The following is a 230,686-nucleotide window of genomic DNA, read 5'->3' as shown; positions in this document are numbered from 1 at the left end:
AAATCTTCCATTACTAACTTTTGATCAAATTCGATAGAAGCTCCAAATTCGTCCACCCATTGCTCGGCGGATTTTTGGAAACGTCCACCCCATAACTTGGTCATACCTGCACCTTCTTTTCTCCCTTGTTTACCATTGCATGTACTTTTGTCGGTAGTCCCCATAACTCAATGAATCCAACAGCTGAAGTATGGTTAAATTCGTCTTCGGACGTATAGGTAGCAAGTTTTTCATTGTATAAGGAGTTTGGGGATTTACGTCCTTCTACAATCGCATGACCTTTGAATAGTTTTACACGTACAGTTCCATTTACATATTGCTGTGTTTCCTTTAAAAATGCCTCAAGTGCTGTTTTTAGTGGCGAAAACCAAAGCCCCTCATAAATAAGCTCTGTTAATTTCTTTTCCATTACCGGTTTAAAGTGAGCGAGTTCCTTTACTAAAGTGATATCTTCAAGTTCTTTATGAGCGAGCAGTAAGGTGTGTGCCCCAGGTATTTCATATACTTCACGGGACTTTATACCAACTAAACGGTTTTCTACGTGATCAATACGTCCAACGCCATGCTTACCAGCTACATCGTTTAATTTTAGAATAAGCTCATGTAATGGATAATTAACTCCATCAAGTGATACTGGAACTCCTTTTAAAAATTCGATTTCAATAATGTCGGCAGTGTCGGGTGCATTTTCCAATGAAACTGTTAAATCATATGCATCTTCAGGTGGTGCTGCCCAAGGATCCTCTAAAATACCACATTCATTTGCACGTCCCCAAAGGTTTTGGTCAATAGAAAATGGACTATCTAAGTTAATTGGTATCGGAATATTCTTCTCTTTTGCATAAGCGATTTCTTCTTCACGACTCCAGCTCCACTCACGTACCGGAGCGATTACCTCTAAATCTGGATTTAATGCATTAATAGAAACTTCAAAACGTACTTGATCGTTACCTTTACCAGTACAACCATGAGCTACTGCAGTGGCTCCTGTTTTTTCAGCAATTTCCACTAGTTTTTTAGAAATCAGTGGACGTGACAGAGCAGATACTAATGGATATTTATTTTCGTACCACGTGTGAGCCTGCATGGAGATCAATGCATATTCATTTGCAAATTCTTCCCTTGCATCAATCATATAGCTTTCAATTGCTCCAACTTCTAATGCTTTGTTTTTCACAAACTCCAAATCCTTGCCTTCTCCTACGTCTAAACAAACAGCTACAACATCATAGCCCTCATCCTTTAGCCAAGTAATTGCAACTGAAGTATCTAATCCACCTGAATATGCTAAAACAACTTTTTTGCTCATATTAAATTCCTCCAATGTATTTATATACGGTTATTTCGTATTAATATTCATAATGTAACATTAAGATTGTATAAATACAACCAAAATTTATTAAATATGCATATTGAAACTTTTCATTTATAAAATCTGTGTTTCTATTAATGCGCATTATTTGAACGAATAGACAAAACAAGCGATAATAACAAAAAGGAGTGATTGATAGAAATGTCCAAACTATTTACACCGTATAATGTGAAAGGTTTAAGTTTAAAAAATAGAATTGTAATGGCTCCAATGTGCCAATACTCCGTAGAAGCTAAGGATGGGATCCCGAATGACTGGCATTTTGTTCACTATGTATCACGAGCGGTCGGTGGCACAGGCTTAATCATTGTGGAGATGACAGATGTAGAACCTGACGGGAGAATTACAGATTATGATTTAGGTTTATGGTCAGATGAGCAGATTCCTGCATATGCAAGAATCGTAACTGAAGTACATAAACACGATGCTAAAATTGGTATCCAAATTGCTCATGCTGGAAGAAAAGCTACAGATGCCGACCAGCCGATAAGCTCCTCCAATTTACCTGTAGAATCTGATGGCACATGGAAGGAACCAAGACCATTAACTATAGAAGAGATAAAAGAAATGGTAAATAAATATAAAGAAGCAGCTCGCCGAGCGGTAGATGCAGGCTTCGATACAATTGAACTCCATGGAGCTCATGGCTATTTAATACACCAATTCCACTCCCCTTCTATAAATAATCGTACTGATGAATATGGAGACAATTATGCTAAATTTGGTGTAGAAGTAATTAAAGCTGTGAAAAGTGTTATGCCTGAGGATATGCCACTATTGTTCCGAATCTCAGCAATAGAGTATATAGATGGTGGTTATGGTTTAGAGCACTCTCTTGAAATTGCAAAACAGTACAAGGAAGCTGGAGTAGACGTATTCCATGTTTCTAGCGGAGGGGAAGCTAACCCTGGAAAAGTAAAGCCTGCAAATACTCCTGGTTACCAAGTACCTTTTGCAAGAGCATATAAACAAGCACTAGATCTACCAGTAATTGCTGTAGGAATATTAGAAGATCCAATTTTAGCCGAAAAAACCATGGCTGAAGAGGATATAGAGCTGGTAGCTATTGGCCGAGGTATGTTAAAAGATCCATATTGGGCATTGCATACTCAAGAAATTTTAGATGGCAAAGCTACCGTGCCAAAAGCTTATAAAAGAGGATTTTAAGATAAGAACAAGAGTCTTTTCTAGGGATCTTCTAAAAAAAGAGGATGGTCGTGACTTATGTCATTACCATCCTCTAGTTATTTTCGAGAACTCATTTGCTACTATAGAAATTGATATAAAAGCCTCGTTCATTATAGTAAGCACGCTTATTTTTCTGTTTGTTGAACATTTACACCTTGAGATACAACCTTGACACCATTAATTAATGAATCTAATGCTGGACAGTGAGCTTCTACATATGAAATGAATTCTTCGATTTTCTTTTGAGGCTCATCGGATATAATATTGACTTTATATCTGATCTCTAAAAAACCAGGTCGAATATCCGAAAGTCCAAGGAACCCATCTGTATCAATATCTCCTTCTAACTCAACAGTTAGATGATGGTATTGGACGCCAAGTTTCTTAGCTGACATTTGAGCGACTATTGTTTGACAAGCACCTAGTGAAGAAAGCAATAATTCTAATGGATTCATTCCTTCATCTGTTCCACCTAAACGAGTTGGTTCGTCGATTATCACTTTATGCCCTCTTGTTTTTACCTCAACTTGTAGCTTTTCAACCAAATCAGCTCTCGAACTCATTGTAGTAATTACCATTATTATCATCTCCAATTCTACAAATATTATATTACAAAACTATTAAAAAGAGTGATAATTGCATGTGTTTAGTGATAACCTAACGGATTTAGATTTGTATTCTTTGACTTTCAGCTATCCTTTTTAATTCATGGGAACGTTGTTTTAAAAAACTTGTCATATATCTTTTAAGAAACAAAACATCTGCTAGTTTCCCTAAAATTCCTAAAGGTGATCTATAGACAAATTCATCCCTGACTAACGTGCCAGTACCTTGTACTTTAAAATGATGAGTATGTGTAAAAGAATGGAAGGCACCACTTACCATGACATCCTTAAATGTATACGGCTTCTCCATTTCAATGATTTTGGCTGTTAGTTTTTGTCTAATACCAAAATGGGTGGCTTCCCAGGTAACACAATCTCCTTTATTTAATAAGCCATTAGTTTTGCCATCAACAGCCTTTTCCTTTGTTTGTCCGGTTGTTTTTGTATGAATGGTCACATCCCTCGAAAGATCAAAGCAAAGGTCTATTGGAGCATCTATAAAAATTTCACATATGATAGTTGGCATCTGTTATCTCCCTTCTACTTGAAAAATTCACCTTTTAAAATAGTAGAATTCTTTCATATTTCTACTATAAACCATTAAAGTATTCACGAAATGTCTTCTAATAAGAAATTGTCGAAAGAAGTAGATTTATATCCGTTTAGAATTTTTTATGATCGTTCCAAGAGGTTTTATAACCGGATAGAGAAATTTATGACCGTTTCACTCTTTATACGAAAAGACTATATACTCTCGGCTGCTGAGTACTGTCTATCTTCTAAACTATCGTATAACAAGAGATATATTAAGATGATTTATATTCATGTCTAAGTCCCTTTTCCAGCAATTTCTTAAAGTCCTTCTCCTAAGAAAAGTATATATTTATGGATAATTAAGCTATGAATTTTGCCTTTTTTCATACACTATACTCTTATTTACATAAAGCTAAAAACTATAAATGAATTTGCTAAACCTTAGTATTATCACTTGCAATTCAATTAAACACATAATATACTAAACCATAACGTTACGGTTAGGAGTGATACTGTTGGGAAAGAGAAACTAAGAATTGGCGAATTAGCTGAGAAAAGTGGCATCACTAAACGTACCATTGATTATTATACTACTCTTGGTCTATTAGAAGCTGAACGTTCTAGTTCCAATTATCGTTACTATCCTTATGATGCGATTGAAAAACTAAGACTAATTGAAGAGAAAAAGTCAGATGGTATGTCACTAGAGCAAATCAAAAGAGAGCTTGCAAGAGATGTTGTTGAGGAAATAGACATTCAAGAAATACGATTACAGATGAAATATTTAGAAAAAGAAGTTTCTCATTTATTGGAACAGATAAATGACAAAGAAGATAACACTAAACATTCTATTAAACAGAAAGTTTCAACAGAAAGTGTTGCGCTTATGCAATCCTTATTACTATTGATCACTTAGGAGGTGAAGTCTTACTTTCGAGTAAGACAACTTATTGACCGCATTGAATTTAACGATATTTGTCATATTAATAGCTTTAACAGCATTCTTCGTTGCTACGGAGTTTGCCATTGTAAAGGTACGACAATCAAGAATAGATCAATTACTTGCTGAAGGACGGAAAGGTTCTAAAGCTGCAAAACAAGTTACTACTCATTTGGATGAATACTTATCGGCCTGCCAGCTTGGTATTACTGTAACAGCTTTAGGTATCGGGATGGTTGGTGAGTCAACTTTCGAGTTTATCCTTCATCCATTATTTGAAGCGATAGGAATCGGCACTGACAATATTCATTATTTCACCATAGGGGCTGCCTTTGTAATAGCTACCTTTTTACACGTAGTAGTTGGTGAACTGGCTCCTAAAACAATAGCAATTCAAAAAGCTGAAGCAGTAACTCTTGTATTCGCTAAACCAATAATGATTTTTTATAAGATACTTTATCCCTTCATTTGGTTCTTAAATGGTTCTGCTCGTTTGCTAGTTGGCCTTTTTGGTATGAAACCAGCATCAGAGCACGAGCTATCTCATACAGAGGAAGAGCTTCGCCTGCTTCTTGCAGAAAGCTATAAGAGTGGAGAGATAAACCAAAATGAATTGAAATATGTAAATAACGTTTTTGAATTTGATGATCGAATCGCACGAGAGATTATGGTACCGAGAACTCAAATAATTGGATTTGAGATAAACGCAACGTTTCATGAGGTCTTAACTACCATCTCTGAAGAACGGTATACGCGTTATCCTGTATATGAAGAAGATCGAGATAACATAATTGGATTTATCAACATTAAGGACTTCCTAACACAAGGTATTAACAATCGTATAACAGTAGAGAACTTTACTATAAAGCATTTTGTAAATCCCGTGATTAATACTATTGAAACAACCCCAATCAACAGCTTACTGTTAAAAATGCAAAAAGAACGTATTCACATGGCTATATTATTGGATGAATACGGTGGTACTTCTGGACTTGTAACTGTTGAAGATATCCTGGAGGAAATAGTAGGAGAAATTCGAGATGAGTTTGATGACGATGAAGTACCAGATGTTCGTAAAGTAAAAGAAGACCATTATATAATCCATACAAACGTTTTACTTGATGATGTTGCAAAATTATTGAGAATTGACCTGTATAATCCTGACGTAGATACAATCGGTGGATGGTATTATACACAGGATATAGATTTAAATTTGGATAATCAAATTGAGCATGATGGTTTTATGTTCTCTATCCATGACAAGCAAGACAATCATATTCAATTTATTGAAGTACAAAAATTGAGAGCTTAACAATATAAAATAGAACCCATTTTGATGATTGCTATCAAAATGGGTTCTTTTCGCTTATACCTCACTTTTTATCATTTTTTTAAATTTGGCTTGTAAAAATGTACTTCAATAAATTAATTTGATACCAATATAAAGATAAGTCATTCATTGTCGAAGCGTGCCCCTGTTGTCTTAACATCGTTGTTATGTTACCTCGATGATAAGTTCCATGATTAGCAACATGAAATAAAATTTCTGAGTAAGCCGTTTCTCTAGCACCTGACCAAGGATTATTTAGATTAATTTTTTGTTCTAAATCCTTTTGGCTATCCAACCATTCCTCATAGTCTGAAGCCAGTTCTTCCAATGACTTAACAAATTCATCTTCAGAATATAAATTGGTCTTTTCTAAGAAAGCTATTGAAGCTTCCAATGCTTCTTGAATATCCATTCCTTTAAGTACTTTTAACCACATAAAATCTACCACATAAATATGACTAAACGTTTGTGCAATAGTAGGATAAGAACTACTAACTTCTTCATTCAAAACATTCCTTGGTAATTCCTTTAGTCTTTCTAGTAACACCTTATTAGCCCAAACATGATACTCATACATTTTTTTCCGTGATTCATTTAACATCTACTCCTTCTTTTCTTGGTTTTAAAAGTTGATACACTTGTATTATAAAAAAAGATATATGACAGCAGTTTGTCATACATCTTTATAAACTCTAATTATTTTTTTTGCCTCCTCTATTAAAATTGATTGTAGTTCTACAGGTTTGATAATTTTAGCCCCACTACCGAAGCTTAAAAGAATAGATTTAAGCTATCCAGCTTGTAGAGGCCTATAAACAGAAATTGTAAATGTCATACTTCCATCACTGTTAAGTTCTTTTGGATAATTTTGGAATTGGTCTAACACTTCTGCTAAGGAATTAGGTTTCACCCAAATTATTACTTCCTCAAAACCTTCTAAACTATCGTCTAAATGAGATGACTCATCTATTATTTCGTGATTCTTTATAAATTTTTCTTGTGTCAAATTTATATTTATCATACGGGATATTCGGAATTCTCTATTATTCTTACGTTCTCTGCAATAACCATATAAATACCAGTTACGAAACTTATAATGGAGGCGAAGGGGTTCTATTTTCCGTGATGTAAATTCACTCTTATTATTTACATAATCAAAGCGGATGACTCTTCTTATATGTATAGCTTTTCGAAGATCCATTAATGAATTTGGTTCTGTTCTATTGTTTTCTAAGTCAATCATTAAAACATTGTCACCATTTACATCCAGCGATTTTAATCTTTCTATCGTATGTTCAACTTTCTTATCTTCAAAAATACTCGATAAACTATTTAATACTGTTATTAAATTTAGTATGTCAAAGGAACCCATTAAACTTTTATCAAATTTATAGCCTTGTATTATTCCGAAGCCACCGTTAGTACCTTGGTATGAAACGACTGGTATTCCTGCTGCACAAATAGTTTCGATGTCTCTATAAATTGTCCGGGATGATACTTGAAATTCATCAGCTAAACTAGAAGCTGACAAAATTTCATTATTTAGGAGCTTGAATATGATGGATATCAATCGTTCTATTTTCAATTCTCATTTCCTTCCTTCAATAATTAATTAAGCGACCATTGTCATTCCACTGACCGTACATTTTGTTTTCTCTCGTATTTTCAATAAACTTATCCAACCTTTTATTAAAGATAACAGGTTCATTTTTATAACTTTGAATTGTATCAATTCTAATTCTCCTGTATAGTTCAGGAAAATTAACGAAGTTCTGATATAATTGCTCCTCTTTTTTCAGACAAGTTTCGATTTCTATATCTATAGTAAAGGATTCAGGTTGCATATCAGGGAGAATTCTCAGTCCTTCTTCTTTCATCAAACCTAATTTTTCGAGTCTCCTTACTCTTTCTTTATTCAATTCTGTCCAGTTACTTTTTTCCTTTCTTTTGGAAAGCCTTTGAGCTAGTTCAGTATCTGATATTTTCTTCTTTGTACCATCAATCCAACCGAAACATAATGCCTCTTCAACTGCATCTAAATACAGGATGTCGCCTGATTGTTCAGTCATACTTACTAATACCCAACAAAATGTTTCTTTATTTGAATTTAGCTCAAGCCAATCTCTTAATCCCTGCCTTGTACTAACTCTTATCAAATTATTTATTTCCATTTCACCCTATCCTTTCTAAAAGAATATTTGTTACTAGTATAACTTTTTATTTTATTTATTTGAAATGTCTGTGAAATTAATACTGAAAAGCTTACTATATTCATTATTTCTTATTGCTTAAAACCTTGACTTACAAGAATCAAATTTTTATGATGAATAAGAAGCAATACAAAAAGGGAGAAAGAATATGAGCTCACTTAAAAGCATTTCGAATTATATCTTTAATAACAAGGAATTGTTGGCTAACGAAATAGTTAATGGTGTAGTCCATTCTATAGATATGGAAATTCCGCCTTGGGAGCAAGAGCAAGCGATAAATATGTATATAGAATTTGTAAGCTTTATTGGGGAGTATGTCGTAAGCGGAGAAGAAAAAATTCCTGATTCCTTGTTGGAATGGAGTAAGAGGAATGCGGCAATGGTCTCTCTAGATGGTAATTTATCTATTTTAGTAGTTAGATATCTCCCTACCCGCAATGTTATAACTGAGATACTAACTAATTTAGCTGTTCAGTTCAATCTTAGCTTGCACGAATTAAGTAAAATGATAATTCAAGTTAATAGAATGTTAGATGTTAGCCTTAACGAAACTGTTGCAAATTATGAATTTCTTGTAAGCGAATATAAGAAGACTTCTCAAATGGAAATAGCTAAAGTAGCAACACCAGTTATTCCAGTAAAAGATGGAATAATTGTTTTACCATTAGTAGGCCGCATCGATACTTTTCGAATCAAGTATTTGATAGAAAATTCTACTCCTAAAATAGCAAATATGGATGTAAATTACGTAATAATTGATTTTTCTGGCGTCTATAAAATAGACAAAGTAAATATTCGCCTTATAAATGAAATGGTTCAAATGATTCGTTTAATGGGCATTAATGTAATTGCCACTGGAGTCAGTCCTGATCTAGCTAAAATGGCTATCATAGAAGGGATAGAAATATCTTCTATAGTATATCCAAATTTAAAAATTGCTTTAGAGAGCATACATTGATCTCTTATGTATTAATCGAAAATCAGTACAAAATAACGCTTAAGCAACCACAGCTCAATATTTTCAAAGCTTGAAAGGCCATTTCTCAAAGATATGGCCACAGACTGTAGACAAACCAGAGAAATTTGAAATTGTCTATAGTCTTTTTTTTTACAATACATAGTGAGAAATCGTCGATTTCCATTTCAGGCGCTGCGCTTTCCACGGGCACGGCATCACCCTCCTCCCTCGCTGCGCTCAGTCCGAGCGCTTCAGGCCAACAGGATGTTGGTAACAAAGTCGAATTTCCACACGATGTGGCGTATTTAACCTTTGATCAATCGGAAGTAAGCAGTGCAATCGTTAAAGAAATGGATTTATCAAGATAAGCCTGAAATAATAGAAACTGATATGGGCTACTCAAAATTAATATCGATGATTGGAAATTCCACTATCACACTTATTTTTATTGGATTATTTATCAATCAGATGTAGATAGGGTTTCTAAACAATCGCTTTCCAATAATCCCAGCCTTTTTTATAAATCGGCCAGTCCTCTGGATGATGCTTGAGGCAAGTAGCCAATCTAAAATATAAACCAATTGCAACCTCTTTATACAGGTTATTAGCCAAATATTCATCTTTTATATTCATCAAGGAAAAGGCATAGTCGATTGTTTCCTTAGATAGGTCATCAGCGGATGAACAAAAGGCGTAAACCAGGTCATACATTGGATGACCTATGACTGGTGAAGCATCAATAACACCTTTAAGTTCTTTACCATTAAATATAAAATTATGTACTCCACAATCTCCATGTAAAAGGAATGGCTTTAAATTCAGATTACTTTGATTTTGGATTAAATCTTGTACGAGCTTGAAGTCATCTTCACCTAAATAATCTGCTAACAAGATTGATGATTCTTCAACTCTTGTTTCCATGAAATCAAACCAGGAGGAAGAAAGATCATCAGCCCATCCCCAACCATTATATTTTTTTGTTATTTTATAATGATTGATGAGCCCCTCAACAAGTAATTTAAGCATTTGCTTTTTATCTATTACTCCGAGATTAGTCTCTCCTTCTATGAAACTATAAACTAAATACTTATGTGTTTTTTCCACATACATAATATTCGGTACAAGGTCAATTTCTTCATATATTTTCAAAAACTCACCTTCTGCATCTATTAAGGCAGGGACATTACTTTTTACTACTATTTTTTCTCCCACTGTGTTTTGTATAAGGTATAATTCACTTACGGTTCCACCTTGCAAATGAGAAACTTGCCATTTTACATCTGCTGGCAATATCCCCTTACTAATAAGCTCATCTAGAATTACATCTATGTTCATTTTCTTATCCTTTCACTTGCTACTATAATCTAAGATTCTAAAAATGCGAGGACTTGATTTACGTACTTATCTGTTTCCTCTATTTCAGGAAAATGTGCACTTTCATTAAACAAAACCCACTTACTCTTTTGTAAATTATTATGTATGAGATTTGAAATGCCTAAACCGCTATTACGGTCATGGACTCCTGTAATGATAAGGATTTCATTGGTAATTTGAGATAATCTTTCATACAATGGAATTTCGCGAGGATTTCTTTGTAACGCTGCCATCATATGACCCGAATTTTTTAAGCCACTTTCAATCATTTGCTTTCGGTAAATATTTGCGTTTTTTATATTATTGAACATAAATTTGTCTAAAGTGTTTTCATTAACAATTTCCCAAATCTTTTTGTGTTTTGTGTGAATGGAGGATGTTTCGGCTAAAACTTGTTCTATCTCGTATAAAAGTCTTGGCTCCGCCACAGAGACAAATCCTGCGATTTGAAGCAAATACTGTGTTTCTAATGAAATAAGGCTTGGACATGAGGTTATTACTTTGTGTATTTTTTCAGGTAAGCTAGCAACTATCTCGAGAGCTAACTCTCCTCCAAACGAATAGCCAAGTAAGTCAACTTTTTGAAATCCAGACCACTCTAGTATCTTAGTAAAATCTTCGATTAAGAGCTCATATGAATAATCACTTTGTGATAGAGGTTTTTCACTCCTTCCACAGCCTCGTTGCTCATAATAAATAACCGTTCTGTGATCAGATAATTTTGCTCCTGCAATATGCTCAAATACGTAATGATTACCTCCTGGTCCTCCATGAATAGCTACTAGGGGTATCGTATTATGTTCTATTCCCTCGACTTTAATCCAGTGAAAAATGTCGTTGATCTTAATTTTGTACTCTCCATTGGCTATTAAATTCATCGCTTCAACCTCATTAAAGTACTCCCGTTCACATCAGTTGAGAACCCAAATTGCTCATAATAAGAAACTAATCGTTCAGGACAATAAAGCTCAATTCTTTCCACACTTTGAATAAGGGAATTTTCCAGAAGACTATTCATTAATGCAAAACCTAGTCCTCGATTTCTATCGCTCCCTTTTACTATTACATCAAAAATAAAGGCTCTGTACATACCGTCTGTAATAGCTCTTGCAAACCCTACTAGCTCATCGGTCTCACTATCAACTAAACCTATAGCTACATGACTTAAATCTAACATTTTTAGTATATCGTCATTTGTTCGATTTTTTGTCCACCATTCATTTTGAAACAAAAGAAATAAGTCATTTAAATGTTTTTCTGTGAATATAGTTACAATTTTTAAGACCATCTAAACCCCTCCAAGAATTATGTATATCAAAACAATAACATATTTAATGGAATATAATTGTAAGTTCCGTAAAATAATACAAAAAACCAATAGAAATAAATTTGAAAAGAAGAGATAGTTTCTTTTCTATATGGAGTACTAACAATCATTGTGTTTGTGTAATTTCTTATTAAACATAGAATAGATCTAGCCATGTTTACTTGCCTTTATTATCAAGAAATGCGGTGCTTTTTTCAGTTTTTGATAACCACTTGAATCCCTTTTCTTAAATTCTTCTGTAGGCTGTGGCTCTATTATTTTTTCTAATTTAAAATATTGTAAGGTTTCATTCAGTATTGTTTGCATAGGCCTTCTGTAAAAAGGGACCTCAATGATTTTACCATCACGGGTCCACTCATCAACAACTAGTTCGTGAGAAAAATAGTTCCCTTCTTTTGATAATCTCACGTCCATAGATGGATGATGAACAGAAAATAGCAATTTTCCACCTGGTTTTAAGATTCTATTAAATTCTTTGAATGTAGACTTCCAATCTTTTAAATAATGAAGGACTAGAGAGGAAATAATTAAGTCATAGCTGCTATTCTCAAATGGAAGTTCCTCTGCTAGGTCTAAACAAACAACGGTAGCTTTTTCACCAACTCTTCTTTTAGTAGCGTCAACCATATTTTGACTAATATCAGTAGCTGTAACTATTGCTCCATGTCTAATAAGTTCACAGGTGTACCAACCAGCTGCGCAACCCGCATCTAACACGTTTAAGTTACTTACCGACCTTGGTAATTCCTTAATCATGGCAGGTCTTTCATACTCTGTGTTATAAAAGCTTCTTTGATCCACATGATGCTCATAGTCATTGGCAAGTTCATCATATGCTTTTATTACACTTCTATTCAAAATGATTGCTCCTTTTTAGATTGACGTATACTGCACTATCCATTCTTCTAAAACAGCATTTTTCAGTGGAGATTGCACTTGTTCTTCAAATACTTCTGGATCTAAAAGCACCTCCAAATCTCCCAGAACTCTCTCCACATTTTCTCTCTTTACAAAAAATGATTCTGTAGGAAATCGAAGCTCTATCTGTTCTAAATTTTTAATAAGAACAAAAGCAGCGGTTGTATTATAGATGATGGATTTTTGGATATGCTGTTGAGGTAAACCATCTAAATCCTTGTAATTGACAATTAATAAGTGAATTTTGGAATCCTGCTCATATCCATTCAAATAATTTTGTAAAGGGAGCGATTGAAATAGTTGTGCGTTGTTTGTTAAATTCCCCATATACCTGTTCTCATAAGCTAGAACTTTGCTAAAATCATGCGTTTCAGGATTAAGCTGTTGTATCGTTTCTTCTTCCATTGCCTTTTCTTCTGCTGGTATATAAAAGAGGTTCATCCAACCAAACAGTATAATTCCGATAATGAATAGCACAATGATTATCTTATTCTTCATAAGTTCTCTGCTTTCCTCCTAAGATTAGCATTTGTCTAAGTCTGTTCATTAATAGGGGTATGATTATTGAAACAAGCGGAGCCAAGTAGCTAGTAACTATTTGTCCAAATTGATATGGTCCATCAAAAGATATAGTGCGTCCAAACCATATGTCACTACCAAAATAAACGGCAGTAATCATTCCCCATTGACCTACGATAAATAATGTCCATATAATCCAAATCACTTTTTGCCATTTCTTTAAAAGCCCGAGGTTAATATTTTTTAAATCATTTGTTAAAAAACCTCCACTAAACTTTAACACGATATAAAAAATGCCAATTATTATTATCAGTATAAACAGAAGCCAGCTAGTAGCCCTTAAGGAACTATAAATATTTAAAGGAATGGAAACTATCCACGCGACCAACAAATAAAGAAGCAACCATTGAGTTATCTCAACCATAACTTTATTTAACTGAATGGTTTGTACCCCTTCTATTACCCCATCCAGTTTATCCATTTTTTCAGTACTGACCTTAAATGCTTGTTCGGCGGAAAATCCTTTATTAATAACTAAGTCTTCCATTTCCGCCTCTAGATTTCCTATTACTTCTTCTTTTAAATCTAATGTTTCTTCGTTTTTGGGGTACCCAGCAAACATCTTATTGACATATTTCCGAACTTCACTCACTCTGTTCGCTCCCTTCTAATACTAATTGATCTATGAGCAATTTCGCTCTATTCCATGCCATTACATTTTCTTGATATACAGATAAACCTTCCTTCGTGATAGTGTAATATTTTCTTCTTCCTCCTTGAGACTGATCTCCCCAATAGGCATTAATAAATCCTAACTTTTCTAATCTTTTTAGACTGCTATATAAACTTGGCTCCTTCAAAATATAAACCCCATTACTATCGTTGGAAATAGCCTTCACAATTTCATACCCATAATTATCTCCACGCTTTAAAATTTTTAAGATAATTGTATCGATATGGCCTCTTATTAAATCGGCACTTACCTCATTTTCCGACAAGCTTATCACCTCCTTTATAATGTAAGACATATTACTATGTGTGTCAATGTACTATACCAGAAGTAAAAAATATAATACAATATATTCCTGTTTTAAGAATATACATTAGAATTTCTGAATTTTTATAAACTTCATTTAAAAATAATGTTTAAAATGTATATAATTCAGGAATAATAGATTAGAAACTTTTAACCCAATTAAAAGGAGCTACTCCGAATGAATCTCATATATTTAGAACTAGTTAAGCTAGTAGACGATTACTATAGGTGTGAAAATGATACTTTAAAAAAAGAAATCCTTCATGATATTCAATTACTAACCAGGGCAGTATGTCTGACTGAATAAATAATAAAACCTGCTACTACTAGCATACTATTTCATTTCTATTCGAGTAGTGTTTAACAAAAGAAAAACAGACCCCTAAAAAAATGGAGTCTGCTAATATCATTTTTAATCGTTAAGTAAAACTTAGTTTTATTCATTACATTCTATTAATTAATTTTCAACTTTTTATATATTTTTTAAAGCTTCCGTAATAGAAACTGTACCATTTACGACATTAAAGCTTTTTTGATAAGTACTTGGTTCCTCTAATGATGCTATTAAAACATCCGCCACGTCTTCACGTGTTATCGTACTTGGTTTTGCCTCAATTCCCGCCGTAATTTTACCTTGAGCCTTTTCATTTATTAAACCACCAGGTCGAACAATTGTGTAGTTTAGGCTACTTTGCTCTAGCATTCTATCTGCATAATGCTTCGCCACATAGTATGGACGCATTTCGGCATTCCAGTTTTCTCGTTTGTCAGCATCATAAGCGCTCACTAGAATATATCTTTCCACACCTGCGGCTTCTGCTGCCTCCATTGTTTTCACTGCTCCATCTAAATCAATTAACAAGGTTTTATCCGGACCTGTATGTCCACCTGAACCAGCAGTGAAAATGATAGCTTCGGCTCCTGTAAATGCTTCTGTCAGCGAATCAACCTTACCCTCCAAATCAAGTAATACAGCTTTTATTCCTTGATTATTAAAGTCTTTAACCTGTTCCTGTTTGCGAACAACAGCAGTTACAGTATGCTGATCATCAATTTGTAATTTTTCTACTATCTGTTTACCAATTTGTCCATTTGCTCCTACAACTATTACTTTCATTTAAACTCACTCCTTTTGATGGATGAAATAAAGAACCCCTCCATTTAGCGAAGGGGGTAGAAATTATTAGTAAGGTTTAGATTCTCGGCCAACATCCTCTGCTTTATCTGCTGCAGCATTGGCTCCAGGAGAGCTTTGTTGCTCTTCTTGTTTTTTCATTTCTTCCATTTCTTTCATCTTACGTTGAATACCTTCTTTTACACGTCGACCGTAGTCTTCATCTGCCTGTGTAAAATGATAAATCATAGCCTCTTGGATACGAGGATCACAAATAGAAAGTGCTGCAGATAAGTTTTTGATCAATTCTTCGCGTTCCCAATCCTCAAAACTACGGTATGTCTCACCTGCTTGACCATAGTTGTTCTCACGATCTATTGGTGCGCTTGTTGCTTTTGCATTATATTGAGGTTCGTGTTTTATATGTTCTGTTTTTTCTGCTTCTTGTAATCCACCAATCATAGATGGCTCATAATTGACATGTGGATTGCCTCCAGCTTCATCAGGTCTATGCACATCCATTTGTCCACGATGCTGATTTGTTCTAACTGGAACTTTAGGTGCATTTACGGGTAATTTCAAATAGTTAGCTCCTACACGATAGCGTTGTGTATCGGAGTAGGAGAAAGTACGTCCTTGAAGCATCTTATCGTCTGAAAAATCCAATCCATCAACTAATACCCCAGTACCAAAAGCAGCTTGTTCAATTTCTGCATGGTAATCAATCGGATTGCGGTTTAAGACCATTTTACCGACTGGTAGGAATGGAAACTGATCTGGTGGCCATAATTTGGTGTCATCTAGCGGGTCAAAATCAAGCTCTGGATGTTCATCATCACTCATGATTTGAACAAATAGTTCCCATTCTGGATATTCTCCTCGCTCAATTGACTCATACAAGTCTTGTGTAGCATGTCCCACATTTTTTGCTTGAATAGCATCCGCTTCTTCTTGTGTTAGATTGCGAATACCCTGTTTAGGCTCCCAGTGGTATTTAACTAGTACTGCTTCGCCTTTTTCGTTAACCCATTTATAGGTGTTAACTCCAGATCCCTGCATATGGCGATATGTAGCTGGAATTCCCCATGGCGAGAATAAGAAAGTTATCATATGTGTCGCTTCAGGTGATCGAGAAACAAAATCAAACATACGCTGAGGACTCGGAATATTTGAAGCAGGATCTGCTTTAAAAGCATGTATCATATCAGGAAACTTCATCGCATCGCGAATAAAAAAAATTTTCAAGTTATTCCCGACTAAATCCCAGTTGCCGTCTTCTGTGTACATTTTTACGGCAAATCCGCGAGGATCACGTGCTGTCTCAGGAGAATCCTTTGAACCCGCTACCGTTGAAAAACGAACCATTAATGGTGTCTGTTTTCCAGCACCAGAGAATACTTTTGCTCGAGTGTATTTTTCTACTGGTTCATCTCCCACTTTTCCATACGTTTCAAAATAGCCAAAAGCTCCTGCTCCTCGAGCATGGACTACTCGTTCAGGTACTTCTTCACGGTCAAAGTGCGAAATCTTTTCGATAAAATGATAATTTTCAAGTGTAGCTGGACCGCGATTACCTATAGTACGTATATTTTGGTTATCCGTTACAGGATGTCCTTGGCGAGTTGTTAGTGTCTCTCTTTTCTGCTCACTTTCTTTTGAACCATTTCTCATTTCTTTTTCTTCTGTCATGATGAAGCCCTCCCTTAGAAATAGTGCATTCCTCATTTTTATTTCCCGATTTTATTAATCTTTAAACTTAACAAATCGCTAATGATGAAAAAAATAGTCTGTAAAAAAGAGACCATGATAGTCTCTTTTAATTATTGCATATTAAATTTTTCTTTATATGACGGGCTTAGTTCACTCCAAACATCGAATTTGTTACCGTCCGGATCCTCAAACACAAAATTTCTACCTGCATGTCCTCTATTTTCTACTTGTCCTACTTGGACTAGGTTTTATTTAACTCATAATGTAAAGATATAAGATTATCTATACCATCAACTTCAAATGTTAACGCAAAACGATTTTGACCATTGTTGTCTATAAAGTTTAAAGTTTCACCCGCTTTGCTCTTAACCAAAAAGATGCTGTGATTTGCTAAATTTAGAATGGCTTTATCCTCATCTTGATAATTTTTTCTAGCTCCAAGTTTCTCCGTGTACCACTCGCTTGAAAGTACAACATTAGAAACTGGTATATACGTAGTTCCCACTCTTACTAATTTTTCACTCAAAATTATTTCCCCCTTTATTTTATTTTATTTTACTATTAATAGATATTATTAATCTATTTTTTCAGAAAACTTTTTCTATAATTGTTTCGCAAGTTTTTCAATATAGCCTTGAAGTCACATACTATCATAACTTTCCCTGTCCACAAAAATACCACCTAAGCTCTAGTCTCAGGTGGTTATACGTCATACTAAAATTTTAGGTTTTCTCTGTTCAAGCATCGGTTCCTGGCTATTTATTTCTTCTCCTGTTTCAATATCGATAAATGTACTAGTTTCGTTAAACCACTTATCTGGTGCTTGGTGTCCCCAGAATGTTTGACGTAGTGGATCATTTAAGTCCCATCGCTTTGGCTTCATATCAGGATCGCATGTCAAATAATCGCCGGTATACAATTCGATTCGGTGACCATCTGGGTCTCTTAAGTAAAGGAAGAAGGCGTTAGATAATCCATGTCGGCCTGGCCCACGCTCAATGCAATCCGCATAGCCCATACTAGCCAATACATCACAGCAGTCTAACACGCTGAGACGATCTGATAGGGTATAGGCGAAATGATGAAGTTTTGGTCCTGGTCCGCTCATAAATGCCTGATCATGGACGGTGGGCTTTCGGAAGAGCCATGCAGCCCATAAGTCCCCTTCTTCAGTTTCTGTATATTCTGAGCAAGAAAACCCTAGACTGTTTACATAAAAGTCATAGGCTTTTTGCACGTTCGGTACAGCACAATTAACATGATCAATTCGCTGAATTTTTGCTCCCCGGTAATGATCGTATTTTTGAAGCATTCGTTCTACAATAGGCATTTCAGCAAAAAATTCTAAAGGTATACCTGAAATGTCATGAACTCTTAGCGTTCTACCTATTGCATGCTGTTCGCCTTTAGGAATCCATTTTGTTTTAAGTCCCTGAGCAAGAAATAACTTTTCTAAATAATTAAGGTCCTCTTCTTTCATCACCTTGTAGCTCAGCGCTTCCACAACAGACTTTTCCGATTTTTTAAGTACTAGACTATGATGACAATGCTCTTCTAACCCTCTTAAATAAACATGATTTTCATCTCGCTCGGTTTCTATCATTCCTAAGCCATCTACATAGAATTTGCGAGAGAGCTCTAAATCCTTAACATGGAGAACGGTTCGAGCTATACGTATGATGGAAAAATCCAACAGGTTCCTCCTCCTCTCTATAACTTTCCAAATTGCTGTATATGATGGTCGGCAATTGAAACGTGAATAATTTTGTGCTCAGTATAAAAATCAAAGCTGTAATGTCCACCTTCTCGACCAATACCAGAATATTTAGTGCCGCCAAATGGTGTTCTTAAATCTCTAACATTCTGAGCATTCACCCAAAGCATGCCTGCATCAATTTTATGAGCGACGCGATGTCCACGTTTAATGTCGTTTGTCCATACATAACCTGCTAATCCGTAATCCGTATTATTGGCTAATGATATGACCTCTTCCTCGTCCTTGAAAGACATTACGATCAGCACTGGTCCAAAGATCTCGTCTTTTGCAACTTGCATGTCATTATGAGCATTCAAGATAAGGGTTGGAGGCACGAAATTTCCTTTGGAAAATTCAGATGGAATTTTACCTGAGATTATTTCGGTACCTTCCTCCTTTGCTATGTCTATATAGCCCTTTACTTTATTAAAGTGTCCTTGATCAATAAGTGGACCAACTTCCGTCTGATCATCTAACGGATCACCAACTTTTATATTAGACACTCTCACCTTTAATGCATTTATAAATTTATCTTTTATACTTTCTTGTACAAATAGGCGTGAGTTTGCTGTACAACGCTCACCATTAAAGGAGAAGATTCCCCATACACAGGCATCTAGTGCACGTTCAAAATCAGCATCCTCAAAAACGATAATAGGAGATTTCCCGCCTAGCTCCATAGAACAACTCTTTAATGTGTCCGCACTATTTTTTATAATAGTAGAGCCAGTGGTAGTTTCTCCTGTAAAAGAAATAAGCTGCACATCTGGATGCTTTACCAATGCATCACCAGCTATTTCTCCTCGACCGTGAACTACATTAAAGACTCCTTTAGGTAGGTCTGCTTTATGAATAATTTCTGCTAATATATTAGCTGTAAGAGGAGAAAGTTCAGCTGGCTTTAGCACTACAGTGTTTCCAGTAGCAAGAGCCGGTGCAATCTTCCACGTTTCTAGCATGAATGGAGCATTCCATGGCGTTATTAATCCTGCAACTCCAACAGGTGCGTGAATTGTATAATTGACAAATTCATCGTCCACCTGATAGACATCCCCTACTAGTCTGCTCTCTACCATTCTTGCATAAAAACGAAAGTTTTCTGAAGCACGGTTAACCATTTTCCTCGTTTGGCTAATAGGCAAACCCGTGTCTAAAGCTTCTAAGTAAGCAATCCTTTCTACTTCCTCATCAATGAGATCTGCAATGCGGTATATATATGATAGCCTTTTACTTAACTTCATCGTTTTCCAGGGCCCATGTTCAAAGGCATCTCTAGCTGCAGAAACTGCTTTAACAATGTCTGTCTTCTGGCCCTCTGATACTAAATTGATTTGCTCATTAGTAAATGGATTCATGTTAGCAAAGGTGGCCCCTCCGGCTGCAGAAATAAATTCTCCATTTATATAGAGAAAGATGCTTTGTTGTGTTTCATGCTTTAATGAGGTTAACTCATGAGATGACACCATTTTAATCACCTACTTTTTTTTATAGTTGTGAAGAGGTTTCCTTTGGTAGAATATCTAAGCTTATCAATGTTTGTCGTACCTCATCTGTAACTGCCTGTGAAGGTGGTCCTAATGGTAACCTAAGCTTAGGATTAATTTTTCCCATCATACCAAGCGCTATCTTAGCTGGAGCAGGATTTGTATCTCTAAACAAAGCATCATTTAAAGGCATTAACTCGAAATGAAGGTCCTGGGATCTTTCTACATCGCCAGCAACCCATGCATTGTAAAGCTCTGCAACTTTAGCAGGCTCTACATTAGCTGTTGCACTGATAAATCCTGCACCACCAATAGCAAGCATTGGATAACAGAGTAGCTCTATACCTGAATAAAGAAGGAAATCTCTTCCACAGTTAAGGAGTACACGGTTTACATGCTCAAAGTCCTTATTCGCCTCTTTTACCCCTACAATATTAGGACAATCCTCTACTAGCCTCTTCATCGTAGTGACTTCCATATTGACTGCAGACCTTCCAGGAATGTTATAAATAATAATTGGGATTTTCACAGATTCTGCTACTATTTTGAAATGGGTATATAATGCATCTTGGTTGGGCTTATTGTAGTAAGGAACGATAACCATTGCTGCATCAGCACCCAGCTCCTCGGCGTATTTAGTAAGCTCCATCGTTTCATCATGATTAGTTGACCCAGTACCAGGAGCAAAAAATACACGTCCAGCAATTGTTTCACTGGCTATCTTCATCACTCTTTTGCGTTCTTCTATAGTTAATGAACTCGGCTCACCACTCGTACCAGTTACGGATATCCCATGACTCCCACTTTCTATTTGCCAATGGATAAGCTGCTGAAAGGTCTCAATATCTATTTCTCCATTCTCTAAAAAGGGAGTAATTACAGGACAAATAGATCCTCTAAGCTTCTTTTTTGCTTCTTCATATGCCAATTTGTTCAACTCCTTATAATAGGTTTTTTTCATCAACTTCATTCTTTTATTTCTTGATATTTACCTCCAAAAAACAAAAGCGGTTCCTGTGGTTCATGCTTTAATCCAGTCACTCTTCCAATGAAAACAGTATGATCACCAGCATCAAGCTGATTGAATAGTTCACAGCTAATGACGGCAAGTGAATTTTTTATAATAGGTTGACCCTGATAGGTTTCAAAGGCAACAACTTCATCAGAGTTTAGCTGACCCGCAAATTGTTTAGAAAGATCTTTCTGATTAGCTGCCAAGATATTTATGGCAAATTTTTTGGATGAATTGATGTAACCAAGCATCTTAGCCTTTTCTCCAATACTTATAGCCACAAGCTTGGGTTGCAGCGAAACTGACATAAAGGCATTAGCCGTCATTCCATGTATTTCATCATCCACCTGTGTAGTAATTACTGTAACCCCGGTAGCAAAGCTGCCCATTATGGTTCTGAACAATTGATCTTCTATCTCATTTTTAAGTTGCTGCATGGAAAAGAAACTCTCCTTTCTTAAATCAGGCTATAAAAGTATGCCCGCTTCTGTTTTAGCTCTATTTAAAAAGCTTGTTACCATATCCTTATATGGTTGTTTATTGAAGCTATCATAATACGCGTTGGACATTCGTACTGGATCACCAAAGAAATAATATTCGTACAGTGCTTGACGATTCCCAAATGCACTGATAGATATATCCCAAGCTAAACGGAACAGCTGTACACGTTCTTCCCCATTCATGTTAGCCCCTTGTGTGTAGCGATGCACTAAAGGACCCACATCCTCATTGCTAAAGTCATCTTCGGTAGGAAGAGCCATCAAACCAGAGGCACCCAAAATTTTGATAATTTCATTCATTCTCTGATACATTTTAGGGAACCAGTTACGTGCTGCATTTAAAGGTTCAAAATCTGGAGTCATATTGCCATATTGGTCTATCTTGGCGTTATGCTCTGCTCGGTAAAGATGAGATCGCATAACTTCAAGTATCACCATGATTTCACTTGCCTTTTCCTTTACATGCATAAACTTATCTATTCCGATAGCTTCCATCATACTTATGACAACTCCAAGAATAAATTCAGTTTTCACTACGTTTTTCGAAATTACTTGGTGCGTCATGTGAATGACAGCATTCGTTTCTGCATAAGTTCGATTGCAAATATCCGTACTCTCGCAAACAAAAACTCTTTCCCAAGGAACTAACACATTCTCAAAAGAAATGATTGCATCGCTTTCATCAAATCTGGAACCTAGTGGATGATCCCATTTACTCTTACCATAATCAAAGGATTCACGAGAGAGAAATTTTAAACCAGGCGTATTGTTCGGAATGGCAAAAGCAAAGGCAAAGGGATCGTCCACAGTTCCTGGAGTTCTATTTATCGTGGATGGAAAGACGACCAGCTCATCTGTAATTCCTCCTAAGGTAGCTAAAAGTCGGCAGCCGTTCACAATAATCCCGTCCGCTGTCTTTTTAGTAATCCGCGCTGACAAGAAAGGGTCCTTTTGCTCTGATTGAGTTAGCATAGAACGGTTTACCTGCGGGTGAATAAGAGTATGAGTAAGACTGATATCATTTTCTCTCGCATATTCGTAATAATTTTCGGCATTCTTTGCAAACTGTTTGCTTCCTCCACCTTCTTGTGCAAAAAACTCACTTGCAGTTCCAAATGCCATGATGCTTGTATTCAAATAATCAGGCGAGCGTCCCATCATACCTCCCGAGAAGGCTGCCCATTCACTGTGCATTTCTCTTCTTTTAAACAAATCTTCCTTTGTCTTTGGAGCGATAAAGGAAAGCCCCACTTTATCCCCGGTGATTGGTGATGTATATAACATTTTTTCTTGTTTTTCATGTTGAAGATCATACAAACCAGCAACACTTTCTACTACATTTTTAAATGCTGGATGAGAAGTCACGTCATCCACTTTATCTCCGTGAATCCATACTTCTGTTTGACGATCCTTAATACCTTGAATATATTCCTTTCCTGTTCTAGCACCCATAATTATTACCGCCTTAATTTGAATTTTCTGAACAAAATAAATAAAAATATATGAAATAATATATGATTTTAACTAAAATTTTATCAAAAACGACTATGAATATTATTTTGTTTATATGTTCCTAAATCACTAAATTCAACTAGTTCCATAGAAAGTGCTAGATATCTTTTATTCATTGCAACCTCAAAATGACCTTTAATAACTTCAAATATAGCTTCACAAACCTCTGCCTTTATTTCTTCAGATCTACCCGTAGCAATCTTTAATGTGGCATGTAAGAAAGCATCATCCTCTGTTCCATCAGCAACTCGGTAATCCTTTAGCTCGATTGCTCTAGAACGGATTCCTCCAATTGGAAAAATGTTTTTTCTTGATATAAGTATTCGATGAACTTCCTCTAATAGTTGAGGCACTTTTATGTCTTCCTTCAAATTATCTGTATACTCTACAATAAAATGAGGCAAGTAAATCCCTCCAATAATTTATCGTTTTATGAAAACTTCGTCTGCAATTATTGTATTAGTTAAGCGACCAATTCCTTCAATTTCGGTTACAACTACATCCCCCACTTTAGTGTCCACTGATCCTTTTGGTGTGCCCGTTAGAATGACATCATTTTCACTCAATGTCATAAAACTACTTAAATATTCTATAAGTGAGGGAATATCAAAAATCATATCTTTTGTAGAACCTTTCTGGACGAGTTTATCATTTACATACGTATATATTTGGAGATTCATAGGATCTCGTATATCCATCGCATCCACTAACCAAGGTCCAAGAGGAGTGCAAGCATCTCGATTTTTAACTCGTAAATTTGGCCGATAATAATTCTCTAGATAATCCCTTATCGCATAATCGTTTGCGATACTATATCCTTTGACATATTGGTACGCGTCTTCTTTTTTAATATTTTTGGCCTTCTTACCGATAACAACAGCAAGCTCACATTCGTAATGCATGTACGAAACATCGGACGGTCGACAGGTGTATCCATTGTGACCAACAAACGTATTCGGTCCCTTTAAAAAGATCAGAGGCTCAGAAGGTGCATCAAATGCCAATTCTGTAGCATGATCAGCATAGTTTAGACCTAATGCAAAAGAAGTTCTTGGAATAATAGGCGTTAGCCACGTCACTTCATCCTGCCGGACAACTCTGCCGTCTTCCAGCTTTATATGAGCGTCACATTCTATTGCGTAATGAATAGCTCCACCATATGCAACACGCGCTTTTTTTATGGCAGCCACCCCTTTTCTTCTTCCACGATATAATTCTCTAAAAATCCTATTTGATCTATATGAATTCTCACCTTATCTCCAATGATCACTTGGGGAGAATTAGTGGAGATTCCTACAAGCAAAGTGTCACCGATGTCTAATGTCATAAATTCGGTGATATCAGCTAACAATTTTGCAATCGGACGAACTAATGTATAGTTGTGCTTTTCTAGTTGTAGCTCCTCGTTAACGAAAATCTTAATAGTAAGTCGATTGGGGTCTTTAATCTCTTTTGCCTCTACTATCCATGGGCCAATCGGACAAAAACCATCTCTTGTTTTGTACGGGACAGCTGGACGAAAAAAACTATCGTGAGGAATGCTGACATCATTCACTATTGTGTACCCAGCTATATAGTTAAAAGCTTCGCCTTCTTTTATAGCTACTGCCTTCTTACCAATAACTACCCCTAAGGATGCACCAATTTCTAGGGTTTTGATTTCTTTTGGCATTAAAATAGGTGCGCCATTGTAGCTGATTGTATTTGCTGGCTTTATATATAGAATTGGTGCATTGGGAGGAGCGTCATATGGCTTTTGAAGAAACTTCTCCTCCATTTGCAACAAATCTTCCTGGTAGTTAAGCAAGGTTCCATATACAGTTCCACTAACGGGGGAACCAATAGGAAAACTATTGATATCATAACTTTTACCATTTAAATAATACGAATTAGTAAGTGGGTTAGCTTTCACTGTTATTAGTTCGTTAACATGTTGATGCTTAATATTTGCTAGACACATCTGCCTCGCCCCCCTAGATGGATAACAAAGCTTTGTCGCTCGTTAATTTCTCTCCTCGAATTCGCTGGAATTCTTCCATTAGTTTGGTTATCGTTAAATTTCTTTTTTCCTCATCATCCACCTCTAAGATGATTTGGCCTTTATCCATCATAATTAGTCGATTACCTAAATCTAAAGCCTGTTGCATATTGTGTGTAATCATTAGTGTTGTCAATTTATCCTTCTCCACCAGCTGCTTTGTCAAGCTTGTTATTAGTTCCGCTCTGGACGGATCTAATGCTGCTGTATGTTCATCCAAAAGCAATATTGAGGGTTTCGTAAAGGTAGCCATCAACAAAGAAAGTGCCTGCCTTTCTCCTCCAGATAACAATCCAACTTTTGCATTTAATCTATTTTCAAGATTGAGGTGTAAAGTTTCAAGGGAAGATCGAAAAAATTCCCGTCTCTTCTTATCGACGCCAATTTTGAAACTTCTTTTTTTGTTTCTCGAATAAGCCATTGCGAGATTTTCCTCAATTGTCATCGTCGGCGCAGTCCCTGCCATGGGATCCTGAAAGACCCTTCCAATCATTTGAGAACGTTTATATTCGGGCATTTTCGTTATATCCTTGTCAGCAATTTCTACCACACCAAAATCTGGAGTCAGGGCTCCCGAAATCATGTTGAGCATAGTTGATTTGCCTGCTCCATTGCTGCCAATCACTGTCATAAAGTCACCGGGATGCAGTTCAAGATTGATTTGGTCTAATGCTACCTTCTCATCTGGAGTTGCTTCATTAAAAAGCTTATTAATCTGATTGAGCTTTAACAATGGGAGCCCCCTCCTTCCTTATCATTGATTGGCTCTCTTTTAATCTTTCAGTATGCCGCCTTGCCTTTCTATTTTTCTCTCTCTTTTTCTCAAGCAACTGAGGTAATATTAAAGCACCTATGACTATTACAGCCGTTATAAGCTTCATATCACCTGTATCGAGAAAATTTACCCGAAGCGCTAATCCAAGTACTATTCGATAAATAATTGCTCCTGCTATTACCGCAAAGGTTGTTCGGACGATAGTTTTTGTTCCAAAAATGGCTTCTCCAATAATAACGGAGGCAAGACCAATCACAATCATACCTATACCCATGCCTATATCGGCATATTTAGCGTATTGGGCTATTAATGCACCCGAAAAAGCTACAAGAGCATTTGAAAAACCTAGTCCTACTATTATTAAAGTGTCGGTATTTGCAGACAGGCTACGAATCATTTTTTTATTGTCACCTGTTGCTCTTATAGCTAATCCAATTTCGGTTTTTAAGAACCAATCCACGATAAATTTTATACACGCCACTGCAATCAGCATTAGAAATAAAGTTCCCCAAGTGGATGGCAACCTCTCAATACCAAACAATTGAAAGAAGCTTGTAAATGCAGAATCGATTCCGAGTTTACTCCAAAATGATTGAAACATAATGAAGAGAGTCTCAGCATTTAACAACGGAATATTAGGCCGGCCTATAGAACTTTCAGAGGTTAGACCCATAATTCTTAAATTTATCGAATAAAGTGCAATCATCATTAATATTCCGGATAGAAGCGGATTTATTTTACCTTTTGTATGCAATATACCTGTCATACAACCTGCGATAAAACCGACTACAATTGCCATAGCTGTTGCCAAAATAGGATGATAACCAAAAATGATCATTGTTGCTGCAGTGCCAGCTCCAGTTACAAAACTACCATCGACCGTTAAATCAGGAAAATCTAGCACTCTGAATGAAATATACACTCCAAGTGCCATAATCGCGTATATGATTCCTTGTTCCATTGAGCCGAATATTGCTGAAAACATAAAGAATCACCCCCTAGTTATTCGCTCAATTCAGCTTTCCATTCTTCTTTTATCTCAACACCAATAGTATTTGCTGATTCCTTGTTCATGATTAGTTTAAGCTTTTGTGGCACCTGTACAGGTATATCTGCTGGTTTGCTTTCGCCCTTTAATATTTTGACTGCCATCTGCCCCGCCTCATAACCTATATCGAAATATTCGAAGCCATAAGCCCCTAGTCCGCCACGCTTCACAGAGTCAAATTCTCCTACCATGACAGGAATTTTATTGTCATTTGCCACTGAGATTACGGATTCTAATGCAGAAACTACAGTGTTATCAGTAATAATATACATAGAATCTACTTTTCCTAGGAGTGATTCAGTTGCTTGTTTAACATCAGCAGTTGTAGCTACAGAGGCTTCTACAACAGTCATATCCATGTCTTGCAATAGTTCCTTAACAGAATCCACCTGGGAGCGTGAGTTTTGTTCTCCTGAGTTAAACACCATTCCAACCTTTTTTGCTCCAAGCTCTTCTTTCAAAAATTTCATCGTATTGGATATAGCATCTGGATGAGCATCTATCGTGCCTGTAACGTTACCTCCAGGCTTCTCCATCGAGTCTACTAGTTCTGCACCAACTGCATCTGTAACAGAAGTGAACACGATTGGAATATCTTGAGTAGCACTCAGCGCTGCTTGGGCACTGCCGGTTGAGTTAGCAAATATTAGGTCTACATTGGAGCTAACTAGGTTCGAAGCAATGGTGGTGTTATTACTGTTATCTCCTTGTGCTATTTGATAATCATATTCTGCTTCAATACCTGCATCCTCTAATGCCTTTTTAAAGCCATCATAAGCTGCATTTAATGAAGGATGCTCCACAATTTGTGTTACACCAATTTTGTATGTCTTTGAGGCAGAAGCATCTTCTCCTGAGTCTCCACAGGCAGCAAACAATAAAGTTGAACTCAACAACAATGCTGAAAACCCTTTCCAGCTATTCTTCATTTCTTTTCCCTCCAATTCTTTTTTGTTATTAAATGAAATATAAAATACCACAGTAAATTTATACTGTAAGAAAAGCCGTTAACTAATGGTAGCTTCTTTTTTTAGAGGTGAGAGATGAATTGCTTGTCCAAGCAATCCCTCCACAGACTCTAGAAGTGCCTCATTGAACCCAGGGTGTGTGTAGTTAGGAAATTTAATATCTTCCTCTTTAGCCGACATCTCTAAAAGTTGCAAGAACGATCCGGACATTTCCAATGCTCCCTCACCAATCATATGAATTCCTTCTATCAAATCATTTGTATTATTAGAAATAACTTTAATAAATCCATCTTTTTTTCCGGTTATTGTAGAATAGCCATTACTAGCAAGCGGAAACTTGCTTACTCGTATAGATAGACCTAATTTTAGGGCCTGATGCTCTGTTAAGCCAATTGATGCTACTGGAGGAACAGTATGAGCACAGTTAGGTACTATTGTTAAATCGACCTCGGGTTTTTCTCCCACGATTGAAGAAACTACTGCTTTTCCTTGTTTGATAGCCTTCCAAGCAAGCATCGGACCTTCCGTTACATCTCCTATGGCATAAACGTTTGAGATGGAGGTTTCCATATAATTATTTATTTGGATAAATCCATTTAAACTTAATTTCATACCTAGGCGTAAAATTCCCAGTTCCTCCAGTTTTGGTTTTCTTGTCTCTGGAACTACAAAATAGGATCCCTCTAAAATCACTTCCTTTTGTTGATCGGTTAGTAGGTTAATAGAGAGACCATTTACATTTTCCTTTATCGTAAGAATTTCTTTTTTAGCAATCACTTTTATCTTTCTTTTTTTAAATAACCTTAATAGTTCTTTATTAATATCCTCATCAAAAGGAAATCCAGTATTAGTTTCTATTAACAAAGTTACCTTAGAGCCTAATGCTGCAAAGCTTGATGCTGCTTCAAGAGCTATATAATCTTGGCCATCTATGATTAACTGCTCTGGTAGCTTTTTAAGTTGAAAAAGTTCGAAGGGGTACAAAATCCGATTTTCTTTAGACTTAACGTAATCCGGTAAGATATTTTTACTTCCTGTAGCAATAATTATTTTGTCGAATTCATAAATATCAAATTGATGTCCGTTTTCTACTCCAATTTTGTTTTTGCCTATGAAGGAGGCTTTGCCTTGAATTATCTCCACTTTATTGGCTTGACAAAGTCTTTCTACACCTGTTTTCAGCTGACCTATTACTTTGGTTTGGTATTCCATTAGCTTGTATAGGTCTATTTCTTTAACGATAGTATCGACCCCAAACATCGCTAACTGTTCAGCTTCAGTCCGCCTCATCCCAACATAGGTATAAACCTTAGACGGTATGCATCCTTCGTTTAAACAAACTCCGCCTATCTCTTTTTGCTCTATCAGTGTCACGGAAAGACCAAGTTGCGCTCCACGAATTGCCGCACTATAGCCCCCTGGACCACCTCCAATAATGATTAGATTTCTTTGATGGCTAATTTCTCCTACTACCATCTATATCATCTCCAAAATCAGTTTATGAGGATTTTCTATTAAACTTGAAAAACGATTAGTGAAAGCAATAGCTGTTGCACCATCTGCAACACGATGATCGAATGACATCGATAGCGTCATAATATGCCCAATAACAATCTCATCATTTTCATTAACAATAGGTCGCTTTTTGGTTTTATGAAAAGCAATTAACGCTGTCTCTGGATAATTGATAATCGGTGTTGCTGCAATGCTACCTAAAGGTCCAACATTACTAATTGTAATAGTGCTATTTTGCATCGCTGACAGATGTAGAGTACCTGCTAAAGCTTTTTGGGTTAAGTCTTTGATTTCATGATTTATTTGCTTGAGAGATTTTTTATCTGCATCATGGAGTACAGGAACAATAAGTCCATTTTCTGTGTTGGTGGCTAGGCCAATATGATAGGTTTTCTTGAGGAGTATCCGACTGTTTTCTTCATCAAGTTCGGCATTGAATATCGGAAAATCCTTTAATGAAATGACAAGCGCTTTCAAGAGAAAAGCAGGAACACTTATAGAATTACCCGCTGCTTTTAATTGTTCTTTCATTTCTAATAGATTAGTCATATTCACTTCGTCAAAATGGGTTACATGTGGGATTGTAAAGAGTGATTTCTTCATATTTTCTGCAATTTTTTTTCTGATTCCTCTATAAGGAATTTCATCTGAGTGAGATGGAGCATTAAGTTTTTCAGCTATAAGCTGTTTTGGTTCTATCTTCTTGTTGGTATTATCTAGGAAACTAATGACATCCTCCTCTGTAATTCTTCCAGAAGGATCTGAAGGGATTATATCCTCTAGATTTATATTATGTTCCCGGGCAATTTTCCTTGTATAAGGTGTAGCAAGTACTCTCTTATAAGTAAATTCAACCGAGTTCTCTTCTTTTTTTGAAGGATTACTTCTGCCGTTTTCTTTAATTAAATCCTTTACAGGCTGACTTTTCTGTGAATGATCTTCACCGGCACTTTCTAAGGAAAGAAGACTTGTTCCTACTTTTACCGTCTCCCCCACAGCAATTTGAATCTCTTTAACTATACCTGTACAGGGAGAAGTAAGTTCAGCGACCATTTTATCAGTTTGAACTTCCACAAGAGGCTGGTCAGTTTGCACCTTGTCTCCGACTTTAACTAAATAGTGGATGACTTCCCCTTCGGTCATTCCCTCTCCAATATCATGTAACTTAACATCAATCATTCATTTCCCTCCTTAAAAATGAATTACTTTCTCAATCCCCTCAAGCACTCTTGCAGGGGTTGGTAGATAATGTTCTTCTAAAGTAAAGAAAGGAACCGGTACATCAAAACCTGTAATTCGCTCAATTGGTGCTCGTAAATAAAGGAATGAGGTATCATTTATAATGGTCACTATGTCATTGCCTAACCCACCTGTAGGATGAGCTTCATGAATGATTACTGCTCTGGTTGTTTTTTGTACGGAATCGGCAATTGCTTTCCTGTCTATTGGATAAAGTGTCCGGAGATCTATAATTTCACATTGTATTCCTTGTTTGTCTGCTAGCTCTGCAGCTTTTTTTGCAATAGATACCATTGCTCCCCATGCAATGAGTGTAACATCTGTCCCTTCACGTATAATCTTGGCTTTACCAATTTCCACCTTATATTTGTTTAAAGGAACTTCTTCTCTTATGGAGCGATAATTTTTCATAGGTTCTAATACAAGCACTGGATCGGGATCTTCCATCGCTGCTATCAGTAAGCCCTTTGCATCATAGGGACTTGATGGGCACACAACCTTGATTCCCGGCATATGAGTAAATAAAATCTCTGTGCTATCAGAATGGATTTCAGGTGCACGAATACCAGCTCCATAAGGTGCTCTGATTACCATAGGAACTGTGAAATGCGACATAGATCTCATTCGAATTCTCGAAGCGTGGGTCATTATTTGCTCGTATGCTGGATAAATAAAGCCTAAAAATTGTATTTCTGCTATAGGTTTAAAACCATTTACAGCTAAGCCGATAGAAGTTCCTATTATTCCTGACTCAGAAAGTGGGGTGTCTATTACTCTATCAACACCAAACATTTCTTGTAGGCCCTCTGTAGCACGGAAAACTCCTCCATTTTTCCCGACATCCTCACCAAGCACAATTGTCCGTTCGTCCTCTTCTAAAAGGACTCTCATTCCATCGTTTATAGCTTGAATTAATGTCATCTGTTTCGCTGTTTCCTTAGTAGCACTGGTTTGTCTTAGTTGCGTCATAAATTATTGCCTCCCTAAATATGCAAGATATGCACTTTTTTGTTCTACTAATTGATCAGGCATTTCAGCAAATACATGATTAAACACATCTTCAATATTAGGTGGTGGAAAGTTTTCCATTTCTTCTATTGCAGCGTCTATTTCGTTGCTAATTTCCTCTTTAGTTGCTTGTATCCAATCTTCATTCCAATAATCATAGTTCTTCATAAATAACTCAAATCGATATAAGGGATCTACTATATTTTCTCCTAGTGAAGCATTTCTGTATTTAGAGGGATCATCTGCAGTTGTATGGGCCCCTTTTCTCCAGGTCACCGCCTCTATTAGAGTTGGCCCATGACCTGCCCTTGCATATTCAATTGCTTTTTGCGTCTCAAAATAAACCGCTAAGCAGTCGTTCCCATCGACTCTAACACCGGGCATACCATATGCCATTGCTTTTTGAGCAATAGTTTCGGAATTCATTTGTTTCTCAGTAGGAACGGAAATTGCAAAACCGTTATTTTGATTGAAGAAGATGGCAGGTACTTTAAAAACGCTAGCAAAGTTTAAACCTTCATGGAAATCACCTTCGGAAGTAGCCCCATCACCAAAGTAAGCAATAGCAATATTTTGTGTACCCTTTCTCTTTTCTGCCCATGCAGCACCTGCTGCGTGAGGAAGCTGTGTAGCAATCGGAACTGCTGGAGGGAAAATATTCCTTGTTTTAGGTGATACACACCCTTCCAATCTCCCATTCCAATAAAGGAATGTTTTCGCCATACTTTTACCAAATGTTAAAGTTGCTCCATGATCACGGTAGGTGGGGAAAACCCAATCTTCTTCCTTTAAAGCAAGTGCACTTCCTACCTGTGAAGCCTCTTGCCCCTCGAAAGGAGCGTAGGTTCCTAAGCGGCCTTGTCTTTGCAAGTTAATTGCTTTTCGATCAAAAGTTCGAATTCTGAGCATATGAAAATAAAGTTCCTTTACCAAACCTTCCTCGATTTGCTCATTAAAGCTTTCATTCAGAAGATGGCCTTTTTCATTTATTATTTTCTTCATAGGATAATTTTGTTTCACTTAACTTCCCTCCAATCACTTATTTACGGATACTCCACTTTGGTTTAAGTGGTGCTGAATAAAAGTTATTGCGAGTTTTTCTGTTCTCAATACGCTTTTCACACATAGCATTTGCCGCTTCATCCGTTGTATTTCCTGTAAGGGATGCCTCCTTAAATACTTCTAATAAGGTATGATATATCTGCTTAGTTTTTGCTAGAACACGTTCATGATTAATGCCATAAAGCTCGTCAGCAACTTGAATAAGACCACCTGCATTTACAATATAGTCAGGTGCATATAATATTCCTTTTTCTTTAAGCATGATGCCGTGGCGATCTGCTAGCAATTGATTGTTCGCTGAACCTACAACAGCCTTTACTTGCAACTTAGGAATGGTCATATCATTAATAATGCCCCCTAATGCACACGGCACAAAAATATCGGCGTCAACCGAGTAAATTTCTTCATTAGGGACAATTTTCAATGTTCCCTTTAAATCAGATGAAGCTAGTTCAATAGCATGGAGACTATCATTATTTATGTCAGAGACAAAAATATTAGCGCCAGCCTCGAGTAAGCTTATAGCAACTTTATAGCCGACTTTTCCTAAACCTTGAATTGCATAAGTTTTAGTGCCGAGTTCCTCGTTTCCAAAAAGCGTGAAATTAGTTGCTTTCAATCCATAGAGTACTCCTGATGCTGTAGGTATCGATGAATCACCACCACCACCATAAGCCTTGGGGAGTCCATTTACGAAATTTGTTTCTCTCATCGCATGGATAAAATCTTCCATAGTAGTTCCCATGTCAGTTCCTGTAAAAAACCGTCCTCCAAGTGAATTTACAAATTGGCCAAAAGCACGGAACAACTCAGGTGATTTATCTTTTTTAGGATCACCAATGATAACCGCTTTTCCTCCGCCAAAGTCTACATCAGCTGCAGCACATTTATAAGTCATACCCTTTGAAAGTCTTAGAACGTCTTCTAATGCTTCCTCCACACTGTTGTAGGGTTGCATACGACAACCACCGAGCGCCGGACCAAGTGCCGTATTATGAATAGCAATAATTGCTCGTAAGCCAGTAGCAGGATCATTACAAAACACAACCTGTTCATGGGTAGCCATTCGATCGAAAAGCTCAAATTCTTTTGTCATTGATAAGCTTTCAGCTAGCATTAAATCCGTTCCTCCTTAGGAATCTTTAGAATGTATCCTCAAGTGGAAGCCTCTTTCCACTTTGTTTTTATCGTATCTTTTAACAAAATTACTTGAATTACCTCACCAAGACCAACAGTACCTTGTTCGTTCTCTGCAACCACGTTGGTTATGACCTTATTGTCTCGAAGTTCTGTAACAGTTGCCGTTATAATAATAGTGCTACCGAATGGAGCAGCTGAAGTATGCTTTATTTTTACTGCGGCTCCCATTCCTTCCTCATTTGCATTTAAATAAGGTAAAATGATTTTCCTCGATACCCATTCCATATGATATGTCATAGCAACAGTCGAATAGACAGGATGGACTACCTCTCCTTCAAAAGCAGCAAACATCCTCTCTGAAACTGTTATTTGTATTTTTTCTTTCCTCCCAATCTCTAATCCTTTTAACAAATTGTTCACCTTCTCTGTAAGTTGTTTAACTCAAAAAGAAAACAGCCTCAATGGAAGCGCTTACACTTACTGAAAAATAAATCTCCTTTCTTTAAACTTATTTAGGAGAACTTGCGTTAAATATTTACAAATATCATATATCATTTTATATATTATTACAATATCTTGTCTGAATTTTATATATTATCTGATTATATAATTATCTGAAATATCTTTTTTATTTATTGATTTCATATATCAAATGATATACAATTCGTTTATTATGGATACTATTATGAATAAACGTCAATACGCGTACAAAGTGATTAGAACAAGAATTGTAGATGGTACTTACAGCCCAGGACAACGAATCGTCATTAACCAAATTGCAAAGGAGGTCGGCTCTAGTCATATCCCAGTTAGGGAAGCAATCCATCAACTGGAATCAGAACATTTACTTGAATTCAGGCCAAATGTTGGTGCAATAGTAAAAGGAATTGATAACCGACTATATCAGGAATCTTTGGAGGTACTCGCATTATTGGAGGGCTATGCTACTTCAATTAGTGCAACCAATATCACTGCTCATGGCCTTTCAAAATTAAAAGAAATAAACCTTGAGATGCAAACTATGCTTGAAAACTATGAATTGGACAAACTAGGAGCACTAAATAGAGAATTCCATTTTCATATTTACTCGTTCTGTCCAAACCAATTACTAATCAAGAATATCGAAGAGACTTGGGGACGTTTAGATATAGTAAGACAGGCAGGCTTTACCTTCTACCCTAAGAGAACACCTCAGTCAATCGAGGAACATGCATACCTTATTAAGTTAATGGAGAGCAATGCAAGCAGCTTGCAAATTGAGGAATATGCAAGGAATCATAAACTAAAAACACTTGAGGCCTTTAAACAGAGAAATTAACAACGTCGACTTCATATTGTCGGCGTTTTTATCTTTCCCTTGTTAGCATTTTAAGTTCCTCTAATGCTTCTTGCCATTTATGTTCTGCTTCTAATATCATTTTATTGAACAGCTCTTCAACAGAAGGTATGTTATCTATTAAACCAGCGATTTGACCACTGTTTAAAAAACCGTTTTCCAGGTCTCCCTCTATTGCACCCCGTTTATGATGCGACTCCGTCATGCTTTTCTCATAATCTTGAATAGTCATCCCACGTTTTTCAAGATCAATAATTTTACTAGCATAAGGAGTTTTTAATACTCTTCGTATCCTCCCCACACTACGACCAACCAGAATTGTATCTACATCCCCAGCTTCAAGCAGTCGTTTTTTATAATTTTCATGAAATGGAGCTTCTTTTGTTGTAATCAATCTAGTTCCAAGCTGTACTCCACTTGCACCAAGCGATATCGCTGCTGCTAACCCCTTTCCATCCCCGATCCCCCCTGCTGCTATAACAGGTAATTTCACTTGTTTAACTATTTGGGGTACCAAGGTAAAAGTAGTCAGCTCTAAATTAGAATTAATACCTGCTGCCTCAAATCCCTCAGCAATTAAAATATCTGCCCCTGCCTGTTCTGCTTTAAGTGCGTGTTTAACAGAAGCTACTAGGGTCATTACTAAAATACCGTGTTTATGCAATATAGGTATATAAGGGGCAGGGTTTCCGGCAGAAAGAGAAACAATAGGAATTTTATGCTTTATAACAAGTTCAATAAGCTGATCCACATAAGGAGAAACACTAATTGCAATATTTACTGCAAAATTTTTCGAAGTTCTTTTCTTTGTTTCTAAAATTATTTCTTCTACTTCACTTGGAGACATCGTTCCACATCCAATGGTCCCTAAGCCACCTGCCTCAGTCACTGCAGATGAAAGCTGTGCGTTGCTTATGTTCCCCATTCCGCCTTGAATAATAGGAAAAGTAATATCTAACATCTCACAAACGTATATCATTTTTTATCCACCCCTATTAAAATATGTTATATTATAATTAGTAGAATGACAATTGTTAAAATTAAAAAAGGAGTGAATTTTTTGATTATTTCGTTTAAAGGGCAGACCCCAAGTATAAGTGGTACAGCCATGATTGCACCAGGTGCTAAAATAATTGGAAATGTTCGAATAGGAGATGAGTCTACTATTTGGTTCAATGCCGTATTACGAGGTGACGAGGCACCTATAACTATTGGTAAGCGATGTAGTATACAGGATAATTCGACAATACATTTGTATGAAGACGCTCCTGTAATTATAGAAGATGAAGTAACTGTCGGACATAATGTTATTCTCCATGGATGCAGGGTTGGTAAGCGATCTATTATAGGAATGGGCTCTACTATTTTAGATCATTCCGAGATTGGTGAAGAATGTATTGTAGGGGCAAACACCTTAGTTCCTTCTGGCAAGAAATTCCCTCCACGATCTTTAATCGTTGGCTCGCCTGGAAAAGTAGTAAGAGAGTTAAATGACAAAGATATAGAGCTAATTCAGCTATCTATAGACACCTATGTACAAAAAGGCTATGACTACCGAGAAATATTTGAAAATAATTTGGCATAACTAGTTATCAAATTATTTTCAATTAAAGTTGCATAAATAAACAAGGTCAGTTATGAATTAAAACTAAAAGCAGGGGATTTATTCCCCTGCTTTTAGTACGCCGTTATATTCCATCAAAAAGATTGCCTAATGCCCTAAAAAGACCTCGCAGCATCCAAAACAATAAACGAAAAGGTAAAAAAAATAGTTCAGGAATCCAGAAAAAAATGTCCCCAAAAACATCTGCCCAAGTATATTTATCTTGTTGACGTTTTCTTTCTGCTCTCTTTTCTTTTTTACGCTTCCATCGCTCACTCATGTAAAATATCCTTCTTTCGTAGGCCCTTATATTTTAAATTAATTTACGAACTACTATAAAAAAAGCTTCTAGCAAACGTTATGTATTTTAATTAGTCATAGCTTCGGAATTATAAAGTAAATTCAAGAACCTCTCTAAGATCCTTTACAATATAGTTTGCTTTTTCCAGTTCCTCTGGCTGAGAGAAGTCAAATTCAACCCCAATTGCGATCAAGTTATTATCTTTCGCTGCATTTATATCCGATGAGCGATCACCAATTACATATCCTGATGTAATTTGATTTTCTTTCAATACCCTTTCTACTAGCTCTGATTTATGGCCGGATGCAACAGTTTGTATACTATACACTTTCTTAATATACTTTTCCAGATCATATGTTTCGACTATTGCCTTCAAGTACTCTTCCTGTCCATTGCTAGCGATGAACACCTCGAAGTCCTCGCTTAAAGTCATTAAAACCTTTTCTGCATGTGGATAGAGTGCACCCTCGTTGTTTTTGATCAAGGCGATTAGTTGTTTATGAAAATATTCATTACTCTTTTCTCGAATTTCGTAAGAATGCTTTGGGCAAAGAGTTTTCCAAACGGTAGGAAGTGTAACGCCCATAATTTCTCGGTACTTTTCTATTGGCGTATCTTCGTTCCATAAATCTTGCTCTCTTAACATATTAAAAGTTTTTTCTAATGCAGGCTCTAATATTAAGTTTGTTTGAAATAACGTTCCGTCCATATCAAAAATACAGCATTTTTTCATTATTCTCCTCCTCATATCTTATATATAACGGAAACCGAACCTATTAAGATTCGGTTTCCAAGCACTATTCCTTTAAAAGTGGGTGGTAGTTAGCATCATATTTTACATCTTTTCGTTGAAGGTCATTATCTGCTTGAAAAACTTCTTCAAAAAATTCGCTTGCTGAAGGTGCCAGTAATTTATAATATTGCTCGAATAAAAGTGCAGCATGATTACCGCTCCATATTTCAGGTAACAGGTCCTTTGGAAGACCCGGATCAATAAATAGGAACTTCCGATATTCATGAACTAATCTAGTCCTTTCTACAAAACATTCAGCTAATGACATTTTCTTATCATTCATCATACTTTGATGAACTATATATTGTTGGCTATAAGTAGTTATAAACTCTTTATATCTTGCTTCTATTTCTAAGAGTGGCCAGCTTTTTTCCACCAAAGCCTTGTTCTCTTTTGGACCTTTATATTCTGAAACAAAAAAATCAACATATTCATTTATATCATACTTCTCTATTAAAAATTCTACTTCATTATCTAGATTATTAGGAGATATCCAACAACCATTTGAAAAGCTGCCAAATCCGCTCCACAACAACTCCTTACGAAGCTCATCACGTATCTGCCTTTTTTCTTCAGGAATTGTATACATTAATATGCGCCATTTACCATCCCATTCATTGGGCATCAGCTTAAAGATTCGATTCGCAGCTTCTTCCATTCTTAATTTACCTCGTTTGGTAAGAAAATAATAGCTTTTGTTTCCTACTTTCTCAGATTCTAACCATCCCTGTTTCATCATTCTAGAGACAGCTACGCGGACTGATTGTTCATTATGTCCAAATTCCTTGAGAAGACGAATAAGGCTACCAATCCATATTTTATTGCCATAGTGTCTTATATAATCGCCATATATCGTAAAGATCATTGACTGTGTGTTAGACATACTATCATTCACTCTTTTCTAATTTACCTACTAGAAATATATCACGAATTCTAAATTATTTCACTATTTTGTTATAAGGATATACTAATTATTTCCCTGAAAATAATTTAATTTTCTGTATTTATAAACCTCATATAGATTAAACAAATTTTATTGTTAAAGCATTTAATCTAGAAATATACTACATATTTTATAGTGCGAATGGTTGTTCGAGTGAATATAAAAATAAAATCATTAGTTTATTTAGGCATTAGAAAAACATCTCTTACAAACGGTACGTCAAACGCACATAGAGATGTTCTTGTATTTATATTCGGACTTACTGAATACCTTCAAATATTGCTGAAATTCCCTGACCTACACCTACACACATCGTAGCGAGGCCGTATTTAGTTTCTCTTTTTCTCATCTCGTAAATAAGTGTGGTCACAATTCTTGCTCCACTAGCACCTAAGGGATGTCCAAGTGCAATTGCCCCTCCGTTTACATTAACGATTTGTGGATCTAGCCCTAGTTCCCTTATACATGCCAGTGATTGAGAAGCAAATGCTTCATTCAATTCTATTAATCCGATATCCTCTATTTTTAAACCTGCACGTTTCAAAGCCTTTCTTGTTGCAAATACGGGTCCAAGTCCCATGAGAGCTGGTTCTAGACCGATAGTTGCAGCAGCAACATATCTTGCAATAGGCTTTAAGTCTAATTCCCTTGCTTTATCTGCACTCATTAGAAGTAACGCAGCCGCACCATCGTTAACACCAGATGCATTTCCTGCTGTCACAGTACCACCCTCAAAAAGAGGAGCTAATTTTTTTAACTTTCCTAAGCTTGTTTCTGGTCGGGGGTTTTCGTCGGCCACAACCAATACTTCTTCTTCTTTATGATTTGTAAACCTCACAGGAATTATCTCATTTAAAAAACGATTATCCTCCATCGCGTTTTTAGCTCTTTGTTGACTTTCAAAGGAGAAGATATCTTGATCCTCCCTAGATATTCTGTGCTTAACAGCAACATTCTCAGCAGTCTTTGGCATTGAATCAGTTCCATACAACTCTTTTAACAATGGATTTATAAATCGCCATCCAATCGTTGTATCTACAAGCTCCATATCTCCTCTTGGAAATTCTTTCGTAGGCTTAGCCATTACGTAAGGAGCACGAGTCATACTTTCTGTTCCGCCGGCAATATATATATCACCATCTCCTACTGCAATTGCTCGAGCTGCATAAAGTATTGCATCTAAACCTGAACCACAAAGTCTATTAATTGTAGTGCCACCAACCTCTAACGGTAGTCCTGAGAGTAACGAAGCCATCCTCGCTACATTACGATTATCCTCCCCAGCTTGGTTGGCATTTCCTAAAATAACTTCTTCTATTTGATCGACTGGAAGTCCTTTATTTCTTTCTATAAGTCCCTTTATAACAAAGGATGCTAAATCATCTGGCCGTATACTTTTTAAACATCCATTATACCTACCGATAGGAGTGCGTACAGCATCTACAATTACAACTTCTCTCATTTCTTATTTCACTCTCCCTCGTCCGTATAGCAATAAACGCCCCTGCCCGTCTTTCTTCCAAGCCGGCCAGCTTTAACGTATTGTTCAAGTAAAGGCGCTGGCCGATATTTTTCACCAAGCTTTTCATGTAAATACTTTAAATTATTTAGTCGAGTATCTAATCCAACAAGATCACCGAGTTCAAAAGGTCCCATTGGGTAATTCAAGCCTAATTTAATGGCTTTATCAATTTCTTCCGGAGTACCTAAGCCTTCCTGAAGCATATAGAATGCTTCATTACCAACCAACGCACTTATTCGACTAGTAATAAACCCTGGAAACTCTTTAATTACCACCGTTTCCTTGCCCATCTGCTTAGCAACTTTTTTTATGATTTCCACGGTATCATCACTAGTTTCTAGCCCTCTCACTAGTTCTACCAATGGCATTTTATGTACTGGATTAAAAAAGTGCATAGCAATTGTCTTTTCGGGACGTTTAGCGAAGGATGCAATTTCTGTTGGGCTCATAGTAGAGGTATTAGTTGCAAAATAACATTCTGCTTTAGCATGTGCTTCTATTGTCTCAAACACTGTTCTCTTAATTGCAGCTTTCTCAGGAACAGCTTCTATTATTAAATCAGCTCCTTGCACCGCTAAAGTAAGTTCTAATTCATAACTAAGGTTACATAAATATCTTTCTGCCATTTCAGTAGTTAGTTTTTCTTTTTCAATACCTTTTTCAAATAAAGCCTCGATTTCTTGCTTAGCTTGTTCTAAGGCTACTTGATTGTTGTCGACAACTGTCACCTCATAATTAGACAGAGCTGCTACATAGGCAATTCCTCGTCCCATTACACCGGAGCCTACAACAACTATATGTTTAACCAAAAACAGCACCTCCCCATTTTGTTTATGTAGAAAAAAGACAGGAACCATCTTTAAGCTCCCGCCCTTTTAATGTATTTCTTTAAAGCCCCAAAGGATTTAAAGGACGGCTTCCATAGTAAGATAAGATACTCTTAGTTTCTGTGTACAGATCTAACGTTTCGATACAAAGCTCTCTTCCAAAGCCTGATTGCTTGTATCCGCCAAAAGGAGTTCCTGGAAATGCTGAAAACGGACAATTCACCATTACTATACCTGCCTTGATCTGATTAGCAACTCTTGTAGCTCTTGCTCCATCCTTTGACCAAATAGCTGAGCCAAGTCCAAAAGTAGTATCGTTAGCTAATTTAATCGCTTCTTTTTCATCTTTAAATTTCATTACGACCACAACCGGCCCAAATATCTCTTCTTTTACTACGCTCATCTCGTGATTTACGTTAGAAATTATAGTCGGCTCAAACCAAAAACCATTCTCAAATCCTTTTGGAGAACATGTATGGCCTCCTGCTATAATCTCTGCCCCATCCTTTATCGCTGATTGAACATATCCATTTATCGTATCCAACTGTGTTTGGTCTATAATAGCACCAACATGTGTTCCTTTATCAAAAGGATCTCCTAATTGAAGTCTTTTTGTCTTTTCTAGAAACTTACTTACAAACTCTTCATAAATATCTTCTTGCACATACAAGCGAGAACGAGCTTCACAGGATTGACCTGAATTATAAAAAATCCCAAATAAAGAGCCATCAACAGCTGCATCAATATCCGCATCAGCAAACACTATACTGGGGGACTTTCCTCCAAGTTCTAGAGTTACCCGCTTCAAGCTTTCAGAAGCTTTTCCCATAATGTCTTTCCCTATAGGGGTAGACCCTGTAAAAGCAACCTTATCCACTTCGGCGTGCTCTACTAAATAATTTCCAATTTCTGAGCCTGAACCAGGGACAATGTTGACAACTCCTGGTGGAACACCTGCCTCCAAACAAATTTCACCTAGTATTATGGCGGTTAATGGAGTTAAAGATGCTGGCTTCACGATAACAGAACAGCCTACAGCTATTGCTGGCGCTATTTTCCATGCAGCCATCATCAGTGGATAATTCCAAGGTATAATTTGTGCACAAACTCCAACAGGTTCTTTTTCTGTATAGTTATGAAACTGACCTGGCACATTATTGACAGAACCTCGGTGTCCAACAATTGCACCCGCATAAAACTCAAAATCCTCAATAGCTTGGGTTACTTGACCTTGAGCAGCGTGAAGCGTCTTTCCAGTATCTAAAATCTCTAGCTCCACTAACTCATTGAAGCGAGAGCGCATAATTGCAGCAATTTTATTTAAAATCTGTGCTCTGCGACCTATAGGATACATTTTCCACTTACCGTGATCAAAAGAGTTACGCGCTGCTGCAATTGCCTTTTCTGCATCTTCCTTGGTAGCCTTAGCAACCTCAGCTACAAGTTCTCCGTTAGCTGGGTTAAAGGTTTTAATTGTTTCACCCTTCGAGCCTTTCATCTTTTCTCCATTTATTATTAAATGATAAAATGCTCTTTTTAGAGACTCTTTTTCGGTTTTATCGTCTTTAATAGTTGTCATGAATAAGACACTCCTTATTTTCCTGAAAAAACAGGTTTTCTTTTTTCTAAAAAAGCTTCGATACCCTCCAGATGATCATTGGTTTGTCCTGCTATTCGCTGTGATTGTGCTTCAAATTCTAGATACTCCTCTAAAGGCATTTCTGTAATCGCTTTCATTGAACGTTTTATAAGGGCAACTGCTTTAGAAGGCAAGCTAGCTAAATGTTCAGCAAAATATGTTAACTGATCTTCCCACTCCTGAACCTCAATAATTTTATTGGCTAAACCTAGGTTAATTGCCTGCTGAGCTGAAACTTTTTCACCTAAAATTGAGAGTTCTAATGTTTTAGCTACGCCTATTAACTGAGATAAGTAATACATATTCCCACAGTCTGGTACGAGACCTACATGGATAAAAGCATTTAAATAGCTACCTTTTTCGGAAATCAGACGGAAATCACAGGCTAAGGCCAAACTAAAGCCGGCACCAGCAGCCACCCCGTTTACCGCTGCAACAATTGGCTTTTCGCATAAACTAATCTGTCTTAGCATCGGATAATACGATTCTCTTAATAGGTTTCCATAATCCATCTGAGCATCCACTTCAGTTAGATCCTGTCCAGAACAGAAGGCTCTACCTTCTCCAGTCAAGAGAATACTACGTACTTCTTCCGAAGAAGACGCGGTTTTAAATGCAGCTTTTAACTCTTCATTCATCTTAGCGTTAAATGCATTGAGCTTATCTGGTCTGTTTAAGACAATCCAAGCTACATTATTTTTCACAAAATATTTAATGGACTCGTACATATTCACTCCTCCCTATTTCCCTTGGTAATTTGGTTTTCTTTTTTCAACAAACGCACTCATTCCTTCTTTTTGATCCTCTGTGCCAAATAGTAAATAAAAGTTTTTTCTTTCATACTGCATCCCTTCATGGAGTGAGTAATCTATTGCCTTGTTCACAGAATCTTTTATAAGTCGCAAAGAAATAGGTGGTTGTGAAGCAAGAATGGTAGCCAACTTCATTGATTCTTCCATTAGTAGCTCACTCGCTACAATTTTATTGATAATGCCATTGTTCAAAGCTGTATTTGCTGAGATCCGCTTTCCGGTCCATAGCCATTCCAAGGCTTTTGTTCTTCCTACTAACTTAGTAAGTCTTTGCGTACCTCCAGCGCCAGGCATTACTCCAAGCCCTACCTCAGGAAATGAAAACTCTGTCCCAGCTGCAGCTATTAAGAGATCACATGATAGAGCAAGCTCGAATCCACCCCCAAAGACATAGCCCTTTACTGCCCCAATAATCGGTTTTTTAATAGTTGCTAATCGATCCCAATCAGAGAATTGATCTAATAATTCTAGACTAATAGGATTATCTCCCATCATTTCTTCAATATCAGCACCAGCTGAGAAGGCCTTCCCATTTCCAGTAAGGACTATAACTCGAATGTCTTCATGACTTTCAAACGCTAGTAATGCTTCTAATATTTCACTAACCATTTTTCTATTTAAGGAATTAAGCCGTTCGGGTCTATTCAATTCAATTATCCCAACTTGGTTCTTCATTCTAGTTTCAATGAATCGGTAAACCATTAAGAATCCTCACCTATCATAAGAGTTACCAAGTTTCCTGCAAACCCCATTAAATCTTTACCTGATGCTTTTCCTTCAGGAGAATTTAATCCTGCTTTCAAGGAATCTAAATCATCATATATCATCTCGCACATTAAATAATATTTAGGGTCTCCACCCATTGGAGAATTCGTAAATTTTGTGACCTTCATCTCCTTTAAGCCTGGAATTTGTTCTGTAATAGGAGCATGCACCTTAAAATAGTGGTCATCAAACTCCTGTTTGTTCTCTGGGTGTTTATACATCGCTATCAATTTAGCCATTGGATTTCCTCCTTTACATAAATGTAGAAATAGGTTTCATTGCTTCAAATACATTTTTGCAGCTTTTACAATATAAGATGCTTCTGCAGGCGGTTGGACCAAATATATTTTCCATGGATATATAAGTAGATCCGCAATAGGCACATTCAACCTCCCATGAATTTTCCCCTTCCTTAAATAGTGGAGGAGGTGATATTCCAAACTTCCTTAAGTTGGCATGCCCTTGCTCTGTTATTCGGTCCGAAGTCCAAGGAGTATGAAAAACAAAATCTACTTCAGTCTTTCCTACTCCAGAAATATTCTCTAAAGCAGCCTTTGTATTTCCTTTGATGATATCTAAAGCAGGACACCCTAAAAATGTGGGAAGTAAATGGACCTTTACTGCTTCTTCCTCAATAATAATTTCTTCAATCATACCGAGATCCACTATGCTTACAGAATCTATTTCTGGATCCATTACTTGATATAGAACTTCCAATATGGACTCTTTAGTAACAGTTGAGCTTTTTAACACATTTGTCACCTCTCTCCATTTAATCCTTACCAAGATGCTGCTGGATCAATACTATATACTTCTGAAAGAGTTTTAAGCGCTTCATCCAAGTCTTTTAAATGTTCTCCATTTCGCCCGTTCTTCTTAGGTATAATCGGAATATTAGGCTTTTCAATCTGAAGAGACTCAAAAATGGGAGATAATCTCTTGTTCCATCTTTCCTTTAAAATTTCCTCAGTTTCAATTAGGTGATGTTTTTCTATAATCTCTTTATCTATGCCATATGAAAAAAAATCGGAAAAGTCATCACTCACTTGTAAGATTGCATGCATCATTTTCTTTTTGGCAACATCCGTTGAGGATAATAATTGTTTGAACCATATTTCCCAGTGTAACACGTGATAAAAAATTTCCATTTTTACCTTCAAGGCTATATCTGCTAACGGTACATATGAACTTGCACACAAGGAATCTACTTTGACTTTTTTAGCCGATATATAAAAATAACTTCTAACAACTTGTAAGGCCCAATCGTATTGTGGGGTTTCCATGTATGTTCCCTTACCGTTAGCTCTTTCTGTAAGAACACTATTTTTCCTAGTGGAAGTAGGCCGAAGGTGAGCAAGAAGGTCTGCATTTCCTACTCCGAAATCTTCTAAAAGTTTATAATACATGGCAGCATGCCCCATGCTGTCCTGGCTAATAGAAGAGGAGGCAACGTCTTCTTCTATGTGAGGTGCGAGGCCTAGCCATTCAGAACCACGATAGGCAAACATAAAATCATCATCCGCCAGTTGAAAAAGAAGACTCTGCGTAGCGTCCTTATATTCCTGGCTCATCTCCTCACTCATTTACGATCTCCTCCCCACGATAGTATTTCTTTTTCATCCAAAATTTGTTGCTCGTATTGGCGCCATTTTTTCTTTAGATAACCATAGCCTTTTGTTGTGCGATATTCTTTATTGTCCAATCTGACTAGTGTTTGCTTCTCTTCATTTTCTATCTTGCGAATATGCTTTCGATTGACAATCCAAATGTCTGCTACAGGCTCCCGTCTCATGAAGTTTTCCTGAGCCATTATAAAAGCCATTTGTTCATTAGGAGCTAGCAGACTAAATTGGTGTTGAAATGCAGAGCTTGAAGTACGTTTGCTAAAGATTTCATATTCTTGATAAAAGCTCTTTTCTTCGTTCATTGTTATTTGTTCCTCCCTTAGCTTACAGTAGCACTTAGCGCCTCTCTTACCCAGGCGTTATTTTCGTAAGAGGTTCTTCTAAGATTAAGACGTGCCTCTGATCTAGGACCACCATTTTTTATGACTTGCTTAAATTCGTTCCAATCAGGTTGTTGATATATCCAATTGTTGCTCTCTCTATCAAATCTTAACGTTGAATCAGGTACAGTTAATCCCAACGATAAAATACGAGGAATGTATTTATCAAAAAAAAGTTGTCTGAATTCTTCATTTGTTTTAGTTCTTATTTTGTATTTAATCGTCAAATCCTGTTTAGAGGATCCAGTGGTTTCTTTAGAGGCCGGGCCAAAAAACATAAGAAGTGGCTCCCACCACCGATTTAGTGCCTCTTGAATCATTTCTTTTTGCTCGTTTGTTCCTTCCGCGAGGGCCATAATTATAGATTCTCCGTGCTGAGCATGGAATACCTCTTCAGCACAAATCCGCTGTAACGCTCTAGCATAAGGGCCGTAGGAGGCATTAAGCATATTGGTTTGCGTTATGATTGCAGCTCCGTCTACAAGCCAGCCGATAATTCCAGCATCGGCCCATGTCTTGGTTTCCATATGAAATACATTATGAAACTTCAAGTCTCCATTGAATAAATCTTGCATCAAATCAGCTCTATTTTTTCCATAGGGTTTTAGCAAATCCTCTGTAACTCGAAGTAAGAGCTGACCATGCCCCATCTCGTCTTGCACCTTAGCCATAATACCAAGTTTTCTAGACAGGGAAGGTGCTCGCGGAACCCATTCCTTTTCAGGCAATGCTCCCATTATTTCACTCATTCCATGCATAGAAATTAATTTTATTAAAGTTATTCGATATTCCTCTGGCATCCAATCGTCTGCTTCAATTTTATCTCCTGAATGAATACGCTCCAAAAACTGAAACATTTTTTGTTGTTCTTCTTCAGAAGTTAGCACTACGTTCAACTAAAATCCTCCTTTATTCAAGCTATGCTTATCTAAAACTAGTCATAACAACCTTAAAACGTTTTCGTAAAATCAGTTACAAATAACAAGCAAACTACTAAACTTATCTATATTAAAAGTAAAGAAAATTAAATCCTCCTTTTATAAAAGATAGAGACGAAAACATATAACCGTTTTTAAACGTAAAACTAAAAAATAGTAATGTATTTATTACAGATTAATATTTTTGTAAATTTAAGTCAACGAAAAATTCTGAAAACTAAAAGAAAAAATTATGTTTAGACCATAAGCGCAAGAAATAAGACGATTCTTACATAATTATTTGATATGGTAAAACAAATGAAGATTACTTTTGGAAAAATTTAAATGGTATGATATTTAAGTAACCGCATGCTCCATGTTTAGCAAGAAAACCAACTGGGAAGAACAGTTAATTTAATCATAAAAAAATAGTACTTTTCACTTAAATTTATTTAACTATATAAGTGTTTGTAGAGCTTAGAGGCATTCGGTAACTCCATAGGAAAAGTGTCCTGCTAGAGGAAAAAAATCTATCTTATTGTTTGAAAAGTATAAAATTGTTGTGTTTCCATATTGCTCATGTTTTTCTATAATGGCGATAAAAGATTGAGGCTCTTTCTTATATTTGTAAAATTAATGGAGGAGGAAACTAATGGATAAAATAAATCTATCCTTTGAGGAAATGTGGCAAAGGATAATAGCGTGTGATCATAATTATGATGGGTATTTTTATACTGCTGTTAAAACCACAAAAATTTATTGTAGGCCATCCTGCAAATCCCGTAAACCCAAGAAGGAAAACGTAGTATTCTACAAAACTAAGTCAGAAGCTGAAAAAGCAGGGTTTCGTGCATGCAAACGATGTAAGCCTGATTTACAACTAGCTCCTCAAGAAGATTTAGTCGAGCAGGTCATTTCTTTTTTAACTAATAACTATAGACAACCCTTAACATTAGAAAATATATCATTACATATGGGAGTCAGCCCTTTCCATTTAGAGCGTGTATTTAAAAAGGTTACATCGGAGAGTCCCCGCCAGCTTCTAGAAAGGATTCGTATAGAAAAGGCAGCCCATTTACTGAAGCATACAAATGCCTCAAACTTAGAAATAAGCTTGCAAACTGGATTTCAAAGCACCTCTACCTTTTATAAAGCCTTTAGAAATTCTTTTCAAAGTTCCCCAAGTGAATTTCGTAAACAATGGAGGAAGATGCAAGTATGAATGAAAAAGTACAACTAAGTCAACTGAGCATTCCAACTCCACAAGACTTTAGTTTCGCTGAATGTCTGAAGCATTTAATGAAACCTGAACAAGAATGGTTGTACAGAGTTATCGACAACTCCATTTATAAGCTACTTAAAACGGATGATGAACTCATTTTGTTCATAATTGAGTGGCAACCAGGAAATATAATTGTCAAATTTCCTCTTACTCAACCATCTACTATACAAGTTAAAAAAGTTACTACATTTATTAGTGAATGGTTTGATTTGGAGAAGGACTTGAGAGATTTTTATGAACTTGCTAATAATGATCCTGTTTTACGTCCAATCGTTCAAAGTTATTATGGATTACGTATAGTTGGTATGCCCCATTTTTTTGAAGCAATAAGTTGGGCTATTATAGGTCAGCAAATCAATTTAACATTTGCTTACACTTTAAAGAAGCGCTTAGTAGAAAAATATGGAGAATCGTTAGAGTATGAAGGTAACAAATATTATGTTTTTCCTTCATTAGAAATAGTTGCATCTTTAACTGTAGAGGATTTAAAACTGCTACAATTTAGTGCTAGAAAAGCAGAGTATATTATAGGAATCGCTCAGCTCATTCTACAGGGAAAGTTATCGAAGGATTTAGTATTTAAACAAAAGACATTCGAACAAAAGCATTTGTTTTTAACATCTATTAGAGGAATTGGACCTTGGACTGCAGACTATGTTTTAATGAAAAGCCTACAAGAGCCCACTGCTTTCCCTATTTCCGATGTTGGCTTGCATAACGCCTTAAAAAAACAATTAAACTTAGACCGTAAACCTACTATGGCTGAACTAAAAGAGTTGGCTATGAATTGGGAAGGCTGGCAGGCTTACGCTACATTTTATCTTTGGAGGTCATTATAATGCATAGAGTAGACTTTCAATCACCGATTGGAGTATTAGAAATCTTAAGTACGATGGAGGCTATTTATGCCATCCACTTTACCGAAAGAACTGAGACAGATTTTCAATTGGATGACAATCATCCTGCTGTAGTTCATATATGCGTTAAACAATTGCATGAGTACTTTTATGGAGACCGGATGGACTTCACTTTTCCATATATTTTTGAAGGTACTGATTTTCAACAATCTGTTTGGAAGGCACTTACTAAAGTTCCATATGCCACAACTGTAAGCTACAAGCATATTGCTCAATCTATAGGTAATGACCGTGCGGTTAGAGCTGTTGGGAGTGCGAACAATAAAAATAGGTTGCCTATCGTTATACCCTGTCATCGAATCATTAGCGTTGGAGGAAAGTTGACAGGTTACGCAGGTGGGCTATGGAGAAAAGAATGGCTTTTAAACCATGAACAAGCAAAATTAAAAAACAATTTAGTACAAATTGATAAGCATTAATGTAAAGGAGCCGAGACTATTGTCTCGGCTCCTTATTTCCAAACCATTTAATTTAATTTTATAAATTTACTAAAAGGGTTTGTTGAAAATCTATTGTACTCTTTCCCGTAGTCTTCTCAAAATTTTTATAAAAATCATCTAATGACTTAGATAATAATAACTCCGTTAAAACTTCAGTACCATACAAACTATCCAATTTTTTAACTGTAAAGTATCCCTGAAGGTACACCTTATAATGCTCTAATTTAGATGGTATTGTTTTGTTTGTGTCTATTAACCGATAATCCACTGTTTCACTTAATATGTTCGGGTCGATAACTCTATCCTGATATCCTACGTACTCACTCAGCCCTTCGATAAACCAAAAAGGTAGATGCTCCATTTTGCTGCTTAATCCATTGATTTTAGCGAACTGGTGAATACGATAATGGGTATATTCATGTAATAATATTCTTTCCCATCTTTTCTCCTCGTCCATTATCATAAGATGTATTGATTGATCCATGCGCTTATAGTAACCTACCGCTCCTGGCGATATTTCCTTAATAGCAGCTGGATCATTATATATTTCAATCGATAAAGGGTCCTTCACTTCATTTCCAAAAATCAGATCAAGTTTAGCCTTTTCTTTCTCTAAAAGAGAGGAGTACTCATTCACAGAGGCTATATTTTCTTCTGCAAAATAATAAGAAATATTCGCAATTTTTTTCTTTTCTATATCCTTTTGGATGAGGCTATTAAAGAAAATATGGAATATGCTTCCTATTTCTTTCTCTCCTGTATTTGTTATCTTAGATGAAGGAGTTATCTCTTGATAAGGCTCCTCTGCATAGTTCAACCAAATGCTTCCTCCAATGAATATGGAAAATAAGAGAGTGCCAACAAAAAAGAAACTAGTCATAAGAAGATTATTAATCTTTAAGCAGATAATTTTCTTTATAATCATGTAATTTAAAGCAAAGAGGGCAATGAGCACGCCATATTCTAAATAGGACCAACTGGAAAATTCGATAAACATTTGCACGACAAACAATCCGACGACAATAGGTAACAACAAATACAATACTTGAATAATTAAGGCTTTCAATTTATCCTCCTAATGAATAAAAGTTCATTTGTAAGTTGCAATGTTTTCCTTGGCGTGATTTACTCGTTTCATTCCAACCATTGTTGACAATATGTCTTTTGTATTCATTAGGAATCGCAAGATATCATCTGTGTTTTCCACATCTTTACCTAGGTTAAATGGTGCGCTGGTCGTAACGTGAATATCTAGATCCCTAGCAGCTTCTAAAACTGTCAGCGCTATCCCTGAAACTGATTGAGTTTCCCTATTATTTGCTCCAGGTAAGGAACTATTTAAGGGCACTTGGATAAATCTAAAATGATGGCTAAGCCCTCCTACCCTTCTCGCTATTTTTTCCGTTTTTTCTAAAGATATATAGCCTTTCTCATCACTATCTGTAATTAAACCCAGCCAGGTAGCCAAACCGTAAAATCGTATAGTTTGCTTTTTTACTTGTTGCTCAAAGAAATAAAATAATTCTTCAAGCATTTTGTAGAACGCCTCTTCTCCAAGAACTTTCATAGAAATTTCCGGAACATGTAAATAATAAATATCAATTGTCTCCAAACCAAGGTGTGTTCTGCTTTGATTTAGTGCAAACTGAAAATAGCTTGGAGTAAGTACGTGCTTTTGATGTGCAACTGTCTGTATTTCCTTTTCTTGAATGATTTCATTTTTTAAGAGCACATATTTTAGATATTCACTTGGAACAAGACCCGCATCTATATCACCTGGAATTAGGCCCGCCTTTGTTGAGATGACAAACTCACTTCTATCAAGTTCTTTGTTTGTTATTAGCGACTCTAGCACTTTCCCTATATCTTTCTCTGATTTCATACCACGATAATTTAGAGCGGTATCTATAAAATTCACACCATTTCTGAGGCAGTATTTAATTGTTTTTTCATACAGCTCGGAATCTTCATTTGTCATATCGCCTAAATGTGTCCCGATTGCAATTGGCGAGCAATAAAACCAAGTAGTTTCTCTATATTTTGACTCATGATTATTTAAATAATTTAATGTTTTTTCTCTGGTGGCATAACCCTTTATCATCTAATGGGCTTCTCCTTTAAATAAGATAAAGCCATATAGTAGGCATGAGCTGTAAAAAGTTGTTGGATCTCTCCATTCACGATCAATGAACCCATTTCATTCCAGTTATAAATATGAACATCTATAAATTCTGTAGGGTCGAGCTGCTGACCACTAGTATGATAAGCATCTAGAAGCAGATAGGTAAATACCTTATTGGTTTGAGTTGCCGGATTTACGTAAAATTGGCCCAATAATATAGGTTCTCGGTCTGTTGAGTAGCCCGTCTCTTCTTGAACTTCCCTTAAAATTGCTTCCTGATAGCTTTCTCCCCCTTCTGGCTTTCCAGCAGGAATCTCTAAAAATATGTTTTGAGCTGAATAGCGATATTGACTTACTAATACAATTTGTTGTTCCTTTGTAAGCACAATAGCATTTACCCAATCATCGTATTCATTTACATAATAATCTTCAATTATTTGACCATTGGGCAACTCGCATTTGTCTTTTCGTAAATTGCCAAACGGTGACTGGTACAAATAGGATGAGCTTAGCTTTTTCCATGTGTCCAATATTTTCACTCCTTAGAAAATAGATATTCAGGTTCCGTAGATATAGCTTTACCAATAAAAAATATAAAAGCGAGGAAGAAAGGAAAGATAATTAGTTGTCCAATAATGATAAACGCTGTTGCAGGTGATGGGTCATCTCCCCTGTAGGTTATAGGAAAAATACTAGCGAACAAAAGAATGAAAAAAATCAAATATGGAAACCACAGGAAAGAAGAAATATATCTGCTCTTTCTGTATTGGAGCCACCTGCCGTTTACTAGGAGTAGAACTGTTATCAATGATATGAAACCTAAAACATGGAGAATCATCATAAATAGGTTTACGGCGTCAGTTTCCCAATTCGTTATACGAGCTATTCTATAAAAGTTTAACTGTAATTCAAATGATATAAAAATCATAAGTGCATTAATAATGCTAACTATGTTCAGACGTAAAAAGTAATTGATACAAAAAACACCTTTAATTATTTTGCAGAGAGCTACCACATTCAGAGCAAAATTTGAAGGATTTGCCAACTGGGTGACCACAATTGGAGCAATAGACTTCCGCTTTTAATTGTCCCTCTTCCCATCCTTTGCTGGCTGCCGCCATTTGTTCACGTGTTGCCTCATTGTTTATTTCTTTTAATTTCTTGTAGTTACCTACGCCTGTTAATAAAAAGCCGAAAAAGATAAGGGGTGCTCCTACGAAGAATAACCAGAAATATTGAGGCTCCTCAAAAAACTCCAGAGTAAAAAATTCAAAACAAGCAATTGCCAAGCAGCATATTCCAGCAAACATGATAATCGGACCTATAAATTTCACTACGTATTCACCCCAATTTCCAAAAAATTCATAAGCACTCATTAAAATAATTAAATTCCTCTATGGAAATTGGAGCAGATAAGTTTATTTCATTATTTAAAGTAGCTATTACATCTGCTTCTCTTTTCAACCAATAGCGATAAGGTGATTCAGTTACAGCCTTCCATACAAAAAAGCCCTTTTCTGTTTCAGGAAAAGTTGAATGAGATGTTCCACCTTGCCGCTTAGCAAAGGAAAAAAGAGAAAATTTCCCTAATGCGGGCTTTAATTATTTGTTTTTTCAAATAAAATACCTCTAGACCATATTATACAATACAATAATCATTATTTATTATAAATTTTTCATTTAATTAGGAATTATATAACTCGTTTTGCTGTTATTTCTGTTAGCGATTTAACAATACCTACTTTTTGCATACTTGCATATTCTAACTATAAGGCTAGCTCACAAGGGAGGAACACCTAATGGGATTATTCATCAATGAATACCAAAACCCTGGGGTATTTAAAAATACGGCAGAAATAAAGGCGCCTAATCAAACAGAATATCGATGTAACCACTTATCTGAGTTCATACAAGATCAAAATACTGCAAATGAAGCTTTTCTTCGAGCCATTAAAGGATTAAGAAGATCTCAATATCACTATGGTCATCAGCAAATAACTCAATCGTATGAAATGAATGCAAAACTACAGGAGTTAAAAGAACTCAATATCAAACATGAGCTTGTTGAGAAACAAGTATATAACTGGTTAGAAAAATTAGAGCAGCAAAACCATACTATACAGCTACTAATAAAAGACGAGCAATTAGGCAAAAACGATTTAACCGTTCAAATTGAAAAACTGGACGATACGCAAAATGAAATAATGTCTCGATTAGAACAAGCAGAGGTAACACAAATATGTATTGTAAATAAGCTCGAAGATCTTTCTCTAGAGAATAAGGAAGTTTTATCTCATATAGAAAAAGTAGATATTTTTAATGATGAAATAATGAATAAAGTTAATGAACAGAATCAATTCCGTCAAATAATTAATGAACAGTTTAATAATTTGGAAGATGGACAAAAGGAATTAACAAACAGAGTAGACAATCAAGAAGGATTAATGGAGAAGATTTTGCGCCAAATCGATCATGTAAGAACTTCATTGTTTGAAAGAACTAGCTTTTTAGAAGAGAAAATGGAGAAAATATATCACGCCTCCATAGCTAGCTTTCAGAAGATAAAAAACGGTTCTGAATAAACTTGAGGGGGAAAACCTATAAACCTTAGCAAATGGGTTGGTGGATTTATCATTTTCATTTTATTGATTGGTTGTGGGACTGTGGCTTTATCGAATACAAATGATAGTAACAAATTCCCATATGAAGTTACTACGGAAGTAATGGATGAAAGAGCAATGATAGAACATGCCTTCAAGTCTATTAGAAGCTTTAAAAAGTTAGGCTTTATCAAACCAGAGGATAAGCTAGACAGCACACTCTTGACCTATGACCCATCCAAGGATGTACTAAAGTATCAAGAAACATTTTACTTAAGCACCGGCTACAAATATCTTTCGTTCTCTTCTCTACTAAATTATTCGAAAGAGGATTACGAAAATTACGTTCAATCATTAGAAAATTTGAGAAGGTTATCACACGAGAGCATGGAAATTGAAATTGGTAATAATGAGGATGCCTCATTTACAACACTTTTAGGTCTTGACGGAAATGAGCTATACCATATTGATTTTCTTAAAGAGGGATTTAGTAATGATGTAGTAGATGCTGTTGGCTTGTCTTTAAAACCAGTGGAGGAAGGTGTTTTTGAACGGTTTTATGATACCCTTTTAAAAGATATGGACAAAATTAAATTCCCCACAATGGATAAGGGCTATGAAGTTAAGTCAATTATATCTAAATGGATAACAGATCATATCGGTCCCGAATTAATAATCGAATATGAAAATTTTCAAAACAAAACATTCCTTTATACTATTAGAGATAGTGATCTTGTAATTGATGCTTATGACGAAAAAAGTAAATTTTTACTAAAGAATGGTACCGAGGTAAATTTATATGTATCTGCATATAAAGATGATTTTCTAGCTTATACGTGGTCTGATGGCATTCATTTTTATGAAATAACAATTGACACCCAAAAGAATCAATTGAAAAAAGAAGAAATATACAAAATAATCGAGTCTTCTCTTCAAGATAAGAGTACTTTTTCAGATTTAAGTCTTTTTAAACCTTTGAACGATTTTCCTATCTTAAACGAAAAAGATAAACAGCTACGAGAGATAATTCAGAAAGAAAATTAAAAGCGCTCGTAAAGTGTACTTTCTCCCCTAAAAGATCAAAAAGCGCTCCTAAAAATAGAAAAGTGTCTCCTAAAGTTGCGAAAACCGCCCCAAAAGAACTTAAAGCTTCCGACATTTTTCTCCGGAAGCTTTTATTACAAGGCAAATATGAAACAATTTCTTATCATATGGAAACAAAAAAAGCACTGTTAGAACAGTGCTTTTGAAATTAAAACCGACCGATTATTTATTATTACTGAGAATGTTATCTAATTCAATCCATTGTTTCATCCTCGGCATCTCTACTGACTGATTATAAGATTGATCCATTATGAAAACTTTTGTCTGCACATCTTTTAGCGTTTCTAAAACAGCTGGCTTGTCATCAAAATAGTAATCTAGCTCTAATTTCATGATGGTTGCTATTTTTTCATCGTCTAGCATTCCACAATAGAAGTGTTCATCCTTCACTGGAAAGCCTTGCGCTTTCATCCACTCACGAGTCTGAGCACAATATTTTTTGGGGCGAGAGGTAATATAGTAAATTTCATGACCATCATTGTCTAAGGAATTTAGAGTTTCTAAAGCCCCCTCAAAAGATGGACAATCCGTAAAATAAATTTCCTCCATACACTCTCTCCACATAGCATTTCCATCTTCTTTATTTAGTCCAAATGCTTCATGGATCTCCACCGTCTGTAATGCACGGAAAACATCTAAATCCACACTTTGGTTGAGTTTCTTATTATACAAATGAAAAGCGTGCTCTCTTAAATTAATTAAAGTATCATCAATATCAAAACCAAATTTCATTTTTTGTTCTCCTACTCTTATAACATGATTGTAAATTGGGAAGCAAAGGACTGCTCCTTCTCAATTTGAGATGCTTGAATTTTTTCAATTTCTCTTTTTCTTTGAGTCGAGCAATCAAACGAATCCAATAAAGTTACGTAGTCTTTGTCTATTAACGTAGCTAAATAATCAGCATCCTTTAAAGCACTATTTAGACCAAATGCCCCAGTCGGTGTCATTGTATGTATAGCATCGCCTATCAATACTAAACCAGATGAGCCCCAGTTTTCACTTGTTGTGCTATACACATCTAATAGCACAAAATCCTTCCACGATTGAATATGCTTATGCACGGTTTCATTTAGGTCAGGAAAAGCTTCCACTAACTGTTGGATAAATGCTGTAAAGGGCTCCTTACGTAAGGTTGAAAATGAACCTTCTTCAATATTCCAGCCGACTTGTATAAAATCATTCGTTTGAGTAAATAACGATAATTGCTTATTATTGATTAACGCCATTTTGATCGATGGTTCCCATCCTTCTGGTGATGGGATTCTTGCCCATAGTAAATCATAACCGTGTTTTCGTTTATTTACCTCAATTTCTGCTTTTTTACGTACCGTTGAATTACGACCATCAGCTCCAATAATGAGCTGGCAATCTATCGTAATTTCTTGTCCATTTTGTATAGCTAAGACACCGCAATAGTTTCCAGCATCATCCTTTAGTAAATCGGCTACTCTAGTATTCATCATACATGTTAGATTTGGAAAATGAGTCCCAGATTTTATGAGGACTGATAAAAGGTTAGCTTGTGGTACATGAATGCCGAGATGACCAATCTCTGGTTGTGGTAAAATTGTTTTAAAAGGCTTACCATCCTGCCAGTACTCTAATTTTTCCATTCGTAGTAAGCCCAACTGTTCTATTTCTTCAAAAAGGCCGTATTTTTTTAGAATTGCTTCTCCCTCTTCATTAAGATGTTCTCCTCTAAAAGCTTTTCCTACTTCTTTATCTCTTTCTATAAGAGCTACATTAATATTTTTTCTAGCTAATAAGAAAGCAAGGAGAGATCCACCTGGACCAGCTCCAACAATACAAATATCGACTTTTAGATTCACTTTTCATCACCTTGCTTAGGATATGCAATTATTCGAAGGTCCTCTCCAAGCTTTTGGAACTCATCGAAATACAAATGCTTTGCAGCTATCATGGTATCCGGATTAGGACCTGTATAAGGTGTAATGGAATCTTTTCCTCCCAATACTTTTGGAGCTATATAAATATAATATTTATCAATCAAACCTGCGTTTAAAAAGGAGGCATTTACTGCTCCTCCTCCTTCAACAAGGATATCGGTTATACCTAATCGATAAAGTTCTCGAAGTGCAGCATATAAATCTAACCCATTTGTTTCTTTGGATACAAATATCAGCTTGACTCCCTTTGCTTCAAATGGCTTAGCTCTCTCCATATCTACTTCGTCACTTGTTAAAATAATAGTTTTAGCGGTTACTGTTTGAAGAACCTGGGAATCGATAGGTGTTCTTAAATTAGTATCCAAGATAATTCTAGTAGGATTTTTCCCTTGTGTCTCAGGAAGTCTTGTTGTCAACGCTGGGTTGTCAGCAATAACTGTGCCTACACCTACTAAAATGCCGTCTATTTCATTTCGGAGATGATGAACATCTTTCCTTGCACTTTCACTTGTAATCCATTTTGAATGTCCGTTATGGGTTGCAATCTTACCATCTAATGTCATCGCAAACTTAGAGATGACAAACGGCAATCCAGTAGTCATATTGTGTATAAAGCGTTCATTTAGTTTTTTTGCCTCTTCTTCCAGAACTCCAACTTCCACTTCAATGCCAGCATTACGTAGTAATTGTATCCCCCTACCGGCAACCTCCGGATTAGGATCCGTAGTCGCAACAACTACCCGTGCTACTTTGGAATCCTTTACCAAATTTGCACAAGGAGGAGTTTTTCCATAATGAGAGCAAGGCTCAAGCGTCACGTATAAAGTTGCTCCTTCCGCATGGCTTCCTGCCATTTTAAAAGCATGGACTTCCGCATGGGGCTCTCCTGCTTTACGGTGAATTCCACTTCCTACGATAACACCATCCTTAACAATTACTGCCCCTACTATTGGGTTAGGATTCGTTTTCCCTTTAGCACTAGCAGACATTTCAAGTGCTAATTTCATAAAATAATGATCTTTTTCCATACTATACTCACCTCATACAGTCAAACTAGGGTTTTCTTCTAAAATAATATGACCAGACTTTTCTACTTTCGTTTTCAAATAGAACTCATTCGTTTCAGTTAGACCACCCCAAAGAGGAACATGATGATCTGCAAGCAAACCATGTCCCTTTAAAGCAGCAAGCTTTCTTGGATTGTTTGTTATTAAAGTTACAGGCTTTTGTCTTAAAGACTCCAATACACGGATTGCATCTTCATAAGATCGTGTGTCATCCTCAAAGCCAAGCGCATGATTTGCTTCTACTGTGTCATATCCTTCTTCTTGTAAAAGGTAAGCAAGAGACTTAGAAAACAAACCTATTCCTCTACCTTCATGATCTGCTAAATAAAAGATGGCCCCACAGCCGTGGTTTGCCACCATCTTCATCGACTCATGAAGCTGATAGCCACAGTCACATCTTTGACTACCAAAAATGTCACCAGTATGACAAATGCTATGCATACGAATTAAAGCATCTTCTTCATTAGAAAAATCACCATAAACTAGCACCGATGATTGCTGTCCAAAAGCCAAGTTAGATGTGGAAATGGATTTTACAACGTCTTCCTTTGATAAATTTTTATCAATTTTCACCCAAGAGTACCAATTAAAAGTCGTTTCGAAATCATCTTGTTTTATAGGCAAACTTACCGGACCTACTAGGCAAAGATCGAATGCCTCATTTGTAGTTATTATGTTTATTTTATTTTGCAAAATTTGCATGGTTTCTTTTTTTATATTCATTCTCATTCTCACCTATCATTCTAATTCAATCGAATTTTATGTCTATTATATTCTGATTGTACAAATTCACTTACATAACGTAACCTAGTATAAAATTACAAGTATGAAATGTCAAATTATCTATTCTTCCCTTATTGGTTCGCCATTTAATTTTTCTCTTTCAACTTATTATTTTAACACACCCCATACTATATTCTTCTTCTCTTATACTTATAAATAATATATCCATAATTGTTTGTTAAGAAAAAAATCATGAAGAGATGCTTTTCGTGAGTTGAGCGACAAACTTTCACACTCAGCACTCGTCTCACACGAAAATCCTTAACTGCTGTACACTGATTGCTTATGACCCCACCATCCGTAGTGATGATCACAGTGAAAAACGTTTATGTTCACTTGTAAGTTGTTTCATGTGAAATTTACATAATTTGCAAAATAAAAAACTGTTCAATAAAAAATTGAACAGTCTCCAAAAAATTATTTACTATAAAAATGTAACCATGCCTCGTAAATACCACCCGCACAATTTTGGGTTGCCCGAAACAATTTCGGATGGTCTTTAATTGCCAAAAGCTCTGGTTGAGCATTTGCAACAATTACGGATGGATATCCTAGACTAAGCATCTCCTCATCATTACCAGAATCACCAGCAATAAGAATCGACGCATTTGTATCTACATATTTTTCAATCACGTATGTCAAAGCAGATCCTTTTCCACTACTTTCAGGTAGAATGTCAATGTCTCTACCTGAACTAAAGATAAACTTGTGAGGAATCTTTGAAAGCACTAACTCTTGCTTTAGCTTTTCCACGCTGTCATTATCTTCTTTTACTGTATAGGAAATTCTAGATTCATTGGGTAGTTTTTGAGGAAATATTGTTGGGTATTTAGAAACAATATTTTTAATAGCTTCTGGATCCCAATTAGATTTCATTTTATGTTCCCATTCTAAATCAACTTTAAGGTCTGTGCCTACATATATACCTGTTCCCACATCCGAGATTAAAATGCTTGGCATTGGAATTTTTGCTTCTCTAATTAAATCTAAAGCGGAACCTTTATGTCTACCTGTGACATAAACCAAGGAAACCTTCTCATCAAGGCTTTCATAATATTTAAGTAATACTCTTAAATCCTCTTCACTACCGACCAGCGTACCATCAAGATCGGTGGCTAGCATTTGCGTAATCATTTGCATGTAACAAATCCTCATATGTTTTATCTATTTCTTTAGCAATGCTTGACCAGTTAAATATACGACTTGCACGTTCTGCAGCTTCTTTACCTAGTCTTTTTGCTAAAAGATTGTCTTTTAATATATTCTTCATTGCTTTAGCAAGTTGTGTAGAATCTTTTGGAGGTACTTGTAAACCTGTTTTACCGTGAGAAACAACATCTTTTAAGCCACCTACTCCTGAGGCAATAACTGGAGTCCCGCATGCCTGTGCTTCTGCAGCTACCATACCAAATGATTCGTAATAGGAAGGAACAATCACAGAAGTAGCCTTAGAGAACAGCTCACTTAAGTTATGTTGAGATTGAGGACCTATAAATTCTATATATTCTTCAATTCCTTTTACTTTTTCTCTTAAACTTGGATCAGTTGGCAATAGTGTAATGGGATCTATTTCTTCTTTATCTCCACCTGCTAAAACGAGTTTAGCCTCTAATTCTGGACTTTCCTTTTTCATTTTATGAAATGCTTCTAATAGTGTACTAATTCCTTTAGTCTTTTCCAATCGTCCTGCATATACAAATAAGGGCTTCATTCCTGCTTTTCGTTTAGAATGTGACTGGAACTCTTTTGCAACTCCAATCGAAATTACCTCAACTTCGGGATTGTTGTCTGCAAAATCTAAAATTATTTGTTTTTCAACTTCAGTTGTTGCAATAACCTTGTCAGCAGAGTTTAATATATGCTTTTCTGCTTCTAGACGAATAGGCTCCTCAACTCCTGTTGCCTGTTTCTTGGCTATGCCGAGGGAATGTGATGTATGCACAAGCGGAATACCGAATTCTTCCTTTAAAGCAAGTCCCAATAGACCAGACATCCAATAGTGTGAATGAATAACATCATATTTTTGCACAGATATTGTTTTTTTTATTTCCTCATAGAATGTTGGCAGAAGATCGTATATTTTAGTTTTAGGAATATAACCCTTATGCCCTGCAGCAAATCTTATTACTCTTGACCTACTTCCTAATTTTTCGATCCTTGGAGTATCTGGATTACTCCAGTGTGTAACTACATCAACTGCAATTCCTCTCCGTCCGAGTTCAAGAGCAAGCTCTTTAACGTAGTTATTTTGTCCACCCGCCTGCTTACCACCTAATGTTTCTAGAGGGTCACCATGTTCGGAGATAAATAAAATTCTTTTCCACATAAACAGCATCTCCTATCTATCTTTTTCTTAACTAACGCTATTTATATTAATACCCTTACTTTCAGACTATTAAACTATTCTTATAAAGTTTTATGTCTTTTAATGCAATATTAAGATAATTAGAGACATTCAAAGCATGTCTTGGTTTTGCAAGTATCAACTTTCTAAAACCTTAAGAAGATATAGAATATGGGTTTATAATTGACAAAATAAAAACGCTCAAAGATTAAATCTTGAGCATTTTAAAAAAACTAATTTTTGTTGAATGCACCCATTACTTCAATAGTTTCTGTAATATTTACGAATGCATTACTATCAACTTCTTTAATCATTTTTTTTACTTCTCCTAGTTCATATCTAGTGATAACTGTGAAGAGAACTTTTCTAGATTGTTTTGTGTAAGCCCCTTCTCCATCTAACACAGTTATACCTCGAACTAGATTTTGGAGTAATTTTTTTTGAACTTCTTCTCCCTTTTCTGTGATGATCATAAGTGTTATTTTTACATGCTTCGTATGAATCACATCTACAACTTTACCAAATACATACAAAACCAATAATGTATACATCGTTTGTTCCCAACCGATAAAATAGCCGGAAGCCAGTACAATTACACTATTCATAACGAGCATCATTGTTCCCAATGAAAAGTCTTTTTTCTTTGTTATTACAAGTCCAATAATATCTATACCACCAGTAGAACCATTAAATTTAATAATCATTCCCGTAGCAGCTCCGCCTATAACTGCACCAAACACAGAAGACAAAAGAATGTCCTCAGTCACTTGCACCACTGGAATATATTGCATAGCTAAACTGGTTAAAAAGACAGAGTACATACTATATGCAACAAACTTTTTCCCAATACTTACAAAGCCAAGGATAAAAACAGGTACATTAAGGATAAAGATGATCCATCCAATGTTCCAGTTTGTAAGAATACCAATAATCATACCAATACCTGAAAACCCACCTAATATCACTTCATGAGGTACTAAAAAAAGATTTAATGCAACAGCCATAAATAAAGATCCTAATGTTATTACAATAAAATTTTTCATTTCTTGCTCCTTAATTTTAATCGAACTTAACTATACAACAATTTTTATATAAAAACTTATATTTTATAAAAAATGTTGCAATTTCTTATGGAGTCTTCATCAAAAGATAAAAAATTGTTGTCAAATGAAATCGTTTTTTTAATATTATAGCGAAAATAATATTTTTCCAATATATCTTCATTTAAATTCCCTGGTCATTCATCAGCACCACTCTCCAACCATCTGGATCTTCTATCGTAATGCCTTTTTCTTCCCAATAAGGATTTTCTGGTGGCACTGAATTATAGCCCATTTTAAATAACTTATAGCATATATCATCAATTATTGTTTTATGAGGTATATAGAAGACAAGCAAATTGTCCTTTGTGGGTGCAGGACAAGGAGAGCCATCTACATGGGTTGTAAATTCCAAGTGATATGATTTGTCAGGTAAACCAATCATCACACCATCATAACCATCGTGCCCCTTAAAGCTTCCTATAACCTTCAACCCTAGCCCTTCAGTATAAAACTTTATATTCTTTTCCAACTTATCTGTTGGTCTCGCGATTCTAATTTGCATCAAGCCATCTGTCCATTTTTCCATATATACCACTCCTTTTAGAAGAATATTAACATGAAGCAACTTATGATCTCTTCCCCCATAAGGTGGAACTTCCATTTAACTTAGCACTAAATTTTTCTATCTTTTATTGTAAGCTATCTATCCACGGTGATATGATGACACCATCTAATATTTTTCTTTAAGTAAAAGAAGATTTTACAACGGAATTGTGGAAATCTATCCCCTGCTTCATACTTAACCTTTGAAAAGGACTGATGTAAAATGAGACAAATTATCGCAATGGGTGGTGGTGGCTTCTCTATGGAACCTGAAAATCCACTTCTTGACCAATACATATTAAAACAAGTTAAAAAGGAACAACCTAAAGTTTGTTTTATCCCAACTGCTAGTGGAGATCAGGATAACTACGTCAAAAGATTTTATCATTCTTTTGAAAATTTAAACTGTAATGCCTCCCATCTCAGCTTGTTTGAACCAAACTTCAATAATTTAGAGGAGTATGTGATGACACAGGATATACTCTATGTAGGCGGTGGAAATACAAGGAATATGCTCGTCCTTTGGAAGGAATGGGGTTTAGATTTAATACTTCGTAAAGCATATGATAACGGAATTATTCTAGCTGGTCTTAGTGCAGGTTCTATTTGTTGGTTTGAGGAAGGGTTAACCGATCCCTTAAACGCCCCCTTATATAAGCTAAACTGCCTCGGCTTTTTAAAAGGAAGCAATTGTCCACATTATGATGGAGAGGGAAAAAGAAAACCTGCTTATCACGAATTGATAGCTACGGGTGTTATGAAATCAGGATATGCTGTAGAAGATGGCGTTGTTTTACATTTTATAGATGAAGTTTTAAAAGGGGCTGTGAGTTCTCGAGTGAATGGTCATGCTTACAAAGTAGAAAAAGAAGATACTGAAGTTAATGAAAAAAATATATTGGTTACATATCTAGGCTAACTTGTTTATAGAGCAATTAATATGTGCTTTCTTTCTTAGTTTTCAAGAATAAAATAAAAAAATATTTTGATTTCCTCCGTGATTTGACAAATTTTTCATTTCTCTTGATTTATAATGAACAAGTTCCATCGTTATTTCAAGAAAACTATTCTTTCGAATGTAGCAAATCTATCAAATGGAGGATATGTATGAAAAAGGAGTTGCGTCAAAAATCCTTATTGATTTTGATAAGTATTAAAAGAAAAGACATGTATAAAAAAGCGAAAAACCTTGGTTTTACTCACCCAATTGTTGTCGCTTGCAGCCAAGAGCTAGATCAATTACTTAACAAATATCAAGATAAAGTGTCTTAAATGAATAGCATGAGAAATAAGACCGATCTATTCTTCTAGAGGAATTAATCGGTCTTATTTTTTAGGTGGAACTAAATTTAAACTTAACTTATTTCTTTGTAAAAAATCTTTTACCTAGCGTTTCCACTGTTTTAGGAAAAACAGCATACAGCTTACTTGTTACGGTCATATATGATGGAAGATCTACTTCTCTGACTGGTTTATAAATTGCTTTAATAATAGCATTGACCACCTTCTGTGGGTCTAGCAATTGCTTGCCCATCTTATCGCGATATCCGCCTGTTTGGTCTGCCCTCTCAAGAAAGGGAGTATCAATAGGACCTGGATTAATAGTTGTCACTTTAACGCCGTGCTCTCTAAGCTCCATGCGAGCTGCATTTGCAAATCCAATGATTGCATGCTTACTGGCAGCATAAACGGAGGCCTTAGGTGTAGCCACTTTACCGGCTTGTGAGGCAATAAAAATGATATGTCCAGATTTCTTTTCTTTCATCTTATTCGCAAAATATTTTGCAAGCATGATTGGCGCCTTCACATTTACATCAAGCATTTGCTCTACCTCAACATCCTGTAAGTCGGTCAAATAAGCGAAGGTACCAGTACCTGCATTCAAAATCACTGTATCTGGAGTTTCTATGTCTTTAAATAGGTTCTCAATTGAATGCTGACTTGTTAAATCGGCCACTGTTGTATGTATCCCTACCTTAGATAATTGCTCCAAAGCCTGTTTATTTCTACCAGTAGCCCATACATCATGTCCTTCCTTATGTAATTGTTGCGCTAACATAAATCCTATTCCACTAGTCGCACCGGTAATAAGAATCCTTTTAGGCTTGATCATACAATAAAATCCCCTCAGCTGTTTGCTTTTCTAGAATAAGGCCTTCATCCAACAGATAGTCTATTTGACCAATTGTTTCTGAAAGTGTTAAACCAAGCTCTTTTTCATATACCTTTGGGAACAATTGCTGAGTAAGTTCGAAAATAGTCTTTTCCCCATTACTCATCATTTCTAATACTTTTAACGCTCTCTCACGCTGCTTAATTAGTCGAGAAGATATTAACTCTGATACATCATATACTTCATTGCCATGGCCACTAAAAACTTTATGAACTTCCAAAGCTTGAACTCTTTTTAAGGATTCATTGTATTGTAGCATCGATTTTGGACGAGGTGCATCTTTGTCTAATGGTGGCTCAATTAATGGGTTGGAAGAAATTTTTTCAATAATTAGATCTCCCCCAATCAGAACACCAGTTTCTTCTTCCCATAAGGAAATATGGCTCTGCGCGTGCCCCAAAGTTTCTAATACCTGAAGCTTAGGATGGCCAGGTATCACATCCCCCTCGTTTAATATTGTATCTAAGGAACGATTGCCAATGTAATTCAAAGGCCTTCTCATTTTTTCAATCCATTTTAAGTAATGTTCAGGGACTCCTTCCTCCACTAAACATTTGTAATAGAACTCATCATGATAAGTTAGAAATGAATGATTTTTTTCTAGCCATACTTGGTTATATGCATGACCTAGTATTTGAGCATTTTTAAACGCATCAATGCAGCCAGAGTGATCGGGATGATGATGAGTAAGGATAACTTGCTCAATATCGCTTAACTGATATCCGGCTTCGAATATACCATTTTTAAGTGCAGAAAGAGCCTGTTCGGTTTTTGGACCTGCATCAACTAGAGTCAGTATATCACCTTTTATAAGGTACGCATTTACGTCTCCCACAGCAAATGGTGTAGGTATAATTATTTTATGTATCATTGTTTTGTTCCCCTTTATCTGAATGACTATTCATTTATTTTACAGGTAATTGAGACTGGAGTCACTAAATTAGGTTGACTTATTTTGAAAAGACCCCTATAATTTCATTAATTCAGATAATTCAAGCTATGAAGAAGACTAGTACATATATGAAGGAGTTTAGAGAGTGAAATGCTTGCTGAAAATTTCACCTCCCTCTCTTATATCGAACCTACTTCTGAGCTACTATGAAAACATAGTCGTGACCTTCGCGATAGGAAGGGTTAAGTTGTGCTGTATTTACAGCAAATTTAGGTGGTACCGCGGAAATCCTACGTTTTCGTCCTTATTTCATATAGGGATGAGAGCGTTTTTTATTTTCTTCAAATTTAAGGAGGTGATCAGATGGTAAAGCAGCAAAAAATAATAGATGCGCTTGATGAAGAGTTCCAGGTCCAAAGCTATGGGACGGATCCTTCTTTTAGTAGATTTCTTCCACATTGCTACGATTCGGTTGGATATGACTGGAAAAACATCTTCGAATATGATTTTACCCAACTATTTAACGGTTGTATGTTAAATGGTGCAGAAGAGGTACAGACGATTTTTTTAGCAGTTTTCCCTACTGAAGTTGTTTTGGAAAGATTTATTTCTGAAAGCCAAGAAGGTGACCTGTTATTTATGCACCACCCTTTACTCATGGAATGTGGTGACCCTAAGGGAAGTTGGGGAAGAGGCTTTCTACCAATAAAAGAGAAATATTTATCTCAAATAAAAGTTAAGAACCTTTCAGTTTATACTTGTCACAATCCCCTAGATTGCCATACTACGTTGGGAACAAATAGTGCAATCGCCAAAGCATTAAACTGTGAAATACAAAATCCTGTCAATTGGAGTAACAAATATTTATCCCTTGGAAACATAGAAACAATAAGTACTGACAGCCTAATATCAAAATTAAAAACCCTTTTTGATATTCCCTACGTTGATTTTGAAGGGATTAAATAAGGAGAAATTAAACAAAATAGCAATAGTGGCAGGATGTGGAGATGTTATTGATTGGATGCAGGAAGCTGAAAAAAATGGTGTGCAGGCTTATATAACCGGAGAGGTTCATTGCCATATCGACAATGAGTATGGCCATCGAAAATTTAAGAAAATGCAAGAATATATTGCCACTACATCAATGTCTTTAATAGGAGTTTCTCACGCGGCTTCTGAATATCTAGTCCATAAAACATTAGTAAAAGACTGGTTTGAGCAAAACTTCCATATTAAGACGATATTATTACCACAGGAAAAATGGTGGCTATAAATTTACTGAAGGAGGAGAATAGGATGACTAACATCGTTTTTATTGGGGCCGGCTCTATGGCTGAAGCTATTATTAAAGGTTTATTGGAAGAGGAGAAAGTTTCTCCAAGCTCCATTTGTGTAATGAACAAATCAGATGAAAAGCAGCTACACTATTTAAATGCTAAATATAAAATCGAAATTATGTGTACGAAGAAACTAGCATTGCAGAATGCTGATATCGTATTTCTTGCTATGAAGCCTAAGGATGCGATTCAGGCTTGCAAAGAAATCGCCTCATTTTTGAACAAGCAAGCAACTGTTGTATCTGTCATCGCTGGTGTTTCCATCAAAACAATTGAATCGTATCTTGGAGATAGACCAATTGCACGTGTTATGCCGAATACTTCTGCTTCTGTTGGTTTAAGCGCTTCTGCCCTATGTTGGAATGAGAAAGTAAATAATGTAGCAAAAAAGGAAATTATTAATCTGTTAGAATCTATTGGAACTGTCAAGGTAGTCCAAGAGGTGGATATGCATGTGATTACGGCCCTTTCTGGAAGTGGGCCTGCTTATCTATATTATTTTGCCGAACAATTTGAAGCAGCAGCCGTTCAACATGGATTAAGCCAGGAAGATGCTCGTCACTTATTTATCCAAACAATGAAAGGTGCAGCATATATGCTCATGAAGGGCGAAGATGAGCCTGCTGAGCTTCGAAGAAAAGTAACGAGCCCAGGAGGAACTACAGAAGCAGGCATTGAACAACTAATGTTCCATAAGGTTGATGAAGCTATTTTTGCGTGCATTAGTGCTGCACAGCAAAAATCACGTACTCTTGGGGAACAATTTGAATGAACCGTCAGCTATTAGAATATATGTAATTGAAAACAACTAGACAGCTCTCTGTCCATCACCGCTTTAACAGGAAATGGGCAAAGAGCTGAAAATAGACATTATACAGGTTTCAGTAGGCGTAAGTCTGCTGATCCTTCTTTAATTTTATATTCTTTCCAACTTGCCATTTATACAACTAAATTCATTAAAATCATCCGCTATATAAATAGGGAAATTATATTCTGAAACTTGTACTAATAGGTTTTTAATATCTTCTGGCATAAAGCGAGCACTTATATGATTAATTATCAAATTCTTTGCCCCTGCCTTCTCACTAACATTTGCTGCATCAACGATCGTTGAATGACCATACTCTCTTGCAAGCCCCTCTGTTCCAGTATCAAAGGTACCCTCATGAATTAAAACATCTGACTCCTTCGCTAGGAGAATAGAATTTTCACAATATCTCGTGTCACCTAATACTACCAATTTAAATCCTTCTTTCGGCTCTCCCGTTACTTCGGAGCTTCTAACAACATTACCATTAGGCAATTCAACATCTTGACCAGATTTTAATAAGCGTAATAACGGCCCTCTAGGAACTCCTAATTCATCTGCTTTCTCAATTAGTAATTCAGGTGCCAGCTGCTTTTGAGTTACTCGATAACCAAAACAAGGAACAACATGCTCAAGAAGTCTAGCCTCTACTATGAATTGTTCATCTTCAAAGATAATCCCCTCTTCAATTTCAATGATTTTTAGAGGATATTTTAAATGTGTTTGAGATGTGATTAAAGTGACCTCTAGCCAATCTTTAATACCTTTTGGGCCGTATATAGTAAGAAGTTCTTCTCCACCTAAAAAGGAGCGCGATCCTAGTAGTCCAGGCAGACCGTATATATGATCTCCATGGAGATGAGTGATAAATATCTTTTCTATTTTTCGAGGCTTTACTGTCGTTCGAAGAATTTGATGTTGAGTTGCTTCTCCGCAATCAAACATCCAGTTTGAGCCTCTCTCTTCTAACAGCTTCAAAATCATTGAACTAGTATTACGTTGTTTAGAGGGCATACCTGCTCCCGTTCCTAAAAATAATATTTGCATATATTTCCAACTTTCATTATTTATATAATAACTATATATTATTTTACCATTTCACCCAATTGTAACAAAGTAGGATCCACTGTAGTTTTTCTCATCCTCTATAATTTAGTGAATCAGCAATCGTTCTAATTAACACGACATAAGGTAATAGTCTCTCTTAAGCCATTTAATTATATAAAAAAACCGTTAAACAAGTTTTGAACTCATTTAACGGTTTATTATTAGTGAATGTCACGCTTTTTGAAGCTTCCACCTCGAACCTCTGCTACATCTGTTATTACTACAAATGCACCTGGATCTTTTTCTTTGATAATCGTAATTAGTTTGTTTTCTTCCATACGGGTAATTACACAAGTGACAATATCCATAGTCTCGTTAGTAAACCCTCCTCGGCCACTAGAATAGGTAACCCCTCGGCCAAGCCGATCTTGTATTGCTGCACCAATTTCTTCTGAATGTTTACTTACGACACGTACAGATTTTGATTTTTCTAAACCAACTTGAATTACATCAATAACGATTTTGGCAATATAATAAGTGGTTGCAGAGTAGAGGGCACTTTCAAGACCATATATAAAGCCAGCTCCAATGAAGATAAAAGCATTGATAAATAATATAATATCTCCTACAGAAAATGGAACCTTTCGAGATACTAAAACTGCCAAGACCTCGGCACCATCTAAAGCGCCACCGTTACGAAGTACAATACCAATCCCTACTCCAAGCATTACCCCTCCAGATAGTACAACTAGTAATGGATCATTTGCACTTAAAATCGGGTCGATATGATGCAACAAGACGGTTGACACAGAAAGTGCCGCTATACCAATAATACTTAGTAAAGCAAAGGTCTTTCCAACCTGCTTATAGCCCAAATAAATAAAAGGAATATTTAATACAAATAGTAGTATTCCAAGAGGAATATCAAATAAATAATTTCCCATAATACTGACACCCGTTACTCCACCATCGATAACCGAGTTTGGGATTAATACTGCTTCTAGTGCATAGGCAGCGATTACTGCCCCTATAATTATCATTATTATACGACCTATAGTTTCCGGTGTTTTGTTTTTTTTCATTTACTTGTAAAACTCCCTTATAAACAAATTAATTACTTTTATATATAAACCCTTAAGTTATTTTCTATTATCGTGATCATCTAAAAAATCTTTACTAAAGCTAGTTTTCGATTCTAAAGAAGGATTTTTTTTAATCTTCATCCCGCGTTTTATGATAGTCTTACCAAATTTATCTTGAAGTTGTTCGACGAGCCTCAAGATTGGTTCCTCTTTTGCGTGCTCTTCAAAGTTAAAGATAGACAATTGCTCCATCGATTCTCCCTTATCAAATACATTGTTAACAGTGACCCCTAATAATCGAATTGGTTCGTCTTCCCAGCTAGATTCAAATAATTGAATAGAGAGTTGTGATATATCTTCTTCTTTAAAGAGCCGATTGATAACCGTTTTGCTTCTCGTTTTATTTTTCCAGTTGGCATCTCTAATATGTATAGTGATAGATCGACCAGCTAAATTTTTAGAATCTAACCGCGATGCTACTTTACTGGACAATTTTCTGAGAACTTTTCGAAGCTCATCTATATTTGTTTCATCATAAGGTAAGGTTGTGGAATTGCCTACGCTCTTTGTTTCGAAGATAGATTCTGGGTCTACCGCTCGATTGTCTATTCCATGTGAGCGATTGTGAAGTCTTGTTCCCGATTTTCCAAGTTTCGACTTTAGTAAGTCAGGATTAGCGTTGGCTATTTGTCCGATCGTTTTAATACCCAAGGATTCTAATTTATTGGATGTGCTTTCCCCAACTCCATGCATTTCAATTACGGGTAAGGGCCATAGCTTTTGTGGAACTTCCCTTTTTCTTAAAACAGTAATTCCCATTGGCTTTTTCATATTGGAGGCTGTCTTAGCTAAGAATTTGTTAGGGGCAATACCGATGGAGCATGGTAAATCTAGTTCCCGGACTATTCGTTGCTGAATAGACTTTGCAAATGCAACTGCATCTCCATCCATATCAACATCGGACACATCCATATAGCCTTCATCAATGGAGACAGGCTCTACCAATCGCGTATACGAGCGAAGAATATCAAACATTGCTTTCGAGGCTGCTCGATATCTTTCAAAATTAGGAGGTAATAGAATAAGCTCTGGACACTTCCTTTTAGCTTCCCATACAGACATAGTTGTATAAATTCCTTTAGCTCTAGCCTCATAAGAACAAGTAACTAAAATACCTCTTCGTTCTTTTGGGTTTCCAGCCACTGCTATCGCCTTTCCTTTTAAAGAAGGGTCATGGGCTTGTTCCACAGAAGCATAAAAGCTATTCATATCTAGATGAAAGATAATTCTGTTCTGTTTAGTCAAGTCCTTTCACCTCTTACATAACTATATTTTCATCTCAAAAGACGAAGGGGAAAAAAGGTAGCTACTAGTTAGCTACCTTCCGACTGTTAAATCGATAGACAGGGCACCCCTTTTGTCTAAGACTACACGTTATTTACTTCTAAATTTTCTTCTTTTTTTGCATTTTCTAAGTAAGATTGTATATCTTTTATACCATCCAGTGAGAGAACTAATATAGAAGGGTCGACAATTGTAATCATTCTGTTTTCTAAATTAGCAATATTTGTGAAGTATTTTGTCTTCGCATAATTCATTAAACCAAGCTGTTTTAAAGACTCGGCTGGGACATCTAAAATTTCCTTTGCCTCTTTTACGAGAATTCCCACAGACATATCCTCCGTATGCATAGTTACTACTCGGGCATTTTCATTCAAAAGACCACTCTGATTATAAAGAATTAGCTCAAAATCTATAATTGGAACGAGCTCTCCTCTTATTTTCATCAATCCAATCAAATATTTTGGTAAATGAGGAATTGGATTAACTTTTTCTAATTTTTCGATAGACACTACATGATCAATGGAAACAGCGTATTCTTCGTTTCCCGATTGAAACACAACTACTTTTTGAGAAGACATGGATGAACCTCCTGAGCTCTTTATTCGGCAGCTATCTTCACGATTTCTACAAGTAAATCTGCTAGTTTTTCAAGCTCCAACACTGGCATTCTTTCGTTGGTAGTATGAATTTCCTCATAACCCACTGAAAGAATTACAGTTGGCACTCCAAACCCAGCAATTACGTTAGCATCGCTCCCACCACCGCTTGTTTTTATATCGGCTTTTCTACCTATATTTTCAACTGCTCGCTTCGCTACTTCAACAACCTGATGGTTATCCTCAAAACTGAAACCAGGATACATAAGTTGCGTTTCTGTAGTTGCTTTCCCACCGAATTGCTCTGCCTTTTCAGCAAATGTATTTACCATATGCTCAACTTGAGCGTCTAATTTTTCTCGATCAATGGAACGTGCCTCTGATAAAATATGAACAGTGTCGCATACAATATTTGTAGCTTGGCCACCTTCAAAGCGACCAATATTGGCGGTAGTTTCATGATCGATTCTTCCTAAATTCATTGCGGAAATCCCTTTTGCTGCTAGTGTAATTGCTGACACACCTTTTTCTGGTGCAACACCAGCATGTGCAGTTTTTCCAGTAATGGTTGTCCATAGTTTTGCTTGATAAGGAGCTGCAGTGACAATGCCTCCTACTTCTCCATCACTGTCTATGGCATATCCATATTTAGCAGTTAGCATAGAAGGATCCATTTCTTTCGCACCGACTAGTCCACTTTCTTCACCTGCAGTTATAACTACTTGAATCTCACCATGCTCAATAGACTCCTCTTTTAACCGACGTATTGCTTCAAATAAAGCTGCAATTCCAGCTTTATCATCAGCACCTAGAATCGTGGTACCATCAGAATAGATATAGCCGTCCTCTTTTAAAATTGGTTGTATGCCTTTACCTGGAACGACTGTATCCATATGTGTAGTGAAATAGATAGGGTCAGCAGTTACCTTATTTCCCTTCAAAGTAGCGATTAAATTACCTGCTCCATGCCCGGTTCTTTCAGCTGAATTATCCTCTATAACCGAAAATCCAAGCAACTCTAACTTATTTTTTAAAATTGGTGCAATTACTTGCTCATGCTTTGTTTCGGAATCTATTTTTACTAGTTCAAAAAATTCCTCTATTAAACGATTCATCTTATAAAAGACTCCTTTATAATGGGATATTCCCGTGTTTTTTCTTAGGTCTAGTTTCTTTTTTGTTTCGCATCATCTCAAGCCCTTGTATTAACTTTATACGAGTCTCACGAGGATCAATAACATCGTCTACCATACCCATGGAAGCTGCTACATACGGATTTGCAAATTTTTCACGGTATTCCTCGATTTTTTCGGCACGAACTTGTTCTGGATTGTCGCTTGAGGCAATCTCACGCGCAAAAATAATGTTCGCAGCGCCTTGTGGACCCATAACCGCAATTTCTGCATTTGGCCAAGCAAAAACTAAATCTGCACCAATTGACTTTGAGTTAAGAGCTACGTATGCCCCACCATATGCTTTACGTAAAATGACAGTCATTTTGGGAACGGTTGCTTCTGAATATGCGAACAAAATTTTTGCTCCATGACGAATGATTCCTCCATGCTCTTGCTTAATGCCAGGGAAAAAGCCGGTAACATCTTCAAACGTTATTAAAGGAATATTAAAGGAATCACAGAATCTAATAAAACGTGCTGCCTTATCAGAAGAGTCGATATCAAGACCACCAGCCATAATCTTCGGTTGGTTACATATCAGTCCAACAACTTCACCTTTTATACGAGCTAAACCAACTACAATATTTTTTGCAAACTCCTTATGCACCTCCATAAAGGTGTCTTTGTCAACCACCTGCTCAATTACTTTACGAATATCATAAGGACGTATTGCTTCAAAAGGTACTATATCAGCTAAATCCGGTCTATCATCGCTGCTTTCCTCTACTTCTACTAATGGCGGTTTTTCCTCAAAACTTTGTGGAAGATAGCTTAGAAGTAGTCTTACACTCTCTAAAACCTCTTCTTCTGTTTTCCCACGGAAGTGTGCATTTCCACTAATTGTATTATGTACTTTTGAACCGCCTAGATTTTCAGAAGAAATCTTTTCCCCTGTAACTGTTTCAATTACCTTAGGTCCAGTTATAAACATCTGGCTAGTTTCATCAGTCATAAACACGAAGTCCGTAATTGCTGGAGAATATACAGCTCCTCCTGCGCAAGGCCCTAATATAACAGAAATTTGAGGGATAACTCCACTATAAATAGCATTACGATAAAATATTTGGCCATACCCATCTAAGGATACTACTCCTTCTTGAATTCTTGCACCTCCTGAGTCATTTAAGCCTATAAACGGAGCACCATTCTTAGCCGCTAAGTCCATAACGTTTGATATTTTAAGTGCGTGCATTTCTCCAAGTGCACCACCAAATACTGTAAAATCTTGTGAAAAAAGATAAACAGGTCTACCGTTTACCTTGCCATAGCCAGTAACTACCCCGTCCCCTGGGCCCTCTTGCTTATCCATTCCAAAATCTACAGTTCGATGCTGTATAAAGGGATTAAGCTCTACGAAAGAACCTTCATCTAGTAAAAGGTCAATTCGTTCTCTAGCTGTCAACTTCCCTTTTTCATGTTGCTTTTCAATTCGATCGTCTCCGCCACCTAATTCAATTTTACTTTTACGATCATATAGATCATTTATTTTTTCATAGATATCCATCTGTTACTTCGCTCCCCTTGATTTATCACATAATTCATACAAAACTCCGCCAGATGACTTAGGATGTATAAAGGCAACCTCTGCTCCTCCAGCTCCTCTTTTAGGAGTTTCCTGAATAAGGCGAATCCCCTTTTCCTTTAACTCATCTAGTCTCTCTTGAATATTCTTTACTCCAAAAGCGACATGGTGAATTCCTTCACCTCTTTTTTCGATGAATGTATGAATTGTACTTGTCTCATCAATAGGCTGAAGTAACTCTATCTTGACATTCCCACTGTCTATAAAAGCTACTCTCACTTTTTCTGAATCTACTTCCTCAATATGTATAAGTTTTAAGCCTAAAATATCTGTATAGTATGGTAAAGAGTTTTCTAAACTTCTTACAGCAATCCCGATATGGTCTACCTTCTCCATTGTTTACACATCCTCTATTGTTTGACTATTCACTATACTATTGTACATATATTACAAAAAAAAATCTCTACCTCTTGTGCATTTTTTCAATTTTGATAAAATAGGATTACAAGCTAAAGGAGAGAAATTAATGCGCAATCAAACATTTCGTAAGATTATCGTTTATCTCATGATATTTGTAATGGTAATGTCCACATTATTGTTCGGTCTGAGCTTCGTCCTATAGGAAATTTAAAAACAGCGGTAGCAATTTATGCTTCCGCTGTTTTTTTGTATTAGACTTCCTCGCAATACTCTTCGAATAATGCTTGAAGATGAGTAATAACAGAAGTTGGTGCGTGACCTTCTATTTCATGACGACCAATTTCAGCAACTGCTTGTCCATCTTTTAATAAAACAAATGATGGAGAAGAAGGTAAATGTTCGTCTCCAAACATATTACGTGCTTGTTGTGTAGCTAGTTTATCTTGTCCTGCAAAAACAGTTACTAAATGATCTGGGCGTTTATCGTAATGTACAGCGTTTGCTGCAGCAGGACGAGCAATCCCTCCAGCACAACCACAAACTGAGTTTACCATAACAAGAGTTGTACCTGTTCTAGCAAAAGCAGCTTCCACTTCTTCTGGGGTAGTTAGTTGTTCATAGCCACTATTTTCCATTTCACTACGCGCTTGTATAATCATATCATTCATTAGTAAGTTAAAATCCATATTCATTTTACAACTCTCCTTTTCAAACTAGATTTAGTTTATCAGATTATTGATAAGAATTCGAGGAAAATAACTCCTCAATCGCTTGCGAAACAGTCATTTTCTCTTCTCTCACTTGCTGTTCTAACAGTTTCATCCTCTGCTTTCTCTGAATGGAAGAAAAAAAGTCATCATATAAACGATTCACTATCATCTCATTGAACCAATTTACAGTTTGCTCTTTTCTTCTATTTTGCCAGAAATGCTGTTGTGTCATCTTTCCTTCGAAGCTCTTAATGGTTTCCCATACAAGGTCCAGCCCCTTTTTGTGTAGAGAGGATACAGCGAGTGCTGGTGTTGTCCAATTCGGAGCGGAAGGTGCTAGGAAATGCAATATTTGTTTATATTCTGCAACCGTTTTTTTAGCTAAACTTTCGTTATGTCCATCTGCTTTATTGACAACGATTGCATCAGCGAGCTCCATTATGCCTTTCTTCATCCCTTGAAGTTCGTCACCAGCTCCTGTTAAGGCTAGAAGAAGGAAGAAGTCTACCATCCCTCGAACAATCGTTTCACTTTGTCCTACTCCTACTGTTTCGACTAGTATGATGTCATAGCCGGCAGCCTCACATAGTAGCATAGTCTCTCTAGACTTTTTATGCACTCCACCAAGTGTTCCCGCTGAAGGAGATGGCCTTATAAAAGCATTCGGATGCTTGGCTAGCTCTTCCATCCTTGTTTTATCCCCTAGTATACTTCCTCCGGTGAGGGAGGAACTAGGATCTATTGCTAATACAGCTACTTTATGACCTAAATCACATAACATTTTTCCGAATGCTTCTATGAAAGTACTTTTTCCTACACCAGGCACCCCAGTAATACCAATGCGTATACTATTTCCTGTGTATGGAAGCAACATTTTCAAAATTTGTTGACCTATCTCTTGTTGTTCCGAGGAAGTGCTTTCAATAAATGTAATTGCCTTTGCTAAATGTAAGCGTGAGCCTGCTTGAATCTCGTGATTGTAACTCTGAATGTCAATAGTAAGAGATTTCTTCTTTGAAAACTTTTTTACAGAGGACTTGCCCATACCATCGTGCTGAGATATAATACCACCCTTGACATGTAGAGAAGATGTTACTTTATCCTCATCAGCCATTAGCCTTCCACTTCCTCGTAGCCAAGACGTTTATAGATCTCCTCTATAACCTTTTGAGCTGCAACTGGAATAACTGTTCCTGGACCAAAAATAGCTGAAGCACCATTCTCACGTAAAAAAGCATAGTCTTGCGCTGGGATCACTCCACCAACGACGATTAAAATATCTTCACGTCCTAGTCTTGCAAGTTCCTCTTTTAAGGATGGAACGAGGGTCATATGCCCTGCGGCAAGAGAACTTACTCCTACTACATGCACATCATTTTCTACTGCCTGTTGTGCTGTTTCAGCAGGAGTTTGGAATAATGGACTAATATCTACATCAAAACCTAAGTCAGCAAATGCGGTTGCGATTACCTTAGCACCACGGTCATGTCCATCTTGTCCCATTTTGGCGATTAAAATACGAGGACGTCTTCCCTCGTTTTCTTTAAAATCTTCTGCCATTTGCTTCACTGATTGAATTTCTTCAGCATCACTAAAATTAGCACTATAAACTCCACTCACGGAGCGAATCACCGCCTTATGTCTCCCTGCAACTACCTCAATTGCATCCGATATTTCTCCTATGGTCGCTCTTTGTCGAGCGGCATTTACAGCTGCAGCTAAAAGATTCTCTTTGCCTGTTTTAGCAGCTTCCGTTAAAGCTAATAGAGCTTCCTTAACTGATTTCTCATCTCGATTAGCTTTTACACTTGCCAAGCGTTCCATTTGTTTTTGACGAACGACAGTATTATCGATATTCAAAATATCGATTGCATCCTCTTGATCTAGGCGGTACTTATTTACCCCTATGATAATCTCTTTGGATGAATCTATTTGTGCTTGTTTTTTAGCAGCAGCTTCTTCAATTTTCATCTTAGGCAGTCCCGTTTCAATTGCTTTTGCCATTCCACCCAATTCTTCAATTTCTTCTATTAATGTCCATGCTTTTTCCATTAATTCATTTGTTAATGCTTCTACATAATATGAACCGCCCCACGGATCTATAACTTTTGTCATATTTGTTTCTTCTTGTAAGAAAAGCTGTGTATTTCTAGCTATTCTCGCCGAAAAATCTGTAGGAAGAGCTATTGCTTCATCTAAAGCGTTAGTATGCAACGATTGAGTATGTCCCATCGCAGCAGCATTTGCTTCCACAAGTGTACGTGTCACATTGTTAAATGGATCCTGCTCAGTGAGACTCCATCCAGATGTCTGCGAGTGGGTACGTAAAGCTAAGGTTTTTGGATTTTTAGGATTAAAGCTCTTCATCATTTGAGCCCATATTCTTCTAGCCGCTCTCATTTTAGCTATTTCCATGAAGTAGTTCATACCGATTGCCCAAAAGAAAGAAAGTCTTGGAGCAAAAGAATCTATCTCAATTCCTGCTTTTATACCTGTACGAACATATTCTAATCCATCTGCAAGTGTATACGCTAACTCAATGTCTGCAGTGGCTCCTGCTTCCTGCATATGATATCCGGATATGGAAATAGAGTTGAACTTTGGCATATGCTGTGCAGTGTATGCAAAAATATCAGAGATTATTTTCATGGACATTTCCGGTGTATAAATATAAGTATTACGCACCATATATTCTTTTAAAATATCATTTTGAATTGTACCAGCAAGCTGTTCTGGAGTTACACCTTGTTCCTCGGCAGTTACAATATAAAAAGCCATAATGGGCAGCACTGCGCCGTTCATCGTCATTGATACAGACATTTGGTCTAAAGGAATACCATCAAATAGAATTTTCATATCCTCAACCGAATCAATTGCCACACCTGCTTTACCAACGTCACCTGTCACTCGCTCATGATCGGAATCATAACCTCTGTGGGTTGCCAAATCGAATGCAACCGACAAACCCTTTTGTCCCATAGCTAAGTTTCTTCTATAAAATGCATTACTTTCTTCCGCAGTTGAAAACCCTGCATACTGTCGTACTGTCCAAGGTTTAGAAACATACATAGTAGGATAGGGTCCACGTGTATTAGGAGCTATACCAGGTAAATCATTTAAATGTTTTAACTTTTCTATATCCTCCTTTGTATATTCTTTCTTCAATTTTATACCTTCATTGGACACAAAAGATGTGTTGTCATTTTCTGCATGCTTTCCTACTGCTTTTTTTAATACGTCATCTATAGACACAGCTTCGTAATTAGGCGTTGTCATGTGAGCCCTCCTTTTGAGCTAATGCTAATAATTCCTTTCCTTTTACAAGCATTGATTGGCCCGCATAAATAGATCCAGATAGACCAGCCTCAAGCCAATCATCATACTCTGCAAATTTCCCCGCTACATCTAACGGTACGGATAGCTTTTCGTTTAATAAAGCAGGCACTAGTCCAGCTGTCTGCTCATCACTTCCGACAAAAATCGCATATTGAATATTTTCATTGTTAATCCATTGTTGTAAATCAAATGGTTTTAAATTCTCTTGTGCGATAACTGGAGTTATTCCAATGGCATTCAAGTAGCCATTAATATAATCCATTCTTGGTTTATACTCCTTCAAAACTCCATATGGAAGTATAGCCGCTTTTAGCTGATATTGCTTAAAAGCTTTGCGCAAATGCTCAAATGGTTCTGCCAATCGTCTATAGTCGGATTGTATAACAATTTCCTCCAGTCCGTCCTCTGGATTAGCGTAATTATTCGTACCGATGAGAGATTTTTTACGGGTTGATACTGCTTTTAGCTGTAGCTCCCATTTCTCTGAAGCACGTTGCAGCAACATACTTTCCCTCGATTCTGGAGAGCTGTCCTTCATTAAATCTATAAAATATGCCCAAGTCTTCTCAACCAATTGCTTAGTCAATGACTCAATATAGTAAGAACCACCCGCGGCATCAATAACACGTTGAATATGTGTTTCCTCCTTTAAAACAAGCTGCATGTTACGGGCAATGCGCTTTGAAGTTGGAGTTATCTCGGAAAGATAATTATGTGGATAGCTAGAAACTATATCTGCACCGCCCAAAACGCTAGACAATATACTATTACCTGCACGCAATAGGTTTACATTAGAATCTAGAGCCGAAAAAGAGCGTAGAGAAGTTTCAGTATAAACTGGGATAGCATTGATATTTTCTTTTCCAAAGGCTTCGCCAAAAGCCTTCCAAAGTACTCTAAATGCTCTCAACTTAGCAATTTCCATAAAGAAATTTGTGTCGATAGAAAATTGCACAAATGCCTTTTCTTCTAGTTTTTCAATACCATTTAAATGTGCTAGTGTATCTGCTTGAACTAATACACTTGCTAGTTCACTAACTACGTCTCCACCAGCCTTATGTAGTTGGGTGCCGTCTAAATGTAATGATCTAGCACCTGTAAGCTTTCTGTCGGCTCCAATTATAAAGCCATGTAATTCGTCAAAGTGATCCAGAAAACTAGAATTATTTGTAACATCCAATAATACCTCATGTTCTTGGAACAGTATTTTTAGTTCTTCTATTTGAAAAGGACTCCATTCATGAATAGCATCAACCTTGTAATTGATCAAATCATTTCCTTTAGATAGGTTTTCCTTCATATCTACAATAATTTCTTCAGCTGTGTTTCCTGTAGAGTGCTGCGCGACCTTCCAATTAGCAGTTTCTTTAGAATGTCTTACTGTATTAGTTTGGTCTAAAGAAATATTTGTTAAGTCTGCCAATGTATAAAGCGGTTTCAAAATAATATCTTCTAAAGTTTTAGTTTCCAAAGATTCCAACGATTTTCCCTTTAATGACTTATTTGCAGCCTGCTCCCAATCAGCAAAGCTTGCTTCGGTAAAATTGGTTTGCTTCATGTCGTTTATAGTCATATGAACGCTTTCGCTTCCCCCTTGTATAATTATTGTTATATTTCTATTCTACATGAGTGCTTCATGGTAATAAAGTGATTTTGTCCCTTGTCAGAAAGTAACCTTTATTCAGGATATTAAATTCTTTAAGCAATTTAACTCTCCTTCTGCTCGCTAACGAACATACATATAATTTTAATATAGCCTTATATAAGCTCATTTCATTATGTTATCAAACTTAAACGAAAGAGGTAAAATATGATATTTGTCTTTATGGGTATACTTTTATTTATTAGTCTTGTCAGTGGAGGAACCATTGCTCTTTTAGCATATGAAATGTTCCATCAGAAGTTTAATAGAGCATTAGGGTTATTGTGTGGATTATTATTGGTCGGTCTATTAGTTTTTGAGATTATTCCAGAATCCCTTGAATCCTATGAAAAACTAAGTTTGCTTCTAGGATTTATCATTGGTTATTTCTTTTATAGCCTAACGGTTCTTCACTCACATAACGAAAAGAAGCATGTGAGCTCTATGACTCCATTGATTTTCGGACTATTTTTACATACTATTCCTTTAAGCCTAACTCTTGGTTCGTTGCTTAACAATCAAATGTTTCCAATCGCGATTACTACTTCTACCATCTTACACCATATTCCAGAGGGCTTTGCACTCACTAGTCTTTTCTTACTCCGTAAAAAGAAACTAATGTCTTTATTAGTTTGTTTCCTCTCCCTATCCGTCTGTTCTATATTCTTCATGTGGATCGGAAAGGACATTTTCATAGCTCCGAGAATACAAGGGGTATTGATAGGAATTTCTATTTGTTTAATTGGTCTAACAAGTTGGAAAGAATTTATTTTCCCATCAAACAAATAATATTATTAACTATTCAGTATAGTTAAAATGATATTAAAATATAAAAGATTAGGAGGTTCGAAAATGAAGAATGATACGGAGATAGTTCAAATAAAAAAAGACTTACATGTAGAATCTTCTATAGACATTGTATGGAATGCATGGATGAATAATAATATTGTATCTCAATGGTTCGCTCCAACTGCCATTATAGATCCTTGTATAGGTGGGAAGTATGAACTTTATTTTATACCTGGAAATCTCAAGCAAATGAATACAAAGGGATGCAAAATAATCGATCTAGTTGAAAGGCAAAAACTAATGTTTACGTGGAAGGCTCCCGATTCATTTGCTGAAATCATGAATGTGGAAGACAACCTGACTATTATTGAAATTACATTAGAAGAAAATGAAACAAATTTAACAAAGATAAATCTTATTCATAGCGGATATTCTAAAACAGAAGATTGGAATGAGGCTTTATATTGGCATGATAATGTTCTAAGCAGTTTAAAATCAGAGCTTGAAAAAAGAAACGGTAATCTTTGCTGCGAACCACTCGAGGAAAAGAATTGAGTATAAAGAGACATTTAAACTACTATTTTGCCAAGTATAACAACATACGTATATAAAATTATCAGGATTTGGATGACAGTGTACAATGCTAAGTAACTGTAGTTAATGACCATCATCTTCAGGAACGGTACTAAACACAAGACTATTATCATTCCTGACGGTTATGTAATTTTCAAGCTGATGTACCCATCCATCCTCTCCTCTAACCCCTCTCCCTGCTAAGATAAAGCTATCCGGATTAATGGTCTTTACAGAAAACTCCAATCTATATACATCTTCAGAAGAATCAGTTGTATAACTTAGCTCCAAATTATCCAGAGTAAATTCATTTATAATTTCATCACTTTTCAAAATTTCTTTTGCCGTTTCTGTAATTCTTTCTCTTAATTCATCTTCTTCTGATCCACCTCTTAAAAAGAAAAACCAAAAAGGAACAGCAATAATTACGAAAAAACATAGCATCAATAAAGTTAATTTTAACATTACTATTTTTTGATAGGGAGTGGTTGATATTAACTTCATGGGCATGCTTCTCCTTTCCTTGCTAATGGTCTTCCGATGGATTAGAACTAAAAACTAATGTCTCACTATCCTTGACTGTCACATAATTGACACGTTCGTGTATCCAACCATTCTCCCCCTTTACCCCTCCTCCAGTTAATATGAAATTTGCTGGATCTATCGGTTTAATGGAGAATGTAAGTATATACACCTCTTCTGATTCATTGTTTCTATGACTTTGTTTAATATTATCAATCGTGAAATCCGTTATATTAGGATCTTTCTCTAATATGGATATAGCAGCTAATTTGATGCTCTCCGATAAATCGACAGAACTCTGAGTGTCTTCTTTTTTCATCAACCAAACAATGCTTAAAACAATAACAAAAACAAGGACTATTAAAAAAATACCATATCCTCTTTTAGAGGACGGTGTTCTAGAAATCAGTTTCATCTATTTACACATCCTTCTGAAGAATAATTACCACGCTACTTATATATACGATTAATGTCGATAAAACATTCGCTACGCTAATACTTGGGATTTCATAAATAACAAAAACCTCCCTAAGAAAAGGGAGGTATAAAAGTTCTATAGTATATTAAAGTTGTTAGCTATGATTATATGAATATAGAAAAAGTTAATGATTTATCCCTAGAAATTCTATCTGTTTTTTGTTTGTTTGAAATGGGCTACTCTTCCGCTCCACCTTCAATAATCGCTAACCTTACTTTACCGTTTGCCTTTTGAAGCAATATTGTAGCTTCTTGTGCACTTGTCTTGGTTAATATCATAATAATAGCTTGTTTAACATTATATTCGGTTTCTTCTAATGCTAGCTCGGCTTCTTCATATGTAAAACCTGTGGCCTCACAAACAATTTTTTTTGCCCTTTCTTGAAGCTTATGATTACTCGCACGTACATCCACCATGAGGTTTTTGTATACTTTCCCGAGCCTTATCATAGCTACAGTAGAAATCATATTTAGCACCATTTTATGTGCTGTCGCTGCCTTTAGTCTAGTTGAGCCTGTCAAAATCTCGGGACCTGTATCGACTTCGATTGCAACATCTGCATACGTGCTAATCAAAGATTCAGTATTACTAGTTAAACTAATTGTTTTTGCACCAATTGATTGGGCATAAGAAAGTCCACCTGCTACATATGGAGTTCTCCCACTAGCTGCGATCCCAATAACAACATCATTAGAACTAAATTTCCTATTCATTAAGTCTGCTATTCCTAAATCAAAGTTATCCTCTGCCCCCTCTACTGCAACCATGACTGCATCTAAACCTCCAGCTAATACAGCCTGAACCATATTTGGATCAGTATTAAACGTTGGAGGGCATTCAACCGCGTCAAGCAAGCCTAATCGGCCACTAGTTCCAGCTCCCATATAAAATAGTCTTCCTTGGGCAGTGAGCTTTTCATATACTATCTCTATCGCACTTTCTATTTTTGGTAAGATCCTTGTTATTGCATTCGCTACTTTTTGATCCTCTTCATTCATTATGTGAAGAATTTCAGTGACAGACATCATGTCTAATTCCGTTGTTTTAGGGTTATGTCGCTCTGTTGATAATTTCTCCAATTGAATCATTAATGTCAAACCTTCCATTGATTTTACATTTATTCAACCAATATATTTATTTGCATTTCTGGAGTTTGTACAAACACTCACTAATCAAATTACTTCACTGCTCCCGCCGTTAATCCTTCCATAAACTGCTTAGATGCTATTAAGAATAGAACCATCATTGGTAAGGATGCTAGAGTCAGACCAGCAAACAATGAGCCCCAATCAGCAGAATGCTCACCAAAAAGAGAGAGCATACCAACAGGAATTGTCATCTTTGCTTTCTCCGTTATAAAAATAAGCGGGAAGAAGAAGTCATTCCAAGAAGCGATGAAGTTAATAATGACAACAGTTCCTAATGCAGGTCTCATGAGAGGAAGAAGGACATGCCATAGAGTGCGTAGGTTGCCTGCCCCATCAATTCTAGCAGCCTCCTCTAACTCCAAAGGCAAAGTCCTGAAAAAGCCAGTTAATATAAGCATCGTAATAGGGGTACCGGTTGCTATATTCATAAAGATTAAGGACCACAAGGAGTTAATTAGACCAAGATCACGCATTAATATAAATAATGGTACAATTCCTAGTTTTATTGGTATCATCATGCCCAATAAAAATAAAAAGAAAATTGCATTGTTCCAGCTAAAATTGAAACGGGCGATATAAAAAGCAGCTAATGAACAAAAAATCACCACTAGTACTACAGAGGTGACACTTACAATAACACTGTTTATAAAATACTGATCAAAAGGTATTTTACTTAAGAGTGTTCTATAAGTATCTAAGCTGAAGCTCGTAGGTAGTCCTAAAGGATTCTTAAATATTTCTGCACTCGATTTGAAGGAGGAAAGAAACATTAAAAAGATTGGATACAAACTTATCGTGGCAACAGCAAACATAATTACATAATAGATTGGCCTAATCCAAATTGAATTTTTCTCCATACTTTTTCACCCTCTTACATTTGGACTTCTTTTTTATTCATAAACTTCAAGAAAATCATTGTACATATTAATATGAAGAAAAACAAAACAGTCGCAAGGGCTGAACCTAGACCAATTGCAGTAGAACTAGAAGCTGTAGAACTACCAAAGGCTAACCTATAAAAGAAAACAGCCAGTGTATCTGTTGAATAATACGGCTCACCCATCGAGCCCTGCATAGCATATATCAGCTCAAATGCCTCAAATGATTGGATAAAAGTTAAGACCGTCATGATGAAGATAGAAGGAATCATCAATGGAATGAATATTTTTCTTAACATCGTAAAGCCTTTTGCTCCATCTAGCTTGGCAGCTTCAATCAATTCCCCTGGGATATTTTGAAAACCAGCTAAAAATATGAGAACTCCAAAACCCAAACCAAACCAACAGTTTACTAAAATAATAGAGATTAAAGCAGTTTCTTGTTCACCTAGCCAAGCTCTTTGCAGATTTTCTAATCCAAGCTTTCCCAATATAAGATTTAAAGTTCCGAAATTTGGGTTTAATATTAACTTCCATAAGAAACCTACAACGATTACAGATAGCAACCGTGGTAAGAAAAAGGCAACCTTAAAAAATTCTGCTCCCTTTACTTTTTTGTAGATGATAAAAGCTAATAAAAACGCTAATCCATTCATTACAACCATTTGAATACAAAAGTAAAGTACATTATGTGAAAAAGCGTTCCAGAACATAGAACCATAAGGCTCCGTAGTAAATAGAGTGACAAAATTGTCTAAGCCAACAAAAGCATCTCTAGAAAACCCCTTAAAGGAGAAAAAGCTGTAGGATAATGCAGCCAGTATAGGATAAAGTACAAACATCCCATAAATGATTAATATAGGGATAGGAAAAAGGTGTATAGTCCACCCTTTTCCCTTCTTTGATCGTTTTATTGGAGCTGTTTTTTCTGACATTTATCACAGCCTCCTTTTTATTATTGGAAAGGTGTAAACCAAGATTCAGCACTTTTCTGTACCTTATCCGCTACTTCCTCAGGTGTTACTTGACCTAAATACATTCCTTGAAGTTCAGTTTCTAAAACAGTTTTTGTCGTTGGATCTCCACCGGCAAAATTGATAACCCAGTAATATGGTGTCGATTTGGATTCCACCTCTTTACTTAACTCACTAAGAAGTTCATTTTCAGAGCTAATTCCGGGAATCGCGCTAATCATATTAAATTCTTTAACAAATAGCTCTCCAAATTCCTTAGTTGTTAGAAATTGTAGGAACTCTTTAGCAGCATCTTTGTTTTTAGAATTAGCATTAATAGCAAAGGAACCATCTACCCACGAAGTTACTGTTTGATTTCCTTCTTTAGAAGGCATTGCAAAATAACCGTAATCCAAATCTCCATTTAAATCGTTTATGACAGGTATTTCCCAACTACCAAGCGGAAACATTGCTGCTTGTTCCATTGCGAACAATGTTCGAATATCGTCCATACCTAAGCCCTCAGAGTTTGCTGGGAAATATTTCTTTAAATCATTCATTGCTTTGATTGACTCTATAAATGAAGGGTCAGCAAAATCTGTTTCTCCTTTTACAAGTTTATCTGCAAACGAATTACCATCCATAACTCCTGCCCCTAAGATTCCATGTGTTAATGATAGTAACCAGCCTTCTTTAGTACCCATAGCAATTGGGGTTACTCCTGCTTTTAGAAGTTTTTCATTGACCGCTATGAACTCATCCCAAGTTGTTGGAACTTCAATTCCTTGTTCAGCAAATATTTTTTTGTTATAAAAAAATTGAGTAGAGCTAATGTTTAATGGCACACCATATTGCTCTCCGTCTGTTCCTCGAGAGGCTGCCAAGAATTCCTCCGAGTATTGATTTAACCCTTCTAAGCCAGTAATCGGCTCAACGAATCCAGCATCCACTAGCTTTAAACCAGCACCATATGGACGCAAGTGAAAAATATCCGGACCTTCTCCAGCTTGTAAAGCAGTATTTAAAACTGTATTATATTCCGTATTTTTAGTGGGACTGAATTCTACTTTTATTTCTGGATGCGTTTCGTTAAAAAGAGCAATTACTTTTTCATACTTAGAAACATCTTCGGTTCTCCAACTGCCAATGGTCAAATTTATTGTTTCCTTTTCTGCTGATGTAGTTATCTTATCTCCACCATTTTCAGAGCCTGTTGATGAAGAATCATTATCTTTGTCATCTGCGCAAGCAGCCATGACAAAAGTTAATAACATGATTGTAAGGACTAAGAGTCCATTTTTAATCCATTGTTTCATTTTTATACGCCCCTTTTTTGATATACATGTCGTAAACGCTTTTATGAATTGCCTGCCTAAATTCCTTCTTTGGCGCATCCCTCCCGTAATGGATAGCATTAGTTAGTAATACTACAAACAGTTCCTCCTTTGGATCCATCCATACCGAGGTTCCAGTAAAACCTGTATGCCCGAACGAACCTCTGGACCAACTGCTATTAATGGTTACTTCTGTATCTATACCATTCCATACTTCAAATCCTAAGCCTCTGTGCTTAAAAGTGTTTTGATGGCAATTTTGTAACCAAACAGGATCAAACACAGATTGCTCTGAAATATTCAACCAAAACTGTGCATAGTGGACGAGGTCGTCTAGACATGAAAATAATCCAGCACTACCAGAAACTCCATTTAACAAAAATGCTTTTTCATCATGGACCACACCTTGAATAAAGCAATCATTTATCTTTTCAGTAGTTGCTATTAGATTTCTTATCTCTCCCTTAGGATTAAATATTGTTTGATGCATTCCCATTGGTGTTAGAACTTCCTTTGCTACGAATGTATCGAAAACTTCTCCAGAAACCTCCTCAATAATTTTCCCTAACAAAATCATCCCTAAATCACTATAAACAACTTCTTTTTCTGGCTTAAAAAGTGGAACAACTGTTAGTATCTCTTCTAAAATTTTTCTATTTTCATCCCTTTGAACAGGTGGAGATAAATCTGCTGGTAGTCCACTATTATGATATAGAAGGTGTTCAATATTAATATCTGAATAACGAAATTGGGAAATATATTTTTGAACAGGATCCTTTAAAGATAATTGTTTTCTTTCTAATAACACTAGGAATGCAGGAAGCGTTGCAACCACCTTGGTCAATGAAGCGATGTCAAAGAGAGTACTAAAAGTAACAGGTTGTCTTTCGTTATTTCTTGTGATAAAAGAACCGAAGCTATCCCTATAGAGAATTTTCTTATGACGCTGAACATGGATAACTCCACCTGGGATTTTTTCTTCCTCAATATACTTCTGTATAATTTCCCTTAGCATAAAACCTCCCCCTTATCACAAAATTTTCAGATAATTCACATTTATAGTATATAAAATAAAATTATAAGAAACAATGAAAATTTTAAAATATTATTTTAATCAATTTATTTATACTTATTTTTTAAAACAATAAAGAGATAGTGATGAGATCTAATGATTTTCTGATTCAATCATCCAGTTGGAGAGTCTACTTTTCTGTAACACATATACCGAAAAACCTCACACTTTCAAAGGTGTGAGGTTTTCTTAGAAGGATATAGAACAAATACATTTTAAAATTATTTAAACAACTATAGCTAGTTTTCTCCGAAACAAACCTGCATATAACAAACCGATTCCTATCATTAATATTATTCCTATGTATACAGACATCATAGTTGGTACTAAATAAGCCCCTATTATGATTGTTGAACGAGCAATTAGCTCTGCTCCGCTAAAAGAGAAATTGGAAAACGCCGAGTACGATCCTCTTTTATCCGCTGGAATCATATTTGCTTGCTCTGCATTTCTAACAGGAGAATAGATTAATTCACCGACCGTAGCTATAAAGTTAAAGAGTAGAAGTATATACCATGTGTTAGCAGATGTAATGGTGATGTATCCTACGCTATAGAAAGCTAGACCTATAAGCAGAACATGCCTGTTGCTGAAACGATCAGTAATTTTATTTATAAAAAATGTTAAACAAACAACTAAAAGCATGTTTTCAATATTTAGCAGACTTAACATTCGAACTCCTGCAAGCTCGAACTCTCCTATATTAACCGCCTTAAAAGTTTCCGCTAACCGAACTCCTATATAACTGTTTAATGAAAATTCAGCAGCAAAAATAAACATGGAACCTACAACTACCTGAACAAATGGTTTATCCTTAAAAGCAATTTTATAATTATGTATTAAATCAACAAAAACATTCTGATGCTGCTTTTCCAAAAGCTTATTATGTCCGTTAATTAACCAGATTTTATATGCTATCGGAAGGCATAAAGAAGTGAATGATAATAACATAAACAATTCAATCTGGTGGTTTAAATATAGTAATCCCCCTAATGCTGCCCCAATAGCCATAGACAAATTAGTTAACCAATAATCTAACGCATATACCTCTTTACGATTGTCAGGAGTAGTTGAATCAATGACTAATGCATGCATAGCAGGCCTTCCTAAGCTGCTTGTAATAATATATATAGTATATGCAGCTGCAAACAGCCAAATGATATTCGATTTTGGCAACAAGCTAACTGTCATACAAACAAACATACATCCACTTAAAAATGAAGTGATTACTAATAAACCCTTCCTTGGTAGACGGTCTGAAATGTATCCTCCAATAAGACTGATAAGAAAACTAACTCCTACTGTGCCTATTAAAAATAAACCGGCCCATACTTTGCTCATCTCTTGTGCAAAGAACAATGCCATAAAAGGCATGACAGCAGATGAAACAGCTCTGTTAAAAAAAGATGTAATTAATCGAACTTTAATATTTTGTGGGTAGTTTTTCCATTTCATATTGTACACCTCCTTTGTATTTAGTATATTAAACTAGACTTTTGAATTTAAAAATGGACATTTTTTTATAAGTTGTCCACTTAATGAGGTGTTTTACATGGATCGTTCATTGCTAACCCTTTGGAACACTGTCCCTTCAGGTAAGATTAAGCAAGAAGAGATTGCAAATATAATAGGTTTCAGCACTAAGCAAACAAAGAGGTATATACAGAAGTGGTGCTCTGAGGGCTGGATGAAGTTCATCTCTGGAAAAGGTAGAGGAAATTCTTCACAATTAATGTGGTTAAAGGATGTCGAAGCTTGCTTTGAGGAGCAAGTCATGCTTATTTTAGAAATTGAAAGCGCAGAAATAAGTAGTAAATACTTAATGTATGATTGGTCAACAGAGTGTCGACAAAGATTGATGAAAAAGTTTCAAAACAAACTTGGCTTTGTACAGCAAATGGACGATAAGCTCATTGTTCCAAGAAAAAACCCGTTTCTTACACTTCATCCGTTAAAATCTGCTGACGCACATAGTGCCAATATGGTCGCTACGATTTATAATCGTCTAGTTTCTGTGGATGAAAGCGGCATAGTTTCTCCAGAACTTTGTCACAGTTGGGATATTACAGACACCAAACTTCGACTTTACCTAAAGAAAGATATCTCCTTTCACGACGGCTCTATTCTCACCGCAGAAGATGTCGTATTATGTCTTCGCAAACTAAAAAACAATATACAATTTTCGGTATTATGTAAGCCAATTGAAAAAATAGAAGCTGTTGCTCCATTAATAGTAGATATCTCTTATCCAACAGGTTGTAGTTACTGCCTACAGCTTTTAGGAAGTATGAATGCAAGTATTTATAAGGAGCATTTGGATTTTATTTATGGTACGGGATGTTACTATGTAGAAGAAAATAATCCAACAATCACTACATTAGTAGTCTTTAAAGATTACTATGGGGAAAGGCCTCTTTTAGATAAAATTGAATTTGTTCAAGTGCCAGTAGATTTTGAGAACGTTTATCGCACATCATCTGCTCAACAAACTTATTTTCCAATTAAAAGTGACTCGGGCTTTGGAATTGTATTGATGAATCCACATTTAGATATTGAAATACGGCACTATCTTCATTACATAATTTCCAAATACAGAAATGAAATAAATACTGCCGATGAGAGGCTATTACCCAATGAAGAAGGTTGCTTAATTGGAATAAGTAAAAAATATCGTTTAAACAATATACCTCGTCCTGAGTTTAAGAGACCTATAATACTGAAATTAATAGATTATACAAACAAACCTACTCTTTGGTTAAAAGGCATTCTTACAAAGAATGGTGTTCCAGTAGAGATTAAAACAGTTTCCTTTGAGGACAATCTTATGAATAGGGACTCAAATAATGACGTAGATTTATACATACATGGGGAAATATTTGAAATGAATCAAAGTTATTCTTTTTTTCATTTTCTTCTTAATGGATATTCTCCTATAGCCAATGTCTTACGAAAACAAGATAAATATCAATGTGTATTAAGAAAGTACGCTAATACCCCTTTTGAAGAATGGACTTCCTTGCACAAAAAAATTGATCGGATGTTAATAGAGGATTCTTTAGCATGTCCTTTATATTATTCAAAAAGACAAATTCCTTTTTCTTCTGATTTAATGAACATAAATATAAAGCATTTCGGGTATGTTGATTTTTCAAAGCTATGGGTCAAGCCAGACATACAATTTAAATCATGATATGTGCTCATAAAATTGTCCATGGTGAAGATGCTTGCTATTAATGATCAATTTGAAAAAGATCCCCAGTTGGAGATGGCAGGCTACCTATTATGATATGAAACGTCCAATAGATGAGTAACACGCATGAAAGTCACGGGAATTTGTTTCACCACCTTCTAAAATGAGAAAGTACCTTGAGACTTGGTAGTCTCAAGGTACTTTGTAGACGTTCGGAGTATAATCCATTCAAATTAATGTCGTTTCATCAATCTAATTGCTTGTATGGAGAGACGTACAAGCAATACTGCGCATAGAAATAATCCAACAAAAGCAGCAGTATTTAAATATACAGCATATGCAGTTTCTATAAACTGAGCAATTGCTAGTAATGAAACAGAAATTATTCCAAAAGTAATCCCGACAAACAATAGAATAAATCGAGAAAAGAGGTGAGTTACAAATTGAGCATTATTCTTATCTGAAAAAATATCATGATGTAAAATAATTTTTCCACTTTCCACTTTTTGGACAAGCTTATCAACTCGTCTTGGTATTTTTCGCATTGCTGGTAGCAATAAGGCGAACTCTTCTTCTATTCTTTCCTTTGTAACTTTTGGTTCCTTAAATGGCTTTTTTAACAGAGAAGTCAAATAATCCGACGAATATTCTTTTGCTTCTGCAAAAATATCAAATTTAGGTTGGATTAGCTTAAGCGTGCCCTCTAAAGTTATAATTGAACGCATAGCAATTCCTACGGAAGGATAAAACGATAAGCCAAATTCTCTAACTAGCTTAAAGAACGCTTGAATTAGCTCATCCGTTGGTATTCGTTCTACATATGAAATTCGAAGAAGGATTTGAGACAAAGCCTGTTCCATTTTTACTCTATCAATGTGATCATGGTCTTCTACAAGCAATGTTACTGCATCATAAAGCATATTAGCGTCATTATGCTGAATACCCATTAAAAAAATCTTCATTCCTTCTTGCTGAGGCTCTGCCAGTCTTCCTACTGCGCCAAAATCTAACAAAATCGGGAGTCCATCTGTTTTATCAATAAAGATATTTCCCGGATGTGGATCAGCGTGAAAAATTCCAGAATAAAGCATTTGATCGAAAAATGAGTAGAGAACCGTTTGAGCAAACTCCTCCCGATCTATATTTAGTTTTTGAAACAACGAGTCGCCATTTGCTACACTCTGCCCGTAAGCATGCTCAAAAATAATGATGTTTTTATTGCTCAAATCGGTGTAAACATAAGGTATTTTCACCTCATACTTACTGTTTTTTAGGGCATTTTTGACTTGAACTGCATTCCGTTTTTCTATTTCAAAATTCACTTCTTCTTTAAGGTTATCCGCAAATCCTAGTGCTAGCTCACATAGGCCCAATCTTTCTGCCCAAGAGGATTTGTCTGTTAACCAACGAACAAACTCTAATAAAATATTTAAATCATCCCTAATCATTGACTTGACATCGGGACGTAATAATTTGACAACAACCTGTTGATTGTTTTCTTTCAGTACCGCTTTATGTACTTGACCAATTGAAGCGGAAGCCAAAGGAATCATATCAAAATATGAAAATATATCTTCCATACTACATGGCAACGATTTATCTAAAATCTTTTTTACTTCTGATTCATGTAATGGCTCCACATTTTGCTGAAGCTTTTCCAGCTCTCTTATAAATACAGGAGAAAACAAGTCTTTACGAGTTGAAAGTACCTGACCAAACTTTATGAAAATACCTCCGGCTTGCTCTAGTGTATCGCGAAAGGCGATTGCCATTTCATAATCGTTATCTCTATGCTTGGTATATTTCAAAGCTCTAGAAATCCCATTCTTAGCAGCTATTTGAATTACTTGTCGCATTCTTTTTTGACCTCTCCATTGACTTCTTAGCCTTAAAAGAAAAGGTCTTTGTCGCATAGTACTTGATTTTCGTTCCCCATTATCCATCGGTCCAAATAATTCAAAGAATAAGTACAATAGCATAGAAATCAAAAGCATACTACCTATCCATATTATAGTGCTGACGTCCATAAATGAATAAACGAAATCCTCGGAAAGAAAGTCAATATTCCTTAAATAGGCATACCAGTAAACAAAAAAGGTAAACACAATGCTAATAAAAACAGAAAGGATTCTTTTCATAAAATTGATTTGGGAACCCATCAGCTTTCCACTTACATAGTAAATAAATAAAGATATCAAAATTATTTGTACAATTAACTTTGCATATATCAAAAAAGTATCCCCCTATCTTTTTTATCTCAGTTCAATATATATACATTCCCCTCTTCTACTTATTATTAATCTCTTTCACAAGCACTTTTTAGTACGATTAAGTATTTCAATTTTTTGAAGACAATATAATTTTTTGTTAACTAAATCATATTTCCCTTTAAATTCATTAAGACTTTTAGATTATTTATTTTATTGAAAGTTTTATAGATAAATTCATGGGTAAAATTTAAAAATTGTCTATAAATTTCTAAAGGAGGATTCTATATATGTCTTTAACAAAAAAGAATTGAGCTTTCATGCGGTACCGGACAATCCAGATCCAGTATTAGCAAAACACCAACAAGAAATTATTGGTGGTCAATTTGGAGAGATGAGTGTTGCTATGCAGTATCTTTTCCAATGCTGGAATACAAGAGGAAACGAAAAATATAAAGACTTACTCATGGATACAGGAACAGAAGAACTTGGTCACATTGAAATGATAGCTACAATGGTGGCAAGACTTTTAGAAGGCGCACCAGTCACAGAACAGGAAAAAGGCGCAGTTAACCCAGTAAAAGGTGCAATTATGGGAGGTTATGAGTCCAAAGGATGTATTAGTAGAGGGTATGAATCCTCAGCACGCAATCGTCTCGGGCTTAGGTGCTATGCCTGTGAACTCAGTTGGAGTGCCATGGAATGCTGGTTATATTGTAGCAAGTGGTAACTTATTAGCAGATATGCGACATAACATGATGGCTGATTCAGAAGGGCGTTTACAAGTAGCTCGTCTTTATAGCATGACAGATGATAAAGGAGTTAGAGATATGCTGTCCTTCCTTTTAGCTCGAGATACAATGCACCAAAATCAAGGGCTAGCAGCTATAAAAGACTTAGAAGCAACACAAGGTGGAGTTATTTGTCCCACAACAATTCCCCCTGAGTGGGAAGCAACCGAATTTTCTCATACTCTATATAATCATTCGGAAGGAGAAGACAGTGCCGAATTGCCGTGGTTAGAGGGCAATGCTCCTGATGGACACCCTTTCTCCTAAGACCAAGGTAAAGCATTCGGTGAAAAACCAGTTCTTAGTCCTGCCCCTCCCTCATTGCACAATACTTTGCCTGCGGAAGATATGAAGTAAACTAAATTATACTGCAAACAAACGCAAGCCCCGTATAGTTTGTTTACAGTAATTTTTAATTAGCTATTTTTTAATTGTTGTGCCTCTTCAATTCCGAATTGAAAATTTTGAGTTAGTAAATCATTTACTTCTCTAGCTATTAACTCTTTAAATTCGACTAGCTGTTGACTTTGAAAGTTTGATTCGGATATTTTTCCTGTATATATGTTAATAGCTTGGCATACTAACGTTTTATGCTCTTCTGGTAAACTGTTGGCTCCCCATTGACCAGCCTCCAATTTAGAGCATATTGTACTCTCCTTTAAATAACGATAAACTCTTAGCATATTTAATATGGAATAAACAGGATCTATCTCTAAATCATTTAAACAATCCTTATAGTCTTGTAAAATTGCTGATGTATAGTGAATAGTGGGTACAGTTGGAAACACTGCTTTTATGGGTTCACCTCTAAGGCATATTCCTTTATAAGTAACAATGGTTATATGTGCAGCTAAATCAGCATCTACTTTTTCTCCTAATAACCATTTTTCACTACATTCTTCGTATCTTTCCCTCCAATATTCACTAAAATGATAATCATAGGATGGAGGATAGTCCCAGTTTTCTAGCTGGCTTCTATTCATAAAACTAATTTCAATTGGATAAGGATTATTTGAAATCTTTAAAAATAACTCAGTCAACGATAATTTCTCTTGGAATGACAATGCTTTTTTGGTTACCACCAAAATATCTATGTCACTCCTTGATGGATTAAAACCACCTATTGCCAGAGAGCCATGTAAGTAATAACCAACATTATTTTCGTCAACTATTTTCTGTATTTGGCCAATCACCTGTCTTATAAATGCTTTAATATTTTCTGAAGCATTAGCCCAAATCATTTTTACTTCCCCCTTTCATTGGCATATATATTTCTGGTTGGAGTCCTTCTGCCTCTATGACCATTGCTGCTAAATAAGTATCAGTTGTGGTTTCATGCCCCTCCCCCTTTTCCCAGAACACTGCATCGCCAGCTCTTATTTCAACCTTCGTTTGATTCGTACCAGATACCCTACCCTCTCCATTAACAATCAGTAGTAGCTGAGGAACAACTGCATCATGATATCCAATGACTCCTTTTTCCTCCAAATGCATACAGCCTATTACCGTTTCACTTTCTATTTTAGCGATCCGTGACATGATAAAATTCGAATTAAAGTGGTTAATCTTATGTCCAACCTGTTGATCAAAACGAAAAATTTTCATTAGACAACCCTCCATAGCCTATTTAAATTCGACTATAAAAGCAGATATAGCTTCTATTTATTAATATAGAAGCTATGATAAAGGTAAAGGTGGATTTAAAAATGCTATAAATAATGAGCTGGAAATGTACCTCCATGCTCATTACATTTTGCACCCATCAAATTAATACAAGTCTCTTAAGATTATTTAAAATTACTTGGAATTTTAACGAGAACATAATTTTTAGTCCACATTTGAGTGGTGGCAATTAATCTTTTTTCGTCTTTTTCAAAGAACAGGCCAGCACCATCTTTCCCCTTAAATTCCCATCCGGTTGAACCTATCATTTGTATTATATTTTCATCCGCAATCGAAATACCTTGGTTCTCACTACTTGTGATATACCAAATAGAATTGGCTTCTACGGCAATTTCAGCTATCTTACTATCCGATTCTTTTAGTAGTTCAATCGCTTGTTTTGCAGATAAATCATCTATCGGAAGAGAAGGATAATATAATTTATTTATAAATACGAACACTGCAATAACGGCTATAAATAAACCTAAAATAATTCCAATTTTTACCAATTAATTACCTCCCAATTAATGAAGTCGACTATAGAATCCTACGTACCCTTAGATTTGCTTACCTGCTCCTTTAGATTAATAAGAAAAAAGATTTACTCCTTCTTGAATTAAAGCACCCGTATATTTTTTAAGAACAGCTACTCTAATTCCACAACCTCACCCAATTGCTGAACGATTAATTTCATTTAATCCTCCCTTTCCCTCTAACCTGATATTCTTTTTGATTGCTAATTTGAATTAACTCATAAGCATAATCATAATCTTTATCTTTTCTAAAAGATCTCGCACTTATCATATACTCTTCATCTACTTTAATAAGGTTGTAAACCATTGCATCCTCAATAAAAATTTTATTACGTCGATTATCTTTTTCATCAGAATTGTTGTACCCAATAATCCACATTTCCGTATATTCTCCTGGTTTTGTGTAATCGTGTTTACTTTCAACTTTAAAAAGAACCATACCAATACTTTTGTTCTTTTCGGAATTGGAACTAGAAAAAAAGAAGAAGTACGACATTACAATTATCATAATAGCAATAATTCCAATCAAAACTTTCTTATTAGTAAACACTTTCAATTCCCTCCTAGAGTTAAACAAGAACATACTTCAACTAACCTGCAACGTTAGTAAATAAACTCCTTAATTTCTATAATTCTATTAAGTTGGCAATAATCCTTTTATTATTACTATTTATAGAGGGAATGGAATAGTTACTATCAGAAGCCTAGTCACTTGAAGCTTATAAACGAATAGAGGACTTTTATCCGAAACTTTGAAGACCAACCACTTACAGTCTTTACTACTAATTGATTATTTTAAAGATGTAACGATGGATTTTATTTGGTATTATCCATCCGCGATCGTTAGAAAAAAGCCGATTGAATTCATCCATGTTTAATTCTAGTCTCAAAATGTCCTGCTCTGTGTCAAATACTGCCATATAGTCTCTTAACCTATAAACCTCTTTAGGTACTATGCCTAATCCTTTAATAAGTGCCTCTGGTGTATCGCATTTTTCTCTTTCTCTAGAAGGAAAAGCTAACGTAAACAGATTGCCTTCCTTAGATACTTCTAAAAGTCCACTTTTTGTAGTAAATTTTATATTCTTTGGCTATGTTAAAGGTGAAGGTTGATTTAAGACACAAAAAAATGAGCTGGAAATCTTTCTCCAAGCTCATTTTACTTTGATGTTGTTTTTTACTAAGCACCCGTTAGCCATCCATGTAGCGCAAAATCAGCGCTACATCACAGAGGATGAAAATTGTTGCAGAGTGGGTATAGATTAGTATGGCTGGCGAAGAAGGTCGATGAACTATGGTGCCATTGACCCATCCGTTAGTCTGACTCCAACGACCACGGTGCATCACTGACTGTCGCACTTCATAAGAGTAGCACTCATGAGAGATTAATCCTACTTTGGTTACTGCACCAGCCTTGCCTTTATTATAAGAAGAATGGAGTTGATTCCTGATTTAACTTTCAACTTAATATAACCACTCTAAAGGCTCAGACTTTTTTAAAAAAGCTTTTTCTGAGTCTCTTTTGTTATGCAATTTTGTTGATTTTGAGTGTTTTTTAATTTTCATGGGAGTTCAAGAAGGAGGATCCCAATCATCAATTACTTCTTTAACAATTTGGTTCTTCTCACCTTTAGACTATAAGCATGTCAGATTTAAACAGTAGACATTCTTTAAAATTAAAGCGTCTAAAATCCTCTTTCTATTAAAGTAATTAGCAAATAAAAAATTAAAGTAATCACCAAAAAACATTAAACTAGATGTATCCTAAATCAATTTACGCATATATTCTTCAATTTTCAATATAGAATCTTCATATCGCAGTGACAATGCGGTCTTTCTTCCCTTTTCACTTAGAACTTTCCGTAGTTCTTTATCTTTTAATAGTCTTTCTAAATGATTAGCAAATTGTTCAGTGTCCCCTGGATCAGCTAATAGACAATTATACTCGGATACAGCATAATCCCTTACTCCTCCACAATCTGACGCGATGACAGGTGTTCCACATGACATAGCTTCTAAAGGAGGCATGCCGAATCCCTCATACTTTGATGTGAATAAAAGTATGTCGGCTTCTTGATAACATTGAATGAGCACTTCTTGGTTAGGATGTACAATCGTTTCGATTGGAAAAGTCGCATGAACAGATGGTGGTGATTGGCACACCCACTTCACATGAAAACGCAGTCCTCGACCCCAAGCTATTTGTAAAGCATTAATTGCATCATTAAAAGATTTAAAATGCAAATGTGGATTGCCAACTAATAACACGGTAAGTAACTCTTTATCTTCATTTTTCTCAATAGGTTTATATACATTGACATCTAATCCAATCGGGATGACTTCGGATGTTATGTCGAATCGAGCCATTAAAGCACGAGATACAAACTTCGAGATACTTGCAATAGGGATACCTGACGTGTAACATGACTGCAGATATGATTTAATACTATTAAAATTGTTGTAATCTGGAACATCCCCAAACAACAGCTCATGTCCTTGTTCATAATAGAATACAGGTGTATTAATATCTTTTAATTCTAATAGCTGTGGAAACCAGCCTGCTACTACAACATCACAATCCTCCACATATTTTTTAAAAGTCTCAAAAGGTGGAATAATCACTTCACGATCCGCTTCTACATCAGTCCATGACGGCAATGCACGCTGCCCTTCCATTCCTCTAAAGAAGGCTGTAACATTGTGCCCTCTATTTTTAAGCATTTCCATTTGTGCCAATAACATTTTAAGTCCACCAGTTAAATTTTGATGTGGTAACAGATAGCCTATTTTCATAGGTTTTTCCTTCATTTTAGAAGACGGCATCCTTTTGGTAGGATAAAATCTAAATATGTTGGCTCCATTATTGCCAACCTTGACTTGACTAAATTGAAAATCAAAATCAACAAAATCTACTATATTCCATCGACTTTTATGCGTCTCGAGAATATTTCCTAAGTACTCTCCTTGTGGTGCAGGCATAATTGGAGTGGATACAATTAAAGATTTATTAGTAACTTTCAATAATTCTTCAATTAAACGTAATCCCTCTATTTTACCAAAATGCTCTAACACATCAATTAATAAAAGTGTGTCATATTTCTGTTCTAGGGTAGGTAACACAGAAAAAATATTTCCATAGTACATTTTATTATATACATAATCATGGATTGGATTTCTATACCCTTCAAAACCTTCTATACCATCCAGTTGCAGATGCCAGGTTTCCTTATCATAGCGCTCGTATGGTATGTCAATGGTTTCACGCAGTAGTACACCATACTTACCAAATCCCACACCTATATCGAGGATCGATTGAGGACCATCCATATGAACTAAATCAATAATTGCAGGAACTGCTTGATACCAACTTGTCGGCATATTTACACCTCTTCTTTTGTTGAAAAGCATAATTTTTGGCTTCGCAAAATCTCGGAGCCCTTTAAAACGGGCAATAGTCTCTTATCTTCTTCATCATTTATGGTCATACAAAACTAGTTGTGAGCATCTTACACCTCCACATGGTCTACATCTATATGTATGTTTCCAAAACTTGTCTCGTGAATAAACTATCGTCTTTTTTAGATGACCTACTTCCAATATAATCGTTTTAAACTGTCGAATTTTCAAAACCTGAAAATACTCTTCCAATTGTTCGATCAAAAAGTCGTTTTAAATTAATACAAATAAATTTAGTTCCATATTAATCTCTAAATTTATCTCTAATCACAATACAATAGAAAGTAAACATATTAAAAATGAAACTATTCTCATCCATGGCAGATTTTTTTATTTCTAATTAATAGTTGTAGAGTTTTTTCTAATTTCTTTCAAACAAGAATACCTATCACACTCTAGATTTAATTTCGACTTTAATCTCCAAAGTCCTATCGAATGATAGTCCCAATCATTTATCATTTCATATGGTAAAGTATGTACTCGACTATCATTTAAATATAAGGGTCTTTTCTCAGTTTTTTTAACTATCTCAGAGACATTTAGCTTATCCCTTTTCTCCTTTTCTGAATAGATTATAGACAGGACAACACTGGGATTATCATTATCGATACACAGGATTGTTCCAAAAATTATAAAGGAGAGATAAAATGTCTCAACCGAATATACCTAATATTTCCCCGACCATTACAATCACTAGAGATGATGCTATTAACCTGCTCTTAAGTTCTATTGCGATGGAAGAGTTAGGACTAGCACATATTATTAATGCCGAAGGGGAAAAATTGCAATATGCACTCGGCACATTACCTGGTCTGACCACACCAGCTTCGTTAGAGGATATCTTATTAGTTAATACCAGTGTTCAAGATACGCTAGAATTGGCAATAAAAAAAGAGCTATTACTTGATAGCAAATTGAAACAAGTGACTCAAATTACTACTGGTAGTGGAACTACTGGGGCTACCGGTAACACTGGACCTGCTGGATCTACCGGTGCTACGGGCGACACGGGAGCCACTGGGGCTACAGGCAACACAGGAACTGCTGGGCCTACCGGCGCTACGGGCGACACTGGACTTGCGGGCGCTACGGGTGCCACTGGGGCTACAGGTAACACAGGAACTGCTGGACCTACCGGTGCCACGGGCGACACTGGAGCTACAGGCAACACAGGAACTGCTGGACCTACCGGTGCCACGGGAGACACTGGACTTGCGGGAGCCACTGGGGCTACAGGCAACACAGGAACTACTGGGCCTACCGGCGCTACGGGCGACACTGGACTTGCGGGCGCTACGGGAGCCACTGGGGCTACAGGCAACACTGGAACTGCTGGGCCTACCGGTGCTACGGGTGACACTGGACTTGCGGGCGCTACGGGAGCCACTGGGGCTACAGGTAACACTGGACCTGCTGGACCTACCGGTGCCACGGGCGACACTGGACTTGCGGGAGCCACTGGGGCTACAGGCGACACTGGACTTGCGGGCGCTACGGGAGCCACTGGGGCTACAGGTAACACAGGAACTGCTGGACCTACCGGTGCCACGGGCGACACTGGACTTGCGGGCACTACGGGAGCCACTGGGGCTACAGGCAACACTGGACCTGCTGGGCCTACCGGCGCTACAGGCGACACTGGACTTGCGGGAGCCACTGGGGCTACAGGTAACACAGGAACTGCTGGACCTACCGGTGCCACGGGCGACACTGGACTTGCGGGCGCTACGGGAGCCACTGGGGCTACAGGTAACACTGGACCTGCTGGACCTACCGGTGCTACGGGTGATACTGGACTTGCGGGCGCTACGGGAGCCACTGGGGCTACAGGCAACACAGGAACTGCTGGGCCTACCGGCGCTACAGGAGACACTGGACTTGCGGGAGCCACTGGGGCTACAGGTAACACAGGAACTGCTGGACCTACCGGTGCTACGGGTGACACTGGACTTGCGGGCACTACGGGAGCCACTGGGGCTACAGGCGACACTGGACTTGCGGGAGCCACTGGGGCTACAGGTAACACTGGAACTGCTGGACCTACCGGTGCCACGGGCGACACTGGACTTGCGGGCGCTACGGGAGCCACTGGGGCTACAGGCAACACAGGAACTGCTGGACCTACCGGTGCTACGGGTGACACTGGACCTGCTGGACCTACCGGTGCCACGGGCGACACTGGACTTGCGGGCGCTACGGGAGCCACTGGGGCTACAGGCAACACAGGAACTGCTGGGCCTACCGGCGCTACAGGAGACACTGGACTTGCGGGAGCCACTGGGGCTACAGGTAACACAGGAACTGCTGGACCTACCGGTGCTACGGGTGATACTGGACTTGCGGGCGCTACGGGAGCCACTGGTGCTACAGGCAACACAGGAACTGCTGGACCTACTGGTGCTACGGGCGACACTGGACTTGCGGGAGCCACTGGGGCTACAGGCAACACTGGAACTGCTGGGCCTACCGGTGCTACGGGTGATACTGGACTTGCGGGCGCTACGGGAGCCACTGGTGCTACAGGCAACACAGGAACTGCTGGACCTACCGGTGCTACGGGTGATACTGGACTTGCGGGCGCTACGGGAGCCACTGGTGCTACAGGCAACACAGGAACTGCTGGACCTACTGGTGCTACGGGCGACACTGGACTTGCGGGCGCTACGGGAGCCACTGGTGCTACAGGCAACACAGGAACTGCTGGACCTACCGGCGCTACGGGTACGACTGGTGCAAGTGCCATAATTCCATTTGCATCAGGCCTACCAGTTGCACTCACTACGGTTGTATTAAACCTTGCAAATACAGGTGCCCTTCTTGGTTTCGGTAGTTCTGTTGCTAGTGTCAATGTTGCTGGAGCAACATTAACTCTAGGTACTGGAGGAGTTCTTGACTATGCATTTGTAGTTCCTCGAGATGGAACTGTGAATTCAATATCAGGCTTCTTTAGTACTACAGCAGCTGTTGTACTAGGATCTGCTGTAACTGTTAGAGCACAATTATACCGTGCAGCAGCTAATAGTAGTAGCTTTAGCCCAGTGGGTACTCCGTTGTTATTAACACCTGCTCTTGGGCCAATTATTGCAATAGGCGATAACAGAAGCGCTAACTCTTTAACATCAATACCAGTAATTACAGGAGAAAAACTACTCATGGTCTTCTCGATTGACCCAACAGGAATTAGTCTAATATCTACGGTTACAGGATTTGCAAGTGCCGGTATTACGATTAACTAAGTGAAATCTTATTAGATAAAATAAGAATATTGCGTGAATTTATGCGAAGGGTGTACTCAAATGTACCCCTTCTTTTTATTAGAGTACATTTGAGTACTAAACAGACAATGTATTTTAGAATTTCAAACTTGCATCAGATTAATTACCCACAGAGTATTGCAACTAGATGAGACTGCGTACATCACTCATTATCGTGCAGCAAGTATTCAAATATTTTAAGGAGCGTCTTTTTATAAAAATCGTTTAATAATATCAGCTTACTTTTTCTATCAGGGGAATACGAATAAGGAAACCAAATCGAATGACCAAAATACAGATCAGAAAGATGGTCAGGTTTAACTAAACACCCGTTACTTGAAGAAGAGACATATAAAAATATTGCTAACTTAACCAAAGATTTGTGCAGTAATAGCAAATAACTCTTTATTCCTATATGGCATATTAATAGAGTTCTTTATCATTATCGGAGGATTACCAACTTTTACAAATCCACTTTTCTCCAAGAATAACATTAACTCGTCATTATTGGAGGGCACGTCAATCCTTAACTTTCCTTTATGATTAAGAATTAACCCATCGATTATTAAAGCAGCTGTTTGTGTATCTGGTGCTACAATAGGTCCTATTAATAGATTTATTGGTCCTAATATGGATAATCCGTATCCAATAATCTTCCCCTTTAGATTTCTAACAACTAAACATTTTTTTGATTGATTTATCCTGTTAAGAAGTAATTTTCTTCTCTTATCACCAAATGCAGCCGAATCTAATTCAATAATTTCATTAATATCATTCTCACTGTATTTCTCTAAGGTAATTTCTCGATTATTAAACAATTTAGTTGGAATATAGTTATCACTTAAAAACTTATGTACATGGTCGACAGTATTAAAACCCAATTTTTCATATAAGGGTTTCCCATCTTCAGTTGAAATTAACATTATTGAGGTATTTTGAGAAAAACTGTCTATACATTTTTGAGTAGCCTTTTTTCCTAAGCCTAAACCTCTATATTTTTCATTAACAATAACCATACCAATTGAAGCTAAATCAGTATCATAAGGTATTATTGCAGCACTCGAAACAATTTTCCCATCAGCATTTTTATGTCCGTATATTTTACCAGATGACATAACAGTTCTAATTTCATGCTCATCATAATCCCAATCAACTGATGCAGAAAGTTCTATTAAACCTAAGACATCATATTTATCAAATTCCACTAATTCTAATACTGTTTTATTGTCTGTATGCATTAGAAATCCCCCTAGTTTTAATACTATTCTTATCATAATTTCCTATCTAGCCTTATTCAACTAAACTGCACCGTTAGCCATTCATGTAGCGCAAAACCAGCGCTACACCACAGAGGATGAAAAAGTTAAAAATTTGTATAGGATACTATGGCTGGCGAAGAAGGTCGATCAACTATGGTGCCATTGAGCCCATCCGTTAGTCTGACTCCAACGACCACGGTGCATCACAGACTGTCGCACTCTATACGAGTAGCACTCATGGGAGATTAATCCTACTCTGGTTACTGCACTAGCCTTGCCTTTATTCTTACAAGAATATGGAGTTGATTCTTGATTTACCTTTTAACTTAATATAAACATTCTAAGGCTCAGCTTTTTTAAAAAAAGCAATTTCTGAGTCTCTTTTGTTATGCATTTTTGTATATTTTGAGCATTTTTTAATTTTCATGGGAGTAGAATAAGAATATAGACACTTATTAAACAATAACGCTCGTTTGCATGGGATTAAAGCGAATACAGTTCTATTATTTTGTCTATGGGTAATTTACTCGGATCACTCATATCAACAAAATAAGGCAACTGCCAGTTTTGAGTTTTCATCGCTTGCTCACTAGTCGGTTTATCCCAGCTAGAATAAACTCTTATTGCCATTTTCCCCTTTGTTGAACTGGACCTAAGAATATTATGTTTGAAAAGAATTTCTTTTGGAAAAATAAATTGTCCAAAATCACTATCATCTTTAAAAGTAGTTATAACTAATAAATCAGGTGCTTCCTCATATGTAAAGGGTTGGTTTTTATTATTTTCGTCTATTTCCCAAAATGCAACAAACTGCCCTACTTTGGTGGGGGTTATATTTGCAACTCTGAAACGAACTGTTCTCGAAGATAACCGAAATGTACCAGCACCATACTTAGAATTTTGCTTTTCTTCTTGAACCGACTGTACAGTTAAGTCATTTGGCTCGTAAATCATTTTATTTACATAATTTAATGCTGTATAAAAATCATTCATTATTCCACCCCTTAAATTTCCAACAATCGAACCCGATTGTTGAATACAAGTTAAACAACACTCTTAAACTAACCTGCCCCGTTAGTTTAAGTGTAACATTTCACAATACTTCACAATCTTTTTTACGCCTTGTTCAAAATACTTCCAAACCGTTGTTGTAACTGACTTTCAAAGAACTTGCATAAAACCGTGTATAAATAATGTTCATAGGAAAAGCCACAAAATGTTGATTTAACAATATTTTGTGGCCTTTTAATGTACTCCCAAACTTTCATTTTGGAACGTTTTTTGTATAGAAAATTAATGAAATTTTACTTATGAAGAGAATTCAAATTTCAATCTAATCACACAATAGATACCTGAAATTTTACTGTTCCACTATATAGGTTTGAAATTCATCCGTAAATTTATTAGCAATCGTTGTTAATGGATAATCATTGATACTAATAATACATGGCGTAATTTCTTCCTTTACATTTTCAATCGATAAGCTCTTTACACCGTTTTCAAACACTGTATGCACTTCTGATTGTGGAAGTACAGCAATCCCAACTTCTTCTGCCACAAAATTAAGCAATGTAAAGACATCCTTGCATTCTAATACGATATTCGGTTCTAAATTTTTACTCGTAAAATAATTGAGTATAGTTTCATGTGCAAAATAACCATCCATTGGACCAAGCATTAAAATGGGGTAATCGTTTAAATTTTCTAATGACATAACATCTAAATACCTATCCTCATACCATTTAATCGGCATAACGACTTTAAAAGATTCAGCATGTAATTTAATGACATGGTAACGTTGCGTATTCAAAGGCAATACCATTAACGCCAGCTCAATTTTATGATTGGCTAGTAAATTTTCTAAATAGCTGGAATCACCTTCATATATCTTAATGTACACATTCGGATATTTGTTACGGAATGATTTGACTACTTTAGGCAGTAGCTTCAAGCAGCTCGATGATACACCTATGGCTAACGTACCTTTTACGCCTTCTTCAACCATTAATATCTCATTACTAATATGTTCCATCTCTAACAATGTTTTTTTTGCAAACTCATACAACATACGACCCGTTTCAGTAATCTCCCAATCCGAACGATAGCGCTTAATTAAAATCGTATTTAGCTCAACTTCTAATCGTTTTAACTGCTGACTTAATGGTGGTTGCGCCATATGCAGTTTATTTGCTGCATGCGTAATACTACCTTCATCCACAATCGTTTTAAAGTATTTTAACTGTCTTAAATCCATGATTGCACCTCGTTCATATCAAAAACATTATAGATATACAACAATATCAATATTTTTAATATATATAATTTCTTGTTATGATAATAACATAAGTTTTTATCACATACATGATTTCATACTTTGAATTTCAAAAAAGGAGACGTTATTATATATGAAAGAAAAATTATGGACAAAAGATTTTGTCAGCATTACGCTCATTAACTTTTTCTTAATGCTGACTTTTTATTTATTAATGGTCACCATTTCTGTTTTCGCAGTAAATGAATTTCAGTCAAATGCAAGTGCAGCTGGATTTGCATCGAGTATTTTCGTTATTGGGGCATTAGTTGGACGCCTATTCGGTGGACGCTATATTGATAAATTAGGTCAGAAAAAACTTTTACTAATCGGCATTGGTATTATGATTATGACAGCCATTGTCTATTTCTTCGTTGAGAGTTATATAATGCTTAGTATTATACGTGTGATTCATGGGATTGCCTTTGGGATTGCCGGTACTGCGACAGGTACAATCGTCGCTCAAGCCGTTCCAACAACGCGTCGTGGTGCCGGTATTGGCTATTTTGCTTTAAGTATGACCGTCGCTACGGCGATTGGTCCATTTATCGGAATGTTTATTTTAGCTCACTTTGCATTTAACTATATTTTTATTTTCTGTTTAGTATGTGTAGTCATTAGCTTCCTCTTATCTTTAATGATTAAAGTAAAAGAACTACCAGAAGAAAAACATGAAGAAGAGCCTGGTCGTGGTATTTTCAAATTCATTGAGAAAAAAGCAGCACCTGTATCATTAGTCGCTGCAGTAACAGCATTCTGTTATGCGGGAATTATTTCTTTCCTATCATTCTTTGCGAGTGAACATAGCTTAACGGAAGCTGCTAGTTTCTTCTTTGTTGTGTATGCCGTTGCGGTTCTTGTTTCTCGCCCGTTCACCGGTAAATTATTTGATAATAAAGGGCCTAACTCGATTATGTACCCTGCCATCATTTCATTCGCTATTGGGATGTTTATGTTAAGCCAGGCGAATAATGCCATCACCTTATTAATTGCAGGGGCATTTATTGGATTTGGTTATGGTACGTATATGTCTAGCAGCCAGGCAGCAGCGATTAAAGAGGTATCTGCACACCGTGTTGGCTTAGCCACTGCCACATTCTTTATCTTAACAGATATTGGTTTAGGCGTTGGACCTTTCCTTCAAGGTTATCTCGTGCCATCAATAGGCTATAATGGTTTATTTTTAATTCTTGGGATTCTTTTAGTGTTATGTCTACCATTACATTATTTCTTATATGGTAAACACGCTAAATTATCATAAATAATTTCGAATGCTGCTTCGAATAAATCTATCAAGAGCTACGCTTATCCTTCATATTGAGGACAAGCGTGACTCTTTTTTGTCAATGATTCATATCACATAAATGAAGTGTCTTTCATACAGAAGTATTAGAGGGAAAAAGCTACCAAAGCGTCGTTTGGAAACGTTTCTTTACTTAGTAGTTGTAAATCTGACTATAATCCTTGTTCAACTAACCTGCTCCTTTAGTTTAAGTGTAACATTTCACAATGCATATCTGGGATCAACTTGATATTTTGGACATAAAAATAGACCATCTAAATGATGGCCATATTTTGCTAAGTACCCGTTAGTGGAAGAAGAAGGGATATTTTAAGTTACCACTTTACTTAAAGTCATTTACCCAAAACCAATATCGACCAGTGTTTATTTTATTGTTTGCTATTAATAATATAATGGGAATAATGGCTAAGATAATATATAAAGCTATAAATGTTGATGTTTGTAGAATTTCTAATTTTTCAACTATTGTCATACAAATTATTAATATTCCTGTAAATAAGTTTGGAAAAACTAACCCTTTCTGATAAGATTGAAACTTTTCCTCACCTAAAAGAATTCTTGTTTTTTTGGATAAGAAATAGTCACTCTTCATTAGTTGTTAGTAATTAGTCCTATCTTTTGCTTCCATAATTATTATATATCTGTTAAAGCAAAAACTTCTTCCTGTATTTAACCAAACTATTTTTTATTGGATTAGGTCAACTATAATATCAACTAGAATCAATTTTATTATTCGATTCGCTAGCTTATCGTAATAATTTTAATAGGTCTTGAATGATGCTTTAACACAACAGTTCAAAAATGAAATAGCTTAAATCTTTGTTACGTAGTATCAAGTCAATTATGTAATAAATTGATATTGTGTTATTGAACTAAACTGCACCGTTAGTGAAATAATTTAATAAGAAATCAAACATTATAATTATGGCAATTAAGATTAAAGCCCCCTCGCTAATAGTTAGGATATATTGTTTGGGGTTCTGCGAATATTTACATTCAAAAAATGCCCTTACTGCATAATCTAATACAATGTAGAAAAACGATGCATTTATTATCAGGTTTATCGAATAATCTTCAATTATGATTAAGATATTGATAACGATAAATGCAATCGTAGAAGTAATTCTGATAGCCCAATCAATTTTTCTATGCAATTCGTTTATGTGATTGTAAGAAAAAAAGGATTTTTTTTCTTTCTCTATTTTCAATAATTTTCTCAAAAGTAACTTAACTATTGTATTTAAAACAAACACAATCAATAAAAAAAATGCGAGTTTTAACCAAATCATACAATACCCCCTTGTTAAACGAAACAGCACCATTAGCTTAAGTGTAACATTTCATAATGCATGTCTGGGATCAACTTGATATTTTGGACATAAAAATAGGCCATCGAAATGATGGCCATATTTTGCTAAAGCACCCGATACTTGAATAAGGCTTATTATTAAGAATTCCTGTTTTTCCATTGTTCATCAGTCCAAGGAAAACTTGAATATTGGATTAGATGAAACCCATTTATTTTTAAAATTCTTTGTGCTTCTTCTGAAAAATTGTAGGCAATAGCAATTTTTTTACTATCCGAGCTTTCTAGTTTTTCAATACCTTTTGTAGCTTGTGAAAAGGTAACTACAAATTCATCCTTAGGGTAATATATTGCAGAGACAATCTCATCACTATGCTTCATTTGATTTCCGTATTTTTTTGGCAAAGCGTTAATTATTTTTGTAAATGACTGATTTTTAAACAATGAGAATTTTATATTATATTCCCCTTTCTCATACTAAGTTTTATTGAAGACTAATGCCCTGGTAATTCGAATTTCACCCTTTTTATATCTCGTTTTATATATTTTTTTGTTAAACTAACCTGCTGCGTTAGTTGAAGAACAATAAAGGCTGTCTACTGACAGACCTGTTCTACTAAGTCATCGCATTAGTTGAATAAATCAGAATTACTTATGTTGATTTAAAGTAAATTATCTCTGGATCACCTTCGTCTAAATTTTCAACAAATCCACTTTGGATAAATCCATTTACTTTAAATACCTCTTGCATTCTTTTATTTGATTGATTGGTTGAAGAGAATATTTTCTTAGTTGGCGATATGCTTATAAAATACTCCAAAAGGGATGTTGCATATCCCTTTCGTCTTTCAGTCGATTTAACTATTATCAAGGATATGAAGCTACAATCAAAGAAGTGAGTATCAAAAATTAAAAATCCTACAATTGAGAACTCGTTTTTAACAACTATACACCTTTCTTCCTCAATAGCTTTTCTTATGTATTTTCGTCTGCTATCACTACCAGTTACTTCTCTATCAATATTCACTATTTCATCTATATCGTTTAGTTGAGATTTAATCAAAGATTCCATATTAAAGTTCCCCTCATTGAAATTTGACATTATAAAAACATTTCCTTATTGAACTAACCTGCTGCGTTAGTTCAATAAGAAAAAGCTACCCTTTCAGGCAGGCATTTGTTCAACTAAAGCACCTAGTTAGTCTAGTAATTCAACAAAAAGTAGTGCTAATAATATTTTGATTTGAGCCTTTAGTTTTCTATAAAATTATCATTGATTTCTAAAATCAAATTTATCCCTTTTTACATCTAACGTATGTCCATTAATTTCTACTGTGTTATTGTCTATCCAAGAAATAGTTGCGGTGTCTTCTCGATTGTTCCAATAGATATTTTTAGTTTTATTATCTTTATCATTTAATACCAACTCACCACGAACAGAATATGCCGTTGTTGCCCCCCCATTGGTGACATATGCTTTTAATGTGTACTTTCCATCAGGTGATATCTCTTCTGTTAGATATTCTCCAGTTGGTAACCTGTTCATATCAAAAAAAGCCCAGTAAACTCCGTATCCGACAAGTGCAATAAATAACAAACCAAAAATTAAGAGAACCTTTAGCAATGCATTAAATTTCTTTTTCTTATTTACATTTGATTTATTATGTTCCAAGTCCATATCCCCTTCCCGTTGAAATTAACTAAAAATTCTAACCCATATAATGTATACGTTAACTAAGCAGTAAAGTTCCAATTACATAAATTCTTAATCAACTAAACTGCACCTTTAGTTGATTAAGAAAAAAGGCTTTACTCCTTCTTGAAGTAAAGCACCCTAGTTGAATTAGATTTTCTTGTACTTGCTTAATTAATCTACATTATATGAATTATATTTTAATATAGACAGAATATTCTTTCATATTAATAAAACCTAATTTACTACCTAAATTGATTGAAGCAACATTATCAACATCACAATCCCAACGAGGTTGAATATTTCGGGAAAGACAATGATCTATGAATTGTTCAGCTACAATATTTGCTAACCCTTTTCCTCTATAATTTGAGTCGGTTATTATATCTACTTCCGCATAATTTTTAGATTTAAAAATGGAAACTCCTTCACTAATAACCCTCTCTCCATCCTTCACACAAAAACCAATCCCATTTTGAAGAAAATTATCTGTGGAATCCCAATATTCATCGTAGTATTTTTTATCAAATTCCAAACAATGATCTATAAGATATTGATTAATATTAGTTACGTCAAATTCACTAATATCACTTCTTTTTCTATTTTTATATGCCATTAAATCAAAAGAAAAACCATAACGTTGTATTTTTCTTATTTTCTTCTCAAGGCATTTTTCAATTGCCTGATTCCAAGTAGGTTCAGAAGAAAACAATGTAAATCTTTTCCCCTGATTAACTGATGCCTCGTTTACTCTAACTATGTTCTTAAGAAATAGCTCATCAGATGATTGCCCTGTAACGTAATACAATCCTGAATCGGTGTTAATAAGCAATGATTCATAATTGGTGGAATCTGCACGCACCGTTCCTTTAATAATGCAATCTAATACGCTAAAAACAAATGTTGGTGCTTCTTTAATTTTCTCCTTTATTAAATTAAAATCTTCTTTTGGTACCGTAATCATTTCGTTAAACCTCCATCAAGCCTACAATAGAATATTTTTAGTTCTTATATTTAACACACCTGCTTCGTAGTTTAAATGAAACCCTTCTCAATACATAGATATTTTACCATAAACATCCAACAAAAAAATCACCTCTCAGTTAACTAGAGAGGTGATTTTAACGTTCTTTTATAAATAACAGTGACCTACTTTAATGTTAAGTTACTAACTATAAAATTCCCCCATAAACCTGACATAATCAATAGAAAAAAATCCTGAACTAGTATATTTGCATCTATCGAATGGCTAATTTTTATGTTTAGTTCAATAAGAAAAAGCTACCTTTTAAAGGCAGCTCGTCGTAATGCTTATTTCGAATTTGTTTATGTAGATATTCGTATATAGCCCGAGGGGTAATAATTTTGAAAAATATAAAGTTATTCCTAATGTATTTTGTTACTTGTTGATGTTTGAAGAAATCTTCTATATTAATCATTGTATCCCTAAAACAAGATATCTACTTTGATTTGAGTTTAAATACTAAGGTTACATAACCAACAATAGAAGACCCAATAAAAAGAGTATAATATCCTGATAGATCAGCTATTACTCCTGACAAAATAGCCCCTATAGCTTGTCCGAGTGCAAGTGTTAAGAACGGCACACCTAGCCCAAAGGATGGATTAGTCTTAAATACGGAAATCCCCCATACTAATAAGACCCCTGTCATGAAAATATAAGAGCTTCCAAAAAGAACTGGTGATAGGTACCATATTATATTGTTCTCTGGGTAAATTCCAAGGATTAGGGAGGAGGTAGAAAGTACTAAAATAGAAATCCTGTACGCACTCATTAAACCAAACTTATCTATAAAAGCACCAGAAGTTCCACCTAATAAACCTGCTAGTCCAATAATCACCCAAAACCACTCCCCCCTTTGTTATTACTTAATGCTATAGTAAATAGAAAACTTATCTTACTAAACTCCCCATTGTATAAATTCGAAAAAAAGGTGCAGATGCTTCTCCTTCTCTAAGGTTGGCACCATTTAGCATAAAACTAGAGTTACTATTTCTTCGCTTTAGATTTAGATACAAAATACATTAGTGGTCCTCCAAAAATAAGTCCCGCTGCTGCTATACCAAGAAAAACAGCTGTATACGAAAAAAATTCAATATCCTTTCCTAAAATAAAATCTAAAAAAATACGAAGAACGGTAATAATTGTAGGTAATATCAGTGTCCAAAATTAATTAGTATACTAAATAAAACCATCAGAAGAGTTTTACTTTTATACAATTTCATCACCCTTAATTATATTTAGGGTTAGTTTATCCTGTTCAGTTAAAATCATTCCTTGTTAAACTAATGTTGCTTTAGTTTAATAAGAAAAAGGCTTTACTCCTTCTTGAAGTAAAGCCCCTGTTTGTTTAAGTGTATTCCTTCACAAATTAACCCTTTTTATAATTCTTTTATTACAAGAGTGCTAATGTTTATCCTGAGCAATTAAGAAAGAAATTATAAAAAAGAGCGAACACCTTTTAAGTGTTCACTCTAATCGCAGTTGTGTATCTATACCAATGGATGTGGTACATAAAGTTCTTCTAAACTCTTAATCTCTTCAGATGTCAATTTAACTGATAAAGCCGACACTGCATCTTCGAGATGGCTTATCTTGGTCGCCCCTATTATCGGTGCTGTGACCTCTTCCTTTTGTAACAACCATGCAAGTGCGACCTGTGCGCGTGGAATACCTCGATTCGCAGCAACCTCTGCCACTCTTTCAGCCACTTTACGATCGGCTTCTTCTGTCTTGGTAAACAGGGCCTTTGCTACTTGGTCATTCTCTGATCGAGAGGTCTGCTCATTCCAATCTCGAGTTAATCGACCTGCAGCAAAAGGTAAATATGGCGTAACGCCAACTCCATCATCTTTACAAAAAGGCAGCATTTCTCTTTCTTCCTCTCGATAAAGCAAATTAAGTCTATTTTCCATTGAAATGAAACGAGTCCAACCGTTGCGTTCCGCCACATGTTGAGCTTTTGCGAACTGCCAAGCTGACATGGAGGATGCCCCGATATATCTTACCTTTCCTGCCTTAACTAGATCATGTAGTGCCTCCATTGTCTCTTCAATCGGTGTGTTAGGATCATATCGATGGATTTGATACAAATCGATGTAGTCTGTACCCAAGCGTCTTAGAGTATTATCAACTTCCGTCATTATCGCTTTGCGGGAAAGCCCCATTGCATTTGGACCTTTACGCATCGGAACGAATACTTTTGAAGCAATTACAACTTCGTCACGGCGAGCGAAGTCCTTTACTGCTTGTCCAAGAATCTCTTCACTTGTGCCGTCAGAGTACATATTTGCAGTACTAAAAAAGTTTATGCCTAATTCAAGGGCTTTTTTTATGATTGGTCTGCTCTTTTCTTCATTTAGTGACCATGGCGCATTTCCTCTTTCAGGTATTCCGAAGCTCATGCTTCCAAGACATAGTTCTGAAACATCCAAGCCAGACTTTCCGAGTTTTATATATTCCATTTGTATAACTCACTCCTTCTGTAATTATCGAAAAATTAATGATTATCTTTTTTTAAATCAAGTCTTTGAAGGGCTATAAACTGCACCGAACTTTTCACGATGCGTATTGTTCGGTGCAGCGTTGAGTGTCAGCAATCCTGAACCACTAGATACGTTGACGATGCTTGTAGCAGGTGGTTTACGAGGAAGCCATAAACATCGCTTTTGTGATAGCAATTACACCAAATACGTTTGTCTCCAACACCATGCGTACCTCTTCGATAGATGCAACACTTGGTTTCCTGACTTACCTACCTCTTCAAGCTTCCTTCCAGGTTCCCTCCATGAGATATACCCGAATTGTTGATAAGTACGTCGAGACGACCTAACTCTCTACGGATACATTCTGCTGCGTCGATAGAATGCTAATCGGTAACATCAAGCTGGATGGCCGGTGCATCTGCCCCAACGCTAATTGCAGCTTTTTTCCCTTTTTCAAAATTTCGTGATCCAACAAGGACAGTGAATCCGTGTGCCGCAAGATCCGTTGAGATTTGAAGACCAATCACTTTATTGGCACCAATAACCAAGGCGACTGGTTTATTATGCAATGTTAAACTCTCCTTTCTGTATGCTTCTTTTGTCGTTAGAGATAAATTCTTCTAACATATCAGCCATTCCATTTAAGGTTGACACGTCAACCTTAGTACACTTTACCACCTTGTGGTTGACACGTCAACAATGTTATACTCCATTTATGAATAAAAAAATGATAAGTAAAGAAGAAATGCAAATATGGCATATGTGGAAAAGTTCTTATAAGAACATTTTTGGAAGCGTAGTAAAAGACATGTTCGAGAAAACTGGGCTATCGGAGGGTGACTTTGGTATATTAGACCGATTGGATCTTTATGGAAAAGGTAGACTACGCCAACAAGAATTAGCAGACTCGATGGATTGGACCAAGAGTCGTTTATCCCATCATTTAACGCGAATGGAAAAACGGGGACTTGTTTTAAGGGAACCAATAGAAACTGAGCGAGGAGTCCAGGTAATCATTACTTCGGTGGGAAAATTAGCATTGGATGATGCCCGCCCTGTAGTTTCCATGGCAATACGCGAGTATTTTTTAGATTTATTAACCGAACAAGATATTGAGTCGATTACTAATCTGGCGGAAAGAACAAAAGCAAAGTCTTCCATTGGCTTGTAAAGCCCCACCATCTTAATTGTGTTTTTTGATGTTCTTTAGACGATAGGTAATAAAAAAGCTGATTTTCCTAATTTGGAAGATCAGCTTTTCTACTTTATGAAGAAATGTACTTAAGCTATCCTGCCCCTTAAGTTAAATAACTTCCAGTATATCGGTTGGTAAAGCACCCAGGAAAAGAGTGATTCCGTTACTGTCTGATATTTCAACTTCGCAATGAGTTCCATCGTATACTTCTAATATGTATCCAACTTGTCCCTTTGAGAATTTTAAGTCAGATATGTCTTTTAGAATTCTTACTTTATCAAATTGGTTCACCACGTACATATCCTGCATAAAAAATTATTCAATAAACCTTCCCTCTAGCACATTAAGAAAAAAGATGCTGCCCCACTTATACCTTTAATTAACAAGCACCCATGTTAGCACAATCAAGAATTGCTTATTTAGTAAATGTACAATGGATGTAAATTTCATTTTGGGATCAGATTTTGCTAATTCTGCTATCCTTAATAGTTTTGTTTCCATTTAGTATTCCTACCTCCGCGTGTAGTAAATGTGTCCCTAGTAAGGGTGATAACTTGGTAGCAGCCTTTCCTCCATCGGCATTACCCAACTTCATTGATACTATGCTGCTATCCGACTCCCTACAACGGCATTTGGTTTCCTTGCTTATTATCACTTGTACACCATACACCATACTCTTCTATAAGAAGAGACCGGTAGTATCTCCCGAGTTGCCGTATTATATCCATGTGTGACGTGCCAAGGTCTCTGACCCCAGAGAGGTTTTATCCTTCTTGCCTCTATCGAAGAATAAAATGTAGCTTTCTACCGCAGGTAAGGCATCAGCCCTCTCGATTTACTAACATGATGGAGCTCAATCCCTTCAACCATTTGGCTTTCTCGGCCCGCCACCTAACTGTCTTCCCTTAAAGGCTAATGTTACCATTAGCCCTCCAAGACTCGCTACGAGTGAATGGCTAGTTCTTTCTCGACGGGAATCCCACCCGCTATATGATACGACCTAGGCTCGGCCGCACACCTGCACCGTTAGTTTAATAAGAAAAAAGGTTTTATCGAACTTATTGGAGAACAATTGTAGGCGGGCTGAGGAGAGAGAAACTTGTGGAGAAGTTTTAAAATAAAACAAATGGGTTAAATGATGAAAAAGCTTATTTTTAACTATATAATATAAGAAACTCAAGTAAATTGGACGTGAGATGCATGGAAGAAATTCATATACCAGCAGATGCTATTCGTATTATTAGTACTTCAAGTAAAGGTGACCAATCAAAATGGTGTGTCGGAGATAAGTGGGTTAAACAAAATACTCGTGGCTACGAGGGACAAGCCGAAGTATTAGCATCACTTGTGTTAGCATGCTCTACATTTCAAGAAAAAGATTATGTAAACTACTATCCTTGTAAAATTATTTTACCAAATGGTGAAACTTCCATGGGCTGTTATTCGCAGGATTTCAGAGGTAAACTACAAGAAGTCACGCTTGAGCGTTTATTTGAGGCAAACTTTACAACGACCGACCATATCCTTAACGATAAATCTCTTTCTACACAAGAAAAGTTTGAGCAAATTATGCAACAAGTGCAGGACTTTACCGGACTGAATGTACGAGAAGATATTGCTCAACTACTAGCGTTTGATGCACTCATATTAAACGAAGATCGTCATACGAATAACATTTTATTCTTATACAACCCTGTTAACAAAGTATGGAGGCTCGCACCGATTTTTGATAATGGACTAAGTTTACTATCCGATGAAAAGGACTATCCACTAGGTAAGCCTTTATCAATTTTAAAAAGAAAAGTGAAAGCAAAACCATTTAACGCAAGCTTTACTAAACAGCTCGCACTCTATACAGGTTCAGCATTCATCTATAAAGCTAAATTATTAGAAACACTAAAAATAAATGCAATTGATTTTGGTCGAGCACAACAAGTGTTACTATCACAGTTAAACGACCCTATCTTCAAACATCTTTTCATTGAAGGAAGTGAATCAAATGATTGATTATATGAAGTTCGACGTCATGTGGATGGACGATGTAATTGCCACAGTTGATTTAAAACCCGCAAATGGTGGCACACCTTATGTCGTGAACTATATAGTAGACTTTAATAAACAATTTTCACCGATTATGGAAGGTCATATTACGCTAGAAGAACTGGAGAAGTGGCTTAAATGGCGTACGTTTCCACCAACACGTGCCAATGCCGATGAGTTACTCAAGAGTCTTGGTTTGCAAACGTATAACCGGTGGGGAATTGTGCGACAAACTCATGGTATTATGGCAGATGATGAAATTTGGCTTCGTTTTAATGGCGAAACTTTAACACATAAGGATGTTTGCCTCCGTAAAGACCTTTATTATCCTGATTCATCAGGTGAAAATACCCAAATAATTATCTAATTTAAAAGCCGCTGCTTCAATGAGCAGCGGTCTTTTTGTAGACTAATAATCTACAATCTAGTAATTAGTATCAATATACATTTAGGCTATGAGTGCTTTTCCAACCTTATTAACCGAAATTGTGGCTATACTCTACCTTAAATTAAAATACCAAGTAGTTGAAAAGGTAATATAACTTCAATAAATTCTCATATCCGCAATCTTCTTTTAAGGTATATTTAATGAGAAGAGAGATACGAATTAACTATCTGTTAAAATGAACTATAAAAAAATCTTCCAATTTTGTTGAGGTGAAAGAGTGGAGAAAATCAAGTTTTCCAACACAGGTCATAAAGTAAATTATCGTTCCGAAGAAATAATTTTTCTACCGAGAGAATTTCAATTGTTTAAATTTTTATATCAATATCCTTCACGAGTTTTTTCGAGAGAGGAACTTTTGAATGCTGTTTGGCCAATGGAAGATCCAGTAGATAGAACAGTGGATGACCATATTTATAGAATTAGAAAAAAATTGAACCTCTATCATCAGTGGTTAATATTGAAACGGTCAGGGGGCAAGGTTACCTTCTGCTAACCAAAGTGGTACATGAGAGTCCCTTATTAAAGGATGAAGAGGTATCCATACAAGTTAAAAACCTTTTTCAGAAATATCATCGCTTTGGGCAGGGAGATGCTCTAAAGCTGTTACAAGAAAACCAGGATGTGTTCAGTTTTCAAATCGATTTGCCTAACCTTCTGTATCTCCATTTCATGAAAGGAGATTTCAGTTGGTTCCTTGAGCAACAGAAGGATATCCCCTTTTGGGAAAAATGCTATTATTTGTTACACATCTATTCATTAATTGGATTAGACAAGACAAAGTGTCTCGATTATTTTACGTTTGCTCTATCTGTTGAAGAGATACCTGAATATCATCGATTAGAAATAAAGTTGTTTAAATCGCCTCTCATTATTGATATTCACAAATCAACTTGGAGAATCAGTTAACCTTCTTCGTCAGTCTAAAATAGAAATATATGAAAAAAATATCGAAGAATTCATACCGTTGATTTCACTCTCGGAACTCTATATTGCCTTACTTCAAAAGGATTTTGAGGAGATAAAGGTAAAGATAGAAGAAACGGAAAAAAAACTAATAAATTATCCCTATTTAAGAGAAAATGCGAATTTTTCAATCGTTAAAGGGATTTACTGCCTTCTTAAAAAGAAAAAATCTAAAGCTGCAGATTATTTTAATGAAGGATTTCAACTGCTTCAGGAAGCAAAGTACGTACCAGGTATGTTAATAAATATAAACATTATTTTGTTCTTCATTGAAGAATATGGATTGAATGGGAGATTACAGACTTACTATCAAGAGTTACAGAAAAAGTATATGAAAGATTACAACTTAAATGAATTACATAGCAAAATTGAAATTCAGTTAAAACACCACTTAAAATAATTGGTCAATATTTTTTTATTTTTGTTTCCTCTGATATTCCTCTGATATTTACACGTTATGCTCTTATTAGAGTTACTAACCTGGAGGGATAATTGATGAACAAGGAAGTATCAATATGGCGAAATGGAAATTTTATCAAATTCTTTTCTGCTAATACTTTAGCCAACCTAGGAAACTGGTTTGACTTTGTTGGGGTACTAATCTTATTCAGGTATACATGGAAGGCTGACCCTATGCTGATTGCTCTAATCCCTATCATGTATGCCATTCCTAGTATCCTTTTAGGACAATTTGCAGGTGTATTTGCAGACAGAAAAAATAAGCGGAAAATTCTTATCTATTCTGATTGGTTTCGCGCAGTGTTAACTTTGTTGCTTGTTTTTACTCCTACACCCTGGCTTGCTCTGCCAATTCTGTTTCTACGAAACACTGCGGGAGTGATAAGCCTTCCTGCACAGCAGGGATTGATGAGAAATATAGTTGACGAAAAAAACATCATGAAAGCAATCACTATTAATGGTAGTCTGTTACAGTTAGTAAAGGTTATTGGACCGCTCATGGGGGGGGTCAATCGCAGGAATTTTTTCTCCAAACTTTTCAATTGCATTAAACGCGATAGCTTTTACTATTTCTGGAATACTTCTTACCCGAATCAAGGTACAAGAAAACGAAACAAGTGTAGAAATAGAAGCCACACAATCTGGGGTTCTTCGCTCTTGGAAGGAAGGTTGGTATATTGTTTTAAAAAGCAAAATCCTTTTGGCAAGTATCATATTTGGGATATTCAGCACCCTAACCATACAAATGATCGACGCACAAATTGTAACTTTGTTCAGTGAGGTGTTTCCTAACAAACCTGGGTTTACCGGTTGGGCAATTTCCGGTATTGGAATCGGATCGCTCTTTGTGGTTATAATACTAAGCAGACTAAAAAAAATCTCTAATGGTTGTTTTTTTGGTATCGGAAGTCTTCTAATTGGTGTGATGACTGGAGGTTTTGGATTCCTATTGAATTACAATTTCATAGCACTGGCAATATTTCTTTCAATTATCGGTGGAATTGGAAATGGTTTAACTTTTACTGCCATAAATTATCTCATTCAAACTGAACCACCTAAGGAAGCAATAGGAAGGGTTACCGGTATAATAGATTCACTAATGAGTATCCTTTTTATTGCTGGACCTCTTTTCGGCGGACTATTAATAACACAATTAGGGGTACTATCCGCCTTTAAAACAATCGGTCTCGGACTATCCCTTATTGGTATGATTGGTATATTCCTGCAAAGTCTTATCTGGAAGCAAAACAAACCAGAAAAAGTACAAATTAAAGTTAAAGTGGGAAATAAATCGTGTTGAACCGAGGTAATGTTTTCAATAATATCAATATTCTGTCCTGCAATAATCAGAATATTGCCTAATTATTTACCTGCGTAAAAAAGCCTGTAAACCCTTTTGTGTTTGCAGGTATTTCTTATTGATGATTCAGCTCTATTCGGTTCGGGGCTAACAGTCTGATGATAGTTAATATCTATATCAGGATACGAGCGAAGAATATTACCATCAAAAATTATATAATTTAACCCTTTTACCTCATTAAACAATAATTTTTTTCTAATATTTACAGATGCATCTGGCATTTCTTTAATAAGAATTATCCAAATGTATTTGCTGTTGCTTTGAAGTCTGCTTATATCTTTCATAAAGCTCCTGATGTATAGGATACTCTCTCTTAATGCTTGGTAAAATTCATCCACAGTTTCATCATTATTCCTTCTTGAAGTAAAGCACCCGTTCGTATAATAACAAAATTATTATTTTATTTTTTTAACCATTTTAAAATTAGTCAATTTAACACCTTTACGTTCTACTATTTGTGAACAAACAATATTGTAACCTCGATGTTCAAAAAATGGCTTAGCTGTAATACTTGCTTCCACATCAATTTCTAAAAGATTTAATTTCTTTGCCTCAGATTCAAGCATATCAACTAAAGCAGTAGCTATACCTTGTCCTTGATAATCTTTATGAACGAACAGTCTATCTAAGTACCCAGTTTGCGTTAAATCGCTAAAACCAACAACCTTATCATTAGTTTTAGCTACAAGCGTTATATTTTGACCCAATGATTCCTTCCAAGATTTCATTTTAGATTCTTTTTCATCTATTGGTGCCCAAGCATCCAATTCTGCTTGGGAATAATCTTTTGAATTTACGGAATGAACTGTTTCATAAAACAAGGTAACAATCTCTTCTGTATCAGGTTCCTTAAACTTTGTAATCTTCACTTTCTGTTTTGCCTCCCGTTATTAGGATAAGCATCCTAATATACTTTAAATTTTACCACCAATTTCTTCTTGCACTAAACTGCTTACGTTAGTTTAAGTGTAACATTTCACAAACCCTATCACATTTACTTAACTTCAACTAGCACCATTTACTTTAATTACAATCCGTCACAATAAAAAAGGAATTTCAAACTTATATTTCTTCTGTATACCATTTAGGTTTTAATTCACTGAAGTAATCATGATCTTCTAAATAAGTGTAAACTTTACCTAACATATCATTTATTTTTTCTGGAACAGTTTTTAATGTCCATATTACATTAGAGAAGACACACATTGCTAGATAAAGTGAATAAAGCCTCCAAAAATATTCATCGGGTTCAGTATTATTAAAATAACCCCTTAGTTGTCCAATTGAAAAAGGAATGCTTACTTCCCGACTGAAGATACCAATTTTAAGAAATTCATGAATTGGATCGCCCCAATCATACCGGTTAAAATCTATAACTCCCGCAAATTTTTTATTATTTACAATGATATTTCCAACATGAAAATCATCATGTTGAAACACGCTCGGACGTTCTTTCATGAGATGTATATTTTCTTCAATAAAATTCATTATTTTATGGTCATTTTCAACTCTAATTCCACATGCTAAATAAGCATCAATATAGTTCTTATGTTTTTCCTCTTTCCTTGAATGCCACGAAGAGACATGACTTGGAGCCACAAACTGATAGATTTTCCTCAATTTTTTCCCAGCTTCAAAGCCAATATTAAATTGCTCTTGTTCTGAGTATTTTTGGATTTCTTCCTCGGCATCTTTACCCTCGATGTATGATGTGATCATGTACCCCCGACTCCCTACCTGCCCCATAGAGATCGGCTGTGAACAAGTAACGTTATATTTCTGCAACTTTTCTAGAATAGAATATTCTTTCTTTTTTGATTCAAACTCTTCTAACTTAAAAGTTCGAAGAAGTAACTTTTTGCTTCCATCATTCATATGTATTAGATATTTTTCATCTGTGGAAAACCCTTTTTTAATCTGAATAACATCCTTACAATTACTTATTAGAGGAATATGCTTTAATAGTGTTTCAATCATTTTCTCGCCCCTGTTCATTAAATTTTGAGAACAAATCATTGATTTATGATAGATTTATATTTCTTCTTTCACTAACCTGCACCTTTAGTTTAAGTGTACTACTTCACAATCTTAGAGATTTTCCTCTTTAGAACATTAATAAATAGCGTCAAACCTGCTAGGCTTAACGCTATTATTTATATCAATACTACTTTAAATCCATTCTTTTCCATGTTCACGAATGAATTCAAGTTCCTTTTGATAATGTTCATAATGTCCTTCATCGATCATCTTTTGAAACGCCATATCTCCTTCTTTAGCTTTCCTTTGTATGGTTTTACATAAGCCTTCAACGCGTAGCAAGACCATTTCTAAAAAGCCTTCCTCCATTCCCTCAATACCATATGACTCAAAAAACAATTTAACCCTTTGTTTTGTATGTTCAGCATCTTTTGATGGATCATAATAAACAGTCTCATATGTTTCAGTATGCCAATGTCTGCTTAATGGAACGCAAGTATAAAGAGCATAAGCTATATCCCAAAGTCTTGGACCAGGTGCAACTAGATCAAAATCAATAATCCCTACTGGCTTTTCGTGATTAAAAATAATGTTATAGACGGCAAAATCATTGTGACATAGCACCTCAAATGGCTGAGGTGTGTTATCGATTGGTTGCCAATTTTCTTCGATTGGAAAATCACTCACAGCATCATGAAATAAACGAAGCATTTTCGCTATCTCTTTTAAAGCATCATCAGACCACATGTATTGTTTTAAAGGATAGTTACCAGCTTCTCCTTCAATAAATGAAAATATCTCTCTATTTTTTTCATCAATACCTAAAAACTTTGGTGCGCAATTGAAATCTTTTTTCTCCAAATGTGTTAATACTTTATGAATTTTGGCACTATCTTCCTTTAAGTCTCGACGCACAGTATCTCCCGATCGATATACGTTTGAGACATTCCCACCTGATAGCATTTCTTCGTTTTCGTACTGACTTTTCATTAAAATTCCCCCAATATAGGGACTCTATGATTGTGTCAATAGAGATGTATTTTTACCCATAAGTAAAAGCAGATACAAAGGTATCTGCTTGGCAATGGGAATTTATATTGTCCACACCATGTAGCCCTTGAATGATTTCAGATCAACAAATAAACGTATCCTTAAGATGCAAGGAACGCAACTGTCTGTATCCATTTACCTTTTCATTTCAAGTTATTCCACATGTGTAATATAGATCCCCTTTATTTACATCTCTATTTTAGATAATACTAAAGATACTGAAATTGTAAAGAGAAATTAATTTATTTGTTAAATTTTTCTGTCTCCTCGCAATACCTCCAAAGTGTCCAACATTTATAATTTAACAACCCCACATAAAGCTTCTTATTCAACTAAACTGCACCTTTATTTCAATAAGATAAAAGGCTTTACTCCTTCTTGAAGTAGAGCACCCGTTAGCCATCCATGTAGCGCAAAATCAGCGCTACACCACAGAGGATGAAAATGTTTGTAGAATGGGTAGGATACTACGGCTGGGAGAGGAAAGTCGATCAACTTTGGTGCATCACACACTGTCGCTCTCTTACGGGAAGCACTCATGGGAGATTAATCCTACTCTGGTTATTGCACCAGCCTTGCCTTTATTCTAAGAAGAATGGAGTTGGTTCTTGATTTAACTTTCAGCTTAATATAATCAATCTGAAGGCTCAACCTTTTTTTAAAAAAAGCTATTTCTGAGTTTCTTTTGTTATGCTTTGTTATTGAATATGAGTGTTTTTTAATTTTCATGGGAGTTCAATAAGAACTTGTTTTAATTCGCACTTAATCTTCACCATACACTTCTTACTGAAAAAATAAAAGAACGTTCCGGGGAACGTTCATAAGAGGTGCTAATAGATTTTTGTTACAACGAATTATGTTCATACTTCAACATAAAAATCCGATAGAACAATATTGACTTAAATTCTTCTTAAACGAAGCCTCCGTTAGCCTCAATAAGAGTTATTATTATATAGATTTTTTAATGGAATGCTTATTCTACCATTAATTAGACTTGAGTATTTTTCCAATCTTTTCTAAGTATACCCATATAATAAATGTCGTGATAGCTTCCAAACCTGAATAGTTCCTCTTTTAAAGTCCCTTCCAAGAAAAATCCGCATTTTTCATATGAAGCAATTGCCCTTTTGTTGTAACTAAATACTTGAATTTTCACTTTATTTAAATTCATATAATTAAAAATAAAGTCTACCAATACTTTCATTGAGTCGGTTCCATAGCCCTTCCCTTGGTAGTCAGCTCCTATAGATACACCAACGTGACAAGTACCGTTTTTCCAATTCACTGAGTAAACAGATATCGTCCCAATAAAGATTTTTTCATCTTTAAGTTCAATCCCAAATATGTATTCATCCTTTTCAGGATTTATTTCACTAAGGAATTTTTCATGGTCCCTTTCTGTAGGTGGAAATGGTATCTCATCATTCATTAGTAACCGACTTTCCATTAAATCTTCAATTGCAAAGTAATCTTGATAATCCTCTTTTGTAATTTTACGTAAAGCGACTTTATCTCCTGTTAGAAACCTTTTACTATATTGATTAATCATTTTTATTTCCCCCAATTAAGTGCAGGGGTTAGTAGTAAGGGTTATTCTACTGAACCCTTGCGAAGTTTTTGTTGCTTTAATCCTTTTAAAACTTCTAGTGCAATAGATGCCATCATGAGTTCATCTCCCTTTTGTTAAGATAATGAAAGTGTATATTAAATTACTTTTTTATTCAAATAAATTTTAGCTGGTGCCATCTCACTATTTCTATAAGATAAAACATTATTTCAACAATTTTGAAGTAACATACTTATCTCAACAAGATGTAAAACCGCTTTCTCAGACTTTGGGTCTCCGTATTGACCTCCAAAGATAATATATTGCGATTCAATTTGTATGCACTAATTTCACTTATAATTTTTAAATAAGACAATATCCCTTATTCAACTAAACTGCCCCGTTACTTCAATAAAAAATAGAGTTGCCTAAGCAACCATGATCTTTAACTAATAATATAGACAGTATATTCTCTTGGATTAATAAAAACTAATTTACTACCTAAATTGATTGAAGCAACATTATTAACATCGCAATCCCAACGAGCTTGAATATTTTGGGAAAGGCAATAATCCATAAATTGTTCAGCTACAATACTTGCTAAACCTTTTCCTCTATAATTTGAGTCGGTCATTATATCTACTTCCGCATAACTTTTAGATTTAAAAATGGAAACAGCTTCACTAATAATTCTCTCTCCATCCTTCACACAAAAACCAATCTCATTTTGAAGAAAATTATCTGTGGAATCCCAATATTCATCGTAGTAGTTTTTATCAAATTCCAAACAATGTTCTATCAAATATTGATTTTTCTATTTTTATATGCCATTAAATCAAAAGAAAAACCATAACGTTGTATTTTTCTTATTTTCTTCTCAAGGCATTTTTCAATTGCCTGATTCCAAGTAGGTTCAGAAGAAAACAATGTAAATCTTTTCCCCTGATTAACTGATGCCTCGTTTACTCTAACTATGTTCTTAAGAAATAGCTCATCAGATGATTGCTCTGTAACGTAATACAATCCTTAATCGGTGTTAATAAGCAATGATTCATAATTGGTGGAATCTGCACGCAGCGTTCCTTTAATAATGCAATCTAATAATCTAAATACAAATGTTGGTGCTTCTTTAATTTTCTTCTTTATTATATTAAAATGTTCTTTTGGTAAACGCTCTGAAATCAAAGGAAAAGTGGCGTCCATTCAGAAAAAAGAAAATAAAAAACAACCTCCCATGAAAATTAAAATTATTCCTGCACGCTTTTTACCTTTTCTTGATGCAGGCTCAGTTGTTTCCGACATTATGGGTGTCTCATCCCTTGATATGCTTCGTGCGATCGCCGATGGTGAAAACGACCCAGAGAAACTGGCAAGCTTTGCCCGTCGAACAATGAAGAAGAAAAAGGATGAACTTGACCTAGCGCTTCGAGGGTATATCAATTTACACCAACGACTAATGTTAAAAACCATTCTGACTCATATAGAATTTCTTACCGAACAGATTGACCTGCTAAATCAAGAGGTGGCTACTAGATTATCCTCCCACCAAGAAGATATTGAGAGGCGCAGCTGCTTTATTAGGAGTTACTCCAAAATCATTTATAAAGTTTAGTACATCCATTTTAAAGTTCCCATCATAATTTGTATTGGAAGAATCAACAGCTTCTTCTCCATTTGCGTTATACAGGGCCATCCAATCCTTTAAGGGGGTTAAACTAATATTAAATTGATCAGCTATAGTTTTATAGGAAGCTGTTCCTTTTAGATAGGTTAAAACAGCTTGTATTTTTAATTCTGAACTATATTTTGTCATAGAAAAACTGCCCCTCCAATTGTTAGATGGTGTCTAACAATTGGGGTGCAGTACATATCCTTTGTCTTTTTTAAATTAAGATATATTCAACAGTTCTTTGTCTTTCCTACCATGCAGCAGATGGTATAGAGGAATGCAAATGACGATTAAAACGACCATGGAGAGGAAAATCGGACGATAACCACTATAAGGCACTATAAATCCTAATAGAAATGGACCAATTCCTAATCCAATATCATATAAAATGAAGTAGGTTGAGGTAGCAAGTCCAAATCGATGAGGTGGAGTAACTTTCACCGCAACGCTCTGAGCTATCGAATTAAAATTACCGTAGCCGAATCCAATCAGCGCAGCAGCAAGTAGAAGCATCCACCCTGCTGTAGCTTGGCTAAATAAAAACATACCTAGTGCAAACAAAACGAAACAAGGATAAGCGACAATATTAGCTCCTTTAGTATCTAGCAATTTCCCTGTGAATGGACGAGAAATAATAACTACTATCGCATAAATTAAAAAGAAATAACTTGCTGCAGATACAAGGTCTACCTCTAATGCATAGAAGGATAGAAATGACATTACGCCAGAATAACTAAAGCCTATTAAGAGTGCCACCATAGAAATTGGTAAAGCTCTTGGTTCTATGAATTTCGAGATAAGCGAGCTTTTTTCTAAAGGCTGGGAACTAGATTTCGGCAATGACACATCTATTTTTACAACTGCATAGATGATTAAGCATACAAATGACAATACAATATTTAAAGCAAAAATCCATTGAAAACCATTTTCAGCTTTAAGTAATAGAATACCTATAAACGGACCAATGGCAGTTGCTAATATTGCACTTAAACTGTAATAACCTATTCCCTCTCCCTTTCTAGTATTAGGTAAAATTTGCGCTATGATTGTTCCGGTTGCAGTACCTGCAATACCAACAGCAATTCCTTGAAGCAATCGAATAATAATTAGAAGGCCAATATTGAAGGCCGCAAAATATAAGATAGATGTAATAGTAAAAAATACTAAACCTGTCCATAGTGTTTTTTTTGTCCCTAAATCGCCTATGACTCTTCCTGTTCCTAACCTTCCTATTAATGAGCCTATTATAAAAATACTAGATACTAGACCAGCTGTACTTGTAGAGGCACCGTATTTTGATTGGGCATAGGAAGCAATTGTAACTATTAATAAATAAAACATTAAAGTGATCATAAAATTGATCAACGAAACGATTAAAAATTGCTTTGTCCATAGTTTTTCCTTTGTCACCGTCATCATCTTCCCTTTAAATTAACAAGTAATTTTTCCAATACTTGTTCTGTAATTTGTCTTTCTTGCTCAGTAATACCAATCAGTAAATTCTTTTGTAGGGTATCCACTATTTGTTTCGTCTCTTTATACTTTTCTACCCCGTTACTCGTTAAATGCATTACTTTTTGTCTTTTGTCTTGACCTATTCCTATGTAAATTAACTCTTGCTCAACTAGTTTTTGAGCAATTGGAGTCACCGAAGGTTTTTCAACTCGCCAGTAAGTAGCTATATCAGTGAAGGTTGAAGGTCCTTCTTCGTAAAGAATACGTATGAGTCCCCACTGAACTTCGGTTAAGCCAAATGGCAGTAGTAAATCCTGCATCTTACTACTGTATGGCCTAGAAATTAGTTTTAATGTCGTGAAAAATGGTTGCATAAAATTACTCCCTTGTTGATTAGTTACAATAGTTAGTTAGACTAACTAATATTAATTGTTTTCGTTCGATTTGTAAAGACAACTATTGTATATTTTCGTCTTAAATTTTACTTGTAAAGTACAAGTAAATTATTTATATTCTTTACAAGGGGGAATATAAACGTGGAATATATATGCAGATTATCTAGTGAAAAAGACTGGGAGCAAATCAAATATATTTATGAGGCTGGCATTGCTACAGGTAACGCAACATTCGAAACGTCTGCTCCTTTATCCTATGAGAAATGGATCTCAAAAGCCGATCAGTTTTGTACCTTTATCATTTATCATGGTGAATTAGTGTTAGGTTGGTGTAGACTTTGCCCCGTTTCAGACAGAGCAGTTTATGCAGGGATTGGTGAAGTGGGTATCTATGTTCATCCCAAAGCCACTGGAATGGGAATTGGAAATAAGTTGCTTCAAACACTGATCACTAAGTCAGAAGAACAAGGCTATTGGACGCTGCAGGCAAGTATTTTCCCAGAAAACAAAGCTAGTATACAACTACACAAGAAAAATGGGTTTAGAGTAGTAGGTCACCGTGAACGTATTGGTAGACTGAATAATAAATGGAGAAATAATTATTTTTTAGAAAGAAGAAGTAGTATAGTTGGACAGGAATGATCTTCTATTAAACAATTGCTCGTACAATGTAATAGGAATTAGTTACAGACAAGCCATTAGTTTTGTTTGCTTCAAAGATTTCTGTAATCTCTATTAAATCTTTTTTTATAATTTTTTCCATCACAGTTGGGTGCTGTCCAAAGCACCTTTTTCTTATAATATCCATTGGGCTATGGATTAACTCATTACTGCTAATAATTTCTATCTCCCATTCATAATAATTGGCCTCTATTAATCTACTTTCAATAGTTTTTTCAGTAGAATCCAATGATAAATTGGCGGTAAAAAGATTTGGAAATAATTCAGATAGTTCATTCTCTTCGTGATTTCCAGGGTGCAGCCCAAGTATAATTCCGCCTTTTTTTACAATATGCTTTAGAGCAGGATAACCTGAAGTTGGTCCCTTTCGAATGTAAGCACAATTAAACTCATTTTCTTTAAAAGGTAAACCTTGTTTAGTGCTTCCTAACACAAAAGAAACATTCTTTGGCTTATTCATTTCCCCATAACCGATAAAATGATTAGTTACATCAAATCCTACTACTTCTTGTGCAATAGAGCTACAATGGATCGCGAATTCACCATGCCCACACCCGACGTCCAAAACCTTTTTGTGTGAAACCAAGTTTATAACCTCTTCATCAAAGATTGATTCTCCATTAGGCTTAATAATAGTGGAATTCCAAGGGTATAGATAAGTTCCTTGAAACTTCCCAATCTGGTCGTACCAATCTAACGAATGTGGTGCGATCCATTCAGCAAATAAAGTTGGATTAAGTAATGTCATATCTTACATCCTCCTATTTTGTTAAGTGGGTAGTTTGATTATAATCCTTTACTTTCCAACGATCTTGTTTATATTCTAGATTACTTATACAGGCATTTAACAATTTTGTCTTCCCTGAACCAATTTTACTATCTGAAAGGAGCGCTAATATAGCATTAATGACAGCTCCGTGAGCAACCAAAATTATTTTTTTATTGGGGTAGCTTTGGATGATATCCTTTAAACCTGAAACAATTCTTTCTTGTAGGTCCTCTATGCGTTCTAAATTGGGAATCTGTCCATTCACATAGTTTTGCGCCCTTTCTTCCCTAGTTAGTCCTTCTGCATCCCCGTAGTTTCTTTCTATAAATTTATCCATTGTATAAATCGGAAGTTGAAGAGCCCTATTAATAATTTCACCAGTTTCTTTTGCCCTTGATAAAGGACTTGTAATGATTAAATCAAACCTTCTATTCATCAAATAAGAACTTGTTTCCTTGGCCTGTATTTTTCCTTTGGAATTTAAAGGAATATCGGTTCTTCCCTGTATTTTCCCCAGGTCATTCCAATCGGTCTCTCCATGTCTAATTAGGCATATGCTGTTATTCATGTTGCTCCCTCCCCGTCCAAAATTATAAACTGATTATTAATATTACTATAATTTCGGTTGATAATCATCCTATTAATTTAGAGTGTTCGGAGATAAGTCACATTTTTTCATCAAACAACATAAACGATGCGAAAAAGACAGTTCCGTAAAACTCTCATGGTAAACAAGTCTTTGGGATGTGAAATCTTATATCTATGAAAATTTCCATTAAGTTCTTTAGAAATAATACAATTTTGTCAGAGAGATTAAGGTTCGCTACTAAGGTGTATGAGTGATACAAAGTTATACTTTCATCTATAATATTAATTGTACAACCCATAATACAGTACCAATTACAATGTTTTGCTATTATTGACGGTCCACTGATACTTTTTCTCCTAAACCACCATCATCCCTTATTTCAAACTTCCCAATTTTTCCTGGTTCCGAAAGAATCGCCATGCCCTTTACTTCGTGCTGAGAAACTTCACCTGTATTATTAGTATATTCTACCTTAACGATAAAATCGTAAAATTTGGGTGTGTTATTATTCTCACTTTTAGTTACTTGTATATCTCTAATCTTCATTTCGTACCTAACATTCTCGTCATAGCCTAAATATCCATAATGGAAATGAAAAGCAATAATATTTGAAATAAGAGTATCAAAAGCATAATCCATAAAGTAAGGACCATACTTTTTTTTCACTAAGCCCTCGTATGCACGCCATTCTTCTGAGACTCCCGTTTCTTCTATTCCATTTACTTCATTAGCCTCAGGAGTGCTACTCCCTATTTCTGTCATTTTTTTATCTATATTTTTAACAACAACCAAATATTCTTTGTTCGGAACTGTAAATTCTGATTCAAGAACAGCTTGGACTGCTTCGATATTTTTCTCTTCTGTTGTAATAACCACTTCTTCTAGTTCATGTATTTCTTCCGAACAGCCTCCAAACAAAAAACACATGCTAATAAAGAATAAGATGCTTCCCATTTTTATTTGTTTATTACCCATAAATAATCCCCCCTTATTATTTATTTCACACTAAAATTATTTAAATCTAATACGTTTTAAAAACTGAAAAGTTACATTTTTCTCTCATTTACATAAAACTTACAAGGTTCCTTTTAATAAAATTAGTATTATATCTAAAGTCGATTGACTACATAAAAAAACACCACAACTGACACATACCTTATTAAAGGTTTGTATCAGTTGCGGTGCTTTTATTTAACATTATTATTATAATTTCAAAAACGTTTTTTTAATAGAACCAGTTACTTTTAACCCTTTTTTAAACTGGTATAGTTATAGTAAATATAGTCCCTTTTCCTTTTTGACTTTTTACTTCTACATTTCCTTTTAATGTGGAGATTGTACCATATACCATTAGCATACCTAATCCTGTACCCTCTTTTTTATTAGAATAATAAGGTTTCCCTAACTGGCTTATTTCTTCGGAAGTCATGCCTATTCCTTCATCCTCTATCGTAATGATTAGATTTTTTCCTTGCTGTTCGGCCCGTACAAGAAGAAGTCCCCCCTTGCCTTTCATTGATTCTACACCATTTTTTAGTAGATTAATTATGCACTGTTTCATTTGATTTTGATCAAATTTAATCTTCACTGTGTTCTGAAATAATAGCAAGATTTCGACTTCATGGAATTTAGCATAAGGCATCATAACATTTTTAACGTATACTAATTCCTCTTCTAATGTAGATTGAACCATATGAACCGATTGAGGCTTAGCAAATGCTAAAAAATCATTTAGTATGTTTTCAGCTCTATTTAACTCCTTCAAAGAATAATCAATATAAACTTTATCATTTGGAGTAATATCTTTTGAGACGCTTAATAATTGTAAAAAGCCATTTGTTACAGTTAGAGGATTTCTTATTTCATGAGAGACACTCGCAGATAATTCGCTCATCACATGCAACCTCTCCGCTCGAAGAAAATTATCTCGCTGTTTAATATTAGATAAAATTTTCTCGACCATACTCAAGTTAAACAACATAACTATGACATATGTAACAATAATATAAGCAGCAACAGTCCAATATTCAGTAGTTAGTTTGTCAAAAAAAGTAGTAAGAGAAATTAAATAAGTCAAATCGTTGATTAATACCATTAAAATACCAGTGAATATTCTCTTCTTAGGGGAATAATTAATAAACCTTTTGTGCATTAGTGGAACAATAGCAAAAGCTACAGTTGAGAAAATAAAGGATTGTATAACTCCTTCTCCCCCTACAAAAAAACGTACTATATTTAAAATAATATAAAGTGGAAACAATTTCTTATAGCCACCGTAAAGAGCCAAAGTGAAAAACGGTATATATCTTAAATCAACTGTAAAACCTAATTCTAATCTAATTGGATAAATCATGCATAAAATCATTGATATTGATGAAGATAGTATGAAAAAGTATATATATTCTTTTCTCTTTTTGTTATCTAAAAAGACGACAAAAAGTAGAACAGGTAAAGTAATAAATAATATATTAATCAGAAAAGTTTGTAGCAACCGAATGCCTCCTTTCAGCATCAAAAATTCTCATAAGAATAAATTATATCATATATATTATCCATGTTTTTATATTACATTTTTTCTAATAATAAGATTCTTGAAGAAAAAAGTTTAAAGTTATTATAATGAGGTAGACATAAAGTAGGCCTAACACATTAAGTAAATAAAAGAACAATTTGAATGGAGGAATTTAAGATGAAGAAAAGAATATTCGCTTTACCAATAGTTTTAAGTTCAGCATTATTGTTAGGAGCTTGTGGAGATGATGATGATGCAGATATCAATGATATTGAAGTAGAAGACCCAACTCTTGAAGATGACGGACAAAACGATTCTGGTTTGGATTCAGAAAATGAAGGAGAAGTAGATACGCAGGACGACCAAGATAGTACAACAGGTACTGATGGAACGGACGACACCACTGGCGCAGAAAATAGTGAAACAGAAGGCACTGAAACAGAGGCTGTTCCAGATAGTTCAACTGAAGCTAAATAATAACCAAACGCTCCAAACCTTAATGGTTTGGAGCGTTTTATTTTTCTTTATAAACTAATTACTATTAAAAATCATTTTTATTGTAAATTCATTTCATTCGTTCTATTAATTATTAATGATTTCTGCTTCTCTTAATATAGTTATAATTAGTTCATGATCATCAATTACGTATGGTACTTCCTCTGGTTCGACCCAAATACGTGTAGTTGCTTCATTCTCTCTTAAAAAGGGAAAGCAATCTTCAATATCTAAACGATAGAATAATTGATAGCCGATGAGAGGGTATTTACCATTTACTATATAAAAAGGATTGTCTTTGTGGTTAACCTCAATCGCTCCAATATAAGTTGCATCTCCTTTGACATAGCCTTCTTCTTAAATTTCTCTATGGAGAGTTTCTTCAGGAGTTTCATTAGCTTCTACATGTCCGCCTGGCATATTAAATCCTCTATTTTTCACTCGAACTAATAACACTTTTCCTGCATGAAAACAACAACCGTGAACACTAGTCACAATATCTTCTTTCAGGACTACCTTTGAAGGCTGCCATATTAGCTTGACTGGATGCCCTCCCCACACTACTGTTATTTCATTTATCATTACGAGCTCCTTTTTTCAAGTAAAGAATTCTCCATTTAATTGAGGACATTTTATGTAGAATGTATGTATATAATTACTTTTGTTCTAATTACTAAAATATATTTGTACATAAAAATGAATACTGAAGCATCCACTTCAATTCCTACGCTTAGAGATTAGTAACATTACACCCTTTTATACATAGCGGTATGTAAATTTTTTAAGGATTTTTTAATTTGAAGCTGTGTATTTATACTTTCTCCACGATACGATAAACGAAAAAACAGTGACTTTAAGAAGTTCATGACATTAGACCTATATTTGTAAAAGGTTAAGGAATTCTCTTCACGACTTACTGTTGGGTCTAATAATTTTTCAAAGTGATGCACCCAATCTATAAGTATCTCCTCCGATAATCCTTTTTCTAAAAGTGCCTCGACTGCAAAGAGAAGCCGCTCATCCTCATCGTCTTGGAAAACAGAATCCTTCCAAATACATGCAGTTATTGTTGTAAGGCATTTCTCACTATTTAACAAATTGAAGGATGGGTGGCTAATAAGAGTTTCTAACAGATCTGCTCCATGGGCAATACTATGCGCCCATCCTTTCCCTTCTAAATAACCTCTTACATCTTTTTCTGATTGTAAGTATATAATCGTTTTTTCAAACACTTCTTCTAACAGCTGTTTTTCCAAAAATCCTTTTGTTTTATCCTTTTCTACTACCAAAGCTATTACTAATGACGAAAACGACCTTGTAAACACAGTGTCAGTTTCTACTTCACCTATACCTTTAAACAAATAGTCCTTCGATAAACAACTAATCAGGACTTTTTCCATGAGTTCATTCGATAATCTATTGTCCTCTATTAAAAGATAAAATGAAGAGTAAATTAAACTGTCTCTTAGCTCAGCATCAATTGTTCCTATATTTTTAAGCATTTCTGTTACTAGTTCTTCTAAGTTATCTATCTCTCCTTTTTCACTTTGCCATTTTCTTAATACAGATTTTATCTCCATTACCATTCTCCTTAAAAACATTCTCTTTTATTAAATTCAAGACAAAGGGATACTTTTCCTGCTTGTTGTTCTAGAGGGAAATATTTTTCCCACTAAACGATATATCTTTTCTGTACATTTATCAGAATATCATCATTATTACTTAAAAAATTATTAACAACTCTTTTATCACCTAATATTTTTCCCAATTGTAAAATTATACAATTAAATTAAAATTATAGATGAATTAAAAATATGAAAAAGGAGTTGTATTATGAAAAAATCATTCGCAGCTTTATCATTCACGGCAATGTTATTAGCTTCAAATTCCTTTAGTGGTGCCTCTGCCAACAGTTACTCGTACCTTGACGAAATTTTGACACTCCAGCCAGACGTTTCTAGCAATGAATTAATGTCCAGCGTAGAAGAAATTGCAAAAAACACTGGAGAAACAGAGCAACAAATTTTAGAACAAATCTACAAAGAGTTAAAGAACGATCAAGCTCAGGGGTTGGCAGAAGCAAAATCCAATCAAACAAACGGTGATAGTGGCGGGACTGTAAGCGTAGGCAACAGTACAAAAGGTAACTTCTACTACACGCCTTCACAAACTGCTTACCTTGATCATGGACACGTAGGCTTATATTACACATCCACAACCATAGTAGAATCCGTCCCATCAGCTGGGGTACGTACTATTTCCACTACAGCACGCAAAGTGGATAGTTCAGGCGCATTAGTCAAATCAGTAAGTACTACTACAACCAATAGAAACAATGCAGCGAACTGGGCATACTCACAAGTAGGACAGAGTTATTCATATAATTTCGCTACCAATCGTTCTACTGGTCACAATGGAGCTAAAAACTGTTCTAAACTTATCTGGTCTGCTTATAAACTTAATGGTAATTTAGATTTAGATGATGATGGAGGCCTTGGTGTATATCCAAGAGACGTTAGAGATGCTCCTAGTACAAAATTAGTTAGAAATATTTAAAACAAAATGACAATAGGCACAAATAACATTGCTGCCTATTGTCATTTAACATTTAGGAGGGTTATATAAATGAAACGAAATATTATAACTATTACTGGAATGTTTGGCCTAGGGGTTATCTTTTATTTTACTTACACTTTATTTTTCAACCCTACAAGCGCAGATAGTAATTTGCTTCTATCTAAAGCTGATTTGGAGAATGAAAATTTTTTACATAATAAAAAAGCTATTATCTACCTGTCTACTACCGCTGATCAGGATATTGACGGAGAAGGATTTAGCTTTGCGGTTTTTATCGATCAGAAAGGTAAGGCACAAGCGCTAAAAATGGAAGGCTTGGAGTTAGGTAGCACGGCTGTTTATGAAAACAGTGTTTTTCTAGAGGAAAAAGACAAGGTACGGATAGTTGGGGAGGATTATAAAGAATTTCCAATGAAAACGGCCCAATACACTGGTGAGCGTACTGGTTTTATCGAGAACAAAAATATATTTTTTAGTATTTATAATAGTGGATTCACTCAAGACGGAAGCGGCTATCTTTCTGATGTCCGTTTTGGAAACAAAGAAAAATTTCAAACAGATAGCATTCCCTATTATATTGCTTCCTCTGGGATAGAAGGCGAAAAAGTTAATATACTTACACAGGATGTTGATAAAAACCAATTCGATTTAAGGCAAGTTACTTTTGATAGTTCATTAGAGGTCGATCATTTGACTATGTTAGACACACCAAAGAATGAATTTTTTAATTCATTGGCTCCTTTGCTTTCAGACAAAAAAAGTTATTATTTGATACTTTCATCTGTAATTGATGATTTTAACGAAAAAACTTCCCTTTACCGAATTGCAAAAGATACTTATGAGCAGGAGGTTTATGATTTTATAGAATATAAAGACATGAAGGATTTGGTGTCCACTATTCCTTATAATTTTAAAAACTCTGCTCATATTCACCAAGACGTTTTGTATTTTATCAATGGTCTAGGAGATGTATATACATTCGATACAAAAAACGAAGAAATTCAAAAGAAATTTTCCATAGAAAATGCTAGTAAATCAAAAATCAGACACAACGAGGAAACTTATTTTAAAGATAACTCACTTTATGTGCTAAGATATAGCGATGAAAAAAAAGAAAAATACTATTTAGAGGAATATAATTTAGACAATGGTAGCCGTGTAAATACTTTAGATATTACTGGTTTCCACGATTTATTATCGAGTGTTCAAAAGAAAAGTATTTATTCTTACGATCTAAAAGTTTTAGATTAGTTAAAGACAGCTCCATCTAAAGAAAACAAAAAGGAAGCACCAAATTGGTTCTTCCTTTTACTCATTTATTCATTTATATATTTGACAACGGCCATCTCTTTTCCGAACCTATCGCCATTATCGATGAACCCAAGTTTAGAATATAGATTATGTGCTCCTAGATTGTCCGGGTGATAACCAACTACAATTTTTTTCACATCAGGTAGTTTAGACATTTCGAAAAGCATCCGTTCTGAAGCAATCTTTCCAATGCCCTTCCCTTGAAATTTCTTATCAATCATTATTCTATATATCCAGTAGCCATCAAGCTCTTCTTTAACCGAATTATACATTAGAAATCCAACTATAGCTCCATCACAAATAATCGCATATGGCTTTAAGGTAACTTCAAACTTGGACTGTGCGATTGAGATTGCATTTGTATCTATATATTCTTTCTGTTCCTCAGAAATTTCTAGTTGGCAGCATTCATACCAGTTTTTTGAACTTAGTTCTTGTAATCTTATTTCCACAAAATTTCCCCTTTTTGATGGTTGAACGCTAAATTTAACTAATTTAAATAGGACGTTCACCTTTTTTGTTTTGTAATCCCAAACTAATTAGTTTATTTATCATATTGAACGCCCCCCCTGTTAAAAATTAAATTAATTATACTTTCCGATTATAGCATAAGCTAGATTATAATCTTTCTATCCATTATAAATTTTCAGACTCTTGAAATTTAGTAGCTTTTTCGTCTGCTTAAACAAGTTAGGTCGATTTCTCTAATAAAGTCTGGCCGTTAAGATAAAATGAAGTTCTTTATTGTAATTGTACCTAGATCGGTTTATTGACCCCATGCTCATAAAAAAACCACCTTTATTTTAATAAAGGTGGTTCTACATTACATTTGTTGTTCTTTTGTTGGTCCCATTACTCCTGGAACTTCTAAACCAGCTTGACGAAGTAACACGGTCATTTGACCACGGTGATGAGTTTGGTGGTCAACTATTTTACGTAAAATTTGCCCACGCTCTAACGTTGTACCGAAAGCTGGAACTCCCTCCACTAAATCTTTGTCTGTTAAAGAAGAGGCTGCATTTACAAGTGATTTTGCCATATTTTCATAAGCTGTCACAATTGCTTTTGCTGATGCTGGTATTTCTTTAGGATTACCCACTGTAGGTAATTCAAGCTTAGCAAACTTTGCTAAGAAAATTGGTGCTGTTGTTAAATGCCAAGCTAACCAACCAAGTGTGTTATGATTTTCTACTATTGCTTGATCTAGCTTATCGTCTGTCATAGCCTTAAAAACATTTGCTGTTCCTTCCGCCGACATTGTCCATTCCTGTATAAAATCCTCTACTTTACGATACATTAATATACGCCTCCTTCATAGTTTCCTTTTTAATTTTAAATAAAATAATTGCTTATTCAAGGAAAAGGACTTGAATCAACATATATGCTTGTTAGGCATTGTTAACATTCTTATTCAATTGATCAAGTTCATCTTGAATAACCAAGGTGTCAATTCTTTCAAATAGAGGAGTAATGTTTTCTATCGTTTTCCCTTTGACATGAACTGGCTCCCATTGGAAGTTGTCCATTCTCAGTATCTTCCGTACTTCTTCACTAGAAAATGGAAAAAACGGGAATAACAATTGAGCGACATTTCCAATTATATAAACGCATGTTGTTATAGTATTTTTACTTGTATCCTTTTCTTCTTTAATTTGTAACCAAGGTTTTTGCTCATCAAAGTATTTGTTAGCATCTCGAATATAGGTAAAAATAGTTTCTAAGGCTGTTTTAAAATGAGCCTCTTCTATTAATTTGCCGATTCTAATATACAAGCTTTCGGTTTGTTTTATGATTAAATCATTAATTTCTTCTTCGGGTATCTGACCTTCATATGATTTTTCTATAAACTTTAATGTGCGGTTGATAAAGTTGCCATATGCACCTAATAGCTCCCCATTATGACTATGAATAAATTCTCTCCAGGAAAAATCTGTGTCTCTATTTTCCGGAGCATTAATTGTTAAGAAATACCTTATAGAATCAGGATGATATTTTTCCAAAATATAAGGAGCCCAAACTGCCCAGTTTTGGCTAGTAGATATTTTTTTCTTTTCCAATGTTAGATATTCATTAGATACGATATGTGTTGGAAGAGCTTTATGACCGATTCCCTTTAGTATTGCTGGCCAGATAAGTGTATGAAAAGGTATGTTATCCTTTCCATGAACGTAGTAAGATATTGTCGCTTCATCCCAAAAGCTTTGTACATCCTTATTATTTTGTAATCCCCACTCCTTACTCGCTGAATAATATCCAGAAACAGCTTCAATCCACACGTAAATTTTCTTTTCCTCATAGCCTTTTATAGGAATACTTACTCCGTTTGGAAGATCTCTTGAAGCCGCCCGATCTTTAAGGCCCTCACTCAAATATCGCTCTGTCAGTTGAACGGCATTGTCTCGCCATGCATTGCTTTTCTTAGAAACCTTCACATAGTTCTCCAGTTGCTCCTGAAAGCTGCCTAGTTCAAAATAAAAATGTTCTGTTTTTCGTATACTCGGTTCATTACCACAGAGTTTACAGCTTCTGTTTGTTAAATCTAAAGGGTCTAAAATTAAAGAACAGCTGTCACATTGATCTCCTCTAGCCTTGCTTCCACAGTTCGGACAAGTTCCTTCTACATATCGATCCGGTAAAAACTGTCTATCCACTTCACAATACGTTTGTTCTATTTCTTTCTTGTAAATATAACCATTCTTCCATAGCTTTAAAAAAATATCTTGTACGACAGCGTGATGATTGGGGCTATCTGTTCTGGTAAACATATCATACGTAAAGCCCAAACGTTTAAAGGTATCAACAAACTCATTATGGTAGCGATCTGCTATTACTTTTGTTGTACTACCTTCAGAGTTAGCGCGAATGGAAATTGGCGTACCATTACAATCACTCCCAGAAACGTATAATACATCTTCTCCTTTTAACCTAAAATACCTAGCTAATATATCGCCCGGTAACAATGCAGCTATGTGCCCCAAATGTAACGAACCATTGGCATACGGCCACGCTCCCCCTATTAAAATACTCATTTTTATCTCTCCTTATTTAAGATACTCTTTTATAAAATCTAACGTTTAAATCATTCCATAAAAAAAACCTCCCCCCTATCGAATAATCGATAAGGACGAGGGTTAAATATCCCGTGGTACCACCTTAATGCTCAAATAGCTCACACTATTTGACTCCATAAGTACATAGCAAGAATGCCTTTATACTTTGACATTGATAACAAGTGTCAACTCTTGTCGTATCCTACTAGTCGCAAAACGTTCAGTACGAAGCTCCGAGATCATGTTCAAATAATTAGTTTGCCTCATTTCCACCGTCAGAAGCTCTCTTTATAACATCATTATTTTACTTTTCCTCTTCAACGCTTTTCATATTAAGAGAATTATATTGACTTTCTTTGAAAAAATCAACACTTACTTTCCATTTTTCTAGTTTTAAGTTTAAAGTATGTAGAAACGTAGAAAGGTCTAACTAATTTTATTTACAATTTCCTAAAACTTTTTAGTTTAATTAATGTTAGCTAGATTTATAATTTGTATCTAGAAAACTATTCATAAATTCCTCAACGGATTTTTTTATGTTTTCCTCTGTTGGAACCTTATCAAGCAAGTCGTCCTGTGAATATACGGTACCACCTTTGATAATAAAATGAATTTCTTTCGTATTACGTATGTCTTTTAATGGATTTTTTTCAAGTACTACCATATCCGCGATTGTGCCTTCTTGAATAACCCCTATATCTTGCCTATCTAGTGCTTCAGCTGCTTTAATCGTGGCAGTTCGTAATGCATCTATTTCAGATAAACCAATTTCTACAAATAATTCTAGCTCTCGGTGTAATGCCATACCAGGAAATGTAAATATACCAGCAGGGGTATCAGATCCAGCAACCACTGTCCCACCTAATTCGAAATAAGCCTTTGTAATTGCCTTGTTATAAGTATGTTGTATGCCTAACGAATTTAATGAGCTAGTATTTTCTATAAATCTTCTCCAATGTTGCATCAACACAGCATTCTCTTTTAGTTTGTTCATTATTTTTTCTTCTGGATACCAGTAATTCCTCATTAAATTTACTTGATCATACAAAACCATTGTCGGACAAAGCACTACTTTATTTTCCACAAGTATTTTACATACCTCTATAATTTTTTGCATGTCAGGATTTTTCCAATCAATTGTCTCCCATATATTTTCGTCTGCTTGCATAGTCCAGTTAGGAAAAATATTTTTTATAATACCTGAAGCATGCTCGTTCCATTTAATACCCATTTTTGCTGCCTCTGTGGCAGTAACCTCTATTGAATGTACTAAATCACAGCTAACTTCCTTATGAAGAAGTTTTGCTTCCTCCACGACTATTTTCATCATTTCTTTTTTCAACCAACCATACACTTTGATAAAATCTGCTCCCGCTTCAACCTGTCTTTTAACCTCAGCTCTTGCACTACAAGCATCATTAATATTTATGTTCCAAGGACTATTCTCTCCCCATAACCCCGGTGGTCCATCAATAATTCTATCTGCTGAGATAATTCTTGGGGTAGGTGCCCCGCTGGATGCGTTAATTATTTTTTTTAACTCTCCGATGTTACCTCCTGTGTTTCTAACTGTTGTAACACCAGAGGCAGTGAAAATAGGGGCGTAGTCCCCTTTCATATGTACATGCATATCAATCAAACCAGGAATAACAAATCTTCTTTTCAAATCATAAATAACTGCTTTTTTATGAATATAGCCAATAGGCTTAAGTGCAGAAACAATCTTTGTAATAAAACCATTTTGAATAAGAAGATGAGAATAAATTGTTTTACCAGTTACAACATCGATCACATTTGCATTTTTTAATAACAATACAGAATTCTCCATGGCACACTTTCCTTTTCTCCCAGAATATGTGTAGCTTCTAATCTAATTAAAAGATTTATATCTTTGGTTTCAAAGGCAAACTGATTGATGGGCATTTCATTATATTTGAATATTTGTTCCTATATAATAAAATGCCTTCTTCTTAAAATCTCAGATAGTACATCCTAAAAAGAAGCTTCTCTTTCTTTTCCCCTTGTATGAGTGTTTATAAACAATATCTGAATTTTTTCTTGTTATAAAATTTGGCTATCATAGGCCATTCATCAATTCTTTTTCAATAAATTTAATAACAAAACAGCAATATTCTTAGCATATTTTGTTTGTATATCAATATTATTTTGGGCTTGAAATTAACTATTTATTATTATTCTAGCTTACATATTTATTTTCCTTTAAATAAATTAAAAACATAAAATATAATTAATCCTTGAAAGAAAACTCTTTATCTACAACTAACTTCCATTCTGTGAAGAAATCTACAATTGAAGAATAACGATTGTCTTTTTCAATCTCTACTGCCCTTCTAGCAACACTATATTCTTTTCCTGCTTCCCACTGGTTATATGAACGGTCAAGAGCACCACATAAAATATAAAAAGCGATGGCACCCATATTAAAAACATTCGAACGTGCATCAATTTCTGCACACATCTTAAACTCTTCTGGTGACATAAACCTTGACGAACTCCAAAGCCTACCTTTTTCATTATAGAATGGTTTAGAATGGTACAAATCTACATCACATATTTTTGTCTTATGCTGTTGAAAATCGTATAAAATACTTCCATCATAAAAGTCTATTGCTGCATAATTACTTTTTTCTACATGTACATGAAACTCAAAAATAGTAGAAAGAGACTTTATTCGTACTTCTAAAGGCAGCTGCTTAAACCTCTGACATGCTGGACGATGAGCCATATTCCTTTGTATATTTAGACCATCAAACCATATCCTTCTTCCATCTCTCGGTGTTCTACTAGTTTAACTAAATGTGGATGATCTAACGCTTCGTACACAACTTTTGCATTTTTAAGTTTATTAATTGCTTACCCTGGTTTTCCCTTGTAATATACAGGAGTGGCGCCAGCATATTTAACGAAGTTCTTTAAACCAACTTTTATCACCCCAAAAGAGAGATTTCCTGAATCCTGTCGGTCAAACACACAAAAAACCTCTCCATAATCATGTATCCATCGAAAATCATGGATATCTTTTAATGGAAAAGATACTCCGTCTAATATTACCGTTTGCCCATTTCTCATATTAAATTTGGTAACTCCTCTCTCAGCAATCTTTATAAAAAGTCGAGTGCATAACAAGAAGAATACCGATTTTCTAAAAGCTCAAAAAATATCCTCTTATGAAACAATTGTCTAGCAAAAAGTATTACCCTTATTTTTCTTTTGTTTGTTAGAGTACGTTAGACAGAGGAATTACATAAACTAATCTACATACTTACTTTTAGCTAGTATTGGTTTTACTGTTTCCTCTGTGCATCCAGAAAATATTACAAACATACATATTAAAATAACAAGCTTCATCAAATTATTCATAGCTTTCCCTCAGATTCATTAGTAACTATGCTACTACTATTAATGGGCAGAAATATTTTGTAGTAGATTATTATGCACTAATATATTCTCGGTAATAAATACTTCTACCACTATCAAAAAAGCTTACAAACCATTTTATTTAGGATTGTTTCTTGTAGAATATCGCCTTAACCAAATAGGCGTGGCAGTAAAAGGGTAAAACATACAAGTTAACTTCCATTTACTTGGTTGATGAAAATCATCTATTTTAAATTAGTAGAAGAATCAACTTTATAGGTTTCCTTGCCTATTAATCTCTCTTCAATTAGCAGAGTAGGATTTTCTTCATTGTAACTTACTGATAACCGTTCCAATGGAAATAAGTTAACATTGTAAAAACTAAAAGAATGGTTAAAACACAAAGTATATCAATCTTGGAATTGTATTTTGATTTTTTTTCATTTGCCAATTTTCCTCATCAACGATTAAAACCACCCTCTGAATGAATAACTTGACCAGTAATCCAAGCTGCCTCATCGCTAGCAATAAAGGATACGACCTCTGCCACATCGCTAGGCTGACCTATTCGGCCCATTGGAAAATTCGGTAAAAGGTGTTCTCTTATTTCATCGGTCATCCAAGTTGAATCGGTGGGGCCAGGGTTTATTGCATTTACTGTAATTCCGAGGGGTGCGACTTCCGCAGATAATGATTTTGTAAAAGCTGTTATAGCACCCTTGGTGGCAGCATAAGCAAGTTCTCCTGGCATTGCTCCTAAATCCTGTCCTGATGTCATATTTATAATTCTTCCGTTCGCTCTCTCTCTCTTAAAGCGACGGACAAATTCGACACTAAGCAAAAATGTTGTTCTCATGTTTACTGCATAATGAGCATCCATTGTATTGCCGTCTAATTCCAAATAACCATCTCTTGTCGAATGCGCTGCATTGTTAACTAGTATAGAAGGCGTTCCCAACTCCAGTTCCACTGAATCTAGCACCACTTTGTAAGCATCACTCGGTGATAAATCGATTTCCATTCCTACACAACGGACCCCTAAATTTTCTATCTCTTGCTGTAACCTATTGATCCACTCATTGTCCGCCTGCCAGTTAGTAAAGAATATATCTATTCCTTTAGAAGCTAATTTTCTACAAATTGCAGTTCCAATATCCCTGGGATGACTTGCTCCAGTGATTATTGCTATTTTATTGTTCATAGTTTTTCTCCTATTCTACTTTGAAACTCGATGATAAAAATATATAATTGGAGATTCAAAAAGTAATAATTTCAATATATATGTAAATGAAAATCTGTTATTCTACATTCCGTATTAAGATTTTTTAGACTCTGCATAATTGTATTGGTCTGAAATCTAAAATAATTGAAGTTCACCACTCCAATAACATCTATAAATACCATTATATAACAGAATAATTTGAAAATACACGAAATATTATCTTCTATTTAATTGCTGATTAGAAGTCTTTGTATTATGCCATACTCCCCTTTGCGTATTTACAGTAATGTATATCCACTGATTTCCTAGTAAAGTTGCAGGAAACCAATTAGGGGTATGTTGGCGGGGTAGGTTAGATTACGGTCTAACTGTCCTTTCCAAAGTTCGGTTTTCTCCACATCAGTTTATTCAATTTTTCGGTATAAGCACTCTTCGGATGCCAGAAAATTACCTTTAATTGTAAAAATATCCACATTAGGTTAACCTTTTATAGAAGGGGTGTAATTAATATGAACGGTGATGCTATTGTTTGGATTGTTTTATTATTGTCTCTTGTAATCTGTGATGGTTTAGCAGTGTATTTATACCAAAAAAGGAAAATTCCTTTATGGGTTTCTTCAATTGTTATGGCCCTTTTAGTTCCGGTGATAGTCTATTGTTTTATCGCTTTCGGAATTTATTATGCTAATAAAAACTATGATCCAGATGACACAAGAGAAGGAATTGCTTTTGCAGGAGGATTTATGGTTTTAGTTCTTGCATTGAATGCAATTATTATGTTTGTCATAGGAGTTGTTTTAAATATTTACACATTCATCAAAAATAAACAAAAATCATAAAAAAGTCATGTGTTTTATAACACATGACTTTTTATATTTAGCAAACTAAACACATAACAGCTTCGACTATCTAGCGATATAACCAATACCAGATGCCTGAGAACAATCCCATTATGCGTCACGCAGACAATGTGGGTGGGCAGCTAACAACATGTTTTGTGTAACAACAATAGCGGCAGAGATGGCTTATCGCTCCGCTCGCAAAGAGTACACCAAAACGGAAATCTACAATACTTAGTTCAATATGATTTCTTTTTATTTAAGTATATATAGAAAATAAACATTTGACGGATGCTTCTGCATTATTACCTCTATTACTTTAATTCCCCTACATAAATGGATTGTGGGCGGAAAATGGTGTTGTCTCTTATTTGTTCAATAGCATGTGCAGTCCAGCCTACCATTCTAGCTACACTAAATGTAGGTGTGAATAGTTCTGCTGGCATATCTATCGAGCGCATGATTGCAGCAGCATAATACTCAACATTTGTGTATAGCTTGCGTCCAGGCTTATGCTCTGCAAGTAAATCAATAATTTCTTTTTCTGCTATAGTTGCGATATCTAACCAAGGATCCTTTCCTTGGAGGTTTAAGCATTTGTCTCGAAGTAAAATGGAACGAGGGTCCTCTGTCTTATATATTCGGTGACCAAAGCCCATTATCTTTTCGCCATTTATAATTTTATCTCTTACAATGTCTCTAATCATTGTAGGATTTTTAAACTCATTGAGTAGTGAAATTACCCCTGAAGGCGCTCCTCCGTGCAACGGTCCCTTCATTGTTCCTAACGCTGAAGTTACTGCAGCTGTAAGATCTGACTCTGTCGAAATCGTTACTCTAGCAGCAAAGGTCGAGGCATTTAAACCGTGCTCCATCGTTAGCTTTAAATAGGTTTCAAGCGCTTCAACTTGTACATCTGTTGGTACTTCACCATTTAGCATCCATAAATAATTGGCAGTATGGCTAAGTTCTTTTTTATGCTCTACTATTGCTAATCCTTTTTGGTTTCGATAATGTCTAGCAACTATGACCGGCAGTGCTGCTGTTAAAATTATCGCCTGCTCTTCTAGTGATTTTTCTTTAAATTCTGCATGAGCATAGCCTGATATCGCCGTTCTCATCGCATCCATCAAGGACACTTCCATTGGAAGAGCATCAATAATTGCAATTATGTGATTTGGTAGTTCTCTAAATTCATTTAAAGATGGAAAACTAGTGTTTGTTCGTTCCCCTGTCCACAAAAAATTGGCGATATCTTCAAATGACCCTTCATTTACTAGCTCATCTACTTTTACCCCACGGTATCTAAGCTCTCCTATATCTCCATCCACCGATGCGATTTTTGTATGAACAGCAACTACATCTTTTAATCCTTTTTGAAACATATGAAACGCCTCCTTTTTCTTTATTATATTTAAAAACATTGATAATAAAAATTAAATATATATAATTAACTTAATTAAAAAAGTTAATCAAGTAGGTGAATATAATGGAATATCACTGGTTAAAAACATTTTGTGTAGCTGCAGATACCTTAAACTTTCGAAAGGCATCTGAAAAATTAATGGTCTCTCAGCCAAGTGTGACCGTCCATATTAAATTACTGGAAGAGTATTTAGGTACCCCTCTTTTCGATCGAATAAACAATCGTGTAACCCTTTCGGAGGCTGGTAAATTTTTTCTTCCAGAGGCTAAGCAGCTAGTTCAACAGTCGGAGTCAAGCGTCAATAAAATACGATCATTTGCACAAGGGTATCGGCGTAAATGGACAATTGCTATTTCTCCCCTTATGGCGGAAACCATTCTTCCTTACTTTTTAAAAACATTCTTAAAGCGGCATCCGGATTTAGAAATAAATATAAGGGTAGAGGAATCCCATCTTATAGAGGAATTGGTTGATACAGGGGAAGTAAACGTTGGAATATCTGCGATTGATTCTCAAAAGAAAAATATAGAATCAATCTCTATTTACGAGGACCCAATTTTGTTTTTAATGCCTTTTGATGGATTTGATGAAGAAAATGGACCACCAATAGATGTGAAAGAGATACTTCAGAAAAATTATCTTTTTACTCACCATCATCCTGTTTTTTGGGATGAGCTACTACTGAAGCTAAATAAGCATGTAGTTGGATTAAGAACCATGAAGGTCACACAAGCCCATATAACTAAACGCTTTATTCAGGAGGGGCTCGGTGTATCCTTTCTTCCTCACTCTATTGTTAGAAGAGAATTAATAGAAGGAAAGATGATGCAGCCACATTTTGATCTGTTCGACCTGCCTACTGTCTCAACATTTATCATTGTTAAAAAAAAGAGCGTGCTAGAAGAAGAATTTATCGCACAAATTTCCAAATATTATTTTGGATAAGTTAGACGCGTTAGCTAATGGGCTAACGCTTTTTCTCTAATATGTGTTAAGGATTCTCTTTTGTTATCGCTTGCAGAGGCTGTGGTTGCGTTAATCTTTTGATTTCTTTGTAAATATTTAGATAGAACCATATGAAAACTGCTGCAAAGACCCAACCAGTTATTCTCAAGTAAATCAACATTGTGCCATAGCTATCCACACCATACCTGTCCAAAAGCCATGCCTTAATGCCTGCTAGGGTCAGCCCTCTTATGACAAACATTAGCGTCAACAGCTGAAACCATTTAAATAATTCTTTACGATAGAACAGCTTTCTACTGCTCTCACGGTCATATCCCTGCAAGAATGCCACATCTATAAAGAAAAATAACGGGAGTGGCTTTTTAATGAGCATGGAGACCAAATAGACGAAGCTAAAAGCAACCCCTAAATACACTTGGTTCCATAGCATCCTTTCTGCAGATCCTGATAATATATCAATCACAGTTCCTACCAATAAACTGAATAAGATAAAAATGCCCGTCACATTAAATTCTCGATCTACAATAAAACGTACTATAGTATAGGCAAATCCAGGTGCAGTGGATAACAAAAGTGCCCAATAATCACCTAAACCTTCTCTACCATTAGTCCAAATTAAGTATGGTACTACTACATAAAACAAGATTTCTAAAAAGATATAGTATTTCTTCATTGCCCCTTTATCATCCTTTGCTGTTATCCCACTCATCATACCCTTCTGTAATATATTCCCTATGGATACCTATAATCCTCTTTTATAGTAAAAGGAATTCATTATCATTAAGGTATTTAGCAAATCTAACATTGAATATATCCCAAGTGATTCATCAGTTATCTTGTCTATAATTATTTTATGTTTGAATCTATTTAGACTTAGCACTTCCAAACAATAAAGACCTCTATAAGGAGGTATGTCAGAATGTTTTTATTCTAATATCGTCACGTCCACAATTTCATCCAATTTCACTTCAAAAAATTGGAATGGATCTTCTAATTCGATAATGCGCCTAGTTAAATCAATCCATTGAATTGTCCCTCGATGATATAAAAATTCTCCATCTTTCCAACGTTTAATTTTTATGTCTACATTTCTTTTCATCGCAAGTTCAATTTGTTCTTGAATTGCTTCATAGTCGAACTCATTTAGATCTGGGCGCGGAACTTTTTTTATCTCCTCATGATAGTCTCTCAACATCTTCACGTGTTCAGGCAACATCATCGCCACCCACTTTTTTGAACCTCTATCACGGATTTTAGATAAATCCAACGCGTTCCAGTCTTCCTCGAAATTAGCCATCTCCATCACCTTTCTTTTTTATCATTATACAGAACGTTTGTTCTGTTATCAACCGCCAATTTAAAGCAATTCATGTTATAAAGTATTATTCTTGTTTTTTCCTGTTAGCAAACAATCTATACTAGAAAGCAAGCAAGGCAAAAGTATGTTTTTTGAGTTGAGAATTGTAATAGTACGAACGAAGTCAATTCAAAAAGCGAGTAAGTGAACGACGAATCGTTCACTTACTCGCTAAAGATACCAAGAAGCTCAGTCAGTATTAATATAAAAGAGAATCAAGACACTACAACAATTCTTTTGCTAACAATCGATATACATCTAAACGCTTTTGCTGAGAATGCGGTATACTACAAATCATCGCCTCATCAAACCCATAATGCGCCTGTTCTTCTTGAAGAGTAGTAGCTACTTCTTTTGCAGAACCAACTAAATGGATTTTACGATTTTCCTGGATCATCATGCGATCCATTTCAGATAAATGATAGTTTTGTGCTTCTTCAGGTGTCATAAGCTGGCGAATTTGTCCCTTCATCAGAGAAAGTCTAGATATATCCTGTGGAAGTGCTTCAAATTCTGCCTCTTCTTTTGTTTCAGCAACTGTCACTAAATACGTTACGTTAATCTCAGGCTTTTCCATTAATGCTGAAGGCTTAAAATTTGTACGGTATGCATTTAAAATAGCAGGAGTCATTCCTCCCTGAAAGAATTGTGCAAAGGAATATCCCAAGCCCATCTTTCCTGCCTGAATCGCACTGTTCCCTGTCGAGCCAAGCAACCAAGCTTCGGGAAGCACGATATTAGATGGAGTAGCAATCGTTTTATTGTATACACTGTCCTCGGGAACTTCGTCATTTAAAAGCTGTAATGCAGTTCCTAGTTTTTCATACATATTGTTCACCATTGGTGGACGGCCCTCAGAAAGAGCATGCATCGCATAGTTATCCCCGCCAGGAGCACGCCCCACTCCGAAGTCTATTCTCCCTGGAGAAAAAGCACTTAACGTCTTAAAGACCTCTGCAAGCTTAAGAGCTGAATAATGCATCATCATAACGCCGCCAGTACCAATACGGAGCTTTTGAGTTTTAGCAGCAAGATGGGCTGCAATGACTTCAGGAGCTGAGCTCGCAAAAGCCCCGGTTCCATGATGCTCAGCCATCCACATACGGTGATAGCCTAATTCGTCAGCTAAAAGGGCTAATTCTTCTGCTTTTTTTAATGCATCTGCTGCAGTATTTCCAGCCGTGATCGGTGCTTGATCTAAAACACTTAATTTCATAATATATAATCGTCCCTTCATAGAAAATTCATGTGTATCTCTTTCCTTTTAAATGCTATAGAAATAGTTTAAAAAAGTAAACGAAAGGGACTTAAGTTTTATAAATAAAAAAAGGCGAGAGCCCTTACTGAGGGACTTCTCGCCTGAATATTAATATACAGATGTATTTTCCTTCGAAATATTTTCTAATATTTCTTTCACACGAGCTAAGAAGCGACCACAAACAAGGCCATCTAGCACGCGGTGGTCTAAAGATAGACATAGGTTCACCATATCTCTTGCAGCAATCATGCCGCCATCCATAATAACTGGACGCTTAACAATAGATTCCACCTGAAGAATTGCTGCTTGTGGGTAGTTGATGATACCCATTGATTGAACAGAACCAAATGAACCAGTATTGTTGACTGTGAAAGTACCACCTTGCATTTCATCTGATTTAAGCTTACCAGAGCGAACTTTTCCTGCAAGCTCATTAACTTCACGTGCAATCCCTTTAATAGTCTTTTCATCTGCTTGTTTAATCACTGGAACAAACAATGCATCATCTGTTGCAACCGCAATCGAAATATTGATGTCTTTCTTTTGGACTATTTTGTCACCAGCCCACATAGAGTTCATCATCGGGAACTCTTTTAATGCTTGTGCTACTGCTTTAACGAAGAAGGCAAAGTATGTAACGTTAAAGCCTTCTTTTTGTTTAAACTCATTTTTAATAGAGTCACGGTATTGAACAAGATTAGTTACATCCACTTCTATCATTGTCCAAGCGTGAGGCGCTTCATGCTTACTACGTAGCATATTAGCTGCAATTGCTTTTCGAACGCCTGTAACAGGAATTTCAATATCACCTGCTCCGACTGGAACATTAACAGGAGCAGACTTTGGTTGGGAATTCGCAGGAGCAGAAGATACAGCCGGCGCTTCTTCTACGGCAGATTTTGCAGCAGGAGCAGCCTTTGGAATCTCTCCACTATCTATGATTTTTAGTAGATCCTTACGAGTAATCCTGCCTTCATTACCAGTACCTGTTACTAAAGAAAGGTCTATGTCATGCTCCTGAGAAAGTTTAAGAACTGCAGGAGAGTAACGAGCTTTTATTCCTTTATCCCGTTCTGCCGGTGCTGATTGGATATGTTTATTCACTTCAGCTGGTTTAACTGTTTCTGCAGTTGGTTCTTCTGGAGCTGCTTCCTTCACTTCTACAATTTTTTCCTCGGTAGAGCCGCCTTCTGTTTCAATTGTACAGACGATTTCTCCAACTGCAAGCGTATCTCCTTCATTTGCAACAAGTTCTTTAATGACTCCTGTAAAGGAAGAAGGTACTTCTGCAGTAACTTTGTCCGTATTGACCTCTGCAAGTGCATCATATTTGTTTACATGATCGCCTGGTTTAACTAACCATTTTTCGATTGTTCCCTCGGTTACACTTTCCCCAAGCTGAGGCATTTTAATTTGTTCTAGTGCCATATGGGTTCCTCCTTTAATAGATCAAATTCACCTAAGCATATTTCCAATAACTTAATATTCAGCTAGCTCACGCATTGCTTTTTCTACTTTGTCTGGATTAATCATAAAGAATTTTTCCATTGTAGGGGCATATGGCATAGCTGGAACATCAGGACCAGCAAGGCGCATGATCGGAGCATCCAAATCAAACAAGCAATTCTCGGCGATAATCGCTGCCACCTCACTAATTATGCTACCTTCTTTGTTATCCTCTGTTACAAGTAACACTTTACCGGTTTTGGAAGCAGCCTCGATAATTGCATCTTTGTCTAAAGGATAAATGGTACGTAAATCTAAAATATGCGCAGAAATGCCATCTTTTTCTAAACGTTCTGCTGCTTGAAGAGCAAAATGAACAGCCAGACCATAAGTAATAACTGTTATATCTTCCCCTTCACGCTTTACATCTGCCTTTCCAATTTCAATCGTGTAATCTTCGTCCGGAACCTCTCCTTTAATAAGGCGATAAGCACGCTTGTGCTCAAAGAACATAACCGGGTCTTCATCACGAATAGCCGCTTTTAATAATCCTTTGGCATCGTATGGAGTAGAAGGAATAACGATTTTTAGTCCAGGTTGGTTAGCAAAAATAGCCTCTACAGATTGAGAATGATAAAGCGCACCGTGAATTCCGCCACCAAAAGGCGCACGAATTACTATAGGACAAGTCCAATCATTATTAGAACGGTAACGAATACGTGAAGCCTCTGAGATAATTTGGTTAACAGCAGGCATGATAAAGTCTGCAAACTGCATTTCAGCAATAGGACGAAGACCGTACATTGCAGCCCCAATCCCTACTCCCGCAATAGCAGATTCTGCAAGAGGAGTATCTAGAACCCTGTATTCTCCAAACTCATCATAAAGTCCGTTGGTTGCCTTGAACACTCCACCCTTACGTCCAACATCTTCACCAAGAACGAAAACGCGCTCATCACGAGTCATTTCTTCCTTCATTGCAAGTGTTATTGCATCGATATAAGACATGATTGCCATTATGCGTTCCCCCCGTCTTTTTCAGCATAGACATGTTTTAATGCATCTTCCGGAGCAGCATATGGTGCAGCTTCTGCATAATCAGTCGCCTCATTTACTTCCTTCATAATGCGATCATTTATTTCTTTTTCAAGATCTGTTGACAGAATGTCTAAATCTCTTAAATATTTTGCAAATGTAATAATAGGATCTAATGCTTTCCCTTCTGCAATGTCTTCTGCAGTACGGTATTGTCTATCATCGTCATCTGATGAGTGGGCAGTTAATCGGTAAGTCACTGCCTCAATAAGACTAGGACCTTCTCCATTTCTTGCACGATCAGCTGCTTCTTTCACTACTTTATAAACCTCGATTGGGTCTTTCCCATCTACTGTAACACCTGGCATTCCATAGCTGCTGGCACGATCTGCGACATTTTTGCTAGCAACTTGGCGCTCAAAAGGAACAGATATAGCATATTTGTTGTTTTCTACCATTGTGATACAAGGTAATTGATGCACCCCTGCAAAGTTCAATCCTTCATGGAAATCACCTTGGTTAGATGAACCTTCGCCTAGCGTTACAAAAGTGATAAAGTCCTTCTTTTCAATCTTAGCAGCTAGAGCGACTCCAACTGCATGGGGAAGCTGTGTTGTAACTGGAGAGGAACCAGTTAAAATACGATTCTTCTTTTGTCCAAAATGCCCCGGCATTTGACGTCCGCCAGAGTTCGGATCCTCTGCTTTAGCAAATGCAGATAGCATTAAATCTTTAGGTGTCATACCAAAATGCAGTACTACTCCCATATCGCGATAATATGGTGCAATATAATCCTTTGTGTTATCTAGAGCAAATGCCGCTCCCACTTGTGCTGCCTCTTGTCCTTGACAAGAGATAACAAATGGAATTTTACCCGCACGGTTCAATAACCACATACGCTCATCAATACGGCGTGCCATTAGCATCGTCTCAAACATTTTTAATACATCTTCATTTGTTAACCCAAGCTCCTCATGACGATTGTTTGTCATATAGAAATCCCCCTTTTTTTACATATGAATAGCTTTACCATCTACAGCTAACGCTGCTTCTCCCATGATTTCACTCAAGGTAGGATGTGGATGAATTGTATGTGCCATTTCCCAAGGAGTAGCATCTAGAACCATTGCCAAACCAGCCTCTGAAATCATATCCGTTACGTGAGGTCCAATCATATGAACGCCTAATATGTCATTTGTTTTCTTATCGGCAACAATTTTCACAAAGCCATCCGATTCACCGTATACAAGAGCCTTTCCAATTGCTTTGAAAGAGAACTTGCCTATTTTTACATCAAACCCTTGTTCCTTTGCTTGTTGCTCTGTTATTCCTACACTCGAACTTTCCGGACTTGCATAAATACAGCGAGATACAAGATCATAATTTATAGGAATTATGTCTTCTCCTGCGATGTGCTCTATTGCAGTTATCCCTTCATGACTAGCTACATGGGCTAATTGTAGACCTCCGATTACATCACCAATTGCATATATATGTGATTCTTTCGTTTGAAATGTTTCAGAAACCTTTATGAATCCATTTTCTATAACAATATCTGTATTCTCGATACCAATACCTTCTGTATTTGCCTGTCTACCAACTGATACAAGCATCTTTTCAGCACTAAAAGATTGCGTTTCACCGTTAACCTCAGCTGAGATTTTGACAACATTGTCTACAGTATTTAAAGTATCAGGAAGCACTTTTGCGTTTGTTGCAAATGTAATTCCTTTTTTGCTTAAAAGTTTTTGCATTTCTTTAGAAATATCTTTATCCTCGGTAGGTATAATTCTATCTGCATATTCAATCACAGTAACTTCCACACCAAAATCATTTAACATCGAAGCCCATTCAATACCGATTACTCCTCCGCCGACAATAAGAATAGATTTTGGAAGCTCTGTCATTGATAATGCCTCATCTGAAGTCATCACTAAGGAACCATCTATAACTAAACCAGGTAAGGAGCGAGGACGAGATCCTGTAGCAATTACAACATTTTTAGGAATAAGCATTTCATTTTCTTCACCGTTATTCATCTCCACAGAGATTGTACCACCAGGTGAAGGTGAGAATATAGATGGACCAAGCATTCTGCCAGTTCCTTCATAAACATCAATTTTCCCTTTTTTCATTAATCCCTGAACCCCTTGAAACAATTGGTTTACAATGGATTCCTTACGTGCTTGCACTCTGCTAAAATCTAGTGTTACTTCACTAGTATTTACGCCAAAATCGGCTGCGTGATTTTTGGTAGTGGAGAAAACTTCTGCACTACGAAGTAAGGCTTTACTTGGTATACAGCCTTTATGTAAGCAAGTACCACCTAATTTACTCTTCTCAACGATTGCTGTTTTTAACCCTAACTGTGCCGAGCGAATGGCAGCTACATAACCACCAGTCCCTCCTCCAATAATGACTACGTCATATTCTTTTGCCAAGTAAGTCCTCTCCTTCCAAATAAGAAGACCGCTTTACAAAAAATCTATAAAGTCGGCCTATTTACAACTAAGATGAAATTATCGATTAACGGCCATTTAAAATATGTTTTCCGTTTTGTAAAAATTGGCTGCGAGATTTACTTACACGAGCAATACGCTCTTCTGCTAAACGATCAGCAGCTACATAAGTTGGTATACCGTCACGTTTAGAAATTTCAAAGATACGTTCGATTTTATCGTAGATACCTGCCACACGTTTCATCGCACGATCATGGTTATATCCATATAATTCGTCTGCAACGTTAATAACTCCTCCAGAATTGATCACGTAGTCTGGTGCATAAACGATACCCATTTCATGGATTAAGTCACCATGTGTTGTATCTTTCAGTTGATTGTTTGCAGATCCTGCAATAACCTTAGCTTTAAATTGTGGAATAGTATTATCGTTTACAATTGCTCCAAGTGCACATGGTGCAAAAATATCTACGTCTTGTGAGTAGATCTCATCTACCCCTACTTGAACAGCTCCAAATGCTTCGACTGCACGATCCACTGATTTTTGGTTAATATCAGCAACTACTAATTTTGCTCCTTCTTTATGTAGGAATTCACATAGAGTATAAGCTACGTTCCCAACACCTTGCACTGCAACTGTTTTCCCCTCTAAAGAATCAGAACCAAATGCTTCTTTAGCAGCAGCTTTCATTCCTACGTATACACCATAAGCTGTTACTGGTGATGGATTACCTGAAGAACCAAATGCTTCTGAAATACCAGTTACATAATTTGTTTCCTCATGTATAAGGTCCATATCCGCTACTGTTGTACCCACATCTTCTGCTGTAATGTAACGACCATTTAATCCTTGGATAAAACGTCCAAATGCACGGAACATTTCTTCGTTTTTATCTTTTAATGGATCACCGATAATTACTGTTTTTCCTCCACCAAGGTTGAGTCCAGCAGCAGCATTTTTGTATGTCATCCCTTTAGCAAGACGAAGAGCATCTTCAATTGCTTCTTCTTCTGAAGCATAATTCCACATACGAGTCCCACCAAGTGCTGGCCCTAATGTAGTGTCATGAATTGCGATAATCGCCTTAAGTCCTGAAGTTTTGTCTTGGCAAAATACTAATTGCTCGTAATCATAAGTTTCCATATATTTGAAGATTTCCATTTGTAAGTTCCTCCTAGTAGTTAAATTGATGCATGTTTAAGATCATTTATAGTAAATACCCCTATTTACTTGAACATTTTCCCCATTAAACGAGATTATATTTTTCCAGCTTATAATACAGAGAACGTAATGAAATATTAAGTCTTTTAGCTGTTTTAGATTTATTACCCTCACATGTATTAAGTGCATGGGCAAGTACTCTTTTCTCCATTTCATCCATTTGCTCCGATAAGGGAGCAATCGAATCTTCATCTTCTTCCGTTGATAACTGAAGCATTAATTTTGGTAAATGCCGTTCGTCTACTAAACGGTCATTCGGTTGAAGAAAGATCATAGAGCGACTTATAATATTCTCTAATTCTCGCACATTACCTGGCCACTCATAAAGACATAAGATTTCAAGTGCCTGACTGGTAAATCCCTCGATATTGCGACCAAACTCTTGGTTAAGTTTAACTAACAATCGTTCCGCAAGAAGCGGAATATCTTTTTTTCTTTGGCGTAAAGAAGGAATATAGATAGGCATTCGATTTAGTTGAAAATAGAAGTCCTCTCTAAATGTACCCTCTCTCATTGCTTTTTCCAAATTAAGACTACTTGCAGCAATAATTCGGACATCCACATGCTTAGGTGCGGTACCCCCGACAGGTACAAAAACATTTTCTCTTAATACCTGTAAGAGCTTCGCCTGAGTTTTCTTAGTCAGTTCCCCAACCTCGTCTAAGAAAATAGTTCCCTTGAATGCTTCCTCCAGTTTACCTGGATACGTAATACCTTCTTCTTGGTAACCAAACAATTCTCTTTCTAAAAGGTGCTCTTCTAGTGAGCTACAGTTAACTCGTACAAAAGGATACATAGAGCGACTGCTCTCTCCGTGAATAGCATGCGCAAACAAATCCTTTCCTGCACCGACCTCTCCCCTTAAAAGAACGGTTATTGGAACATTCGCTGCCAGCTTTGCTTGTTCTATTGCTAAGTTGATCTCATCAGAAATACCAACTATGTCTTCAAAGGAATAAGATGATTCAAGCGTTCGAATAATAGTCCTAGCTCGATCCAATTCCTTCATAAGACCTCGCATTTCAGTCATGTCATGAATTACACCGACACTACCTTTTAACTGATTGTTTACTAAAATAGGTGCTACGTTAACAATGACGTCCTTCTCTTCCTTACCGACTCGAAGATTTACACCTCTAATAGGCTTTTTAGTTTGAAGTACCTTTAGATGAATACTTTCACCTTCGGATATATCGGCAGTAGCAGGTTTCCCAATAACTTCCTCTTCACTAAACCCCGTGATTCGGGTATAGGCAGGGTTAATAAGAATCCCCTTGCCATCTTCGTCTACTACAGATATTGCATCTTCACTTGAATAAATGATTGCTTCAAGCATTTTTTGTATTTCTGTTAAATTTGTAATTTCTTCGGCTAGACGAACTACTTCCGAAATATCCTGAAATACTGCGAAGGCTCCGATACGTTTACCCTCATTATTGACCATAGGATACCTAGAGGTAACTATTTTGGTACCGCTTTCAAGAGTAAGTTCTTTGTTCAGTTCGACCTTACCTGTTTCGTATATTCTTGGTAATTCACTTAAGGAGATAACATCAACCACATGTTTACCCATGGCCTCTTCTACAGGAATTAAGGTCATTCTTTCTGCGCTCTTATTAAAAAAGTTGACGATGCCTTGGCTGTTAATGCCAATCATCCCTTCTTCTATGGAGTTAAAAATGAGATCCTGTAAGGCCTTTCTTTGGTTGATAATTTGAATATAGCTATTTTTTTCTTCCAACAACGTAACGATTAAGTTGGCTATCTCACCAGGTATCAATACAGCGGTGGCAGGTCTATTCTGAAGTAATTCATAGAACACTTCCTTCTGACCAGTCACATCAATAATGATTTGAATATCCTTGCTTAACAAACTCCTCCACTCATTATAAGTTGGTATGTTATGTTGTTTAGCGTAGATTATTCCAGGAGCCTCATCGTTAATATCTACAATAGCGGTAACCTGAAGGTAATCCGCCTGCGCTATTAACTTGAGAAGTGCATATCCACCGTTACCTGCACCTACAATGAGTATGTTTTGCAAAAATATGCACACCCCCACTTTTTTTCTGCAACTTATTGCATTTCTTCTATATCATAACGTAAGTTTCAATCATTGACAATCATAAACTTGAATGTAAAATTAAAATAGAAGGAACAGGAGTGAAGAAAGTGGCTCGTTTATTGGCTTTAATCGTGTTATTAATACCGGGAATATTGGCAGCTTTTGGAATCAAATTAATGAGAGATACATTTTTTGGATTACAAATACTTCCTATTGGAGGACTAGCCGTTCAGTTTATTTGCGGATTAATCTTTACAGTTCTAGGTCTAGGCTTCTTTGCAGGTTTTTTATTAAATAGAGATAGAAAAAACGGAAAAGTTGCACCACGATTTCAAAAGAAAAAAGACACAGACTAGAAAAGCCTGTGTCTTTAGACTATAGACAAATTCAAAGAAATTTGAAAATGTCTATAGTCTTTTTGTTATTTAGAATACATAGTAAGAAATTTTTCTGTGAGGTGGAAATTTCATTTTGGACAAAGATGTAACTTTATAAACGATTTTGTTGCTCTATTACTTTCAGTGGAAAATCAGTAATCCACCCAATAACCGATTGGGGCGGATTTTTCAAATATTTCTCCGTTCCTTTTATATTATAAAATCGTATAGGAAAACCTGCCTCCCATATCCTATCCATTAGTTCAGTACCAAAGAATTTTTTGTTAAGGTGTATGGCATCATATGAGCGATTAACTAAAATTTCATCCCAACTGGAATTTTTCTTTCCGATAAAAGCAGTTTTTGTTTTTATAGGCATTCTTTGTATAGTTTCTAAAATGCTTTCTTCAAAAGAAGAGAAATGAACATCCTTAATATTTTTTGTCTTGTACACTACTTCTTCAATTTTTTCTGTTTTTCCAAGAAAAGATTCCTTAAATTCCACGTTTAGCTTCAAATTTGTTTGTTCAAAAAAAGATAGAAATTCGTCAAAACTAAGTACTCTTGAATATAAAAATCTTCGAAGAAACGTTTTCCCTAGTTTTAGCTGAAGAATCTCCTCAGCAGCCATATCTGTTATTCTTCTGTTTATACCCGCTAATCTAAAAAAGTCTAAATCATGGGTAACAAAAGCCACTCCATCCGCTGAAAGTTGCAAATCCATTTCAATTCCGTCCACGCCTATTTTCTTTGCATACTCAAAAGACCTAAGTGAATTTTCGACATACTTTGTAGCGCCACCACGATGCGCGTATACCGGTAGATTAGACATTTAACTCCCCATTTTCTAACTTAAATTTTCCTTTTGTAATAGTTGTTAATAAGGAAGATTTATTTCCAATTTGTATAATGGTACCCGGATTTGCCTCTTTTGTAACATTAACATAGTATTCTACGTTACTTCTTAGCAATTTTAAAATACGTTGTATTTCTCTATCTGTTTCTTTCACATCCTGCTGTAAAAGATTGTATTTTTGTTTAGTTTTCTCATATATCCCGTTCTGCTGAGTAGTCATATTGTCTTTCAATTCGCCAAGCTGATAGATTTGATAGTTTAATTTAGTTGCTTCCTCTTGCAGCTTTACCATCTTTTCTGCCAAAGTTTTTGCATTTTCGGTTAAGATTTTGCGGTCTATACCTTGCACGACAAGTTCTGTTTTTCTTTCCATGCTATTTCCGCTAAATGCTGTTGTAATTGAATTGACTGCTACAGCCTTTCCTCCAATAATTTTCCCTTTTCGATCATCTAATATAATTTCATGAGCAAAAATAGTTGCACCAAGTGCATAAAAGCCGATATGAACCTGTTCTTTTGCCTGTAGTGTACATTCGTTGGCATGTTTAATATATATATTATTATGTGCCTCTACCTTGGTTATTCCACGACCAAAAATGCCCCCTTTAATAAAGACATCTCCTTCAGCTGATTTTATTAGCTCTGCGGAATTAACTCCTTCTTTACCTTCGATTGAAATATCACCTGAAGCAATAACAGAGTACCCAGCCATCACAGTACCTTTAACTTGAATAGAACCATCAAACTTTAAATTTCCTGTTTCTATTCCAACATCCCCATCTACAATTAAATGTTTTAGTACGGATAACACTCCATTTACTTCACCAATTACACCCTTTGTTTTAGAGCGAAGTACGATTTTCCCATCCTCTTCAATTTCATAGGCAGATTTTGCATCGTATTTAAGTTGGACGTCATCTCCAGGACTTGCCGGCACATATTCCCCATAGACATTTATACCGTCTATACCTTCTTTAGCAGGAACTTTTTCTCCTAGCCATGATCCCTCTTCTATCTCTTTGATAAAATTCATATCAAAATAATCTGCCTTACCATCTTCGTTTATCACAGGCTTTTTTTCGGCTTGCTCTAAATAACTGACATGCGCATTTTCTCCTTTTTGGGGAGGCTTTCCTTGTGCAATTATAAAAGGCTTGCCAGTTTTTAAAGATAATATATCTAATGTTTTCTTGCCAAATTTAATATTATGTTCTTCGAGTAGCTTATGTATGTGAGTCTGCACTTCTATGATATTTTCCTGAATATATGTAGGTGATTCGTTTATAGTTAAAAGTACTTGCATATAATCTGCACTAATGTCTATTTCAATTAAATCTAGCCAATTTCCTATTTCTTGAGGTTCTGTAGATTTAGCCGAGAGTGCTTTTTTTAAAGCTGTAAAACTTGTGATTTTAAAGCGTGGGTATTTTCTAATATATTCTTCGAACTTTTTTAAACTAAAACCATCTTTTTTTGTAAACAAAAAGACCTGTCCATTCTTTTCAGTTATGGTTAAATTATCATTATCTTCAATAACCAATTTCTTCTCAACCCTTCTAAAGATATATTATCTTCTTCAACCTTGAAAACTTGCAAAACTACTTTAAAAATTCATTTTTGAGGAGGGATATTTATTAATCTATTAAACAATACATGTTCCAACATGACATTGATACTACATTAAAAAATATTTTTTCAAATCTTTTCACCTATTAGATCAGTAATAAAGTTTTACTGATTTAATGTATAATAAAACCTGGAGCAATACCATGAATTTTCTGCCAATTTTCAGTATAAATATATTTTACCATAATACTTCAAACAAATATCTATAAGAAAAAAATAATATAATGATTTTACTTCTTCTTAATTTCTAAATCTACTGAATAACTATACTAAGTTATTTACCATTCTTAAAATAAAAAAAGACCCACTCTTAATAGTAGGTCGGGCAACGATATTTAGTTGCTACGTCAAAATTAAAGTTCATTGGAATGGTGTTAAAAATTCGTTGCACCGTTCACTATTATTTTATATCTGGAAGCTTGATTCTTTCACTTTCAACTAGCCATGTTCTCCATGCGAATTTTATCTGCAATCATCGCGATGAACTCTGAATTTGTAGGTTTAGACTTTAAGTGATGAACTGTGTAGCCGAACATTTTCGAGATAGTTTCATAGTTTCCACGATTCCATGCTACTTCAATTGCATGACGAATGGCACGCTCAACACGAGAAGGAGTTGTTTGAAATTTTTTTGCTATTTCTGGATATAATACTTTCGTAATGGAGCCTAACAGTTCAATATCAGCATATACCATTTGAATTGCTTCACGAAGATAAGAATAACCTTTAATATGCGCAGGTACTCCCATTTCTTTAATAACATTAGTAATAGTATTATCAATCATGCGCTTATTTTGTAATGCTTCTTTTTCAGGATTGGACTTTGCAGGTGCTTCCTGAATAGAGCCCTTTCTTCCAGCAACCTGAATAATTTGTGTCACTAAACGGTCAAATTCAAAAGGCTTCAGCATGAAATAAGAGGCCCCAAGATCTACAGCCTGTTTCATCACATCTTCCTGACCAAATGCAGTTAACATGATGACTTGTAAATCCTTCAGCTTGTTATTTTTCTGTAAAGAGTCTAAAACAGCAATTCCATCAAGATGCGGCATGATAATATCCAACAGCAAAACGTCTGGTTTGATTGATTCTAACAATTCCAAACATAATTTTCCATTATAAGCAGTACCGATAACCTCTATTTCAGGATGCTGCTCAAAATAAGAATCCATTGTGCGTATTAAATCTTTGTTATCGTCGACTATTGCAATTTTTATTTTCTCCATATAAGTTCATCCACCTTTTGTAATTTTTTACATAGATATTATTCGCTATCTTTTTCCCACTTCCTTTTTATAAAATAAAAATGATTCTTTCCTATTATGATTACGTGGTATTACGACAAATTGTAAATCTTTTCTTATGCTTTGTCGAATTTTATTCATTAACATTTTAAACCTATGTATCGTAAAAACGCAAGACCTTATATCCACCTTAAGACACAAAAAAGGCTACATCCAAAATAGGATGTAGCTTTTTCATCTATACTTCATGGATTTTTTTTCATCATCTCAGTTATTGCTAAAGCTGCACCGTTTTTGGGTTTGTCGACATACATATGAGTTACGACGCCAATAATTTTGTCTGCCTGGATGATTGGGCTACCGCTCATTCCTTGGAGAATTCCACCTGTCTTTTTGATAAGCTGTTGATCGGTCACAGTGAATTGAAATAAATGTCCATCGACAGAAGAGATGTTAATTGTAAAGTCTTGTACTTTTTCACCATCGATTGAAGTACGCATGATAGCTTTGCCAGTCGTAATTTCTTCTTTTTCTGCTACTGCTACCTGATGCATTGGAATATTGGCTAATGCTTTGTTTTCTAACTTACCGAAAACTCCATAAACGTTATTTTCATTTACTCCTCCAATGGGAGGACTATTGTTTCCGTGTGAAGTAATTTTATATCCAGGTTTGCCAGGAATGCTTTTTTTAATTTGCTCAATAGAGGACAAATAAATAGAGCCCTCTGAAAATTTTGGCGTAACACCAGATGTATGATCGACAATTTGGTGCCCTAATGCGCCAAATTCATTGGTTGACGGATCGAAATAGGTTAAAGTTCCAATTCCTTCTGTTGCATCACGCAAGAAAGGAAAGAGTTTAATCATTTGATCAGCACTCATATCTTTCGTATACATTGTTTTGTTGCGCTCATACTGAATAATAATTTGTTTCTTGTCTTTCAATTGTCTTTTTAAGTCATCAATACTCGATATCGTTTGGTCGTTTATTTGATGAATTGTATCACCAGATTTTAGCCAATAATCATCTGTTATCAAGACATCATGACTAAGAAATACAGATCCGTATTGGAGGTCGATCTGAATAGATTGCCCAAGCGGGACAACGGAAACTTTAGAAGCAAATGCAGTGGTGCTTAGAAAGAATAAAGTCAAGAAAATAATTGGCAAAAGCGACCAAATTCGATAGCTTTTTTTCATATTTCACCTCCCATACACTTTACTATGTCCTTCGCTAAGAACTCTATGTGAGGTAAATAATTGATAAAAAAAGAAGACCCAAAAGTAATGGGTCCTCAAGAGTTTCTTAACACTTTTTTTCGTTCATTTGCAATTTTTAGTAATTCTTTGGAGTGCTTTAAAGTAGTAGTTGTGATTTCCGTGCCTGACATCATTCTGCTTAATTCCTCGGCACGTTGGTCATCCGTTATTTCTTCCAGCAACGTATAGGTACGATTTCCAGAAACTTCTTTTCTAATCAATAAATGCTGGTCAGCCATCGCTGCAACTTGGGAAAGATGAGATATACACAATACTTGTGAATTTGTCGCAATGCCCGCAATTTTTTCAGCGATCGCTTGGGCAACTCGGCCGCTCACACCAGTATCTACCTCATCAAAAATAATAGAGGTAATGCCTTGATGCTTCGAAAAAATACTTTTTAAAGCAAGCATCATTCTAGATAATTCGCCACCTGAAGCAATTTTAGTTAAAGCCTTTAACGGTTCACCAACGTTTGTAGATATATAAAAGGATAAATCGTCTATACCATCTTCATTATAGATAGGATTAGGATGATCATGGAACATAACAGCAAAAGTTGCTTTTTCCATATAAAGCTCCTGAAGCTGCTCCATAATAGCGCTACTCAACAAGGAAGATGCGGCCTTCCGTTTATCGGTTAACTCGTTAGCCTCTAGCTGAAGATCTATTTCAATTTGACGTATTTTTTCTGCCATTTTTTGAATTTGTTCATCTCGATTGACTAATTGGTCCAAGCTATGTTGAATCTGTTCTTTGTATTCAAGAATTTCTTCAATCGAGGCTCCATATTTTCTTTTTAAAGTCTGTATTAAAGCCAATCGATCTTCTACAATTTGAAGTTGATTGCTGTCATACTCCATTTCATCTAAATCATTTTTAAGTTGATGTGCTGCGTCCTGCAATATATAAAATGCCGAAGAAACGCTTTCGCTTAAATCCTTCATATTCTCGTCTACATCCGAAATATCTTGTAAATCAGACATAGCAGAACCTATATAGTCTAATCCTTTAGATTCTCCTAAAATAGCATCATATGAGCTGCTGATTTTATCAAACATTTTATGAAAGTTTAATAGCTTTTTCTTTTCATTCTGAAGAGATTCTTCTTCTCCTCTTTTTAATTGAGCTTCATCAATTTCTTCTACTTGAAATGTGTACAGGTCAATTTTATGGGCAATTTGCTGCTCATTTTCCGTCAATGTAGCCAATTCTTTTTTCCATTTTTTGTATTTACTAAATAATTCCCTATACGCTTCTTTTACTGCCTTCAGGTCGTCTCCAGCAAATTGGTCAAGCAAGTGAATATGTGCCTTGTCATCCATTAGCTCTTGGCTTTCATGCTGACCATGGATATCTATTAAACTGGCACCAATTTCTCTTAAAATACCAATTGTTACAAGTTTCCCATTTACTCTACAGACGCTTTTTCCAGACTCATTTATATCTCTTCTCAAAATGATTGTTTCCTCATCTTTATCAATACCAACATCTAGCATTTTCTTAAAAACGCTATGCTTTGGATCTGAAATGATAAATAGTCCCTCTAGCTCTGCCTTTTTTGCGCCATGTCGAATAAATTCCTGTGATCCTCTACCTCCGCAAAGCAGATGAACCGCATCAATAATGATTGATTTTCCAGCTCCAGTTTCACCAGTTAGCACAGTTAAACCTTCTTCAAAGCTTACAGTAAGTTCATCTATTATCGCAAAATTTTTAATGGAAAGTTCTTTTAACAAACCTATCACCTCTATTTAAAGATAGAACAGCTTGAATGTATAAGTGAAGTAGATTTCACTTATACATTTAAGTGATATTCCTATAACATTTCAAGCAATCGGCTTTTAACTGCCTCACAATCACTTTCGGCTCTGCAAAGGATCAGACACGTATCATCGCCACAAATTGTGCCCAATATTTCTTCCCAATCCAAATAATCAATTAAAGAACCTATTGCGTGAGCATTTCCTGGCAGTGTCTTCATCACTAAGAAATGGCTAGCTCCATCAATGCTAACAAAGGCATCTGTTAACGCTCTATGCAGTTTTTGCATAGGATTGAATCTTTGGTCTGCCGGGAGGCTATACTTGTAGTTTCCATTTGGCAATGGAACTTTCACTAAATGTAATTCCTTAATATCTCTAGAGACAGTCGCTTGAGTTACGTTAACACCTGCGTTCTTAAGATGATCTACTAAGTCGTCTTGAGTCTCGATTTCATAATTCGCGATAATATCTCTTATACGAATATGCCGTTGTCCTTTGTTCATAATTATCTCCTTGCTGTATAAATATTCTATTTTAATTATACCTTAGCATTTCATTGCAAAAGTAACAAGAAAAAACGCGACTCATGATGAGTCGCGGGTTATTTTAACGAATTATGTGCCTCATTAACTAGTTTTTCAAAGTCTATGTCATGTGAGGTAACTTCTCCCTCGTTTACACTAACCAGATGAAATAGAAATTCTATATTTCCCTCTCCCCCGGTTATAGGCGAAAAGGAAGCATTTTTTAATTGGAAGTTTTGGCTTTCAGCAAAATCTGCTATCTCCTTCAAGACTTCTATATGAACAACTTTTTCTCTAACTACACCTTTTTTGCCTACTCGATCTTTTCCAGCCTCAAACTGCGGCTTAACTAATGCAATAACGTCTCCACCAGGAAGCAAGATCGTTTTTAATGTTGGAAAGATAAGCTTAAGCGAGATAAAAGAAACATCTATAGAGGCAAAGGATGGTAATCCTTCTTGAAAATCAGCAGGTGTGGAGTAACGGAAGTTTGTCTTTTCCATTACAGTTACACGTGAATCCTGCCTTATTTTCCATGCCAATTGATTACTACCGACATCCAGTGCATACGCATGTGAAACGCCATTTTGGAGTCCACAATCTGTAAATCCCCCAGTTGAAGAGCCAATATCGAGCATGATCTTATTCTCAATCTCTATGTCAAACTGCTCTATTGCTTTTTCGAGTTTCAAACCGCCACGGCTGACATATTTCAGCACCTGACCCTTAACAGTTAGAATAGAAGTGGTTTCAATCTTCTCTCCCGGTTTGTCTATTCTCTCTTCGTTCTTGTAGATGAGACCTGCCATAATAGCACGTTTAGCTTTTTCTCTTGTTTCAAACAAACCTTGTTCTACTAAGAGTATGTCTACTCTCTCCTTTGGAATCTTGCTCATAAGGAGATATACCTTGGGCTTTCATTTACGGAAGTTTTTACAAGTTCCACAATGCTTTCAGTTGTAATATTAATCTCTTGCAGCAACTGATTTACTTCACCATGTTCAATGAAGATATCCGGAATACCGATGCGCTTAACATTTGCTTGTAGGTTTTGTTCATTATAAAACTCTAGGACAGCACTGCCAAATCCACCTTGTAATGCACTTTCTTCCACAGTAATAATAGGGATGTTGCGTTTTTGAATATCTTTAAGCATTTCTTCGTCTAAAGGTTTAATAAATCGAGCATTTACAACTTCTACAGAGATATTTTGTTTACTTAATTCGTCCGCTGCTTGTAGTGCCATTGAAATAGTTGTACCAAAAGTAAGAATCACTGCTTGACTGCCTTCTTTTAAGACTTCCCAAGTGCCGATTGGAATTGGATGTAATTCTTCGTCCATCATAACACCAAGACCATTACCACGCGGATAACGAAGAGCAATTGGACCATCAGAGTAGTCAAATGCTGTTTTGACCATATGTTGTCCTTCATTTTCATCTTTTGGCATCATGATAACCATATTAGGCATATGTCTAAGGAAGGAAATATCAAATACTCCTTGATGTGTTTCTCCGTCTGCCCCAACTAATCCAGCACGATCTATTCCAATTACCACATTTAAGTTTTGACGACAAATATCATGAAGCACCTGATCATATGCACGTTGAAGGAATGTAGAATAAATAACTAATAAAGGTTTCATACCTTCTGCTGCCATTCCTGCTGCCATTGTAGTGGCATGTTGTTCTGCAATACCTACATCGAACATTCTATCTGGAAACTCTGATGCAAACCCTTCCAATTTGGAACCTACTGGCATCGCAGGTGTGATAGCAACAATACGGCGATCATCACGAGCTAGTTTCCTTGCTGTCTCAGCCACTAGCGCACTCCAGGAAGGGGCTTTTGAAGAAGACTTAACGAAATCTCCAGTCTCCATTTTATAGGGACCTGTACCATGCCATGTTCCAATTTTGTCTTGTTCAGCAGGTTTAAAACCTTTACCCTTTTTAGTGATAACATGGATAAGAACAGGACCTTTCATCTTTTTGGCATTCTTCAGGTTTTCTTCTAAGTCTTCAAAGCTGTGGCCATCAATTGGTCCTAAGTAGGTAAAACCTAATTCTTCAAAAAATGCACCTGATACAAGTAGGTATTTCATAGTATCTTTAAGACGTTCAGCTGTGCCAGCTAATTTGCCGCCAACTGCTGGAATTTTTTTCAGAAGTGACTCAATTTCATCCTTAGCTTTGTTATATGTGCCATGAGTACGTAATTTTCCAAGGACATTATGCAAAGCTCCCACATTAGGTGCAATAGACATTTCGTTGTCATTCAAAATGACAATCATATCGGTTTTTTCGTGTCCAATATGGTTCAATGCCTCTAATGCCATACCACCAGTTAGAGCACCATCTCCAATAATAGGAATAACATAGTTTTTCTTTTTCTGTATATCCCTAGCCTTAGCCATTCCCATTGCTGCAGATAGCGAGGTTGAACTATGCCCTGCCTCCCAAACATCGTGCTCACTTTCAATCATTTTTGGAAATCCACAAAGACCCTTGAATTGGCGAAGAGTATCGAATTGATCTGCACGACCCGTAAGAATCTTGTGAACATAAGCTTGGTGTCCAACATCCCAAAGAAATTTGTCATCTGGACTATTAAACGCCTTGTGCAGTGCAACCGTTAGCTCTACTACACCTAAATTCGGTCCAATATGTCCACCTGTTACTGATAATTTTTCTATTAAAAACGAACGAATATCTTCACTTAAGTCCTTTAATTGTTCATTGTCTAAACTTTTTAAAAAGGATGGACCAGAAATTGAAGTTAAATCCATTGCCATCACACACCTTCTTTTAGATTTCCTTAAATACAGCTAGGTATAATCATATCAATATTTACTCATAAAACAAAATTATACGCTATTTATTTTGACCTTTTTGTTATGTAATTAGCAAGTTCTATTAAAAGTCCATCGTTAAGATTTACTTGGTTAAGTGCCTCAGTTGCTAAATCATACTGTCTTTTTAGTTGTTCTTTGGCACCAGCCATTGTAAGTATAGAAGGATACGTATTCTTTTCACTTAATATATCTTTTCCTGCAGTTTTTCCTAATTGTTCGGATGTACCCTCAATATCAAGAATATCATCTTGAATTTGAAATGCCAGACCAATGTGGAAAGCATATTGACGCAAAGCATCCATGACTGCCTCGTTAGCTTTTGCAATAATTCCTCCTGCTATAATACTGAATAACAAGAGTGCACCGGTTTTGTTAATATGGACCTCTTCTAATTCCTCTAAGGATAAAGTTTTACCCTCACCAAGAATATCTAATACTTGGCCACCAACCATCCCTTCAGCTCCTGAAGCAAAGCTAAGACGGTCGATTAAGAAGACTTTTTGTTCAGCATCCAGATTTTTTAGTCTCGCAATAATTCCAAAAGCCAATGTTACTAAAGCATCTCCAGCAAGAATCGCCAAAGCCTCTCCAAAAACTTTATGGTTAGTTGGCTTTCCTCTACGAAGATCGTCATTATCCATGCTAGGTAAATCATCATGTATTAAAGAATAAGTATGAATCATCTCTATTGTGCTAGCAACTTTTATGGCATCTTCGTTTTTAACGTTTAGTTCCTGTAAAACCGCTAGCGTATATAAGGGACGTATTCTCTTTCCACCAGCTTTAAGGGAATATAGCATTGCTTCTTTTAGTTGAGAAGGTGCTTGAATTTCATTAATCATCGATTCCAGTTGTTGTTCAATAAGCGGTTGGTTGGCTTGGATAAATGTATTTAAGTTACTCATCAGTTTTCCCTGCTTCTTCTTTATTTTCGCCCATGAAAGATACTAATTGTTTCTCAGCGCTTTGTAATTTATCACTGCACAATTTAGATAGTTCCATTCCGTTTTGATAAAGTTCAATCGCATTTTCAAGAGGAACATCCCCTTGTTCTAGCTGTCGTACAATTTGTTCTAATTGTAGCATTGCCTCATCGAATGGAATTTCTTTTTTTGCCATGCTATTTTACCCCCTCTTTACTAACTGCTTGTTGAACTGTAGCCTCTATTTGACCATCTGATAATGTTACAAAAATAGAATCACCCTGTTGGACATCTTCTACAGACTTAACTAATATGCCTTCTTTGTAAGTAATACTATATCCGCGATCCATAATTTTCAAAGGATTTAACGCCTGCAAAGTTCTTAACGAACCAGTAAACTGTTGTCGATTTTTTTCAAAGGATGCAATCATTGCTTGTGTGAGTTGATTGGTACTTGTTTGTAATGTTTTTGACTGTATCGTTATAAGCTTTTGTGGGGAAAGTTGTTTAAATCTATTTTCTAACTGAAAAAAGTTCCTGTTTTTTTCTTGTGATATCCGTTTAACTTCTTTATGAAGTTGTTGTTCTGCCCGAATATACCTTTCTATAAAAGGACGATACAGTTTTTCTGGAGTTGCCATTACAGGCGAAGTAATAGCCCTACGGTATCTATTTTTTTCATCGGCAAGTCTTTTCGTAACAAAATGAAGACTAGCCGATTGGTAAGACAAAATATTCTTCATTAAGTTCTCTTTACTAGGTACTGCCATTTCTGCAGCTGCCGTAGGAGTAGGTGCCCTCAAATCAGATACAAAGTCAGCAATAGTCGTATCTGTTTCATGGCCAACAGCACTAATAATGGGAATTTTGCTCTCTGCAATAGCACGAGCAACTATTTCCTCATTAAATGCCCAAAGATCCTCAATGGAGCCTCCTCCTCTTCCCACTATCATCACATCAATATCACCTAAGGCGTTTGCCTCCCTAATAGACTTCACTATTGAAGGCGCTGCCTGTGGGCCTTGAACGATACTTGGGAAAACGAGTACCTCACTAATTGGATAACGTCTTTCCAAAGTAGTCAAAATATCTCGTATCGCTGCTCCTGTCTTTGAAGTAACAACACCAATCTTTTTAGGGAAAGCTGGCAGCTGTTTTTTTTTGCTAGGATGGAAAAGACCTTCTTGTTCAAGCTTTTTCTTTAACTGCTCAAAAGCAAGAAAAAGTTCACCTATCCCGTCCGGCTGTATAGAAGATGCATATAGCTGATATTGACCTGCTGCCTCAAATACATTTATATCCCCACGCACCAACACATTCATACCACTCTCAGGTACAAATTTAAGACCTCGAGCATTCATAGCAAACATGACAGATGTTAAACGAGCTGACTCATCTTTTAGAGTGAAATAGATGTGACCACTAGAATGTACCTTCACATTGGAAAGTTCTCCTTTAACGTACACATCACGCAAATGGGTATCTGCATCAAATTTTCTTTTTATGTATTTAGTTAAAGCTTTTACAGTTAAATATGTATGAGACATAATATCAACTCCTACTACTTGATGACAAGCTAAAAGCTGTTCTACTGTAGAACAGCTTTTAGCTTATTTATCTAGTGTATTCTCAGCAGCCAAGCATGTATTTTCCATTAACATAGCAATAGTCATTGGTCCTACTCCTCCAGGAACTGGAGTAATTTTAGATGCTACTTCTTTTGCAGAAGCAAAATCTACGTCACCGCATAACTTGTTGTCTTCATTTCGATGTATTCCAACATCAATTACAACTACGCCTTCTTTTAAGTAACTAGAGTCAATCATTTTCGGCTGACCTGTAGCCACTATTAATATATCAGCTTGCTTTGTATGGTTATGTAAGTTCTTCGTTTTTGAGTGGCAGTAAGTTACCGTAGCATTCTTTTGTAAAAGGAGCTGACCCATTGGTTTTCCAACGATGTTACTTCGCCCAATAACCACAGCGTGTTTTCCTTCTATTTCAACGTCGCTATATTCTAATAGCTTCATCACACCAAAAGGTGTACAAGATAGGAAGGTCGGCTGACCAATCATCATCTTTCCTACGCTTACTGGATGAAATCCATCTACATCTTTCAATGGAGATATAGCTGCAATTACACGATCCTCATTGATTTGTTTAGGGAGAGGCAACTGAACTAGAATGCCATGTATCTTTTCGTCCTGATTTAGCTTTTCAACACTATTTAAAAGCTCTTCTTCAGATATAGTTTCTTCCAGCTCAATCATAACCGAGTACATACCAAGTCTTTCACATGTTCTAGTTTTACTGTTCACATAGGTTTGAGAAGCTGGATCACTACCAACTAATACAACAGCTAATCCTGGTGTAATACCTTTTGCTTTTAGATTATCTACACGTTCTTTTACTTTTTCTGTAACTTTTCCAGCTATTTCTTTTCCATTAATTAGATTATCTGCCACTATAAACGCTCCTTAATGTTGAAGATTATTGCTCTGTATATTTGGATAATACTCCATTAACAAATCGACTTGATTTTTCGTCTCCATAAACTTTGCATATTTCTAATGCCTCATTTATAACTACTTTTGCTGGAGCTTCGTTTGCATATAATAATTCATAAACAGCTATACGAAGAACTGTTCTTTCGATTTTTGGCAATCTGGATAAAGACCAGTTTTCTAGCTTGTCTGATAAAGAGGCATCGATTTCTTCTTTATGTTCAATTGTACCCTTTACTAAATCTGTTAAAAAAGGGTCATTTTCTTCAGTAACATGCCCTATAGCTTCTTCTATTGTAATTTCATGATTGTCTAGCTGGAATATTGCCTGCAGTGCTAGCTCCCTTGCTTTTCTACGTTTCATTATTTGTTCTCCTTTAAATGTAGCTATCTAACCCATAATAGCATATTTTTTTAGAAAGTGCTTATTAGAAAGAAGAAAATAAGAAAAAGAGCCCCCTAGGGAGCCCTTTTCTATTATTCTGTAGCTTCAAATTGCACACCAGTAATATGAACATTTACTTCTTTTGGAACTAAACTAGTCATATTCTCAATTGCTTGGCGTATTTGGGATTGGACTTCTCTTGCAACAGTTGGTACTGAAGCACCGTATTTTACTAGACAATATACGTCAATATACAAACCATCATTTGTTATTTCTGTTTTAATGCCTTTACCATGCACCTTTTTTCCTAATCTTTCTACTACTCCTGCAGCAAAGTTTCCTCGCGTTCCCGCGATACCCTCTACTTCATTTGTAGCAATTCCAGCAATTACTGTGATTACTTCAGGAGCAATTTCAATTGTTCCTAAGTACTCTTTGCCTTCAGGAGTCATTTGAACAAATTTTTGTTCGGTTGTTTCTGTCATATGGCTCACTCCTTTTTATGAATTCATCACATCGTATTTCTCTAAAAACTTTGTATCAAAATCTCCAGATACAAATACCTCGTGATTCATGAGCTTTTCATGAAAGGCAATTGTTGTTTCCACACCTTCGATTGCAAATTCTCCAAGTGCGCGCTTCATCTTAGCAATTGCCTCTTCTCTCGTTTCACCATACGTGATAAGTTTAGCCACCATAGAATCATAAAACGGTGGAATCGTATAGCCTGGGTATACTGCTGAATCCACTCTTACCCCCAGTCCACCTGGCGGTAAATAAAATTCAACAAGTCCTGGAGATGGCATGAAGTTTTTATCTGGGTTTTCTGCATTGATACGACATTCTATAGCCCATCCATTAAGTTTAATATCTTTTTGTGCGAAAGGCAATTTTTCTCCTGCTGCAACTTTTAACATTTGTTTTATTAGATCTATGCCAGTTATCATTTCCGTAACAGGATGCTCCACTTGAATTCGGGTATTCATCTCCATAAAGTAAAACTTTTGGTTGATATGGTCAAAGATAAACTCAACCGTCCCAGCGCTTTCATATCCAACAGCTAGGGCAGCTTTAACTGCTGCATTACCCATTTCAGCGCGCAGTTCCTCAGATAGTGCTGGAGATGGAGCTTCCTCTACAAGCTTTTGCATACGTCTTTGCACGGAGCAATCTCTCTCTCCTAAATGCACTGCATTTCCATGAGAATCTGCTAGCACTTGAATCTCTACATGACGAAATACCTCTATATATTTTTCTAAGTAAACGCCAGGGTTACCGAATGCTGCTGCCGCTTCTTTTTGTGTTATTTTAATCCCTTTGATCAAGTCTGCTTCATCTTTTGCTACTCGTATTCCTTTACCACCACCACCAGCGGTCGCTTTGATGATGACTGGAAAACCTATTTCATTTGCTACTTTTAGTGCGTCCTCTTCGGTTTCAACGATTCCCTTAGATCCAGGAACAGTCGGTACTCCTGCTTTTTGCATAGTTTCCTTAGCAACATCCTTTATACCCATGCTTTTAATCGCTTGTGATGTAGGACCAATAAACTTAATGTCGCACTCCTCACAAAGCTCTGCAAATTCAGCATTTTCGGCTAAGAATCCATAACCCGGATGTATGCCTTCGCAGCCAGTTAACTTGGCCACACTGATAATATTTGAAAAGTTCAAATAGGAGTCTTTCGATAATCTAGGCCCTATACAATAAGCCTCATCTGCTAGTTGTACATGTAAAGCCTCTCGATCCGCTTCAGAATATACAGCAACAGTTTCAATATCAAGTTCTTTACATGCTCTAATTATACGAACAGCTATTTCGCCACGATTGGCAATCAACACTTTTTTCATGATGCTTACCCCTTTCCTCTTTTGTTTTCCTATTTATGCTTTTACTAGGAACAGAGGTTGGCCATATTCTACCAATTGTCCGTCTTTAACTAGGATTTCCACAATTTCTCCGTCTACTTCTGCTTCAATTTCATTGAATAGCTTCATCGCTTCTACGATACATACGATTGAGTCAGCAGTCACTTTACTACCAACTTGTACATATGCAGGCGTATCTGGAGAAGAAGATTGATAAAATGTGCCGACCATTGGAGAAGTAATTTTATGTAAAGAACTATTATCTTCTTCAACTGGAGCTAGTTTTGCTACTTGATTTTCTGTTTCTACTACTTTTGGAGCCTCGTTAACAACCGGAGCCTGTATTGTTTCTACTTTCGAAGCCTCTCCAACTGATGAGCTTTCTAATGATTGAATAGTCGATTTGTGAGAGTTTTTATCCCCTCTTTTAATCTTAATTTTAGTTCCTTCTGATTCATATGAAAACTCATCTAGTGTAGACTGATCAATTAGCTTAATAATTTCTCTGATTTCTTGGATCTTCATTTAGCCCATCTCCCTTAATTACTATTTAATACTTCCCTTTTCATTTTAGTCGTTTTTAGTTTAATTGGGAATAGAAACGTTTAAATGTTCATTACTTTTAGGGAATAACAGACTTAAACAAACCAAAAACTACCTTTTATACAGTAACTTTAATACGCTATATTAGTGAATTTATTTAAAAAAATTAAACCATAAATTGTTATATATAGTATAAACAGAAAAAAAGTGCCCGTTATAGGCACTTCTCTTACAGACCATCAAATTTTACTTCTACTTGATAAGCTTGAGGATATTCTCTCTTCACTGCATAAACAATATCAGAAGCCTTTTTTGAGGATTGCTCATTTGAAACTACATCAATCAACACTTTGTTGTCCTCTATACGAACTAAGGCATCATCATAGCCTAGGGACTTTATGATAAGCTCCAACATCGCTTCTGTTGAATCTATTTTCACTAACTGCTCAATTTGAGAATATGCCTCATTTTTTTGCTCAGCTGTAAATTCAGTTGAAGCAACCTTAGATTCAAGTTGCTCATGGAGTTGACTACGTTTTTCTTGAACTTCCATACGTAACTCTTCATAAGCATTACTGTGAGAAACAAATGATTCTTCATTTGTGGAAGCAGTTTCTACTAACTTAACATCCTCTACCGAGTCATTTGAAAATAAAGCAATTCCATCAAAAGGGGATGGTTTTTCTGTTGCGTAATACACGGTTACCACTGCAACTAAGCTTAATAAAGTTAAAAACCAAACGGATCTCTTTTTAATATTCATTATTATTTATCCTCCAATTCCATTTCTTCTATCACTATTCGATGTGGAGATATTTGCAAAACAGATGAAAGGGTTTTTATAAGATTGTTTTTTATACGATTATCGCTCGCTCCTTCCGCAACTACCAGTATTCCAATCAGTTCTTCTTTTTCCATCTTGCTCTCACTTGTCCATTGGAAAAATGATGAATCACTTTCCTTTTTATTTTCAGATCGTTCTGCGTAATGAAAGTAAATAGACACCTTGCCAACCCCATGAATTTTTTCAAGTATTTCTGAGAGCTCATCCTTCGTTTGAGCTTCTGGAGGGGTGGAATTGTTTTTTACGTCATCCGTCAGCCCAAAAATCTCTGAAAATAAGAGACTAATGACTAATACTGCTAAACTTATAACTACAAAACGAAAAGTGGGTTTTTGTTTTAATGAAATAGTAGTTCACCCTTCTTTTCATATTGGATAACATACTTTATGCAACACAATCTATTTATATGAAGAAAAAGGAGATAATCCATACGATTATGGAAAGTTTTACGAAAAAGCCTGTTCTCTCCTTGTCCAATTGCTCGATTAAGATAGATAGAATTTCTCCAATTATGACAATCAGGAGAATTCCATATAGCAATGCTGAGAAATCTACCATTAACCCTTCACACCTATCAATAGTTTGGCAAAAAGCATGATTAAAATTATTGTAAAGAAAAACGCAAAGGCTATTAAAACGGAGATAATCGAAAGTACAAATAATGTTTTTCCAATATCATCTAATAGACCGCTAATCTGCCCATCAACAAAAGGTTCAAGAATTGCACTGAGAAAGCGATATAGAAACGCAATTAGAATTGTTTGTATCGTTGGAATAGATATTAAAACTAATATAGATACCAAAATAGAATTTCCTGTTATAGCAGAAGCTGTAGATGAGTAACTTTTCATTGTACTGATACTTTCGGTAAGCAAAGAACCAACAAAAGGAATATTGTTAGAGATCAATCTTTTTACTGTTTCATTTACAGCCCCGCTCACTGACCAAGTAATCACACCATTGACCGTTATAAATAGACTGTATAACAGAAGCATAATGGAAGTGGCTCCCACCAAAGTCATACGGATTAAATCTGACATTTTAGAAAAAGAAATGGCAGGTTGAATCCTAGTGATTAAATCAAAGAGAAAGGCTGCTAATAATGCAGGAATCATAATTTTATCTACCAAAATAGAAGTAAAGGTTGAGAACAGCAAAACGACCGGGTTCCATAGAGTGACTAGAAAGGCCCCTCCAGATAAAGCTATCCCTGCCGTTAATACTGGATAGACACCCAAAAACACGTGTACCAGCTCACCTGTTACTACTTGAACCATTTTTACTGTTCGAAAGGCAGGCTCCAAACAGTAAAAACAAATAATAAAAATAAACAATAATTTAAATAATCTTTTACTGCTGGGAATAAGCCATTCCAAACACATAAACGCAAAACCGAACAGGAGAATATAAACGAACGTTTGTATTACTTCTTTTGCTGGTTGCAAAATTGTTGCAATAATTTCATCCATTACTGCTCATTCCTTCAAGAGAGTAGTCCCATAACTGAAAAAAACTTTTCATAAAATTGTTTCATATGTTGGAGCCATACGATAAGTAAGATTGCCTTAGTCGTGAATGTAATCAGTGACGCCAAACTAGTGTACTCATAGTCCTCTAAGAGTTCTTCTACAATTTGCGAAATAAATAAGAGGATAACTGAGAACAATAATAGTTTTACTATCGGTAGAATCGCTTCTGGAACACTGGAGATATACTGATTAATAAAAGGGATAATGATTGAAGTAGTTAAATACGTTAAAAAGAGAAAAATATAAATGGTATAAATAAGGGAGTGAAGTTTGGGGTAGATTTCTTTAACTAACTGCAACAAGCAAAATGCTATTATAATAGTAATATAGACAATCATTTGCTAACTCGTCATAACAAGCCATTCTAAAAATGAGGAGATTTCATAAAAGAACAGCCTTAGTAAACGAAGCAATTCTATTGTCATGTAAATGTATCCTACAAAAAACAAAAAAAATGCAAACTCTTTTTTCCCTGTCGATTCAAAAAACAAGTGAAGAATTGCTATCAATAAGCCTATACCCGCAACTCGAAGTACATCGTGAAGTTCCACAATGCCTCCCCCTTCCCTATTACGTACTATATGTGGGACAGGTGGAGAATATGAACGAATAGTAAGGAAATACCTAGTCCGCCATATGTATCAAATTGAATAAATTCATAGTTTCTATTTATGTATAAAAATACGAACAATAAAAAGTAAACAATCATATATATATATACTTTGCAATGTATAAATATAATTGATTTTTACTTCAGGAATATATGTTCCGCAGCGTGAACGATAAGCCAGCATCGTGGCTTAACACAAATTCGCTGCCTGTCATTTCAATCAATAGTCTGAAAAATGATCGTTTTTTATAGAAATGCTATTTTAGAATTAATTAAATTCAATAAATTTAGCGATTATCTTGTACTAATTATGGATAAAACTATGAATTAAAAAGCTAGCTAATGTCATTGTAGGAATAGGCAGCTATAGATTGTAAACTAGTGTAAAAGGAAACAAAAGTGCTCTACTCGGAAGTTTTTAGCTAGCTGTATAATCCAACCCGTTCGCTTACCGTAAAGAATACTTACATCCGGTAAAGGGAATAATATATTGAGCTAATCCAACAAACGCTCTAAACTTTCCAATTAACTACAAGAGGCATTGCGTTAGAAAATAGAATATGTTTCTATTTCAATATAAAAAGGTACCAGGAGGTTTCCCTCTTGATACCTTTTTTCGTTATGTTATGCTCTTGAAACGTACGATCCTTCATCAGTATTAATGATAAGTTTATCACCCACATTAATAAATAGTGGCACTGTAACAACTAAACCTGTTTCTAATTTAGCAGTTTTTGATCCACCACCAGAAGTATCTCCTTTGATTCCTGGCTCAGTTTCTATAACTTCTAGTTCCACTGATTTTGGTAACTCTACACCAAGTGTTTCTCCTTGGTATTGTATTACTTGTAATTCCATATTTTCACGAAGGAATTTTAATTCATATTCGATTTGGTTTTCATTAAGCTCTAATTGCTCGTATGAATCCGTGTCCATGAAGATATGTTGATCTCCGCTTGCATAAAGGTATTGCATTTTTTTGTTATCGATTTGAGCTTTCTCCACTTTTTCTCCAGCACGGAAAGTTTTTTCATTCACAGAGCCGTTACGTAAGTTTCTCAGTTTTGAACGAACAAATGCAGCACCTTTTCCCGGCTTTACGTGTTGAAAGTCTAGAACACGGTAAAGAACGCCGTCTACTACGATTGTTAAACCTGTTTTAAAATCATTTACTGAAATCATTTAATTTCCTCCAAATTACGATAATATTAATAATTCTTTTGTAGAGTGTGTTAGCTTTTCTAGGCCATTCTCAGTCACGAGTGCATCGTCTTCTATACGAACTCCACCTATGTTCGGTAGATAAATCCCAGGTTCTATTGTAATAACCATGCCTGGTTCTAAAACAATGTCCGATCTGAATGATAATCCAGGTCCTTCATGAACTTCTAATCCGATACCATGACCAAGTGAATGGCCAAATGCTTCCCCGTATCCTTTTGAAGCGATATATTCTCGTGCGATCGCATCTGCTTCTTTTCCAGTCATTCCTGGTTTAACCTTTTCAAGAGCTAATAATTGAGCATCTAAAACTACTTGATAAATTTCTTTTAGTTTTTCACTCGGCTCTCCTACTGCAAGAGTACGGGTTGTATCAGAGATATAACCATTATAAAGAGCTCCGAAATCTAATGTAACAAAATCTCCAACTTCGATTACTTTGTCTGTTGCTACTCCATGTGGCAATGCAGAACGTGTCCCTGAAGCTACAATTGTATCAAAAGAAGAGGAAGTAGCGCCACGTTTACGCATAAAGAATTCCAGTTCATTCGAGACTTGTAGTTCCGTCATGCCAGGTTTTATGTAAGTCACAATATGCTCATATGCCTCATCAGCTATACGACAAGCTGCCTTTATTATACTAATCTCTTCGTCCGTCTTTATCAAGCGAATTTTTTCAACCACTCCCGACAAAGGTACAAGATCTGATGAAACAGCTTGCTTATATAATTCATAAACGCTGTAAGTCACATCATCTTTTTCAAAGCCTAGTGATTTAATACCCATTTCTGTTACTTGGTTAGAGACTTCCTCTAATAGAGTTTTAGTATGCTGAACAATACGAAAATCCTTCACTTGACTAGCAGCCTGTTCGGTATAACGGAAATCTGTGATAAACACTGCATCATCTTTAGATACAATTGCGACACCTGCCGTACCAGTAAAGTCGGTAAGATATCGTAGATTGTACCCGTTTGTGATTAATAATGCATCCACGCCTCTTTCTTCTAATGCTAAACGCAGCTTTTCTAATTTCATCATTAGCCCTCTTCTCATTATCAAAATAAACTCTATTGTCTATTTTATCATAGGAAAGGGAGTGGGTAAATTTTCATTTTCCAATCGGCTGATCCTTGGAATGGAATATGGCTGACTCCATTAGAAATCGCACACCTATAACGACGATGCAAATAAAGGGAATGGATGTTTTTTTTATCGTTTTAATCATTGTAGCATCACTAATCAGCCACTCTACGATAAATGCTAGTATAATCCCAAAAATGATACTTGAAATAGCAACTGGAACTTTCGCTGTCAAAATACTTATATAATAAATCACTAAACTTATTGCCCAAATAACTAGAAACAAAACTAACCAGCGAAGATAAACATTTGTATCATCGAACATCTCGAAGGATTTTGAATAACCTACTGGATTCCATTTAACAAAGTGAAATAAATGTAAAAATTTAAGCAATGCAGTAACTACAACAGCAGCTGCTAAGCTCGTAAAAAAAGATAAACTTTTCATGCACAACATCCTCCTTTTTAATCAGTTTGTGCCTTTCCTAGTTTTACTAAACAAAATAAGAAAAACATTTCCTATAGAAGATTCATAAAAAAATAAGTCTTTAAAGCAGTAGTTTTACATGTAAAAAAAGAGCATATGCAGAATCTGCATATGCTCTCTTCTATAATATTTACAGTCCACATTTTAGCTGTGCATTGCAATTTGTACAAGTGTTACATCCACCCATTTCCTCTACCGTACCTTTACGACAGACTGGACAAGTGTTTCCAACTTCAGATCCTATTGTTACGTTTGTAGAACGTAAATCCTGAATCGTATCGATCAAGACAATCGGACGTTTTTCCATTACTTTTTCTTCTTTTACTGCATCATCATCTACTGTGTTTTCTTCTGCTTTTAGCGTTAATACCTGTGAATCACGACTTCCATCTACGTAAACTGTTCCACCTTTTGCTCCACCGCTATACAATCGCTCATAAACTGCCTCTACTTGTTCTACAGTATAGCCCCGAGGTGCATTTACTGTTTTCGAGATAGAGCTATCAATCCAACGTTGGATGATACATTGCACATCTGCATGAGCTTCTGGTGGTAATTCCATGGCAGTAACAAACCAGTTTGGCAATTCATCTTCTTTTACAGTTGGATTTGCATCTAAATATTCCTGTACGATATCCGCTTTTACTTCGATAAACTTACCTAAACGGCCACTTCTGTAATACGTGAATGAATAATAAGGCTCTAATCCTGTAGATACTCCAACCATTGTTCCAGTAGAGCCAGTAGGAGCAACCGTTAATAAATGAGAATTACGAATTCCCTTTTCAAGCACTGCTTCACGAATATCTTGGGGCATAGTTTGCATAAATCCAGTTTCCGTAAATGCCTTACGAAGTCTGTTCGTTTCTTCTACCGTCTCTCCAGTCAAGAATGGGAAGCTTCCTCTTTCGCTTGCAAGCTCCGCAGATGTTTCATAAGCAGCTACAGCAATTGTCTTAAAGATTTCGTCCACAAGGAGATTACCTTCCTCCGAACCATACTCTTTTTGGCAATAGATTAAAAGGTCTGCTAATCCCATAACTCCAAGACCCACACGTCTTTCTCCTAGAGCTTGAATTTTGTTCTCTTCTAAGAAATATGGAGTAGCATCGATGACGTTATCTTGCATACGAACACCAACACGAACAGTTTCTTTTAATGCTTCAAAATTTACTGTTTTAGTATCTTTGTTAGCAAATTGCGCTAGGTTTACTGCTGCTAGGTTACAAACTGAGTATGGTGCAAGTGGTTGTTCTCCACATGGGTTTGTAGCGACAACTTTTTGTCCATATGCAGTTGCATTCGTTTTTTCGTTAGCATTATCGATAAAGAACACACCTGGCTCTGCAGAATAAGTTGCACAGATATTGATCAGGTTCCATAATTCTTTTGCTTTCACTGTACGGTATGTACGAACCTTGTAGCCCATACGCTCCCACTCGCGAACGTCACCAATTTTATGCCAGTTTTCATTATAGAAGGTCATTTCTTCTTCTGTATAGGATTCTGTTGCTGGGAATCGAAGGTCGAAGTTCCCGTCCTCTTCCACAGCCTTCATGAAATCATCTGTAAGAGTTACAGAAATGTTTGCTCCAGTTAAAAACTCAGGGTTATGAACTGAGAAAGTACCTCCGTCACGCAGTTTTGTTTCTGCATCGCGGATAATCTCATCGCTGAAGCCTCCTAAGCCTGGAATGTTTTTATAGTTAACAATTCCCTGGTACATAGCTTCTTCTTGTGCAGTAAGAGGCTTAAATTTAAGCTTGTCCTTTGCAAGTTGTTTAATGGTTTCATCCTTAGTGTTCTCGATTAAAAAGCGAAGAATACGTGGATTTTGCATTTTAGAAATGATAAATTCCGCAATATCTGGATGCCAATCCGCAAGCATAATCATTTGTGCTCCGCGTCTTGAACCACCTTGTTCTACTAGGTGAGTAAGTTTAGCAATATCATCTAACCAAGATACAGACCCTGATGATTTACCGTTTACACCACGAGCCAATGTATTACGTGGACGAAGAGTAGAACCATTTGTACCTACTCCTCCACCGCGACTCATGATTTCCATTACTTGTTTACGGTGATCACTGATTCCTTCACGTGAGTCAGCAACAAAAGGCATAACATAGCAATTGAAGTAAGTTACATCTGTTCCTGTACCCGCTCCATATAATACTCGTCCAGCAGGTATAAATTTAAGGGAAACTAATTGTTGATAGAACTTTTCAAACCATTCAACTCTCTTTTCTTCCGTTTCTTCTACAGAAGCAAGTCCAGTTGCATTACGCTTAGCAATTTGTTCATAATAAACCTCTAACGGTTTTTCAATTACACTCAAAGGACGGCGAACGATGCCTGATTTTATCTTAGAGCTATCATCTATTGCACTGCGATAGTCTTCTTCGATTAATACTTCCGCCGTTTTATCTTCATCGTTAATAGAGACAATATAACCGAGACCTCTAGCAGGAAACTTAGGGTCTTCCTTTACTGTTAAAACGACAAAATCTCCTACTTTTAGCGTTTTCTTTTCAGTATCCTTGAATGAATATCTGTCAATCATTACCAATCGAGATACACCTTTGTGTGTTAGATTCATATCTTCTGTTATTGGATGGACTTGAGGAAATAATTCGATATCTCGATTTAATTCTTTTACATTTAATTTCATATTAGTTTCATTAGTAGTAGTTACCAATTGTTTTTCCTCCTTTCTACAACTCGTATTGACACAAGATGTAGTAGCTTTATATATCATACGGTACTACATATAGAGGTGTAAAGTGATTTAATTTGGCAAATTAAATTTTAAGCATTAATTCCTATTCCTCATTTTGACCATATGCCTTTAAGACTTTTATTTTTTAAAATTCCATTCGTCATTTGCATAACGCCGTTTTTCCAACGTTTTCACATATTCAATTTGTTTCTCATTTAAGCTAAATGGCACCAATTCAACATTTAAAGCTTCTGAAAATCCATCCCTAAAAGCAACCTTGCATATGTCTATAGGTATCGGTTTTTGTAATAATTTGTTTATAGCGACAGCTTTTTGATTTATACTTTTTTTCACCTTTTCACGTGCTTCATCCGTAGAAAATTTAAAAGTTTGAACTAGTTTCTCATCGTCTAAATCTAAAAGTATCGCTCCATGCTGTAATATAACACCTTTTTGTCTAGTTTGAGCACTACCTGCAACCTTTTTACCTTCCACCACTAGCTCATACCAACTAGGTGTGTCAAAGCAAACGGCAGTTTTAGGATTCTTTAGAGCTTGTAGCTTATCAGGAGTGTTAGGAATAGAAAAGTAAGCTTCTAATCCAAGACTCTGAAATCCTTTCAACAGTCCCTCACTGATTACTCGATATGCCTCCGTGACTGTTGCTGGCATATCTGGATAGTCTTCCGAAACAATGACGCTATATGTAAGTTCATGCTCATGAAGAACTCCTCGCCCACCTGTTGGTCTTCGAACAAATCCTAAACCAAGCCTGCGAACTGCTTCCATATCTATCTCTTTTTCTACCGATTGAAAATAACCAATTGATAGAGTTGCAGGATTCCATTCGTAAAATCGAATCACAGGTGGAATCAAACCTTCACTATGCCAGTCTAGAAGTGCTTCGTCAAGCGCCATATTATAAGATGGGGCGCACGGACCTGAATCAATAAAGTACCATTTTGTTTTTTCCAAACTTCTCCCCCCTAACAACGCTATTCATTTTACCAAAATGATTGAATTGTATCTAGCAAATCTTTTATAATAGATATTGGAAGTATAGAAAGGGGAAAGACCGTGTTAGAGACTCTTTATATTATCATAGCAATATTGGTCGTATTATTAGTTTATGCTGGAATTTCAGCATACCGACTAAAGAAAACAGTTACAAACCTTACGCAGGAACAATTCATCGAGGGTTATCGAAAAGCTCAGTTAATCGATGTGCGTGAACCAAAGGAATTTGATGGAGGTCATATTCTTGGTGCAAGAAATATACCATCATCTCAATTGCGTCAACGTCACAAAGAAATTCGACCAGATAAGCCAGTATATCTTTATTGCGGAAATGGCGCAAGAAGTGGACGCGCAGCCATGTTCTTAAAGAAAAAAGGCTACACGCAGCTTAACCAATTACAAGGTGGTTTTAAAAGCTGGACTGGAAAGATAAAATCCAAATAATATAACATAAGGTTCTTCTTACCAAGAGGAACCTTTTTTGTTTAGAGCTTTTACATAGGGGGATTGGCTAATGAAGGTATTATTTTCTAACGAAGAACAATTTAGAGAGTTACACCCAAACTATGAGGATTTTGCTATTTTACACGGAGAGTCATTAAGCTCTTAAATGAAAATTATGAGGGCAATTGGCAATTAGTGGATATAGGAGATCATATAATTCAATTAGATAACAGTCTAATCGAAATGATGGAAAATGAACTGATTCAATACAAAATTTTAGGAAATATTTATGAAGCAAAGCCATTAAGTAAAATTGCCAATAAATCTTCACTTTCGATGGAGAGCAAGCTAGAGATTGTCAGTACCTTTGAAAATACGGTTATTTTATTTCCTGAATATCAAGTGGCTGTAACGATGGCCTTTAATTTTTCGGGAGGGAATGCTTGGCCTGAATATTTTTTCTTTTCCACTTCCCCTGAAGGTGCCCTTTACTTTTTAGAAGAAATAAACGAAAAGCTACGTGAACTTCTCATGCAATCTGTCACCTATTTGGTAGACACGGAACACGGGGTACAACGAAGAAAATATGGGGAGCAAGCTGCCGTTCAAAGAGAGGAAGTTTTACTCGAGAACCATATTAAACAAGATATTTTTCGTTCTATCGATGAATTTTTTAATGAGGACGGTCATTTTTTCAAGGAATACGGTCTTCCATACAAAAGGGGTATCTTACTTTATGGTTCCCCCGGCAATGGAAAAACAACATTAGTTAAATCTATAACAGGATCTACAAAGGCTCCGGTGGTGTATTGGCAAATCACTGAATTCACAGGAAGCCATTCAATCCAAGAGGTTTTTGGGATAGTTACAAGATTAGCACCAGCTATTCTTGTAATAGAGGATATTGACTCGATGCCTGAGTATACACGCTCCGTCTTTTTAAACACGCTAGACGGAACACAATCTCGCGAAGGGCTATTTATCATTGGAACCACTAACTACCCTCAAAAGATTGATCCTGCACTTATTAACCGAGCTGGAAGATTTGATCGTGCCTATGAAATTCCTTCACCACCGCAAAAGGTAAGAGAAAATTACTTACGTAAGGTAGATAAAAAGAAGATTTTTACTGAAGAAGTATTGACAGATATAGCTAAACGTTCAAAGGGCTTATCTGTTTCCCAATTAAACGAATTGTACATGTCCATTGCATTGAATTGGCATTACGATGGGGAGCTTGGATACGAAAAACGTATTAACGAATTAATTCAACAAAACAAACGTACTCTTAAAAATGACTGGGAAGAGGACGATCATTCTATCGGCTTCTAATTTCTGCATAAACACTCCTGGATTTTAGTAGGAGTGTTTACTTTATTTATATAACTTTATATACATAATAAATGTATGAATATTATATTTCGACTTGAAAAAATATTGAGTTTCTTCTATATAGAATGATATATAGTTTATGAGAGAGACATCATACTTAAAATCGTCCTATTATATGCGCAGAATGGAGATATTACCTCCCGCTCCATCTCTAGTAATTAAACGAGAGACTATCTAATCGATAGACGAATATTACTTCAGTTTATCTCTGGAGTACTCCCACTTCTCTTTATTTCCTCCGTGTTTGTAAGTACATTCCCTCCCTTCAACCAATTTTCTAATATATCATTGAAAAATTCTGGAGCTGCTAATGGAATTCCATGGCCTATACCACTAATAGTAATCGCATTTGCACAATCATGTTTGTTTAATAGGTCTCCCGCCGAATTTTTCATCACTTTTTTTTCTTTATCTCCAACAGTTATTAATAGTCTAGTTTTTACATTAGAATATTCGAATGGAATATGAAAGGACATATTCTCCTCAAGAACTCTTGTAAGGGTGTTTAAAGACATTTGGTTGCTCTCTGTGAAGTATTGTTCAAATCTATCTTCTCCTATATACAAAGTCTTTGCTTGGAGCTTAGAAAAGGTTCTACTCTTTATGAACGGATAAGTTAACTTTAACGAAGGTTTAACCATTTGCTTTCCAAGCGGTATCTTTCTTACGAGTGCACTATTAATCATTGCACAGTTTATTAAACTTTTGTTAATACATAGCATTTGAATAGCTATTTGTGCTCCTAACGAAAAACCAACAACAATTTTCTTCTTATCTTCATGCTGTTCCTGAAGTAAATGTATGAGTTGAAAAGCGCAATCCTCTATAGAGACAAATTCGCTCTCATTATTTTGGCCATGACCAGGGAGATCTGGTACAATACAATGATAGTTTTCTTTAAAGTACTGAACCTGCTTATCCCACATCCACCCCGCTACTCCTCCACCATGTAGAAATAGGATTATTTCGTCGTTTTCTTGGCCAAATTCCTTGTAATATAGGACCATTTTATTTCCCGCCTTTTCTTTTGTCCTCCAGACTGTAATTGTTTATCTGAGATGCCATCTGCTATCTTCTGAAAACAAAAAATAAGTAACATAAATATAGCTAACGGAGGTATTATGAGCCACAATTGTTTTGTTAGAAATACTTCCTTCGATATGGAAATCATTCCTGACAATTCGTAAATTTCTCGTGATAGTCTAGGGCTATCAAGAAAGTTAATTGCTCCACCAACAAAAATGGATAAAACACCTAAATGTACGAGTGTTTGAAGTACTTGCACTATGTGCTGGGCCCAATATAACCAAAGTTTCCTACCTATTTGTGGATTAATATGCTTTAGTACAATCCATATTAAAGACCCTCCCATTACAGCAGAGTTTTGTACATATTCTTTTTTAATCGCCTCATTCATTTCGTTGCCAATAAGACTAGTAGTAATCGGAAGCACTAGCACAGACATGATAAAAACTTGGATAAACAATCTTTCCCACAGTGTAGTTTGCCATTCACCAGAATAGGCGATTAAAATCGGTAGAAGCAAAATATACATTAATAATGTTAAAGGTAAAAAGTGCATCCCGTCAGCTATACTATTAATGGCTTTTCTCCATTTAGCTTTTAAATAGAAAGCATAAACAAAACCAAAAACATATCCTCCAAACACTCTAACAGTAGCGACTATAAGAGTTAACACAATAGTATATTTTGTTCCAACAAGTAGTTGTTGGAAAATGGAATATCCATGTGAATCCGTGCCTAAAAGAACACTACTAGATGGAGGCAGTGGCGACCTCCCGATTAGAGATCCGTTCTCGTCATATAAAAAATTTATCTGTTCCACATGGTCATCATAGAAAAAATAATATGCTACACTTACACTTAGCAGACAAAAAACAATCATTAATGGAATTGTTATATTCATATACTGAGTGAGGTGAGCGAATATGCTCACCCTTTTTTTAGTTTTATAACGAAAAAGATTCTTCCACTGGAGGGAATCCATGAATGAAACTCGCAACCCTTCGAAAAGAACACTTTTTTCTCGCTGACCCTTCTTAACCGTATTTTCTCCAATCGTATAAAAAAGAAAAAATGGTATAAATATAGATAGAAGTATGTACGCAATGCCCTTTGGAGTGAAATCATTTCTTAAATAATGCAGAATTCCCGGAATCCCAAAAAGATACTCTATGATAAATAAGGAAGACAGAGTAAGCCAGACAATTGACTTTGATTGAAAAAAGACACTTTGTAAGACGTTAGAGGTACAATGCCTAAGCAGAACCTCTAGCTTGGATAGACCCTTCGATCTAGCAAGCTCTACATATGGCTCTCCCATCTCTTGATTAAATAAAAGGACAAATAATTTATAAAAAAGAAGGGTCGGAATTACTGAAAGACAAATAACTGGCGCAGCATAAATAATTTCTCCTCCTAAGCTATAAAAGGAAAGAATGCGATAACCAGACATTTTATATATCTCGACTACTGCTATTTGGATAAGAAATATGTATGCGAAATCGGGTACAGCAGTAAGTAAGTTTGCTAATTTTAATAAGACTTTTTGAATTGGCCCTTTTGAAATAGTTGTGAGAATAGCCAAAATAAAGGAAACAAACAAGGAAAAAACCAACGAGGCAATCAAAATAGTCATAGAATACAAATATGGCCCTTTAAAATAATTACCTAAGCTTATAGGAATAGATTCACCTGTTTCAATAACAAAATAACTAAGAGACCATTGAGAAGGTAAAACTAAACTTTTGATCACCTCTAGCACTGTATGAAAATATAAAGAAAAATCGAATATGCTACCTATTTGAAACAAAACAACAGGGACACTACTAATTAAAACAATGCCCAAAACTCCTAAAAGAAACTTTCCTAATAAATTGAAACATTTACGCATATTTTCCCCCCTAGAAAAGTCTCTTTTAATGTTCTAAAGGGTTATACGTAATTTTTAGCTAAAAGTTTCAAAAATGTTAAAATTTAGATTTTATGCGGATGTTTTTACATTGTTAGTAAGATACATAGCTATTATATATATGACTTGTTCCTATTCATATCTGTAACTAAATTAGGATTTTCTTTCTTCATTTTTTCGACTAAAATTTCTGCATTTGTTGGATCCTTTATTAACATATCTAATTCTCTTTGCGTGATTCCTACCAACTGTATAAAATCTATTCTTCCATGAATGCTATCTATACCTAGAATCTCTGTGTCTTCCACAATAAGCAGAGCTGTAATTGAAGATTCTACTCCAATATGCAGAGAACCTCCATTACCTGCTACATACTGTAAAGGTTCAAACGGTCTTTTCTGTGTATTGGTATACCTAGCGAGATTAGAAAGCATAGATATTGCCCATAAACAATCTTCTGTCTCTTCCTCCGACAGCTTAATAGTCATTTCATAACCCCAACCACTCCATTCACCACCAACTGCTTGTTCGTCCACGTATAACTCGGTCATTCCATAAGTCACAATATGCTTATATCCATTAGGAGATTGATAAATACTATACCCGTCAATATATTCATCTCCGCCAAACATAGCCCTAGAATGTAGATTAGTTCCAAAATGAGCTGGCTCCTGATTTGGATAAAGCTGATCAAAGACTACATCTATTGCATCCCAACCCGGTGACCAATCCTCTTTTTTTGCTGCTCGCTTTTTATATTCTTCTAAATTCATAGTACATCCATCCTCTCATCTGTAATTATATTAAAAGCTATCTGTATAAAATAAATGCTTCACTCCCTAAATGGGTGAATAAGTTATCAATTCTACGAGAAATGGGAACATTAAGTTTCAGATTTGGCAGATTTCAATATGGAAATTGCGTGGAAAAGTGATTTATGACCGAATAGATTTTTTTATGACCGTTCAGAGAGGTTTTATGACCGGATAGAATTTTTTATAACCGTTCACGACGGTTTTATGACCGGATAGAAAAATTTATGACCGTTCAACAAACTAAAACCACTTGGAGAAATAAAAAGAACGTATCAATAAGACCAATACGTTGTGACCTTGCTTCTTCTCGATTATGAAACAACACACATCAATAATATGAATTTTAAAAAAAATGATAGAATTGTTACAATAGATTTTTTGTACTTTAATAGTAATCATCAATAATATAGGTGGTGTCTTTTTGGAAAAAGAAGTGAAAAAGAGCCTTATTAAAATTTATCCGTTACTGTCGTAGGTGTAATTCTAATATTAATGGTTCCTATTCTTTTTAATTTTTTTTCTATTAACTGTTTTCACATTATTATCTTCTACACAATTTGGCTCGTCCTTTTAAGAAGGAATGGGGAACGTTATTCCCCCCCTTCTTCGACTTTTTCTATTATGCCCTTAACTTCAGATATGCAATAAGGTAACCTTATTATTTTCATGCATCTCATCTCCACATATAATTACTAAATTACAACTATTCGTATAGTCATTTTAAGCAATACTCCTATAAAAAAAGTGCGACCCCTTAGGATCGCACTTGATAATTATGATTTTGTGTATCTTAAAACAGGTTTACGAGCTGCCTTTGTTTCGTCTAAACGATTGATTACCGTCGTATGTGGTGCATTTTGAACGATTTCTGGATTTTCTTCCACTTCTTTAGCTATTTGAATCATAGCGTCGCAAAATGCATCTAATGTTTCTTTCGATTCAGTTTCAGTTGGCTCGATCATCATGCCTTCCTCTACATTCAATGGGAAGTAGATTGTTGGTGGATGATATCCGAAGTCAAGCAGACGCTTAGCCATATCTAATGTACGAACTCCTAATTTCTTCTGGCGACGGCCACTTAAGACGAATTCATGCTTACAATGGCGGTTATAAGGAAGGTCGTAATAAGCTTCCAAACGTCTCATCATATAGTTAGCATTTAATACTGCATATTCTGTTACTGCTTTTAGACCATCTGGACCCATAGAACGAATATAAGTGTATGCACGAACATTGATACCGAAGTTACCATAGAACGGCTTAACACGGCCAATTGTTTGTGGACGATTGTAGTCAAATGTGTATTTGTTGTCCTCTTTAACTAGAACTGGGCTTGGAAGGAAAGGAATTAAATCTGCTTTCACTCCTACTGGTCCAGAACCTGGACCACCACCGCCATGAGGACCTGTAAATGTTTTGTGCAAGTTTAAATGAACGCAGTCAAAGCCCATGTCTCCTGGACGTGCTTTAGACATAACAGCATTTAAGTTTGCACCATCATAGTAAAGCTTACCGCCTACACCATGGATAATTTCAGCTAGCTCTAAAATGTGTTCCTCAAATAATCCTAGTGTATTAGGGTTAGTAAGCATTAGGGCAGCAGTATCTGGACCTACGACACGACGAAGATCCTCTAAATCTACTAAACCATCTTCATTTGACTTAACTGTGATTGTCTCAAATCCTGCTACAGTAGCAGAAGCTGGATTTGTACCATGTGCAGAGTCAGGCACAATTACTTTTGTCCGCTGTGTATCACCATTTGATTCGTGGAATGCACGAATCATCATAAGAGCGGTCCATTCACCGTGAGCTCCTGCAGCAGGTTGTAGTGTAACTTCATCCATACCTGTGATTTCTACTAGAGATTGCTGGAGATCATACAACATTTCCATTGCACCTTGCACTGTTGATTCATCTTGAAGTGGGTGTATGTTCGCAAATCCTGGGAAGCGTGCAACAGATTCATTGATTTTTGGATTGTATTTCATCGTGCATGAACCAAGTGGATAAAAGCCTGTATCCACTCCATGGTTACGGTTAGATAACGCTGTATAGTGACGCATAAGGTCAAGTTCTGATACTTCTGGAAGCTGTGCCTCTTCTTCACGCATCATCCCTGCAGGTAATATTTCGGATAAATCTACTTCTGGGACATCTAATTCAGGAAGACTATATCCTACTCTACCCTCTTTTGTTATTTCAAAAATTAGTGGTTGATTGTCCTTATGCATAAAGAGCCCCCATTTCTTGAACGAGTGTATCTATTTCTTCTTTTGTGCGTTGCTCAGTTACTGCGATCAACACATGATTTTTTAGATCAGAATAAATGCGGCCAAGATCAAACCCACCAATCATTCCTTTTTCAAGAAGCTTACTATTCGCATCAGCTATTGAGCCATTAACTTTAACTACGATTTCGTTAAAATGTGCCCCTTGGAAAGGAACCTCAAAACCAGCTTTTTCAAATGCTAGCTTCGCATAATGAGTCTTAGTAATATTTTGAATAGCCATTTCTTTTACACCTTTTTTACCAAGGGCAGTCATTGCTACAGATGCGGCAAGAGCATTAAGGGCTTGGTTAGAACAGATATTGGAAGTAGCTTTATCACGACGAATATGTTGTTCGCGAGCTTGTAGCGTTAATACAAATCCACGACGACCCTCCTCATCAGTTGTTTCTCCAACAAGACGGCCTGGTACCTTACGCATTAATTTAGAAGTTACTGCGAAGAAGCCACAGTGCGGTCCACCAAATGCTTCAGCAATGCCAAAAGGTTGCGCATCTCCAACTGTAATATCTGCTCCAAATTTACCTGGAGGTGTCAAGGCACCCAAAGCAAGAGGATTAGCAGAAACAACAAACAATGCGTTTTTTGCATGTGTTATTTGTTCAACTTTCGTTAGATCTTCAATTTGACCGAAGAAGTTCGGATATTGAACCATAACCGCCGCAGTATCCTCATCGACAGTTTCTTCTAGCTTAGCTAGGTCCGTTACTCCATTTTTCATCGGTACAGTTACCACATCCACATTTTGACCCTTTGCATAGACTTTAACTACATCAATGTATTCAGGATGGATTGCCTCAGAAACAACTAATTTCTTGCGTTTTGTGTGTCCTGCCGCAAGGTTACCTGCTTCAGCTAAAGCTGTACCACCGTCATACATTGACGAGTTTGCAAGGTCCATTCCAGTCAATTCGCAAATCATTGTTTGAAACTCAAAAATAGCTTGGAGCTCACCTTGAGATATCTCTGGTTGGTATGGTGTATAAGCTGTATAAAATTCAGAACGTGAAATAACATGATCCACAACGATTGGCTTGAAATGATCATATACTCCGGCACCTAAGAAAGAAGCGTACTGTTTACTATCTGCATTTTTAGCAGCTAGCTGGCTTAATTCTTTTAAAAGAGCAGATTCTGCCTTTGCAGGTTTAATATTATACTCACCTTTAAAACGAACCTTCTCTGGGATATCAGCAAACAATTCATCAATAGAAGAAATGCCGATTACTTCTAACATTTCCTTTTGATCTTGTTCAGTCATTGGTAAATAACGATGCTTCATCAATGGACAACCTCTTTCTTTGGCTTATTTTTCTCTTTTATAAAATGGAGTAGGTATAGTAACTGCTTTTAGTCGCTTGTTGCGAATTTCAACCTCTACCTCTTGACCAATTTCTGCAAATGTTGCGTCAATTAAAACCAGACCAATATTCTTTTTCAAAGTAGGAGATTGAGTTCCCGTAGTAACAAATCCAATTTGCTTATCATTTGCAAAGATTGGATAACCCGTACGAGGAATTCCTTTATCAATCATTTCAATTCCAATACTCTTTCTAGGCACACCATTTTCTTTTTGTTCTACTAAAACTGATTTGCCATTAAAATCTTGTTCTTTATTTAACTTCACAACAAAGCCAAGCCCTGCTTCAAGAGGAGTAATATCCTTCGACAACTCTTGGCCATATAACGGTAGGCAAGCTTCAAAGCGAAGTGTATCACGAGCACCTAGTCCACAAGGTAGTAAACCTTCTTCTTTACCTGCTTCTAGAATACTGCTCCATAAATCTTTCATATCATTGCTAGCTGCATAGATTTCAAACCCGTCTTCTCCTGTATAGCCAGTTCGAGAAACTAGTACTTGTTTGCCAGAAACGTCTATATTATCTTTAAATCTGAAAAATTTAATTTCAGTTAAATCCTGAGAAGTTAACTTTTGAAGGATTTCTTGTGCTTTAGGACCTTGCAGAGCTAACAGGCCATAATCATTTGATCTATTGTCCAACTCAACACCATCAATAGTATTTTGTTTCATCCACTCAAAGTCTTTTTCAATATTACCAGCATTAACAACTAACAAATAATGTTGATCTTCCAGTTTATAAACTAAGAGGTCATCGACAATTCCACCGTCTTTATAGCACATCACATTGTACTGTGCTTGGCCATTCACTAATTTTGAAATGTCATTGGTAACAAGACTTTGTAAATAGCTTTCACTGTTCGGACCTTTTACAAAAACCTCACCCATATGGGATACATCAAATAATCCAGCTTTCGTACGTACTGCCTCGTGCTCTTCTTTAATACTTGAAAACTGAACTGGTAGCTCCCAGCCACCAAAATCGATTGTTTTCCCTCCGTAAGATGAATAGACATCAAACAAAGGCGTACGTTTTAACTGTTCTGACAATTTAAATTCCTCCTTTTAATAGGTAGAAAAAGCATAAGTGAAAAAAAGCTAAATGGTTTCTTAATCGCAAAAAAGGACAGAAAAACCCCTTTAACGTAAAAAGGGTTCTCTGTCCTGGCACCTGAAAGTTTACCATAAATGGCTTTCCCCTTTGGTGGCTTTCCGTTCATAACGAAAGCACTCTCCAGAGTTGCGTCCTATACGAGTTCTTTTGCCTGAGAGATTCATAATAGTAATTACTTGCTCCTTCGGCGACGCAGCTGATGCGTTCTCTCCCCATATATTCATCCGCTAAATATAGACAAAACACTAGCTTTGTCTATATCCTAACATTGAACCTAAGAGAGCGCAATCATTTTTGATAAACTTATTAAAAACCGAACGAAAATATATAAAACCACTGAATCATTCGCCTTTAAGACGATTTACTTGAAATCCTGCATATTCTGTTATTTGACGAAGATGCCTGTTTTCCGTACGAATCGTTATGTGGGCAGCCTTTTTGTAACTTCTCCTACGGGTGTTGAAAAGTAGCTGTAATTCTTCCTTCGTGCTTCTTTGAACGATTGGTCTATTTTTATCGTTCTTTATGCGTATCCAAATGTCTTCAAAGGTAGCATCAAGAAACAACACCAATCCATTGTTTCGCATAATTTTAATATTTCTATCGAGTGTCGCTACACCTCCACCCGTAGAAATAATACAAGATTCTTTTCGAAAATTTAGTAAAAATTCGGTCTCTAAATTTCGAAAATAGGCCTCTCCATGCTGTTCAAATATTTCAGGAATCGACATTTTCTGTCTTTTGACAATTTCTTTGTCCATGTCATAATAGGGCATCTTCAAGAGATAGCTCAATCTTCTCCCGACAGCACTTTTACCACTGCCCATAAAACCCACTAAATAAATCTTGTACATTTTTTATCAACTCACTACATACCAGGATTATTTTCACGCTCTATAAAATTACTTATTTTATTGATAGTATCACTAATATGACGGATTTCCAACGAATCATATGTTCGATATTTGGATTGGTATGCTGCAGTTATAGTTAAAACCGAAAAACAAACTATAGATAGCAGGATAGTGGAAGCTAATAATAATGCACCTTTTTGGTCAAGTAGAATACGTAACATAGAAAGTATGCTCCTTTTGTTGTCCATTAAAAAAAGTAACGAAAAATGTAATCTTTTGTCCTTCAGCAATCACATTTAATGTTTGGACATTTAATAGAAGTGGCTCATGACCAAGTTTTTCTATTTGTTTTCTTACGACATTAGATGAGTATTCCACATCATATTCTATACCCTGCTTATAAAAACGAATTCCAGGTTGCTCACTTTGAACTATAAAATTCTCTACATCATTCAAATAAGCTTCCACATATTGTATAAATAATGCCCATTCAATTTCGGATGGATCAGCTACCTTCTTTTCTGTTGTATATAACGACCACATAATAAGCGCAAATATTTGAGCAAAAATGATAAACACACTAAGCTGTAAAATTCCGTCAATAAAAGTATAACCTTTTTCGTTACTTAGTTTGTTTGTGAGGTATCTACGCAATTTACTTTCTCCCCCCGAACCCCCTTGTACTCAATACAAATTTGCTTGAAATCTACACGAAATTGATATTCAATATTTTCAATGGTGAGTGATCCACCTGTTATATTTTCAGTTATGAACATTTTGGCAGCTTCATTCATGACCACAGCCGAATGGTATTTCCTCTTTTTATCCTCTAGCTGCACACTCATCTTCGTAAGAAGAGGTATTAACATAGTAGCCACCATAAATGTTATAAACAGTGTCAATAATGTTTCTGCCCAAGAAAATCCTTTACAATTCATAGCTTACCCTGCCTGAACCAATATGAACTGTCACTATTTTAGTTCCCTTCTTAGTAAGGAATGAAAATTTCCCAAATTGATTGACAGCACCATTAGTTTGAAAGCGTAGTCCCTTTAAATAACTATCTATAGACAAACTCATATGAGATGGCAGGCTACATTCCAGTAGTAAAGTTCCCGATTGTTTTACGGAATAACTAGTTCTATTCTCGTCAAATGCTAATGTGATCAATTGTTGATTACCTATGGCAATCGATTGAGCTTGTTGTAAATCTAGATGAAACTGATGTAAAAATCTTTTCTCTTCCAATTCCTCTATTTTATCGTTTGCTCCATAAATAACTGCTGACGTAATTACCATAACGATCAATAGCATCAAGATAGCCTCTATTAAGGTATAACCATCTTGGTTTAACTTAACCGCCACCATTGCCTGAATCCTTTATTGAAACTTTCCCATCTACTATAATAACTTCTTCCCCTCCCGGACAATTTTTGTTGTTCTCACCTAGATACTCTGCCACACTTAAATCATTCAACGTAGGGGTCACATTTTTATCTATTTTATATGCTTGTACTTGGCCTTCTACCATTTTCACAAATGCCTCACATCCTTTTTTATCTATGTTGGCAGAATGTTTGGTAACGTTAGGAATAGAGATTAATATTAAAACAGATATGATTAGCAATACAATCATCATTTCTATTAGTGTAAAGCCCCGCTCATTTTTTAAGATTATCCACATAAACTTGCTCCTTTAAATTATATTTATCATTTCATAAACTGGTAGTAATATAGCTAGATAAGCACCTATTATAAAGACTGCTAATATTAGGAACATTACTGGTTGGATGATACTAAGGTATCTAGATAGCCTTGCCTCCATTTGTTTATTCATAAAATCACTGTATAAAGTCAATTCCTTACCTAAGTATCCGTTGTTCTCCCCATGTACGATAAATTGATGAAAGTCTACTGTGAAATTATCTACTAATACAGCCCCCTCAGAGAAGGAAGAACCGTAGATCACCTTTTCCTTCATCTCAGATACTATATGTTGAAGTAATTTGTTTTCCTTCTGATTAATTAATGCTCCAAAGGATTCTTGAAGAGATAAACCACTTTCTAGAAGTACACCCATTTCTCTCGAAAATACTCTAGTTAATAGTAAACGATACCAGTTATTGATAATCGGTGTTTTTTTAAGAAGTGTTATTTTAAATTCCACACTTTTGTTTCTAAATATGAACCATAGCAATACTATAAAAACTATCATGAAAATTAAAAGTGTAAGGAATATGTTAGGAAGGTTTAATAACGTATTGGTAAGCGCAAGTGAGCTTTGAGGTTGGAGTTGATTTTTGGAAAGTAAAGATTCCATATTAGGGAGAAAATATATTCGAAAAACAGTAAACAATAAAAAAATGACAACAAACAAAAAAAGAGGATACATTAATAGGCTCTTTAACCGCTTTCTTGCTTGCTCCATAAATTTGGCATTGATACTTAAAATTTCAGTAGTCTCTGCAAGATGGCCATGCTGAGATGCTAAATGAAGAGGGAGCAATAACCGATTAGGAAATCCAAGCATCCTGAATACCTCTACTATACTCTGCCCTCTTTTTTGAATGTCCATCACCTTCATTTGAACTACATTTACATTTTTAACATGAAACGGCAAAAGCATCGTAACAGCTTCATGAAAAATATAACCCTCCTTTAGTAATTCGCTCAATCTATTAAGGAAGGTGGCTTGCTGTGATACCGGTACAATTTCATCCTTTTTATGAAAATAAGCTTTAAGTGTTTTTAATAACACCTTCCCTTATCCCCCTTTCAATTTGATAAGAAAGAGTTAGCGGAAAAGGTATTTTAAAGCTACTGCCATAACTCAAGGAAGTTAGAGCTTCTTCCAACATATCACCAGATATAATTTCGAATATAGCTGATAATTCAGGCGTATTAGTTTTAATTACTGTAACTAACCTTTGAGTAACAATTCCAGTTACTGTTTGTTTCAGCTCATCTAAGCTAATACCTAAATCCATTAATCTGTATAAGGCACCTATTCCGTCCCTTGCATGAATTGTGGACACTACTAAATGTCCCGTTAAAGATGCTTGAATTGCAGCCTTAGCAGTATCTTTATCTCTTATTTCTCCTATCATAATTACATCTGGTGAATGCCTTAAAATAGCCTTTAGACCTTTGGCATATGTCACACCAGATCGCTCATTCACTTGAATTTGTAGTAAATAAGATTGACTGTTTTCTACTGGATCTTCTAGCGAGATAACATGCCGATTCATATTTTCTGCGCAATACTTAGTTAACGAGTACATCGTCGTGGATTTTCCTGAGCCAGTTGGTCCAACAAAAAGGATCATACCTTGACGCTTGTTTGCTAATTCTACGATTTGTTCAGAGGCACCCCTGAACAAGGATAGCGAATGAATAATTTTGGCATTATCATGCTGCTGTAGACGAATGACAAGGCTTTCCTTTCCGTATACGGATGGTAAAGTGGAAACGCGAAATGAAAACTTTTGGGAGTTAAATATGTGTTGAAAGGAACCGCTTTGTGGTTTGCGTTTTTCGCTAATATCAAGAGAGGATAAAAATTTGAAGTATGAGATGATTTTTTCACCAAGATTTAATGGGAGCTGACCTGCCTCAAACATTTGGGAATTTTTTCTAAAAGAATATGTGTAGATTTCTTCATTAGGGATCATATGAAAATCTGAAGCACCAAATTGATGAGCTTTCTTTAATAGCTGAAAGCATTTTTGTTCCACTATATTTTCTTCCTGTTGCATTATCTATCCTTTCCCCAGTTACAAGCTTGGCCGCAAAAGCTTGTACAACATAGTATACTTCCTTTCTCAAAATAAATAAAGTGATTTTTTAAAATATTTGTAATTGATAAATTAAATAATACTGGTATTTAAATACACAAACGTTTTGCACTTTCTTGATTGGAACTACTAGCAGTGCGACAGCAACCGATGAGGATTATCAGTTATCTCACAGAAAGCTTCTGTCTAAAGCGAAAATAAATTATACTTCATGATATAATCTTTATTCTATCTTCGCCTTTATCATATTTTGTAAAATAAATAGGAATTATTAAACTGTTTACTTTATATTAGTTTATCATTATTAATTTCTCCCTTATAATATAGTTAATGGAAGGTGGGATTTACTTGTCCAACACATTAAAATTAACTGGTACCCTTGCTGATGAGACCAGGTACTCAATCTATCAATATATTACAAAAGAAAATAAAGAAGTGAACGTTCAGCAAATTGCACAACAGTTCGGGATTCACCCCAATGTTGCTAGACTACATCTTACGAAACTAAACGAAGCGAAGCTGCTGACATCTAAATTTGTTAAAAATGAAAAAGGCGGTCGTCCTGCACGAGTTTATGTGCTTGCAGAGGATCCTATCCACTTAAGCTTTCCCAAACAGGAGAATCATTTATTACTTGAATGGTTATTGGAATTAGTTGATGCTATGGGTGATGCAGCTATTGATAAAGCAAAGGATATCGCTTATCAAAACGGTCACAAAGCGATAAATCATAAACAAGTGGATACACTAACTTTTGAAGATAAACTAGAAATTATGAAAGAAACAGCCCATTCGATTGGTTATATCCCGAACGTAACTGAAAAAGAGAATAAAAAAATTATTACCTTTTCCATCTTTAATTGTCCTTATAAGGATTATTTGAATAAATATCCACATTTTATATGTATATTACATGAATCTTTCCTAAAGGGACAATTTGATACTCTTTTCCCTGAAAATACCTTTGTTCAATTAGAAAGTAAACAGAATCACTGTATTAATTGCGTATATCATGTGGAAGTCCTATAATGAGGTGAAGATGTATCTTATTTGTGACAAACTTATGTTATTCCAATGTAGATGTTTAATAATCAGTTTACATGTAAGAACACTTTCATTTATAATGAATAGGAGAATTATTTGTATTCTTTGCAAAAGGAGGGACTACAATTGGGCAATATGTATAAAGTAATGGCTTTCTGGACAGGGATTTTTGCAGTTATGTTTTATTTAGGTGATATGTCAGAAGCTTCTTTACTATTTTTAGCAAATACGGGGTTATTCCTTCTTTTAGGGTTCTTAAACCTATCTGAGCGTATGTATATGTACATCTTCGGGGCTTACTTAATGTTCTTCTTCGCCGGCTTTACATACTACACTACATTCATACATGTACCAGGTGGACATTAATTAAGTCCAAAAGCAGCTTCCATATTGGAGGCTGCTTTTTAAATTCGCTTTTTATTTGGGGTTAAACAACCCTTGTTGAAATTTACTTTTGATTAAAATCCATTCAAGAACGGGTTGGAGTTCATTTCATCCTGGATAGTTGACGCAGGTCCGTGCCCAGGATAGATTACAGTTGCTTCTGGGAGCGTTAATAGCTTTGTGTGTATGGAGTGTAACAATTGCTTCTCGTTGCCTCCTGGGAGATCGGTGCGACCGACGCTATTTTGAAATAACGTATCTCCTACAATAGCAAATTCGTCTGTCTCAAAGTAAAAAGTTAAACTACCCGGTGAATGTCCTGGGGTGTGAGAAATGAAAAATTCAAAATCGCCTATACTTGTTTTCTCCTCTTTACTTAAATAGAAGTCTGCTTCCTTGGCAGAAATATTCGGAATTTCGGCGTATTTAGCAGATCCATTCTTTCCTGGATCTATTAACCAAGATTTTTCTGAAGGATGTATATAAACTGGTACACTGAATACTTCTCTAACATCATCTACAGCTCCAATATGGTCAAAATGTGCATGGGTTAAAAGAATGGCAATCGGCTTTAAATTTAGTCTTTTTAACTCCTTTACAAGCTGCTCTCCATTTCCACCAGGATCAAAAATTAAGCACTCTTTTTTTGCATTAGAAATGATATAGCAATTCGTTTGAATAAAACCCAATGGATATGTACGTATATTTAACATAAATTCACCTCCCTTCTATTTTAAACGAAAGTGCATCCATTGTTCAATCTTTCGCCACTTTTATTACTCGACAAAAGAAGAGATAACAATTACAATAGAAGAGGAATATGCAATCGCGACATTCATTTAATATGTCGGAAGGAGTGTCTTTCATGAACTTATTAATGGTTATTTTTGGTCTTGTTGCAGTGCTAGGTATTATAGGCACTTTCCAAGCTCTCAAAGAGAAAAATTTACTAAGTGTTTTATTTAACTTTGGTACATTTGCAGTTTTTGGTTTCTTTACTGTTATGACAATAATAAACCAAGGATTTCCACCAAGCTTACACTAAAACGCAAAGAAAAAGCTGCTATACAACTGTATAGCAGCTTTTTCTATTCGATTATATTTAACCATTTTGCTTCTTTTAGAGGTTTCAATGAAATCCATTGCTCTTTCTCATGTCCACCTAAACAAACCTTACCACTCGGTGAACAGTCTATTGGACGCTCGTTAATATCGCCAAATAACTCTTCCCCTTTTACTGTGTAGCCTGCTATAATACTTTTTTCGTTCGTTTCGTCCATATTCCCTGCCTTTTTTGATTGAAAAGCAATGAAACTGTTTGGGGAAGTTATCGATATTGTAGGAATTACCCATTCTGAATAATTACTTACTGCAGGAGAGACCCATTCAAACATTTCCCCACTATTTTTGTCTTCTAAGTGATACTTAAATTCCATCTTTTCTTCATCTACTTGGATATATAACATAGATTCACCAAAGTTCTGGACATCTATTATATGTTCCCATTTTGTATCTTGAATCTCATGATCAGCTGTTGAATAAAGTTTCAATGAACTACCATCTAAGCTCGATCCACTCCAGTCGAAGACCATTAAATTTTCCTCATCAAACCATTTAACAAAAGGATTTTCAACATCTATAGCTTTCAATTCTTGTGTAGACCCTTCATAAACAAAAGCATTATAAGTCCAGTCCTCATAAAACGTAGAGAACACTATTAAATTAGAGTTAGTTGGATGCCAATCCATATAAAGCTCTGCTGATTCAAAGGAGAGACTTTGTTCTACAACTCCACTTTTATGTAATAATTGCACCTCTGCAGATGAAGAATTGTTAGAAGTATGTAATAGAATCATTTCCTTGTTCGGGTGAATTTTCCCTTGTATAATTGGGACGTTCGTTCTATAAATTTCTTTCCATTCCTCTTTAGATATCGAGTAAGACTTCAATATCCAATGACCTTTATCTACTAAAACAAATAAAATTTCATCATCTGACAACCAACCGACCACGCTGTGAAATTTTGAACGCTCCAAGTGGATTGATGGCATTTTTGTTTCATTGGACTCATTTTGTACTTCTTTAACTGGGGTTTGTTGCTGGGAGACGTCATCAGGGGTTTCTACCGATGGCTGCTCTCTTTCTTTACACGCTTGTAGTAGAATTACACAAAAAATCAAGAACACAATTTTTTTCAACAATCTCCCCCCTCACCTTACAAATTAGACGTTTCAAATAGACTTTTGTTTCATAAAAAAGCACAGACTTTTTTGTCTGTGCTTTTAAAAATAACCTATTTTGCCGACTCTTTAGTTTCATCAATCAAGAGGTTACCAGTTTTTAAATCATAAAATCGTAGTAAGTCTCCATTGATAATTTTATCGGAGTAACCTAGCTCCTGAGTAGCTCTGTCAATATACGTCTGACAGTTTTCCACATCTACCTCTATACCTGAACCATTCTCATAACAAGTGTTTCCAGCATATACGTAGTCCTCAGTAATAAATCCACCATTTCTGTTAATAACAAATTCCTCATGATCTTCAGAAAAAATGTCTGCACCTAGTTGCATATCTTTGTTCGTTTCAACACCTAACAAATGTAAGATTGTAGGTCGCAAATCAATTTGCCCTGAAATTTCACTCACTTCTTCTCCAGCTCCACTATTTGGGATATGGATAAACATCGGTACACTTTGTAATTTAGCAGATTCATATGGAGTAATCTCTTTACCTAAATACTGTGACATTGCAGCATTATGATTTTCAGAAATTCCATAATGATCACCATACATTACAATAATAGAATTATCATATAATCCTTTTTCTTTTAAATCATCAAAGAATATTTTTAAGGATTCGTCCATATAACGAACTGATTGGAAATATCTATTTAGTGTTCCAGAGTTCGAATCATATTCAGGTATTAACATATCTTCTTCATCTAATGTAAAAGGATGGTGATTAGTTAAAGTGATTAAACGTGAATAAAAAGGCTGTGGCATATCTGACATTAAGTCGGCAGATTGCTCAAGGAAGGGAATGTCCTTAAGACCCCAGTTTACTGAATTATCATCACTCACATCATAACTCATGACATCATAGAACTTTTGAATGTTAAGTGACTGATACATCATATCACGGTTCCAAAAGCTTTTCTTGTTTGCATGCATTACATTTGTAAAGTAACCCTCGTCATTTAAACGTTCAGCCATTGAATGAAATGTATTTTCTCCGTGTGTAAAAAATACTGCTCCTCCGCCTAAACCATAAAGAGAGTTCTCTACTAAAAATTCTGAATCGGACGTTTTACCTAAACCAGTTTGATGATAGAAATTGGAGAAGTAAAAAGTATCCTTATCATTTGTTAGAGAATTTAAAAATGGTGTTACCTCATGTCCGTTCATATCGTTATTTAATACGAAGGATTGTAAAGATTCCATCGAAACAACAATAAGATTTCTATCCTCAGCTAAACCAAACGTTTTTTCATTTGGATCTGCTTGGTTTGAACGTACATAGTTATTAACTTCGACTAATTCACTTCCATCTGCAAGTGCACGCTGTGCGTGTGACTTAGACTGAATAAAGATGTCGTATAAGTGGTAGTTATATGAACCAAGATTTTTTACTAGCATTTCACGGTCAAAGCTTCTTGTTAGAAGCTGTGGTCTTTCAATTTCAGCAAGCCCTAAATTTAAAAATAGAATAGCAGCAGAAAGTACAAAATACGCTCTTCTAGTTGAAGCTTTAATAACCTTACTTTTTTCACCTATTTTTAACCATTTAATTGCTATTAAAATAATCGCAACATCAGTGAAATAGAAGATATCAGTCAAGAAGATACTTGCTGCAGCTGAAGATCCCAAATCACCAAAGTTACTTGTTTGGAACAAGACTGGTATGGTGATGAAATCTGTAAAGAAACGATAAAAAACTGCGTTTGCATAAAGTACTATTGAAAGTATCACACTAACAACTACTATATGTCTATTTCTGGCCTTCGTGGATTTGTAAAATAACGAAATTCCATAAACGATAAGCAAAAAGCTTAAAGGGTTAATAAATAAAATAAATTGTTGCATTATATTCTCGATTTTCATATCAAAGCTCGTGTGGTACACAGTATACGTTTTTATCCACGTTGCCACAATTGCAATTACAAGAATAGAATGTGTTGGCCAGGTTTTCTTCATTGCCTACATCCTCCCCTATTCACTCTTTCTATGAGTAAAAGTAACAGTGTATATATTAATCCTTTCATCAAAATAAATCAATATTAATGAAATGGAATTTTAATATAAAATTTACAAAACCTATTTTTACTTACCCTATGTTAGACGGATTAAAACCTAATAAGTTTCATTTAATTTAGAAGATAGCTTTTTTATCACATATTCATATAGCATTTGTAGTTATAAAGACTTACTTAATTTACCTTTTTCCTGTCTTAATAACAAAATGGCTAGTTGAAAATCTTGTGCTTCAATCATCTGCATAGAATACAGTTCTTTTATTTCTTCTTCCATTATTTCAAGATCCGCGATTCGGTCTTTTGTATATACAAATATCCCAAAGCGTTTTAACAGTTGCATAACATCATATACGGATTTCAAGTTAATCCACCCATCTCCCTATTTTCCTTACACATTATTGTTGTACGCTCGGTAATAATGCTATCTACTGGAAGATCAAAGTCTTCTGACACAATTTCATCAACTAATTGCATGTCAAAAGCCAAAGACATAGACTTTCCCTTGTAATTGGATAAGAAACGGTCATAATATCCTCCGCCATATCCTATCCTATACCCTGATTTACTATACACAATTCCAGGCACTATTAGCAAGTCAATTGAACTTGGTTCAACTGCTGTGGTCAATTTAGGATTAGGCTCTTTTAAATTCATATAAACGGTCTCCAGTTGACTGTAGTCTTCTATACGATAAAAGGTCATCGAACGATCCTGCGGAGTACATTTTGGCACAACAACTGTTCTTCCCAACTCCCAAAGAGCATGTATAATCCCTTCAGTATTTACCTCTGGGAAAGCTGATATGGTTAATCCAATAGTACGAACATTTAAGGATGAAATTTCCTTTATAAAATTTGTTTTAATTTGCTCGGAATATAATATGTATAAGTCGCTGTCTAATCTAGACAGTTTATCCTTCATGTTTTTTCTCATTAATTGTTTGGACATTTTAATACCTCCAATAGCATCTATTTGCGAAGAAAAAAACCAAAACCTTTATGGTTTTGGTTTAGGTTATTATTTAGTTTCTCTATGAAGAGTCATTTTCTTTTCACGAGAGCAATATTTTTTAAGTTCAAGACGTTCTGGATTGTTACGCTTGTTTTTCTTAGAAATATAGTTGCGCTCTCCGCAATCTGTACAAGCTAATGTAATATTAACGCGCATGGTTGTCCCTCCCACTCTTTGCCAGGATTAAATATAAAACTTGAGCATGATTTATACGACTAACCAATTATAGCACACAATTGAAGAAAATCTACAATATTATAGAAGAATTTGTTTAAAGTTTTTTAGGATATGGTAGTATGAGTACAGGATATTTAAATTTGAGGTGAAAATTATGGACTTTTCTATCATTATAATAATCATTGGAATAATTTTAATGGCACTTTCTTTCTTTTTCAAAGATGGTTCAAAAAAAGTGGAGGACGAGGTCGAGGATCTTTCTTTTACTCTCTATCAAGAAACGAGCGCTCTAAAACGTAGATTAAAGGTAATCGAAGAGGAATTGCTAATTGATCCAATAAAGACAGCACCTAAAAAAAATGTTGCTACAAAACCAGTAGTTCATGCAATCATTAAAAACCAGGTGTTAGAACTACATAAACAGGGGTATTCTTTAAAGGACATTAGTAGCCGCTCCTCTTTGACAGTTGAAGAAGTTAAATCTGTGATTGGTGGTACACGCTAATGAAAAAAACAGCCATACGCTTTTTAGGTATCGGATTATTCCTAGCAGGCACAATTATACAATTAGAGCACAGATTATCTAATGAAGATATTTCTTCAGCAGGCGACGCACAAGCATATAAACAATCACAACAAGAGCTGTCTGAGGTAAAAAAACAACTTGCCCAGCTGCAGCTCAATTTAAACAATGCTCAAAAGGAACAACCTAAACAGAATGAAACAGAGGTAAGCAAACAAGAAGTTTCCTCCCCTACTGTTAATGCTTTTAGCTTAGCTATAAAGTCTGGTATGACCTCTTCTGATATTAGTTTAGTATTAGAAGAAGCAGGAGTTATTCAAAATAAAATGGATTTTGAAAATTATATTGTTGACCAAGGATTGTCTTCACGAATTCAAATAGGAACGTATGAAGTGGATTCCAAAATGACCATCAAGCAAATAACTGAGCTGATAACAAACTAAAAGGTAGACATCCTATAAATGGGATGCCTACCTTACTTCTTATTATAAAACGTCTGATTAGTTGTTTAACTCGTAATGTCTTCCTTTTAATAAATATAAAAGACGTTCTGCCATATTAGTAGCATGATCCGCGGATCTTTCTAAGTAACGACACACAAAGGAGAGCTGTGTCACTTGACTAAGATGAGCTGGTTCGTTTACTCCTACTGCTAATAAGGTTTTAATCGCGTGCCCATACATTTCATCAACTTCATCATCTAGCTTAGCGATGGCTTTTGCCTCTTCCATATCTTCTTTGATAAAAGCTGTTAAGGTTTGTTCTAACATCGAGATAGTTTTTACTCGCATCTCATCTAACAGATGAATAGGAGCTATATGCTCATCTTTTCCTATGCGTATGGTTTCTTTTGCAATATTAACTGCATAGTCCCCAATACGTTCCATATCGGCTGCAATCTTCACCAACACCATAAGTCTTCGTAAGTCTGTAGCTACTGGCTGTTGCTTTGCAATCAATAAAATTACTCGATCATTAATTTCTTCTTCCATACGGTTAATATGGATGTCATTATTTATAATGGTTAATGCGCCTTCAATATCATTAGCCAGCAAATAATCCATCGCTTTGTCAATCGTTTGAATAGCCGTATTACTCATTTCTAACAAAAGCTGCTGGACATGTTTAAGTTCCGCATCAAACTTCTCTCTTCCTACCATAATCATTTGACCCCTTTCTTTTATCCGAAACGTCCTGAAATATAATCCTCTGTTCTTTTATCCTCCGGAGTTGAAAAGATAACATCCGTTTTGTCAAACTCAATTACTTCTCCATTTAAGAAAAATGCCGTTTTATCAGAAATTCTAGCTGCTTGTTGCATATTGTGTGTCACGATGATAATAGAATAATCCTTTTTTAACTCCTGGATTAGCTCCTCTACCTTTAATGTAGAGATAGGATCAAGCGCAGATGTAGGTTCATCCATTAGTATTACGTCAGGTTCAATCGCTAGACAACGAGCAATACAAATTCTTTGCTGTTGGCCACCTGACAAACTATATGCATTCGTATTTAATCGGTCCTTTACCTCATCCCATATAGCTGCTCCACGAAGACTCTTTTCTACAATTTCATCTAGTAATTTCTTGTTTTTAATGCCGTGGATTCTTGGACCATAGGCGATATTGTCATAGATGGACTTTGGAAAAGGATTAGGCTTTTGAAAAACCATACCTACCCTTGTTCTCAATTCCTCTACTCCATAGCCTGCGTCAAGGATGTTTCTATCTCTATATATAATATGTCCGGATGTTTTTACTGTTGGTACTAATTCTACCATTCTATTCAACGTTTTAATATACGTAGATTTACCACAGCCTGAAGGTCCAATAATAGCTGTTACTTCGTTTTCATGAATCTGAAGGTTTATATTTTTTAAAGCATGATGAGTACCATACCATAAATTTAGTCCTTGTGTATCGTATACAATTTTAGATATTGAATGATTCGTTGTATGTTTGGTCGTTTTAGTTTTAAGCATTTAAGAGTCCCCCTAATAACGTTTTTGGAATTTGTTCCTTATAAAGATTGCTATTGAGTTCATGATCAATAAAAACATCATTAATACTAAAATCCCTGCAGAAGCTACATATTGAAAATCTAACTGTGGTCTTTTAGCCCAATCATAAATCTGCATAGGAAGTGCAGTGAACTGACTCATTACTCCATCAGGAAGAAAGTGGATAATTACAGGAACTCCAATTACTACTAAAGGAGCTGTTTCTCCAACTGCACGAGACAATGCTAATATTGCTCCTGTTAGAATGCCAGGAATGGCTGAAGGAAGAACTATTTTTAAAATAGTTTGCCATTTGGTTGCTCCCATTCCATAGGAAGCTTCTCTTACCTCTGTTGGAACTGCACGAATTGCCTCCTGTGAAGCAACGATAATGACCGGTAATATTAGTAAACTCATTGTAAATCCTGCTGCCAAGATACTATTTCCTAATGCCAACGCACGGACGAAAATTGTTAAACCGAGTAGACCAAAAACTACAGAAGGAACTCCAGCTAAATTGGATATATTCATTCGAATAAAATCATTCCATTTGTTTTTCTTTGCGTATTCCTCAAGATAGATTGCTGTCCCTACTCCTAATATTAAGGAAACTGGAGCAACCACACACATTAACCAAATAGAACCAACTAAAGCCGCCTTTATACCAGCTTTTTCAGGAAAACGAGAGCCAAAATTATTGAAAAATTCAGGGGTTATATATCCAATGCCTTGTGAGATTATTCGATAAAATAATATACCTAATGCTAATAACGCAAACATAGTAGCTAAAAAAAAGATAAACTTAAAAATTCTATTTAATGTTAGTCTTCCTGTCATTCTCTTAATCACTGACTCATGATCCACGTATCTCATTTAATATTCCTCCCGAAACTTTTTCGAAATAACGTGAGCTAAGTAGTTCATGAAAAGTGTAAATAAGAACAATGTGAAGCCCACTGCGTAAATGGAATAATAGATGGTTGTTCCATAGCCAGCATCACCCGAGGAAACTTGAACAATATAGGCTGTCATTGTTTGAATAGATTCGGTTACATTCCAATCAAACTTTGGTGTAGACCCACCTGCTAAAGATACAATCATCGTTTCACCGATTGCTCTAGACAGTGCAAGCACGATAGAGGCTATAATTCCAGATAATGCTGCTGGCAATACAACGCGCAAGGAAACCTCCAATTTTGTAGAGCCCATCGCCAGGGCCCCTTCTCGGATTGACTTTGGAACAGAAGACATCGCATCCTCTGATAAGGACGCAATCATTGGCAGAATCATAATTCCAACGACAATTCCAGGGCTTAAAGCATTAAAGATTTTTAAATCTGGTATAAGCTGTTGTAAAAGTGGTGTTACAAATGTTAAAGCAAAAAAACCATAAACAATGGTTGGAATACCAGCTAACACTTCTAAGATGGGTTTGATAATTCTTCTTGTACGATCACTGGCATATTCACTTAAGAAAATAGCTGATCCAATACCAAAGGGCACAGCTACAATCCCTGCAATACATGCTACCTTTAAAGTTCCAGCTATTAAAGGGAGAATTCCGAATACTTGCTCTGTATTAGCAAATGGAAACCATTCTGTACCTAATAAAAAGTCGGTTATTGGTACTTTAGAAAAGAAAATACTAGTTTCTACAACTAAGGTTAGAATGATTCCAAACGTTGTAAGGACAGAGACCGATGCAATTAGCATAAGACCTATTGGTATAACCTTCTCTATTAACTTTTTCGATCTTTTCTTGTTAGATTTTGCAATTAGATCTTGAACTGATGTGCCATCCATCATCTTTTTTTGTACCACTGTATATCCCCCTTTTACCAAACGAAAGAAAAGAGTAGCCGGGAAGCTACTCATGTCTTTCTCCATGAAAATCTTCTGTTTATTTAAGAGCTTCTAAATCTGCCAAGCCTTTTTCATATTCTTCTTCAGGTAGGCTTACGTAACCTACTGCTTCTGCCATTTCTCCTGCTTTTTCAATCGTGTATTTCATGAAATCATAAAATGCTGGATTTTCCTTGATGGCACTATTTTTAGCATAAACAAATAATGGACGAGATAGCGGAGAATATTCACCTGATTCAATTGTTTCGTTTGTTGGTTCAATACCTTCCACTTTAACAACCTTTAAAGTATCTTGGTTGGCTAGGTAATAAGCATATCCAAAGAAAGCAATTGCATTTTTATCTCCTTGTACGCCTTGAACCAGCACATTATCATCCTCTGAAAGCTGTGCAGATTTCACTAAATCTGCCTCATCTAATACTACTTCGTCAAAATAGTCATAAGTACCAGAGTCTGTGCCTGGTGAATAGAAAACAATTTTTTCATCTGGCCACTCCGGATTGATATCAGACCATTTTTTCTCTGTTCCATCTTCAATCCACATTTTCTTCAATTCTTCTATTGTTAAAGAGTCAACCCAATCATTGTCTTTGTTAACTACTAACGATAAACCGTCATATGCAATTTGGAACTCCGTGAATTCTACTCCTGCTTCATCTAATTTTTGCTTTTCCTCTTCTTTTATAGGGCGTGATGCATTGGAGAAGTCTGTATCTCCAGCTATGAATTTCTCAAAGCCTCCACCAGTACCTGATACCCCGACTGTTACTTGTACTTTTGATTGCTCTGTTGAATATTCTTCAACTACTGCTTCCAGTATAGGTGCTACTGTACTAGATCCATCTCCAGAAACTTTTCCTTCTAAGACAGCTTCTTCTTGAGAATCTTTCGATGCTGAGGATGCGGATTCTGTATCCGTTTCTGCCTCTTCTGTTGAATCTGTTCCACAAGCCCCTAGAGCAAGTGCTGATCCTACCATAGTTGTCATTAATAAGTACTTCCAGCTTTTCATCAGGTAAATCCCCCTAAAGTATGTTTTCTGTCTTACAAGTTTTACTTTAAGGCTTTGATATTGAGTCTGTATAAAGGTAGTGTAAATATTTTGTAAATTAAAATTAGATAATTTTTAGAGAATTAAGTTTAAATTATAGTTATTAATCAACTTCGTATTTCTACTTCTTATGGAAGAATCACTATAGATGTATCGAAAGTTTTAAGCATCTTTACTCTGCTATTGAGAGACCAAGTGTTGAACCCTATTTGTTATTTAAAGTGACCATTATTCAATATGTATTGGCATACTTACGAAGCAATAAACAATAAAAGAGATTAAAATATATATGGCGTGTAGCTTTTTTGAAGATTCATTTTGGATACAGAAGTACCGCACATAAAATTCAAGAGGACTTGACTTAAATAACTTCAAAAATAGACAAAGTACCCCGAGAGGCGAACTCTCGGGGTACTTTGTCTGATTTTCCATCTAGGATCAGTTTTCATTATTCTTCATCTGTTTTATTTTTTTCATCACTTTCATCGATTTGATCATTTGTAAAGGCAGGTTTTATAGAAGGTGTAGAAGTAGAATCATTAGTTTCTAATTCGTTCTTTTTCTTCTGAATATCAAAGTAAGTATCTACAACTTCTCTTGCCATCGCACTTGTATAATTTGTTTTATAGGTGGATTCAGTGAATGCTTGAGGCACTACAATCGCATAAGCAATTTCAGGATTATCATATGGGGCGAAGCCAATATGAGTTAAGTTAACTGTTTGCACTGATTTCTCCATTGTACTATCTTTATAATACGATTGAGCAGTCCCTGTTTTACCTGCAGCAGTGAATGGAGCACTTCCAAAAGCTCCTCTACCTGTACCCTTGTCTCCAAAGTAAACTCTTTGCATCCCTTTTCGGACTTGGTTAATCTCTTCCTGAGAATTATCTATCACATTTAAAACTGTAGGAGTTATTTCCTTCACTAACTTACCAAGAGTTACCCCATCCTCAGAAGGCTCTCTAATTTCCTTCACGATATGTGGCTGTATACGTGTACCGCCATTAGCAATAGTTGCAGTATATTGAGCTAATTGCAAAGGAGTATAAGTATCATATTGTCCGATACTTAAATCTAGTAATTTACCAGATTCATTTTGACCGATAAAACCAGTGGATTCTCCTGGTAAATCTATCCCAGTTGGAACTCCCAATCCCATCTGCGCATATCCATTACGCATTTTCAAAAATGCATCCTCTCCAAAATAAATCGGTTGGTTTGGCTGATACGTCTTACCTGCCAATGCATACGCAATTTTAAACATGTACACGTTGGAGGATCGTTCCAATGCCGTTAAATCATTTAATCGGATTCTGCCGTTTCTATTAAATACAGAACTTTTAGGACTCGAACCCTTTATTCGAATAGGTTCATCGACTAAATACTCCCCAACTTCAATTGCATTTTCTCTATATGCAGTCAATACGGTAGCCGGCTTTACTGTGGAGCCAAGCTCATAGCCTGTTTTAAAAGCTCCATATGCATAATCATTAGCTACCCATTTGCCATTTTCTTTTTCTAATTTCTTCCCAACTAAAGATAGAACATCACCAGTATAAGGATCTAATATGATTAAAAAAGCACTGGTTAAATAATCCGTTCCCCTATTGTTTTTCATTTGAAGCAACTGTTTCTCTACAATAGCTTCCATTTCTAGTTGAACTTGACTATCTGTAGTTAGAACAAGCTCATTTCCGGGCTTTCCTTCGTATACTGTTTCTACATCCATTACTCGACCTTTACCATCTGTAATATTTTTTACAACAGATTTTTGCCCTTGCAGTACTTCTTCATACTGTTGTTCTATATAGGAAGTACCTACACGATCATTACGTGTGTAGTCTCTAGATAGGAAATAATTCAGGCGCTCATTAGGAAGTCCTTTTTTCGGGGAAGAAACGCTTCCCAAAACAGCTAAAGTGGAGTTTTTTACTCGTCTCCAGTCAGTTGTCGTATTTACACCTGTCATATCCGCCTCACCTAGACGCTCAGAAACTCTTGCAAATTCTTCCGCTGTGACCTCGAGTATATCTCCTTCCTCTTTATTCATTTCGTCACCTTTAATAATTTGAGGGGATAATGCGTAGCCGGTAGCCATTTCTCTATAGATAGCAATAATTTCCTCTTCCTCAGGTGTAAAGGAATTAAGCTGTTCTTCCGTAAGCTTACTACGTTGAAGACGGTCGATTGCTCTATTCTTTTCAGCCTTCGTTAACTCTTCGTTATTTTCTATTTCCTGTCTTTCTTTATCTGTCACAAGTTTTTTAGCTTCTTCGTCATTCTTTTGCAACCAATAGTCTTGTCGATCGCTTTTTGTAATATTTTTCGTATCTTTTTCAATTAACTTGCTCAATTTTTTAGCGGTTTTTAACATATCCGCAGAAGTAGTTGTCTGCATCTTAGTATAAGTTATTACCTTTTGAGGCTTATTATCAACTAATATTCGTCCTTCACTATCATATAATCGTCCACGGGGAACGCTTGTATTAACAGCTACTTCCTCGGTCCGCTCTAGATCACGTGCATAGTTCTCCCCTTTTACAATTTGAAGGAAGCCCAGTCTTAATATTAAAATTGTAAAAAGTAAAAAAATAGAAAAGAAAAGAATGTTCATACGAAAAGTTAGATTTGCTCTTTGTTTCGCCTTCATACTCTGTACACGTTTTTTAGTTGTTTTTCGCATGATTTCACCTACTTGTTGAATAATTTTATCTTATTTTATTGTAACATAAAAAGCACACACTTTTAGACGAAAAAGTGTGTGCTAAGTTTCATTTTATAAAATATATTCCTATTGCAGGAAAAATTATTTTGCAGCTGAATAGCGTTTTGAAACTTCATCCCAGTTTACAACATTCCAGAAAGAAGAAATGTAATCAGGACGACGGTTTTGATAATTTAAGTAGTATGCATGCTCCCATACATCTAAACCTAATAATGGAGTTTTACCTTCCATGATTGGAGAGTCTTGGTTAGCAGTTGAAGAAATTTCTAATTCTCCGTTTGCTACAGATAACCAAGCCCAGCCTGAACCGAAACGAGTTGTAGCTGCTTTCGCAAACTCTTCTTTGAAAGCGTCAAAGCTACTGAATTTAGCATCGATTGCTTGAGCTAGTTCGCCAGTTGGAGTTCCTCCGCCGTTTGGAGAAAGAAGTTGCCAGAATAGTGAGTGGTTAGCATGCCCACCACCATTGTTACGCACTGCAGTTTTGATGTCTTCTGGAAGAGCATCAATGTTAGCAATAAGTTCTTCAACAGATTTGTTTTCCAAATCAGCTTTTCCTGCAACTGCATTGTTTAAGTTAGTTACATAAGTATTGTGGTGTTTCGTATGATGAATATTCATCGTTTCTTTGTCGATATGTGGTTCAAGTGCATCGTAAGCGTAAGGTAATTGTGGTAATTCGTAAGCCATTATAGTTTCCTCCTAAGAAATAATATAGTAATTTTCTATCCATTTATTAGCGTATCAAAATATGAACAAACGTTCAAATAAAAAAGACTAAATTTTTCTCCTACTTTTGACTGAGTTAAATAAAGAAAACAAAAATTACAATCATAATTGTTAAAATTACTATTTTAGCAACAGAGGATGTTAGGAAACCGATTAAAGAACCTATTCCAGATTTGGTCGCTTGTTTAAATCCTTCTCTTGTCACTATTAGTTCTGCGATAACAGCTCCTAGGAAGGGTCCGATAATTATACCAGCAACTGGGATAACGAATGGTCCAAACAACAATCCAATTGTACTCCCCCAAACTCCCGCCTTCGTTCCTCCGAACTTTTTAACTCCAAATGCGTTCGCTGCCATATCTGCTCCAAACAAAAGAACGACAAATAATATTTGAATAGCCCAGAATAGCCAAGTCAATTCGTTGAAAGAGAAAAACAATCCATACAAGATATAACCCAATAGCATAAAAACTACTGAAGGAATAATAGGATAAAAAGTACCAACAAAAGCTATTATAAAACTAGCTATAACTAAAATCCAACCAATAATCTCTATCATAAACGTCTCCCTAATACGGCCTCGGCCACATTACATGCATGGTCTCCGATCCGCTCTAAATTACTTAAAATGTCTACGAACATTATACCAGCTTGACCCGAGCATTTCCCTTCATTTACACGTAAAATATGATTTTTTCTATATTGTCTTTCCATTTTATCTATAACATTTTCTTGTTCAGCTACTTCAGTCGCAAGTTTATCGTCGTTAGTGTTCAAAGCCTCTATCGCTTTTTCGACTGTTTGTATAGTCAGTTCAAACATTTCCGATACATCTTCCAATGCATCTTCCGTTAAAATAATTCGATGAACCTCTTGATAATCGATTAGCTCCAAAATATTTTCGAAGTGGTCTCCGATTCTTTCTATATCCCTTACCGTATCCATAAGCATATTATGTCTTCCAGAATCTTGATCGGACAATGGCTGAGAAGAGATTTTCACTAAATAATCTGTAATTTTTTGATCTAAATTATTTAATGCATCCTCTATTTGATAAGCTAGATCAGAATTTCGTTTGTTTTTTGTTTTTAAATAAGCGTATGTATTCTCTAAACCTTGAACACTTAGAGCGCCCATCCGCAAGATTTCTTCTTTAGCCTGTCCAATTGCGATAGATGGTGACTGTTCGATAAAATTAACATCTAAATGTTTTGGTTTATATTCAATGGAAACATCGTCTCCCGGTATTAACTTAGTTACTAAATATGCCCAAGCTCCTATTAATGGGAACTGTATAATCGTATTTGCCACGTTAAATGAACCATGTGCAAAGGCTATTTGCATTTTACTCTCTAAATCAAGAACACCAGATATCCATTCAATATATATAGTAAACGGTATTAATAAAAGTATAAAAATTACTGAACCTACTACATTAAACAAAACATGGGTCGCTGCAGCTCTCTTTGCAGCAACAGAAGCACCTAAAGATGCGAGAATCGCTGTAATAGTAGTTCCTATATTATCCCCGAAAAGAACTGGTAAGGCACCTTGGAGAGATAGTAGATTTTCTGCATAAAGCCCTTGAAGAATAGCAACGGTGGCACTTGAACTTTGAACTATTAGAGTAAATATTGTTCCTGACAATAAACCAAGGAATGGATGGTCACTCATCGCCAGTGTAAAATCTGTAAACGCCTCTAACTCTCTTAAAGGCTGCATGCCTCCACTCATTAATTCAAGACCTAGAAATAATCCCCCAAATCCAAAAATGACTTCCCCAACATTTTGTACAACATGTTTCTTAAAAAAGAAGATTAAAAAAGCTCCTACAGCCATAATTGGAAGTGCATAGCCACCTACATCAAAACCAATGATGAATGCAGTAATGGTTGTTCCTATATTAGCACCCATAATAACACCAATTGCTTGTCGCAGCTTCATAAACCCTGCACTTACTAGTCCAACAGTAATAACAGTTGTACCTGAACTAGATTGAATTAATACGGTTACAATAATACCAACTAAAACCCCCATAAAAGGATTGGTAGTATAGCGATCTAATATATCTCTTAACCGTTCTCCTGCTGCTTTTTGTAAACCGTCACCCATATACTTAATGGCGAACAAAAATATACCTAGTCCCCCAAAAAATTCAAATAGCATTTGTTGCCAGTTCAATTCCACGATGTGCTCAACTCCTATTTCGGAAAATTAATACATTTCTATTATGATGAAATTATTAAGCTTATGTAAACACATACTCACCATTCTTTACAATATCTTAACAAAGCAAATAAATTACTTTGTTTTCTTCATTCTGAAGATGATATTATGAAGTAGGAAGGGTGATATCTATGAATCTATATCAATTATTTAAAGCAAGCTTACATAGCCCTAAAAAAATTGCGGCATTTCGACTTATACCTATTGGAAAGGTTATGCAATACATATTCATCTATGTATTTCTAATGACAGCTTTCTCCTTTTACGGATTTATAAATGGTATTTCAGAACAACAACAAAATGTTGACGGACTTATTGAATATTTTGCGGATATTCAATGGTTGATCTATCCGTTCGCTTTTATATTTTTGTTTGTATTAAATACTATGTTGATATTTGTCCGTATTAGTATCTTTGCCTATATAGGTACCCTAATACTTCATTTATTAAAACGACGTGGCGAATATCGTCATTTATGGAGAACGACTCTATTTGCCAGCACTGTTCCAATGTTGCTTTCCATCCTTTTTGCTTTACTGCAATGGTCTAATGATTATTTTCAATTAGTAATCTATGTCATTACGTTTGTCTATTTATTTATGTCTTTAAAATATTATCCTATCAAGAGATAATGCATAATGTTCCCTCCTGCGACATAGAGTTCGTTAGGGGGGATTTTTAATGAAACTATTTTTAGCAACCATCGCGCTACTTGTTTCGTTTTATATTATTAAGGTAGATTTGTTTGAGGGAACTATCCCATTAGCATATTCGAGTGAGATACAAATGGAGAAGTGCATTGAATCTCCTAACTATATTGTTGCAGAGATTATGCCTGGGGAAACTATCTATTCTTTATTTGCGATTTATCCTACTAGTGAAGATATTTCATTTACTAAACGTTTAAATGATTTTTATGAGCTAAATCCTCATTTAAAAAACCAGTCATTCCATGTAGGAGAAAAAGTACTTTTACCTGTTTATACATCGCAAACAAACTGTAAAAAAGAAAATTAGAGGTTTCTTCCTTGTCAATTCATTTGAAAGACTGATAAAATGGTGGATAGTGACGGCATAAAGCCTCAAGAAGGAGAGAATTTCATGAGTGAAATAATTCATCGTTCCAAAACTCGTCCTGTGCGAGTTGGAAACTTGACTATAGGTGGCAGTAACGAGCTTTTTATCCAAAGTATGACTACAACTAAAACACATGATGTAGAAGCAACTGTGGCGGAAATTTTACGCCTAGAGGAAGCTGGTTGTCAAATCGTTCGTGTAGCTTGTCCAGATGAACGTGCCGCTTATTCGATCGGCGAGATAAAAAAACGTATTAATATTCCATTAGTAGTGGACATCCATTTTGATTATAAATTAGCGCTAATCGCTATCGAACAAGGTGCTGATAAAATTCGTATTAACCCAGGTAACATTGGGCGCAAGGAAAAAGTAGAAGCTGTAGTAAATGCGGCTAAAGCAAAAGGTATTCCAATCCGAATCGGTGTTAATGCTGGTTCTCTAGAAAGAAAAATTCTAGAGAAGTATGGCTATCCTACAGCAGATGGTATGGTAGAAAGTGCTCTTCACCATATAAAAATTCTAGAAGACTTAGATTTTCATGACATTATTGTTTCGATGAAGGCTTCTGATGTTAGCTTAGCAATTGAAGCTTACCGCAAGGCTTCTGAAGCATTTGACTACCCACTTCACTTAGGAATCACTGAGTCAGGTACATTGTTTGCAGGTTCTATTAAAAGTGCTGCTGGCCTTGGAACACTTCTAGCGATGGGTATTGGTAACACAATGCGTGTATCACTAAGTGCAGATCCAGTTGAAGAAGTAAAGGTTGCAAGAGAGCTTTTAAAAGTATTCGGTCTTTCTTCTAACGCTGCAACACTTATATCATGTCCGACTTGTGGACGAATCGAAATAGACCTAATTTCTATTGCAAATGAAGTAGAAGAATACATTTCTCATATTAAGGCACCTATTAAAGTAGCAGTATTAGGATGTGCAGTAAACGGACCTGGTGAGGCTCGTGAGGCTGACATAGGTATTGCAGGTGCACGAGGAGAAGGTCTTTTGTTCCGTAAAGGTAAAACTGTTCGTAAAGTTCCCGAGGAAACAATGGTTGAAGAGCTAAAAATCGAAATTGATAAAATTGCTGCTGAGTATTTTGCACAACAAGAGCTAGATAAACAACAAAAGGATGCTGAAACACAACAAGCGTAAGGAGAGATACAATGACGAATGTACGATTCGGCATAGATATAGATGGGACAGTTACTTGTCCTACTTCTTTGCTTCCACATATAAATGATGTTTTTAAATGTAATTTACAGTTAGAGGATATTAAAGAGTACGATTTAACAAAGGCATTTGAAGTAGACCAAAAGGAATTTTATGAATGGTTTAAGTCGTCTGAGTCAGTAATCTACGCTACCTCCCCTATTCAAGCAGATGCTAAAGCGGTTTTATCTGCTTGGAAGGAAAAGTATGAGCTATACTTTATCTCTGCTCGTGGAGAAAATGTCATGGACGTAACTTTAAACTGGTTTAAAGAGCAAGAGCTACTATATGATCATATCGAATTGATCGGTACTCACAACAAAATAGAAACTGCCAGAAAACATGGCGTACATGTATTCTTTGAAGACAAGCATGACAATGCTGTAGAAATTAATGAAGAGCTAGATATTCCAGTTTTATTGTTCAACACTCCATATAATCAACAACCCGCTCCTAAGGGCGTCATCCGAGTGAATAACTGGATTGAAGCAAATAATTGGATCGAAAAAGAATTTTCGATGACTATTAAGTAATATGAAAAGGGGTAACCTGTTAAGGGTTATCCCTTTTTTTAGGTAAAATAGTATTTTCAAGCTTCAATTGAAATGTTACTTAATCAATACAAACTTACTTGTAATCGGACATAGGTGTTTCCTGATTATAGGCTAAGTAATACAAAACATTAGAAAAGAGGAAACAGACATGGATATTATTATATTCGGAGCAAATGGCGGTGTAGGCAAACAATTTACTAAATTAGCATTAGAAAAGGGTCACTCTGTCACAGCATACATACGGACCCCCTCTAAGCTAGCGATGGAGCATGAAAATCTGACTATTATTCAAGGTGACGCTTTTGACAAGAAAGCCGTCGAGGAAGCTATAAGTGGCAAGGAAGCAGTTATTTCATGTTTAGGATCCACTACTGGGATGAAAAAATCTACTCAACTAGAAAATATGATAAAAAATGTAGCTGATGGAATGGTTGCGAATAATGTGAAACGAATTATTTATACTGCCTCTGCAGGTGTGGAAAATGAAATACCAGGGATAATGGGCAAAATGATGATGAAAATGCTGGGTAACGTGTTAGCCGACCATAAAAATGCAATTGATTACATTAAATCGAATGATTTAACTTATACAATTGTTAGACCAATGGGACTAACAGATAAAGCATTTACTGGTAATTATAAAGAATCTACTACAGGTGTTCCTAATTCAGGGCGATCTATATCTAGAGCAGATGTTGCTGAATTCATCTATAAGGCATTAACAAATAGCGAATACGAAAACACTTCTGTAGGAATTAGTAGCTAAAACCTTTTAAGATAAATGAAACTAACAATCGTGGACACATACTTGAGAAGGAAATAAGCCACAACAAGCAGCAAATAATAGTGGCTTAATTCTTCACTCCCCATTCTTTTCCTGACTACGCTTTCTCTCAGAGAGTTTTACGACAATCCGAGCTCCGATTACTACAATAGGTCTCTATTTTACGACAATCCTACGGAAATTTACTACAATCCCCTGCATGTCCCTTCTCTCGAGAAGGTTTTACGACAATCCGTGCTCCATTTAAGAAATTTACTACAATCCCCTGGCAACAAAAAAAGTGTAAACCATTAAAGGCTTACACTTCTCAATGACATTCTGGACAGTTTCCGTAAATCTCAAATTTATGATTTTCTATCTCATACCCCGGTATACTATTTTGAAGCACTTCCATTGGGCAAAAATTGATTTCTTTAATGTTGCCACATTTTAAACAAATAAAATGGTGATGATGATGATCTACTTCACATTGCATTCGAAAGTTCTTTTCCCCTGCCAGCTCTGTTTCTTCTAAAATACCAAGCTCTACGAAAGTATTAAGATTACGGTAAATTGTATCGTAGCTCATACCCGGGTGTTCCTCCATCATGACATCTAATATATCTCTAGCTGTAATATACTTACTTGTTTTAGAAAAAATATCGAGAATCTGTTCTCGCTTATCGGTTTTCTTAAAGCCTTCTTTTTTTAAAAGATCCCATGCTTTTTCTATGTTCATGTTGCAACCGCTCCTTTTCTTCCCACCTTTTTAGCTAAGATAGCTAGAAGCAAGATAATAATAGAAGTAACGACAATAGTTCCACCTGGGGCTAAGTCCAAATAAAACGCGCTTACTAGTCCAATGACAACAGCTAGTTCGCCAAAAATTACAGATAGAATAAGAGCCTGCTTAAAGCTTTTGGATATTCTCATTGCTGCTGCCACAGGCAGTGTCATAAGCGAAGAAACAAGTAATATACCGACAATTCTCATAGATGCAGCAATCACTAGAGCTGTTACCACCATGAAAAGCATATGGATCCATTTAGCAGGAAGACCTGAAGCCTTTGCATATTCTTCGTCGAATGATAAAACAAAAAGTTCTTTAAAAAATAGCCCTAAAAATAATACCACAACAATTGAAATGCTAATAACTATCCATAAATCTTGTCTGCTGACGGCAGATACGGAACCAAATAAGTAACTAAACAAATCTGAACTGAATCCCTCAGCTAAGGAAATAAATATAGCACCAAAACCCAAGCCTGCTGACATAATGATGGGAATTGCCAATTCTTCATAATGTTTATATAGACGACGCAGCCTTTCGATAAAAAGTGAGCCCGTAACCGAAGCAACTATTCCTAAATATAATGGATTAAGTAGCGCTAATGCCCCAATCGATTGGCTTAAGTAAAGACTACCTGCTATCCCTGCAAGGGTCACGTGGCTCAGGGCATCTGCTATCAGTGATAGCCTTCTTACAACGATGAACACGCCCAACAGAGGAGCAATAATTCCAATAATCAACCCCGAAGCAAATGCATTTTGAAGAAATTCGTATTGAAAAATAGATTCTATCATGACTGTACCTCACCTTGGTGCTCAACTTTACGGACCGAATGACCGTACCATGCTTCCAATTGTTCTTCACTCATCAATTCCATGTCTTTTTTAAAACCATGAAAGTGCATTCTTTGATTTAGACATGCCACATGACTGATGCTAGTTGAAACGGCGTCAACATCATGGGTAACTAGTATGACAGTAATATTATGTTCACGATTCAAGTGTACTAACATATTATAAAATGAACGAACATTTTTGCTGTCAATTCCAACTGTAGGCTCATCTAATATTAATATCTTAGGATTACTAATCATTGCTCTTGCGATGAATACTCTCTGTTGCTGGCCACCAGAAAGCTCTCCTATATTTTTATTAGCGAAATCTTCCATTCCTACTGCCTTTAATGCTTGTCGAACTTGAAGTTTAATATTCTTAGGGAAACGCTTAAAAAGACCTGTTTGTTTAACAATTCCGCTTCTAACCACTTCACTTACTGTGGCAGGAAAGCCCGTATTAAACGAATTCGACTTTTGAGATACGTAGCCTATCCATTCTCTCTCTTTAAATTTATGAGCAGGCTTTCCAAATAGGAATACCTCTCCACTTGTTGGCTTTAACAGTCCTAGCATAATCTTTAGCAGAGTGGACTTTCCAGAACCGTTAGGACCAATAATAGCTAGGAAATCTCCTTCCTCAATGACTAAGTTAATATCGATTAACGCTTGTGTTTGTTCGTATTTATAAGAAATATTATGTAATTTGATTAATGGTAAGGACACTTTGTTTCCTCTATTCTAATTCAGAATGATTACGATTTACAATGATAAAGTATAGAGGATAAATCGTATTGTGTAAATAAAATTGCTTGAAAGGATGTTTATATGGATATTGGGAAGTTTATAATTCAACTACAAAACTGTACTAAAAAAGAATTTAAACAAATCCTAAAAGGTTTTGACGTGAAGCTGTCGGATAAAGAAATAGAGGGAGTTCATCCATTGCTTCAAGAAATTTCTATAACTTGGCTAGTATTAGGAGTACCTAATGCCATCCAGCAAAAACTGATTCAAATTTTAGGTGAAAAGCGCGCTATTACTCTTTATGAGCAGTTAAAAGAAAAAGGCCCCTCCTCTTTTCGTTGAAAAGAGAAGGTGCCAGACAATTTAAATATTACACAGTAAGTAATTCTAATGCCTTAGGGTCAAATAATTTAGAACGAAGCATCTCAATCTCCATTTTATAAGGAGCTTTTTTCGATTTAGCATCTACACCAACAAAAGGCGTCTCTAGTATTTTAGGTATTTCTGTAAGCTGTGGATGATGCACCACATATTGAAGTGCCTCAAATCCAATTTCACCAAATCCAATATTTTCATGACGGTCTTTAGCTGCTCCACAAACGTTCTTACTATCATTAATGTGCAACACTTTTAAACGGTCAATTCCAATAAGTTTGTCAAACTGATTTAATACACCATCAAAATCATTTACTACGTCATAGCCAGCATCATGTATATGGCATGTATCCATACAAACTGACAATCGATGATTATTTGTAACACCATCGAATATTTGAGCAAGCTCTTCAAAAGTCCTTCCACACTCTGATCCCTTACCTGCCATTGTTTCTAATGCAATTTGGACAGGGTGTTCAGTTGTCAAAACTTCATTCAAGCCTTCTATAATTTTTTGTATACCTGCTTCAGCTCCAGCGCCTACATGAGCTCCCGGGTGAAGAACAATTTGTGTTGCACCTATCGCAGCAGTACGCTCCACTTCTTTTTGGAGAAATTCTACACCTAAAGCAAATGTTTCTGGCTTTGTGGTATTTCCTAAATTAATAATATAAGGTGCATGAACCACAATATTAAAGATGTCATTTTCCTTCATATGCTGTAATCCAGCCTCAATATTTAATTCCTCAATTGGTTTTCTACGTGTGTTTTGAGGTGCTCCAGTATATATCATAAATGTGTTTGCACCGTATGATGCTGCCTCTTTACTAGATGCCAGAAGCATTTCTTTACCACTCATGGAAACGTGTGATCCTAGTAGCATGAAAGTCCCTCCTTATTTCTTACGGTTTTTAATGCGACGCTCTCTTTTCTTCACTTTGTCCATTTCCCATTTCATATTACGCTTGTAGCCTGGTTTAACTTTTTTAGGTTTACGGACTAGCGCCTTCGCTTTCGCATCGATTTCATTTTCTACTTTTGTTCTATTCTTTCTAGCATGGCGTTCTTTTAGCTCTGTCCATTCACCGTTACTTACATCTTTGTGTTCAAATGTAATCCCCATTTTTTCTATACGGTTTAACGCATCCTCATCAGATGGTTCAAACAATGTGATTGCTGTCCCAGTTAGCCCTGCACGAGCCGTTCTACCAACTCGGTGAATAAAGAATTCTAAGTCCTCTGGAATTTCATAATTGATGACATGGCTTACTCCAGGAATATCAATTCCACGAGCTGCTAAGTCTGTTGCAACTATATATTGATATTCTAATTCATGAATTTGTTTCATCACGCGTTTACGATCACGAGGAGAGATATCTCCATGTACAACGCCTACTTTTACGCCGTTACCTTGTAAGTAATTTGCAACTTCATCGGCATTTTGCTTTGTATTAGCAAAGATAATTGCCAAATAAGGATTGATACCTTCAATAACATCTAATAATCGTTTTTTACGAGATTTACTACGTACAGGTACAACAGTAAAGTCAATACCATCTGCTACTGGGCGTTTGTCACCTATTTTAATATGCACAGGAGAGTCCATATATTTTTTCAAGAATGGTTGTAGTTTTTCTGGAATAGTTGCAGAGAATACAAACATCTCTAATTGATCAGGCATACGTGATGCGAACTGATCTATTTCGTTTATAAAACCTAAATCAAATGCTAAATCTGCTTCATCCACTACTAATACATTTGCAGTATGAACTAAAAGCGCTTGTTCAACAGTTAAATCACGAAGTCGACCTGGTGTACCAACGACTATTTGTGGCTGTGTTTTTAACTTTTCGATTGAACGAGCCTTGTCTGTTCCTCCTATGAATAGCTTAGTTTGAATCTCTGTACCCTCTATTAACTTGTTCAACTCTTTATATATTTGAGTTGCAAGTTCTCTTGTTGGAGAAGTTATGATTGCTTGTACCTCTTGTTTACTAGCATTTACTTTTTCAACAATCGGTATCAAGAAGCTATGAGTCTTTCCAGTCCCCGTGTGTGCTTGACCAATCGCACTTTTCCCCTTTAATACTAAAGGAATGATTTCTTTTTGAATTGGTGTTGGTTCCTGGAAGCCTAATTTATTTATTGCTTCTTGTAAAAACGGTTGAAAATTATAATCTGTGTATTTGGACATTTGAGTCCCTCCCTATCATATCTTTATTGTAACACGATTGTACATAAAACGGATAATTTGCATAGAATAGAATAGTCTGTATGTTCGAAAGGAGATGAAACAAATTGCGCTATGAATCTTTTTATCCATTCGCTCAAAGAGGGAATGACTTTTCTAATTTTGGCAATCAAAATTCCTTCCAGAATGCCCCTCCTCCTCCACAAAATTTCGGTGAAGCTCCAAGTGGTCCTAGTAATGGACCGGCTAGCGGACCTCTTACTAATTTAGTAAGACATTTCCAAGGAGGCAATGGTGGTTCTTCAGCTCCACCTACTGGAGGCGGTTTTAGCCAGGGTCCTCCCCCTGGAGCTGGCATGTTTGGGCAAGGACCTCCTCGTGGAGGATTTAATGCGGGAGGACCGCCAGGTGGTCCTCCCGGAGGTCCTCCCGGAGGTTTTGGACCAGGACCACAAGGCTTTGGGCAAGCCGCAGCAGCGGCTGGCGCTGCTGGTGCCGCTGGAACTGCTGCTGCAGGGGCTAGCGGTCTAAGCAGTAAAACGATGTCTTATTTGCAGACTGCTGATAAGTTTATTAATACAGCTCAACAACTAACACCTATGGTCAAACAATGGGCACCTATGATACAGAATGTACCTGCACTATTGAGACTTTATCGAGGCTTCACAGCTGCTCCTGCTGCAGGAGCAGCAGCAACTGCAGCCACTACAGCTTCGGCGGCTGCTGCAGCCCCAGTAGCAAGAGCAGCAAGCGCGGTAGCTTCCACTGGAGGTGCCTCGCTACCTCGAATCTTCCAGCCGCCGTTTTAATACTTTGTAATCAACCTTAACCTCCGTTATAATATGAGTATGCTCGTATTGAAGGGAGTTTCTTAAAAATGATTGTACAAAAAATTTCGCCTAGAGGATATTGTTATGGTGTGGTGGATGCTATGGTTATTGCACGTAACGCTGCGATGGACTCATCTCTTCCACGGCCAATTTATATATTAGGAATGATTGTTCACAACAAACATGTAACCGATGCTTTTGAGCAAGACGGAATTATTACACTGGATGGAGAAAATCGTTTAGATATCCTATCCAAAGTGGAGAAGGGTACCGTTATCTTTACTGCTCACGGTGTTTCCCCAGAGGTAAAAGAACTGGCACGTAAAAAAGGTTTAGTTTCTATAGATGCCACCTGTCCTGATGTTACTGTTACCCATGACTTAATCGAAGAAAAAACAGCAGAGGGCTTTGAGATTATTTATATCGGGAAAAAAGGACATCCCGAGCCAGAAGGCGCTATCGGAGTTGCTCCAGGTAAAGTACATTTAGTACAGACAATTGAAGACATTGAAAATCTATCCCTACCTGACGAGAAATTATTAGTGACGAACCAAACTACAATGTCTCAATGGGATGTTGTTCATTTGATGGATAAATTAAAAGAAAAATTCCCTAACATTGAAGTTCACAAAGAAATTTGTCTAGCCACTCAAGTAAGACAAGAGGCAGTTGCTGAACAGGCTGGCAAAGCAGAGCTTCTTATT

The 230,686-nt window shown here is 35.9% G+C and carries 242 protein-coding genes, 8 pseudogenes, 1 riboswitch and 2 other annotated features (2 of these 253 running past the window's edge); of the genes and pseudogenes, 56 read left to right on the top strand and 194 right to left on the bottom strand.

Annotation, left to right across the window (positions count from 1 at the left end):
- Both argH and ACQKNZ_RS11125 read right to left on the bottom strand, forming a co-directional pair.
- On the bottom strand, positions 1-104 hold the 5' end (the start) of the coding sequence (gene argH, locus ACQKNZ_RS11130; RefSeq protein WP_427659713.1) for an argininosuccinate lyase. Its footprint begins 1,270 nt before the window's first position; 104 of the gene's 1,374 nt are visible here — the first part of the coding sequence; its start codon is at positions 102-104; its stop codon lies off the left edge, out of view.
- On the bottom strand, positions 101-1,309 hold the full coding sequence (locus ACQKNZ_RS11125) for an argininosuccinate synthase (protein ID WP_144536290.1): 1,209 nt from the start codon (positions 1,307-1,309) through the stop codon (positions 101-103). Before ACQKNZ_RS11125 ends, argH begins: the two co-directional genes overlap by 4 nt.
- A 204-nt stretch (positions 1,310-1,513) precedes the next feature.
- On the opposite strand from ACQKNZ_RS11125, the gene ACQKNZ_RS11120 reads away from it, so the two are divergent.
- Positions 1,514-2,539 carry an NADH:flavin oxidoreductase/NADH oxidase gene (locus ACQKNZ_RS11120; protein ID WP_154310761.1) on the top strand — a complete coding sequence of 342 codons (1,026 nt, stop codon included), beginning with the start codon at positions 1,514-1,516 and terminating at the stop codon, positions 2,537-2,539.
- A 146-nt stretch (positions 2,540-2,685) separates the two neighbouring features.
- Here the strand turns inward: ACQKNZ_RS11120 and ACQKNZ_RS11115 are convergent, their stop codons facing one another.
- On the bottom strand, positions 2,686-3,138 hold the full coding sequence (locus tag ACQKNZ_RS11115; RefSeq protein WP_151109736.1) for an OsmC family protein: 453 nt from the start codon (positions 3,136-3,138) through the stop codon (positions 2,686-2,688).
- Positions 3,139-3,226: 88 nt separating this feature from the next.
- Positions 3,227-3,691, bottom strand: coding sequence for an SRPBCC family protein (locus tag ACQKNZ_RS11110; protein ID WP_144536284.1), 465 nt, complete (start codon positions 3,689-3,691; stop codon positions 3,227-3,229).
- 486 nt (positions 3,692-4,177) lie between these two features.
- Between ACQKNZ_RS11110 and ACQKNZ_RS11105 the strand changes: the two are divergent.
- From ACQKNZ_RS11105 to ACQKNZ_RS11095, 3 genes and pseudogenes are all read left to right on the top strand, one after another.
- A pseudogene (locus tag ACQKNZ_RS11105) lies at positions 4,178-4,369 on the top strand (MerR family DNA-binding transcriptional regulator); the annotation flags it as partial.
- 27 nt (positions 4,370-4,396) lie between these two features.
- Positions 4,397-4,615 (top strand): hypothetical protein, encoded by a 219-nt coding sequence (locus tag ACQKNZ_RS11100; protein WP_370455717.1) that lies wholly within the window; start codon positions 4,397-4,399, stop codon positions 4,613-4,615.
- A gap of 34 nt (positions 4,616-4,649) precedes the next feature.
- Positions 4,650-5,951 carry a hemolysin family protein gene (locus ACQKNZ_RS11095; protein WP_151109732.1) on the top strand — a complete coding sequence of 434 codons (1,302 nt, stop codon included), beginning with the start codon at positions 4,650-4,652 and terminating at the stop codon, positions 5,949-5,951.
- Positions 5,952-6,030: 79 nt separating this feature from the next.
- Here the strand turns inward: ACQKNZ_RS11095 and ACQKNZ_RS11090 are convergent.
- From ACQKNZ_RS11090 to ACQKNZ_RS11080, 3 genes and pseudogenes are all read right to left on the bottom strand, one after another.
- A pseudogene (locus ACQKNZ_RS11090) lies at positions 6,031-6,563 on the bottom strand (DinB family protein).
- Positions 6,564-6,642: 79 nt separating this feature from the next.
- A pseudogene (locus ACQKNZ_RS11085) lies at positions 6,643-7,554 on the bottom strand (helix-turn-helix transcriptional regulator).
- Between the two features lie 16 nt (positions 7,555-7,570).
- Positions 7,571-8,140, bottom strand: a complete 570-nt coding sequence (locus ACQKNZ_RS11080; protein ID WP_427659709.1) for a YdeI/OmpD-associated family protein — start codon at positions 8,138-8,140, stop codon at positions 7,571-7,573.
- A 187-nt stretch (positions 8,141-8,327) separates the two neighbouring features.
- On the opposite strand from ACQKNZ_RS11080, the gene ACQKNZ_RS11075 reads away from it, so the two are divergent.
- A complete protein-coding gene (locus tag ACQKNZ_RS11075) occupies positions 8,328-9,137 on the top strand; it encodes an STAS domain-containing protein (protein ID WP_427659707.1) in 810 nt (269 codons plus the stop codon).
- A 333-nt stretch (positions 9,138-9,470) separates the two neighbouring features.
- Positions 9,471-9,611, top strand: a complete 141-nt coding sequence (locus ACQKNZ_RS11070) for a hypothetical protein (protein WP_154310755.1) — start codon at positions 9,471-9,473, stop codon at positions 9,609-9,611.
- A 9-nt stretch (positions 9,612-9,620) separates the two neighbouring features.
- On the opposite strand, the gene ACQKNZ_RS11065 is transcribed toward ACQKNZ_RS11070, so the two are convergent.
- The 7 genes from ACQKNZ_RS11065 to ACQKNZ_RS11035 form a co-directional block, all read right to left on the bottom strand.
- On the bottom strand, positions 9,621-10,472 hold the full coding sequence (locus ACQKNZ_RS11065; RefSeq protein ID WP_151109724.1) for a phosphotransferase: 852 nt from the start codon (positions 10,470-10,472) through the stop codon (positions 9,621-9,623).
- A gap of 29 nt (positions 10,473-10,501) precedes the next feature.
- Entirely contained in the window at positions 10,502-11,389 is an 888-nt protein-coding gene (locus tag ACQKNZ_RS11060; RefSeq protein WP_427659704.1) for an alpha/beta fold hydrolase, read from the bottom strand.
- Positions 11,386-11,799 (bottom strand): GNAT family N-acetyltransferase, encoded by a 414-nt coding sequence (locus ACQKNZ_RS11055; protein WP_427659702.1) that lies wholly within the window; start codon positions 11,797-11,799, stop codon positions 11,386-11,388. The genes ACQKNZ_RS11060 and ACQKNZ_RS11055 overlap by 4 nt, the downstream gene beginning before the upstream one ends.
- Positions 11,800-11,985: 186 nt before the next feature.
- Positions 11,986-12,696: a class I SAM-dependent methyltransferase gene (locus ACQKNZ_RS11050; RefSeq protein WP_427659700.1), complete on the bottom strand. Its 711-nt coding sequence runs from the start codon at positions 12,694-12,696 to the stop codon at positions 11,986-11,988.
- A 15-nt stretch (positions 12,697-12,711) separates the two neighbouring features.
- Complete coding sequence (locus ACQKNZ_RS11045) at positions 12,712-13,254, bottom strand: DUF4825 domain-containing protein (RefSeq protein ID WP_154310753.1); 543 nt, start codon at positions 13,252-13,254, stop codon at positions 12,712-12,714.
- Positions 13,244-13,927 (bottom strand): hypothetical protein, encoded by a 684-nt coding sequence (locus ACQKNZ_RS11040; protein WP_427659698.1) that lies wholly within the window; start codon positions 13,925-13,927, stop codon positions 13,244-13,246. The genes ACQKNZ_RS11045 and ACQKNZ_RS11040 overlap by 11 nt, the downstream gene beginning before the upstream one ends.
- Positions 13,920-14,273: a PadR family transcriptional regulator gene (locus ACQKNZ_RS11035; protein WP_144536262.1), complete on the bottom strand. Its 354-nt coding sequence runs from the start codon at positions 14,271-14,273 to the stop codon at positions 13,920-13,922. Before ACQKNZ_RS11035 ends, ACQKNZ_RS11040 begins: the two co-directional genes overlap by 8 nt.
- A 216-nt stretch (positions 14,274-14,489) precedes the next feature.
- Here ACQKNZ_RS11035 and ACQKNZ_RS11030 point away from each other — a divergent pair, with 216 nt between their 5' ends.
- Positions 14,490-14,618 carry a hypothetical protein gene (locus tag ACQKNZ_RS11030; protein ID WP_255475378.1) on the top strand — a complete coding sequence of 43 codons (129 nt, stop codon included), beginning with the start codon at positions 14,490-14,492 and terminating at the stop codon, positions 14,616-14,618.
- Positions 14,619-14,783: 165 nt separating this feature from the next.
- On the opposite strand, the gene ACQKNZ_RS11025 is transcribed toward ACQKNZ_RS11030, so the two are convergent.
- From ACQKNZ_RS11025 to ACQKNZ_RS10930, 20 genes and pseudogenes are all read right to left on the bottom strand, one after another.
- Positions 14,784-15,428 carry an SDR family oxidoreductase gene (locus ACQKNZ_RS11025; RefSeq protein WP_154310751.1) on the bottom strand — a complete coding sequence of 215 codons (645 nt, stop codon included), beginning with the start codon at positions 15,426-15,428 and terminating at the stop codon, positions 14,784-14,786.
- A gap of 66 nt (positions 15,429-15,494) precedes the next feature.
- A complete protein-coding gene (locus ACQKNZ_RS11020; protein ID WP_151109711.1) occupies positions 15,495-17,114 on the bottom strand; it encodes a catalase in 1,620 nt (539 codons plus the stop codon).
- A 131-nt stretch (positions 17,115-17,245) separates the two neighbouring features.
- Positions 17,246-17,661: pseudogene (locus tag ACQKNZ_RS11015) on the bottom strand (VOC family protein).
- Between the two features lie 183 nt (positions 17,662-17,844).
- A complete protein-coding gene (gene hpaD, locus ACQKNZ_RS11010; protein ID WP_427659694.1) occupies positions 17,845-18,828 on the bottom strand; it encodes a 3,4-dihydroxyphenylacetate 2,3-dioxygenase in 984 nt (327 codons plus the stop codon).
- 17 nt (positions 18,829-18,845) lie between these two features.
- Positions 18,846-20,357: a 5-carboxymethyl-2-hydroxymuconate semialdehyde dehydrogenase gene (gene hpaE, locus ACQKNZ_RS11005; RefSeq protein WP_427659692.1), complete on the bottom strand. Its 1,512-nt coding sequence runs from the start codon at positions 20,355-20,357 to the stop codon at positions 18,846-18,848.
- 19 nt (positions 20,358-20,376) lie between these two features.
- On the bottom strand, positions 20,377-21,303 hold the full coding sequence (gene hpaI / locus ACQKNZ_RS11000; protein ID WP_427659690.1) for a 2,4-dihydroxyhept-2-ene-1,7-dioic acid aldolase: 927 nt from the start codon (positions 21,301-21,303) through the stop codon (positions 20,377-20,379).
- 38 nt (positions 21,304-21,341) lie between these two features.
- On the bottom strand, positions 21,342-21,803 hold the full coding sequence (locus tag ACQKNZ_RS10995; RefSeq protein ID WP_154312305.1) for a flavin reductase family protein: 462 nt from the start codon (positions 21,801-21,803) through the stop codon (positions 21,342-21,344).
- A gap of 51 nt (positions 21,804-21,854) precedes the next feature.
- Positions 21,855-23,339 carry a 4-hydroxyphenylacetate 3-monooxygenase, oxygenase component gene (gene hpaB, locus ACQKNZ_RS10990; protein WP_144536251.1) on the bottom strand — a complete coding sequence of 495 codons (1,485 nt, stop codon included), beginning with the start codon at positions 23,337-23,339 and terminating at the stop codon, positions 21,855-21,857.
- 83 nt (positions 23,340-23,422) lie between these two features.
- A complete protein-coding gene (locus ACQKNZ_RS10985; RefSeq protein ID WP_427659688.1) occupies positions 23,423-23,803 on the bottom strand; it encodes a 5-carboxymethyl-2-hydroxymuconate Delta-isomerase in 381 nt (126 codons plus the stop codon).
- Positions 23,804-23,821: 18 nt separating this feature from the next.
- Entirely contained in the window at positions 23,822-24,580 is a 759-nt protein-coding gene (locus ACQKNZ_RS10980; RefSeq protein WP_151113654.1) for a fumarylacetoacetate hydrolase family protein, read from the bottom strand.
- On the bottom strand, positions 24,577-25,359 hold the full coding sequence (locus ACQKNZ_RS10975) for a fumarylacetoacetate hydrolase family protein (protein WP_144536247.1): 783 nt from the start codon (positions 25,357-25,359) through the stop codon (positions 24,577-24,579). Before ACQKNZ_RS10975 ends, ACQKNZ_RS10980 begins: the two co-directional genes overlap by 4 nt.
- A 13-nt stretch (positions 25,360-25,372) precedes the next feature.
- Positions 25,373-26,170, bottom strand: coding sequence for an ABC transporter ATP-binding protein (locus ACQKNZ_RS10970; RefSeq protein ID WP_144536245.1), 798 nt, complete (start codon positions 26,168-26,170; stop codon positions 25,373-25,375).
- Positions 26,148-27,197: an ABC transporter permease gene (locus tag ACQKNZ_RS10965; RefSeq protein WP_427659685.1), complete on the bottom strand. Its 1,050-nt coding sequence runs from the start codon at positions 27,195-27,197 to the stop codon at positions 26,148-26,150. Before ACQKNZ_RS10965 ends, ACQKNZ_RS10970 begins: the two co-directional genes overlap by 23 nt.
- Positions 27,198-27,214: 17 nt before the next feature.
- Positions 27,215-28,189 (bottom strand): ABC transporter substrate-binding protein, encoded by a 975-nt coding sequence (locus tag ACQKNZ_RS10960; RefSeq protein WP_427659683.1) that lies wholly within the window; start codon positions 28,187-28,189, stop codon positions 27,215-27,217.
- A 78-nt stretch (positions 28,190-28,267) separates the two neighbouring features.
- On the bottom strand, positions 28,268-29,704 hold the full coding sequence (locus tag ACQKNZ_RS10955; protein WP_427659681.1) for a dihydrolipoyl dehydrogenase family protein: 1,437 nt from the start codon (positions 29,702-29,704) through the stop codon (positions 28,268-28,270).
- Positions 29,705-30,922, bottom strand: coding sequence for a dihydrolipoamide acetyltransferase family protein (locus ACQKNZ_RS10950; RefSeq protein ID WP_427659679.1), 1,218 nt, complete (start codon positions 30,920-30,922; stop codon positions 29,705-29,707).
- A 12-nt stretch (positions 30,923-30,934) separates the two neighbouring features.
- Entirely contained in the window at positions 30,935-31,951 is a 1,017-nt protein-coding gene (locus ACQKNZ_RS10945) for an alpha-ketoacid dehydrogenase subunit beta (protein WP_427659677.1), read from the bottom strand.
- A gap of 3 nt (positions 31,952-31,954) precedes the next feature.
- Positions 31,955-33,010 carry a pyruvate dehydrogenase (acetyl-transferring) E1 component subunit alpha gene (gene pdhA / locus ACQKNZ_RS10940; protein ID WP_427659675.1) on the bottom strand — a complete coding sequence of 352 codons (1,056 nt, stop codon included), beginning with the start codon at positions 33,008-33,010 and terminating at the stop codon, positions 31,955-31,957.
- 19 nt (positions 33,011-33,029) lie between these two features.
- On the bottom strand, positions 33,030-34,169 hold the full coding sequence (locus ACQKNZ_RS10935; protein WP_427659673.1) for a Leu/Phe/Val dehydrogenase: 1,140 nt from the start codon (positions 34,167-34,169) through the stop codon (positions 33,030-33,032).
- Between the two features lie 38 nt (positions 34,170-34,207).
- Entirely contained in the window at positions 34,208-34,603 is a 396-nt protein-coding gene (locus tag ACQKNZ_RS10930) for a thioesterase family protein (protein ID WP_427659671.1), read from the bottom strand.
- Between the two features lie 274 nt (positions 34,604-34,877).
- On the opposite strand from ACQKNZ_RS10930, the gene ACQKNZ_RS10925 reads away from it, so the two are divergent.
- Positions 34,878-35,510, top strand: coding sequence for a GntR family transcriptional regulator (locus ACQKNZ_RS10925; protein ID WP_427659669.1), 633 nt, complete (start codon positions 34,878-34,880; stop codon positions 35,508-35,510).
- Positions 35,511-35,538: 28 nt separating this feature from the next.
- On the opposite strand, the gene ACQKNZ_RS10920 is transcribed toward ACQKNZ_RS10925, so the two are convergent.
- Positions 35,539-36,507 (bottom strand): NAD(P)H-dependent flavin oxidoreductase, encoded by a 969-nt coding sequence (locus ACQKNZ_RS10920; protein ID WP_427659667.1) that lies wholly within the window; start codon positions 36,505-36,507, stop codon positions 35,539-35,541.
- 129 nt (positions 36,508-36,636) lie between these two features.
- Here ACQKNZ_RS10920 and ACQKNZ_RS10915 point away from each other — a divergent pair, with 129 nt between their 5' ends.
- Positions 36,637-37,113 (top strand): gamma carbonic anhydrase family protein, encoded by a 477-nt coding sequence (locus tag ACQKNZ_RS10915; protein WP_427660148.1) that lies wholly within the window; start codon positions 36,637-36,639, stop codon positions 37,111-37,113.
- A gap of 103 nt (positions 37,114-37,216) precedes the next feature.
- On the opposite strand, the gene ACQKNZ_RS10910 is transcribed toward ACQKNZ_RS10915, so the two are convergent.
- From ACQKNZ_RS10910 to paaA, 13 genes are all read right to left on the bottom strand, one after another.
- Positions 37,217-37,411 (bottom strand): hypothetical protein, encoded by a 195-nt coding sequence (locus ACQKNZ_RS10910; RefSeq protein ID WP_427659665.1) that lies wholly within the window; start codon positions 37,409-37,411, stop codon positions 37,217-37,219.
- Positions 37,412-37,520: 109 nt separating this feature from the next.
- Complete coding sequence (locus ACQKNZ_RS10905) at positions 37,521-38,165, bottom strand: NIF family HAD-type phosphatase (protein WP_427659663.1); 645 nt, start codon at positions 38,163-38,165, stop codon at positions 37,521-37,523.
- A 64-nt stretch (positions 38,166-38,229) separates the two neighbouring features.
- Complete coding sequence (gene paaX / locus ACQKNZ_RS10900) at positions 38,230-39,108, bottom strand: phenylacetic acid degradation operon negative regulatory protein PaaX (RefSeq protein WP_144536219.1); 879 nt, start codon at positions 39,106-39,108, stop codon at positions 38,230-38,232.
- 319 nt (positions 39,109-39,427) lie between these two features.
- Entirely contained in the window at positions 39,428-40,630 is a 1,203-nt protein-coding gene (locus ACQKNZ_RS10895; protein ID WP_427659661.1) for an acetyl-CoA C-acyltransferase, read from the bottom strand.
- 8 nt (positions 40,631-40,638) lie between these two features.
- Complete coding sequence (locus ACQKNZ_RS10890; protein WP_427659659.1) at positions 40,639-41,499, bottom strand: 3-hydroxyacyl-CoA dehydrogenase; 861 nt, start codon at positions 41,497-41,499, stop codon at positions 40,639-40,641.
- A 79-nt stretch (positions 41,500-41,578) separates the two neighbouring features.
- Positions 41,579-43,096 (bottom strand): aldehyde dehydrogenase family protein, encoded by a 1,518-nt coding sequence (locus tag ACQKNZ_RS10885; protein ID WP_154310737.1) that lies wholly within the window; start codon positions 43,094-43,096, stop codon positions 41,579-41,581.
- Positions 43,097-43,110: 14 nt separating this feature from the next.
- The gene (locus ACQKNZ_RS10880) at positions 43,111-43,884 is read right to left on the bottom strand and encodes an enoyl-CoA hydratase-related protein (RefSeq protein WP_144536211.1); all 774 of its coding nucleotides are present in this window, start codon (positions 43,882-43,884) and stop codon (positions 43,111-43,113) included.
- A gap of 12 nt (positions 43,885-43,896) precedes the next feature.
- Positions 43,897-44,670 carry an enoyl-CoA hydratase/isomerase family protein gene (locus ACQKNZ_RS10875; protein WP_340863216.1) on the bottom strand — a complete coding sequence of 258 codons (774 nt, stop codon included), beginning with the start codon at positions 44,668-44,670 and terminating at the stop codon, positions 43,897-43,899.
- Positions 44,670-44,972, bottom strand: coding sequence for an EthD family reductase (locus tag ACQKNZ_RS10870; RefSeq protein WP_144536207.1), 303 nt, complete (start codon positions 44,970-44,972; stop codon positions 44,670-44,672). Before ACQKNZ_RS10870 ends, ACQKNZ_RS10875 begins: the two co-directional genes overlap by 1 nt.
- A gap of 13 nt (positions 44,973-44,985) precedes the next feature.
- The gene (paaD, locus tag ACQKNZ_RS10865; RefSeq protein WP_151109669.1) at positions 44,986-45,486 is read right to left on the bottom strand and encodes a 1,2-phenylacetyl-CoA epoxidase subunit PaaD; all 501 of its coding nucleotides are present in this window, start codon (positions 45,484-45,486) and stop codon (positions 44,986-44,988) included.
- A 26-nt stretch (positions 45,487-45,512) separates the two neighbouring features.
- Positions 45,513-46,316, bottom strand: coding sequence for a 1,2-phenylacetyl-CoA epoxidase subunit PaaC (gene paaC / locus ACQKNZ_RS10860; RefSeq protein ID WP_427659656.1), 804 nt, complete (start codon positions 46,314-46,316; stop codon positions 45,513-45,515).
- The gene (gene paaB, locus ACQKNZ_RS10855) at positions 46,313-46,660 is read right to left on the bottom strand and encodes a 1,2-phenylacetyl-CoA epoxidase subunit PaaB (RefSeq protein ID WP_340863218.1); all 348 of its coding nucleotides are present in this window, start codon (positions 46,658-46,660) and stop codon (positions 46,313-46,315) included. Before paaB ends, paaC begins: the two co-directional genes overlap by 4 nt.
- 17 nt (positions 46,661-46,677) lie before the next feature.
- Complete coding sequence (gene paaA, locus ACQKNZ_RS10850; RefSeq protein ID WP_427660146.1) at positions 46,678-47,595, bottom strand: 1,2-phenylacetyl-CoA epoxidase subunit PaaA; 918 nt, start codon at positions 47,593-47,595, stop codon at positions 46,678-46,680.
- Positions 47,596-48,307: 712 nt separating this feature from the next.
- On the opposite strand from paaA, the gene ACQKNZ_RS10845 reads away from it, so the two are divergent.
- Genes ACQKNZ_RS10845 through ACQKNZ_RS10835 form a run of 3 tightly spaced genes read left to right on the top strand, consistent with a single transcriptional unit; the run spans position 48,308 to position 50,273 of the window.
- On the top strand, positions 48,308-48,877 hold the full coding sequence (locus ACQKNZ_RS10845; RefSeq protein ID WP_427659653.1) for a bifunctional transcriptional activator/DNA repair enzyme AdaA: 570 nt from the start codon (positions 48,308-48,310) through the stop codon (positions 48,875-48,877).
- Positions 48,874-49,776 (top strand): DNA-3-methyladenine glycosylase family protein, encoded by a 903-nt coding sequence (locus ACQKNZ_RS10840; protein WP_427659651.1) that lies wholly within the window; start codon positions 48,874-48,876, stop codon positions 49,774-49,776. The genes ACQKNZ_RS10845 and ACQKNZ_RS10840 overlap by 4 nt, the downstream gene beginning before the upstream one ends.
- On the top strand, positions 49,776-50,273 hold the full coding sequence (locus tag ACQKNZ_RS10835) for a methylated-DNA--[protein]-cysteine S-methyltransferase (RefSeq protein ID WP_427659649.1): 498 nt from the start codon (positions 49,776-49,778) through the stop codon (positions 50,271-50,273). The genes ACQKNZ_RS10840 and ACQKNZ_RS10835 overlap by 1 nt, the downstream gene beginning before the upstream one ends.
- A gap of 58 nt (positions 50,274-50,331) precedes the next feature.
- Here the strand turns inward: ACQKNZ_RS10835 and ACQKNZ_RS10830 are convergent, their stop codons facing one another.
- The 4 genes from ACQKNZ_RS10830 to ACQKNZ_RS10815 all read right to left on the bottom strand — a co-directional run bounded on the left by ACQKNZ_RS10830 (position 50,332) and on the right by ACQKNZ_RS10815 (position 53,750).
- Positions 50,332-51,360, bottom strand: coding sequence for a collagenase (locus ACQKNZ_RS10830; protein ID WP_427659647.1), 1,029 nt, complete (start codon positions 51,358-51,360; stop codon positions 50,332-50,334).
- A 24-nt stretch (positions 51,361-51,384) separates the two neighbouring features.
- Positions 51,385-52,395, bottom strand: a complete 1,011-nt coding sequence (locus tag ACQKNZ_RS10825; protein ID WP_427659645.1) for an aldo/keto reductase — start codon at positions 52,393-52,395, stop codon at positions 51,385-51,387.
- Positions 52,392-52,955: an NUDIX hydrolase gene (locus tag ACQKNZ_RS10820; RefSeq protein ID WP_318245405.1), complete on the bottom strand. Its 564-nt coding sequence runs from the start codon at positions 52,953-52,955 to the stop codon at positions 52,392-52,394. The genes ACQKNZ_RS10825 and ACQKNZ_RS10820 overlap by 4 nt, the downstream gene beginning before the upstream one ends.
- A gap of 450 nt (positions 52,956-53,405) precedes the next feature.
- A complete protein-coding gene (locus tag ACQKNZ_RS10815; RefSeq protein WP_427659643.1) occupies positions 53,406-53,750 on the bottom strand; it encodes a zinc-ribbon domain-containing protein in 345 nt (114 codons plus the stop codon).
- 465 nt (positions 53,751-54,215) lie between these two features.
- On the opposite strand from ACQKNZ_RS10815, the gene ACQKNZ_RS10810 reads away from it, so the two are divergent.
- Positions 54,216-54,998 carry a hypothetical protein gene (locus ACQKNZ_RS10810; RefSeq protein WP_427659641.1) on the top strand — a complete coding sequence of 261 codons (783 nt, stop codon included), beginning with the start codon at positions 54,216-54,218 and terminating at the stop codon, positions 54,996-54,998.
- 81 nt (positions 54,999-55,079) lie between these two features.
- Complete coding sequence (locus tag ACQKNZ_RS10805) at positions 55,080-56,060, top strand: hypothetical protein (RefSeq protein ID WP_427659639.1); 981 nt, start codon at positions 55,080-55,082, stop codon at positions 56,058-56,060.
- A gap of 222 nt (positions 56,061-56,282) precedes the next feature.
- On the opposite strand, the gene ACQKNZ_RS10800 is transcribed toward ACQKNZ_RS10805, so the two are convergent.
- The 8 genes from ACQKNZ_RS10800 to ACQKNZ_RS10765 form a co-directional block, all read right to left on the bottom strand.
- Positions 56,283-56,852, bottom strand: coding sequence for a 5' nucleotidase, NT5C type (locus ACQKNZ_RS10800; RefSeq protein WP_151109649.1), 570 nt, complete (start codon positions 56,850-56,852; stop codon positions 56,283-56,285).
- 17 nt (positions 56,853-56,869) lie between these two features.
- Positions 56,870-57,952, bottom strand: coding sequence for an FAD-dependent monooxygenase (locus ACQKNZ_RS10795; protein WP_151109647.1), 1,083 nt, complete (start codon positions 57,950-57,952; stop codon positions 56,870-56,872).
- Positions 57,949-59,058: a bifunctional diaminohydroxyphosphoribosylaminopyrimidine deaminase/5-amino-6-(5-phosphoribosylamino)uracil reductase RibD gene (gene ribD / locus ACQKNZ_RS10790; protein WP_427659636.1), complete on the bottom strand. Its 1,110-nt coding sequence runs from the start codon at positions 59,056-59,058 to the stop codon at positions 57,949-57,951. The genes ACQKNZ_RS10795 and ribD overlap by 4 nt, the downstream gene beginning before the upstream one ends.
- A gap of 12 nt (positions 59,059-59,070) precedes the next feature.
- The gene (locus ACQKNZ_RS10785) at positions 59,071-59,799 is read right to left on the bottom strand and encodes a GTP cyclohydrolase II (protein WP_427660144.1); all 729 of its coding nucleotides are present in this window, start codon (positions 59,797-59,799) and stop codon (positions 59,071-59,073) included.
- Positions 59,800-60,297: 498 nt separating this feature from the next.
- Positions 60,298-61,020, bottom strand: a complete 723-nt coding sequence (locus ACQKNZ_RS10780; protein WP_229654063.1) for an HAD-IIB family hydrolase — start codon at positions 61,018-61,020, stop codon at positions 60,298-60,300.
- Positions 60,983-62,206, bottom strand: a complete 1,224-nt coding sequence (locus tag ACQKNZ_RS10775; RefSeq protein ID WP_340863228.1) for a glycosyltransferase — start codon at positions 62,204-62,206, stop codon at positions 60,983-60,985. Before ACQKNZ_RS10775 ends, ACQKNZ_RS10780 begins: the two co-directional genes overlap by 38 nt.
- Before the next feature lie 251 nt (positions 62,207-62,457).
- On the bottom strand, positions 62,458-63,267 hold the full coding sequence (locus ACQKNZ_RS10770; protein ID WP_144536173.1) for a YitT family protein: 810 nt from the start codon (positions 63,265-63,267) through the stop codon (positions 62,458-62,460).
- A 181-nt stretch (positions 63,268-63,448) separates the two neighbouring features.
- Positions 63,449-63,853, bottom strand: a complete 405-nt coding sequence (locus ACQKNZ_RS10765) for a VOC family protein (protein ID WP_427659633.1) — start codon at positions 63,851-63,853, stop codon at positions 63,449-63,451.
- A 240-nt stretch (positions 63,854-64,093) separates the two neighbouring features.
- Between ACQKNZ_RS10765 and ACQKNZ_RS10760 the strand changes: the two genes are divergently transcribed.
- Complete coding sequence (locus ACQKNZ_RS10760) at positions 64,094-64,789, top strand: Type 1 glutamine amidotransferase-like domain-containing protein (protein ID WP_427659631.1); 696 nt, start codon at positions 64,094-64,096, stop codon at positions 64,787-64,789.
- A gap of 188 nt (positions 64,790-64,977) precedes the next feature.
- Entirely contained in the window at positions 64,978-65,142 is a 165-nt protein-coding gene (locus ACQKNZ_RS10755) for a Spo0E family sporulation regulatory protein-aspartic acid phosphatase (protein WP_427659629.1), read from the top strand.
- A gap of 88 nt (positions 65,143-65,230) precedes the next feature.
- On the opposite strand, the gene ACQKNZ_RS10750 is transcribed toward ACQKNZ_RS10755, so the two are convergent.
- Positions 65,231-65,983, bottom strand: coding sequence for an SDR family NAD(P)-dependent oxidoreductase (locus ACQKNZ_RS10750; RefSeq protein ID WP_427659627.1), 753 nt, complete (start codon positions 65,981-65,983; stop codon positions 65,231-65,233).
- Positions 65,970-66,914, bottom strand: coding sequence for an MBL fold metallo-hydrolase (locus tag ACQKNZ_RS10745; protein ID WP_427659625.1), 945 nt, complete (start codon positions 66,912-66,914; stop codon positions 65,970-65,972). Before ACQKNZ_RS10745 ends, ACQKNZ_RS10750 begins: the two co-directional genes overlap by 14 nt.
- A 119-nt stretch (positions 66,915-67,033) precedes the next feature.
- Positions 67,034-67,244: a binding site (T-box leader), on the top strand.
- Between the two features lie 54 nt (positions 67,245-67,298).
- Here ACQKNZ_RS10745 and ACQKNZ_RS10740 point away from each other — a divergent pair.
- Together ACQKNZ_RS10740 and proC are read left to right on the top strand one after the other, a co-directional pair.
- Positions 67,299-68,208, top strand: a pseudogene (locus ACQKNZ_RS10740) (Nif3-like dinuclear metal center hexameric protein).
- A gap of 23 nt (positions 68,209-68,231) precedes the next feature.
- Positions 68,232-69,044 carry a pyrroline-5-carboxylate reductase gene (gene proC / locus ACQKNZ_RS10735; RefSeq protein ID WP_427659623.1) on the top strand — a complete coding sequence of 271 codons (813 nt, stop codon included), beginning with the start codon at positions 68,232-68,234 and terminating at the stop codon, positions 69,042-69,044.
- A 144-nt stretch (positions 69,045-69,188) separates the two neighbouring features.
- Here the strand turns inward: proC and rnz are convergent, their stop codons facing one another.
- From rnz to mce, 7 genes are all read right to left on the bottom strand, one after another.
- A complete protein-coding gene (rnz, locus tag ACQKNZ_RS10730; protein ID WP_427659621.1) occupies positions 69,189-70,127 on the bottom strand; it encodes a ribonuclease Z in 939 nt (312 codons plus the stop codon).
- 221 nt (positions 70,128-70,348) lie between these two features.
- The gene (locus ACQKNZ_RS10725; RefSeq protein WP_144536156.1) at positions 70,349-71,209 is read right to left on the bottom strand and encodes a YitT family protein; all 861 of its coding nucleotides are present in this window, start codon (positions 71,207-71,209) and stop codon (positions 70,349-70,351) included.
- 57 nt (positions 71,210-71,266) lie between these two features.
- The gene (locus ACQKNZ_RS10720; protein ID WP_427659619.1) at positions 71,267-72,514 is read right to left on the bottom strand and encodes a DNA polymerase IV; all 1,248 of its coding nucleotides are present in this window, start codon (positions 72,512-72,514) and stop codon (positions 71,267-71,269) included.
- Between the two features lie 122 nt (positions 72,515-72,636).
- Positions 72,637-73,131 (bottom strand): chemotaxis protein CheW, encoded by a 495-nt coding sequence (locus ACQKNZ_RS10715; protein WP_427659618.1) that lies wholly within the window; start codon positions 73,129-73,131, stop codon positions 72,637-72,639.
- A gap of 20 nt (positions 73,132-73,151) precedes the next feature.
- Positions 73,152-74,264: a M20/M25/M40 family metallo-hydrolase gene (locus ACQKNZ_RS10710; RefSeq protein ID WP_427659616.1), complete on the bottom strand. Its 1,113-nt coding sequence runs from the start codon at positions 74,262-74,264 to the stop codon at positions 73,152-73,154.
- A gap of 16 nt (positions 74,265-74,280) precedes the next feature.
- Positions 74,281-75,828 (bottom strand): acyl-CoA carboxylase subunit beta, encoded by a 1,548-nt coding sequence (locus ACQKNZ_RS10705; RefSeq protein ID WP_427659614.1) that lies wholly within the window; start codon positions 75,826-75,828, stop codon positions 74,281-74,283.
- A 3-nt stretch (positions 75,829-75,831) separates the two neighbouring features.
- Positions 75,832-76,242, bottom strand: coding sequence for a methylmalonyl-CoA epimerase (mce, locus tag ACQKNZ_RS10700; RefSeq protein ID WP_144536146.1), 411 nt, complete (start codon positions 76,240-76,242; stop codon positions 75,832-75,834).
- A gap of 130 nt (positions 76,243-76,372) precedes the next feature.
- Between mce and prli42 the strand changes: the two genes are divergently transcribed.
- The gene (prli42, locus tag ACQKNZ_RS10695; RefSeq protein ID WP_151109618.1) at positions 76,373-76,468 is read left to right on the top strand and encodes a stressosome-associated protein Prli42; all 96 of its coding nucleotides are present in this window, start codon (positions 76,373-76,375) and stop codon (positions 76,466-76,468) included.
- A gap of 49 nt (positions 76,469-76,517) precedes the next feature.
- On the opposite strand, the gene ACQKNZ_RS10690 is transcribed toward prli42, so the two are convergent.
- Genes ACQKNZ_RS10690 through ACQKNZ_RS10675 form a run of 4 tightly spaced genes read right to left on the bottom strand, consistent with a single transcriptional unit; the run spans position 76,518 to position 81,870 of the window.
- Positions 76,518-76,958, bottom strand: a complete 441-nt coding sequence (locus tag ACQKNZ_RS10690; RefSeq protein WP_144536144.1) for a BrxA/BrxB family bacilliredoxin — start codon at positions 76,956-76,958, stop codon at positions 76,518-76,520.
- 40 nt (positions 76,959-76,998) lie between these two features.
- A complete protein-coding gene (gene meaB / locus ACQKNZ_RS10685) occupies positions 76,999-78,090 on the bottom strand; it encodes a methylmalonyl Co-A mutase-associated GTPase MeaB (RefSeq protein WP_342577075.1) in 1,092 nt (363 codons plus the stop codon).
- Positions 78,090-80,252 (bottom strand): methylmalonyl-CoA mutase, encoded by a 2,163-nt coding sequence (gene scpA, locus ACQKNZ_RS10680; protein ID WP_144536140.1) that lies wholly within the window; start codon positions 80,250-80,252, stop codon positions 78,090-78,092. The genes meaB and scpA overlap by 1 nt, the downstream gene beginning before the upstream one ends.
- On the bottom strand, positions 80,239-81,870 hold the full coding sequence (locus ACQKNZ_RS10675; protein ID WP_427659610.1) for a methylmalonyl-CoA mutase family protein: 1,632 nt from the start codon (positions 81,868-81,870) through the stop codon (positions 80,239-80,241). Before ACQKNZ_RS10675 ends, scpA begins: the two co-directional genes overlap by 14 nt.
- Before the next feature lie 252 nt (positions 81,871-82,122).
- On the opposite strand from ACQKNZ_RS10675, the gene ACQKNZ_RS10670 reads away from it, so the two are divergent.
- On the top strand, positions 82,123-82,743 hold the full coding sequence (locus ACQKNZ_RS10670) for a zinc transporter family protein (protein ID WP_144536136.1): 621 nt from the start codon (positions 82,123-82,125) through the stop codon (positions 82,741-82,743).
- A 63-nt stretch (positions 82,744-82,806) separates the two neighbouring features.
- The gene (locus ACQKNZ_RS10665) at positions 82,807-83,298 is read left to right on the top strand and encodes an SRPBCC family protein (RefSeq protein WP_427659608.1); all 492 of its coding nucleotides are present in this window, start codon (positions 82,807-82,809) and stop codon (positions 83,296-83,298) included.
- 102 nt (positions 83,299-83,400) lie between these two features.
- Here the strand turns inward: ACQKNZ_RS10665 and ACQKNZ_RS10660 are convergent, their stop codons facing one another.
- From ACQKNZ_RS10660 to ACQKNZ_RS10625, 8 genes are all read right to left on the bottom strand, one after another.
- Positions 83,401-83,820 (bottom strand): hypothetical protein, encoded by a 420-nt coding sequence (locus ACQKNZ_RS10660; RefSeq protein WP_144536132.1) that lies wholly within the window; start codon positions 83,818-83,820, stop codon positions 83,401-83,403.
- A gap of 22 nt (positions 83,821-83,842) precedes the next feature.
- Positions 83,843-84,253, bottom strand: a complete 411-nt coding sequence (locus ACQKNZ_RS10655; RefSeq protein ID WP_144536130.1) for a hypothetical protein — start codon at positions 84,251-84,253, stop codon at positions 83,843-83,845.
- A 239-nt stretch (positions 84,254-84,492) separates the two neighbouring features.
- Positions 84,493-85,422 carry an N-acetylmuramic acid 6-phosphate etherase gene (gene murQ / locus ACQKNZ_RS10650; RefSeq protein WP_427659605.1) on the bottom strand — a complete coding sequence of 310 codons (930 nt, stop codon included), beginning with the start codon at positions 85,420-85,422 and terminating at the stop codon, positions 84,493-84,495.
- A 71-nt stretch (positions 85,423-85,493) separates the two neighbouring features.
- A complete protein-coding gene (locus ACQKNZ_RS10645) occupies positions 85,494-86,321 on the bottom strand; it encodes a carbohydrate ABC transporter permease (protein ID WP_144536128.1) in 828 nt (275 codons plus the stop codon).
- Positions 86,322-86,335: 14 nt separating this feature from the next.
- Positions 86,336-87,277: a carbohydrate ABC transporter permease gene (locus ACQKNZ_RS10640; RefSeq protein ID WP_427659602.1), complete on the bottom strand. Its 942-nt coding sequence runs from the start codon at positions 87,275-87,277 to the stop codon at positions 86,336-86,338.
- 20 nt (positions 87,278-87,297) lie between these two features.
- Positions 87,298-88,611, bottom strand: a complete 1,314-nt coding sequence (locus tag ACQKNZ_RS10635; protein WP_144536124.1) for an extracellular solute-binding protein — start codon at positions 88,609-88,611, stop codon at positions 87,298-87,300.
- The gene (locus ACQKNZ_RS10630; protein WP_340863239.1) at positions 88,595-89,644 is read right to left on the bottom strand and encodes a serine hydrolase domain-containing protein; all 1,050 of its coding nucleotides are present in this window, start codon (positions 89,642-89,644) and stop codon (positions 88,595-88,597) included. The genes ACQKNZ_RS10635 and ACQKNZ_RS10630 overlap by 17 nt, the downstream gene beginning before the upstream one ends.
- 282 nt (positions 89,645-89,926) lie before the next feature.
- Positions 89,927-91,156, bottom strand: a complete 1,230-nt coding sequence (locus ACQKNZ_RS10625; RefSeq protein ID WP_427659599.1) for an MDR family MFS transporter — start codon at positions 91,154-91,156, stop codon at positions 89,927-89,929.
- A gap of 97 nt (positions 91,157-91,253) precedes the next feature.
- Here ACQKNZ_RS10625 and ACQKNZ_RS10620 point away from each other — a divergent pair, with 97 nt between their 5' ends.
- Positions 91,254-92,891, top strand: coding sequence for an ABC transporter substrate-binding protein (locus ACQKNZ_RS10620; RefSeq protein ID WP_427659597.1), 1,638 nt, complete (start codon positions 91,254-91,256; stop codon positions 92,889-92,891).
- A gap of 233 nt (positions 92,892-93,124) precedes the next feature.
- Here ACQKNZ_RS10620 and ACQKNZ_RS10615 read toward each other — a convergent pair whose 3' ends face one another.
- Entirely contained in the window at positions 93,125-95,122 is a 1,998-nt protein-coding gene (locus ACQKNZ_RS10615; protein WP_427659595.1) for an ABC1 kinase family protein, read from the bottom strand.
- A gap of 262 nt (positions 95,123-95,384) precedes the next feature.
- On the opposite strand from ACQKNZ_RS10615, the pseudogene ACQKNZ_RS10610 reads away from it, so the two are divergent.
- Positions 95,385-96,246 (top strand): annotated as a pseudogene (locus ACQKNZ_RS10610) (manganese catalase family protein).
- Positions 96,247-96,305: 59 nt separating this feature from the next.
- Here the strand turns inward: ACQKNZ_RS10610 and ACQKNZ_RS10605 are convergent.
- The 5 genes from ACQKNZ_RS10605 to ACQKNZ_RS10585 form a co-directional block, all read right to left on the bottom strand.
- On the bottom strand, positions 96,306-97,130 hold the full coding sequence (locus ACQKNZ_RS10605; RefSeq protein ID WP_427659593.1) for an aminoglycoside adenylyltransferase domain-containing protein: 825 nt from the start codon (positions 97,128-97,130) through the stop codon (positions 96,306-96,308).
- Positions 97,117-97,494, bottom strand: coding sequence for a cupin (locus ACQKNZ_RS10600; protein ID WP_427659591.1), 378 nt, complete (start codon positions 97,492-97,494; stop codon positions 97,117-97,119). Before ACQKNZ_RS10600 ends, ACQKNZ_RS10605 begins: the two co-directional genes overlap by 14 nt.
- A 182-nt stretch (positions 97,495-97,676) precedes the next feature.
- Complete coding sequence (locus ACQKNZ_RS10595; RefSeq protein ID WP_427659589.1) at positions 97,677-98,060, bottom strand: hypothetical protein; 384 nt, start codon at positions 98,058-98,060, stop codon at positions 97,677-97,679.
- Positions 98,061-98,241: 181 nt separating this feature from the next.
- Positions 98,242-98,634, bottom strand: a complete 393-nt coding sequence (locus tag ACQKNZ_RS10590; RefSeq protein WP_427659587.1) for a hypothetical protein — start codon at positions 98,632-98,634, stop codon at positions 98,242-98,244.
- A 1,214-nt stretch (positions 98,635-99,848) separates the two neighbouring features.
- Positions 99,849-101,462 (bottom strand): glycosyltransferase family 4 protein, encoded by a 1,614-nt coding sequence (locus ACQKNZ_RS10585; protein ID WP_427659585.1) that lies wholly within the window; start codon positions 101,460-101,462, stop codon positions 99,849-99,851.
- Between the two features lie 725 nt (positions 101,463-102,187).
- On the opposite strand from ACQKNZ_RS10585, the gene ACQKNZ_RS10580 reads away from it, so the two are divergent.
- Positions 102,188-104,776 (top strand): exosporium glycoprotein BclB-related protein, encoded by a 2,589-nt coding sequence (locus ACQKNZ_RS10580; RefSeq protein ID WP_427659583.1) that lies wholly within the window; start codon positions 102,188-102,190, stop codon positions 104,774-104,776.
- A 386-nt stretch (positions 104,777-105,162) separates the two neighbouring features.
- Here ACQKNZ_RS10580 and ACQKNZ_RS10575 read toward each other — a convergent pair whose 3' ends face one another.
- The 3 genes from ACQKNZ_RS10575 to ACQKNZ_RS10565 form a co-directional block, all read right to left on the bottom strand.
- Positions 105,163-106,032 (bottom strand): GNAT family N-acetyltransferase, encoded by an 870-nt coding sequence (locus ACQKNZ_RS10575; protein WP_427659581.1) that lies wholly within the window; start codon positions 106,030-106,032, stop codon positions 105,163-105,165.
- Positions 106,033-106,536: 504 nt separating this feature from the next.
- Positions 106,537-107,046 carry a MepB family protein gene (locus ACQKNZ_RS10570; RefSeq protein WP_427659579.1) on the bottom strand — a complete coding sequence of 170 codons (510 nt, stop codon included), beginning with the start codon at positions 107,044-107,046 and terminating at the stop codon, positions 106,537-106,539.
- Between the two features lie 367 nt (positions 107,047-107,413).
- Positions 107,414-108,307, bottom strand: a complete 894-nt coding sequence (locus tag ACQKNZ_RS10565) for a LysR family transcriptional regulator (protein WP_427659577.1) — start codon at positions 108,305-108,307, stop codon at positions 107,414-107,416.
- Between the two features lie 151 nt (positions 108,308-108,458).
- Here ACQKNZ_RS10565 and ACQKNZ_RS10560 point away from each other — a divergent pair, with 151 nt between their 5' ends.
- The gene (locus ACQKNZ_RS10560) at positions 108,459-109,625 is read left to right on the top strand and encodes an MFS transporter (protein WP_427659575.1); all 1,167 of its coding nucleotides are present in this window, start codon (positions 108,459-108,461) and stop codon (positions 109,623-109,625) included.
- A 364-nt stretch (positions 109,626-109,989) separates the two neighbouring features.
- Here the strand turns inward: ACQKNZ_RS10560 and ACQKNZ_RS10555 are convergent, their stop codons facing one another.
- The 10 genes from ACQKNZ_RS10555 to ACQKNZ_RS10510 all read right to left on the bottom strand — a co-directional run bounded on the left by ACQKNZ_RS10555 (position 109,990) and on the right by ACQKNZ_RS10510 (position 116,721).
- Positions 109,990-110,259: a hypothetical protein gene (locus ACQKNZ_RS10555; RefSeq protein ID WP_427659573.1), complete on the bottom strand. Its 270-nt coding sequence runs from the start codon at positions 110,257-110,259 to the stop codon at positions 109,990-109,992.
- A gap of 280 nt (positions 110,260-110,539) precedes the next feature.
- Entirely contained in the window at positions 110,540-110,956 is a 417-nt protein-coding gene (locus ACQKNZ_RS10550) for a DUF4181 domain-containing protein (protein ID WP_427659571.1), read from the bottom strand.
- A 158-nt stretch (positions 110,957-111,114) separates the two neighbouring features.
- Positions 111,115-111,417: a hypothetical protein gene (locus ACQKNZ_RS10545; protein WP_336498533.1), complete on the bottom strand. Its 303-nt coding sequence runs from the start codon at positions 111,415-111,417 to the stop codon at positions 111,115-111,117.
- A 208-nt stretch (positions 111,418-111,625) separates the two neighbouring features.
- Positions 111,626-112,045, bottom strand: coding sequence for a GNAT family N-acetyltransferase (locus ACQKNZ_RS10540; protein ID WP_427659568.1), 420 nt, complete (start codon positions 112,043-112,045; stop codon positions 111,626-111,628).
- A gap of 198 nt (positions 112,046-112,243) precedes the next feature.
- Positions 112,244-112,645 (bottom strand): DUF5412 domain-containing protein, encoded by a 402-nt coding sequence (locus tag ACQKNZ_RS10535; RefSeq protein WP_427659566.1) that lies wholly within the window; start codon positions 112,643-112,645, stop codon positions 112,244-112,246.
- A 214-nt stretch (positions 112,646-112,859) separates the two neighbouring features.
- Positions 112,860-113,630 (bottom strand): GNAT family N-acetyltransferase, encoded by a 771-nt coding sequence (locus tag ACQKNZ_RS10530; RefSeq protein ID WP_427659564.1) that lies wholly within the window; start codon positions 113,628-113,630, stop codon positions 112,860-112,862.
- Between the two features lie 496 nt (positions 113,631-114,126).
- Positions 114,127-114,528, bottom strand: a complete 402-nt coding sequence (locus ACQKNZ_RS10525) for a hypothetical protein (RefSeq protein ID WP_427659562.1) — start codon at positions 114,526-114,528, stop codon at positions 114,127-114,129.
- A 652-nt stretch (positions 114,529-115,180) separates the two neighbouring features.
- A complete protein-coding gene (locus ACQKNZ_RS10520) occupies positions 115,181-116,152 on the bottom strand; it encodes an aldo/keto reductase (protein ID WP_154310697.1) in 972 nt (323 codons plus the stop codon).
- A gap of 57 nt (positions 116,153-116,209) precedes the next feature.
- Positions 116,210-116,368, bottom strand: coding sequence for a hypothetical protein (locus ACQKNZ_RS10515; protein ID WP_427659560.1), 159 nt, complete (start codon positions 116,366-116,368; stop codon positions 116,210-116,212).
- A 188-nt stretch (positions 116,369-116,556) separates the two neighbouring features.
- Positions 116,557-116,721: an SDR family NAD(P)-dependent oxidoreductase gene (locus ACQKNZ_RS10510; protein ID WP_229654057.1), complete on the bottom strand. Its 165-nt coding sequence runs from the start codon at positions 116,719-116,721 to the stop codon at positions 116,557-116,559.
- Between the two features lie 167 nt (positions 116,722-116,888).
- Here ACQKNZ_RS10510 and ACQKNZ_RS10505 point away from each other — a divergent pair, with 167 nt between their 5' ends.
- A complete protein-coding gene (locus ACQKNZ_RS10505) occupies positions 116,889-117,344 on the top strand; it encodes a MarR family winged helix-turn-helix transcriptional regulator (RefSeq protein WP_154310696.1) in 456 nt (151 codons plus the stop codon).
- 132 nt (positions 117,345-117,476) lie between these two features.
- Here the strand turns inward: ACQKNZ_RS10505 and ACQKNZ_RS10500 are convergent, their stop codons facing one another.
- Together ACQKNZ_RS10500 and ACQKNZ_RS10495 are read right to left on the bottom strand one after the other, a co-directional pair.
- On the bottom strand, positions 117,477-117,668 hold the full coding sequence (locus ACQKNZ_RS10500; protein WP_427659557.1) for a DUF4926 domain-containing protein: 192 nt from the start codon (positions 117,666-117,668) through the stop codon (positions 117,477-117,479).
- A 75-nt stretch (positions 117,669-117,743) separates the two neighbouring features.
- Complete coding sequence (locus tag ACQKNZ_RS10495) at positions 117,744-117,869, bottom strand: hypothetical protein (RefSeq protein ID WP_267873941.1); 126 nt, start codon at positions 117,867-117,869, stop codon at positions 117,744-117,746.
- A gap of 699 nt (positions 117,870-118,568) precedes the next feature.
- Here ACQKNZ_RS10495 and ACQKNZ_RS10490 point away from each other — a divergent pair.
- The 7 genes and pseudogenes from ACQKNZ_RS10490 (at position 118,569) to ACQKNZ_RS10460 (ending at position 122,578) form a co-directional block, all read left to right on the top strand.
- Complete coding sequence (locus ACQKNZ_RS10490; RefSeq protein WP_427659555.1) at positions 118,569-119,375, top strand: hypothetical protein; 807 nt, start codon at positions 118,569-118,571, stop codon at positions 119,373-119,375.
- A gap of 4 nt (positions 119,376-119,379) precedes the next feature.
- Positions 119,380-119,775, top strand: a complete 396-nt coding sequence (locus ACQKNZ_RS10485; protein ID WP_427659553.1) for a hypothetical protein — start codon at positions 119,380-119,382, stop codon at positions 119,773-119,775.
- A 298-nt stretch (positions 119,776-120,073) separates the two neighbouring features.
- Positions 120,074-120,349, top strand: a complete 276-nt coding sequence (locus ACQKNZ_RS10480) for a winged helix-turn-helix domain-containing protein (protein ID WP_427659551.1) — start codon at positions 120,074-120,076, stop codon at positions 120,347-120,349.
- 5 nt (positions 120,350-120,354) lie between these two features.
- A complete protein-coding gene (locus ACQKNZ_RS10475) occupies positions 120,355-120,762 on the top strand; it encodes a hypothetical protein (RefSeq protein ID WP_427659549.1) in 408 nt (135 codons plus the stop codon).
- On the top strand, positions 120,728-121,219 hold the full coding sequence (locus ACQKNZ_RS10470; protein WP_427659547.1) for a hypothetical protein: 492 nt from the start codon (positions 120,728-120,730) through the stop codon (positions 121,217-121,219). Before ACQKNZ_RS10475 ends, ACQKNZ_RS10470 begins: the two co-directional genes overlap by 35 nt.
- 95 nt (positions 121,220-121,314) lie before the next feature.
- A pseudogene (locus tag ACQKNZ_RS10465) lies at positions 121,315-121,776 on the top strand (MFS transporter); the annotation flags it as partial.
- Positions 121,766-122,578 carry an MFS transporter gene (locus ACQKNZ_RS10460; RefSeq protein ID WP_427659545.1) on the top strand — a complete coding sequence of 271 codons (813 nt, stop codon included), beginning with the start codon at positions 121,766-121,768 and terminating at the stop codon, positions 122,576-122,578. The pseudogene ACQKNZ_RS10465 and the gene ACQKNZ_RS10460, both read left to right, overlap by 11 nt.
- 62 nt (positions 122,579-122,640) lie before the next feature.
- Here ACQKNZ_RS10460 and ACQKNZ_RS10455 read toward each other — a convergent pair whose 3' ends face one another.
- The 7 genes from ACQKNZ_RS10455 to ACQKNZ_RS10425 all read right to left on the bottom strand — a co-directional run bounded on the left by ACQKNZ_RS10455 (position 122,641) and on the right by ACQKNZ_RS10425 (position 128,234).
- Positions 122,641-122,976 carry a hypothetical protein gene (locus ACQKNZ_RS10455; RefSeq protein WP_427659543.1) on the bottom strand — a complete coding sequence of 112 codons (336 nt, stop codon included), beginning with the start codon at positions 122,974-122,976 and terminating at the stop codon, positions 122,641-122,643.
- 57 nt (positions 122,977-123,033) lie between these two features.
- Positions 123,034-123,507 (bottom strand): GNAT family N-acetyltransferase, encoded by a 474-nt coding sequence (locus ACQKNZ_RS10450; RefSeq protein WP_154310690.1) that lies wholly within the window; start codon positions 123,505-123,507, stop codon positions 123,034-123,036.
- Positions 123,508-123,700: 193 nt separating this feature from the next.
- Positions 123,701-124,615 carry an aminoglycoside phosphotransferase family protein gene (locus ACQKNZ_RS10445; RefSeq protein ID WP_427659540.1) on the bottom strand — a complete coding sequence of 305 codons (915 nt, stop codon included), beginning with the start codon at positions 124,613-124,615 and terminating at the stop codon, positions 123,701-123,703.
- Positions 124,616-124,807: 192 nt separating this feature from the next.
- Entirely contained in the window at positions 124,808-125,605 is a 798-nt protein-coding gene (locus ACQKNZ_RS10440; RefSeq protein ID WP_427659538.1) for a phosphotransferase enzyme family protein, read from the bottom strand.
- Between the two features lie 1,048 nt (positions 125,606-126,653).
- The gene (locus ACQKNZ_RS10435) at positions 126,654-127,214 is read right to left on the bottom strand and encodes a GNAT family N-acetyltransferase (RefSeq protein ID WP_427659536.1); all 561 of its coding nucleotides are present in this window, start codon (positions 127,212-127,214) and stop codon (positions 126,654-126,656) included.
- A 442-nt stretch (positions 127,215-127,656) separates the two neighbouring features.
- On the bottom strand, positions 127,657-128,013 hold the full coding sequence (locus ACQKNZ_RS10430; RefSeq protein ID WP_427659534.1) for a GNAT family N-acetyltransferase: 357 nt from the start codon (positions 128,011-128,013) through the stop codon (positions 127,657-127,659).
- Positions 128,010-128,234, bottom strand: coding sequence for a GNAT family N-acetyltransferase (locus tag ACQKNZ_RS10425; protein WP_427659532.1), 225 nt, complete (start codon positions 128,232-128,234; stop codon positions 128,010-128,012). Before ACQKNZ_RS10425 ends, ACQKNZ_RS10430 begins: the two co-directional genes overlap by 4 nt.
- Before the next feature lie 67 nt (positions 128,235-128,301).
- Between ACQKNZ_RS10425 and ACQKNZ_RS10420 the strand changes: the two genes are divergently transcribed.
- The gene (locus tag ACQKNZ_RS10420; RefSeq protein WP_427659531.1) at positions 128,302-128,823 is read left to right on the top strand and encodes a hypothetical protein; all 522 of its coding nucleotides are present in this window, start codon (positions 128,302-128,304) and stop codon (positions 128,821-128,823) included.
- On the opposite strand, the gene ACQKNZ_RS10415 is transcribed toward ACQKNZ_RS10420, so the two are convergent.
- From ACQKNZ_RS10415 to ACQKNZ_RS10405, 3 genes are all read right to left on the bottom strand, one after another.
- Complete coding sequence (locus ACQKNZ_RS10415) at positions 128,746-129,024, bottom strand: transposase (RefSeq protein ID WP_427659529.1); 279 nt, start codon at positions 129,022-129,024, stop codon at positions 128,746-128,748. The genes ACQKNZ_RS10420 and ACQKNZ_RS10415 overlap by 78 nt on opposite strands.
- 75 nt (positions 129,025-129,099) lie before the next feature.
- Positions 129,100-130,296 carry an MFS transporter gene (locus ACQKNZ_RS10410; RefSeq protein WP_427659527.1) on the bottom strand — a complete coding sequence of 399 codons (1,197 nt, stop codon included), beginning with the start codon at positions 130,294-130,296 and terminating at the stop codon, positions 129,100-129,102.
- Positions 130,296-130,709, bottom strand: a complete 414-nt coding sequence (locus tag ACQKNZ_RS10405) for a MarR family winged helix-turn-helix transcriptional regulator (protein ID WP_144536102.1) — start codon at positions 130,707-130,709, stop codon at positions 130,296-130,298. The genes ACQKNZ_RS10410 and ACQKNZ_RS10405 overlap by 1 nt, the downstream gene beginning before the upstream one ends.
- Positions 130,710-130,871: 162 nt before the next feature.
- Between ACQKNZ_RS10405 and ACQKNZ_RS10400 the strand changes: the two genes are divergently transcribed.
- Positions 130,872-131,372 (top strand): N-acetyltransferase family protein, encoded by a 501-nt coding sequence (locus tag ACQKNZ_RS10400; protein WP_427659525.1) that lies wholly within the window; start codon positions 130,872-130,874, stop codon positions 131,370-131,372.
- Between the two features lie 7 nt (positions 131,373-131,379).
- On the opposite strand, the gene ACQKNZ_RS10395 is transcribed toward ACQKNZ_RS10400, so the two are convergent.
- The 4 genes from ACQKNZ_RS10395 to ACQKNZ_RS10380 all read right to left on the bottom strand — a co-directional run bounded on the left by ACQKNZ_RS10395 (position 131,380) and on the right by ACQKNZ_RS10380 (position 135,260).
- Complete coding sequence (locus tag ACQKNZ_RS10395; protein WP_427659523.1) at positions 131,380-132,159, bottom strand: class I SAM-dependent methyltransferase; 780 nt, start codon at positions 132,157-132,159, stop codon at positions 131,380-131,382.
- A gap of 13 nt (positions 132,160-132,172) precedes the next feature.
- Positions 132,173-132,748 (bottom strand): histidine phosphatase family protein, encoded by a 576-nt coding sequence (locus ACQKNZ_RS10390; RefSeq protein ID WP_427659521.1) that lies wholly within the window; start codon positions 132,746-132,748, stop codon positions 132,173-132,175.
- 348 nt (positions 132,749-133,096) lie between these two features.
- Positions 133,097-133,744, bottom strand: coding sequence for a hypothetical protein (locus tag ACQKNZ_RS10385; protein WP_427659519.1), 648 nt, complete (start codon positions 133,742-133,744; stop codon positions 133,097-133,099).
- A gap of 280 nt (positions 133,745-134,024) precedes the next feature.
- On the bottom strand, positions 134,025-135,260 hold the full coding sequence (locus ACQKNZ_RS10380) for a sensor histidine kinase (RefSeq protein ID WP_151109543.1): 1,236 nt from the start codon (positions 135,258-135,260) through the stop codon (positions 134,025-134,027).
- Between the two features lie 198 nt (positions 135,261-135,458).
- Here ACQKNZ_RS10380 and ACQKNZ_RS10375 point away from each other — a divergent pair, with 198 nt between their 5' ends.
- Positions 135,459-135,758, top strand: coding sequence for a hypothetical protein (locus tag ACQKNZ_RS10375; RefSeq protein ID WP_144536092.1), 300 nt, complete (start codon positions 135,459-135,461; stop codon positions 135,756-135,758).
- Between the two features lie 375 nt (positions 135,759-136,133).
- Here ACQKNZ_RS10375 and ACQKNZ_RS10370 read toward each other — a convergent pair whose 3' ends face one another.
- Positions 136,134-136,358, bottom strand: a complete 225-nt coding sequence (locus tag ACQKNZ_RS10370) for an NUDIX domain-containing protein (protein ID WP_427659516.1) — start codon at positions 136,356-136,358, stop codon at positions 136,134-136,136.
- A gap of 164 nt (positions 136,359-136,522) precedes the next feature.
- Positions 136,523-137,356 (bottom strand): DUF2785 domain-containing protein, encoded by an 834-nt coding sequence (locus ACQKNZ_RS10365; protein ID WP_427659514.1) that lies wholly within the window; start codon positions 137,354-137,356, stop codon positions 136,523-136,525.
- Positions 137,357-137,609: 253 nt separating this feature from the next.
- On the opposite strand from ACQKNZ_RS10365, the gene ACQKNZ_RS10360 reads away from it, so the two are divergent.
- Positions 137,610-138,332, top strand: coding sequence for a hypothetical protein (locus tag ACQKNZ_RS10360; RefSeq protein ID WP_427659512.1), 723 nt, complete (start codon positions 137,610-137,612; stop codon positions 138,330-138,332).
- Positions 138,333-138,401: 69 nt separating this feature from the next.
- Positions 138,402-139,604 (top strand): hypothetical protein, encoded by a 1,203-nt coding sequence (locus ACQKNZ_RS10355; protein ID WP_144536086.1) that lies wholly within the window; start codon positions 138,402-138,404, stop codon positions 139,602-139,604.
- Positions 139,605-139,669: 65 nt separating this feature from the next.
- Here ACQKNZ_RS10355 and ACQKNZ_RS10350 read toward each other — a convergent pair whose 3' ends face one another.
- From ACQKNZ_RS10350 to ACQKNZ_RS10325, 6 genes and pseudogenes are all read right to left on the bottom strand, one after another.
- Positions 139,670-140,116, bottom strand: coding sequence for a GNAT family N-acetyltransferase (locus ACQKNZ_RS10350; RefSeq protein WP_427659510.1), 447 nt, complete (start codon positions 140,114-140,116; stop codon positions 139,670-139,672).
- Positions 140,117-140,487: 371 nt separating this feature from the next.
- Complete coding sequence (locus ACQKNZ_RS10345) at positions 140,488-140,961, bottom strand: DinB family protein (RefSeq protein ID WP_427659508.1); 474 nt, start codon at positions 140,959-140,961, stop codon at positions 140,488-140,490.
- 91 nt (positions 140,962-141,052) lie between these two features.
- Positions 141,053-142,693 carry a methionine--tRNA ligase gene (metG, locus tag ACQKNZ_RS10340; protein WP_427659506.1) on the bottom strand — a complete coding sequence of 547 codons (1,641 nt, stop codon included), beginning with the start codon at positions 142,691-142,693 and terminating at the stop codon, positions 141,053-141,055.
- Positions 142,694-142,781: 88 nt separating this feature from the next.
- Positions 142,782-143,044: a binding site (T-box leader), on the bottom strand.
- Positions 143,045-143,189: 145 nt separating this feature from the next.
- Complete coding sequence (locus tag ACQKNZ_RS10335; protein ID WP_427659504.1) at positions 143,190-144,542, bottom strand: amidohydrolase family protein; 1,353 nt, start codon at positions 144,540-144,542, stop codon at positions 143,190-143,192.
- A gap of 420 nt (positions 144,543-144,962) precedes the next feature.
- Positions 144,963-145,804 (bottom strand): annotated as a pseudogene (locus ACQKNZ_RS10330) (serine/threonine protein kinase).
- 748 nt (positions 145,805-146,552) lie between these two features.
- Positions 146,553-147,293, bottom strand: coding sequence for an SDR family oxidoreductase (locus ACQKNZ_RS10325; protein WP_191696892.1), 741 nt, complete (start codon positions 147,291-147,293; stop codon positions 146,553-146,555).
- A gap of 530 nt (positions 147,294-147,823) precedes the next feature.
- Here ACQKNZ_RS10325 and ACQKNZ_RS10320 point away from each other — a divergent pair.
- A complete protein-coding gene (locus ACQKNZ_RS10320) occupies positions 147,824-148,153 on the top strand; it encodes a hypothetical protein (RefSeq protein ID WP_427659502.1) in 330 nt (109 codons plus the stop codon).
- A gap of 314 nt (positions 148,154-148,467) precedes the next feature.
- Here ACQKNZ_RS10320 and ACQKNZ_RS10315 read toward each other — a convergent pair whose 3' ends face one another.
- Positions 148,468-149,538 carry a citrate/2-methylcitrate synthase gene (locus ACQKNZ_RS10315; RefSeq protein WP_427659500.1) on the bottom strand — a complete coding sequence of 357 codons (1,071 nt, stop codon included), beginning with the start codon at positions 149,536-149,538 and terminating at the stop codon, positions 148,468-148,470.
- A 104-nt stretch (positions 149,539-149,642) separates the two neighbouring features.
- Between ACQKNZ_RS10315 and ACQKNZ_RS10310 the strand changes: the two genes are divergently transcribed.
- Positions 149,643-150,524, top strand: coding sequence for a LysR family transcriptional regulator (locus tag ACQKNZ_RS10310; RefSeq protein ID WP_427659498.1), 882 nt, complete (start codon positions 149,643-149,645; stop codon positions 150,522-150,524).
- A 46-nt stretch (positions 150,525-150,570) separates the two neighbouring features.
- Here the strand turns inward: ACQKNZ_RS10310 and ACQKNZ_RS10305 are convergent, their stop codons facing one another.
- The 9 genes from ACQKNZ_RS10305 to ACQKNZ_RS10265 form a co-directional block, all read right to left on the bottom strand.
- A complete protein-coding gene (locus ACQKNZ_RS10305; protein WP_427659496.1) occupies positions 150,571-151,254 on the bottom strand; it encodes a VC0807 family protein in 684 nt (227 codons plus the stop codon).
- A 216-nt stretch (positions 151,255-151,470) separates the two neighbouring features.
- Positions 151,471-151,842: a YolD-like family protein gene (locus ACQKNZ_RS10300; RefSeq protein WP_186318055.1), complete on the bottom strand. Its 372-nt coding sequence runs from the start codon at positions 151,840-151,842 to the stop codon at positions 151,471-151,473.
- Between the two features lie 283 nt (positions 151,843-152,125).
- A complete protein-coding gene (locus tag ACQKNZ_RS10295) occupies positions 152,126-153,118 on the bottom strand; it encodes an LLM class flavin-dependent oxidoreductase (RefSeq protein ID WP_427660142.1) in 993 nt (330 codons plus the stop codon).
- A gap of 150 nt (positions 153,119-153,268) precedes the next feature.
- Positions 153,269-154,588, bottom strand: a complete 1,320-nt coding sequence (locus ACQKNZ_RS10290; RefSeq protein WP_427659493.1) for a dihydrolipoamide acetyltransferase family protein — start codon at positions 154,586-154,588, stop codon at positions 153,269-153,271.
- Positions 154,589-154,639: 51 nt separating this feature from the next.
- Complete coding sequence (locus ACQKNZ_RS10285) at positions 154,640-155,623, bottom strand: alpha-ketoacid dehydrogenase subunit beta (RefSeq protein ID WP_144536062.1); 984 nt, start codon at positions 155,621-155,623, stop codon at positions 154,640-154,642.
- Complete coding sequence (locus tag ACQKNZ_RS10280; protein ID WP_144536060.1) at positions 155,623-156,633, bottom strand: thiamine pyrophosphate-dependent dehydrogenase E1 component subunit alpha; 1,011 nt, start codon at positions 156,631-156,633, stop codon at positions 155,623-155,625. The genes ACQKNZ_RS10285 and ACQKNZ_RS10280 overlap by 1 nt, the downstream gene beginning before the upstream one ends.
- 18 nt (positions 156,634-156,651) lie before the next feature.
- Positions 156,652-158,082, bottom strand: coding sequence for a dihydrolipoyl dehydrogenase (lpdA, locus tag ACQKNZ_RS10275; RefSeq protein WP_144536058.1), 1,431 nt, complete (start codon positions 158,080-158,082; stop codon positions 156,652-156,654).
- Between the two features lie 85 nt (positions 158,083-158,167).
- A complete protein-coding gene (gene bcd, locus ACQKNZ_RS10270) occupies positions 158,168-159,262 on the bottom strand; it encodes a branched-chain amino acid dehydrogenase (protein WP_144536056.1) in 1,095 nt (364 codons plus the stop codon).
- Between the two features lie 85 nt (positions 159,263-159,347).
- Positions 159,348-161,366 carry a sigma 54-interacting transcriptional regulator gene (locus tag ACQKNZ_RS10265; RefSeq protein WP_427659490.1) on the bottom strand — a complete coding sequence of 673 codons (2,019 nt, stop codon included), beginning with the start codon at positions 161,364-161,366 and terminating at the stop codon, positions 159,348-159,350.
- A 128-nt stretch (positions 161,367-161,494) separates the two neighbouring features.
- Between ACQKNZ_RS10265 and ACQKNZ_RS10260 the strand changes: the two genes are divergently transcribed.
- A complete protein-coding gene (locus ACQKNZ_RS10260; RefSeq protein WP_144536052.1) occupies positions 161,495-161,743 on the top strand; it encodes a DUF2627 domain-containing protein in 249 nt (82 codons plus the stop codon).
- Between the two features lie 133 nt (positions 161,744-161,876).
- Here the strand turns inward: ACQKNZ_RS10260 and ACQKNZ_RS10255 are convergent, their stop codons facing one another.
- The 26 genes from ACQKNZ_RS10255 to ACQKNZ_RS10130 form a co-directional block, all read right to left on the bottom strand.
- Positions 161,877-162,596 (bottom strand): glycerophosphodiester phosphodiesterase, encoded by a 720-nt coding sequence (locus tag ACQKNZ_RS10255; protein WP_144536050.1) that lies wholly within the window; start codon positions 162,594-162,596, stop codon positions 161,877-161,879.
- Positions 162,589-164,160, bottom strand: coding sequence for a FapA family protein (locus ACQKNZ_RS10250; protein ID WP_144536048.1), 1,572 nt, complete (start codon positions 164,158-164,160; stop codon positions 162,589-162,591). Before ACQKNZ_RS10250 ends, ACQKNZ_RS10255 begins: the two co-directional genes overlap by 8 nt.
- A gap of 520 nt (positions 164,161-164,680) precedes the next feature.
- The gene (gene spo0A, locus ACQKNZ_RS10245) at positions 164,681-165,472 is read right to left on the bottom strand and encodes a sporulation transcription factor Spo0A (RefSeq protein WP_144536046.1); all 792 of its coding nucleotides are present in this window, start codon (positions 165,470-165,472) and stop codon (positions 164,681-164,683) included.
- A 263-nt stretch (positions 165,473-165,735) separates the two neighbouring features.
- The gene (locus ACQKNZ_RS10240) at positions 165,736-166,692 is read right to left on the bottom strand and encodes a SpoIVB peptidase S55 domain-containing protein (protein ID WP_144536044.1); all 957 of its coding nucleotides are present in this window, start codon (positions 166,690-166,692) and stop codon (positions 165,736-165,738) included.
- A 95-nt stretch (positions 166,693-166,787) separates the two neighbouring features.
- Entirely contained in the window at positions 166,788-168,491 is a 1,704-nt protein-coding gene (gene recN, locus ACQKNZ_RS10235; RefSeq protein WP_144537153.1) for a DNA repair protein RecN, read from the bottom strand.
- Positions 168,492-168,571: 80 nt separating this feature from the next.
- Positions 168,572-169,021: a transcriptional regulator AhrC/ArgR gene (gene ahrC / locus ACQKNZ_RS10230; protein ID WP_144536042.1), complete on the bottom strand. Its 450-nt coding sequence runs from the start codon at positions 169,019-169,021 to the stop codon at positions 168,572-168,574.
- A 98-nt stretch (positions 169,022-169,119) separates the two neighbouring features.
- The gene (locus ACQKNZ_RS10225; RefSeq protein WP_144536040.1) at positions 169,120-169,938 is read right to left on the bottom strand and encodes a TlyA family RNA methyltransferase; all 819 of its coding nucleotides are present in this window, start codon (positions 169,936-169,938) and stop codon (positions 169,120-169,122) included.
- Positions 169,935-171,830 (bottom strand): 1-deoxy-D-xylulose-5-phosphate synthase, encoded by a 1,896-nt coding sequence (gene dxs / locus ACQKNZ_RS10220; RefSeq protein ID WP_340844481.1) that lies wholly within the window; start codon positions 171,828-171,830, stop codon positions 169,935-169,937. Before dxs ends, ACQKNZ_RS10225 begins: the two co-directional genes overlap by 4 nt.
- An 89-nt stretch (positions 171,831-171,919) precedes the next feature.
- On the bottom strand, positions 171,920-172,801 hold the full coding sequence (locus tag ACQKNZ_RS10215) for a polyprenyl synthetase family protein (protein ID WP_427659485.1): 882 nt from the start codon (positions 172,799-172,801) through the stop codon (positions 171,920-171,922).
- The gene (gene xseB / locus ACQKNZ_RS10210) at positions 172,794-173,015 is read right to left on the bottom strand and encodes an exodeoxyribonuclease VII small subunit (protein WP_144536024.1); all 222 of its coding nucleotides are present in this window, start codon (positions 173,013-173,015) and stop codon (positions 172,794-172,796) included. Before xseB ends, ACQKNZ_RS10215 begins: the two co-directional genes overlap by 8 nt.
- Before the next feature lies 1 nt (position 173,016).
- The gene (gene xseA / locus ACQKNZ_RS10205; RefSeq protein WP_427660140.1) at positions 173,017-174,369 is read right to left on the bottom strand and encodes an exodeoxyribonuclease VII large subunit; all 1,353 of its coding nucleotides are present in this window, start codon (positions 174,367-174,369) and stop codon (positions 173,017-173,019) included.
- Between the two features lie 60 nt (positions 174,370-174,429).
- Entirely contained in the window at positions 174,430-175,284 is an 855-nt protein-coding gene (gene folD / locus ACQKNZ_RS10200) for a bifunctional methylenetetrahydrofolate dehydrogenase/methenyltetrahydrofolate cyclohydrolase FolD (RefSeq protein ID WP_144536020.1), read from the bottom strand.
- Positions 175,285-175,309: 25 nt separating this feature from the next.
- Positions 175,310-175,687 (bottom strand): transcription antitermination factor NusB, encoded by a 378-nt coding sequence (gene nusB, locus ACQKNZ_RS10195; protein ID WP_144536018.1) that lies wholly within the window; start codon positions 175,685-175,687, stop codon positions 175,310-175,312.
- Between the two features lie 113 nt (positions 175,688-175,800).
- Complete coding sequence (locus ACQKNZ_RS10190) at positions 175,801-176,193, bottom strand: Asp23/Gls24 family envelope stress response protein (protein ID WP_144536016.1); 393 nt, start codon at positions 176,191-176,193, stop codon at positions 175,801-175,803.
- A 15-nt stretch (positions 176,194-176,208) separates the two neighbouring features.
- A complete protein-coding gene (accC, locus tag ACQKNZ_RS10185; protein WP_144536014.1) occupies positions 176,209-177,561 on the bottom strand; it encodes an acetyl-CoA carboxylase biotin carboxylase subunit in 1,353 nt (450 codons plus the stop codon).
- 30 nt (positions 177,562-177,591) lie between these two features.
- A complete protein-coding gene (accB, locus tag ACQKNZ_RS10180; protein WP_144536012.1) occupies positions 177,592-178,101 on the bottom strand; it encodes an acetyl-CoA carboxylase biotin carboxyl carrier protein in 510 nt (169 codons plus the stop codon).
- A gap of 247 nt (positions 178,102-178,348) precedes the next feature.
- Positions 178,349-178,882 (bottom strand): SpoIIIAH-like family protein, encoded by a 534-nt coding sequence (locus ACQKNZ_RS10175; protein WP_144536010.1) that lies wholly within the window; start codon positions 178,880-178,882, stop codon positions 178,349-178,351.
- A 2-nt stretch (positions 178,883-178,884) separates the two neighbouring features.
- Positions 178,885-179,124 carry a hypothetical protein gene (locus ACQKNZ_RS10170; RefSeq protein ID WP_144536008.1) on the bottom strand — a complete coding sequence of 80 codons (240 nt, stop codon included), beginning with the start codon at positions 179,122-179,124 and terminating at the stop codon, positions 178,885-178,887.
- Between the two features lie 241 nt (positions 179,125-179,365).
- Positions 179,366-179,521, bottom strand: a complete 156-nt coding sequence (locus tag ACQKNZ_RS10165) for a hypothetical protein (RefSeq protein WP_154310667.1) — start codon at positions 179,519-179,521, stop codon at positions 179,366-179,368.
- On the bottom strand, positions 179,521-180,432 hold the full coding sequence (locus ACQKNZ_RS10160) for a stage III sporulation protein AE (protein ID WP_144536006.1): 912 nt from the start codon (positions 180,430-180,432) through the stop codon (positions 179,521-179,523). Before ACQKNZ_RS10160 ends, ACQKNZ_RS10165 begins: the two co-directional genes overlap by 1 nt.
- A gap of 401 nt (positions 180,433-180,833) precedes the next feature.
- Positions 180,834-181,043 carry a SpoIIIAC/SpoIIIAD family protein gene (locus ACQKNZ_RS10155; RefSeq protein ID WP_144536004.1) on the bottom strand — a complete coding sequence of 70 codons (210 nt, stop codon included), beginning with the start codon at positions 181,041-181,043 and terminating at the stop codon, positions 180,834-180,836.
- A 683-nt stretch (positions 181,044-181,726) separates the two neighbouring features.
- Positions 181,727-182,284, bottom strand: coding sequence for an elongation factor P (gene efp, locus ACQKNZ_RS10150; RefSeq protein ID WP_144536002.1), 558 nt, complete (start codon positions 182,282-182,284; stop codon positions 181,727-181,729).
- 15 nt (positions 182,285-182,299) lie between these two features.
- A complete protein-coding gene (locus ACQKNZ_RS10145) occupies positions 182,300-183,364 on the bottom strand; it encodes a M24 family metallopeptidase (protein ID WP_427659479.1) in 1,065 nt (354 codons plus the stop codon).
- A 70-nt stretch (positions 183,365-183,434) separates the two neighbouring features.
- Positions 183,435-183,854, bottom strand: a complete 420-nt coding sequence (locus ACQKNZ_RS10140) for a hypothetical protein (protein WP_144535998.1) — start codon at positions 183,852-183,854, stop codon at positions 183,435-183,437.
- Between the two features lie 169 nt (positions 183,855-184,023).
- Positions 184,024-186,591, bottom strand: a complete 2,568-nt coding sequence (locus tag ACQKNZ_RS10135; RefSeq protein ID WP_427659476.1) for a vitamin B12-dependent ribonucleotide reductase — start codon at positions 186,589-186,591, stop codon at positions 184,024-184,026.
- A 159-nt stretch (positions 186,592-186,750) separates the two neighbouring features.
- Entirely contained in the window at positions 186,751-187,587 is an 837-nt protein-coding gene (locus ACQKNZ_RS10130) for a lipoate--protein ligase family protein (protein ID WP_427659474.1), read from the bottom strand.
- 102 nt (positions 187,588-187,689) lie between these two features.
- On the opposite strand from ACQKNZ_RS10130, the gene ACQKNZ_RS10125 reads away from it, so the two are divergent.
- On the top strand, positions 187,690-188,073 hold the full coding sequence (locus ACQKNZ_RS10125; RefSeq protein ID WP_144535993.1) for a rhodanese-like domain-containing protein: 384 nt from the start codon (positions 187,690-187,692) through the stop codon (positions 188,071-188,073).
- Positions 188,074-188,268: 195 nt separating this feature from the next.
- A complete protein-coding gene (locus ACQKNZ_RS10120) occupies positions 188,269-189,405 on the top strand; it encodes an ATP-binding protein (protein ID WP_427659472.1) in 1,137 nt (378 codons plus the stop codon).
- Positions 189,406-189,662: 257 nt separating this feature from the next.
- Here the strand turns inward: ACQKNZ_RS10120 and ACQKNZ_RS10115 are convergent, their stop codons facing one another.
- The 14 genes from ACQKNZ_RS10115 to comGA form a co-directional block, all read right to left on the bottom strand.
- Positions 189,663-190,472, bottom strand: coding sequence for an alpha/beta fold hydrolase (locus tag ACQKNZ_RS10115; RefSeq protein ID WP_427659470.1), 810 nt, complete (start codon positions 190,470-190,472; stop codon positions 189,663-189,665).
- Positions 190,427-192,379 (bottom strand): ABC transporter permease subunit, encoded by a 1,953-nt coding sequence (locus ACQKNZ_RS10110; RefSeq protein ID WP_427659468.1) that lies wholly within the window; start codon positions 192,377-192,379, stop codon positions 190,427-190,429. The genes ACQKNZ_RS10115 and ACQKNZ_RS10110 overlap by 46 nt, the downstream gene beginning before the upstream one ends.
- Positions 192,380-192,510: 131 nt before the next feature.
- Positions 192,511-193,170, bottom strand: coding sequence for a suppressor of fused domain protein (locus tag ACQKNZ_RS10105; protein WP_427659466.1), 660 nt, complete (start codon positions 193,168-193,170; stop codon positions 192,511-192,513).
- Between the two features lie 815 nt (positions 193,171-193,985).
- Positions 193,986-195,446: an aminomethyl-transferring glycine dehydrogenase subunit GcvPB gene (gene gcvPB / locus ACQKNZ_RS10100; protein ID WP_427659464.1), complete on the bottom strand. Its 1,461-nt coding sequence runs from the start codon at positions 195,444-195,446 to the stop codon at positions 193,986-193,988.
- Positions 195,439-196,785, bottom strand: a complete 1,347-nt coding sequence (gene gcvPA, locus ACQKNZ_RS10095; RefSeq protein ID WP_427660138.1) for an aminomethyl-transferring glycine dehydrogenase subunit GcvPA — start codon at positions 196,783-196,785, stop codon at positions 195,439-195,441. Before gcvPA ends, gcvPB begins: the two co-directional genes overlap by 8 nt.
- Before the next feature lie 24 nt (positions 196,786-196,809).
- A complete protein-coding gene (gene gcvT, locus ACQKNZ_RS10090; protein WP_144535981.1) occupies positions 196,810-197,913 on the bottom strand; it encodes a glycine cleavage system aminomethyltransferase GcvT in 1,104 nt (367 codons plus the stop codon).
- A gap of 193 nt (positions 197,914-198,106) precedes the next feature.
- A riboswitch (glycine riboswitch) is annotated at positions 198,107-198,201 on the bottom strand.
- 117 nt (positions 198,202-198,318) lie between these two features.
- A complete protein-coding gene (locus ACQKNZ_RS10085) occupies positions 198,319-198,831 on the bottom strand; it encodes a shikimate kinase (protein ID WP_144535979.1) in 513 nt (170 codons plus the stop codon).
- Between the two features lie 14 nt (positions 198,832-198,845).
- Entirely contained in the window at positions 198,846-199,052 is a 207-nt protein-coding gene (locus ACQKNZ_RS10080) for a hypothetical protein (protein ID WP_144535977.1), read from the bottom strand.
- The gene (gene comGF, locus ACQKNZ_RS10075; protein WP_427659461.1) at positions 199,033-199,485 is read right to left on the bottom strand and encodes a competence type IV pilus minor pilin ComGF; all 453 of its coding nucleotides are present in this window, start codon (positions 199,483-199,485) and stop codon (positions 199,033-199,035) included. The genes ACQKNZ_RS10080 and comGF overlap by 20 nt, the downstream gene beginning before the upstream one ends.
- Complete coding sequence (locus ACQKNZ_RS10070; RefSeq protein ID WP_144535973.1) at positions 199,458-199,769, bottom strand: hypothetical protein; 312 nt, start codon at positions 199,767-199,769, stop codon at positions 199,458-199,460. Before ACQKNZ_RS10070 ends, comGF begins: the two co-directional genes overlap by 28 nt.
- A complete protein-coding gene (gene comGD / locus ACQKNZ_RS10065; RefSeq protein ID WP_427659459.1) occupies positions 199,759-200,199 on the bottom strand; it encodes a competence type IV pilus minor pilin ComGD in 441 nt (146 codons plus the stop codon). Before comGD ends, ACQKNZ_RS10070 begins: the two co-directional genes overlap by 11 nt.
- Positions 200,186-200,515, bottom strand: coding sequence for a competence type IV pilus major pilin ComGC (gene comGC / locus ACQKNZ_RS10060; RefSeq protein WP_144535969.1), 330 nt, complete (start codon positions 200,513-200,515; stop codon positions 200,186-200,188). Before comGC ends, comGD begins: the two co-directional genes overlap by 14 nt.
- 12 nt (positions 200,516-200,527) lie before the next feature.
- The gene (gene comGB, locus ACQKNZ_RS10055) at positions 200,528-201,589 is read right to left on the bottom strand and encodes a competence type IV pilus assembly protein ComGB (protein WP_427659457.1); all 1,062 of its coding nucleotides are present in this window, start codon (positions 201,587-201,589) and stop codon (positions 200,528-200,530) included.
- Positions 201,570-202,586 carry a competence type IV pilus ATPase ComGA gene (comGA, locus tag ACQKNZ_RS10050; RefSeq protein ID WP_144535965.1) on the bottom strand — a complete coding sequence of 339 codons (1,017 nt, stop codon included), beginning with the start codon at positions 202,584-202,586 and terminating at the stop codon, positions 201,570-201,572. The genes comGB and comGA overlap by 20 nt, the downstream gene beginning before the upstream one ends.
- A gap of 387 nt (positions 202,587-202,973) precedes the next feature.
- Between comGA and ACQKNZ_RS10045 the strand changes: the two genes are divergently transcribed.
- Together ACQKNZ_RS10045 and ACQKNZ_RS10040 are read left to right on the top strand one after the other, a co-directional pair.
- Positions 202,974-203,654 (top strand): helix-turn-helix domain-containing protein, encoded by a 681-nt coding sequence (locus ACQKNZ_RS10045; protein ID WP_186318051.1) that lies wholly within the window; start codon positions 202,974-202,976, stop codon positions 203,652-203,654.
- A gap of 141 nt (positions 203,655-203,795) precedes the next feature.
- Positions 203,796-204,035 (top strand): DUF2626 family protein, encoded by a 240-nt coding sequence (locus tag ACQKNZ_RS10040; protein WP_144535961.1) that lies wholly within the window; start codon positions 203,796-203,798, stop codon positions 204,033-204,035.
- Positions 204,036-204,127: 92 nt separating this feature from the next.
- On the opposite strand, the gene ACQKNZ_RS10035 is transcribed toward ACQKNZ_RS10040, so the two are convergent.
- A complete protein-coding gene (locus tag ACQKNZ_RS10035) occupies positions 204,128-204,766 on the bottom strand; it encodes an MBL fold metallo-hydrolase (protein ID WP_427659454.1) in 639 nt (212 codons plus the stop codon).
- A 152-nt stretch (positions 204,767-204,918) separates the two neighbouring features.
- On the opposite strand from ACQKNZ_RS10035, the gene ACQKNZ_RS10030 reads away from it, so the two are divergent.
- Positions 204,919-205,098: a DUF2759 domain-containing protein gene (locus tag ACQKNZ_RS10030; protein ID WP_144535957.1), complete on the top strand. Its 180-nt coding sequence runs from the start codon at positions 204,919-204,921 to the stop codon at positions 205,096-205,098.
- A 43-nt stretch (positions 205,099-205,141) separates the two neighbouring features.
- Here the strand turns inward: ACQKNZ_RS10030 and ACQKNZ_RS10025 are convergent, their stop codons facing one another.
- From ACQKNZ_RS10025 to rpmG, 5 genes are all read right to left on the bottom strand, one after another.
- Positions 205,142-206,251, bottom strand: coding sequence for a hypothetical protein (locus tag ACQKNZ_RS10025; RefSeq protein WP_427659452.1), 1,110 nt, complete (start codon positions 206,249-206,251; stop codon positions 205,142-205,144).
- A gap of 95 nt (positions 206,252-206,346) precedes the next feature.
- On the bottom strand, positions 206,347-208,248 hold the full coding sequence (locus ACQKNZ_RS10020; protein ID WP_427659450.1) for an LTA synthase family protein: 1,902 nt from the start codon (positions 208,246-208,248) through the stop codon (positions 206,347-206,349).
- Positions 208,249-208,467: 219 nt separating this feature from the next.
- Entirely contained in the window at positions 208,468-208,668 is a 201-nt protein-coding gene (locus ACQKNZ_RS10015; RefSeq protein ID WP_151109459.1) for a YqgQ family protein, read from the bottom strand.
- On the bottom strand, positions 208,665-209,255 hold the full coding sequence (locus tag ACQKNZ_RS10010) for a 5-formyltetrahydrofolate cyclo-ligase (RefSeq protein ID WP_427659447.1): 591 nt from the start codon (positions 209,253-209,255) through the stop codon (positions 208,665-208,667). Before ACQKNZ_RS10010 ends, ACQKNZ_RS10015 begins: the two co-directional genes overlap by 4 nt.
- Before the next feature lie 69 nt (positions 209,256-209,324).
- Complete coding sequence (gene rpmG / locus ACQKNZ_RS10005; protein WP_053588882.1) at positions 209,325-209,474, bottom strand: 50S ribosomal protein L33; 150 nt, start codon at positions 209,472-209,474, stop codon at positions 209,325-209,327.
- 175 nt (positions 209,475-209,649) lie between these two features.
- On the opposite strand from rpmG, the gene ACQKNZ_RS10000 reads away from it, so the two are divergent.
- Together ACQKNZ_RS10000 and ACQKNZ_RS09995 are read left to right on the top strand one after the other, a co-directional pair.
- A complete protein-coding gene (locus tag ACQKNZ_RS10000) occupies positions 209,650-210,000 on the top strand; it encodes a hypothetical protein (RefSeq protein WP_427659445.1) in 351 nt (116 codons plus the stop codon).
- Positions 210,000-210,461 (top strand): endolytic transglycosylase MltG, encoded by a 462-nt coding sequence (locus ACQKNZ_RS09995; protein WP_144535945.1) that lies wholly within the window; start codon positions 210,000-210,002, stop codon positions 210,459-210,461. The genes ACQKNZ_RS10000 and ACQKNZ_RS09995 overlap by 1 nt, the downstream gene beginning before the upstream one ends.
- Before the next feature lie 57 nt (positions 210,462-210,518).
- Here the strand turns inward: ACQKNZ_RS09995 and phoU are convergent, their stop codons facing one another.
- The 9 genes from phoU to ACQKNZ_RS09950 form a co-directional block, all read right to left on the bottom strand.
- Complete coding sequence (phoU, locus tag ACQKNZ_RS09990; RefSeq protein ID WP_154310655.1) at positions 210,519-211,178, bottom strand: phosphate signaling complex protein PhoU; 660 nt, start codon at positions 211,176-211,178, stop codon at positions 210,519-210,521.
- Between the two features lie 20 nt (positions 211,179-211,198).
- On the bottom strand, positions 211,199-211,999 hold the full coding sequence (gene pstB / locus ACQKNZ_RS09985; RefSeq protein ID WP_144535941.1) for a phosphate ABC transporter ATP-binding protein PstB: 801 nt from the start codon (positions 211,997-211,999) through the stop codon (positions 211,199-211,201).
- A gap of 12 nt (positions 212,000-212,011) precedes the next feature.
- Positions 212,012-212,890, bottom strand: coding sequence for a phosphate ABC transporter permease PstA (gene pstA / locus ACQKNZ_RS09980; RefSeq protein WP_144535939.1), 879 nt, complete (start codon positions 212,888-212,890; stop codon positions 212,012-212,014).
- Positions 212,891-213,823, bottom strand: a complete 933-nt coding sequence (gene pstC, locus ACQKNZ_RS09975) for a phosphate ABC transporter permease subunit PstC (protein ID WP_151113636.1) — start codon at positions 213,821-213,823, stop codon at positions 212,891-212,893. It abuts the gene before it with no gap.
- A 94-nt stretch (positions 213,824-213,917) separates the two neighbouring features.
- A complete protein-coding gene (locus tag ACQKNZ_RS09970; protein WP_154310654.1) occupies positions 213,918-214,892 on the bottom strand; it encodes a PstS family phosphate ABC transporter substrate-binding protein in 975 nt (324 codons plus the stop codon).
- A gap of 487 nt (positions 214,893-215,379) precedes the next feature.
- Positions 215,380-217,617, bottom strand: a complete 2,238-nt coding sequence (locus ACQKNZ_RS09965) for a peptidoglycan D,D-transpeptidase FtsI family protein (protein WP_427659441.1) — start codon at positions 217,615-217,617, stop codon at positions 215,380-215,382.
- Positions 217,618-217,740: 123 nt separating this feature from the next.
- Entirely contained in the window at positions 217,741-218,349 is a 609-nt protein-coding gene (locus ACQKNZ_RS09960; protein ID WP_427659439.1) for a superoxide dismutase, read from the bottom strand.
- A gap of 115 nt (positions 218,350-218,464) precedes the next feature.
- Complete coding sequence (locus ACQKNZ_RS09955) at positions 218,465-218,944, bottom strand: DUF456 domain-containing protein (protein WP_144537147.1); 480 nt, start codon at positions 218,942-218,944, stop codon at positions 218,465-218,467.
- The gene (locus ACQKNZ_RS09950; RefSeq protein ID WP_427659437.1) at positions 218,944-220,575 is read right to left on the bottom strand and encodes a Na/Pi cotransporter family protein; all 1,632 of its coding nucleotides are present in this window, start codon (positions 220,573-220,575) and stop codon (positions 218,944-218,946) included. The genes ACQKNZ_RS09955 and ACQKNZ_RS09950 overlap by 1 nt, the downstream gene beginning before the upstream one ends.
- A gap of 170 nt (positions 220,576-220,745) precedes the next feature.
- Here ACQKNZ_RS09950 and ACQKNZ_RS09945 point away from each other — a divergent pair, with 170 nt between their 5' ends.
- The 5 genes from ACQKNZ_RS09945 to ACQKNZ_RS09925 all read left to right on the top strand — a co-directional run bounded on the left by ACQKNZ_RS09945 (position 220,746) and on the right by ACQKNZ_RS09925 (position 224,220).
- Positions 220,746-221,246, top strand: coding sequence for a DUF1189 family protein (locus tag ACQKNZ_RS09945; RefSeq protein ID WP_427659435.1), 501 nt, complete (start codon positions 220,746-220,748; stop codon positions 221,244-221,246).
- A gap of 49 nt (positions 221,247-221,295) precedes the next feature.
- On the top strand, positions 221,296-221,631 hold the full coding sequence (locus tag ACQKNZ_RS09940) for a hypothetical protein (protein ID WP_144535929.1): 336 nt from the start codon (positions 221,296-221,298) through the stop codon (positions 221,629-221,631).
- 84 nt (positions 221,632-221,715) lie between these two features.
- A complete protein-coding gene (gene ispG, locus ACQKNZ_RS09935; protein WP_144535927.1) occupies positions 221,716-222,843 on the top strand; it encodes a flavodoxin-dependent (E)-4-hydroxy-3-methylbut-2-enyl-diphosphate synthase in 1,128 nt (375 codons plus the stop codon).
- An 11-nt stretch (positions 222,844-222,854) separates the two neighbouring features.
- Positions 222,855-223,433, top strand: a complete 579-nt coding sequence (locus tag ACQKNZ_RS09930) for a hypothetical protein (protein WP_427659433.1) — start codon at positions 222,855-222,857, stop codon at positions 223,431-223,433.
- A 169-nt stretch (positions 223,434-223,602) separates the two neighbouring features.
- On the top strand, positions 223,603-224,220 hold the full coding sequence (locus tag ACQKNZ_RS09925; protein WP_340863273.1) for an NAD(P)-binding oxidoreductase: 618 nt from the start codon (positions 223,603-223,605) through the stop codon (positions 224,218-224,220).
- 325 nt (positions 224,221-224,545) lie between these two features.
- On the opposite strand, the gene ACQKNZ_RS09920 is transcribed toward ACQKNZ_RS09925, so the two are convergent.
- The 3 genes from ACQKNZ_RS09920 to ACQKNZ_RS09910 are packed head-to-tail and all read right to left on the bottom strand — an operon-like array spanning position 224,546 to position 226,565.
- Positions 224,546-224,956: a Fur family transcriptional regulator gene (locus ACQKNZ_RS09920; RefSeq protein WP_144535922.1), complete on the bottom strand. Its 411-nt coding sequence runs from the start codon at positions 224,954-224,956 to the stop codon at positions 224,546-224,548.
- Entirely contained in the window at positions 224,953-225,801 is an 849-nt protein-coding gene (locus tag ACQKNZ_RS09915) for a metal ABC transporter permease (protein WP_144535920.1), read from the bottom strand. Before ACQKNZ_RS09915 ends, ACQKNZ_RS09920 begins: the two co-directional genes overlap by 4 nt.
- Positions 225,798-226,565, bottom strand: a complete 768-nt coding sequence (locus ACQKNZ_RS09910; protein WP_427659430.1) for a metal ABC transporter ATP-binding protein — start codon at positions 226,563-226,565, stop codon at positions 225,798-225,800. The genes ACQKNZ_RS09915 and ACQKNZ_RS09910 overlap by 4 nt, the downstream gene beginning before the upstream one ends.
- A gap of 102 nt (positions 226,566-226,667) precedes the next feature.
- Between ACQKNZ_RS09910 and ACQKNZ_RS09905 the strand changes: the two genes are divergently transcribed.
- Positions 226,668-226,928 (top strand): hypothetical protein, encoded by a 261-nt coding sequence (locus tag ACQKNZ_RS09905; RefSeq protein ID WP_144535916.1) that lies wholly within the window; start codon positions 226,668-226,670, stop codon positions 226,926-226,928.
- Positions 226,929-226,956: 28 nt separating this feature from the next.
- On the opposite strand, the gene ACQKNZ_RS09900 is transcribed toward ACQKNZ_RS09905, so the two are convergent.
- Together ACQKNZ_RS09900 and ACQKNZ_RS09895 are read right to left on the bottom strand one after the other, a co-directional pair.
- Positions 226,957-227,844 (bottom strand): deoxyribonuclease IV, encoded by an 888-nt coding sequence (locus tag ACQKNZ_RS09900; protein WP_151109435.1) that lies wholly within the window; start codon positions 227,842-227,844, stop codon positions 226,957-226,959.
- Between the two features lie 12 nt (positions 227,845-227,856).
- Complete coding sequence (locus tag ACQKNZ_RS09895; RefSeq protein WP_144535912.1) at positions 227,857-229,155, bottom strand: DEAD/DEAH box helicase; 1,299 nt, start codon at positions 229,153-229,155, stop codon at positions 227,857-227,859.
- A 104-nt stretch (positions 229,156-229,259) separates the two neighbouring features.
- Between ACQKNZ_RS09895 and vrrA the strand changes: the two genes are divergently transcribed.
- A complete protein-coding gene (vrrA, locus tag ACQKNZ_RS09890) occupies positions 229,260-229,961 on the top strand; it encodes a VrrA/YqfQ family protein (RefSeq protein WP_427659427.1) in 702 nt (233 codons plus the stop codon).
- 68 nt (positions 229,962-230,029) lie between these two features.
- A protein-coding gene (locus ACQKNZ_RS09885) for a 4-hydroxy-3-methylbut-2-enyl diphosphate reductase (RefSeq protein ID WP_151109431.1) crosses the window boundary here: on the top strand, positions 230,030-230,686 show its 5' portion. The gene runs 321 nt beyond the window's last position; the window shows 657 of its 978 coding nt (coding positions 1-657); the start codon lies at positions 230,030-230,032; the stop codon falls past the right edge of the window.

It is taken from the genome of Psychrobacillus sp. NPDC093200, from assembly GCF_050280345.1.
GTDB classification, from domain to species: domain Bacteria; phylum Bacillota; class Bacilli; order Bacillales_A; family Planococcaceae; genus Psychrobacillus; species Psychrobacillus faecigallinarum.
Note: the sequence above shows the minus strand (reverse complement) of the source record. Positions and strands in the feature narration are given on the sequence as shown.

Excerpts from the sequence above, each read along its gene's own strand:
- rpmG (WP_053588882.1), bottom strand. The coding sequence starts at position 209,474 with ATGCGCGTTAATATTACATTAGCTTGTACAGATTGCGGAGAGCGCAAC.
- ACQKNZ_RS10965 (WP_427659685.1), bottom strand. The coding sequence starts at position 27,197 with ATGTTTTCAGCAATATTCGGCTCAATGGAACAAGGAATCATATACGCG.
- ACQKNZ_RS10920 (WP_427659667.1), bottom strand. The coding sequence starts at position 36,507 with ATGATATACGTTTGTGAGATGTTAGATATTACTTTTCCTATTATTCAA.
- ACQKNZ_RS10605 (WP_427659593.1), bottom strand. The coding sequence starts at position 97,130 with ATGATTTGGGCTAATGCTTCAGAAAATATTAAAGCATTTATAAGACAG.
- phoU (WP_154310655.1), bottom strand. The coding sequence starts at position 211,178 with ATGGTAGGAAGAGAGAAGTTTGATGCGGAACTTAAACATGTCCAGCAG.
- ACQKNZ_RS10115 (WP_427659470.1), bottom strand. The coding sequence starts at position 190,472 with ATGGTCCTATATTACAAGGAATTTGGCCAAGAAAACGACGAAATAATC.
- ACQKNZ_RS10620 (WP_427659597.1), top strand. The coding sequence starts at position 91,254 with ATGGATCGTTCATTGCTAACCCTTTGGAACACTGTCCCTTCAGGTAAG.
- ACQKNZ_RS10870 (WP_144536207.1), bottom strand. The coding sequence starts at position 44,972 with ATGGCTAAATTGATAGCGATGTATAAACACCCAGAGAACAAACAGGAG.
- ACQKNZ_RS10190 (WP_144536016.1), bottom strand. The coding sequence starts at position 176,193 with ATGACAGAAACAACCGAACAAAAATTTGTTCAAATGACTCCTGAAGGC.
- ACQKNZ_RS10780 (WP_229654063.1), bottom strand. The coding sequence starts at position 61,020 with ATGCAAATGATTACGCAAATGCTAGCCACCGATCTTGATGGTACGCTG.
- meaB (WP_342577075.1), bottom strand. The coding sequence starts at position 78,090 with ATGGCTGATGAGGATAAAGTAACATCTTCTCTACATGTCAAGGGTGGT.
- ACQKNZ_RS10490 (WP_427659555.1), top strand. The coding sequence starts at position 118,569 with ATGGAAGAAATTCATATACCAGCAGATGCTATTCGTATTATTAGTACT.
- ACQKNZ_RS10410 (WP_427659527.1), bottom strand. The coding sequence starts at position 130,296 with ATGACGGTGACAAAGGAAAAACTATGGACAAAGCAATTTTTAATCGTT.
- ACQKNZ_RS09995 (WP_144535945.1), top strand. The coding sequence starts at position 210,000 with ATGAAAAAAACAGCCATACGCTTTTTAGGTATCGGATTATTCCTAGCA.
- ACQKNZ_RS09900 (WP_151109435.1), bottom strand. The coding sequence starts at position 227,844 with ATGCTACTAGGATCACACGTTTCCATGAGTGGTAAAGAAATGCTTCTG.
- hpaE (WP_427659692.1), bottom strand. The coding sequence starts at position 20,357 with ATGGTGTCATCTCATGAGTTAACCTCATTAAAGCATGAAACACAACAA.
- ACQKNZ_RS10485 (WP_427659553.1), top strand. The coding sequence starts at position 119,380 with ATGAAGTTCGACGTCATGTGGATGGACGATGTAATTGCCACAGTTGAT.
- ACQKNZ_RS10255 (WP_144536050.1), bottom strand. The coding sequence starts at position 162,596 with ATGTCTAATCTACCGGTATACGCGCATCGTGGTGGCGCTACAAAGTAT.
- ACQKNZ_RS10405 (WP_144536102.1), bottom strand. The coding sequence starts at position 130,709 with ATGCAACCATTTTTCACGACATTAAAACTAATTTCTAGGCCATACAGT.
- murQ (WP_427659605.1), bottom strand. The coding sequence starts at position 85,422 with ATGGAAGGTTTGACATTAATGATTCAATTGGAGAAATTATCAACAGAG.
- ACQKNZ_RS10635 (WP_144536124.1), bottom strand. The coding sequence starts at position 88,611 with ATGAAACAATGGATTAAAAATGGACTCTTAGTCCTTACAATCATGTTA.
- ACQKNZ_RS10775 (WP_340863228.1), bottom strand. The coding sequence starts at position 62,206 with ATGTGGAAAAGAATTTTATTTATCTCCGAACATGGTGACCCTCTAGAA.
- accB (WP_144536012.1), bottom strand. The coding sequence starts at position 178,101 with ATGAAGATCCAAGAAATCAGAGAAATTATTAAGCTAATTGATCAGTCT.
- ACQKNZ_RS10395 (WP_427659523.1), bottom strand. The coding sequence starts at position 132,159 with ATGACATTACTTAATCCAACTTTATTTGCTGAATGGATCGCACCACAT.
- ACQKNZ_RS10625 (WP_427659599.1), bottom strand. The coding sequence starts at position 91,156 with ATGAAATGGAAAAACTACCCACAAAATATTAAAGTTCGATTAATTACA.
- ACQKNZ_RS10600 (WP_427659591.1), bottom strand. The coding sequence starts at position 97,494 with ATGAAAATTTTTCGTTTTGATCAACAGGTTGGACATAAGATTAACCAC.
- ACQKNZ_RS10020 (WP_427659450.1), bottom strand. The coding sequence starts at position 208,248 with ATGAAGAAAACCTGGCCAACACATTCTATTCTTGTAATTGCAATTGTG.
- ACQKNZ_RS10420 (WP_427659531.1), top strand. The coding sequence starts at position 128,302 with ATGCAATCTAATAATCTAAATACAAATGTTGGTGCTTCTTTAATTTTC.
- ACQKNZ_RS10910 (WP_427659665.1), bottom strand. The coding sequence starts at position 37,411 with ATGAGTGAGCGATGGAAGCGTAAAAAAGAAAAGAGAGCAGAAAGAAAA.
- mce (WP_144536146.1), bottom strand. The coding sequence starts at position 76,242 with ATGGAGAAGGTAGACCATATCGGGATTGCTGTAAGAAGTTTAGAAAAC.
- ACQKNZ_RS10725 (WP_144536156.1), bottom strand. The coding sequence starts at position 71,209 with ATGAAAAAAAACAAAACACCGGAAACTATAGGTCGTATAATAATGATA.
- rnz (WP_427659621.1), bottom strand. The coding sequence starts at position 70,127 with ATGCAAATATTATTTTTAGGAACGGGAGCAGGTATGCCCTCTAAACAA.
- ACQKNZ_RS11110 (WP_144536284.1), bottom strand. The coding sequence starts at position 3,691 with ATGCCAACTATCATATGTGAAATTTTTATAGATGCTCCAATAGACCTT.
- ACQKNZ_RS10505 (WP_154310696.1), top strand. The coding sequence starts at position 116,889 with ATGAATAAAAAAATGATAAGTAAAGAAGAAATGCAAATATGGCATATG.
- ACQKNZ_RS10550 (WP_427659571.1), bottom strand. The coding sequence starts at position 110,956 with ATGATTTGGTTAAAACTCGCATTTTTTTTATTGATTGTGTTTGTTTTA.
- ACQKNZ_RS10585 (WP_427659585.1), bottom strand. The coding sequence starts at position 101,462 with ATGCCGACAAGTTGGTATCAAGCAGTTCCTGCAATTATTGATTTAGTT.
- ACQKNZ_RS10785 (WP_427660144.1), bottom strand. The coding sequence starts at position 59,799 with ATGCAAATTTTGCAAAATAAAATAAACATAATAACTACAAATGAGGCA.
- gcvPA (WP_427660138.1), bottom strand. The coding sequence starts at position 196,785 with ATGAAGCATCGTTATTTACCAATGACTGAACAAGATCAAAAGGAAATG.
- ACQKNZ_RS10655 (WP_144536130.1), bottom strand. The coding sequence starts at position 84,253 with ATGAAACTGATTTCTAGAACACCGTCCTCTAAAAGAGGATATGGTATT.
- ACQKNZ_RS10290 (WP_427659493.1), bottom strand. The coding sequence starts at position 154,588 with ATGGCACTAGAACAAATTAAAATGCCTCAGCTTGGGGAAAGTGTAACC.
- pstC (WP_151113636.1), bottom strand. The coding sequence starts at position 213,823 with ATGATGGATGGCACATCAGTTCAAGATCTAATTGCAAAATCTAACAAG.
- ACQKNZ_RS11055 (WP_427659702.1), bottom strand. The coding sequence starts at position 11,799 with ATGGTCTTAAAAATTGTAACTATATTCACAGAAAAACATTTAAATGAC.
- efp (WP_144536002.1), bottom strand. The coding sequence starts at position 182,284 with ATGATTTCAGTAAATGATTTTAAAACAGGTTTAACAATCGTAGTAGAC.
- dxs (WP_340844481.1), bottom strand. The coding sequence starts at position 171,830 with ATGGATTTAACTTCAATTTCTGGTCCATCCTTTTTAAAAAGTTTAGAC.
- ACQKNZ_RS10935 (WP_427659673.1), bottom strand. The coding sequence starts at position 34,169 with ATGCTAGCTGAAAGCTTATCAATGACAAAAGAATTTGAGCTTTTCGAT.
- xseB (WP_144536024.1), bottom strand. The coding sequence starts at position 173,015 with ATGGCAAAAAAAGAAATTCCATTCGATGAGGCAATGCTACAATTAGAA.
- ACQKNZ_RS10640 (WP_427659602.1), bottom strand. The coding sequence starts at position 87,277 with ATGTCAGAAAAAACAGCTCCAATAAAACGATCAAAGAAGGGAAAAGGG.
- spo0A (WP_144536046.1), bottom strand. The coding sequence starts at position 165,472 with ATGGAGAAAATAAAAATTGCAATAGTCGACGATAACAAAGATTTAATA.
- ACQKNZ_RS10375 (WP_144536092.1), top strand. The coding sequence starts at position 135,459 with ATGAAGAAAAGAATATTCGCTTTACCAATAGTTTTAAGTTCAGCATTA.
- ispG (WP_144535927.1), top strand. The coding sequence starts at position 221,716 with ATGAGTGAAATAATTCATCGTTCCAAAACTCGTCCTGTGCGAGTTGGA.
- ACQKNZ_RS10215 (WP_427659485.1), bottom strand. The coding sequence starts at position 172,801 with ATGAGTAACTTAAATACATTTATCCAAGCCAACCAACCGCTTATTGAA.
- ACQKNZ_RS10035 (WP_427659454.1), bottom strand. The coding sequence starts at position 204,766 with ATGTTAAATATACGTACATATCCATTGGGTTTTATTCAAACGAATTGC.
- ACQKNZ_RS10745 (WP_427659625.1), bottom strand. The coding sequence starts at position 66,914 with ATGATACATAAAATAATTATACCTACACCATTTGCTGTGGGAGACGTA.
- ACQKNZ_RS10165 (WP_154310667.1), bottom strand. The coding sequence starts at position 179,521 with ATGGTAGATTTCTCAGCATTGCTATATGGAATTCTCCTGATTGTCATA.
- ACQKNZ_RS10500 (WP_427659557.1), bottom strand. The coding sequence starts at position 117,668 with ATGTACGTGGTGAACCAATTTGATAAAGTAAGAATTCTAAAAGACATA.
- ACQKNZ_RS09915 (WP_144535920.1), bottom strand. The coding sequence starts at position 225,801 with ATGATAGAATCTATTTTTCAATACGAATTTCTTCAAAATGCATTTGCT.
- ACQKNZ_RS11045 (WP_154310753.1), bottom strand. The coding sequence starts at position 13,254 with ATGAAGAATAAGATAATCATTGTGCTATTCATTATCGGAATTATACTG.
- ACQKNZ_RS11075 (WP_427659707.1), top strand. The coding sequence starts at position 8,328 with ATGAGCTCACTTAAAAGCATTTCGAATTATATCTTTAATAACAAGGAA.
- ACQKNZ_RS10875 (WP_340863216.1), bottom strand. The coding sequence starts at position 44,670 with ATGGTTTACCGATTCATTGAAACTAGAATGAAGAACCAAGTTGGGATA.
- ACQKNZ_RS10575 (WP_427659581.1), bottom strand. The coding sequence starts at position 106,032 with ATGCATACAGACAATAAAACAGTATTAGAATTAGTGGAATTTGATAAA.
- ACQKNZ_RS10755 (WP_427659629.1), top strand. The coding sequence starts at position 64,978 with ATGAAAAAGGAGTTGCGTCAAAAATCCTTATTGATTTTGATAAGTATT.
- ACQKNZ_RS10390 (WP_427659521.1), bottom strand. The coding sequence starts at position 132,748 with ATGAATAACAGCATATGCCTAATTAGACATGGAGAGACCGATTGGAAT.
- ACQKNZ_RS09925 (WP_340863273.1), top strand. The coding sequence starts at position 223,603 with ATGGATATTATTATATTCGGAGCAAATGGCGGTGTAGGCAAACAATTT.
- ACQKNZ_RS09930 (WP_427659433.1), top strand. The coding sequence starts at position 222,855 with ATGACGAATGTACGATTCGGCATAGATATAGATGGGACAGTTACTTGT.
- ACQKNZ_RS10385 (WP_427659519.1), bottom strand. The coding sequence starts at position 133,744 with ATGGGTAATAAACAAATAAAAATGGGAAGCATCTTATTCTTTATTAGC.
- ACQKNZ_RS10345 (WP_427659508.1), bottom strand. The coding sequence starts at position 140,961 with ATGTATCGTAAAGTAGAGGATTTTATACAGGAATGGACAATGTCGGCG.
- ACQKNZ_RS10030 (WP_144535957.1), top strand. The coding sequence starts at position 204,919 with ATGAACTTATTAATGGTTATTTTTGGTCTTGTTGCAGTGCTAGGTATT.
- ACQKNZ_RS10555 (WP_427659573.1), bottom strand. The coding sequence starts at position 110,259 with ATGAAGAGTGACTATTTCTTATCCAAAAAAACAAGAATTCTTTTAGGT.
- ACQKNZ_RS10580 (WP_427659583.1), top strand. The coding sequence starts at position 102,188 with ATGTCTCAACCGAATATACCTAATATTTCCCCGACCATTACAATCACT.
- ACQKNZ_RS10085 (WP_144535979.1), bottom strand. The coding sequence starts at position 198,831 with ATGTACAAGATTTATTTAGTGGGTTTTATGGGCAGTGGTAAAAGTGCT.
- ACQKNZ_RS10565 (WP_427659577.1), bottom strand. The coding sequence starts at position 108,307 with ATGGATTTAAGACAGTTAAAATACTTTAAAACGATTGTGGATGAAGGT.
- ACQKNZ_RS10440 (WP_427659538.1), bottom strand. The coding sequence starts at position 125,605 with ATGAAAAGTCAGTACGAAAACGAAGAAATGCTATCAGGTGGGAATGTC.
- ACQKNZ_RS11115 (WP_151109736.1), bottom strand. The coding sequence starts at position 3,138 with ATGGTAATTACTACAATGAGTTCGAGAGCTGATTTGGTTGAAAAGCTA.
- ACQKNZ_RS10660 (WP_144536132.1), bottom strand. The coding sequence starts at position 83,820 with ATGAAGTTAATATCAACCACTCCCTATCAAAAAATAGTAATGTTAAAA.
- ACQKNZ_RS10160 (WP_144536006.1), bottom strand. The coding sequence starts at position 180,432 with ATGGATGAAATTATTGCAACAATTTTGCAACCAGCAAAAGAAGTAATA.
- ACQKNZ_RS10915 (WP_427660148.1), top strand. The coding sequence starts at position 36,637 with ATGATTGCACCAGGTGCTAAAATAATTGGAAATGTTCGAATAGGAGAT.
- ACQKNZ_RS10145 (WP_427659479.1), bottom strand. The coding sequence starts at position 183,364 with ATGATGAAATTAGAAAAGCTGCGTTTAGCATTAGAAGAAAGAGGCGTG.
- ACQKNZ_RS10000 (WP_427659445.1), top strand. The coding sequence starts at position 209,650 with ATGGACTTTTCTATCATTATAATAATCATTGGAATAATTTTAATGGCA.
- ACQKNZ_RS10895 (WP_427659661.1), bottom strand. The coding sequence starts at position 40,630 with ATGAGAGAAGTTGTAATTGTAGATGCTGTACGCACTCCTATCGGTAGG.
- ACQKNZ_RS11065 (WP_151109724.1), bottom strand. The coding sequence starts at position 10,472 with ATGAACATAGATGTAATTCTAGATGAGCTTATTAGTAAGGGGATATTG.
- ACQKNZ_RS10835 (WP_427659649.1), top strand. The coding sequence starts at position 49,776 with ATGCATAGAGTAGACTTTCAATCACCGATTGGAGTATTAGAAATCTTA.
- ACQKNZ_RS10305 (WP_427659496.1), bottom strand. The coding sequence starts at position 151,254 with ATGAGTGGGATAACAGCAAAGGATGATAAAGGGGCAATGAAGAAATAC.
- ACQKNZ_RS09965 (WP_427659441.1), bottom strand. The coding sequence starts at position 217,617 with ATGCGAAAAACAACTAAAAAACGTGTACAGAGTATGAAGGCGAAACAA.
- comGA (WP_144535965.1), bottom strand. The coding sequence starts at position 202,586 with ATGCAACAGGAAGAAAATATAGTGGAACAAAAATGCTTTCAGCTATTA.
- gcvPB (WP_427659464.1), bottom strand. The coding sequence starts at position 195,446 with ATGCATAAGGACAATCAACCACTAATTTTTGAAATAACAAAAGAGGGT.
- ACQKNZ_RS10880 (WP_144536211.1), bottom strand. The coding sequence starts at position 43,884 with ATGTACGAGTCCATTAAATATTTTGTGAAAAATAATGTAGCTTGGATT.
- ACQKNZ_RS10825 (WP_427659645.1), bottom strand. The coding sequence starts at position 52,395 with ATGATAAAGGGTTATGCCACCAGAGAAAAAACATTAAATTATTTAAAT.
- ACQKNZ_RS10840 (WP_427659651.1), top strand. The coding sequence starts at position 48,874 with ATGAATGAAAAAGTACAACTAAGTCAACTGAGCATTCCAACTCCACAA.
- ACQKNZ_RS10710 (WP_427659616.1), bottom strand. The coding sequence starts at position 74,264 with ATGAATCGTTTAATAGAGGAATTTTTTGAACTAGTAAAAATAGATTCC.
- ACQKNZ_RS11125 (WP_144536290.1), bottom strand. The coding sequence starts at position 1,309 with ATGAGCAAAAAAGTTGTTTTAGCATATTCAGGTGGATTAGATACTTCA.
- ACQKNZ_RS10960 (WP_427659683.1), bottom strand. The coding sequence starts at position 28,189 with ATGAAGAATAGCTGGAAAGGGTTTTCAGCATTGTTGTTGAGTTCAACT.
- ACQKNZ_RS10670 (WP_144536136.1), top strand. The coding sequence starts at position 82,123 with ATGATATTTGTCTTTATGGGTATACTTTTATTTATTAGTCTTGTCAGT.
- hpaB (WP_144536251.1), bottom strand. The coding sequence starts at position 23,339 with ATGGGTGCTAGAACAGGAAAGGAATATATTCAAGGTATTAAGGATCGT.
- ACQKNZ_RS10300 (WP_186318055.1), bottom strand. The coding sequence starts at position 151,842 with ATGGCTAATTTCGAGGAAGACTGGAACGCGTTGGATTTATCTAAAATC.
- ACQKNZ_RS10280 (WP_144536060.1), bottom strand. The coding sequence starts at position 156,633 with ATGACAAACAATCGTCATGAGGAGCTTGGGTTAACAAATGAAGATGTA.
- ACQKNZ_RS10080 (WP_144535977.1), bottom strand. The coding sequence starts at position 199,052 with ATGTTACGTATTCTACTTGACCAAAAAGGTGCATTATTATTAGCTTCC.
- paaC (WP_427659656.1), bottom strand. The coding sequence starts at position 46,316 with ATGAGTGAGGAGATGAGCCAGGAATATAAGGACGCTACGCAGAGTCTT.
- ACQKNZ_RS10560 (WP_427659575.1), top strand. The coding sequence starts at position 108,459 with ATGAAAGAAAAATTATGGACAAAAGATTTTGTCAGCATTACGCTCATT.
- ACQKNZ_RS10705 (WP_427659614.1), bottom strand. The coding sequence starts at position 75,828 with ATGGATATCTATGAAAAAATAAATGATCTATATGATCGTAAAAGTAAA.
- ACQKNZ_RS10325 (WP_191696892.1), bottom strand. The coding sequence starts at position 147,293 with ATGAACAATAAAATAGCAATAATCACTGGAGCAAGTCATCCCAGGGAT.
- ACQKNZ_RS10360 (WP_427659512.1), top strand. The coding sequence starts at position 137,610 with ATGAAAAAATCATTCGCAGCTTTATCATTCACGGCAATGTTATTAGCT.
- ACQKNZ_RS10975 (WP_144536247.1), bottom strand. The coding sequence starts at position 25,359 with ATGTGTCTAGCAAATATTAAGCATCAACATGTTAACGAACTAATAACA.
- ACQKNZ_RS10415 (WP_427659529.1), bottom strand. The coding sequence starts at position 129,024 with ATGACAAAATATAGTTCAGAATTAAAAATACAAGCTGTTTTAACCTAT.
- ACQKNZ_RS10530 (WP_427659564.1), bottom strand. The coding sequence starts at position 113,630 with ATGATTACGGTACCAAAAGAAGATTTTAATTTAATAAAGGAGAAAATT.
- proC (WP_427659623.1), top strand. The coding sequence starts at position 68,232 with ATGACTAACATCGTTTTTATTGGGGCCGGCTCTATGGCTGAAGCTATT.
- ACQKNZ_RS10070 (WP_144535973.1), bottom strand. The coding sequence starts at position 199,769 with ATGAATTGTAAAGGATTTTCTTGGGCAGAAACATTATTGACACTGTTT.
- paaB (WP_340863218.1), bottom strand. The coding sequence starts at position 46,660 with ATGAACGAAGAAAAGAGCTTTTATCAAGAATATGAAATCTTTAGCAAA.
- ACQKNZ_RS10315 (WP_427659500.1), bottom strand. The coding sequence starts at position 149,538 with ATGTTTCAAAAAGGATTAAAAGATGTAGTTGCTGTTCATACAAAAATC.
- ACQKNZ_RS10955 (WP_427659681.1), bottom strand. The coding sequence starts at position 29,704 with ATGGTAGTAGGAGAAATTAGCCATCAAAGAAATCTAATCATTATTGGA.
- ACQKNZ_RS10285 (WP_144536062.1), bottom strand. The coding sequence starts at position 155,623 with ATGGCAATCATGTCTTATATCGATGCAATAACACTTGCAATGAAGGAA.
- comGD (WP_427659459.1), bottom strand. The coding sequence starts at position 200,199 with ATGGTGGCGGTTAAGTTAAACCAAGATGGTTATACCTTAATAGAGGCT.
- ACQKNZ_RS10295 (WP_427660142.1), bottom strand. The coding sequence starts at position 153,118 with ATGAAATTAAGTGTTTTAGATCAAGCACCGATCACGGCTGGAAATACT.
- ACQKNZ_RS10540 (WP_427659568.1), bottom strand. The coding sequence starts at position 112,045 with ATGGAATCTTTGATTAAATCTCAACTAAACGATATAGATGAAATAGTG.
- ACQKNZ_RS10240 (WP_144536044.1), bottom strand. The coding sequence starts at position 166,692 with ATGAAAAAAAGCTATCGAATTTGGTCGCTTTTGCCAATTATTTTCTTG.
- ACQKNZ_RS09960 (WP_427659439.1), bottom strand. The coding sequence starts at position 218,349 with ATGGCTTACGAATTACCACAATTACCTTACGCTTACGATGCACTTGAA.
- ACQKNZ_RS10225 (WP_144536040.1), bottom strand. The coding sequence starts at position 169,938 with ATGAGCAAGATTCCAAAGGAGAGAGTAGACATACTCTTAGTAGAACAA.
- ACQKNZ_RS10905 (WP_427659663.1), bottom strand. The coding sequence starts at position 38,165 with ATGAAAAAATGCTGTATTTTTGATATGGACGGAACGTTATTTCAAACA.
- ACQKNZ_RS10320 (WP_427659502.1), top strand. The coding sequence starts at position 147,824 with ATGAACGGTGATGCTATTGTTTGGATTGTTTTATTATTGTCTCTTGTA.
- ACQKNZ_RS10445 (WP_427659540.1), bottom strand. The coding sequence starts at position 124,615 with ATGATTGAAACACTATTAAAGCATATTCCTCTAATAAGTAATTGTAAG.
- ACQKNZ_RS11120 (WP_154310761.1), top strand. The coding sequence starts at position 1,514 with ATGTCCAAACTATTTACACCGTATAATGTGAAAGGTTTAAGTTTAAAA.
- ACQKNZ_RS10770 (WP_144536173.1), bottom strand. The coding sequence starts at position 63,267 with ATGAAAAATTTTATTGTAATAACATTAGGATCTTTATTTATGGCTGTT.
- ahrC (WP_144536042.1), bottom strand. The coding sequence starts at position 169,021 with ATGAACAAAGGACAACGGCATATTCGTATAAGAGATATTATCGCGAAT.
- ACQKNZ_RS10810 (WP_427659641.1), top strand. The coding sequence starts at position 54,216 with ATGGGATTATTCATCAATGAATACCAAAACCCTGGGGTATTTAAAAAT.
- ACQKNZ_RS10845 (WP_427659653.1), top strand. The coding sequence starts at position 48,308 with ATGGATAAAATAAATCTATCCTTTGAGGAAATGTGGCAAAGGATAATA.
- ACQKNZ_RS10010 (WP_427659447.1), bottom strand. The coding sequence starts at position 209,255 with ATGTCCAAACAATTAATGAGAAAAAACATGAAGGATAAACTGTCTAGA.
- ACQKNZ_RS10665 (WP_427659608.1), top strand. The coding sequence starts at position 82,807 with ATGAAGAATGATACGGAGATAGTTCAAATAAAAAAAGACTTACATGTA.
- nusB (WP_144536018.1), bottom strand. The coding sequence starts at position 175,687 with ATGAAACGTAGAAAAGCAAGGGAGCTAGCACTGCAGGCAATATTCCAG.
- ACQKNZ_RS10520 (WP_154310697.1), bottom strand. The coding sequence starts at position 116,152 with ATGGAATATATAAAACTCGGAAAGTCTGGCTTGGATGTTTCAGAACTA.
- ACQKNZ_RS10175 (WP_144536010.1), bottom strand. The coding sequence starts at position 178,882 with ATGAATATTAAAAAGAGATCCGTTTGGTTTTTAACTTTATTAAGCTTA.
- metG (WP_427659506.1), bottom strand. The coding sequence starts at position 142,693 with ATGAGTATTTTAATAGGGGGAGCGTGGCCGTATGCCAATGGTTCGTTA.
- prli42 (WP_151109618.1), top strand. The coding sequence starts at position 76,373 with ATGCGCAATCAAACATTTCGTAAGATTATCGTTTATCTCATGATATTT.
- ACQKNZ_RS09895 (WP_144535912.1), bottom strand. The coding sequence starts at position 229,155 with ATGTCCAAATACACAGATTATAATTTTCAACCGTTTTTACAAGAAGCA.
- ACQKNZ_RS10105 (WP_427659466.1), bottom strand. The coding sequence starts at position 193,170 with ATGAATTTAGAAGAATATAAAAAGCGAGCAGCAAAAAAAGAGGATTGG.
- ACQKNZ_RS10645 (WP_144536128.1), bottom strand. The coding sequence starts at position 86,321 with ATGGAGAAAAATTCAATTTGGATTAGGCCAATCTATTATGTAATTATG.
- ACQKNZ_RS10715 (WP_427659618.1), bottom strand. The coding sequence starts at position 73,131 with ATGTCTTCTCAAAAAGTAGTTGTGTTTCAATCGGGAAACGAAGAATAC.
- ACQKNZ_RS09940 (WP_144535929.1), top strand. The coding sequence starts at position 221,296 with ATGAAACTATTTTTAGCAACCATCGCGCTACTTGTTTCGTTTTATATT.
- ACQKNZ_RS10760 (WP_427659631.1), top strand. The coding sequence starts at position 64,094 with ATGAGACAAATTATCGCAATGGGTGGTGGTGGCTTCTCTATGGAACCT.
- ACQKNZ_RS10690 (WP_144536144.1), bottom strand. The coding sequence starts at position 76,958 with ATGAATATGGATTTTAACTTACTAATGAATGATATGATTATACAAGCG.
- ACQKNZ_RS11100 (WP_370455717.1), top strand. The coding sequence starts at position 4,397 with ATGTCACTAGAGCAAATCAAAAGAGAGCTTGCAAGAGATGTTGTTGAG.
- ACQKNZ_RS09905 (WP_144535916.1), top strand. The coding sequence starts at position 226,668 with ATGGATATTGGGAAGTTTATAATTCAACTACAAAACTGTACTAAAAAA.
- ACQKNZ_RS10370 (WP_427659516.1), bottom strand. The coding sequence starts at position 136,358 with ATGATAAATGAAATAACAGTAGTGTGGGGAGGGCATCCAGTCAAGCTA.
- ribD (WP_427659636.1), bottom strand. The coding sequence starts at position 59,058 with ATGGAAAAAGATCATTATTTTATGAAATTAGCACTTGAAATGTCTGCT.
- ACQKNZ_RS10765 (WP_427659633.1), bottom strand. The coding sequence starts at position 63,853 with ATGGAAAAATGGACAGATGGCTTGATGCAAATTAGAATCGCGAGACCA.
- ACQKNZ_RS09945 (WP_427659435.1), top strand. The coding sequence starts at position 220,746 with ATGAATCTATATCAATTATTTAAAGCAAGCTTACATAGCCCTAAAAAA.
- ACQKNZ_RS10950 (WP_427659679.1), bottom strand. The coding sequence starts at position 30,922 with ATGATTGATGTTAAGTTACATGATATTGGAGAGGGAATGACCGAAGGG.
- ACQKNZ_RS10310 (WP_427659498.1), top strand. The coding sequence starts at position 149,643 with ATGGAATATCACTGGTTAAAAACATTTTGTGTAGCTGCAGATACCTTA.
- ACQKNZ_RS10630 (WP_340863239.1), bottom strand. The coding sequence starts at position 89,644 with ATGCTAAGGGAAATTATACAGAAGTATATTGAGGAAGAAAAAATCCCA.
- paaA (WP_427660146.1), bottom strand. The coding sequence starts at position 47,595 with ATGTTTCAGTTTTTGGAGCGTATTCATTCAGGAGATAAAATTGAAGCA.
- ACQKNZ_RS09920 (WP_144535922.1), bottom strand. The coding sequence starts at position 224,956 with ATGAACATAGAAAAAGCATGGGATCTTTTAAAAAAAGAAGGCTTTAAG.
- ACQKNZ_RS10800 (WP_151109649.1), bottom strand. The coding sequence starts at position 56,852 with ATGAAATTTGGTTTTGATATTGATGATACTTTAATTAATTTAAGAGAG.
- ACQKNZ_RS10675 (WP_427659610.1), bottom strand. The coding sequence starts at position 81,870 with ATGAAGCAAACCAATTTTACCGAAGCAAGCTTTGCTGATTGGGAGCAG.
- ACQKNZ_RS10355 (WP_144536086.1), top strand. The coding sequence starts at position 138,402 with ATGAAACGAAATATTATAACTATTACTGGAATGTTTGGCCTAGGGGTT.
- ACQKNZ_RS10570 (WP_427659579.1), bottom strand. The coding sequence starts at position 107,046 with ATGAATGATTTTTATACAGCATTAAATTATGTAAATAAAATGATTTAC.
- ACQKNZ_RS11080 (WP_427659709.1), bottom strand. The coding sequence starts at position 8,140 with ATGGAAATAAATAATTTGATAAGAGTTAGTACAAGGCAGGGATTAAGA.
- pstA (WP_144535939.1), bottom strand. The coding sequence starts at position 212,890 with ATGAGATACGTGGATCATGAGTCAGTGATTAAGAGAATGACAGGAAGA.
- ACQKNZ_RS10945 (WP_427659677.1), bottom strand. The coding sequence starts at position 31,951 with ATGACGCAACTAAGACAAACCAGTGCTACTAAGGAAACAGCGAAACAG.
- ACQKNZ_RS10335 (WP_427659504.1), bottom strand. The coding sequence starts at position 144,542 with ATGGAGAATTCTGTATTGTTATTAAAAAATGCAAATGTGATCGATGTT.
- scpA (WP_144536140.1), bottom strand. The coding sequence starts at position 80,252 with ATGACAACGCCTAATTACGAAGCTGTGTCTATAGATGACGTATTAAAA.
- ACQKNZ_RS11025 (WP_154310751.1), bottom strand. The coding sequence starts at position 15,428 with ATGAAAGTAATAGTTGTAGGAGCAAATGGACAAATTGGTAAACAGATA.
- pstB (WP_144535941.1), bottom strand. The coding sequence starts at position 211,999 with ATGCTTAAAACTAAAACGACCAAACATACAACGAATCATTCAATATCT.
- ACQKNZ_RS09970 (WP_154310654.1), bottom strand. The coding sequence starts at position 214,892 with ATGAAAAGCTGGAAGTACTTATTAATGACAACTATGGTAGGATCAGCA.
- ACQKNZ_RS10925 (WP_427659669.1), top strand. The coding sequence starts at position 34,878 with ATGAATAAACGTCAATACGCGTACAAAGTGATTAGAACAAGAATTGTA.
- ACQKNZ_RS10495 (WP_267873941.1), bottom strand. The coding sequence starts at position 117,869 with ATGGAAACAAAACTATTAAGGATAGCAGAATTAGCAAAATCTGATCCC.
- ACQKNZ_RS10750 (WP_427659627.1), bottom strand. The coding sequence starts at position 65,983 with ATGATCAAGCCTAAAAGGATTCTTATTACCGGTGCGACTAGTGGAATA.
- ACQKNZ_RS10140 (WP_144535998.1), bottom strand. The coding sequence starts at position 183,854 with ATGAAAAGTTTATCTTTTTTTACGAGCTTAGCAGCTGCTGTTGTAGTT.
- ACQKNZ_RS11030 (WP_255475378.1), top strand. The coding sequence starts at position 14,490 with ATGAATCTCATATATTTAGAACTAGTTAAGCTAGTAGACGATTACTAT.
- ACQKNZ_RS11020 (WP_151109711.1), bottom strand. The coding sequence starts at position 17,114 with ATGACAGAAGAAAAAGAAATGAGAAATGGTTCAAAAGAAAGTGAGCAG.
- ACQKNZ_RS10435 (WP_427659536.1), bottom strand. The coding sequence starts at position 127,214 with ATGATTAATCAATATAGTAAAAGGTTTCTAACAGGAGATAAAGTCGCT.
- ACQKNZ_RS10365 (WP_427659514.1), bottom strand. The coding sequence starts at position 137,356 with ATGGAGATAAAATCTGTATTAAGAAAATGGCAAAGTGAAAAAGGAGAG.
- ACQKNZ_RS10110 (WP_427659468.1), bottom strand. The coding sequence starts at position 192,379 with ATGCGTAAATGTTTCAATTTATTAGGAAAGTTTCTTTTAGGAGTTTTG.
- paaX (WP_144536219.1), bottom strand. The coding sequence starts at position 39,108 with ATGTCTAACACACAGTCAATGATCTTTACGATATATGGCGATTATATA.
- ACQKNZ_RS10885 (WP_154310737.1), bottom strand. The coding sequence starts at position 43,096 with ATGACAACTATTAAAGACGATAAAACCGAAAAAGAGTCTCTAAAAAGA.
- bcd (WP_144536056.1), bottom strand. The coding sequence starts at position 159,262 with ATGGAAATCTTCAAATATATGGAAACTTATGATTACGAGCAATTAGTA.
- ACQKNZ_RS11060 (WP_427659704.1), bottom strand. The coding sequence starts at position 11,389 with ATGAATTTAATAGCCAATGGAGAGTACAAAATTAAGATCAACGACATT.
- comGC (WP_144535969.1), bottom strand. The coding sequence starts at position 200,515 with ATGTGGATAATCTTAAAAAATGAGCGGGGCTTTACACTAATAGAAATG.